Genomic DNA, 226,413 nt, shown 5'->3' on the forward strand with positions numbered 1-226,413 from the left:
GCGCCGCATGCATCCCGATCGGCGTCCGGCCCGAACAACGGGTGTGACGACGACGCTGCCCATCCCGGACCCCCTCGCGAGCCCGGACCGGCCCCGCGGGCGGGCGCCCCTGGCCGCGCTCGCCGGCCTGCTCGCCGCGCTCGTCGCGCTCGGCGCCGGGGAGCTGGTCGCGGGCCTCGTCGGGCCGGCGTCGTCGCCGGTGGTGGCCGTCGGCGACGCGGTCATCGCGCTGACGCCCGAGCCGGTCACGGCGTTCGCCATCGAGACGTTCGGCCGGGCCGACAAGGTGGCCCTGGTCGTCGGGACGCTGCTGCTCGTGGGTGCGTACGCGCTGCTCGTGGGCGTGCTGGGCCTGCGGGACCGGCGGCTCGGCGTCCTCGGCGTCCTGGTCCTCGGCGCGGTCGGGGCGCTGGCCGCGGTCACCCGGCCGGCCGGCGAGGCCGTGGACGCGCTGCCCTCCCTCGCCGCCGCGGTGGCCGGGGTGCTCGTGCTGCTGGCGCTGCTCGCCCCGCTGGGGCGGTCCCGCGCGGTGGTGGACGGCGACCCGGACGGCGGGGCGCTGGACCGCCGCCGGTTCGTCGTCACCGGTGCGGTCGCCGTGGGCGCCGCGGCCGTCGCCGGGGGCGGTGGCCGGCTGCTCCAGCGGCGCACCGAGGTCACCAGCCTGCGCGCCGGCGTGGAACTGCCCGTACCCGCCTCGCCGGCCCCGCCGCTGCCCGCCGGTGCCGACCTCGCCGCCGAGGTGGAGGGCCTCACCCCGCTGGTCACCCGCAACGGCGCCTTCTACCGGATCGACACCGCGCTCGTCGCCCCGCGCATCCGGCCGGCCGACTACCGGCTGGAGATGACCGGGATGTTCGACGCGCCGCGCAGCTACACCCTCGACGACCTGCTCGGCCGGCCCGACGTCATCGAGCGCGACATCACGCTCACCTGCGTCTCCAACGAGGTCGGCGGCGCGCTCGCGGGCAGCGCCCGCTGGCTCGGCGTCCCGCTGGCCGCGCTGCTGCGGGAGAACGGCATCCGCCCCGCCAGCGACCAGCTGCTGTGCCGCTCCCAGGACGGCATGACCATCGGCACCCCCACGCGCAGCGCCCTCGAGGTCGAGGACGCGATGCTGGCCTTCGGGATGAACGGCGAGCCGCTGCCCGTCGTCCACGGCTTCCCGGTGCGGATGGTCATCCCCGGCCTCTACGGCTACGTGTCGGCCTGCAAGTGGCTGACCCGCATCGAGGCGACGACGTTCGACGCCGTCGACGCCTTCTGGGTGAAGCGGGACTGGGCGGTCGAGGGGCCGATCACGATCGCCTCGCGCATCGACACCCCTGAGATGCTGCGCGAGTTCCCGGCCGGCCCCCGCGCGGTCGCCGGTGTCGCGTGGGCGCAGACCCGCGGCATCGCCCGCGTCGAGGTCCGCGTGGATGACGGGGACTGGGTGGAGGCGCGGCTCTCCCCGGCGCTGGACGCCGACGTCTGGCGGCAGTGGGTGCTGGTGCACGACTTCGCGCCCGGGCGGCACGTGGTCACGGTCCGGGCCACGAGCACCGACGGCGAGGTGCAGACCGACGAGCGCGCCGCCCCGTTCCCGGCCGGAGCGAGCGGCTGGCACTCCGTCGAGGTGCTCGCCGGCTGAGCGGCGCTCAGTTGCGGCGCGCGATGGCCGCGGTCAGCGCCGTCGCGAAGGCGGTCCACGCGGCGTAGGGCAGCAGCGCCGCGCCGGCCGCGGGGCGGACCCGGCCGGCCCGCCGCGCGAGGTCGACGGTGGAGACGGTGAGGGCGGCGCTCTCCGCCGCGGCCAGCCACGGCCGGTGCGCGCGGAAGAACACCGGCGTCCAGGCGGCGTTGAGCGCCAGGTTGACCCGGTGGGCGCGGTCGAACGACCGGCGGCTCTCGGGCCCGGCCGAGGCGCGCACCTCGCCGGCGGCCCAGCCCAGCGCCGCGTAGAGGCCGGTCCAGACGATGCCGAAGGCCTGCGGTGGCGGGTACCAGGAGGGCTTGTCCAGGCTCCGGAACCAGGCGCTGCCGGGATCGGTGGCCGCGCCGCCCACGACGGCGGCGGCGAGCGGCCCGGCCAGGGCGCCCAGGCGGGTGCGCGACGTCGACATGCACCGATCCTGGCCCTGGCTAGGGTCGAGCGCATGACGGCTGCCCCCACGATCCCCGACCGCGACCGGCTGCTCGAGCTCATCGTCGACCTCGCGGTGGTGCACGGGAAGGTGACGCTCTCCTCGGGGCGCGAGGCCGACTGGTACATCGACATGCGCCGGCTCACGCTGCACCACGAGGGCGCCCCGCTGGTGGGCCGCGTGATGCGGCAGCTGACCGGCGACCTGCGCTACGACGTCGTCGGCGGGCTGACCCTCGGCGCGGACCCGGTGGCGACGGCGATGCTGCACGCCGCGGCCGCCGGCGAGGGCTTCCTGGACGCCTGCGTCGTCCGCAAGGCGGGCAAGGCGCACGGCTTGCAGCGCCGGATCGAGGGCCCCGAGGTGGAGGGCCGCGCCGTCCTCGTCGTCGAGGACGTCTCCACCACCGGCGGCAGCCCGCTCACCGCCGCCGAGGCGCTGCAGGAGGCCGGTGCCGAGGTCATCGGCGTCGCGGTGATCGTCGACCGCGGCGCCCGCGCGGCCGTCGAGGCGGCCGGCTTCGAGTACCGCGCAGCCTTCGAGCTCTCCGACCTCGGCCTGGCCTGAGCTCCCGCGCTGGGATCAGGTGACCTGATCCCAGCGCTTCCTCCCTCACCGCGCACCACGAGGGAGGACGCCGGGAGCTGAGGGAGGACGGCCTACGGTGTGACCGTGACCACTGCCTGGCTCGCCGACCTCCAGGACGCGCTCGGTGCCGACGGCGTCCTCACCGACCCCGACGTCACCGCCGGGTACGCCCGCGACATGGCGATGATGGCGCCCGCGGGCACGCCCGCCGCCGTCGTCCTGCCGCGGACCACCGCGGACGTCGTCGCGGTGATGCAGGTCGCGACCCGGCACGGGATCCCGGTCGTGCCGCGGGGCGCCGGCTCCGGTCTGGCCGGCGCCAGCAACGCCGTCGACGGCGCGATCACGCTGGTCATGAACCGCATGGACGCCGTCCTCGAGGTGTCGCCGGAGGACCGGCTCGCGGTCGTGCAGCCCGGCGTCGTCAACAAGACGCTGCGCGACGCCGTCGCCGGGCACGGGCTGTTCTACCCACCGGACCCCTCCAGCTACGACTGGTGCACGATCGGCGGCAACCTCTCCACCAACTCCGGTGGCCTCTGCTGCGTGAAGTACGGCGTCACCACCGACTACGTCCTGGGCCTCGAGGTGGTCCTGGCCGACGGGCGGGTGCTGCGCACCGGGCGGCGCACGGTCAAGGGCGTCGCGGGCTACGACCTGGCGCGGCTGTTCGTCGGCTCGGAGGGCACGCTCGGCGTCATCACCGAGGCGACGCTGGCGCTGCGCCCGGCACCGCACCGCCCGGTCACGCTGGCCGCCTCGTTCGGGACGACGGCGCAGACCGGCCAGGTCGTCGAGCGCGTGGTGACCAGCGGGCTGGTCCCGAGCCTGCTGGAGGTCATGGACAACACCTGCATCGTCGCCGTCGACGACCTGCTCCGGGCCGAGCTGGACCGGGGCGCCCACTCGCTGCTCGTGGCGCAGTCCGACGCCGGGGGAGAGGCCGCGGCCGCCGAGATCGAGGCGCTGGCGCAGATCTGCCGCGAGGCGGGCGCTGACTTCGTGCACAGCACCGACGACCCCGCCGAGGGCGACCTGCTGCTGCAGGCCCGCCGCATGGCGCTCCCGGCCCTGGCCGCGCTGCGCAGCGGCATGCTCGTCGACGACGTCGCCGTGCCCCGCTCGCGGATCGCCAGCTTCCTCGACGGCTGCGACGCCATCGCCCGCGAGCGCGCGGTGGTCATCGGCGTCACCGGGCACGCCGGCGACGGCAACATGCACCCCTGCATCTCCTTCGACGCGGCCGACGCCGACGAGCGGGACCGCGCCTACGCCGCCTTCGACGACATCCTCGAGCTGGGCCTCTCCATGGGCGGCACGATCACGGGCGAGCACGGCGTCGGCGCGATCAAGGTCGACTGGCTGGAGCGCGAGATCGGCCCCGTCGCCCTCGACGTGCACCGCGCCATCAAGGACGCCCTCGACCCCGACGGCCTGCTCAACCCGGGCAAGGTCATCCGCCGCGCGGGCGTGCGCGACCTGGCCGCGGTGCAGGAGCTCACCGGCCGCTGAGCCGCTCCCGGCGGTTCGGCTGCGGGCCGGCTCCGGGGTGAGGGGAGGCGACGGGTCCGGGACGCCGGACGTCGGCGGGAGGTGACACGCTGTGGCGGTGAGCACCGATCGGCTGGTCGTCATCGGCGGGGACGCCGCGGGGATGTCGGCGGCCGCGCAGGCGCGCCGGCTGCGACCCGCGTCGGACCTGGACATCGTGGTCCTCGAGCAGGGCCCGGACGTCTCCTACTCCGCCTGCGGCATCCCCTACTGGATCGGTGGGCAGGTGCCCGACCGGGACGCGCTCATCGCCCGCACGTCGGCGCAGTTCGAGGCCGACGGCATCGCGGTGCGCACGCACGTCCGCGCCGAGGAGATCGACCTCGACGCCGGCAAGGTGCGCGCCTCCGACGGCCAGACCTACGGCTACGACAACCTGCTGGTGGCCACCGGAGGCCGACCGTCCCGCCCCCCGGTGCCCGGGCTGGACGCCGACGGCGTCTTCGGCGTGCACCGGCTGGCCGACGGCGCCGAGATCCGGGCCGCGATCGGCGCCGGCGCGAGGCGGGCCGTCGTCCTCGGCGGCGGCTACATCGGGCTGGAGATGGCCGAGGTGCTGCTGGCCCGCGGGCTGTCGGTGACCGTCGTCCTCGCCGATCCGCTGCCGATGGCGCAGCTCGACGACGACATGGGCGAGCGGATCTGCGCGGCCATGACCGCGATGGGCATCGACGTGCAGAGCAACCAGCCGGTGCGCGAGATCGAGGTCGGCCCCGACGGCCAGGCGCGCGCGGTGCGCACCGACGTCGGCAGCTACGACGCCGACCTCGTCGTCCTCGGGCTGGGCATGGGCCCGGAGGCGTCGCTCGCGCGCGAGGCGGGCCTGGCGATCGGCGTCACCGGCGGCATCGACGTCGCGCACACCCAGCGCAGCCGCTCGCACCCCGAGGTGCTCGCCGCCGGCGACTGCGCGCAGACCTTCCACCGGCTCACCGGCGAGGCGATCCACGTCGCGCTGGGCACCCACGCCAACAAGCAGGGGCGGGTCGCGGGCTCGGTGGTCGGCGGGCGGGCGGCGCGCTTCGCCGGCGTCCTCGGGACGGCGGCGACGAAGGTGGGCGACCTGGAGGTGGCCCGCACCGGCCTGTGCACCACTCAGGCGGAGGAGGCCGGCTTCGACCACCGCACCGAGACGATCGAGGCGACGACGCGGGCGGGCTACTACCCCGGCGCCGAGCCGATCGCGGTCAAGATCATCACCGAGCGCGGGTCGGGGCTGCTGCTGGGCGCGCAGATCGTCGGCGGGCCGGGCAGCGGCAAGCGGATCGACACGCTGGCCACCGCCATCTGGGCAGGGATGACCGCCGAGGAGCTGGCCGGCTCGGACCTCTCCTACGCCCCGCCGCTCTCGCCCACGTACGACCCGGTGATCGTCGCCGCCCGCGTCGCCAGCCGGATCGAGACGGGCTGAGCCGTGTCCGGAGCGCAGCCGGAGTCCGAGATCCGCGACGTGGACTGGTACGGGGAGGACCTCTCCGGCCGGGAGCACACCGCGGTGCGGTTCGCCGCGGTCGACCTGACCGAGGCCACCGGCGAGGGCGTCGTCTTCACCGACTGCGTCTTCGTCGACTGCCGGTTCACCGCCGCCACCTTCACCGACGCCGCCTTCCTGAACTGCTCGTTCACGGGGTGCTCGTTCTCCCAGGCGCGGTTCACCGCCTGCAAGGTCGTCGGCAGCCGGTTCTCGCGGTGCACCTTCGACCTGCTGGACGTCGACGGCGGGGACTGGTCGTTCGTCCTGATGCCCGGCGCCGACCTCTCCCGGGTCACGGTCGCGGGCACCCGCATGCGCGAGGCCGACCTCACCGGGGCGCGCGCCGCGGGAGCGACGCTCCGGGGGCTGGACCTCTCCGCCGCCGAGCTCTCGGGGATCGACCTGCGCGGCGCGGACCTGCGCGGCAGCGACCTGAGCGCCCTCGACCCGCGGGACGCCGAGCTGGCCGGGGCCCGGATCGACGTCACCCAGGCGGTCGAGCTCGTCACCACCCTGGGGTTGGTCGTCGCCCCCGATCCCCCGGACTAGCCGGGTCGGCGGGATACTGGGCGCCGATCAGTGCAGATCGCCGACGACAGGAGCGCCCCGCATGCCCATCGCGACCCCCGAGGTCTACGCCGACATGATCAGTCGGGCCAAGGAGGGCGGGTTCGCCTACCCGGCGATCAACTGCACCTCCTCGGAGACGATCAACGCGGCCCTGCGCGGCTTCGCGGACGCCGGCAGCGACGGCATCATCCAGTTCTCGACCGGCGGCGCCGAGTTCGGCTCGGGCACGAAGGTAAAGGACATGGTCACCGGGGCGGTCGCCCTGGCCGAGTTCGCGCACGTCGTCGCCGAGAAGTACCCGGTCAACGTCGCGCTGCACACCGACCACTGCCCCAAGGACAAGCTGGACGGCTACGTCCGCCCGCTCATCGCGCTGTCCAAGGACCGCGTCGACGCCGGCCAGGAGCCGCTGTTCCAGTCGCACATGTGGGACGGCTCGGCCATCGAGCTCGGCGAGAACCTCGACATCGCCGAGGAGCTCATGGAGGCCTCCGCCGCGGCCAAGCTGGTCCTCGAGCTGGAGATCGGCATCGTCGGCGGCGAGGAGGACGGCGTCGTCGCCGAGATCAACGAGAAGCTCTACACCGCCGACGGCGACTTCCTGCGCACCGCGCAGAAGCTCGGCCTGGGGGAGCGCGGCGTCTACCTGCTCGCCGCCACCTTCGGCAACGTGCACGGCGTCTACAAGCCCGGCAACGTGAAGCTGCGGCCCGAGATCCTCAAGCAGGGGCAGGACGTCGTCGCCGACGAGTTCGGCCTCGGCGAAGGCGCCAAGCCGTTCAACCTGGTCTTCCACGGTGGCTCGGGCTCCGCGGAGTCCGAGATCCGCGAGGCGATCTCCTACGGCGTCGTGAAGATGAACGTCGACACCGACACCCAGTACGCCTTCACCCGCCCGGTGGCCGCGCACATGTTCAGCAAGTACGACGGCGTGCTGAAGATCGACGGCGAGGTCGGCGACAAGAAGGCCTACGACCCGCGCAGCTACCTCAAGGCCGCCGAGGCCGGCATGGCCGCGCGCGTCGTCGAGGCGTGCGAGCACCTGCTGTCGGCCGGTCAGTCGCAGGGCGCCTGATCATGACGCACTCGCACAACCTGCTCGGTGAGCCCGACCCGACGCTGCTCCCCGCCAACCCGGAGGCCGACGGCGAGCTCGCGGCCGGCACCCCGGCGGCCGAGGTGGCCGCCCTACCACCCCACGGTGAGCGCGGCCTGGGCCGCGCTGGCCGAGGAGGCGCTGAACCGGACCGAGCGGCAGCTGCCCGACACCATCGAGGCCTACGCCTACGCGCGCACCGGCTACCACCGCGGGCTGGACGCGCTGCGCCGCAACGGCTGGAAGGGCTTCGGCCCGGTGCCGTGGGCGCACGAGCCCAACCGCGGGTTCCTGCGCTGCGTCACGGTGCTGGCCGCGGCCGCGGGCGCGATCGGGGAGCACGACGAGCAGGAGCGCTGCGTCCAGCTGCTGCGCGACTGCGACGCTGTGCACTTCGCGTGATCCTGCGGATCACACCGCGGCCACGTGCCGTACCCCTGCCGAGCTGAGCGAGTCCACGCCACCGGGTCGGGAGCCTCCGGCCCCGCGTCCCGGCGGCGTGCCTCCGGCGGGCTCCCGCTCGCTCAGCGCTACCGCTCGCCGAGCTCCGGGTGGAGCTCGGTGAGCGCGGCGGTCAGCACGGCCAGCTGGTCGCCGCCGGCCATGAGCGCGGTGAGCCCGTCGGCGTCGACGTCCTCCCGCGTGAGTTCGCCGGCGACCTGACCGCCGGCCAGCAGCAGGAACCGGTCGCCCAGGAGGTGGGCGTACCGGGGGTTGTTCGTGATGACGACGACGGCGAGGCCCTGCGACCGGGCGTCGAGGATCGTCTGCCCGAACAGGGTCTGACGGGCCACGGTCACCGGCGTCGTCGGTTCGTCGATCACCAGCGCGCGGGCGCCGAAGTGCACCGCCCGCGCCACCGCCAGGCTCTGCCGCTCGCCGGCCTGCAGCCGGCTGGCCGGCTGGTCGGGGTCCAGGTCGGCGATCCCGACCCGGGCCATGGCCCGGACGGTCGTCTCCCGCGCCGCGTCCAGGTCCAGCCGGCGCAGCGGCCACACCCCGCGGGTCGGCTCGGCGCCGAGGAAGAAGTTCCGCCACACCGACAGCAGCGGGGCGACGGCGAGGTCCTCCCAGACCGTCGCGATGCCCGCCCCGCGTGCCGCTCGGGGGGAGCGGAACCGGACCGCCGTCCCGTCCACGAGCAGCTCGCCCTCGTCGTGCCGGCACAGCCCGGACAGCAGCGCCACCAGCGTCGACTTGCCCGAGCCGTTCTCGCCCAGCACGCAGCTGATCTGCCCCGCGGGGAAGGTCGTGCTCACGCGGGAGAGCGCCGGCACGGCGCCGTGCCGCACGGTCACCCGGCGCAGGGCCAGCCCGCGGGCGCCGTCGTCGGCGGGGAGCTCCTCGGTCACGAGCGCGGCACCCCCTTGAGCCGGTGGCCGACCACCGCGTTGGCGACCAGGGCGACCACCAGCAGGACGCCGAGCAGGGCCTGGAACCACGGCGGGTCCCAGCCGGCCAGCGTGATCCCCTGCCGGGTGACGGCGTAGAGCAGCGCGCCGATGGAGGCGCCCAGCGCCGAGCCGTAGCCGCCGGCGAGCAGGCAGCCGCCCAGGACGGCGACCACGATGAAGTCGATGCTGCTGCCGAGCCCGGCGGTGCCGACCTGCACGCTGCCGAAGCGGACCAGGCCCAGCGTGCCGATCAGCCAGCCGGCGGTGGCGCTCAGGCAGAACAGCGCGACCGTCGTGCGGCGGACCGGTACCCCGAGCTCGCGCGCGGCCGTCCTGGCCCCACCGCTGGCGAAGACGGCGTTGCCGAACTTGGTCCGCCACAGCACCCAGGTGGCCACCGCGGTGACGCCGAGCCACCACAGCAGCGAGACGCGGAACCGGCCGTCGCCCAGCTGCGCGGTGGCGCCGAACAGGGCCTCGGCCGACGACCAGCCGGGGGCGTCCGACAGGCCGGCGATCCGGCCGGAGCCGGCGATGGCCCGCACGCCGGCCAGCGTCGTCCCCTGGAGGACGAGGAACGTCGCGAGCGTGACCAGGAAGCTCGGCAGCCCGGTGTTGACCACCAGCACCCCGTTGACGACGCCGACCAGCAGGGCCCCGGCCAGCGAGGCGAGCAGCGCCGGCCAGATGCCCCAGCCGGCGTGCTCCACGAGCAGGGCCGTGCCGGCGGCGCTGGAGATGGCGAGCACCCCCACCGACAGGTCGAACTGGCCGGCGATGAGCAGCAGCGCGACGGCGACGCCCCCGATGCCGAGCGTCGCGGCGACGTCGAGGACGCCGGCGAGACCGCGGGCGCTGAGCAGCTCGTGCGCCTGCAGCGCGAAGAGCACCAGGACCAGGCCGAGCGCGACCAGGGCCGGCAGGCTCGGCCGGGCCACCGCGCGCTCGAGCACCCAGCGGCCCCGGGCGGCCCCGGGCGCGGGCAGGCGGCCGGCCATCACCGGCGGCAGCCGGCGGGGCGGGGGGACGACGGCAGCGGAGCCTCCTCGACGAGCGTGCCGCACAGTGTCCCCCAGGGTGGTGCGCCCGCCCGTCAGGGGTGCAGCAGCCAGCGCACCCGGTCGTCGGCGAACCAGGTCCAGCGCTGCACGGCGCGGGGGTACCGGACGCCGTCGCGCACGATCCGCGCCGGGTCCGAGGCCACCTGGAGCGCCCGGCCGCTGGTCCGGCGCGTGGGGCGCAGCGGGAGGGTCATGACGGTGACGGCGAGGGTGTCCACCGCCGTCCAGTCCGGGCGCACGTCGATGCGGGTGATCTCGCCGTCGGCGACGCGGATGTCGTCGTGGTGCGCCTGCAGGCCGAACCGCCGGCTCAGCGAGCGGCGGCCGTCCCCGTCGGCCTCGATCCGCCCGTGGTGCAGCAGCACGCCGCCGTGGTCGTCGCGGACCAGGGTGAGCGCGCGCGGGCCGCCGCTGCCGATGCCGAGGTCGCGCGCGAGGCCGGCGGAGTCCTTGTCGGCGGCGGGCTCCCAGGACACCGGGACCTCCGCCGTCCGCCCGGCCTTGAGCAGCACCGCGAGGACGGCGGACAGCCCGGCGACCGGGCCGCGGACCAGCACGGAGTCCGCCTCCGCGGCGCCGGCGACCGACGCCGCGCGCGGGGCCTCCCCGGCGGCCAGACGCCGCAGATCCAGCTCGACCGAAGCCATGCGGATACCCTGCCATCCGACAGGTGGCGCGCGCCGGACGCCCGGCGACCGGCCCGCGCCCCACCCGACGCACGAAGGAGAACCTGCCCCGATGCCCGCTGTCGTGCTGATCGGCGCCCAGTGGGGCGACGAGGGCAAGGGCAAGGCCACCGACCTGCTCGGTGGGCGCGTCCCCTACGTCGTCCGCTACCAGGGCGGCAACAACGCCGGCCACACGGTGATCACCCCGGACGGCGAGAAGTACGCGCTGCACCTGATCCCGTCGGGGATCCTCACGCCGGGCTGCACGCCGGTCATCGGCAACGGGGTGGTCATCGACCCCGAGGTGCTCATCGGCGAGCTGGCCGGCCTCGAGGAGCGGGGCGTGGACACCTCGCGCCTCACCATCTCCTCGGACGCGCACCTGATCATGCCGCACCACCGGGCCCTCGACAAAGTCACCGAGCGGTTCCTGGGCAAGCGCAAGATCGGCACCACCGGCCGCGGCATCGGCCCCGCCTACGGCGACAAGGTGGCCCGCACCGGCATCCGCGTCCAGGACCTGCTGGACCTCTCGATCCTGCGGCAGAAGCTCGAGGGCACGCTGCAGGAGAAGAACCAGATCCTGGTCAAGGTCTACAACCGCAAGGCCATCGACGTCGACGAGGTCGTGGAGGAGTACGCCGGCTACGCCGAGCAGCTCAAGCACCGGATCGCCGACACCCGGCTGATGCTGGGCACGGCCCTGGACGCCGGCGAGTGGGTGCTGCTCGAGGGTTCGCAGGGCACGCTGCTCGACGTCGACCACGGCACCTATCCCTTCGTCACGTCGTCCAACCCGACGGCGGGCGGCGCGGCGGTGGGCGCGGGGATCGGCCCCACCCGGATCGACCGGGTGGTCGGCATCCTCAAGGCCTACACGACCCGCGTGGGCTCCGGCCCCTTCCCCACCGAGCTGTTCGACCAGTGGGGCGAGTACCTGCGCAAGCAGGGCGGCGAGGTCGGCGTCACGACCGGTCGCGACCGGCGCTGCGGCTGGTTCGACGCCGTCGTCGCCCGGTACGCCAGCCGGGTGAACGGCATCACCGACTACTTCCTCACCAAGCTCGACGTGCTGTCGGGCCTGGAGACGGTGCCGATCTGCGTCGCCTACGAGGTCGACGGCGTCCGGCACGACGAGATGCCGATGACGCAGACCGACTTCCACCACGCGAAGCCGGTCTACGAGGAGATGCCCGGCTGGTTCGAGGACATCCGGCACTGCCGGACCTTCGACGAGCTGCCCGCGAACGCGCAGGCCTACGTGCGGCGGCTCGAGGAGCTCTCCGGCGCGCGGATCAGCGTCATCGGCGTCGGCCCCGGCCGCGACGAGAACGTCGTGATCCACGACCTCATCGGCTGAGGCCGCGGGGTCCCGCCGCCTCGTCCGGCCCGTGCGTCCCACGAGCCCCGCGCCTCGGGTGCGTGTGCAGGTCAGGGGGCTGGTGCGGCTCTAGCGTTCGGCTCCCGCACGTGCGCACCGGGTGCACGGCGAGCCCGAGGAGCGCCCCGTGATCCGTCGCCGTCTGACCACCGTGCTGGGGGTGGCCGCGGCGGTGACCGTGGCGCTGCCGTGGGCGGCCGCGGGCGCCGCTCCGTGGGGGCTCGGCAACGGCGACCTCGAGGCCGACCCGGTCGGTGCCACCGAGATCACCGGGTGGACGGTCACGAGCGGTCTCGTCGACCTGGGCGTCACCACGCTCGGCGGCTGCGTCTCCCGGGACACCAGCTCCTACGCCGGCCTCCGGGACTGGGACGGCAGTGCGCAGCCGGTCTTCCCACGGGATCTGCCGGTCGGACCGGACGAGGAGCTGCTGCACCCGGAGACACGGCAGCCGGTCTGGATCGACGAGGCGGGGCAGCCCACGACCGCGGACGCCCCCGGTGCCCGTCAGGTGTTCCACGGCTTCGCCGGTGAGGGGCCGTCGTACCGCAACTTCTACCTCCGCGAGGACGGCGCCGTCGACTGGCGGAGTTCCTGGGGGGAGGCGGGCCGGACCTTCTGGGAGGCCGTCGAACCCTGGTACGCCGGCATCCCCGACCCGGTGCTCCGCGCCGACGACGTGCCGCCGGTCGACCAGGGCTGGTTCTACCGGGCCGACCCCGAGCTCCTCGGCTCCGTCGTGGACGGCACCGAGGACCCCGACGCCTGGTACGCGATCGACCCGCTGCCCCGGTCCCGCGCGCTGGCGCTGTCCACCTGGGCCATGACCTGGGAGCCGGGCGTGGTCGTCCACGGCCCGGCGGCGGTCAGCGACCCGTTCACCGTCGGCAGCGGCCGTTCCGTCGCCCTGGACTGGGCCGCTCCCAGCAGCACGGGCGGGTTCGGCGAGTCCAGCGTGCAGGACCACCACGTGCTGGCCTACGCCCTCGACGTGGACTCGTGCCACCAGTACGAACTGCTCGACTCCACCGGGAGCACCACGGGCTGGCGGAGCGCCGCGGCGGCGCTGCCGCCCGGCGGCACCTACCGCGTGGTGGTGGTCGCGGGCGCGTACGACCACGACTGGAGTGGCTCCGCGTCGTCGCTGCTCCTCGTCGACGACGTCCGGGTCGTGCCGACGATCACCGGTAGCGGCGTCGTCGTGGAACCGTTGTTCGGGCAGGGGGACAGGGTGGCCGGCGCGCCCGTCCGGATGGCCGGTGGCGGCCTGAAGCCGAACTCCCCGTGGATCGCCGAGCTGCACTCGACCCCGGTGACCCTGGCCACCGGCGTCACCGACTCCTCCGGCAACTTCTGGCTCCTGAGCAACCTGCCGGCGTCCGTGGAGCCGGGCAAGCACCGGATCATCCTGAGCGGCACCGCCCCCGACGGCTCGCCCGTGTCCAGCACCGCGTGGATCACCGTGACCGCCGCCGGCACCGTCGGCTACGTCTCGCTCGCCGGTGAGGAGATCGCGGCTGCACCGGCCGGCCCGACCGGGACGATTCCGCAAGACGCCGCAGCAGCCCGCGGGGCCCGGCCGGCGCTGGCCCGCACCGGTGCCGAACCCGTGGCTCTGCTGGGGCTCGCCACCGGCCTGGTGGCGACCGGTGGCCTCGCCCTCGTCGCGGCACGGCGCCGCACGGCAACCCGCTGATCCGGCCCGGGCCTCGAGGACGTCGTGGTCCACGACCTCACCGGCTGGCCCGGTTCCGGCTCCGGATGGTCCCATCGGCGGCGCGGACCACTCGGCACATCCGTCCCTCGACTCACAGAGCGCGGCGTCCTTGCAGGCCGTGCTCGTGTAGTCGCTCTACGTTCCTGCTCTCTCGTGCGCACCCCGTGCACGTCTGCAGAGGAGCGTGCGCTGTGAATCGTCGTCAGTCCATGACGGCCGTGCTGGGGGTGGCGGCGGTCGTGTCCGTCGCGCTCCCGCTGTCCGTGGCAGGTGCCGCCGGAGGCGCCATCGTCAACGGCGACTTCGAGACCGGGGCCCCCGGCGACACCGTCGTGACCGGCTGGAGCTTCGCCGACCAGGTGGTCGACCTGGGTGTCACCAGTCTCGGGGGATGCGTCTCGAAGGACACGAGCACCTACACCACCCTGCGCGGGTACGACGACGTCGAGCCGGTGCTGGGCACCGTCCCGGTCGGCGGGGACGGCGAGGTCTTCCTGCCCGGCACCAGCACCCCGGTGTGGCTCGACGAGAACGGCCTGCTGGCCGACGCCGGCGCCCCCGGCGCGCTGCAGCTCCACTACGGCCCGGTGGAGTTCTCTGAGGACGGCGACACCTGGACGTACACGGACTTCTTCGTGCTCATCGAGGGCGCGCCCGTCCTCGTCGGCGACGTCGGGTCGTCGGTGGGGGACGGGAACTTCTCGAACGGCTTCTACGACTCGGTCCACCCCCTGTACCTCTCGGTGCCGGACCCGACCGAGCGCGCCGACGACGTCCCCGGCGCGGACTTCTTCAACTATACGGAGTTCTCGTCGCAGCTGGTCGCCCCGGGGGCCGAGGAGGACGAGGACATCGAGGGGATCGCGTGGGGCATGGACGGGAGCGACCTGACCCCGACGTCCCAGGCGCTGCTGCTCTCCAGCGACATGGACGGCTCGGCCTATGGGTACGTCGCCCACGGCCCGGCCGCCGTCAGCGACCCCTTCACCACCGCGGGCGCGCGCACCGTCTCGCTCGACTGGGCGGCGGCCGCCGAGTCCGACGACTACCACGTCCTCGGCTACGTCCTGGACGTGAACACCTGCGAGCAGGTCGAGGTCCTCGACGCGACGGGCTACGAGAGCCCCTGGCAGACCGTCTCCGTGCAGCTCCCCCGCGCGGGCACCTACCGCTTCGTCTTCGTGGCCGGCACCTACGACCAGTCGTGGGGCGGGGCCGCCGGAGCCCGCCTGTACGTCGACAACATCCGCGCGACGCCGACGATCACCGGCACCGGCATCCAGGTCGAGCCGCTCTTCGGCACCGGTGACACCGTCGCGTCGGCGCCGGTCCAGCTGACCGGTGGCGGCCTGAAGCCGAACTCCCCGTGGATCGCCGAGCTGCACTCGACCCCGGTCACCCTGGCCACCGGCGTCACCGACTCCTCCGGCAACTTCTGGCTCCTGAGCAACCTGCCGGCGTCCGTGGAGCCGGGCAAGCACCGGATCATCCTGAGCGGCACCGCCCCCGACGGCTCGGCGGTGTCCAGCACCGCCTGGATCACCGTGACCGCCGCCGGCACCGTCGGCTACGTCTCGCTCGCCGGTGAGGAGATCCCGGTCGCGCCGACCGCTCCCGCCGGCGCGGCGGCCCAGCCGGTCGCGGCGACCGGCACCGGGCCGGCGCTGGCGAACACCGGCTTCGAGGCCGCCCCCTGGCTGGGCGTCGGTGCCGCGCTCGTGGCCGCCGGCGGGGCCGTCCTCCTCGGCGTCCGGAGGCGCACCGCGCAGCGCTGATCCTCGGCGCGGAACGGCGACGGCCGGGGGAGCACCCGCTCCCCCGGCCGTCGCGTCGTCCCGGTCGCCGCGATCCGGTGGTGCCTGGCGACGGCGCCGTCAGGCGACGGCGGCCTGGCGGGTGCGGACCCGGGCGCGGGTGCGCAGCGCGGTGACGGCGTGGTCGGGCGAATCGGTGATCAGGCCGTCGAGCCCGAGGTCGAGCAGCTGCCGGGCCTCCGCGAACGCATCGCCGAGGGCGCCGGGCTCGCTGCCGCGGCGCAGCTCCTCCGGCAGGAAGGCGTTCTCGGCGCGCAGGGTCCAGCAGAAGACCGACAGCGCGGCCCGGTGCGCGTCGTCGACCAGCGGGGACCGGACGCCGCCGGTGGTCCCGGCGTCGGCGAGGATCCGCTCCCGGCTCGGCGCGATGCCCTGGGCGTAGGTGGAGATCTCGCGCAGGCCGGCGCGGGTGACCATCGGGTCGAAGCCGGGGAGGTCCGCGATCAGCTGGATCAGCCGCGGGCACTGCTCGCCCAGCCGCGTGCGGAGCTCCCGCAGGAGCCGGGGGTCGAAGGTCTGCACGAGCACCGGGCCCTCGGGGTCCGCGACGCCCAGCCGGCGCAGCTCGCCGGCGGTCAGCTCGGCCAGCGAGGGCCCGTCGTCGTCGGGCCAGGTGAGCGTCTTGAGCTCCACGAGCACCTGGACGGTGCGCTCCGGCGTCGAGCGGCGGCGGGCCAGCTCGATCACCTCGGCGAGGGTGAGGATGCCGAACCGGCCGTCGAAGGCGGTGTTCAACGGGCGGAGGGCGGGCATCCGCTCGACGGCCCGCAGCGTGCGCAGCTCGGCGAGGGTGAAGTCCTCGGTGAACCAGCCGGTCACCGGCCGGCCGTGCACCTCGCGGGTGGTGCGGCGGTCGGCGAACTCGGCGTGGTCGGCGACGTCGGTCGACAGCGACAGCTCGCTCTCGTGCCGGACGACGAGGACGCCGTCGCGGCTGACCACGACGTCGGGCTCGATGAGGTCGGCACCCTGGTCGATCGCGAGCTCGTAGCCGGCGGTCGTGTGCTCGGGCCGGTACGACGGGGCGCCACGGTGCCCGATCACGGCGGGACGGGGAACGGGCGGGTCACGGGCGGCATGGCCAGCGACTCGGTCGCGTGCATGGCTGCCATGCCATCGCACCGACGTGGCCGGGAGGCGAACTCCGCGCAACGTGTTGCGCACGCTCGCGCACACAGGGCGTTGACCTGCGGTTGTGCATGCGGCCAGTGACGCATCTCTCGTCGTTGCGATCCGGTTGCGACGCGAGTCGCGCGCGGCGTCGTCGTCCCACCCGCACCGCCCGGCGCAGGGATGCCACGCCGCCCCGCGTCGGGCGGCCGGAAATCCGGGTGACACGGCGCCCGGCCCGCGCCCACCCTGACCGGCGTGACCCTCCTCCCGACCCTGGGCTGGCGCGCGGAGCTCGCCGCGCAGCTGCCCGCCGGCACGGCGCCCGGCCGCGTGGCGCGCGTCGACCGGAGCCTGCTCGCCGTCCTGACCGCGGACGGCGAGCGGCGCGTGCACCCCGGCTCGGGCCTGTACGCCGACGCCGCCCTCGGCGGTCCCGCCGTGGGGGACTGGGTCGCGCTGCGCGACGACCTCGCCGTCGCGGTCCTGCCGCGCCGCAGCGCGTTCACCCGCACGGTGGCCGGCCGCACCTCCGCCGCGCAGGTGGTGGCGGCGAACCTCGACCTCGTGCTGGTCGTCGACGCGCTGGCCGGCCCGTCGCGGCTGCGCCGGGTGGAGCGCTACCTCGCGGTCGCCTGGAGCAGCGGGGCGACGCCGGTCGTCGTCCTCACCAAGGCCGACCTGAGCGACGACGTCGCGGCCGCGGTCGCGGAGGTGTCCGAGGACGCCCTCGGCGTGGACGTCCTGGCGGTGAGCGCGCTGACGGGGGAGGGGCTCGACGCCCTCGGCGCGCTGCTCGGCCCGGGCGTCACCGCGGCGATGGCCGGGCCGTCCGGCGTCGGGAAGTCCAGCCTGGCGAACGCGCTGGCCGGGCGGGAGCTGGCCGCCACGAGGGAGATCCGCGACGACGGCCGGGGCCGGCACACGACGACCGCCCGCGAGCTGCACCTCCTCCCCGGCGGGGGGCTGCTCGTCGACACCCCCGGCATGCGCGAGCTGGGGCTCTACGACGACGCCGACGGCGTGGCGGCGGCCTACGCCGACGTGGCCGAGCTGGCCGCGGAGTGCCGCTTCCGCGACTGCGCGCACCGCACCGAGCCCGGCTGCGCGGTGGCCGCGGCGATCGCCGACGGGCGGCTCGACCCGGCGCGGTTCGCGGGCTGGCGCAAGCTCCGGGCCGAGGCGCACCGCCAGCTGCTGCGGGTCGACGCGCGGGCGCGGGCCGAGGAGCGTGCCCGGGTGCGGGCGCTGCACCGCTCGATGCGCGACCAGCCGATCCGGTCGCGGTGAGGCGGCGTCGGTAGCGTTCGCCCCGTGCGCGTGCTCGTGATCGGCTCCGGTGCCCGGGAGCACGCCCTGTGCGTGGCTCTGACCTCCGACCCCGCCGTCGAGGCCCTGGCCTGCGCGCCGGGGAACGCCGGCACCCGGGCGCTGGCGGAGCCGTTCCCGCTGGACGTGCGCGACCCCGACGCGATCGCGGCGCTGGCCCGCTCCTGGAGCGCCGATCTCGTCGTCGTCGGGCCGGAGGTGCCGCTGGTGGCCGGGGCGGCCGACGCCGTCCGCGACGCCGGCATCGCCTGCTTCGGCCCGTCGGAGCAGGCCGCCCAGCTGGAGGGCAGCAAGTCCTTCGCCAAGCACGTGATGACCGCCGCGGGTGTGCCGACCGCGCAGGCCTGGCCGGTCGGTGGGCCGGCCGAGCTGGAGACGGCGCTCGACGAGGTCGCCGCGCTCACCGGCGGCGCGCCCTACGTGGTCAAGGACGACGGCCTGGCCGCCGGCAAGGGCGTGCTGGTGACACCGGACCGCGACGCCGCCGTCGCCCACGGGCGCGCCGTCCTCGACGCCGGGGGAGCGGTGCTGGTCGAGGAGTTCCTGGACGGCCCCGAGGTCTCGCTGTTCGCCGTCACCGACGGGACGACGGTGCTGCCGCTGGTGCCGGCCCAGGACTTCGAAGCGGCGCGACGACGGCGACGGCGGCCCCAACACCGGCGGGATGGGCGCCTACGCACCGCTGCCCTGGGCGCCGGCCGGGCTGGTCGAGGAGGTGCTGGCCACCGTGCTGCAGCCGACCGTCGACGAGATGGCCCGCCGCGGGGAGCCGTTCAGCGGCCTGCTCTACGCCGGGCTGGCGCTGACTTCCCGCGGCGTGCGGGTGGTCGAGTTCAACGCCCGCTTCGGCGACCCGGAGACCGAGGTCGTGCTCCCGCTGCTGGCCACCCCGCTCGCCGGGCTGCTGCACGCCGCGGCCACCGGCACGCTGGCCGACCACCCGCCGCTGGAGTGGCGGCCCGGTGCCGCGGTGACCGTGGTGGTCGCGGCCTCCGGCTATCCCGAGGCGCCGCGCACCGGCGACCCGATCACCGGCGCCGACGGCGAGGGCGTGCTGCACGCCGGGACGGCGCTGGCCGACGACGGCACCGTGGTCTCGGCGGGGGGCCGGGTGCTCGCGGTGACCGCCGTGGGCGAGGACCTCGCCGCCGCGCGGCAGACCGCCTACGAGCGGGTCGCCGGCGTCCGGCTGACCGGCGCGCACTGGCGCACCGACATCGCGCTGGGCGCCGTCGAGGGGCGGATCGTCCTGCCCTGACCGGCCTGCGGGAGACTGGTCCCGTGCTGATGGCGACGAGGTGGTCCCGGTGATCGAGCGGTACACGCTCCCCGAGATGGGGGAGGTCTGGAGCGACCAGCACAAGTACGAGCTGTGGTGCCGCGTCGAGACGCTCGTCCTCGAGGCGCACGCCGCCGCCGGCCGGGTGCCCGCCGACGTCGTCGAGCCGGTGCGGAACGCGCCCCCGCCGACCCCGGAGCGGGTCGCGGAGATCGAGGAGACGACGCAGCACGACGTCATCGCCTTCCTCACCGCCTGGGCCGACAACACCGAGCCGCGCTCGGCCGCCGCCTACGTGCACCACGGCATGACGTCGTCGGACCTGCTGGACACCGCGCTGGCCGTCCAGCTCACCGACGCCACCGACGTCCTGCTGGCCAAGGCCGACCGGCTGGTCGCCGCGCTGCGCGACCACGGCCTGGCGCACCGCTCGACGATCCGCGTGGGCCGCACCCACGGCGTGCACGCCGAGCCCGTCGTCTGGGGCCACCGCGTCGCCGACCTCGCCTTCGCCGCCGCCCGCTCCCGCGACCGGCTGAAGGCGGCGCGCGAGCGCGTCGGCGTCGTCGCCATCTCCGGCGCCGTCGGCACCTACTCGCTCATCGACCCCTCCGTCGAGGTCACCGTGGCCGAGGCCCTGGGCCTGCGGCCCGCCGACGCCTCGACGCAGGTCGTGCTGCGCGACTCGATCTCGGAGTGGGTCTCGGCGCTGGCCGTGCTCGCCACCGTGTGCGAGACCGTCGCCCTGGAGGTCCGGCACGGTCAGCGCACCGAGGTGCGCGAGCTGTCGGAGGCGTTCGGGTCGGGCCAGAAGGGCTCGAGCGCGATGCCGCACAAGAAGAACCCGATCCGCTCGGAGCGCATCGCCGGGCTGGCGCGGGTCGTGCGGGCGGCGATCGTGCCGGTCATGGAGGGCATCCCGCTCTGGCACGAGCGGGACATCTCGCACTCCTCCACCGAGCGCGTGTTCCTGCCCGACGCCGCGATCACCACCGACTACCTGCTGCACCTCACCACCGGCCTGGTCGAGAACCTCGTCGTCGACGCCGACCGGATGCGGGCCAACCTGGAGTCCACCGGCGGGCTGATCTACACCTCGTCGGTGCTGCTGGAGCTGGTGGAGGGCGGGCTCTCCCGCGAGGACGCCTACGCGCTGGTGCAGACCGCGGCGATGGAGACGTGGAACAGCGGCACCCCGTTCCGCTCGACCCTGCGCGAGCGCGCGGCCGCCTCCGGTGTCGCGCTGGACGAGGCGCGGCTGGACGAGATCTGCCGCCCCGAGCGGTACGTGGCCAACCTCGGCCCGCTGTTCGACCGGCTCGCGGCGCTGTCGTGAGCCCGGGCCCGGCCGTGGACCTCCCCCTGGTCGCCCGCGGAAAGGTGCGGGAGGTCTACGACGCCGGCGACGACCGGCTGCTGCTGGTGGCGTCGGACCGCATCTCCGCCTACGACTGGGTGCTGCCGACGCCGATCCCGGACAAAGGGGTCGTGCTGACCCGGCTGTCGGTGTGGTGGTTCGAGCAGCTCGCGCCGGTGCTGGACTCCTTCGGCGCGACCCACCACCTGGTGTCGGCGACCGACGTGCCGGACGCCGTCGCCGGCCGCGCGATGCTCGTGCGCCGGCTGGAGATGCTGCCGGTCGAGTGCGTGGCCCGCGGTTACCTCTCCGGCGGAGGCACGGCCGAGTACCGGCGGACCGGCTCGATCCGCGACGTCGTCCTCCCGGCCGGGCTGGTCGAGGGCTCGCAGCTGCCCGCGCCGGTGTTCACGCCGTCCACCAAGGCGGAGATCGGCGAGCACGACGAGCCGATCGACTTCCCGCGGGTGGTCGCGCTGGTCGGGGCCGAGCGGGCCGAGGAGCTGCGCGAGCTGACCCTGGCGCTGTACCGGCGGGGCGCGGAGATCGCCCGCGACGCCGGGATCGTGCTGGCCGACACCAAGTTCGAGTTCGGGCTCTCCGGCGGGCAGCTGGTGCTGGGCGACGAGGTGCTCACCCCGGACTCGTCCCGCTTCTGGCCGGCCTCGTCGTGGGCGCCGGGATCGGTGCAGCCCTCCTACGACAAGCAGTTCGTCCGCGACTGGCTGACGTCGTCCGGCTGGGACCGCGTCTCCGAGCCGCCCGAGCTGCCCGCCGACGTCGTTGCCGCCACCCGCGAGCGCTACGTCGCCGCCTACGAACGCCTCACCGGCACCCCCTTCTGACTCCACGCCTCCCCGCTCAGTGACGCCCACATCGGCGATGTGGGGCTCAAGAACGCCGCTATGCGCCCACATCGCCGATGTGGGCGGGTGGCTGTGGACGACGCCCGGGCGGCGGCGCTGGATCGTCGATGCTGCCGGGATGCCGAAGCGAAGGCCGCGGTCGCGGATCACCGGCCCGACGACGAGGGGTGCCGTGCTCGAGGCGGGTCTCAGCGTCGAGGAGCTGAGGCACCCGCAGGTCGTGCGGCTGTCCCGGGACACCTACCTCCCGAGGGCGCTGAGCGGGCAGCTGGTCAGCCGCCTCGCTGCGGTGCTGCTGACCGCCCCGCCGGGTGCCGTCGTCAGCCACCTGTCCGCGGCGGACCTCTGGGGGTTGCAGATCCCTCTCCGCGACCGGTCGGACGAGCGCATCCACCTCTCGATACCCGGGACGTCCCGCGCGGAGAGCAGGGTGGACCGTCGCCTGTACCGGTCGGACGTGGCGGGGGACGACGTCCTCCGGCGGGCGTCGCTGCCCGTGACGTCCCCGGCCAGGACGTGGCGGGACCTGGCCGCCATCCTCGAACCGCAGGCCCTGCTCGCAGCCACCGATCAGGTGCTGAACGGCTTGGCGAGCCGCGCGGAGCTCGGTGAGCAGCTGGCTCGTCGCCCCACCGGTCGTGGGTGTGCCCGAGCGAGGGCCGTGCTGCCGCTCGGGGACGCCCGGGCCGAGTCGCCGATGGAGTCGGTCGTCCGCTGGCTGGTCCTGCACGCGGGACTGCCGGCTCCGGACGTCCAGTACGACGTCCGCGACCCAGCCCGGGCCTTCCTCGCCCGCGCCGACCTGGCATGGCCGGAGAGCCGGGTGATCGTGGAGTTCGATGGCGACGTGCACCGGGAGCGCGACGTCTTCGTGCGCGACCTGCGGCGGCAGAACCGGCTCGTCGCGGCCGGCTGGACGGTCCTCCGCTTCACGTCCGCGGACGTGCTCGGACGCCCGGACGACGTGCTCGCGGAGATCCGGCGGGCGCTGCGGGCCTGACGAGATCGGCGATCTGGCGCTCATGGAGGACCGGTGGGCCCCACATCGCCGATGTGGGCGGCAGGGGTGGGCGAGACGAGGGTCACCGGGGCGGGGGCGGCGGCCCCGGTAGGCTCGTCGGCGTGTCCCGGGTGGTCGTCGACGTCGTGCTCAAGCCGGAGATCTCCGACCCCCAGGGGCAGGCGGTCCTGGGTGCGCTGGGCCGCCTCGGCCACGACAGCGTGCGCAGCGTCCGCCAGGGCAAGCACTTCGTGCTCGAGGTCGACGGGACGCCCGACGAGGCCGAGCTGCGGCAGATCGCCGAGACGCTGCTGGCCAACCCGGTCATCGAGGACGTCGAACTGCACCTCACCACCGACTGAGAGAGACCCCGCCGTGCGCATCGGTGTCATCACCTTCCCGGGCTCCCTGGACGACGTCGACGCCGCCCGCGCGGTGCGACTGGCCGGTGGGGACCCGGTCTCCCTCTGGCACGGCGAGCACGACCTCAAGGACGTCGACGCCGTCGTCCTCCCCGGGGGCTTCTCGTACGGCGACTACCTGCGGGCCGGGGCCATCGCCGCCCGCTCGCCGCTCATGCAGGACGTCGTCGCCGCCGCGAAGGGGGGCCTGCCGGTGCTCGGCATCTGCAACGGCTTCCAGGTGCTCTGCGAGGCGGGGCTGCTGCCCGGGGCGCTGACCCGCAACAGCCACCTGCACTTCCGCAACCGCGACCAGCTGCTCCGCGTCGAGCGCGCCGACACCGCCTGGACCGGCGACTACGCCGACGGCCAGGAGATCCTCGTCCCGGTCAAGAACGGCGAGGGCCGCTACGTGGGCTCCGAGGCCGACCTGGACCGCCTCGAGGGGGAGGGCCGCGTCGTGTTCCGCTACGTCGGCGGCAACCCGAACGGCTCCAGCCGCGACATCGCGGGCGTGACCAGCGAGAACGGCCGGGTCGTGGGCCTCATGCCGCACCCGGAGCACGCGGTCGAGGACCTCACCGGCCCGAGCACCGACGGGCTCGGCTTCTTCACCAGCATCCTGAAGGCGGTCGTCGCAGCGTGACCAGCGTGGACACCGTCCAGAACGCCGCCCAGCACCCGGACGACGAGCAGCCCTGGGCCGAGCTCGGTCTCAAGGCCGACGAGTACGCCCGCATCAGGGAGATCCTCGGCCGCCGCCCGACGACGGCCGAGCTGGCGATGTACAGCGTCATGTGGAGCGAGCACTGCTCCTACAAGAGCTCCAAGGTGCACCTGCGGCAGTTCGGCGACCTCCCGAAGAGCGACGCCCTGCTCGTCGGCATCGGCGAGAACGCCGGCGTGGTCGACGTGGGCGAGGGCTACGCGGTCACCTTCAAGGTGGAGAGCCACAACCACCCCAGCTACGTCGAGCCCTACCAGGGCGCGGCGACCGGGGTCGGTGGCATCGTCCGCGACATCCTCACCATGGGCGCCCGCCCGATCGCGGTCATGGACTCGCTGCGCTTCGGCCGGGCCGACGCCCCCGACACCGCCCGGGTGCTACCCGGCGTCGTCGCCGGGGTGGGCGGCTACGGGAACTGCCTGGGCCTGCCCAACATCGGCGGCGAGCTGCTCTTCGACGAGTGCTACACCGGGAACCCCCTGGTCAACGCGCTGTGCGTCGGCGTCATGAAGCACGACGACGTGCACCTGGCCAAGGCCGAGGGCGTCGGCAACAAGGTGATCCTGTTCGGCGCCCGCACCGGGGGCGACGGCATCGGCGGGGTCAGCGTGCTCGCCAGCGAGACGTTCGACGCCGAAGGCCCGGCCAAGCGCCCGGCGGTGCAGGTCGGCGACCCGTTCACCGAGAAGCTGCTCATCGAGGCCTGCCTGGAGCTGTTCGCCCAGGACCTCGTCACCGGCATCCAGGACCTCGGCGGCGCCGGCCTGTCCTGCGCCACGAGCGAACTGGCCAGCGCCGGCACCGGCGGCATGCACGTCGACCTCGAGACCGTCCCGCTGCGCGACAGCACCCTGACGCCCGCCGAGATCCTGATGAGCGAGTCGCAGGAGCGCATGTGCGCGATCGTCGAGCCGGGCAAGGTCGAGCAGTTCCTGGCCGTCTGCCGCAAGTGGGACGTCCGCGCCGCCGTCATCGGTGAGGTCACCGACGGCGACCGGCTCACCGTCGACTGGCACGGCGAGCGGATCGTCGACGTCCCGCCGCGGACCGTCGCCCACGAGGGGCCGGTCTACGAGCGCCCGATGCAGCGCCCGGCCGACCTCGACGCCCTCCGGGCCGACGACGCCGGGAAGCTCCCGCGCCCCGGCACGCCGGCCGAGATCCAGGCGCACTGGCTGGCCGTCGTCAGCAGCCCGGACGGCGCGGACAAGAGCTGGGTCACCGAGCAGTACGACCGCTACGTCCGCGGCAACACGGTGCTCGCGCAGCCCGAGGACGCCGGCGTCATCCGGATCGACGAGGACTCGCACCGCGGCATCGCCCTGTCGCTGGACGGCAACGCCCGGTTCGCCCGCCTCGACCCCTACACCGGCGCGCAGCTCAACCTCGCCGAGGCCTACCGCAACGTCGCCGCCACCGGCGCGACGCCGCTGGCGGTCACCAACTGCCTCAACTTCGGCTCGCCGGAGAACCCCGAGGTCATGTGGCAGTTCGCCGAGGCCGTGCGCGGCCTGGCCGACGGCTGCCGCGCGCTCGGCCTGCCGGTCACCGGCGGCAACGTGAGCCTCTACAACCAGACCGGCGACGTCGCGATCAACCCGACCCCGGTCATCGGCGTGCTCGGTGTGCACGAGGACGTCCGCGCCCGCATCCCCAGCGGCTGGCGCACCGCCGGCGAGACGGTCCTCCTGCTCGGCGAGACGAGGCCCGAGTTCGGCGGTTCCGCCTGGGCGGGCGTCGTCCACGGCCACCTCGGCGGGCAGCCCCCGGCGGTCGACCTCGCCGCCGAACGCGCCCTGGCCGAGCTGCTGGCCGCGCTCGGCCGCGACGGGCTGGCCGGCTCCGCGCACGACCTCGCCGACGGCGGGCTGGCGCAGGCGCTCACCGAGTCCGCGCTGCGCTACGGCGTCGGCGCCCGGCTCGCGCTGCACGGCGATGCGTTCACCGCGCTGTTCAGCGAGTCCGCGGCGCGTGTCGTCGTCACCACCACCGAGCCCGATCGGGTGCGCAACATCGCCCGCGCGGCGGGCGTCCCCGTCACCGAACTGGGGACGACGGGCGGCGGGTCGCTGGTCGTCGACGGCGTGCTCGAGCTGCCGCTGGCCGAGCTGCGCGCCGCGTGGAGCGCCACCCTGCCGGCGTTGTTCGGCGGCCCGGAGCACGGCACGGCGCTCACCGTCCCGGCGGGCACCGTCCCGACCAGCTAGGGCCGGCTGCTCATGGCTGGTGCAGCCCCGATCCCGGCCGACGAGCTGCGGGCCGCCGTCGACCCGGTGCGCGCGTGGCTGGCCGGGGAGGCGGAGCGACCGCCGCGCGCGGTCGTGGGCGCGGCGGTGAAGACCAGCGCGCGCTGGCTGGCGCAGCAGGTGCCGGGCCGCTCTGTGGAGGTGCGGGTGCCGCCGCACGTCGCCGTCCAGTGCATCGAGGGGCCGCGGCACACCCGGGGGACGCCGCCGAACGTGATCGAGACCGATGCCGCCACGTGGCTGCGGCTGGCCAGCGGGATGACGACGTGGGCCGAGGCGGTCGCCGAGGGTGCGGTGACCGCCAGCGGCAACCGCGCCGACCTCTCCGGGCTGCTGCCGCTGCGCCCCCTGAGCCGCCCCTGACGGAGCGTCGGGCATGCTCGACCCCCGGGCGGACGGGCCGCCGCGCACGGAGGTGTCATGCAGGCGTCGTTCACGCCCGACGGGGAGTTGCTGGTGCCGTCGCCGACGGCGGCCAGCCCGTGGTCGGACGAGATGCTCAACGGCCACCACATGGGCGGGCTCATCGGCTGGGGTGTCCAGCGGGACAGCCCGGACCCGGAGTTCCAGCTCTCCCGGATGACGGTGGACATGGTCCGGGCGGTGCCGATGGTGCCGCTGCGGGTGGAGACCCGGCGCGGCCGCGACGGCCGGCGGCTGCGCGCCGTCGACGTCAGCGTGCTGGCCGGTGACCTCGAGGTGCTGCGCGGGTCGGCTGTGCTGCTGCGCCGCTCCGAGCACCCCGTACTCCGAGCCGTACGCACCGACCCCGTGGGACGTGCCGTCGCCGGAGCAGATCGAGGGCGGGCCGACCGGGCCGATGTCGTGGGAGATCCGCCGGATCAACCCGTGGGGTTCGGCCGGGCCCGGCCGGGTGTGGATGCGCGAGACCGCCGCGTTCGTCGAGGGGGAGGAGCTCACCCCGCTGGTGCGCGCCGCCCTGATGGCCGACTTCACCAACCCGCTGTCGAACTCCGGCCCCGACGGGCTGGCGTTCATCAACACCGACGTCACGATGTACCTGGCCCGCGACCCGCGCGGCGAGTGGATCGGGATGGAGAGCGCCGGCCACCTCGGGCACGAGGGCGTCGCGTTCGGCACGACCTGGATGTACGACCAGGACGGGCTCATCGGGCACTGCGTCGCCGGGACGCTGCCCGACCCGCGGATCCAGGCCCGCCAGCGCTCGTAGCGACGCCCCCGCCCGCGGGATGCGGGCGAGGGCGCCGGAGCCGGACGAGGGGGATCAGCCGCCGAACAGGTCGGCCGCGGTCTTGACGGTCTGGTACAGCCCGTAGGCCAGCGGGACGCCGACGAGGGTCCACGCCAGGGCGATCAGCCCGGCCGGCGTGCGGGTCGGCTGTCGCCGGTCGGGGGTCGAGGTGGCGGAGCTCATCGGACGGCGCTCGCTTCCGGGGTCGGGGTGGTCTCGGACTTCGGCTCGTGGAACTTCGCGGCCACCGGCTTGACCAGCAGGTTCGCGACGAAGCCGACCGCCAGCAGGCCGACCATGATGAACAGCGCCGGACGGTAGTCGCCGGCCACGAGCTCACCCGGCTCGCCCTCGGCCATGTCGAGCACGCCGTTGATGATCAGCGGCCCGGCGATGCCGGCGGCCGACCACGCGGTCAGCAGCCGGCCGTGGATGGCGCCGACCTGGAAGGTGCCGAACAGGTCGCGGAGGTAGGCCGGGATCGTGGCGAAGCCGCCGCCGTAGAACGAGATGATGATCGCGGCGGTGATCACGAAGATCCAGGTCGCGCTGCTGCCCAAGGTGGCCAGCACGAGGTACAGGACGATGCCGACGCCCAGGTAGATCATGTAGATCGGCTTGCGGCCGATGTAGTCCGACGTCGTCGACCAGGCGAACCGGCCGCCCATGTTGAACAGCGAGAGCAGCCCGACGAAACCGGCCGCGGCGGTCACCGTGACGGCGGAGGTCTCCCCGTCGCGGAAGAAGTCCTGGATCATCGGGCTGGCCTGCTCGAGGATGCCGATGCCGGCGGTCACGTTGCAGAACAGCACCACCCACAGCAGCCAGAACTGCGGCGTCTTGATCGCGTTGTTCGCCGAGACGCTCTCGGTGGTGACCAGCGCCTTCTGCTTCACCGTGGACGGGTCGAAGCCCGCGGGCTTCCAGCCCTCGGCCGGCACCCGCACGATCAGCGCCCCGAAGAGCATGAAGACGGCGTAGACCGCGGCGAGGGTGAGGAAGAGCAGCGCCACCGAGGTGCCGTCCGGGACCGTGCCGGCCGTGCCGTCGTAGTCGGCGTCGTAGAAGTTCATCAGCTGGCGGGACAGCGGCGAGGCGACCAGCGCGCCACCGCCGAAGCCCATGATCGCCATGCCGGTGGCCAGGCCCGGGCGGTCGGGGAACCACTTGATCAGCGTGGAGACCGGCGAGATGTAGCCGATGCCCAGGCCGATGCCGCCCAGGAAGCCGTAGCCGAAGTACAGCAGCCACAGCTGCTCGGTGTAGATGCCGAGCGCACCGACGAGGAAGCCGGACACCCAGAACACCGCGGAGGTGAACATCGCGGCCCGGGGGCCGTTGCGGTCCACCCAGGTGCCGAAGACCGCCGCGGACAGGCCGAGCATGACGATCGCGATCGAGAAGATGATCCCGATCGAGGTGAGGCTGGCGTCGAAGTGCTCGACGAGGGCGGTCTTGTAGACGCTGGTGGCGTACGCCTGGCCGATGCACAGGTGCACGGCGAGGGCGGCCGGCGGGATCAGCCACCGGTTGAAGCCCGGGCCGGCGACGATGCGCTCGCGGGCCAGGAAACTGGGAACGGCCACGGACGGGACCTCCGGGGGCGTGGGACGCGGCGCGTCCGGTCGGACGCGACCCGGCCGCGCCCTGTCGTGTGTGCCACAGCCGGGGGGAACGTACGACGGCTGCGGGAGCCCCGCCCGTTCAAGCCGCGATCGTGACGCCGGCGTGACCGCCGACCCGGCCGGTGGTGGGCGGGCCCCCGGCCTAGGCTCGGGGCATGGGTTACGAGGTGAAGGGCGTCGTCGCCCGCAGCAAGGGTGCACCGGTCACGATCGAGACGATCCTGGTCCCCGACCCGGGCCCGGGCGAGGCCGTCGTCGACATCCAGGCGTGCGGGGTCTGCCACACCGACCTGCACTATCGCGAGGGCGGCATCAACGACGACTACCCGTTCCTGCTCGGTCACGAGGCGGCCGGCACGGTCGCCGCGGTCGGCGAGGGCGTCACGAACGTGGCCGTCGGCGACTACGTCGTCCTCAATTGGCGCGCGGTCTGCGGGCAGTGCCGCGCCTGCCTCAAGGGCGAGCCGAAGTACTGCTTCGCCACCCACAACGCCGCGCAGAAGATGACGCTGGCCGACGGCACCGAGCTCTCCCCGGCACTGGGCATCGGCGCCTTCGCCGAGAAGACCCTGGTCCACTCCGGGCAGTGCACGAAGGTCGACCCGGCCGCGAAGCCGGAGGCCGCGGGCCTGCTCGGCTGCGGCGTCATGGCCGGCGTCGGTGCGGCGATCAACACCGGCGCGGTGCAGCGCGGCGAGAGCGTGGCCGTCTTCGGCTGCGGCGGCGTCGGTGACGCCGCGATCGCCGGCGCCAAGCTGGCCGGGGCGACGACGATCATCGCCGTCGACATCTCCGACACCAAGCTCGAGTGGGCGACGACGTTCGGCGCCACCCACACGGTCAACTCCAAGGAGACCGACGCGGTCGAGGCGATCAAGGCCCTCACCGGCGGGTTCGGGGTCGACGTCGCGCGATCGACGCGGTCGGCCACCCCGCCGTCTTCGAGCAGGCCTTCTACGCCCGCGACCTGGCCGGACGGGTCGTGATGGTCGGCGTCCCCACGCCGGACATGGAGATCACGCTCCCGGCGATCGAGATCTTCGGCCGGGGTGGGGCGATCAAGTCCTCCTGGTACGGCGACTGCCTCCCCAGCCGCGACTTCCCGATGCTGGTCGACCTCTACCTGCAGGGCCGCTTCGACCTCGACGCCTTCGTCTCGGAGACGATCGGGCTGGAGGACGTCGAGGAGGCGTTCGAGAAGATGCACAAGGGCGAGGTCCTGCGCAGCGTCGTGGTGTTCGGCAAGTGACCGCGCGGATCGAGAAGGTCGTCGTCAGCGGCGTCTTCAGCCTCGACGGCCAGGACTTCGACGTCGACAACAACGTCTGGCTGGTCGGGGACGACGCCGAGGTGCTGGTGATCGACGCCCCGCACGACGCCGCCCCGATCGTCGAGGCGATCGCGGGCCGCCGGGTCACCGCGATCGTGCTGACCCACGGGCACAACGACCACATCACCGCCGCGCCCGCGCTCCGCGAGGCCACGGGCGCGGAGATCTGGTTCAACCCGGCCGACCGGATGCTCTGGGACATGACCCACGCCGACACGGCCCCCGACCGGGAGCTGGTCGCCGGCACCCGGTTCACCGTCGCCGAGACGACGCTGACCGCCCTGCACACGCCGGGTCACTCGCCGGGCAGCACCTGCCTGCACGCTCCGGACCTGGCCACGGTGTTCACCGGCGACACGCTGTTCTGCGGCGGGCCGGGCGCCACGGGCCGCTCGTTCAGCGACCACCCGACGATCCTGGACTCCATCCGCTCGCAGCTGTTCAGCCTGCACGGCGACACGGTGGTCAGGACCGGCCACGGCGACGACACCACCATCGCCGCGGAGCTCCGCACCATCGGCTGACCTCCCCGAGGGGCAGACATAGCCATGTCTGCCCCTAGGGGAGGGGCGTCCGCGTGGCGGCGGAGGCGAAGCCGAGCCAGGTGTGCCGGTTGCCCGCCCAGCACCAGCCCACCTTCGGCGCCCCGCGGCGGGCCCGCCCGTCCCGGCCGGTGCCGCCGCTGATCCACAGCGCCGGCGTCCGGGAGTCCGGCCGCCCGCTGGGCCGCCGCATCCGGGAGCCGATCGTCATGAAGCAGTTGTTCGGCTCCAGCACGTCCGGGCACTGGAGCAGCCAGGCGATGCCCTCGCCCAGCGTGAGCGGCGTGCGCCCGGCGTCGAGGAGCACGGGCAGCGCCTCGTCGGGGCTGCGGTTGGCCAGCGCGTCCCCGCGGTCGAGCCCGGTCACGGCGTAGACCGGCCCGTCCGGGACGACGACGCCGGGGATCGGCGCGAAGGCGTCGACGTCGGTCATGTCCTCGACGACGAACCCCGGCTTGCCGTCCCGCTCGAGCAGCGGGGCCAGGGCCGAGGCCGGCGCCAGCGCGGGCGAGACGACGAGCAGCGCGCCGTCGTCGGCGGCGCGGGCGGCGTCCTGCAGCGCGGCGGCGGGCAGCCCGGCGCGCTCGTGCACGCCGAGGGCGACCAGCCGCTCGGCCTGGTGAGCGGGGGAGGGCAGGGTCCGGGCGACGGGAGAGACAGGGGCGGCGGCGGGCACGGCAGACCTCCGGACGGCGACTGCGGACTCCGGTCAACGCGCACATCCCGCGACGGGTTCCCGGCCTGCGACGCGGGCGATGAGCTGGCCGAACACGCCGGAGGGTGACTGGTTGCACTGCTCCCGGGCTGGGCATCGGCGCGCGCGCCGGTACGGTGGACCCCGTGCCTCGCGGTGATGGACGGCTCACGCACGACCTCGACCCCCACTCTCCCGGACCCCAGGACGCCTGCGGCGTCTTCGGCGTCTGGGCGCCGGGTGAAGAGGTCGCGAAGCTGACCTATTTCGGCCTGTACGCCCTCCAGCACCGCGGTCAGGAGGCGGCCGGCATCGCGGTGTCCGACGGCACGTCCGTCGTCGTCTATAAGGACCTCGGGCTGGTCAGCCAGGTCTTCGACGAGGCCACCCTGGGCAGCCTGCGCGGCCACCAGGCGGTCGGCCACACCCGGTACTCGACGACCGGCGCCTCCACCTGGGAGAACGCCCAGCCGACGTTCCGCACCACCGAGGCCGGCACCGGCCTGGCGCTGTGCCACAACGGCAACCTGGTGAACACCGCCGAGCTCGCCGTCAAGGCGGCCGACGCCGGTGTGCCCGGGGCGTTCGTCGCCACGAACGACTCCGACCTGGTCACCGCGCTCATCGCCGCCCGGCCCGACCTCTCGGTCGAGGCCGCCGCGATGGAGGTGCTGCCCCAGCTGCGCGGCGCCTTCAGCCTCACCTTCATGGACGAGGACACGCTCTACGCCGCCCGCGACCCGCAGGGCGTCCGCCCGCTGGTGCTGGGCCGGCTCGAGCGCGGCTGGGTGGTCGCCAGCGAGACCGCGGCGCTGGACATCGTGGGCGCCTCGGTGGTCCGCGAGGTCGAGCCCGGCGAGCTCATCGCGATCGACGAGAACGGGCTGCGCAGCCAGCACTTCGCGCCGGCCCAGCCCAAGGGCTGCGTCTTCGAGTACGTCTACCTGGCGCGCCCGGACACCACGATCTCCGGCCGCGGCGTGCACGCCGCCCGCGTCGAGATCGGCCGCCGGCTGGCCAAGGAGCACCCGGTCGAGGCCGACCTGGTCATCCCCGTCCCGGAGTCGGGGACGCCGGCCGCCGTCGGCTACGCGCAGGCCTCGGGCATCCCCTACGGCCTCGGGCTGGTCAAGAACTCCTACGTCGGGCGCACCTTCATCCAGCCGTCCCAGACGATCCGGCAGCTGGGCATCCGGCTGAAGCTCAACCCGCTGCGCGACGTCATCCGCGGCAAGCGGCTGGTCGTCGTGGACGACTCGATCGTCCGCGGCAACACCCAGCGGGCGCTGGTCCGCATGCTGCGCGAGGCCGGCGCGGTCGAGGTGCACGTCCGCATCGCCTCGCCGCCGGTCAAGTGGCCGTGCTTCTACGGCATCGACTTCGCCAGCCCCGCCGAGCTGGTCGCCAACGGTTTGGACCTCGACGGCGTGCGCGCCTCGATCAACGCCGACTCGCTGGGCTACGTCTCCGAGCAGGGCCTCATCGCCGCCACCGAGCAGCCCGCGAACCGGCTGTGCACCGCCTGCTTCACCGGGAAGTACCCGATCCCGCTGGAGCAGCCCGAGGTGCTGGGCAAGCACGTGCTCGAGGGCCTGGAGAACCGCGCGCTGACCGGCTGGACGGGGCAGCAGGCCGGCAGCGCGACGGTGCCGGGCGGCGCCGAGGACGCTCTGCTGCGGCCGTGAGCTCAGCCGAGGAGTTCACCTACGCCGCGTCCGGCGTCGACATCGACGCCGGCGAGCGCGCGGTCACGCTGATGAAGTCCGCGGTCGCCCGCACGAACCGGCCCGAGGTGGTCGGCGGCCTGGGCGGCTTCGCCGGGCTGTTCGCGCTGGACACCGCGAAGTACCGCAGGCCCCTGCTGGCGTCCTCCACCGACGGCGTCGGCACGAAGATCGCCCTCGCCCGCCAGCTGGACCGGCACGACACCGTGGGCATCGACCTGGTCGCCATGGTCGTCGACGACCTGGTCGCCTGCGGCGCCGAGCCGCTGTTCCTCCAGGACTACGTGGCCTGCGGCAAGGTCGTCCCCGAGCGGATCGCCGCGATCGTCACCGGCATCGCGGCCGGCTGCACGCTGGCCGGCGCCGCGCTGGTCGGCGGGGAGACCGCCGAGCACGGCGACCTGATGGACGCCGACGAGTACGACCTCGCCGCCACCGCGGTGGGCGTGGTCGAGGCCGACGCCGTCCTCGGGCCGGAGCGGGTCCGCGCCGGTGACGCCGTCGTCGCCATGGCCTCGTCGGGCTTCCACTCCAACGGCTACTCGCTGGTCCGCCGCGTGGTGAGCGCCGCCGGGCTGGACCTGCACGCCACCCCCGCCGGGCTGGCCCGCCCGCTGGGCGAGGAGCTGCTCGAGCCGACCCGCATCTACGCCCTCGACTGCCTCGCCCTGGTCGCCGCGCACGGCGTCGAGAACGTGCACGCCTACGCGCACATCACCGGCGGCGGGCTGGCGGGCAACACCGCCCGCGTCGTGCCCGACGGCCTGGAGGCGGTGCTCGACCGGGGCACCTGGGCGCTGCCCGCCGCGGTGCGGCTGATGGAGGAGCACGGCGTCCCGCGCACCGAGTCCGAGCGCGCCTTCAACTGCGGCGTCGGCATGGTCGCCGCCGTCGCCCCCGAGATCGCCGACGACGTCGTCGCCCGGCTCACCGCAGCGGGTGTGCCGGCGTGGGTGGCCGGCAGCCTGCAGGAGCGGGCCGACGAGAGCGCCCCGGCCGCGCGCCTGGTGGGCACCTACCGCTGAGCCCCCGGGGACTTTCTGTACCGAAAGTCCGGTCAGGCGGGGGACTTTCGGTACCGAAAGTCCCCTGGACGGCGGCGCGCGCGAAGGCACCGCCTCACCCGGGGGTGAGACGGTGCCCCGTGCCGGACGGTCGGGTCAGCGTCGCCGCGTCAGCGGGTGGCTGCCCAGTCGTCGCCCGAGTCGTCGTCCGCCCAGCGGTCGGCGTACTCGTCGTCGTCCTCGTCGTCGTCGTCCGCCGCCGCGCTGGGCGCGGTGTAGGTGGACGACGAACCAGAACCGGCCAACTCCCGCTGGAGAGCGGTGAGGTCGGTGTTCGGTGAGCTGTACTTGAGCTCACGGGCCACGCGTGTCTGCTTGGCCTTCGCTCGGCCGCGCCCCATCGGCTCGACCCCCTCGCTACGGAGTGCGGGCGTCCAGCCCGTGGGCTTGACGGCCCGCGTGGCGACCCCGGCTGAGTGACTATGTCTGGGCCAACATTACGACACGGATCCCGGCAGGGCACACGTCCCCTCCTCGACCGTGTGAACGGCGCGTCCGGGCGCTCAGCGGGGCAGCCGGATGGTGGCCAGCCGGCCCACCGAGCCGATCCGCTCCTCGGCCAGCCGGTCGGCCGCCACGGCGGGGGAGACGCCGTCGGCGTCGGCGGTGCGGAACACCCGGGCGGCGACGTCGAAGATGCCGGCGGCCCGCGCCCGGGCGCGCTCGAACGAGAAGCCGTGCCGCTCGTCCTCGACCTGGATGACGCCGCCGGCGTTCACCAGGTAGTCAGGGGCGTAGAGGATGCCGCGGGCGACCAGGTCGTCGGCGATCCGCGGGGCGGCCAGCTGGTTGTTGGCGCCGCCGCAGACGATCCGCGCGGGCAGCGTGGCCACGGTCGCGGCGTCCAGCGCCCCGCCCAGCGCGCACGGCGCGTAGACGTCGTGCGGCGTGCCGATGAGCGCGGCGGTGTCGGCGACCACCCGCACCGCGGGGTGCCGGGCGGTCACCCGCTCGACCGCCGCCGGGTCGACGTCGGTGACCACGAGCTCGGCGCCGTCGGCCACCAGCAGGTCGACCAGCTCCGAGCCGACCTTGCCGACGCCGGCCACCGCGACCGTGCGCCCGGCCAGCGACGGCGCGCCCCAGCAGTGCTCGGCGGCGGCGCGCATGCCCTGGAAGACGCCGTAGGCGGTGAGCACGGAGGAGTCGCCGCAGCCGCCGTAGGCCAGCGACCGGCCGTGGGCGAACCGGGTCTCCCGGGCCACGACGTCGAGGTCGGCGTTGAACGTGCCGACGTCGCAGGCGGTGAGGTACCGGCCGCCGAGGGCCTCGACGAAGCGGCCGTAGGCGCGCAGCAGCGCCTCGCTCTTGTCCGTCCGGGGATTGCCGATGATCACCGCCTTGCCGCCGCCGAGGTCCAGGCCCGCCAGGCTGTTCTTGTAGGACATGGCCCGCGACAGCCGCAGCGCGTCGGCGACGGCGTCGTCCTCGCTCGCGTACGGGTAGAAGCGGGTGCCGCCCAGCGCGGGGCCCAGCGCGGTCGAGTGGATCGCGATGACGGCCCGCAGGCCGGACTCCCGGTCGCTGCAGAAGACGACCTGCTCGTGGCCGGAGCCCAGAATGTCCACGGCGCGAGGGTAGAACCCCTGCACCCGGCCCCGGGGCGTCGCACCGGCCGGGCAGCACCGGCGGCGTACGGGCAGGCATCATGTCCCGTTGGACACCCGGCGGAGGTCAGCGCTGCGCCCCCGAGCCGCACCGTGGCACACAGGAGGACTCCCATGCCCGCACCCAGGCGACTGCTCGCGTTCGCGCTGGCCGCACCGCTGCTGCTCGCGTCGTGCACGACGGACGGCGGCGACAACGGGGGCGGCGGGTCCGCGGACGCCGGCGGCGGGGGCGGGGACGGCGACCTCACCATCACCGTGGTCACGCACGGCTCGGCCGGTGACGCCTTCTGGGACGTCGTGCAGAACGGCGCCGAGGCCGCGGGCGAGGACCTCGGCGTGGACGTCGACTACCAGAGCGACGGCGACCCGCAGCGCCAGGCGCAGCTCATCGACGCCGCCGTGAACCAGGGCGTCGACGGCATCGTGGTCTCGATGGCCAACCCGGACGCCCTCCAGGAGTCGGTCGAGGCCGCGGTCTCCGCCGGCATCCCGGTGGTCACCATCAACTCGGGCGGGGACCGCTCGGCCGAGTTCGGCGCCATCGGCCACGTCGGCCAGGACGAGACGATCGCCGGCGAGGGCGCCGGCCGCGAGCTCGCCGCCGACGGCGCGCGCAACGTGCTGTGCGTCATCCACGAGGCGGGCAACATCGGCCACGAGCAGCGCTGCGCCGGTGCGGCCACCGGCCTGGGCGCCACGGTCACCCCGCTGCAGGTGGACATCAACGACCTCACCGGCGCGCAGTCGACGATCACCTCGCAGCTGCAGAGCGACCCCACGATCGACGCGGTGCTGGCGCTGAACTCCGCCGTCGCCGCGGTGGCCGTCGAGTCGGCGCAGGACGCCGGTTCCGACGCCAGCATCGCCACCTTCGACCTCAACCAGGACGTCATCACCGGCATCCAGGACGGCTCGATCGCCTTCGCCGTCGACCAGCAGCAGTTCGAACAGGGCTACCTGCCGATCGTGATGCTCAAGCTCTACGCCGAGAACCTCAACACCGTCGGCGGCGGTCAGCCGGTGCTCACCGGTCCCGGGATCGTCGACGCCACGAACGTCGACGAGATCGCCGACCTGGCCTCGGCCGGCACGCGCTGAGCACCGCGGGAGCACCGCTCCCGGTGGGCACCGGGGACGCGGGCGAGCCGTCGACGCGGCGGGCCGACGAGCGGCTGAGCGCCGTCGGCCCGCTGCGCCGGCTGCTGGTCAAGCCCGAGCTCGGCGCGCTGGTCGGCGCTGTCGCGGTGTTCGCGTTCTTCGCCGTCCAGTCCGAGGTCTTCCGCTCGGCCCGCGGCATCGCCAACTGGCTCGACCCGGCCTCGACGCTGGGCATCATGGCGGTGGCGGTCGCCCTGCTGATGATCGGCGGGCACTTCGACCTCTCGGCCGGCGTCATGACCGGGACGACGGCGCTCACCGTCGCGATCGTCGCCGTCGAGTTCGAGCGCAGAACATCTGGGTGGCGATCGGCGTCTCGCTCGTCGTCGCCCTGCTGCTGGGCTTCTTCAACGGCTGGCTGGTCACCCGCACCGGCCTGCCCAGCTTCATCATCACGCTGGGCACCTTCCTCATGCTCCAGGGCCTGAACCTGGGCCTGACGAAGTTCCTCACCGGCACGGTCACCGCCAGCGGGCTCGCCGCGGCCCCCGGGTACGGGAGCGCCGAGTGGGTCTTCGCCTCGCGCATGACGATCTTCGGCGCCGAGGTCCGCGTCGCCGTGCTGTGGTGGCTGCTGTTCACCGCCCTGGCCAGCTGGGTCCTGCTGCGCACCCGCTTCGGCAACTGGGTGTTCGCCACCGGCGGCGACGAGGTCGCCGCGCGCAACGTCGGCGTCCCGGCCCGGCGCACGACGATCACGCTGTTCATGACGACGGCGACGGCGGCCTGGTTCGTCGGGACGACGCTGGCCGTGCGGCTCACCTCGGTGCAGGCCAACACCGGCACCGGCCAGGAGCTGATCTACATCGTCGCCGCGGTCATCGGCGGCTGCCTACTCACCGGCGGCTTCGGCTCGGCCATCGGCGCCTCGCTCGGGGCGCTGATCTTCGGCATGACCCAGCTGGGCATCCCGTACCTGCGCTGGAACGCCGACTGGTTCTACTTCTTCCTGGGGGCCATGTTGCTGCTCGCGGTGCTGGCCAACCGGCTGGTCCGGCGGTACGCCGAGGCGGCGCGCAGATGACCGCCCCCCTGCTGGAACTCCGCGACGTCGGCAAGGACTACGGCTCGGTCATCGCCCTGGACGGCATCAGCACCACGGTGCGCGCCGGCGAGGTCACCTGTGTGCTGGGCGACAACGGCGCCGGCAAGTCCACGCTGATCAAGATCCTGTCGGGCGTGCACCGGGCGGACCGCGGGCAGCTGCTGCTGGACGGGCAGCCGACGGCGTTCGGGTCGCCGCGCGAGGCGCTGGACGCCGGGATCGCGACGGTCTACCAGGACCTGGCGATGATCCCGCTGATGGCGATCTGGCGGAACTTCTTCCTCGGCGCCGAGCCCACCCGCGGGTGGGGCCCGTTCCGGCGGTTCGACGCCGCGCGGGCGAAGGAGACCACCCGTCGCGAGCTGGCGGCGATGGGCATCGACATCCGCGACCCCGACCAGCCGGTCGGCACGCTGTCCGGCGGCGAGCGGCAGTCGGTGGCGATCGCCCGGGCGGTGCACTTCGGGGCGCGGGTGCTGATCCTCGACGAGCCGACGTCCGCCCTCGGCGTCAAGCAGGCCGGTGTCGTGCTGCGGTACGTCGCCCAGGCGCGCGACCGCGGCGTGGGCGTCGTGCTGATCACCCACAACCCGCACCACGCCCACCCGGTGGGGGACCGCTTCCTCGTGCTCAACCGCGGGCGCAGCCTGGGCGAGTTCGCCAAGGCCGACGTGAGCCGCGAGGAGCTGACCCGGCTGATGGCCGGCGGGGCGGAGCTGGACCAGCTGGCGCACGAGCTCGAGCGCCCGTCGACCTGATCGAGTCGACATACCGACGGCTGCGGAACGGTCGCTGACCGAACTTCCCGCGGCGCGTCAGATGGTGCGCGTGTTGCCTTTGTGACTGGCGGTGACGCTGCGACTCTCCTCGGGCACGTCGCCCTTTCCCCTTCCCCGGGAGCCAGTCATGTTCCACCGCCGTCCGCCGCACCCGGCGTCCGCGCGCCTCCGCGCCACGCTGGTGGCGCTCGCGGCGGGGACGGTGCTCGTGGTCACCGCCACGCCCGCCCTCGCCGTCCCCCCGCCGCCGCCCAACCCGACCGACGGCGAGATCGGCGCCGCCAGGTCGCAGCAGGACGCCGCCGCCGCCGAGGTGGGCCGCATCGCCGGGCTGGTCGCGACCGCCGAGGCCGAGCTCGAGCGCCTCGGCGTGCAGGCCGAGGCGGCCGGCACCGCCTACGAGGCGGCGAACGAGGCCCTCCAGGTCGCGCAGGGCAAGGCCGACGAGGCAGCCGCGCAGCTGCAGGTGGCCGCCGACGCGGTCGCCGCGGCGCAGGCGCGGATCGCGGTGTTCTCCCGGGACAGCTACATGCAGGGCGCGTCGATGAGCACCTCGGCGGTGCTGCTGAGCGCCACCGGCCCCGACGAGCTGATCCAGCGGGCCGCGATGCTGGACTACGTCGGCGCCAACAAGGTCGACGTCCTCGGGGAGATGGAGGTCGCGCGCATCGCGCAGGCCGAGGCCGAGGCCGGTGCCCGGGCCGCCCGCGACGAGATGGCCGCGGCCGAGGAGTCGGCGGCGGCGGCCAAGGCGCAGGCGGACTCGCAGGTCGCCGTCCAGCGCGGCGCCTATGCCGAGATCGAGGCGCAGAAGGACGTCTACCAGGCCCAGCTCGACGCGGCGAACATCGCGCTGCTCGAGCTGCAGGGCGCCCGCAACGCCTACCAGCAGTGGCAGCAGCAGAAGGCGGCCGAGGAGGCCGCGCAGCGGGCGGCGGCCGAGCGCGCGGCGGCCGAGGCGGCCGCCGCGGCGGCCGCGGCCCGGAACGCACCCAGCCGCGGCGGCGGCGGCGCGAGCGCGGGCAGCGGTGGGTCGTCCGCCGGCCCGTACGTGAAGCCGACCTCCGGCCGGGTGTCCAGCTGCTTCGGCACCCGCTGGGGCGCGCTGCACGGTGGCGTGGACATCGCGGCCCCGATCGGCACTCCCATCTACGCGGCCCACTCCGGTGTGGTGCAGCGGGCCGGGACCGCCAGCGGCTTCGGCTACGCGGTGTGGATCCTGGGCGACGACGGCTACGTCACCGTCTACGGCCACGTGAACCAGTACTTCGTGCGCGCCGGGGACCGGGTCCGGGCCGGTGAGGAGATCGCCGAGGTGGGCAACCGGGGCGAGTCCACCGGGCCGCACCTGCACTTCGAGGTGCACCCGCGGGGCGTCATGTACGGCGGGCACGCCGACCCGGTCCCGTGGCTGCGCGCCCGCGGCATCGAGCTCGGCGGCTGCTGACCGCCGTGGGGACGACTGCGGTCCGCCGCTCCGGGGATGGGCGGCGGGCCGCAGTGCTCCGCACGCGGCTGCACGCGGACGCGGCGGCGGGGCTAGCGTGCCTCGCGTGAACGCTCCGGTCGATCCGCGCACCAGCTGGCAGCTCCCGGCGTTCGGCGGGATGCCGATCACCGCCGACCTGGAACCCCTGGTCACCCGCGTGCTGGCGCCCAACCCGGACCGCATGACGCTCGACGGCACCAACACCTACGTGGTCGGCGCGCCGGGCAGCGGCGCGGCGGTGCTGGTCGACCCGGGCCCCGACGACCCGGCGCACCTCGCGGCGGTGGAGGCGGCGCTGGCCGCCCGCGGCGCCCGCGTCGCGGCCGTGCTGGTCACCCACCACCACGGCGACCACGCCGAGGCGGCGCTGCCCTGGGGCGCCCGGTTCGGCGCCCAGGTCATGGCCGGCAGCGGCGACGTCGCCGGCCCCGAGGGGCGGGTGCTCACCGGCGGCGACCGGCTGCGGCTGGCCGGCACCCACGGTGGACGTCGTCCCCACGCCCGGGCACTGCTCGGACCACCTGGCGTTCCGCGTCGAGTCCGGCGCCGTCCTCGTCGGCGACCACGTGCTGGGCCGCGGCACCTCGGTGGTCACGCACCCCGAGGGCGACGTCGTCGCCTACCTGGAGTCGCTGCGCACGGTGCGTGACCTCGGGCCCAGCGCCCTGTACTGCGGGCACGGCCCCGAGCTGACCGAGGACCCCGGCGCGGTTCTGGACTACTACCTGGCGCACCGGGCCTACCGCGAGGCGCAGGTGGTCGCCGCGCTGCAGGGCGGGGCGACGACCGTCGACGAGCTCGTGGCGACCATCTACGCCGAGGTGCCGCGCGAGGTGTGGTTCGCCGCGGCGCAGTCGACGCGGGCGACCCTGGACAAGCTGCGCGCCGAGGGCCGGATCGAGCAGGCCGCCGACGGCACGGTCCGCCCGGCATGACGGTGCCGGTGATCCGCAGCGCGGACAGCGAGCGGGACCAGCGGCGCGCGGCCGCGGCGCTGGCGGCGGCCGGGGTGCGCCGCGGCGACCGGCTGCTCGTCTCGGCGGCGGCCTCCCCGGCGCTGCTCGCCGTCGTCCTCGGGGCGCTGCGGACCGGCATCGTGCCCGTCGTCCTCGATCCCGGCCTGCCGGCCGCGGAGCGCGCCGTCCTGGCCGAGGACGCCGATCCGGCGCTCGACGCCGGCGACGACCCGGCCGCGCTGCTGAGCGGGACGGACGAGGCCGAGCTCGCCGACGTGCCCCTGGCCCGGCCGATGCACTACACGTCGGGCACCACCGGCCGGCGCAAGGGCGTGTGGTCCGGCGTGCTCGCCGACGACGACGCGCGGGCGCTCGCGGCCGAGGAGATCGAGCTCTGGGGCTTCGCCGCGGCCGACCGGCACCTGGTGCTCTCGCCGCTGCACCACAGCGCGCCGCTGCGGTTCGCGATCCACACGCTGCTCGCCGGCGGCGAGGTGCTGCTGCCCGGCCCGTTCGACGTCGAGCGCGCGGCCCGCACGATCACCGAGCTGCGGCCGACCACCACGTTCTGCGTGCCGACCCACCTGCAGCGCCTGCTGGCGCGCGACGACGTCGACTGGACCTCCTTCCGGCGGCTCGTGCACGCCGGCGCGCCCTGCCCCGAGCCGCTCAAGCGGGCAGTGCTCGCGGCGCTCCCCGAGGGCAGCGTGTGGGAGTTCTACGGCTCGACCGAGGCGCAGTTCACCGTCTGCTCGCCCGAGGACTGGCTGGCCCACCCCGGCAGCGTCGGGCGCGCCCGCCCCGGCCGGCGGCTGGAGACCGACGAGCGCGGCCAGCTGTGGTGCGCGGTGCCCCGCTGGGCGCGCTTCGAGTACTGGCGCGCGCCGGAGAAGACGGCGGCGGCCTGGCGCGGCGACCGGGTGACCGTCGGCGACCTCGGCCGGGTGGACGACGACGGCGTGGTGTGGCTCGACGGCCGCCGCGAGGACCTGGTCATCTCCGGCGGGGTGAACGTCTACCCCGCCGAGGTGGAGGCGGTGCTCGACGCGCACCCCGGCGTCGTGGAGAGCGCGGTCTTCGGTGTGCCGGACCCGGACTGGGGCCAGCGCGTGGTCGGCGCCTACGTCGGCGACGCCGACCCCGCCGAGCTGGCCGGCTGGGCGCGGGAGCGGCTGGCGGCCGCCAAGCGGCCCAAGGCGCTGCACCCCGTTCCCGAGCTGCCCCGCACGTCCACGGGCAAGGTGCGCCGGCTGGACCTGCCCGGCGTGCTGGGCCTCGACGGTGCCTGACCCCCGGTAGGGCAGACATGGCCATTTCCGCCCCTGGGGGCGGGCCGGACGTCGTCGTCGTCGGCGCGGGGACGGCGGGCTGCGCGCTGGCCGCCCGGCTCGCCGATGCCGGGCAGCGGGTGCTGCTGCTCGAGGCCGGCCCGGTGCCCCGCGGGCCCGACGAGTGGCCCGCGGAGGTCCGCGACCCGGCCAGCCTGGCCGCCACCGCGAGCGGCCACCCGCTCAACTGGGACCTCCCGGGCCAGGTGGTGCCCGGCCGGGCGGTGCGGGTGCCCCGCGGCCGGATCGCCGGCGGCTCCAGCGCCCTCAACGCGGCGGTGTGGCTGCGTGCCACCCCGGCCGACCTCGACGGCTGGGCCGCCGCCGGCACCCCGCTGTGGTCGCACGCGGCGGTGCTGCCCGCCTTCCGTCGCTCGGAGGCCGACGCCGACTTCGGCAGCGCGCCCGGGCACGGGGCCGACGGGCCGGTGCCGGTCCGCCGGCTGCCCGCCGGACCCGCGGCCGCAGCCTTCGCCGCGGCCGCCGCCGAGCTCGGCTTCGCGGTCGTCGCTGACAAGAACGACGGCGCCGGCACCGGCTACGGGCCGATCCCGTTCAACGTCGACGGCGGCGTCCGGGTCAACGCCGCGATGGCCTACCTCGAGCCGCGCCGCACGCATCCGTACCTCGCCGTGCGCGGGGGCGTCGACGTCCGCCGGGTCCTCGTCGAGCGGGGGCGGGCGGTGGGGGTGCTGACCGACCGCGGGCCGGTCCGGGCGGGCCAGGTCGTGCTCAGCGCGGGCGCCGTCGGCTCGGCGCACCTGCTCCTCGTGTCCGGTCTCGGCCCCGCGGCCGACCTCGCGGCCCTGGGCATCGACGTGCTGGCCGACCTGCCCGTGGGCGCCGCCTCCAGCGACCACCCGCTGGTCTACCTGCCCTACCGGACCGCCCCGGGCCTGACCGAGCCCGCGCTGCCCCTGCACGGCGTCCTGCACGCCCCGGTGCCCGGCGGGGAGGTCGAGGTGCTGCCGTGGCTGCGGCGCTTCGGCGCCGACCCGGAGCCGCTGCTCGGGATCGGGCTCCAGCACCCGGTCGCCCGGGGCCGGCTGACCCTCGATCCCCGGGATCCCGCGGGGCCGCCGCTCCTGGACTACCGCTACCTCGCCGAGGAGGCCGACCGCGGCGGCCTGCGCGAGGGGGTCCGGACCGCCGCCGCGCTGCTCCGCACCGCCGCGGTGGCGGGCACGCTCGGGCCGTCGGCGGCGGTGCCCGACGCGGTGCTGGACGACGACGCCGCCCTGGACGCCTGGATCGCCGCCGGCGTCGGCACCGCGGTGCACCTCTCGGGCACCGCGCCGATGGGTCCCGACGACGAGGCGGGCGCCGTCGTCGACGAGCACCTGCGGGTGCGCGGTGTCGCGGGGCTGCGCGTCGTCGACACCTCGGTGCTCCCGTCGGTGCCCAGCCGGGGGACGGCGGCCACCGCGGTCATGATCGGCGAGCGGGCCGCCGAGCTGCTGACCTCGGGCTGAGCCGGTGGGCGGGGCGCCGGGCCGGTGGGGCAGTGTGAGCGCCGTCACCGCTCGCCCCCAGGAGGAACCCGTGCCGCAGGTCCAGACCGTCCGAGGCCCCGTCGACACCGCCGAGCTCGGCCAGACGCTGATGCACGAGCACGTCTTCACCCTCACCGCCGACGTGCAGCAGAACTACCCCGAGGAGTGGGGCAGCGAGGAGGAGCGGGTCGCCGACGCCGCTCGCGAAGCTGCAGGCGCTGCCCGCCCTCGGCGTGCGGACCATCGTCGATCCGACGGTGATCGGGCTGGGCCGCTACATCCCGCGCATCCAGCGGGTCGCCGAGCAGGTGGACGTGAACATCGTCGTGGCCACCGGTTGCTACACCTACGACGACGTGCCGTTCTTCTTCCACCACCGCGGGCCGGCCCTGAACGCGGCGGTCGGCGCCGAGGTGCCCGACCCGATGGTCGACATGTTCGTGCGTGACATCGAGGAGGGGATCGCCGGCACGGGGGTGCGCGCGGCGTTCCTCAAGTGCGCGATCGACGAGCCGGGCCTCACCCGCGGGGTCGAGCGGGTGATGCGGGCGGTCGCGAAGGCGCACCTCCGCACCGGCGCGCCGATCACGGTGCACACCCACCCGGGCACCCGCACCGGGCTGGACGTCCAGCGGGTGTTCGGCGAGGAGGGCGTGGACCCGGGGAACGTCGTGCTCGGGCACAGCGGGGACAGCACCGACGTCGACCACCTGAGCGCACTGGCCGACGCCGGCTTCGTGCTCGGCATGGACCGGTTCGGGATCAACCTGGCCACGACGTTCGAGGCGCGGGCGGACACCGTGGTGGAGATGTGCCGCCGGGGCTACGCCGAGCGGATGGTGCTCTCCCAGGACGCGTCCTGCTACATCGACTGGATCGACCCGGGTGTCCTGGCGCTGATGCCGCAGTGGCACTACACGCACATCCACGAGGAGGTGCTGCCGTACCTGCGCGAGCACGGGGTCACCGACGCGCAGATCGAGGCGATGCTGGTGACCAACCCGCGGCGCTACTTCGAGGGCGCCGCCGGCTGACCGGATCGTCCCGGCGGCGCGCTGACCGCAGCCGCCGGGACGCCGGAGTCGAGGGGGATCAGCGGGCGGCGGGCAGCTCGCTGGTCGAGGCGCCGGCCATGGGCGTCCACGCATCGGGGTGCGGCCGCCCGGCCTGGGCGACCCAGCTCTCGCCGCGGCTGGGCGCGGCGGGGCGCACGACGGTGGCCGGGCGGGCGCTGAGGCTGACGATGACCGCGAGCAGCACGAGCAGCCCCACGAGGACACCGCCGAGAACCAGGAGCGTCGAGAGCATGAACAGAAAGTAGTGGTGCGGATCGGTCCGTGTCACCGGAGAACGGCGGTCACTTTCCGCCGAAGATGAGTCCCTCGTTGCGCACTATTCGCCCCGCGACCTCGGTCGTCGTCCCGCCCGTCACACAGGTGTGCACAACGGCTGCCGGAGCACCGCCGGGCCACCGTAGCGGGTGCACCGCGGCCGGGGAACGCCGCGCTGCGTGGTCCGGCCGCGGGCGGGTAGGGAGCGCCCGGCGGGAGGAGGGGACGTGGCGGACCTGTCGCGCGGAGCGGGTCGGCTGGTGGCCGTGCCGCTCGCCGCGGTGGCGCGGTGGCGCTCCGGCAAGCCCATGCACCCGCGGGGTGCGGTGTTCGACGCCGTCCTGGAGCGGCAGGGCGGCGAGCCCCCGTGGGGCGTGCCGTTCCTCGACACCCCGGGGCGGGATGACGTCGTCGTCCGGCTCTCCCGCGGCGCCGGGCTCCCCGAGCCGTGGCCGGACCTCCTCGGTCTCGCCGTCCGCCTCGGGGGCGAGGGCGGGCCGCCGGTCGACCTGCTGCTGTCGAGCACCGGGAGCGGCCGGCTGACCCGGGTGGTGCCGGCGCTGCGCCGGGACGCCGCCGCGGCCTACTGCTCGATCATGGCCTACCGCTCGCCCGCCGGGCCCCTGCGCCTCGCGGCGCTGCCCACCACCCGCGGGGTGCCCTCCGATCCCGGACCGGTCGCCGCGGCCGTCCGCCGGGAGCCGCTGGCCTTCGTGCTCGCCGCGGCGCGGGGCCGGGAGGCCTGGCGCCCGTTCGCCCGGCTCGCCCTCGGCGAGCCGGTCCGCCCGCTGGACCCCGAGCTGCGGTTCGACGCCGTCCGCCACCCGCCGCCGGGGCTGGTGCCCGACGGCCCGCTGGCCCGCTTCCGCGCGCCGGCGTACGCCGCCGCCCAGGCCGCCCGCCAGGGGCCCTGACGGGACGGATCCGTCCGCTCACCCGATGGAGTTGGTCACGGATTGGTACCGGGGTGGCAGGGTAGGGGGAGAAGCCGCCCCGCCGGAGACCCTGGCAGGGGCCCTGCCGTCGAGCCCACCGGTCGACGCAGCGCTCGACCGCCCGAGGAGCAGATCCCCGCCCGTGATGTCCGCAGAACCCGCCCCGGGCGCGCCGCCCGGTGGCCCGTCGACCGTGCTCCGCGTCGCCAGCGTGCCGTTCCGCGACCGGTACGTCGACGCCGTGCTGCCGGACGGAGCCGTGCGCGTGGGGGAACCGGGCGAGCCGAGCCGCTGGCTGGACGAGGCCTACCTGACCGACCACGCCGGTGACGTCGACGTCCTGCACCTGCACACCGGGTACGGCCACCTCGGCGTCCGCGAGCTCGAGCACTGGGCGGAGACAGTGCAGCGGCTGGGCGTTCCGCTCGTCGTCACCGTGCACCAGCTGCGCGACGCCACCCAGGGCGTCCGCGCGCGGCACGACGCGCACCTGGCCGCGGTCCTGGGGACGGCGGAGGTGGTGCTGACGCTCACGCCGTCGGCGGCCGACGAGATCGCCGACCGCTACGGGCGGACCTCGATCGTGCTCGCGCACCCGTCGCTGGCGGTCCACGACCCTGAGCTCGGCTCGGAGCGGGGGCTGGTCGGCGTGCGGCTGGGGGCGGCGTCCACGGCCGTCCCGGACCCGGCCGCGGTGGCCCGCGCCGCCGGGTCGGGCGCGGTGTCCGGCGGTGGCCGGCTGCGGGTGCTCGTGCCGGCCGGCTCGGAGGTCGACGAGGGCGTGCGCGCGATGGCGGGGGGCGGCGAGCTGGAGCTCGTCGAGTTCGGTCCCGAGGAGCTGGCCGCCCGGTTGCAGGAGCTGCACGTGGCGGTGCTGCCGGAGCGCTGCGGCACGCACTCGCGCGACCTCGAGGTGTGCCGCGACGTCGGCACCCGCGTGGTGGCGCCGAGCTGCGGCTTCTTCGCCGACCAGTGGTCGGAGGTCGTCACCTACGCCAATGACGAGATCGACGGGCTGGACCCGGTGTCGCTGACCGCCGCGGTCTCCGCCGCGCTGACCCGGCCGATGCCGCGGCCGGCGGACCGGGCGTGGCGGGAGGAGCAGCGCGACGCCGTCCGGCGGGTGCACGCGGAGGTGTACGCCCAGGTGGCGGCGGACCGCAGCTGGGTGTGAGGTCCCGCGGCCGATGACGTGGCGGCGGGGGAAGAGAAGAGGGTGGGCAGGGGCGGGGTCGAACCGCCGACCTCTCACTTTTCAGGCGAGCGCTCGTACCAACTGAGCTACCTGCCCCTCCCGGTGCTCGCGCACCGGGTGGCGACCCTGACGGGACTCGAACCCGCGACCTCCGCCGTGACAGGGCGGCGCGCTAACCAACTGCGCTACAGGGCCTTGCGTGTACTGCTGTCGTGCGGTGCCCCCAACGGGGTTCGAACCCGTGCTACCGCCTTGAAAGGGCGGCGTCCTGGACCACTAGACGATGAGGGCTCGTTCTGCCGGGGGCAGACGAAACAATACATGCCGCATCGGGCGCTCCTGCACAGGGTCGGCGGAGGGGTGCATCCGGCGGCCCGGTCAGCCCAGGGAGGCGGTCAGCTCGACGCGGTCCTCGCCCACCGACGAGCACTCGAGGACCAGACTCCCGGCCGAGACGCTCTCGCCCTCGGCGCAGGAGACGCTGGCCGAGCCGACGCCCAGCGAGGCGCGGCCGCCCTCGGTTCCGCCGAACCGCAGCGTGGTGCCGAGGATGTTCACCTCCGCGTCGGTGCCCTCGAGGGTGACCGTGCACGAGCGCGGCGAGCACGACACGTTCTCCGAGCCGAACGTGCAGCCGGCCAGGGCGCCGAGGCCCAGGCCTCCGGCGAGCAGGCCGGCGGCCAGGCGGGCACGGGGCGTCGTCGTCGCGGGCATGGGGGAAGGGTAGGGCCGCGCGGTCATCCGGGCGGGGACGCCGGGCTGCCGTCGGAGCCACCGGGACCGACGGACCCGGCGTCGTCGGCGCCGTCGTCCGCGCCGTCGGCGGGGGTCGGCAGGGGGACGACGGTGCGCTGGATGGTCACCTCGGACTCGCCCAGCCCGCCCAGGGTGATCTCGTCGTAGGCCTGGAGCCGCCCGGTGCCCGCGGCGAAGTAGAGGACCGTGCAGGTGAGGGGCTCCGGGTACTCGCCCTGCAGCGCCCGCAGCCCCGAGCCGCCGGTGGAGCCCTGCACCATGAGCAGGCCGCCGTCGTCGAGCTCGGTGACCTTCCGGTCGTGCGTGTGGCCCGCGAGGACGAGCGGCACGAGACCCTCCAGGGGCGGGGCCTGCTTGGGGTCGTGCACGAGCGCCACGTCGGGGGCCTCGTCGAGCGAGTCGACCAGCTCGGCCAGCCGCTCGCCGGAGCGGGTCAGCACCTCGAGCGGGGCGTCGTCGTCACCGGTGCTCTTGTCGGGGGTGAACCGCGGGTCCTTTGCCCCGACGATCGAGATGCCGTCGATCTCGGTGGCGGAGTCGTCGAGGACCGTGGTGTTCGGCTGCGCGGCGATCAGTTCCGCGGTGGTGGCGGAGTCGTGGTTGCCGCGGATGAACACGTAGGGCACGCCGAGGGTGCCGACGGAGGAGATGAGCTGGTTCTCCGGCGGGCTGCCCCAGTCGGTGATGTCACCGGTGTCGAGGACGCCGTCGACCTGGAACTGGCTGACGACCTGCGCCACGAGGTCGAAGCCGGCGGGGTTGAGGTGCAGGTCGGAGACGTGCAGCAGGGCGACGGTCTCGTCGGCCGCGCCGGGCGGCGGCAGGGACGACAGCGTGCTGTACAGCGAGCCGACGTTGGCGACGAGGTCCTCGAGCGAGGCGCGGTAGGCGTCGAAGCGGGCCACGATGTCCTGCGCGTTGCCGATCAGGCTGTTCGCGTTGACCAGCAGCCCGGTGTAGGTCGGGGCGGACATCGCCTCCGGCCCGCCACGTGGTCGCGCCGACCCCGCCGATGCCCAGCAGCAGCGCGCCGGTGAGCCCGGCGGCGATCAGCGGCTCGCGGCGGCGCCGCAGCACGAGCCAGGAGACCAGGGCGGCGCCGAGCAGCGCCACGACGACGGTGATGACGAGCAGCTTCACGACCGCGCCCTGCAGGTCGGCGGTGACCCGGTCGACGACGCCGGCCAGCCGCACGGGGTCGTTCGCCAGCTCCTGCGCGCGGACCTGATCGACGCTCTGCAGCTGGACGTCCAGGCGCAGCGGGCCGTCGAAGACGTCGACGGCGAGCGAGCCCAGCGGCGGGACGGCGACCTCGGCGCCACCGGAGCCCGGGCGCACGGCCAGCGTGGCGTCGAACGGGCCGATGGGGGCCGAGATGCGGGCGAACAGCAGGACGGCGACGAGCGCGCCGACGAGGGCCAGGCCGATCCGTGCGAGCCACAGCCCGGCCCGGCGCCCGCGGCGGCGCCACGGGGAGGGAGCGGACTCGGCCTCGGTCACCCCGACCAGGCTAGTGAGGAACGGGCCCGCGCGACGGGTCGGCGGTGGAGCTCAGACCCGGTCGGGTGCGGGGGAGCGGAAGATCCAGCCCAGCGCGATGAACCGCATGAGGCCGATCAGCGCCGTCACGGTGACCACGGCGGTGATCTGCAGCCAGACGTCGCCCTCGGCGGTCGTGGTGTCGATCCAGCCGAGCGTGGCGCTGGTGGCGAGCAATCCGAGCGCGGCCACGGTGCTGGCCTCCCACTGGGCGGTGAACCAGCCCACCCGGTCCTCGGCGTGGAAGGTGAGCCGACGGTGCATCTCGTTGGCCAGCACCGTGGAGGCGACGGTGGCGATGAGGTGCGCGGCCAGGTAGCCCAGGCCCTGGAACGGGATGAACAGCAGCGCGTAGACCAGCGTCGTCGAGCCGCCGACGAGCACGAACCGGGCGAACTGGGCGAGGGTGTCGTCCTGCCGCAGCCGCTCGGCGAGCCGGACGGTCCAGGGGGCCGGCGCTGCGACCTGCTCCGGAACCTGCTGCGTGACCTGGCTCCCGGCGTCGTCGCGTCCGGGGACGCGGCGGCGCAGCAGGGACGGGCGGGTCACGGGGATCCTTCCAGGGCTCGTTCGGGCGGTGCGACCGACGATCCTCCTCGCGCCGCTCGTTGTCACAGGTCAGCATGCCGGTAACAGGTGGCAGAAGCTGCCGCATTCCCCGCGATGCACCCGGAAGAGACCGGCTCGTGACCGGGGAGTCGACGCCGATCGGTCCGGGTAGCAGCCCTCACATGAGTCTTCTGGGGTTCCTGGACCGGGTCGCCGACGTCGCGACGTTCGACAAGGCGATCGAGCCGGCCCGCCGCGCGGTGCAGGGTGCGCTCCGGCCGGCGGCGCTCAAGGACGCCCTCCACGGCACGTGGATCGGGCACCCGGTGCACCCGATCCTCGTGCAGGTGCCCGTGGGCAGCTGGATCTCCGCGGGGCTGCTCGACGCCGTCCCCCGGCTGCGGCCGGCGGCCACGGTGCTCATCGGTGCCGGGGTGGCCGCGGCGGTCCCGGCGGCGGCGTCCGGTGCGGCGGACTGGGCGGAGCAGGACACCGGCGTGCGCCGGCTGGGCGCGCTGCACGCCGTCCTCAACAGCGTCGCGCTCGGCCTCTACGTGGGGTCGCTGGCGGCGCGGCGGAGCGACCGCGGCGTCCTCGGGCGGGTGCTCTCCTACAGCGGGCTGGCGATCGCCGGCGGATCGGCGGCGATCGGCGGGCACATGTCCTACGCGCAGTCCTCGGGGGCCTCGCACGCGGCGACGGCGGTGCGCGCCCTGTCGAAGGACTGGCTGGACCTCGGTCCCCTCGACGACTTCCCCGAGGGTCGTCCGGCACTGCGCACGGGCAGCGGCGGCGCGGCGGACGTGCCCCTGGCCGTGGTGCGCCGGGGCACCACGGTCGACGTCTTCGTCGGTGCCTGCTCCCACTCGGCCGGCCCCCTGCAGGAGGGGACGGTCGAGGAGGTGGGCGGGTCGCAGTGCCTGGTCTGCCCGTGGCACGGCTCGGCCTTCGACCTGGACAACGGCGAGCCGCGACGCGGGCCGGCGGCCAACCCGCAGGAGAAGCTCGAGGTGCGCATGCAGGCCGGGCGCGTGATGGCCCGGGTGCACGGCCGCAACCGCTGAACCGGCACCGCTGAACCGGGCAGGGGCGCCGGAACGAGAGCCGGCCCGGCCGGCCCGGGGGGAACGGGTCGGCCGGGCCGGGGTCATCGGCCACCCGGGCGCAGGCACCAGGCGGGGCAGTGATGACCCTACGTAACCGGCGCCGCGCTCCGGCATCCCCTGAACGGGTGCAATAGCGGACGCCATGGTGACGGAAAGCTCACCGTCGACGGGTGAGGAGGTTCGCCGACCGCCCGGTCGGGCACGGGTCGGGGATGTTCCTCCTCTTCTCCAGCCGGCTGGGCTGCCTCGGTTCCCTGGCACTGTCCGCGCTGCTCACGCTGGTCCTGCTCGTCGCCTTCGACGTCCTGTGATGCCGGCACGTGCCCTTCCGGAACCCGGTAGGGGAGCCGGTTCGCGCTCCCGATCCGCCCCGCAGGTGCGCGAGCACGTGGCCCGCCGCTCCCGGCCGGAGAGCGTCACGGCGCCTCCTCGGCGTTCAGGTAGGCGCAGCGGAACCGTGCCTTCGACATCGCCTCGGTGAACCGGGCCTCCCAGGCGGGGTCCTGCGCCGGGAAGGTCTCCAGCACGCGCTCGTCGAGGACCGCCGGGAGTCCGTCCAGCCCCGTGTAGGTGCGCCGGACGAGGACGCGGGTCGTGCCGTCGACCTCGTCGTGGGCGGGCACCCAGCGCGCCTCGGCGACGGCGGCGGCGAGCTGGGCGCGCTGCCGGGCGGGCAGCGCGGTGGCCCCGGCGTTCTGCCGGAGGCGGTCCAGAGCGACCAGCCGACGGTCCCGAGGAGGGCGAGCACGCCGAGGACCAGCGCCAGCTCGATCAGTCCGAGGACCATGCCGCGAACGCTAGTTCCCGGTTCGCGCCGCGGCGGAACTCCGGCCACCCCGTCCGGCGACGCGGCCGATGGCAGGATGAGCTCGATCCAGGCGCACGGGGCCTCGATCGACGAGGCGCGGCGAGTCCCCCAGGACGTCGTCGCCGCGCCTCGGGCCTCTAGCTCAACTGGCAGAGCAGCGGACTTTTAATCCGCGGGTTGTGGGTTCGATCCCCACGGGGCCCACGTCTCGAACTAGCTGTCGGCTCCGATGACCGCGGTCGTCCAGCCCGGCCCCAGCGTCCAGCGGTGGCCGGCGAAGGGCGCCGTGAGCTCCTCGTCCTCGGCGACGAGGAAGCGCGCTCGCGTCCGTCCGCTGACCGGGTCCGGGTACCGGGTCTCCAGACCGGTGACGGCGTAGGCCGCGGCCACGAAGTTGCCGACCACGGCGACGAGGATCCCCGCCTCCAGGACGGGCGCGGGGTCGACGACCCAGTCGCCGCGCACACCGTTGGCCTGCGCGGTCGGGGACCAGGCGACCGCCCAGCCCGCCCCTTCGCGCCACGTCTCCGAGGTGTACTTCGGCTCGCCGATGCGCACGACGAAGGCCGGGGGAGCTCCGGGCGCGACCTCGGGCCGCTGCTGCAGCTCCCGGACGGCATCGAGCGAGGCCATGCGTCGGCTCCCGCGTGCCGGCGAACCACCCAGCAGGCCGGTGCTGAGCAGCTTGGCCGCGGAGCCCTTCGACACGTCGAGCAGCGCAGCGGCTTCCAGGACGCTGATCTCGGTCGGCTCGGTCACGAGGTGGTGGTGCCCGGGGGTGCGGTGCGGTGGGTCATCGAGTTCTCGTGCTGGGCCGGCATCCGCCCAACGTAGGTCGTGCCGCACCGGACGTGCTGGGCCGCAGGCCGGCCAGGCGCCCGGGATCGGCGCGGGCTCCCGGGTTCACGTCGGCTGCCGGCGGCCGATGCTGGGAGAGTGGGTGCTGCCCGCACCGCGACAGGACGACCGAGGAGAACCGATGGACTTCATGCGCCGGCTGCAGTCCGAGAGCCCCATCCTGTTCCTGGTGGTGCTGTTCGTCGGCATCTTCCTCGCGTTCCAGCTGCTGATCTTCGTCGCCGAGCTCGTCCTCGGGCCGTTCGGGCTGCCGGGCTGGGCGCCGCTTGCCCTCGTGCTGGTCGGCCTCGTCGTGGTCGCCCGGCGGCAGAACCAGCGGTAGCCGCCGACCGTCGATCAGTCGCGGGGGCGGCGCGGCTCCGGCGGCAGCACGAGCTCGCGGCGGATGCGCAGCCGCCCGGGCAGCCGGGGGCCGGGGACGGTCGGGTGGACGGCGCCTGAGCGATCGGGCATGTCGGTCTCAACTCTCCTCGGTCCTGCGGTATGCCGACACCGTCCCGGACGGGTCTGACAGTTCCCACCTCCCGACCTGGGAGTTGCCTGTCCGTCGGCCCGCCGGCCCCCTCGACGGGGTGGGATCGGTGCTCAAGGGTTTCCGGACGGAGCCGATACGGAAGTGTGCGAATCCTCCGGGCGACGAAGCGGGCCCGCCGTCGTGGCGCGCCACTGCGGCGTTACCTGACGGCCCTCGTCGTGCTCCCCCTGATCGGCGTCGTCGTCCTGGCCACGGCCGCGGCGCAGGCCCGCGCCGCCGAGGCCTCCAGCGCGCGACGCGCCGAGGACGCCGTGCGGACCCTCGCCCTGCTCGACGAGGCCCGCCGCAGCGCCGAGCTGGAGCTCGTCCCCGCGCTGTCGCTCCTGGTGATCCAGAGCCCGGAGATCCTCCTCGGCCTGAGCATCCCGGAGTCGCTGCTCGAGACCCAGCGCACCGTCGCCACCGCGCAGACCGCGCAGCTCCGCCGGCAGACCGACGACGCCCTCGCCCGGATCCCGGCGGGCTCGTCGGCTGCTGCCGCGGCGCGCCGTTCGGCGGCCGACCTCGCGGCGCTGCGGGCCGATGCCGACGCCGGCGGGATGGGCGTCGAGGAGGAGTACTTCCGCTTCCTCACGGTGTCCAACGACCTCATGAACGCCCAGCGCGCCACGGCGCAGCTCGCCACGTCCGAAGGGGTGCCGGCCGCCACCACGCGCGCCATCCGCGACGTCCAGACCATCTCGAACCTGACCCAGGTGGCGAGCCGGCAGGTAGCGCTCTACCTCGGGTCGGTGTTCACCACCGGCGACAGCAGCCTGATCGGCTCGCGCACCGCCTGGCAGACGGCCTGGCTGGACTATACCGACGCGGAGCGGGAGATGGAGCTGCTCTCGCAGGAGGAGCTCCGCGACCAGTGGCAGGAGCTGCAGTCGGTGGAGGCCGTCACCCGGGTCGGGACGGTCTTCGCGGGCGGCAGCCCCCTCGGCGTCACCCCGGGGAGCGCGACCCCGCTCGAGGTCCGCGTCCAGGACATCCTGGCGCTGCTGTCGGGCACGGCGGAGCGCAGCGCCCTGCTCGCCGACCTCGTGGACTCCGCCGTCGTCGAGGCCCGGAGCCTGGTGGCCGCCGACCGCGAGCGCGCCGGCGACGCGCTGCACCTCATCGTCGTCCTCGGGGCGGTGGTGCTCGTCGGCTCCCTGGTCGGCGCGCTGGTCCTCGGCCGCAGCGTGGCCCGCGCCCTCCGGCTGCTGGCCGGGCAGGCGACCGAGATCAGCGAGGGCTCGCTGGTCGAGGTCGAGGTCGACGGCCCGCGCGAGGTGCGCACCGTCTCCGCCGCCCTCGGCTCCGCCGTCGCCGGGCTCCGCCGCATCCAGGACCAGGCGCAGGCCGTGGCCCGTGGTGACCTGGACAACGCCTTGCTCGAGCAGTCGCTCCCCGGCCCGCTCGGCGAGGTCGTGCACGCGTCCGTGCAGCAGATCGTGCACGCGGTCCGCCAGCGCGAGGAGCTGCAGTTCGCCCTCGCCCACCAGGCGACCCACGACGCGCTCACCGGGCTGCCCAACCGCGCCCAGGCCGTCACCCTCGTGACCGCCGCCCTGCACCGCGGCCGGCGCTCCGGCGAGATGACCGGCCTGCTCTTCGTCGACCTGGACGGCTTCAAGGCGGTCAACGACGGCCACGGCCACGCGGCCGGCGACGAGGTGCTGCGCGCCGTCGCCCGCCGGCTCGGCGCGGCCGTCCGCCCCGGCGACGTCGTCTGCCGCCTCGGTGGCGACGAGTTCGTCGTCCTCGTGGAGCCCGTCCGCAGCGAGCACGACCTGGTCGAGCTGGCCCACCGCCTCATCGCGGCGGTCAGCGAGAAGGTCGCGGTCGACCGCGCGCGGGTCCGGATCGGTGCCAGCGTCGGCGTCGCCGTCAGCCGGGACGGCGGCACCGACGCCGACGCGCTGTTCGCCGAGGCCGACACCGCCGCCTACCGCGCCAAGGCATCGGGCCGCGGCCGTGCCGAGGTGTTCGACGAGACCCTGCGCCTGCAGCTCAAGGCCCGTGCCGAGCTCGAGGCGGCGATCGCCTCCGCCCTCGTCGAGGGCGAGATGCAGGTGGCCTACCAGCCGGTCGTCCACGTCGCGACCGGCCGGCTCACCGGACTACGAGGCGCTCATCCGCTGGGAGCGGCCGGGCGTCGGCCCCGTCCCGCCGGACGAGTTCATCCCGGTCGCCGAGAGCTCCCGGCTCATCGGCGACGTCGACCGCTGGATGCTGCACGAGGCCACCCGCCAGCTCGCGCAGTGGCGCGCGCAGTTCCCGACCGCCTCCGGCGAGCCCGCCCCGACGGTGGCGGTCAACATCTCCGGCCGGCACCTCGCCGACCCCCGCGTGCTCACCGACGTCGCCGACGCGCTGGCCGCCTCCGGGTTGCCCGCCGAGCTGCTCACGGTCGAGGTCACCGAGACCGTGCTGGTCGACGACCCGCTCGCCTACGACCACCTCGGCGCGCTCCGCGCCATGGGCGTCCGCATCGCCATCGACGACTTCGGCACCGGCTACACCTCGATCGGCCAGCTCCGGGACATGCCGGTCGACACGCTCAAGATCGACCGCAGCTTCGTGGCGTCCACCGACCCCGCCCAGCGGGACCTCGTGGCGCTGATGATCCGCGCGGCGCACACCTTCGGGCTGACCGTCGTCGCCGAGGGCGTGGAGGAGCCCGACCAGCTGGCGCGGCTCCGGGAGCAGAACTGCGACCAGGCGCAGGGCTACCTGCTCCACCGCCCGCTGCGGGCGCCCGAGGCCGGTGCCCTGCTGCGCCGCGCCGAGACCGCCGAGACCGCCGGGACCGCCACCACCTGACCCGCGGGGACGCGCCGCCGCGGAGCCCTCCTCCCGGGGTCACCGCAGGTCATCAGGCCCGCGCCACGCTCGGACGAGCGTGTCGCTGTCGACAAGTGGCCGCTCCGGACGGCGGGTCACCGGCCGCCGCGGCGGCTCGCGCAACGATCCGGCCACACGGCTCCCCACGCGCGTCGGCGCGGCCCCCGCGGACCGGTTCCGGCACCTACCGTTCTGCCATCGCGACGCCACGGCCGGCGACGCGGTGCCCGTCCCTCTTCCCCCGGGGCGGGTCTGCCATGGATGGATGGACAACGATGAGCGTTCTGGGTGGGCTGCCGGGCAGCGGAGTCGTCGAGGACACCGGCGTCGAGGCGTGGTGGCTGGTCAGCGGACCGGACGACGCGCCGGGACGGGTGGTCGCGGGCCCCTTCCCCGAGCGCGCCGAGGCGGGCTGGTCGGCCGCGGCCCTGGCCGACGGCGCCGCCGCGCGCCCGGCCTACGGCATCCGCCGCGCCGACGGGTCGCTGCGCCGCCGCCCCTCCCCGCAGGAGTGGGCCTGGCTGGACCACCTGACCGCGCAGCTCGACCGGCTGCCCGACGACTGGCGTCCCCTGCTCACCGAGGAGGACCCGCTCACCACCCTCCTGGTCGAGGTGACCGCGGCGCTGGCCGAGGCCGGTCTGCCGCTGCACGACGCCACCGGCGCGGGCGGGACGCTCGGCGGCGCCTGCCTCACCCCGACCCCGGACCTCGACGGCGTCGTCGTCGCCTGGCGCCAGCACGACCGGATGAGCGTGGACCAGGTGCACGGCACGGCCGCGGACGCCGCTGTCCAGATGGCGATGAACCGGGCGCTGGCCGACGTCCTCGCCGCCCGCGGCCTCGAGCCCGAGGCGTGGGGCGCCGCCGTCGTCGTCCGCCGGGAGGAGTGACCGGCCGGCTCACACCGATTCCGGCACCAGCTCGGTGCGCGGCGCGCTGTTGGGTTCCCGCCGCCAGGAGCGGTTGTGCCGCCAGAACAGGTAGGTGCCCAGGCCCACGGGGATGGGCAGCACGTAGGTCAGGGCGCGGAACACCAGCACGGCGGCGGCGACCAGCGCCCGCGGCCCGCCGGCGGCGGACAGGCCGGTGATCAGCGCCAGCTCGATGACGCCCAGCCCGCCGGGGGTGAACGGGACGGCGGTCAGCAGCCGCGCGAAGGCGAACACCGCCAGCACCTCGACCGCGCTCACCTCGTCGCCGGTCACCCCCACGAAGCGCAGCGCCAGCAGCAGCACCAGGTAGAGCGACAGGTGGCTGACCAGCGTCGCCAGCGTGATCCAGTGCCAGCGGGCCCGCAGCAGCAGCGCCGTCCGGGCCCGGAACTTCGTCGTCGCCCGCTCCCAGCCGGTGACCGGGCTCCGGCCGAACGGGCGGCGCAGCGCCGAGGCGATCCGCCCGGCGGCGAGGCCGATCCGCTCGGCGCCCTCGCGGCTGCGCAGCAGCGCCCCCAGCAGGACGACGGCGACGGCCAGCCCGGCCAGGCCGAGCAGGCCGGCGGTGATCCGCCCGGCCGAGGGCGGCGAGCTCAGCGCCAGCAGCGCCAGGGCCAGCACCGGCAGGCCGAGCTTGACGAAGTTGTTCCACAGCCCCGAGACCAGCAGCGAGACCGACGTGCGGGAGCGGGAGAACCCCCACGACGTGTTCATCGCGTAGGTCAGGCCCAGCGCTATCGCCGCGCCCCCGATGACGGTGTTCGAGACCGCCGTCGTCGTCTGGGTCGAGACCAGCGACTGCCGCAGCCGCAGCCCGGGCGTGGTCGCGACCATGACGAACTGGTAGGTCGCGAGGTTCCAGGCCGCGGCCAGGCAGAGCACGGTCAGCTCCACCCAGGTCATGTCCCGCACGGACGTCCAGACGGCGGAGATGCTGGTGAACTGGGGCAGGAACCAGACGAAGACGCCGCCGACGAGGGCCAGGGAGAGCACCCCGCCCAGCACCCGGCGGCCGCTCGGGCGCGGTACCCGCCCGACGCCGGTCACGGGTCGAGCTCCAGCCGGCCGTCGGTCTGCTCGCGCACGGCCTCGCGGACGGCGTCCCGCGGGACGGCGCCCAGGCCCGAGGTGGCGAACCCGAGCGGCTCGGCGCGGTTGTCCCCGGAGAGCCGGAACAGCACGCTGATGCAGCCGCCGTCGAACGTGTAGAAGCGGGTGCCCTCGTACCGCGGCGTCACCTGGACGACGCGCTCCCAGCGCTGCATCGCCTCGCGGTCGCTGGGGATGCGGGTCGCGCCCGTGGTGTCGCAGCTCTCGTCGAGCCGGATCTCCACCGCGCGGTTGCCGTCGCGGTCCGAGTCGAGCCAGAACCGCGCCTGCTCGTCGGTCGCCTCCAGGCCGGAGACGCCCCAGCCGAGGGGGATGACCTCCAGGCACGGCACCCAGGTCGCCGTCGGCACCGACTGGGCCAGCAGGACCACGCCGTTGGCCGGGTTGCCCTCCTCGCCCTCGCGGCAGGCGACCACCTCGGAGTCCAGCACCACCGGGCGCACGCAGCCGGACAGCAGCGCCGGGGCGAGCAGCAGCCCGGCGAGCAGGGCCCGGCGGCGGGTCACAGCGGGGACCCGAGCAGACCGACGGTGACGACGGCGGCGACCCCGGCCGCGGCGACGGTGACGACGGTGAGACCGAACCGCCGCCAGGTCCACCGCTGGATGTGCACCGGGGGCAGCCGGAAGGGCAGCAGCCGCAGGAAGTCGCCGTGCAGGTCGCGGCCCTGCTGGCGCAGCATCCGGCGCAGCTGGGTGGGCATGGTCAGGCCGCGGGTGGCGGCGAAGGCCTCGGCGATCTCCTCGTCGCTGAACTGCCGCCGGGCACGGGCGTAGACCCGCTCCGCGTCGGTGCGCAGCGCCAGGACCAGCATCATGTTGGCCAGGTCGACCGCCTGCCGCCACGGGCTGGGCCGCACCTCGGCGAAGGCCGAGTCGATGAGGAACAGGTCGCCGTCGCGCACCAGCAGGTTGGCCGGCTTGATGTCGCGGTGGGCCATGCCGATGTCCCACATCCGGCGGACCGCGGCCAGCCCCTGGTCGATGACCGACTCGTCGATCTCCGCCTCGCCGGCCTCCTGCGCGCCGTTGATGAACTCGGTGACCAGCAGGTACTCGCGTTCCGGGGTGATCTCCACGATGCCCAGCGGGTGCGGCACCGGCAGCGAGGCCTCCCAGAACAGCCGCAGGATGTAGTCCTCGTACTGCACCAGCCGGCGGACGCTGTGGAACGGCTTCTCGTCCTCGAGCCGGCCGTAGAGCAGCGTGCGGCCGAGCTTGTACCAGCGGTCCCGAGCGCACGTGCGTGATCGCGTAGAGCTTGCCGAAGACGTAGCTCTCCCCGGCCGGTGAGCTGGAGTGCGTCTTCACGGTGATCCGCAGCGGCGTCGAGCCGCCCGAGCCGGCCAGCCCGAACGGCGTCACGTGGGTGGCCAGCAGACCCAGCTGGTCCTGCAGCGCGCGGACGATCGCGTCGCCCCGCTCGCCGCTCACGTCCAGGTGCGCCGGGCGGCCGCGGCTGTAGCGCACCGGGTAGACCGAGTTCGGCGTGAGCAGCCGGAACGCGGCCAGGGGCGCGGCGACCCCCAGCACCGCGCCGGCCACGATCCCGGAGGGGTGGTCCTGGGCGAGGTACAGCCGGGACAGCGCGGTGAGCACCAGCAGCCCGCAGACCACCCACTTGCCGATCGTGCGCAGGCGGCCGGGCGGGACCAGCGCGTAGACGGTGCTCACTAGGAACGCCGCCAGCACGGTCACCGGCAGCGACGGCATCGAGAAGCCCGACCAGGAGCCGAGCAGCTCCACCTCGAAGGGACGCGGCCGCTGCAGCGTCGTCGCCATGACGGCGGCGACGTTGACCACGACGAGGACGACGCCGAACCAGACGAACAGGTGCCGCCAGCGGCGGAACGCCACGAGCAGGACGAGGTTGCCCAGCCACATGGCGTGCAGGGCCCGCTCGGTGGCCAGCAGCCCGGCCACCTCCGCGACGTCGGTGAGCACCGGGGTGCGCAGCTCGGCGAACGCCTGGAGCACGCGGGTGTCGGCGACGTCGAAGTAGCGGATCGTCCCGGTCAGGACGACGACCGCCCAGGCGACCACGACCGCCGCGCTGAGGCCGAGCCACCACTTGCCCGAGGCGCGCAGCTGCCGGGGCAGCGCGGGCGGCTCACCCGAGGGCCGGCGCCGGCGGCGGACGCGCGCGATGGCCGGCGGTCCCGGCCGCACGGCCGGACCCGCCGTGGCCCTCGGAGGCAGCGCCTGGGGCACGGACGCCATGCCGGGGAATGGTGCCCCCCGAGCCGCGCCGCGACCATCCCCTTTCGTCCCGCGGTCGTCCTACGGTGGTCCCACCCCGGGCGGAGGTGACGCGGTGCGGGCAGGGACGGCGGTGCTGCGGTCGCTGCTCGCCGCGCTGCTGCTGGTGGCCGCCGGCTGCGGTGGGCCGGTCGCCGAGCCCGCTGCGGACGACGGCACGGTCCGGTTCGCCTCCTACGACTTCGCCGAGAACCAGATCCTCGTCGAGGTCTACGCCGAGGCGGTCCGCCGGCAGGGGCTGCCGGTCTCCGTCACGCACGGCATCGGCACCCGCGAGGTGGTCTCACCCGCGCTGCAGCAGGGCGTCGTCGACGTCGTCGTCGACTACCTGGGGACGGCGCTGGCGTTCGCCCGGCCGGAGTTCACCGACCCGCCGGTGGGCCCCGAGGAGATGCACGCGGTGCTCGCCCGCACGATGGGCGGCCGCGGCGTCCAGGTGCTCACGCCGTCGGCGGCGGAGGACCAGAACGGCTTCGTCGTCACCCGCGCCTTCGCCGCCCAGCACGGCGTGCGGCGGCTGTCCGACCTCCTGCCGCTGGCGCCCGAGCTGGCCTTCGGCGGCCCGCCCGAGTGCCCCGACCGGCCGTTCTGCCTGCTCGGCCTGGAACGGGTCTACGGCCTGCGGTTCGGCACCGTGCTCACCATGCCGACCCGCGGGGCGACGCTGGAGGCGCTGCTGTCCGGGCAGGTCCAGGTGGGGATGCTGGAGACGACCGACGCCCGGCTCGCCGTCGCCCCGGTCACGCTGCTCGCCGACGACCGCGCGCTCCAGCCCCGGGAGAACGTCGTCCCGATGGTGCGTGCCGACGTGGCGCGGCGCTGGGGTGAGCCGCTGCGCGCGGCGCTGGAGGAGACCAGCGCGCGGCTCACCACCGACCAGCTCGTCGAGCTCAACCGGGCGGTGGAGCTGGACGGCGCCAGCCCGGCGGAGGCGGCGGCCGCCTGGTGGGACACCCACTGAGGGCCCCGCGTCAGGCGTCCAGGAACTCCTCCACCACGGGCGCGAGCTCGCCTGCCTCGGTGACCAGCGCGATGTGCCCGCCGCGGTAGACGTGCAGCCGGGCGCGCGGCAGCAGGCGGGCCATGATGCGCGCGTTGACCACCGGCACGATCGGGTCGTCGTCGCCGGCCAGCACGAGGGTCGGCTGCCGGATGAGCTGGAGGAACGGCAGGCTGCTCCAGCCGGTGCTGGCGGCCAGCTGGAAGTAGTAGCCGCGCCGCGGCCCCAGCCGGGTGGCGGCGTGCAGCGCGACGGCGGCGCGCTCCGGATCGGCCCGCATGGTGCCGCCGTAGATGTCCCCGGCGATGCGTCGGGCGTAGCCGGGGTCGCGGTGCCGGCGCGGGGTGAGCATCCGGCCGAGCACCCGCGGGTGGGCCGGCACCATGAGCGAGCCGGTCCCCGTGGCGGTGAGGACGAGCCGTCGGCACCGGCGCCGGTGCTGGGCGGCGAAGTGCTGGGCCAGGCCGCCGCCCCAGGAGAGCCCGAGGACGTCGACGGCGCCGGGGAACCCGAGCCGGGTCAGCATCCCGCCCACGACCGGGCCGAAGGTGGCCAGTGTGTACGGCACGACCGGGGGCGGCGACCCGCCGACGCCCGGCACGTCGAACCGGATCACCGTGCGCCGCGGGTCCAGCGCGTCGACGAAAGGCTGCAGCACCTCGAGGCTCGCGCCGATCCCGTTCATCAGCAGCAGCGGCGGGACGTCGTCGTCGGTGCCGGGTCGCACCGCCGTGCGCAGCGTCCGGCCGCCGACGGTGACCGACCGGACCCGCTCGCGGCTACTTGTCGAAGACATAGGTCCCGGGCGCCTCGCCGAGCACCTGCAGGCCGCCGGCCAGGTCGGTCGGCGCCGGCACCTGCTTCCCGGTCCGCTCGTCCAGCCAGGCGGTGAAGTCCGGCCACCACGAGCCCTTCTCCGTACGGGCGGAGGCCAGCCACTTCTCGGGGTCCGGCGGGGTCTCGTCGGCGACCTGGAAGGTGGACTTCGGGTTGCCCGGCGGGTTCACCAGCGAGGCGATGTGCCCGCTGGTCGAGAGGATGAACCGGCTCTCCCCGCCCAGCAGCTGGGTGCTGCGGTAGCAGGCCTGCCACGGGCACAGGTGGTCGGCGATGCCCGCCGTGACGTAGGTGTCGACGGTGACCGAGGACAGGTCGACGGGGCTGCCGAGCATCGTCGCCGTCCCCGGATCGGTGAGGGAGTTGCCCAGCGCGACGTCGATGAAGTCGCGGTGCAGCCCCGCGCTCATGCGGGTCGTGTCGGCGTTCCAGAACAGGATGTCGAAGTTCGGCGGCGGCTTGCCCTGCAGGTAGTTGTTGACCCAGTAGTTCCAGATCAGGTCGTTGGGGCGCAGCCAGGCGAACACCTCGGCCAGCTGCGCCCCGTCGAGGTAGCCCTTCTGCTGCGAGCGCTCGGTCGCCGCCCGCACCGACTCCTCGTCCATGAGCGCCGAGACCGTGCCCGCCCGCGCCCAGTCCAGCACGGTGACGGCGAAGCTGGCCGCGCTCACCCGGTCCTGCCGGCCGGTGGCCGCCAGGTGGGCCAGCACCATCGCGGTGATGATGCCGCCGGAGCAGAACGCCTGGAGGGCCACCCGCCCGTTGCCCGAGGCCTGCTCGACGGCGTCCATGGCGTCGAGCAGCGCCTGCCCGTAGGTGTCCAGGCCCCAGTCGGCGTGCCGCTCGTCCGGGTTCCGCCAGGAGATCATGAACACCTGGTGGCCGGCGGCCACGTAGTGCTCGACGATGCTCCGGCCGGGCGCGAGGTCGGCGATGTAGTACTTGTTGATCGTCGGCGGCACCATGAGCAGCGGCACCTCGCGCACGGTCTCCGTCGTCGGCCGGTAGCGGATCAGCTCGAAGACGTCGGTGCGGAAGACGACGACGCCCGGCGTCACCGCGAGGTCCTCGCCGACGGTGAACGCGTCGGGCTCCACCATGGAGGGCACCCGCGGCGGGGCGGCGAGGTCGGTGGCCATCCGCCGCAGGCCGCGGACGACGTTCTTGCCGCCGGTGTCGATCAGCGCCTTCCAGCCCAGCGGGTTGAGCACCGGCACGTTGGACGGCGCGAGGGCGTCGACCAGGTTGGTGGCGGTGAAGCGGATCCGCTCGTCGTCCTGCCAGTCCAGGTCGGCGTCCTCGATCAGCTCCCAGGTCGCCCGCGCCGTGGCCAGGTGGGTCTGCATCGCCCGGCGCAGCAGCGGGTTGCCCGACCAGGCGGGGTCGGCGAACCGCTTGTCCTTGCGCCCGGGCGCGAGCTCCGAGCGGCCGAGGGTGATCAGGCCCAGCTCGCGGGCCAGCTCGGCGCTGCGGCGGGCCACGCTGCCGGGCTGGCGGGCGAGGGCGGCGCCGAAGCGCAGCGCCGTCCCGGCGGGCGGGACGAGCCGGCGCAGCGGCCCGCGGGCGGCGTCCACCAGCACCATGTCCAGGCCCATCGCGGCATCGGCCGCCCCCTCGGGGACCTCGGACTGCGCCGTCGTCGCCATGCTCGCTCCTCTGCGCCGGGGGTGTGATCCAGTTCACTGAAGCACACCTCCCGGCGCGGGGCAGGGGACGCAGGTCAGACGATCGCGCTGGTCCCCGTGACCGCCCGTCCGACGATCAGCGTGTTCACCTCGCGGGTGCCCTCGTAGGAGTAGATCGCCTCGGCGTCGGCGGCGAACCGGCCCACGTGGTTCTCCAGCAGGATGCCGTTGCCGCCCATCAGCTCCCGGGCGTAGCCGACCGTCTCGCGCATCCGCATCGTGCAGAACGCCTTGGCCAGCGACGCCTGCTCGTCGGTCATCGTGTCGTCGTCCTGGAGCTGGGAGAGCCGGGCGCACATGGCCGCCGAGGCGGTGATGTTGCCGAGCATCCGCACCAGCAGGTCCTGCACCAGCTGGAACTCCGCGATCGGCTGGCCGAACTGCTCGCGCTCGGTGGCGTACCGCAGCGCGTGCTCGTAGGCGCCCCGCGAGCAGCCGACCGAGGACCACGCGACGCCGGCGCGGGTCATCTTCAGCACCTTGGCGGTGTCGCGGAAGCTGTTCGCCTCCTGCAGCCGGTTCTCCTCCGGCACCCGCACGTCCTCGAGGGTGATCAGCGCGTTCTGCACCACCCGCAGCGCGATCTTGTCCTCGAGGTCGACGGCGGTGAAGCCCGGCGTCCCCTTCTCGACGACGAAGCCGAGCACCTGCTCGGACTCCTCGTCCTTGGCCCAGATGATGATCAGGTCGGCGAAGCTGGCGTTGCCGATCCACTTCTTCTGGCCGTTGAGCACCCAGGTGTCGCCCTCGCGCCGGCAGGTGGTCTGCGCGCCGCGGGCGATGTCGGAGCCGGCCTCGGGCTCGGTGAGGCCGAAGGCGCCGATGAGCTCCATGCGCGCCATCGCCGGTAGCCAGCGCTCCTTCTGCTCCTCGGAGCCGCACAGGTAGATCGAGCCCATGGCCAGCCCGCCGTGCACGCCCATGAAGGTGGAGATGGAGGCGTCGCCCCGGGAGAGCTCCATCGCGACCATGCCGTCGAACAGCGACGAGCGGCCCGGGCAGCCGTAGCCGGTGTACGGGTTGCCGGCGATGCCCAGCTCGGCCAGGCCCGGGACGAGCTCGTGCGGGAACTCGCCGCGGGTCCAGTACCCGTTGATGATCGGCTCGACCTGCTCGTCCATGAAGGCCCGCACGCGGTGCAGCAGCGCCCGCTCGTCGTCGGTCAGCAGCGCCTCGAGGTCGTAGAAGTCCGAGGTCACCGGCGGGGCGTCGCTCATGGGGGTCGTGCCTCCTGCAGTCGTGGGTCGTCGCTGCCCCCTACCCAAGATCAACGTCTCGAACGCGCGAGGGCGGGGAACCGGGGCTCCGGACCGCTGCCGGGAGCCCCGATTCCCCGCCCTCGACGGGGGGTGACGACGTCCGTCAGGTCGTCTGCTTGTCCTTCGGGTTGGCGCGGGCGTCGAGCTGGATCTCCTTCTCGGCCCTCGGGACGCCCTCCTTCAGCTCCTTGGTCCGCTCGATCTCCGCGTCGAGCTCGATGCCGAACAGCAGCGACACGTTGATCAGCCAGAACCAGATCAGGAAGATCACGACGCCGGCGAGGGCGCCGTAGGTCTTGTTGTAGCTGCCGAAGTTGGCGACGTAGAACGCGAACGCGGCCGAGGCCACGATCGCGACCAGGATCGCCACGCCGGCGCCGGGGCTGACCCACTTGAAGCCGCGCAGCTTCACGTTCGGCGTCGAGTAGTAGAGGACGGCGATCATCAGCGCGAGCACGACCAGCACGACCGGCCACTTCGCGATGTTCCAGATCGTCTGCCCGGTCTCGCCGACCCCGATGGCCTCGCCGATCGCGTCGACGACGGGGCCGCTGAGCACCAGCAGCGCCAGGATGACGGCGGCGAACAGGATGCCGACGAGCGTGATGAGCAGCTGGAGCGGCTTGAGCTTCCAGACCTTGCGCCCCTCGGGCGTCTCGTAGACGACGTTCGCGGCGCGGGTGAACGCGCCGACGTAGCCCGACGCCGACCAGACGGCGGCGGCGAGACCGAACACCAGCGCGAACCCGGCGGTGCCGGAGTTGCCCGCGATCTGCTGGATGGCCGGGTCGAGGGTGTCCGCGGCGTCCGCGGGGACGACCTCGGTGAGCGCGTCGGTGAGCTGCTGCGGGTCGGTGAGCAGGCCGACGATCGAGACCAGCGCGATCAGCGCGGGGAACATCGCCAGGACGCCGTAGTAGGTGAGCGCGGCGGCCCAGTCGGTGAGGTTGTCCTCGCTGAACTCCTTGGCGGTCCGCTTGAGGGTGCCGCCGGTGGTCGGCTTCGGATCGGCGCCGACGGGGGCGTAGTCGGCCCGTGTCCCGCTGATCCTGTCGTTGTCCGGCGCGGGGTCGGCCGAGGCGGTGTTGCCCTCGAAGCGGGCCTCGCTGGTGGAGTTGCTCGTGTTGCTCGACGAGCCGGTGGGTCGGGTCATGGAGTCCTCCGGGACGGGGAAGGCGCGGAGCCCTCGATCAGGGAGGGAGGTGCCCCGGACCGTCCGGTTCCATGCCACCGGCCCGCGCGCCGTTGCCGAACGGAGATCAGCGCAGGCCGGACACCGGCGACCACTCGCCCGCCCCGGCGGTGGCCTCCTCGACCGCGGCGAGCGGGTCGGGGCGCCGCGGCCGGGCGGCGCGGCGGTCGGCCCGCAGGCCCAGCAGGGCGGCGACCAGGATCGCGACGGCGGCGCCCATGCCGATGGCGCCCACGAGGGTGAAGGCGACGTCGCGGGGGAGGCCGGTGGCGGCGTCGAGGTGGGCGGCGATGATCGTGACCGCCAGGGCGCTGCCGAGCGCCTGCCCGACCGAGCGGGCGATCGAGTTGATCGCGTTGGCCACGCCCGTCTCGTCCTCGTGCACGGCCTGCACGACGAGCGAGGGGAGGGCGGCGTAGGCGACGGTGACCGCCACCTGCGTGAGCAGGCCCGCGGCGATGACCGCCCACGACTGGCTGCGGAACCAGGTGAGCAGCACGAACCCGGCCAGCCCGACCGTCCACCCGACGACGAGCGTCGGCAGGCCGCCGAAGCGGGTCACCACGGAGCCGGCGAACGGCGCGAGCAGCACGCCGACGATCCCGCCGGGCAGCAGGTAGACCACCGTCGCCTCGAGCACCGAGGCGTCGAAGCCGTAGCCGGTGACCGCCGTCGGGCTCTGCACGTACTGGAGGACGGCGAGGAACGAGGCGAACATCGCGACGCCGGTGAGCATGCCGACGACGTTCGGCACGATCGTGCGCCGGTCGGCCAGCATGGCGGGGCGGACCAGCGGCTCGGCCAGCCGCCGCTGCAGCACCGCCCACCCGCTCAGGACGACGACCGAGCCCGCCAGGCAGCCCAGCGTGGCGGCCGATGACCAGCCCCACGCGTTGCCCTGCGAGACGAACAGCAGCAGCAGCGACAGCCCCGCGCCCAGGACGGCGGCACCCCACCAGTCGACGCCCCCGGAGGCGGTGGCGGTCCGGCGGGGCAGCAGCCGCACCGCCAGGACGAGGGCGGCCAGCGTGATGACCAGCCCGATCCAGAACGGGCGGCGGTAGTCGGTGCCGTCGCCGGCGAGCAGGCCGGTCGCGACCAGCCCGGCCACGCCGCCGACGCCGAGGGTGCTGCTCACCACGGACATCGCCGTCCCCAGCCGGCGCTCGGGCAGCTCGCGGCGCAGCACGCTGATCGACAGGGGGAACAGCCCGTACGAGGCGCCCTGCAGCACGCGGGCCAGGAGCAGCAGCGGCAGCGACTCGGTGGCGATCGCCAGCACCGTGCCCGCGGCGACCGTGACGAGGATGCCGATGATCACCGGCCGCTCGCCCCTGAGGTCGCCGAGCCGGCCCAGCACCGGCGTGAGGACGGCCGCCGCCAGCAGGTTGGCGGTCAGCACCCAGCCCGCGGCGCCCGGGGAGACGTCGAGCTGCTCGCCGATCCGGTCGAGCACGGGCACGACGAGGCTCTGCAGCAGCGACAGCACGGTGACGACCAGGGAGAGGCCGAGCACCAGGGCGACGGTGGCGGCCGAACCCGCGCGGGGGCGGGGCGGCGCGACGTCGGACACCTCCCGATCAGACCACGCACCCCAGCGCCGTCGTCCGCCCGTGGCGGGAGGCCCCGGGATGACCCTGGTCACACTCCGTCAGGTGAGGTGCACAACTCGAGGATTGGAATCGGTCGGGACGGGGGACAGAGGGCTCCGACGACGTGCCGCCGTCCCTGTCCCGACGGCGGCTGGAACTTGGGGGAGAACAACAAACATGGTGATGTGGCCGGCCGTGACGCTGATCGGTTTCCTGGTGCTGACGGCCCTGGTGATCGCGATGGGCACCCAGTCCACCGCCCGCTACGAGCGGGAGCGCGACGAGCGCACCTCCGGTGCCCGGCACGCCGCTCCCGAGCCGGTCGGCGCGGCGCGAGCCGCCTGACACCCGAACGCCCGGCGCCCCGCCCGCTCCCCCGGAGCCGGCGGGGCGTTCTGCTGCCCGGGGGGACTTTCGGTACCGAAAGTCCCGGGCCCTTCCGGACTTTCGGTACATAAAGTCCGGGTGGGGTCAGAGGACGGCGGGGTCGACGTCCAGGACGGTGCGGTCCAGCGACTCCAGCAGGTCGAATTGCGGGCCGGTCTTCGGGAGCTCCCAGCGCCAGAAGTAGCGGGCCGCGGCCCGCTTGCCGTCGTAGAAGGCGTCGGTGCCGTCGCCCGTGGCCAGTGCCTGCTCGAGCCACAGCCAGGCGACGACGACGTGCCCGGCCGCCTCGAGGTAGACGTGCGCGTTGGCCAGGGCGAGGTCCGGGTCCCCGGTGCCCCAGAGCGTCGCGGTGACCGCGCCCAGCCGGGCGACCGCGGCGTCGAGGTCCGCGGCGAAGCCCGCCCACTCGGTGCCGGCGGCGCGCGCCGTCGTCGCCGTGATCGACTCCGCGAGCAGCCGCAGCCCGGCACCGCCCTGGAGCACGACCTTGCGGCCGAGCAGGTCCAGGGCCTGGATGCCCTGCGTGCCCTCGTGGATGGGGTTGAGCCGGTTGTCCCGGTAGAACTGCTCGACCGGGTAGTCGCGGGTGTAGCCGTAGCCGCCGTGCACCTGGATGGCGAGGTCGTTGGCGACCGGGCCCCACTGCGAGGGCCACGCCTTGGCGATCGGGGTGAGCGTGTCCAGCAGCAGGTGGGCGCGGTCGCGCTCCTCGGGGCTGCCGGCGGTCTGCTCCTCGTCGACCAGGCGGGCGCAGTAGAGGCCCAGCGCCAGGCCGCCCTCGGCGTAGCTCTTGGCGGCCAGCAGCATCCGGCGGACGTCGGGGTGCTCGATGATCGGCACCATCGGCGAGGCCGGGTCCTTCGCCGCCGGGGGCCGGCCCTGGGTGCGGGTGCGGGCGTACTCGAGCGCGTGCAGGTAGCCGGTGCAGCCGAGGGCGCTCGCGCCCATCCCGACCCCGATCCGCGCCTCGTTCATCATGTGGAACATGGCGGCCAGGCCGCGGTTCTCCTCGCCCACGAGGTAGCCGACCGCGCCGGGCCGCCCGCCCGGGGTGTGCACGCCCTCGCCGAAGTTCAGCAGCGTGTTCGTCGTCCCGCGGTAGCCCATCTTGTGGTTGAGCCCGGCCAGGACGACGTCGTTGCGCTCGCCGAGCGACCCGTCGTCCCCGACCAGGAACTTGGGGACGACGAACAGCGAGATGCCCTTCACGCCGGCCGGGCCGCCCGGGACCTTGGCCAGCACCAGGTGGACGATGTTCTCGGTCAGCTCGTGGTCGCCGCCGGAGATCCACATCTTGTTGCCGGTCAGCCGGTACGTGCCGTCGTCCTGCCGCTCGGCGCGGGTGGTGATGTCGGCCAGCGAGGAGCCGGCCTGCGGCTCCGACAGGGCCATCGTGCCGAACCAGCGGCCCTCGACCATGGGCCCGACGAAGGTGTCGATCTGCTCCCGGCTGCCGTGCGCGAGCAGCAGCCGCGCGTTGGCCATCGTGAGGAACGGGTAGCCCGACGTGCCGACGTTCGCGGCCAGGAACCAGGCGAGCACGGCCTGCCCGACGGTCTGCGGCAGCTGCATGCCGCCGAACTCCTCGTCGAACGTGCCGGCCATCAGCCCGGCCTCGCCGAACACCGCCAGTGCCCGCGCGACCTCCGGCACCAGCACGACCCGGCCGTCGACGACGTGCGGCTCGTTCTCGTCGGCCAGCCGGTTGTGCGGCGCGAAGTGCTCGGTGGCGATCCGCTCCGCGAGCTCCAGGACGGCGTCGAACGTCTCGCGCGAGTGCTCGGCGAACCGCTCCCGCTTCGTCAGCCCCTCGACGTCCAGCCACTCGTGCAGCAGGAACTCGAGGTCCCGCCGGGACAGGATGAGCGACGAAGCGGCCATGAGGTCAGTGTGCGACGGAAGCGCAAGGGCGGGGTACCGGGGCTCCGCGGTGACGTCGGATGCCCGGATACCCCGCCCTCGTGGCGGCGTCGGTCAGGTGGAGGAGCTGCCCCCGGGGCGGCCGGCCGGCGGCGGGGTGGACGTCGGGGCGGCGGCGCCGACGGCCTCGACGGCCTGCTCGCCGGCGTCGTCCTCGTCCGTGGGCGCCTGCCCGGCGGACTCCCGGGCGGCCTGGAACCCGGCCTTGTCGGCCAGCTTCAGCTGCGGCAGGAACAGGAAGACGAAGAAGCCGATCGCGACCACGCCCGCGGCGATGAGGAACACCAGGTCGATGGTGTCGGTGAAGCCCTCGCGGAAGGGGTTCACCAGCAGCGGGAACTCGGCGATCCGGGTGGTGTCGGCCAGCAGGCCGTCCATCCCGCCCTGCTGGAGCTGACCCGCCTGCGCGGCGGCGTCGGGGTTCGCCCGGGCCACCTCGCCGATCCGCTCGCCGACGTCGGTGGGCAGCCGGGTGAACAGGACCGACAGGAAGGCCGCGGTGCCGATGGTGCCGCCGATCTGGCGGAAGAAGGTCACCGACGAGGTGGCCACCCCGATCTCCCGCGGGGAGACGGCGTTCTGGACGGCGAGGATGACCGGCTGGAAGTTGAAGCCCAGGCCCAGGCCCATCATCAGCATGAACGGGACCATCTGCCAGATCGAGGTGTCTGCCTCGACGACGACCGACAGCGACAGCAGCGCGACCACCATCAGCGCGACGCCGACCAGCGGGAACGCCTTGTACCGGCCGGTCTTGGAGATCGTGATCCCGGAGATGATGCCGCCGCTCATGATGCCCAGGACCAGCGGCGTCATCTGCAGGCCGGCGACGGTGGGGCTGGAGCCGTGCACGATCTGCAGGTACTGGGGGAGCAGCAGCAGCCCGCCGAACATGCCGGCGCCCATGACGACCGAGCCGATCCCGCTCACGGTGAAGGTGCGGTTGCGGAACAAGCGCAGCGGCAGCAGGGCGTCGTCCCGGTAGGCGCGCTCGGCGGCCATGAACAGCAGGAAGCCGACGGCGCCGATGGCGTAGCAGGTCAGCGCCCGGCCGGAGACCCAGCCCCAGGTGCGGCCCTGCTCGGCGATGACGAGCAGCGGCACCAGGAAGGTGATCAGCGCCAGCGCCCCGGGCCAGTCGATGCGGTGCTCGCGGCGCTGGTGCGGCAGGTGCAGCACCCGCCAGACGGTGACGAACGCGATCGCGCCCAGGGGGACGTTGACGTAGAAGATCCAGCGCCAGCCGTCCAGGCCGAGGAGGGTGCCCTGCCCGGCGAAGAAGCCGCCGATGACCGGCCCGAGCACGCTCGAGGAGCCGAAGACGGCCATGAAGTAGCCCTGGTACCGCGAGCGCTCCCGCGGCGCGACGATGCTGCCGATGATGACGAAGGCCAGCGACATCAGGCCGCCGGCGCCGATGCCCTGCACGGCCCGGAAGACGGCCAGCTGGTACATCGTGTCGGCCATGCCGCACAGCACCGAGCCGACGACGAAGATGCCGATCGCGAACAGGTAGAACGGCCGCGGCCCGTAGATGTCGGAGAGCTTCCCGTACAGCGGGGTGGCGATCGTCGAGGTGATGAGGAACGCCGTCGTCGCCCAGGCCTGCAGGTCGTAGCCCTGCAGGTCGTCGGCGATCGTGCGGATGGCGGTCGAGACGACGGTCTGGTCCAGCGCGGCCAGGAACATCGCGACCATGAGTCCGACGAGGATCGTGACGATCTGGCGGTGGCTGAACGAGCCGTCGGCGCCGGGGGCCGCGGCGGCGCGGCGGGCCTCCCGGTCGGTCGCGGAGGTGGTGCTCATCGCAGGTCTCCCGGTGCGGGGGTGATGGCGTCACCCGGCAGGGCGGCGGCGAGGTCGTCGAGGAAGCGGCCCAGGAGGGCCGAGAAGGTGGCGAGGTCGTCGGGGGCCCAGCCGGCGGTGATCCGCCGGACGACGGCGGCGCGGTCGCGCCCCAGCTGCTCGAGGGCGCTGGTGCCGGCGTCGGTGACGACCAGCTGCGTCGCCCGGCCGTCGGACTCGTCGGCCACCCGGCGCACCAGGCCCTCGTCCACGAGCGCGGCGACGTGCCGGCTGACCGTCGAGGGGTCGGCCCGCACGTGCTCGGCGAGCGCGCCCTGGCGCAGCGGGCCGAGGCGGGCCAGCGGGGTCAGCAGCACGAGGGCGGCCCGGTCGCGCGGATCGGTGGAGAGGTGCACCTTCGCCGCGGAGATCAGCCGCAGGAAACGGGGCAGCTGCTCGGAGAGCTGGTCCAGGGTGCGGTCGCGCGGCACCGCGGCGGTGTCGGCAGCGCTGGTCATGGCGGCCCTTCGGCAGGAGGGGGAACGGCGACCAGCGTACGAGCAGTTGTTGGATGCAAGCATCCAGTTGCAGGGTGCATCCACGGTGATCCTGGTGACACGACGGGTGCTGCGCCCCGGCAGTGGGATCCTGGGTTCGGGTGGCGCGAGCCGCCGGTACCCCTGACACCCCCGAGAGGAACGCGAGCGCCCGGTGAGTTCTGCCCAGGACGACCTCCGCGCGCGCCTCCCCGGCCTCACGCTCGCCGACGAGCACCGGCTGCGCCGGCGCCTCGACGGGCTGCGCACCACCCGCGACCCCGCCCGGCGCGAGGAGCAGCGCGCGCGCATCGCCGCCGACGTCGTTGCCGCGGAGGAGCGGATCGCGCGGCGCCGGGCCGCCGTCCCGGTGATCAGCTATCCCGAGGACCTGCCGGTCAGCGCGCGCCGCGAGGACATCGCCGCGGCGCTGTGGGACGCGCAGGTCGTCGTCGTCGCGGGCGAGACCGGCTCGGGCAAGACCACGCAGCTCCCCAAGATCGCCCTCGAGCTCGGCCGCGGCGTCCGGGGCCGGATCGGGCACACCCAGCCGCGCCGGATCGCCGCGCGCAGCGTCGCCGAGCGGATCGCCGAGGAGCTGGGCACACCCCTGGGCGAGGCCGTCGGCTACAAGATGCGCTTCAACGACCAGGTCTCCGACGACACCCTGGTCAAGCTCATGACCGACGGCGTGCTGCTGGCCGAGATCCAGCGCGACCGGCTGCTGCGCCAATACGACACGATCATCCTGGACGAGGCCCACGAGCGGAGCCTCAACATCGACTTCCTGCTCGGGTACCTCGCGCAGATCCTGCCGCGGCGCCCGGACCTGAAGCTGGTCATCACCTCGGCGACCATCGACGTCGAGCGGGTGGCCGCGCACTTCGAGGGCGCCCCGATCGTCGAGGTCAGCGGCCGCACCTACCCCGTCGAGGTGCGCTACCGCCCCGTCGTCGACCCGGACGACCCGGACTCCGACGACGAGCGCGACCAGGTCACCGCGATCGTCGACGCCGTCGACGAGCTCGTGGCCGAGGGGCCGGGGGACATCCTGGTGTTCCTCGCCGGCGAGCGGGAGATCCGGGACACCCAGGACGCGCTGGCCGAGCGGGCGCTGCCGTACACCGAGATCGTCCCGCTGTACTCGCGGCTGTCGGCCGCCGACCAGCACAAGGTCTTCGCCCCGCACACGGGACGGCGGATCGTGCTGGCCACCAACGTCGCCGAGACCTCGCTGACCGTGCCGGGCATCCGGTACGTCATCGACCCGGGCACCGCGCGCATCTCGCGGTACAGCCATCGGACCAAGGTGCAGCGGCTGCCGATCGAGGCGGTCAGCCAGGCCTCGGCCCGGCAGCGCTCCGGGCGCTGCGGTCGGCTGGGCCCGGGCATCGCGATCCGGCTCTACAGCGAGGACGACTTCGACGCGCGCCCGGAGTTCACCGACCCGGAGATCCTGCGCACCAACCTGGCGTCGGTGCTGCTGCAGATGGCCGCCCTCGACCTCGGCGCGGTCGAGGAGTTCCCGTTCGTCGACCCGCCGGACCGCCGCGCCGTCGCCGACGGCCTGGCCCTGCTCGAGGAGCTCGGGGCGCTCGACGAGCACGGCACGCTGACGCCGACCGGCCGTTCGCTGGCCGCGCTCCCGCTGGACCCCCGCATCGCGCGGATGGTGGTGGAGGCCGACCGGCGCGGCGTGCTGGAGGAGGTGCTGGTCATCGCGGCCGGCCTCACCATCCAGGACCCGCGCGAGCGGCCGACCGAGCACCAGCAGGCCGCCGACGAGCTGCACCGCCGCTTCGCCGACGAGAACTCCGACTTCCTGGCGCTGCTCAACCTGTGGCGCCACCTGCAGGAGCAGCAGGACCAGCTCAGCGGCAACCAGTTCCGGCGGACGGTGAAGCGCGAGTTCCTGCACTACCTGCGGATCCGCGAGTGGCAGGACCTGCACGGCCAGCTCCGCGGCACCGCCCGGCGGCTCGGGATGACCCTGGGGGAGCCGGCGGCGGAGCCGGACGAGCGCGGCATCACCGCCGCGCTGCTGGCCGGGCTGCTCTCGCACGTCGGGATGCAGGCGGAGCCGGCCAAGACCAGGGACGGCAAGCCGGGACGGCCGGGCCGCGAGTACCTGGGCACCCGGGGCACCCGCTTCGTGCTGGCACCGGGCACGCCGCTGGCGAAGAAGCCGCCGCGCTGGGTGGTCGCCGCCGAGCTGGTGGAGACCAGCCGGCTGTTCGCCCGCACCGTCGCGCGGATCGACCCCGAGACCGTGGAGAAGCTCGCCCACCACCTGGTGAAGCGGCAGTACTCCGAGCCGCGCTGGGACGCGAAGCGCGGCTCCGTCGTCGCCACCGAGCGGGTCACGCTCTACGGGCTGCCGCTCGTCGTCGGCCGGCGGGTCCAGTACGGCTCGATCGACCCGGGAGTCAGCCGCGAGCTGTTCATCCGGCACGCGCTGGTGCAGGGGGAGTGGACGACGCACCACCGGTTCTGGGCGGAGAACGCGCGCGCGATCGAGCAGGTCGCGCAGCTGGAGGAGCGGGCGCGCCGGCGGGACATCGCCGTCGACGACGAGACGCTGTTCGAGCTGTACGACGCGCGCGTCCCGGCCGACGTCGTCTCCACCCGGCACTTCGACAAGTGGTGGAAGCAGGCCCGGCACCGGACGCCGGACCTGCTCACCTTCACGCCGGCGATGCTCACCGACGCCGCGGCCGCCGGGCAGGTGGACCCGACCGACTATCCCGACGCCGTGGAGTTGTCCCAGGGGCTGACCCTGCCGCTGTCGTACGCGTTCGCGCCCGGCGCGCCGCAGGACGGCGTCACCGTCGACGTGCCGCTGGGTGTGCTGGACGCCGTGGCCCAGCGGACGTCGGGGGAGTCGCTGGCGTTCACCGTGCCGGGCGTGCGCGAGGAGCTGGTCACCGCGCTGCTGCGCACGCTGCCCAAGCAGACCCGCCGCTCGCTGGTGCCGATCCCCGACCGGGTGCGCGCGGTCCTGCCGCACATCGACCCGGGCGAGCCGCTGCTGCCGGCGCTCGAGCGGGAGCTGCGGCGCGCGGCCGGCGTCGTCGTCCCACCGGACGCGTGGCAGCCCCAGCAGGTGCCCGACCACCTGCGGGCGACCTTCCGCGTGCTCGACGACCAGCAGCGCCCGCTGGCCACCGGCAAGGACCTCGCCGCGCTCAAGGCGCGGGTCGCCCCGCAGGCGCGGGCCACGCTGGCCGCCGCCGCGGCCTCGGTCGAGCGCAGCCGGATGACCACGTGGGACGTCGGCACCTTGCCGCGGACCGTGGAGGTCCGCCGCGGCGACCACCTGGTGACCGCCCACCCGGCGCTGGTCGAGGAGGAGGGCGGGACCGTCGGCGTCCGCGTCGTCCCCACCGAGGTCGAGGCCACCCGGCTCACCTGGCGCGGGGCGCGGCGGCTGCTGGTGCTGGTCGCCGGCTCGCCCACCAAGCAGGTGGTGAAGACGCTGGGCCCGCGCACCCGGCTGGCGCTGCAGTTCAACCCGGACGGCGAGATCCCCGCGCTGGTCGACGACTGCGTGGACGCCGCCGCCGACGAGCTGATCGCCGCCGCCGGCGGGCCGCCGCGGGACGAGGCGGCGTTCGCCGCCCTGGTGGCGACGGCGAAGCGCGAGCTGCCGTCGCTGACCGCCGACGCCGTCCAGAAGGTGGAGGCGGTGCTGACCCAGGCGCGCGAGGTGGCCGTCGCCATCGGGGCCGCGCCCGGCCGGCGGGTGCCCGAGGCCGCGGTCGCCGACCTGCGCCGCCAGATGACCGGTCTGCTGCACCGCGGGTTCGTCGCCGCGGCCGGCCGTCGTCGGCTGCCCGACCTGGTCCGGTACCTGCGGGCCATGGCGTACCGGCTGGAGAAGCTGCCGGCCAACGCCGTCCGCGACCAGCTGTGGACCGCGCAGATCGAGGCGGTCACCGCCGAGTACGAGCAGCTGCGCGCCCAGGTGCCGGCCACCGGTGCGCCCGACGACCCGGTGGTGCGGGTGCGCTGGATGGTCGAGGAGCTCCGCGTCGGCCTGTTCGCCCAGGGCATCGGCACCCCGCGGCCGATCTCGGAGCAGCGGGTCTACAAGGCCATCGACGCCCTGCTCTGACCTCCACGGCGGAGTGGCACCGGCGCGCTGGTTTGCCGCCGTCCGTGATCGGGGAGGGTCCGGGGGAACACGATCCGAGAGGGAGGACGGCGATGAGCGAGTCGAACAACACTTCTGCCGCGGGTGAGGGCGTCTCCGACGAGGAGATGATCGAGACCGTCGCCGGGCAGACCGACAGCGCTTCGGAGAACGCCGACGTCGCCGGCAAGGACTGGAACGGCAAGGACGAGGCCCCGGCCCCGACCGACCAGGCCTGAGACCAGACGCACCGGGCCCGGCTCCCCCTCGGGGAGCCGGGCCCGGTCGCGTCCCGGGGCAGAAATGGCCATTTCTGCCCTGACGGGTCAGGGGGCGACGAGCATCCCCGCGCCGACGGTGGCGTTGGTGGCCTCGTCGACGAGGATGAACCGGCCGGTCGCCCGGTTACGGGCGTAGTCGTCGACGAACAGCGGCTGCGTGGTGCGCAGCGTGACCCGGCCGATGTCGTTGAGCCCCAGCTCGACGGCGTCGGTGTCGCGGTGCAGCGTGTTCACGTCGAGCCGGTAGCCGACGTCCTTGACCATGGCGCGCACCGAGCGGGTCGTGTGCTTGACCGCCAGCCGCTGGCGCGGGCGCAGCGGCTCGTCGGTCATCCAGCAGATCAGCGCGTCGAGGTCCTGGGTGGCGTGCGGGGCGTTCGCCGGCCGGCAGATGAGGTCCCCGCGGGAGACGTCGAGGTCGTCGGCCAGCCGCACGGTCACCGACATCGGCGGGAACGCCTCGTCCACCGGGCCGCGGGGGCCGTCGATGCCGGCGATCGTCGTCGTCAGGCCGCTGGGCAGCACCTGCACCTCGTCGCCGGTGCGCAGCACGCCGCTGGCGACCCGGCCGGCGTACCCCCGGTAGTCGTGGTGGGCGTCGGACTGCGGGCGGATCACGTACTGCACCGGGAAGCGGGTGTCGACCAGGTTCCGGTCGCTGGCCACGTGCACGTGCTCGAGGTGGTGCAGCAGCGACGGGCCCTCGTACCAGGGCGTGTTCGCCGAGCGGGTGACCACGTTGTCGCCCTGGAGCGCCGAGATCGGGACGACGGTCAGGTCCGGGATGTTCAGCTTCGCGGCGAAGGCGGTGAACTCGTCGCGGATCGCCTCGTAGGCGGCTTCCGACCAGTCGACGAGGTCCATCTTGTTCACGGCGACGACGAGGTGCGGCACCCGCAGCAGCGAGGCGAGGAAGGCGTGCCGCCGGCTCTGCTCGAGCATCCCCTTGCGGGCGTCGACCAGCACGATCGCGAGGTCGGCGGTCGAGGCGCCGGTGACCATGTTGCGCGTGTACTGCACGTGCCCCGGGGTGTCGGCCAGGATGAAGGTGCGCCGCGGCGTCGAGAAGTAGCGGTAGGCGACGTCGATGGTGATGCCCTGCTCGCGCTCGGCCCGCAGACCGTCGGTGAGCAGCGCCAGGTCGACGTAGTCGCCCTTGCTGGCCCGCTCGACCGCCTCGTACTGGTCCTCGAAGACGGCCTTGCTGTCGTAGAGCAGCCGGCCGATCAGCGTGCTCTTGCCGTCGTCGACCGAGCCGGCGGTGGCGATCCGCAGGATGTCCTTGCGGGCCAGGGCGATGTCGTGGGCCTGCTCCGCGGCGGCGGAGTGCAGGTCGACGGGGGGCTCCGGGTGGAGGCCGGGCTCTGCTGCGGCGGTCATCGGTCGCTCTCCTGGCGGGGGACGGCGGGGCGGCGCACCCTGGGGCGCGGGGCCCGGGAGAGGTGCGCATGTTCGTGTTCGCGGTGGCCACGCCCGCGCTGCTGGTCGTCGTCCTGGGCTACGCCGTGGGCTACGCGGCGGGCGCCTGGGTCACCGACCTGCTGGGGACGTCGTCCCCGGTGGTGGCGGAGCGGGTGGGCTGGGGCACCGGGCTGCTGCTGCTGGCCGTCGTCGTGCGCGTCGTGCTGCACCTGCGGCGCCGGCGCACGCGTCGGGAGGGCCATCAGAAGTAGCCCTCCTTCTTGCGGTCCTCCATGGCGGCGTCGCTGACCTTGTCGTCGCCGCGGGTGGCGCCGCGCTCGGTCATCCGGGTCACCGCGATCTCGGCGATGACCTCCTCGACGGTGGTCGCCACGGAGGGGACCGCCGCGGTCAGGTTGGCGTCGCCGACGGTGCGGTAGCGCACGCTCTCGCGACGGGTCTGCTCGCCGTCGCGCGGCCGGATGAACTCGTTGACCGCGTAGAGCATCCCCTGGCGCTCGACGACCTCGCGCTCCTCGGCCAGGTACAGCGGCGGGATCGCGATCTCCTCGCGGAGGATGTACTGCCAGATGTCGAGCTCGGTCCAGTTCGACAGCGGGAAGACGCGGATCGACTCGCCCAGGTGGATCCGGCCGTTGTAGAGGTCCCACAGCTCGGGGCGCTGGTTCTTCGGGTCCCACTGGCCGAACTCGTCGCGGAAGGAGAACATCCGCTCCTTCGCGCGGGCCTTGTCCTCGTCGCGCCGGGCGCCGCCGAACAGCGCGGTGAAGCCGTGCTCCTCGACCGCGTCGAGCAGCACCGGGGTCTGGATCCGGTTGCGGGAGCCGTTGGGCTCCTCCTTGACCGTGCCGGCGGCGATCGCGTCGGGCACCGAGGCCACGACCAGCTGCACGCCGAGCTCGGCGACCCGCTTGTCGCGGAACTCGAGCACCTCGGGGAAGTTCAGCCCGGTGTTCACGTGCATCACCGGGAACGGGATGCGCGCCGGCGCGAACGCCTTGCGGGCGAGCTCCAGCATCACGATCGAGTCCTTGCCGCCGGAGAACAGCAGCACGGGACGTTCGAGCTCGGCGACCACCTCGCGGATCACGTGGATGGACTCGGCCTCCAGCGTCTCGAGCTGGCTGAGCCGGTAGTCGGGCGTGGTCACGTCGCGGAACTCCGGGGGGTTTCGGGGCTGGCTCGTCACAGCACCAACCCCATCGGATCGGTGCGGATTCCCTCCCAGTGTCCGCTATCGCCCGGAGCGCACGGCAGCCAGGATGGGCCCGGCGAGCTCCGGACGGCAGACGACCAGGTCGGGCAGGGAGAGCTCGGCTGCGTTGTAGGCCAGGGGCGAGCCGTCGATCCGGCTGGTGGCCAGCCCGGCGGCGCGGGCGACGGCGACCGGCGCGGCGGAGTCCCACTGGTACATCCCGCCCGAGTGGACGTAGGCGTCGACCTCGCCGCGGACGACGGCGAGCACCTTGTAGCCGGCCGACCCCATCGGCACCAGCTCGCCGCCCAGCGCGGCCGCCACGGCGTCGGCCTCCGCCGGCGGGCGGGTGCGGCTCACCGCGATCCGGACCGGTCCGTCCGCCCGAGCCGGGAGGGCCGGCGGGGGGTCGGTGACGTGCACCTCGCCGAGCCCCGGCAGGGCGACGGCGGACGACGCGAGCTCGCCGTCGGCCCACAGCGCCACGTGCACCGCCCAGTCGGTGCGGCCGTCCTCGCCGTACTCGCGGGTGCCGTCGAGCGGGTCGACGATCCACACCCGGTCGGCGGTCAGCCGCCGCGGGTCGTCGGCGGCCTCCTCGCTCAGGACGGCGTCGCCGGGGCGCTCGGCCGCCAGCACGGCGCTGATCGCCTGCTGCGCGGCGGCGTCACCGGCGTCCCCGAGGGCCCGGCCGGACAGCGCGCCGTCGGCGCGCAGCGCCAGCAGCACGTCGGCCGCCGCGCGGGCGGCCAGGACGGCGACGGCGACGTCGTCCACGGTCAGGCCAGGCGGAGCGCGGTGGCGTCGCCGGGGCGGCGCGGCGGGGACGGCTTGCCGGAGGCATCGGTGATCGCGCCGAAGTAGGCGGCCTGCTTCTCGGGGCGCGGCATGACGAACAGCCCGCGGGCCTCGACCAGGACCTTCTCCGGCTCGGCGGCCCGCGCGATGGTGCCGGTGATGTGCGCCTTGCGCCCCTCGGAGGACTCGACGCGGGCGCGCAGCACCAGCGGCGTCTGCAGCGGCAGCGGGCCGCGGTAGTCCAGTTCCAGGTGGGCGGTCATGCCCCACAGGCCGGCGGCGCCCGCCGCGCTGCCCAGCATCTGGTCCATGAACAGCGCGCTCATGCCGCCGTGCACGAAGCTCGGCGGGCCCTCGTAGGCCAGGCCCAGGGTGGCCGCGGCGACCACGCCGTCGCCGTCCTGGCGGACCACGAGCGGGGGCGCCAGGGGGTTGGCGATGCCGGTGACCGGGTTGAAGACGCGGCGGCCCACGGACGGGTCGTCCAGGCGGGGCAGCTGGGAGACCGGGCGCGGCCGGCCGCCGATCCGGGCGGTCGCGGTGCGCACCAGCTCGGCGGCCGCGGCGACCTCCGCGGCGTCGGCGGTGGTGGTCACCGAGGTCTCGATCAGCTCGCGGAGGGCGTCGCCCAGCGCGGTCGTCGCGGTCAGCAGTTCGGCGTCGGGCGCGGCGCCGCCGTCGTTCGAAGTCACGTTCGAATGGTGACAGGCGGCCTCAGCCCGGCTGGTCGGCGGTCCCGGACAGCGGGGCCGCGGGCGGGTGCTGGGGCGGGGGCCCTCCCGGGTCCTGGGGCGGCCCGGAGCGCCGCAGCCGCACGGTGAACGCCGCGCCGCGGCCGGGTGCGGTGGCCAGCTCGATGGTGCCGCCGTGCGCCTGGACCAGGGAGGACACGATCGCCAGCCCCAGGCCGGTGCCGCCCGCCTCGGCGCCGCCGTTGCGGGTGCGGGAGGTGTCGGCCCGGTAGAACCGCTCGAAGGCGCGGGCGGCGTCGGCGTCGGCCATGCCCGGCCCCTCGTCGGCGACCCGCAGCAGCAGGACGTCGTCGCCGTCCTGCCCGACCGAGACGGTGACCCGGGTGCCCGGCGGGGTGTGGGTGAGCGCGTTGGTGACGAGGTTGCCCACGACCTGGCGCAGCCGGCCCTCGTCGCCCAGCACGACCGGGACGTCGGTGAGCGTCTCGTCCAGGTGCAGCGCGATCGGCCGGTCGGGCTGCACGGCGCGGGCGTCGTGCACGGCGTCGCCGGCGATGGCGGCGAGGTCGACCGGGGTGAGCGTCAGCGGCCGGCGCTGGTCGAGGCGGGCCAGCAGCAGCAGGTCCTCGACGAGCAGCCCCATCCGCCCGCCCTCCGCCTCGATCCGCGTCATCAGGCGGGCCACCTCCTCGTCGGAGCCGACGGCACCCTGCCGGTACAGCTCGGCGAAGCCGCGGATGGAGGTGAGCGGGGTGCGCAGCTCGTGGCTGGCGTCGGCGACGAACCGGCGCATCTTCTCCTCCGAGCCGCGGGCCTCGGCCTCGGAGGCCTGCTGCGCGCGGAAGGCGCTCTCGATGCGCGCCAGCATCCCGTTGAGCGCGGTGGCGAGCCGGCCGACCTCGGTGCGCTGGTCGCCCTCGGGCACGCGCTGGGAGAGGTCGCCGGCGGCGATGGCCTGCGCGGTGCGCTCGACCTCGGCCAGCGGGCGCAGGCTGTTGCGCACGAGCAGGTAGCCGGCCACGCCGAGCAGCGTCAGGACGACGAGCCCGACGACGGCCTCGATGCGCACGAGCCGGGTGATGGCTGCTTCGTCGTCGTCCAGGTCGGTGGCGACGAGCAGCTGGTAGCCGGCCCCGACCTCCACGGTCGCCGCCCGCCACGTCGTGCTGCGGTCGTCGGACGGCAGCGTGAACAGGCCGCGCCGGTCGCCGTCCACCGGGTCGAGGTCCGGCATCCGCCCGGGATCCTGCACCGGCCCCCACATGACGACCGGGTCCGCCTCGTCGCGGAGGCAGATGAGGACGTCGGTGGCCGGATAGGCCTGCGCTCCCTGGACGCAGGCACGCAGCACCTGCCGGTTGTGCGAGTACCGCTCGGCGGCCGAGCGCAGCTGGGTGTCGCTCTGGTCGGTCAGGTAACCGCGCAGCAACGAGGTGGACGCCAGACCGGTGGTGACCAGTCCGACGGCGAGCAGCGCCACGAGCAGCGCGACGAGGGTGACCCGCAGCGGCACCCGCGGGCCCCGGCGCGCCGTCGTCGGCGCGGGTTCGGTCATGCGCCGCGCGGCAGCCGCAACGTGTAGCCGACCCCCCGGATGGTGTGCAGCAGCCGGGGCTCGGTGGTGTCGATCTTGCGGCGCAGGTAGGAGATGTAGGACTCCACGACGTTGGCCTCGCCGTTGAAGTCGTAGTTCCAGACGTGGTCCAGGATCTGCGCCTTCGACAGCACCCGCCCGGCGTTGGCCATCAGGTAGCGGAGCAGCTTGAACTCCGTCGGCGACAGCCCGATGACCGTGCCGGCCTTGATGACCTCGTGGGTCTCCTCGTCCAGCTCGATGTCGGCGAAGGTGAGCCGCGGCGCCTCGGCCGCCTGCTGGGCGCCGGTGGTCCGCCGCAGCACCGCCCGGATGCGGGCGATGACCTCGTCGAGGCTGAACGGCTTGGTCACGTAGTCGTCCCCGCCCAGGGTCAGGCCCGAGACCTTGTCCTCCGCGGCGTCGCGGGCGGTCAGGAAGAGCACCGGCGTGCGCCGGCCGGACTCCCGCATCCTGCGGACCACGCCGAACCCGTCGAGGCCGGGCATCATCACGTCGAGCACCAGCAGGTCGGGGCGGAACGTCTCGGCGAGCGCGAGCGCCTGCTGGCCGTCGGCGGCGGTGGCGACCTCGAAGCCCGCGTACCGCAGGCTGGCCGAGAGCAGCTCACGGATGTTCGGCTCGTCGTCCACCACGAGCAGCCGGGCCTCGGGGGTCCGGTTCTGCGGGCTGCCGGTCACGGTTCCTCCGGTCGCGCGAGCGGGTGCCGTCGTCATGACCCCGAGCGTCCTGCCCGGGGCTGCCGCCGCGCTGGACGCTACCTGTGAACTGCCTGGACGCCGCGAGATCTGCACACTCGGGCCTTTCAGGCCGGGGAGAGCCCCGAGCGTGCAGATCTCGTGGAGGGGGTCAGCCGGGGGGAGCCATCGCGCGGCCGCGGCGCCAGTAGCCGATCGCGTGGTGCTGGGCCCGGCCCAGGCCCCAGCGGCCGCGCAGGTCGGCGCGGATCGCGCGGACGGCGGCCGACTCGGCGCCGACCCAGGCGAAGACGTCGTCCGTGCCCGGCCGGTCGAGGGCGGCGACGGCGTCGACCAGCAGCGTGCTCTCGCCCGGCGGCGTGCCCTTCCGGTGCAGCCAGCGCACCTCGACGCCGGGGGGAGCGGCGAGCGGCTGCTCCTCCTCGGGCCCGGCCACCTCGAGCAGCGCGACGCCCGTCGTCCCGGGGGTCGGCGGCGGCGAGCAGCCGGCTGATCGCCGGAAGCGCGGTCTCGTCGCCGGCGAGCAGCACCCAGGAGGCCGGGCGCTCGGCCAGCGACGCCGCACCGGCGACGGCGAGCAGCGACCCGGGTCGCGCGGCGCCGGCCCAGGCGGCGGCCGGCCCGTCCCCGTGCAGCACGAAGTCGATCTCGAGCTCGCCGGCGGCGGAGTCCTGCCGGCGGGCGGTGTAGCTGCGCAGCGCGACGCCGTGGCTGCCCTGCGGCCAGACGATCCGGCCGTCCCGCTGGATCCGCGGCCAGCGCGGCTCGGCGTCCCCGACCCGCGGCACCAGCAGGTTCACCGTCGGCCCGGCGGCGGCGACCGCCTCCGGGCTGCCGCTCAGCAGCACCCGGCGCACCGACGGGGTGACGTCGGTGACGGCGACGACGGTGAGGACGTCGACCGGCCGCAGGCCGTCGTCCGCGGGATCGAGGGGGGAGGACACGCTCGGAGGCTAACCGCGGCGGAACGGGGCCGACCCGGCCGTCCCCGGGGGAATGGGGTCGACCGGGCCGGCGAAAACCACGCTAGGTGAGCAAACGGCTCCTGCCAGCGCCCGCACGGGTGAGTGCCCCGTCCCGAACGGGTGATCGCGTGAACCCACCGTGCCGATGTGTGCCGCCCGGCCGCGGCGGGCACCGGGAGCCCACACCGTCCACGAGCGCGAGGAGCCGGTCATGGCCGACGAGTTGGAGAAGGGTGACCACGTCACCTGGAAGAGCCACGGCGGCACCGCCGAGGGCACCGTCGAACGGAAGATCACCTCCGACACCGAGGCCTCCGGCCGGACGGTGCGGGCGAGCAAGGACGACCCGCAGTACGAGGTCAGGAGCGAGAAGAGCGGCGGCACCGCGGTGCACAAGCCCTCCGCGCTCGACAAGGACTGATCCACCCGGCACCCGCCGGAGACGAGGACAGGAGACGACGTGACCGAGACCGGGGACGACGTGACCGAGACCGGGGGCGACTTCGCCGGCGTGAGCGCGCGGAGCACCAAGCACAGCCCACGGGTCGACGAGGAGCTGGAGCACGAGATCCAGGGGATGCTCAAGGCCGAGCGGGCCACCCGGTCCGAGGAGTGGCGCGAGGCCGAGCCGGTCGCCGAGGGTGACCCCGACCTGACCGCCGACCCGACCGGCAGCCTGGTCGGCGGGACGCCGGTCGGCATGGACGCCGACGCCGTCGTCGCGCGTGCCGAGCTGGCCCGCTGGCTGGACCGCGCGGACTTCCCGAGCACCGGGCCCGAGCTCGTCGAGGCCGCCCGCGACCACCGCGCGCCCGACGCGGTCGCCGCCGAGCTGGAGCGGTTGCCGGCGGGGGAGACCTACGAGCGGATCGGCGACGTCGTCCGCGCGCTCGGGTACCCGACCGAGACCGGACCCGGGCCGGGCGGGACCGAGCCGCAGGCCTGAGCCGCCGCCGGCGTCGTCACTCGCGCGCGAGATCGGCGGCGCCGGCGCCCTCGTGGTCGACCTCCTGGTCGGTCACCAGGTCCACGGTGACGCGGACGAGGTCGCCGGTGTAGGCGAAGGGCCCCATGTGCCGGCCCGTCCCGTCGTAGTCGGCCACCGTCGTGCCGCGGTCCAGGCCGATGTCCAGGCCGGACCAGGAGATCATCAGCCAGAAGATCTGGTCGGTCTCCATCGAGCCGGCCGGTTCGCCGTCGATCAGCAGCGTCCCGGTGCCGTGCGGGAAGGTGCCCTCGCCTCGCCGCTCCATCGCGAAGCCCAGGGTGGTCGCCTCCGGCGGGATCGGCCGGTCGGAGGTGACCAGCTGGTGCGTGCCGCCGATGTTGAGGTCGTGCACCAGGTGCCCGTCCCGCACGAAGAGGGAGTAGCCCGACGTCGCGTCACCGTGCGCGATCAGCACGCCGTCGGCGGCGCCGCGGGCGCCCGACGGGTTGACGTGCGCGGTGATCCGGTAGCTGCGGCTGCGCAGGTCCGGCGCGACGTCGCTGGGCACGTGCCCCATGCCCGACCAGAAGGAGAACCGGGTGCGGGCGCCGGCGTGCCGGGCGGCGTTCTCGGCGAAGCGCTCCCCGAAGCGGTCGTCCAGCGGCAGGACCTTGTTGGCCGCGGCCTCCTCCCACCAGCGCTCCTGCAGTGCGGCGAGCCGCTCGGGCTGCTCGTCGGCCAGGTCGTGCACCTCGTTCACGTCGGTCGAGAGGTCGTAGAGCTCCCACCGGTCGTTCTCGAACGGGGTGCCGGGCCAGTGGTAGGCGACGGCCTTCCAGCCCTCGTGCCAGATGCCGCGGTGGCCGAACATCTCGAAGTACTGCGTGGTCTTCCCGGTGACGGCGTCCGGCTCGGCCAGGGTCGGCGCGAAGCTGACCCCGGTCATCCCGTCGGCCTCGATGCCGAGCAGGTCCAGGACGGTCGGCGCGAGGTCGGCCACGTGGCAGAACTGGTGCCGCAGGCTCCCGGCGTGCTCGGCGCCGACCAGCCGGTCGGGCCCGGCGACGATCAGCGCATCGCGGACGCCTCCGCCGTGGGTGTTCTGCTTGTAGCGCTTGAGCGGCGTGTTGGCCGCCATCGCCCAGCCGTGCGGGAAGTTCGAGTGGGTGTCCGGGCCGCCGATGTCGTCGAGCCGCGCCAGCTTCTGCTCGAGGGTCTCGGCGATCATGTTGAACGGGCCCATCGCGTTGACGAACCCGAGCGGGCCGCCCTCCTGGCTGGCCCCGTTGTCCGACGTGATCAGCACGAGCGTGTCCGCGAGCTGCCCGGTCGCCTCGAGCGTGTCGATCAGCCGGCCCAGGTGCTGGTCGAAGTGCGCCAGCATCGCCCCGTAGGCCCCGGCCAAACGGGCGAAGAGCCGCTGCTCGTCGGCGGTGTGCTCGTCCCACGGCCGGACGCCGTCGTTGCGCGGGGGCAGCACGGTGCCGGCCGGCACGATGCCCCGCCGGATCTGCTCGGCCAGCCGGTCGTCGCGGGTGCGGTCCCAGCCCTTGGCGAACGCTTGCGCGTAGTGGTCGATCAGCTCCCGGGGCGCCTGGTGGGGTGCGTGGCAGGCGCCGGGGGCGAGGAGGACGTGCCACGGCACGTCCGGCGTCGCCGCCTCGTGGCTGGTGACGAAGGTGATCGCGTGGTCGATCAGGTCCTCGGTCAGGTGGTAGCCGGTCTCGTAGGTGCCGGGTGCGGCGACGTGGCTGTTGTCCTGCACCAGCTCCGGTGAGTACTGGTCGGTCTCGGCGTCGAGGAAGCCGTAGAAGCGGTCGAACCCGCGGCCCAGCGGCCAGCCGTCGAACGGGCCCGTCGGCCCGGTCTCGGTCAGCGGCGTGCAGTGCCACTTCCCGACCATGTAGTTGCGGTAGCCGACGTCGCGCAGCCGCTCGGCGAGGGTGGGGATCTCCGCGGCGATCTTGCCGCGGTAGCCCGGGAAGCCGGAGTCGAAGTTCGCCAGGCAGCCCATGCCCACGTCGTGGTGGTTGCGGCCGGTCAGCAGCGCCGAGCGGGTGGTCGAGCACATGGCGGTGGTGTGGAAGCCCGTGTACCGCACGCCGGCCGCGGCGAACCGGTCGATGACCGGGGTGGCGATCTCCGAGCCGAAGCAGCCGAAGTCCCCGAAACCGACGTCGTCCAGCAGCACGATGAGCACGTTGGTGCGCGGCCCCGGCGGCCGGACCGGGTCCGGCCAGTGCGGCACGGAGTCGGCGATCGTGCGGCCGATCGTCACGGGAGCATCCCGGTGGCAGTCCTGCTGAGGGCTGGCATGGCCGGACGCTAGCAGCGGTCTCCCCGCAACGGCCCTGGTCAGCGCGTCGCGCGCTCAGGCCTCCGCGTCGCGGGCCTCCTCCTCGGCGATCTCCTCCGCGCCGCGGCGGCGGAACAGGCGCGAGCCCGGGAAGCCCTTCACGACCTGGCGCATGTCCTGCACGGTGTCGAGCAGGTCCCGCAGGTTGGGGGCGACGTCGCCCATCGACTCGACGATCGGCAGGACGTCCTCGTCCAGGTGCACGATCAGCTGCGGCAGCCGGTCGATCAGCGTCACCATCGCCTGGACCTCGTCGGGCTCCAGGCTCGCGGCCAGCCGGCGGACCGACGGCGCCAGCGCGGTCAGTGCCGGCACGTAGTCGTCCAGCATCGGCTCGACCCGGCCGACCATCCCCTCCGCCCGGCCGACCAGCGCGTCGGCGCGGTCGGAGGTGCCGCCGACGGCGTCGATCGTCCGGTCGGCCTTGTCGTTCGTGGCGCCGACGGCCTCGATGGCGGCGTCGGCTTTGGTGTTGGTGGCGCCGACGGCCTCGATGGCGGCGTCGGCTTTGGTGTTGGTGGCGCCGACGGCCTCGATGGCCCGGTCGGCCTTCGTATTGGTGCGGTCGACCGCCTCGATGGCGGCGTCGGCCTCGGCGTTCGTCCGCTCGACGCCCGCGATCAGCCCGTCGGCGCGGTCCACCACGCCGTCCACCCGGGCCAGCAGCCCGGAGACCTGGTCGAGCAGCTCCTCCACGCGACCGAGCACGGCCGCCGCGCGCGGCACCAGGGCGAGCGCGTCGGCCACCCCGTCCCGCGCGCCCGTCACGGCGGCGACGACGTCCGACGGACCGGGCAGCGACGGCAGTCTCACCTCGCGCACGCTACGCAGGTGCCCGGTCGCCCACATCCCGATCGGGCACCACCGGGTGACGCCGCGGGCGCCGGCGGCTTGCGCGCGTCGGCGGATCGGGACGCCGGACCGCCGTATCGTGGTGACCTCCCGCCCCCCGGGCGCGGGACCAGAGCAACTCCGAACAGAGGGTGTCGACACCGGTGGGGGACGAGCCGACGGCCGACGACGCGCGCAGCCGCGTCGGCGCTGACGGCTCGCGACACCGCCGCACCGGCCCCGTCGCGCCGGCCGGACCGCCGCCGGGCGTCCGCAACGGCCTGCCGCCGGTGCCCGAGGGCGCGACGGCACCTCCGCCCTCGCCGCAGGCCGGCCTGCCGCCGGTGCCGCAGGCTGGGCTCCCGCCCGTGCCAGGCGCGGCCCGCCCCGCCCCGCCCCCGGGCCCGACGCCGTGCCGGCCGCGCCGCCGGCCGCGCGCCCCGTGGTCCGGCGCAGCGGCCCGGTCCCGCCGCTGCCCGGCACCCGCCCGCCCCTGCCCGGGACGACGCCGGCCGGTCCCCGGCACCCGCGGCGCCCCGCCCCGGCCACGACCCCGGGACGGCGCCGGCTGATCCGGGCCGGGATCGCGCTGGCCGGCGTCGTCGGCGTGGTGCTGCTCTACCACCTGGGTCTCTACTTCTACGTCGACCAGAAGATCGGCCGGGTCGACGCGCTGGCCACCGACGGGCCGGAGATCCTCGCCGCGCAGCTGCAGGAGGCCTCGGACACCTACCTCGTCGTCGGCACCGGGGTGCCGGGCCAGGAGGGCCCCGCCTCGGTCGCCACGTTGCTGGCCTCGGTGTCCGGTGACGGCGAGCGCGCGGTGCTGGTCGGCATCCCGCCCACCGCGCTGGTCGACACCCCCACCTGCCGCACCGCCGACGGCGGGCTGCGCACACCCCGCACCGAGGCGTTCGCCCGGTCGCTGCTCGACGGCGGGCCCTCCTGCATGGTCCGCGCGGTCCAGCAGCTCTCCGGCGTGCAGATCGACCACTACCTCGGCGTCGACCTCGCCCGCCTGCCCGGGCTGGTCGACGCGCTCGGCGGGGTGCCGGTGTGCATCGTGCCGTCGCGGGCGACGGCGGCCGCCGCGGTGCCCCCGCCCGCCGGCGCCTCCGAGCTCACCGGCGAGACGGCCACCGGCTACCTGCGCCCGGCCGGCGACGGCTCGGACGCCACCGGGACGGCGGTCGCCGAGCGGGCCCAGCGGCTGCTGACCTCCACGCTGCGCGCCGCGATGTCCCGGTCGAACGTCCTCGACCCGGTCACCCTCACCCGGTTCCTCACCCGGGCCGCCGACGCGCTCACCGTCGACGAGCAGACCACCCTCGGCGACCTGCGCTCGCTGGCCTCCTCCCTCGGCGACGTCTCCGGCGACGCCGTGGCGCGCACCGGCCTCCCGGTCGCCCAGGTGGGCCACGTGCCGGCAGGCTCCGACGAGGCGTTCGTGCTGCTCGACGGCGCCGGCACGCGCAGCCTCTTCGACGCGGTGATCGACGGCAGCCGCGTGCCCGAGGGCTTCGTCACCGAGACCGATGCCGTCGCGCAGCCGGGGGAGGGCCCCGAGGAGCAGCCGGTGGCCGTGCCGGCCGATCCGGGCACCGCGCTCCTCAGCCCGGCCGAGGTGCAGCTCGACGTCCTCAACGGGACCGGCACGCGGGGGCTGGCGAGCACCTCCGCCGACGACCTGCGCGCCCAGGGCTTCGTCGTCGGTGAGGTGGGGAACGCCGACGGGACCGTCAGCCAGTCCGTCGTCCGTCACGGGCCGGGCATGGTCGCCCAGGCGCGCACGGTCGCTGCCGCCGTCCCGGGCTCGGTGCTGCAGGCCAGCGACGACATCGGCGAGACCGTGCAGCTGATCATCGGCCCCGGCTACGCGGGCGTCGAGCCGCTGCCCGCCCCGGTGGCGGAGCCGCAGCCGGTCCCGGACGACACCGCCGAGGCCCCGGCTGCGGCGGAGCAGCCCGCCCCCGTCAGCTGCGGCTGACCGGCGTGATCACCTCGCAGCCACGGCGCTGCGGGGGGCTGGCGGGACGACCATCGATGCGTGCTGATCGCGGGCGGCGTTCCCGCGGGAACGCCGTCAGGCACCTGGCTCGGCCACGTTCGCGCGGGAACGCGCCGGCTCAGCCGAAGCGACCGGAGATGTAGTCCTCGGTGGCCTTCTGGTCGGGGTTGCTGAAGATCTTCTCCGTCGGGTTGAACTCGATCAGCCGGCCGGGCTGCCCGACCCCGCTGAGGTTGAAGAAGCCGGTGGACTCGCTCACCCGCGCCGCCTGCTGCATGTTGTGCGTGACGATCACGATGGTGAACCGGTCCTTCAGCTCCGCCATCAGGTCCTCGATCGCCAGCGTGGAGATCGGGTCCAGCGCGGAGCACGGCTCGTCCATGAGCAGCACGTCCGGCTCGACCGCGATGGCGCGGGCGATGCACAGCCGCTGCTGCTGACCTCCCGAGAGGCTGGAGCCGGGCCGGTCGAGCCGGTCCTTGACCTCGTTCCAGAGGTTGGCGCCGCGCAGTGACTTCTCGACCAACTCGTCGGCCTCGGACTTCTTCATCCGCCGGTTGTTCAGCCGGTTGCCGGCGACGACGTTGTCGTAGATGGACATCGTCGGGAACGGGTTGGGCCGCTGGAACACCATGCCGATCTGGCGGCGCACGTCGACCGGGTCGACGTCGGCGCCGTAGAGGTCGTGGCCGTCCATGACGACCTTGCCCTCCACCCGGGCGCCGGGCAGCACCTCGTGCATCCGGTTCAGCGAGCGCAGGAAGGTGGACTTCCCGCAGCCCGACGGGCCGATCAGCGCGGTGATGCTGCGCGGCTCGATGGAGATGGTGACGCCCTCCACGGCCAGGAAGTTGCCGTAGTAGATGTTGAGGTCGGAGACCTCGATGCGCTTGGCCACGGAAGTGTCCTCTGGGTCGGTCGGTCGAAGCGTCGGAGCCGGTCAGCGACCGGTCGAGGGGGCGAAGAAGCGACTGATCAGGCGGGCGACGACGTTGAGCGCCATCACCAGGATGATCAGCACGAGGGCAGCGGTCCAGGCCCGGTCGAGGAAGGCCTGGGTGGCCGTGCCGGGCTGGGTGAGCTGGTAGTAGGCGAACACCGGCAGCGTCGCCATGCGCCCGTCGAACGGGTTGAGGTTCGTGCCGGTGATCAGGCCGACGGTCACCAGCAGCGGGGCGGTCTCGCCGACGACGCGGGCGACCGACAGGGTGATGCCCGTGCCCAGCCCGGCGATCGCGGTGGGCAGCACGACCTTGACGACCGTCCGCCACTTCGGGACGCCGAGCGCGTAGCTGGCCTCCCGCAGCTCGTTGGGGACGAGCTTGAGCACCTCCTCGCAGGACCGGACGACGACCGGGATCATCAGCACCGACAGCGCGACCGCGCCCATCACCCCCATCCGGACGTCGTTGCCGAACAGCAGCGTGAACAGCGCGAAGGCGAACAGGCCGGCCACGATCGAGGGGATGCCGGTCATGACGTCGACGAAGAAGGTGATCGACCGCTTCAGCCGCCCGGTCGCGTACTCGACCAGGTAGATCGCCGTCATCAGGCCGATCGGCACCGAGATCAGCGTCGCCAGCGCCGTGATGATCAGCGTGCCCAGGATCGCGTGGTACGCCCCGCCGCCCTCGCCGACGACCCGGAACATCGAGTTGGTGAAGAACTGGCCGTCCAGGCGCGGCAGGCCGTTGTCCAGGACGGTCCAGACCAGCGACACCAGCGGGACCATCGCCAGGCCGAACGCCGTCGTCACCAGGCAGGTGACCAGTCGGTCGGTCGCCTTGCGCGGGCCCTCGACGGCACGGGTGACGACGTAGACCGCGAGCGTGCCGAGCAGCACGCCGTAGATCACGGTGGAGACGACGCCGAAGCCGGTCAGCGCGGAGAGCCCGGCGCCGAGGGCGATGCCGGCCAGGTACAGACCGAGCGGCGCGAGGCGGGGGAGCCGACGACGGGAGCGCACGGCGGACTGCGGCGCGGGGCGCTCCGGGGCGGACTGCACGGCGGTGCTCATCAGTTGGCTCCGGAGAAGTCGGCCCGCCGGTTGACGACCCAGCGGGCGAGCATGTTGACCACCAGCGTGATCACGAACAGCACGAGGCCGCTGGCGATCAGCGTGTTGACCCCCAGGCCGGTGGCCTCCGGGAACCGCAGGGCGATGTTCGACGCGATCGTCGAGGGGTTGGAGCTGCTGATCAGGTTCAGCGTGGCGCCGGCACCACCGGAGAGCACGATCGCCACGGCCATCGTCTCGCCGAGCGCCCGGCCCAGGCCCAGCATCGCCCCGCCGATGATCCCGGACTTGCCGTAGGGGAGGACCGCCATGCGGATCATCTCCCAGCGGGTCGCGCCCAGCGCCAGCGCCGCCTCGCGGTGGAGGGCCGGCGCCTGGCTGAACACCTCGCGGGAGATGGCCGAGATGATCGGCAGGATCATCACCGCCAGCACCAGGCCGACGGTGAACATCGTGCGGCCGCTGGCCGAGGCGGGCCCGGCGAAGAACGGCAGGAAGCCCAGGTTGTCGGCCGCCCACTCGTGGAAGGGCACCAGGGCCGGGGCGAGGACGGCCAGGCCCCAGAAGCCGTAGACGACGCTGGGGATGGCGGCCAGCAGGTCGATGACGTAGCCCATGGCGGCCGCGAGCCGGCGCGGCGCGTAGAAGGTCACGTACAGCGCGATGGCGACGGCGAGCGGGGTCGCGATCAGCAGCGCGAGGACCGCTCCCAGCAGGGTGCCGAGCACGAGCGGGCCGACGTAGGACGCCAGGCCCTCGCCGCCGGGGATGTCCTCGGCGGGGGCGGTGAGCGCCGGGACGGCCTCGCTGATGAGGAACGCCGCGACGCCGGCGAGGACGAGCAGGATGAAGATGCCGCGGAGCCCTTGGCGCTCCCGGCGAAGATGCGGTCGCCCGGCCGGCGGACGGCGCGCTGCTGCGGCGGCGTCTCGGGCGGGGCCTTCGTGGTGGTCACCGGTGCTCCGTGGGCTCGGTCGTGGGGGTGCGGGTGCGCGGTCCGGGTGGTGCGAAGGCCCGGGACGTCGGTGCGACGTCCCGGGCCACCGCGGTGCGGGGTGCGATCAGCCGGCGGTGGTGATCGCCTCGACCGCGGTCTGCGCCTGCTCGCGGAGCGCGTCGGACAGCGGCGCGTTGCCCGCGTTGTCGGCCGCGACCTGCTGGCCGTCCTCGCTGATCACGTACTCCAGGAAGGCCGTGACGTTGTCCGCGGTCTCCTGGTCGTCGTAGGAGATGCAGCCGACGTGGTAGCTGACCAGGACGATCGGGTACTCGCCCGAGCCCTCGGTCTTCCGGTCGACCTCGATCGCGAAGTCGTACTCACCCCGGCCCTCGACCGCCGGGGAGTTCTCCACCACCGCGGCGGCGGACTCGGGCGTCGGGGCGACGAACTCCTCGCCGACCTGCACGTTGACGACGCCGAGGTCGCCGGCCCGGCTGGCGTCGGCGTAGGTAATCGCGCCGGGGGTGCTCTCGACGACGCCGACGACGCCGGAGGTGCCGTTGGCGGCCTCACCGCCGCCCAGCGGCCACTCGCCGTCGGGCTCGGAGGTCCACACGTCACCGGCGGTCTGGAACAGGTAGTCGGTGAAGTTGTCCGTCGTCCCGGAGTCGTCCCCGCGGTGCACGGGGGTGATGGCCGTGGCCGGCAGGGTCGCGTCGGGGTTGTCCGCCGCGATGGCCGGGTCGTTCCACGTGGTGATGGCGCCGGTGAAGATGCCCGCGATGGTGGCCGGCGAGAGGTCGAGCTCCTCGACGCCCTCGAGGTTGAAGATGACCGCGATCGGCGAGATGTAGTTGGGCAGCTCGAAGATCTCGCCCCCCGCGCAGCGCTCCTGCGCCGCGGCGAGCTCCTCGTCGTCCAGCGCGGCGTCGGAGCCGGCGAAGTCGGTGGCGCCGGCGATGAACTGCTCGCGCCCGCCGCCCGAGCCGACCGGGTCGTAGCTGAAGTCCACATCCGGGTACTCGCCCTGGAACCCGGCCTGCCAGGCCTCCATGGCGGCCTGCTGGCTGCTGGCGCCCGCGCCGACCAGGTCGCCGCTGAGCTCGGCGGCGTCGCTGCCGCCGCCGGTGTCCCCGGAGCCGGACTCGTTGGCGGCGCCGCACGCGCTGAGCGCGAGGGTGCCGGTGAGCGCCATCGCCAGGGTGGTGGCGCGCGCCGTGGTGCTGAGCTTCAACGAAGAACCTCTCGACATGGCCCGGACGTCTTCCGGGCAGCACTGGGACCGTCGAGGAGGACGCTAGGAAGCCGAGGTGGCCGGTGGCCCGGACCCGGGTGAACGGGAGGTGAACGGCCGCGGAGGTGTTGCCGACGGCACGTGCGACAGGTCACCACCGGGCCGTGAACGGGCCCGTCAGGCGGGGGTGCGCCGCCAGGAGACGTCGACGGCGTAGCGGGTGAAACCGCGCCGCTCGTACAGCCGCACGGCCGCGGTGTTGTCCTCCTCGACGTAGAGGAGCACCGAGCCCAGGCCCTGCCGGTGCAGGTGCGCCAGCCCGAGATCGGTGAGCGCGCCCCCGAGCCGCAGCCCCTGTGCGTCGGGGTCGACCCCGAGCACGTAGATCTCGCCGACCGGATCGGGCCCGGCGTCACCGGCCGGGTGCACCTTCGTCCAGTGCGAGCCGAGCAGCGTGCCGCCGTCGTCGGGGTCGCCGCGCCAGGCCATGAGGAAGCCGGCGGGGTCGAACCACGGCTCGGCCTCCCGCAGCTCGAGGTCGGCACGGGTCATCCGGCCCTGCTCGGGGTGCCAGTCGAAGGCGCGGGCGTTGACCCGCAGCCACGCCTCCTCGTCGACGCCGGGGCGGAAGGGCAGCACGCGGACGTCGCCGGGGAGGCGTGGCTGCGGATCGGGGTCGGTGCCGGCCAGGTCGCGGCGCATCTGCAGCAGCACGCGGGCGCGCTCGAACCCGTGGGCGCTGAGCAGCTCGGCCGAACCCGGCAGGTCGCCGTGCGCCCAGACGTCCAGCGGGCGGTCGCCGGCCAGCTCCAGCAGCTCGCCCAGCAGGGCGCGGCCGTGGCCCCGGCGCCGCAGCTCCGGGTGCACCACCAGCTCGGCGCTTCCGTCGTCGTAGCGGGCGTAGCCGGCGAGGGCGCCGTCGTCGTGCACCACCAGGTCCGACCCGCCCGGGGTGCCGTGCTGGAGCCGCAGCTCGGCCTCCTCCGACAGCGGCCGGACGCCGTCGGCCGCGGCGGCGGCACGCAGCAGCGCGAGGACGGCGTCGACGTCGACGCCTCGCCCGGAGCTCATCGGGCGGTCAGACCAGCTCGGCGTCGGACTCCGCCTGCGTCGCGCGGGCGGTGGCGTCGGCGACCTGCTGGTCGAGCTTGTAGCCGACGTTGCGGACGGTGCCGATCAGCGCCTCGTGCTCCGTGCCGAGCTTGGCGCGCAGCCGGCGGACGTGGACGTCGACGGTGCGCGTGCCCCCGAAGTAGTCGTAGCCCCAGATCTCCTGGAGCAGCTGGGCGCGGGAGAAGACCCGGCCCGGGTGCTGCGCCAGGTACTTGAGCAGCTCGAACTCCTTGTAGGTCAGGTCGAGCGGGCGGCCGCGCAGCTTGGCCGAGTAGCTGTGCTCGTCGATGACCAGCTCGCCGGCCTGGGTGACGCCCTTGTCGGCGCCGTCGGCGGGGGTCGTGGCGGCGAGCCGGCGGGCGGTCGCCCACTTCAGCCGCGCGTCGACCTCGGCCGGGCCGGCGGTGTCGAGCAGGACGTCGTCCACACCCCAGTCGGCGGAGAGCGCCACCAGGCCGCCCTCGGAGAGGACGGCGACCAGCGCGCCGGCCACGCCGGTGGAGGAGAGCAGCCCGCAGAGCGTGCGGGCCTGGATCAGGTCGTGACGCGCGTCGACGAGGACCACGTCGCCGGAGTCGCCGTCCAGCAGGCTCGACAGCTCGGGGGCGACCACGTGGACCTGGTGACCCAGGAGCCCGAGGGCGGGCAGCACCTCGGTCGTGGCCTGTCGCGCGGAGGTCATGAGGACCAGTCGCATGTCGTCTCCTCGAGGGTTCCCACGACGCGCAGCCGTGGCGGCCGTCGACGACGCTGTCGAGGTGAGGACGCAGGATAGCCGACACGGCCGGGCGCGGGCAGCGCCTGGCCGGGACGTCACCCGCGGCGGTACCCGGTCCGGGGCCGGCTGCGTGCCACCATCGACGGCGTGAGCACCGCCGCCCCGCCGTCCCGCCTGACCGCGCGGGGGCACCACCTGCCCGCGGCGGCGTTCGCGGCGGTCGCCGTCGCCCTCCTCGTGGGGCTGCCCGCGGTGCTCGGCCAGACCGGCCGCCTCGCCGCCGTCCTGGTGCTGCAGCTCGGCCTGGTGCTGTGCTGGGTGCTGGTCACCGGCATCCAGGGTTTCGCGGGCTCGCTGGCAGTGGGCGCGGGGGTCGCGGTCGCCGCCGACCTCGCCCTCGTGCTGCCCGACGACCCCGAGCTCGGCGAGCTGCTCGCGGTGATCGGCGTCGGCTTCCTGGCCGTCGTCGTCCAGCAGATGCTGCGCCGGCGCCGCAGCGACCTGGTCGCCTCGCTCGCCGGGGCGGTGCTGCTGATGGTCGCCGTCGCCGCGCTGGCCGCGCTGCTCCTGCTGGGCCGCACCGACGCCGGCTCCGAGCGGGCGCTGGTCGCACTGCTGGCCGTGGGCGCGGCGCTGGTCGTCGGCCACCTCGTCGACGCGGCGCTGCCGCGGCCGCAGCTGGCCGACGGCGTGCCGCGCGGGCTGCTGGGCCTCGTGCTCGCGGTCGCCGCGGGCACCCTGGTCGCGGTCCTCGCGGCCGGCACGGGCGAGGCGCTGGACGTCGAGCGCGCGCTGGTGCACGGCGTGGTGATCGGCGGCGTCGCGGCGCTGACCGCGCTGGTCGCCAGCTACCTCGTGGTCGAGGCGACTCCCGAGCCCATGCCCCGGGCCGCGCCCGGGCCGACCTCCGACGCCACCGACGAGGCGGACGCCGGGACCGACGGCGGGACCGACGACGAGGCCCCCGACGCCCAGGTGCAGCAGTTCTCCCCCTGGCTGCTCCCGGTCGTGCAGGTGGCCCTCCCCGTCGCCGCCTGCGCGCCGGTCGCGCTGGCGCTGCAGGCCGCGCTGTGAGCGGGCGCCGGTGAGGGCGCTGCTCGTGGGGCTGCTGCTGCTGGCCGGCATCGCGCTGGTGGCCGACCGGGTCGCGGTACGGGTCGCCGAGGGCACGGTCGCCGACGAGCTGGCCGCCCAGGAGCAGGTGACCGGCGAGCCGGAGGTCGACATCCGGGGGTTCCCGTTCCTGACCCAGGCCGCCGGCGGGCGGTACCACGACGTGCGCATCTCGCTGACCGCCGCCCAGCCCGGGCAGGCCGGCGAGGTCCCGGTCGACACCGTCCTGCGCGGGATCCGCGTCCCGCTGTCCGACGCGCTGTCCGGTGACGTGAGCGAGTTGCCGGTGGACCGCATCGACGGCCGCGCGACGCTCGCCTACGACCTGCTGGCCCAGGAGCTCGGCGGCGACGCCACGCTCAGCCCGGAGGGCGACGGCCTGCGGATCAGCCGCACCGTGGAGCTGCTGGGCTACACGCTGCCGGTCAGCGCCGCCGGCACCGTGACGCTCGAGGGTGACGAGCTCGTCGTCGACGTCGAGCGGGCGGCGGGGGCCGGCGTCGAGATCCCGTCCTTCCTCGTCGGGCGGGTGAGCGACCTGCTGGACCTGCGCTACACCCTGCCCGAGCTGCCCTTCGGCCTGCGGCTGACCGGTGTCGCGCCGGGAGCGGACGGGGTCCAGGTGCGCGTCGAGGCCGACGACGCCGTGCTGCGGGCGGAATAGCCGACCGGATCGATCGGGTTACGCCCGTCGATGAGCACGATCGGGATCGTCGTCCTCGCCGTCGCGCTGGCCGCGGCGGCGCTCGCGGCGTGGTGGCAGCGCACGCGCGACGGCGCGCTCCGGCCGGTCCGGGAGGAGGACGAGGTGGACGCGGGAACCGCGGCGTTCGAGCGGCTCGGGGTGCGCCCCGGGGACGCCGACCTCACCGTCGTCCAGTTCTCGACCGCGTTCTGCGGCCCGTGCCGGGCGACCAAGGCACGGCTGGCCCAGCTGCAGACCACCCGGCCGGGCCTGGCCGTGGTCCAGGTCGACGCCGAGAGCCACCTCGACGAGGTGCGCGCGCTCGACGTCCGGCGCACGCCGACGCTGTTCTACCTCGACCGCTCCGGGGCCCTCGTCGGGCGCAGCAGCGGCGCCCCGCGCGCCGAGGAGCTGACCGCCCTCGTGGACGCGCACGCGGGGGTGTCGCGGTGATCCGCTACCCTCGCGCCGTGGGCATCCTGCTGACCTCGCGCCGCACAGTGGACCTGTGCCGCCTGGGCAGCTGCCTCTGTCCGACCTCCTGAGGTCGGCACCCGACCGACCAGACGCGCCCTGTCCGCCGTTCTGAGGTCCTCTCCCGCAATGACTGCACCCTCCGCGCTGATCGACGTGCGCGCGCCCCGCTTCGCCGCGGCGCTCACCTCGGTCGTCCTCGCCGTCGCGCTGCTCACCGGCAGCGGCTGGCTGGTCGCCGTCCAGGCGCTGGTCTTCGCCGCCGGTGCGCTGGCCGGCCTGCGGTTCTCCCCCTACGGCCTGCTCTTCCGCACCCTCGTCGCCCCGCGGCTGGGGCCGGTGCGGGAGCGCGAGCCCGAGGCGCCGCCGCGCTTCGCCCAGCTCGTCGGCCTGCTGTTCACCGTCGTCGGCGCCGCCGGCTACCTCGCCGGCGTCCCCGTGCTCGGCGCCGTCGCCACCGGCGTCGCGCTCGTGGCGGCCCTGCTCAACGCGGCCACCGGGTTCTGCCTGGGCTGCGAGCTGTACCTCACCGCCCGGCGGGTGCTGCCCGCCCGCACCGCCTGACCGACCTGATCCAGACCATGCACGACATCCAGACCATGCACGACCGACCACAGGGAGCTACACCATGAGCCGTACCGACGTGCTCGTCTCCGTCGACTGGGCCCAGGAGAACCTGGGCACCCCCGGCATCGTCTTCGTCGAGGTCGACGAGGACACCAGCGCCTACGACGGCGGCCACCTCGAGGGCGCCGTCAAGCTGGACTGGAAGCAGGACCTGCAGGACCCGCTGCGCCGCGACTACCTCGACAAGACCGCCTTCGAGGCGCTGCTGTCCTCCCGCGGCATCGGCAACGACGACACCGTGGTGCTCTACGGCGGCAACAACAACTGGTTCGCCGCCTACGCCTACTGGTACTTCAAGATCTACGGCCACCGCGACGTCAAGCTCATGGACGGTGGCCGCAAGAAGTGGGAGCTGGACGGCCGCCCGCTGTCCAAGGACGCCGTCTCGCGCCCCGCCACGCAGTACGTGGCGAGCGAGCCCGACCTCTCCATCCGCGCGTTCCGCGACGAGGTCGTCGCCGCGATCGGCAGCAAGAACCTGGTCGACGTGCGCTCGCCCGACGAGTTCTCCGGCAAGATCCTCGCCCCCGCGCACCTGCCGCAGGAGCAGTCGCAGCGCGCCGGCCACGTGCCGACGGCGATCAACATCCCGTGGAGCAAGGCCGCGAACGAGGACGGCACCTTCAAGTCCGACGAGCAGCTGGCCGCCCTCTACGGCGAGCAGGGCTTCGACGACAGCCGCGAGACCATCGCCTACTGCCGGATCGGCGAGCGCTCGAGCCACACCTGGTTCGTGCTCAGCGAGCTGCTCGGCAAGAAGAACGTCAAGAACTACGACGGCAGCTGGGTCGAGTACGGCTCGCTCGTCGGCGTCCCGATCGAGAAGTGAGCTGACCCATGTGCGGAGCCCCGAAGCAGGGTGGTGCCCTCGCCGGCATCGACCTGAGCACGCAGACCGTCATCCAGGGCCAGGTCTGGCACGACGGCGCGCCCGTCGCCGGCGCCTACGTCCGGCTGCTGGACGGCACCGACGAGTTCACCGCCGAGGTGGTGACCAGCCCCGAGGGCGAGTTCCGGTTCTTCGCCGCCCCCGGCACCTGGAAGGTCCGCTCCCTCGCCGCCGTCGGCAAGGGTGAGCGGACCATCGACGCCGAGGTCGGCCTGAACGAGACGACGATCGTCATCGAGTAGTAGAAGGACCCCCTTCCCCCCGCCCTTCGCACGCTCAGGGCGGGGCCCTGAAGGGGGCCGCCCGCTCGGGCGGCGGTGCGCCCGTTCCGGCTCCGGCCGGGGCGGGCGCTGCCGCGTTCAGGCGAGGCCGGGCGGTAGCACCGTCGGGCCCGCCTCGGCCGGCCGCGGCCGGTCCTCGGGGTAGGCCCGCACGGCCACCACGGCGACGTCGTCCTCGCCGGCCCGGGGAACGAGCCGGTCGAGGACCGTGTCCAGCAGCTCGGGCAGCGGCGTCCGGCCCAGGTCGTGCAGTGCGTCCTGCAGGCGGGCCATGCCCTCGTCGAGGTCGGAGCCGCGCCGCTCGACCAGGCCGTCGGTGACCAGCAGCAGCGTGTGGTCGGAGTCGAGCTCGACGGTGTGGTCGTGCCGTGGGACGGACGGCTCGACGCCCAGCATCAGGTCCGGAGGCGTCTCCAGCACCCGCGAGCTGCCGTCGGGAGCGAGCAGCAGCGGCGGGACGTGCCCGGCGTTGCTCCAGCGCACCACCCGGCGTCCGGTCACCGGCACGTCGGGGTGCCGCTCGATGCGGGCGAGGATCGCCGTCGCCACGGTCGAGACCGCCAGCCCGGTCGCGGTCCGGTCCGTGCGCTGCAGCGTCGCGGCCGGGGTCTCCTCGTTGTCGTAGGCCAGCGCGCGCAGGGTGCCGCGGAGCTGGCCCATCGCGGCCGCGGCGCTGCTCCCGTGCCCCACGACGTCGCCGATCGCGAGCATCGTGGCGCCGTCGGGCTGGAGGAAGGCGTCGTACCAGTCGCCGCCGACCTGCGACTGGAGGCCGGCCGGCAGGTAGCGGACGACGACGTGCAGGTGGTCGGGCTCGGGCGGCGGGGTGAGCAGCGCCTGCTGCAGCCGGTCGGCGAGCGCCCGGGACGACGCCGCCTCGCGGGCCAGCCGGTCCAGCTCGGCGGCCTGCGCCTCGGCCGCCCGCCGCTCGCTGAGGTCGCGGAAGGACACGATGACGCCGGTGACCTCGCCGTCCTCCACCGTCGGGACGGCGATCAGCTCGACGGGCACCGGGACGCCGTCCTTGCGCCAGAACACCTCGTCGTCGGCCAGCACGGTGCGGCCGCTGCGCATGGCCTGCCAGACGGGGCACTCCTCGCGCGCGTACGCGGAGCCGTCGGGACGGGAGTGGTGCAGCAGGGCGTGCTGGTCGAGGCCGCGCTGCTCGGCGGACGGGTAGCCGGTGAGGCGCACCGCGGCGGGGTTGACGAACTCGACCCGCCCCTCGACGTCGAGGCCGTAGATGCCGTCGGCGACGTTGGCCAGCACCCATTCGTACCGGGCGAGCGCGCGTGCGAGCTCCTCCTCGGGCGATCGCACGCGCACCTCCGTCGTCCGGGCCGTGCCACAGCGGTGCCCGGCGATCGCTGGTCCGCTCGCACGCAGTCTAGGTGGCCGCCCGGCAGCTCACCCCCGGTCACCGGGTGCGGTGCCGCACCTGCCAGACGGCGGCGAGCACGGCGGCGGCGGCCAGGGCGGTGCCGCCGCCCCACGTCGCGGCGTCGTAGATCGCCTCGCCGAGATCGCCGGCCGGCACCGCGGCCACCGCGCCGACGACGACGCCGACCGTGCCCAGCAGCACCCAGGGCCACCGGCGTCCGGGCGGAGGGGTCGTCCGGGCCGGCGTCCGGCGCCACCAGCGCACTGCCCAGGCGAGCAGCACCAGCCCGCCCAGCACGCTCGTCGCGTACTGCAGCCACCGGTAGCCGGGCATCGCCCCCCACTGCTCGGCGAGCACGGGGAACGTCTCCGGACCCCAGCGCCGGGCATGGGTGAACTCGTCCCACAGCACGTGGGTGGCGGCGCCGACGGCGAGTGCGAGCAGCGTCCAGGCGCCGCGCGACGGTGACGCGAGCCGGCTGCGCAGCCCGACGGGGACGCCGGCCACCCGGGCGCGCAGCGCGGCCGGCGCGGCGCGCACCGCGGGTGCGGCCAGCAGCCCGTGCCACAGCGCCCACGCGGCCAGCCCGATGAGCACGTCCGTGGTGACGACGGCGGTCGCGGTGTGCGTCGGCCAGGGCAGCGCGAACGGCAGGTAGAAGGGCAGGTCGGGTGCCACCGTGCCCGCGACGAGCGCGGAGACGGGCAGCGGCGTGCGCAGGAACGGCAGCGCGGCCGCCGCGTGGCTGGGGGTGAACGGCACTCAGAGTCCGAGGAGCGCGGCGAGCTCGGTCATGGCGCGGTCGAAGTAGCGGTCGCCGTCCTGGACCGAGCCGACCAGGTGGCCGAACAGCTCGAAGCTGATCGTGCCGAACAGCGAGCTCCACGCGAGCAGGGCGCGCACGCGGACGGCGTCGTCGATCGACGGGTGGTCGCCACCGAGGACGGCCGCCGTCTCATCGCTCACCAGCGCGGGGTCGCGGCCGCCGGTGCCGGGGGGCAGGGCGCCGGAGAAGGCGGCGGCGCGCAGGATCCCGCCGAGTGCGATGCCGACCCGCGCCGCGGCCGGGACGGTGTCCGGCGGTGCGGAGTAGCCGGGCACGGGGGAGCCGTAGAGCAGCGCGTACTCGTGCGGGTGCGCCAGGGCCCACGCCCGCACGGCCCGGCAGACGGCCAGCCAGCGCTCCCGGGGCGGGTCGGCGGGGGCGTCGGCCGCCTCCGCGGCCTCGCCCAGGGCGTCGTAGCCCTCGAGGATCAGCCGGGTCAGCAGGTCGTCACGGCTGGGGAAGTACCGGTACACCGCGGACGACACCATCCCCACCTCCCGGGCCACCGCGCGCAGCGACAGCGCGGCCGCCCCGACCTCGGCGAGCTGGCGACGGGCAGCGGCGGTGATCTCGGCGGTCCACCTCGGCGCGGACGCGCTCGCGGGCTGTGGGCACGGCTTCGATGATGCCCGGCGAGATCACCGATCGCAATGGAGAGCACTGCTCTTGACACGGGCGGCGACGGCGGTAGAGCATCGTTCGCATCAGAGAGCACCGCTCTCGTCCAGCGAGGAGATCGTCATGGGACTGCACGTCGTCGTCGGCAAGGGGCCGGTCGGCACCACCACCGCTGAGCAGCTGGTCGCCCGCGGGCACGCGGTGCGGGTGCTCTCCCGCAGCGGGGGCAGCTCGACCGACGCGGTCGAGCACCGGCAGGTCGACGCCACGGACGCCGACGCCCTGGCCGCAGCCGCGGCCGGGGCCGATGCCCTCTACAACGCCGTCAACCCGGCGTATCCGCGGTGGGCCACCGACTGGCCGCCGGTCGCCGCCGCGCTGCTGAGCGCCGCCGAGCGCACCGGCGCGGTCCTGGTGACCATGGGCAACCTGTACGGCTACGGACGGCCGTCCGGCCCGATGACGCCGGAGACGCCGCTGGACGCCACCGACGTCAAGGGTCGGGTGCGCGCCCGGATGTGGGCCGACGCCCTGGCCGCGCACGAGGCCGGCCGGGTGCGGGTGACCGAGGCCCGCGCTGCGGACTTCGTCGGTCCGCAGGTCTCCGCCGAGCACTCGCACCTGGCCCGGCAGCTGCCCGCGCTGCGGGCCGGCCGCCGCGCCTGGGTCGTCGGCGACCCCGACGCCCTCCGGAGCTGGGCCTACCTCCCCGATGTCGCGGCCACCCTCGCCACCCTGGGCACCGACGAGCGGGCCCTCGGGCGGGCCTGGCACGTGCCCAGCGCGCCGCCCCGGTCGCAGCGGCAGGCGCTCACCGACCTCGCCGCGGCCATGGGCGTCCCACCGGTCCCCGTGTCGTCGGTCCCGTGGCCGGTGCTGCGCGCGGTGGGGCTCGCCGTGCCGGTGATGCGCGAGGTCGTGGCCATCCGGCACCAGTTCGACCAGGAGTTCGTGATCGACGCGAGCGCCACCACCGCGACCTTCGGCCTCGAGCCCACCCCGTGGGACGACGTCGTGGCCGCGGTCGCCGCCGGGACGCCGGTGACCGCCTGAGCCGAGGGGCGCCGTCGTCACTACCGTGGCGGGCATGGTTTCTGCCTGGGTCCTGGCCACCCTGGCGGCGCTGGCCGCGCTGTCCTGCGGCTACGGCGCCGTGCGCCTCTCGCGTCGCCCGACGGGGGTCCGGCGGTGAGCGCGCCGACCGAGCTGCCGGTGCCCGACACCGTCGACGTCCGCAGCGGCCCGGAGGTGTCCGACCAGCTCCTGTCGGTGCTGCCGCTGCTGGGCGAGTGGCACGGAGAAGGGCAGGCCGCGGGCACCGGGGGCGATCACCGGTTCGGCCAGTGGGTCCGGTTCAGCCACGACGGCCGTGGGTTCCTCGCCTACGAGTCGCGCACCTGGCGGCTCACCGATGACGGCCGGATCGTCGGCCCCGACCTGCGGGAGACCGGCTTCTGGCGGCCCCCGGGGCGAGGGTGACGACGTCGAGCTGCTGGTCGCCGGCGCGGACGGCCTCCTGGAGATCTACGTGGGCGCGGCACGGACCACGACCAGCTGGGAGCTGGCGACCGACGTCGTGGCCCGCACCCCGGACGCGCCGGAGGTGACCCGCGCGGTGCGCCTCTACGGCATCGTCGAGGGCGCGCTCATGTACGCCGTCGACCGCGCCGTGGGCGACGGACCGCTCCGTCCCACGATGTCCGCCCGGCTGGAGAGGATCCGATGACCGACGCGACGCTCCCCGCCACCCCGAGGCAGGTGGCCGACGCCTACGTCGAGGCCGCCTGCGAGCTGGACCCGATCCTCGCCACCTCGCTCGGCGTCCGCCCCGGCGACGACCGGCTGCCCGACCTCTCCCCGGAAGGGCTCGAGGCCGAGGTCGCGCTGCTCCGGGCCACCCTGACCGAGCTGGACCGCGTGCTGGCCGACGACCCGGCGCTCGCCGACGACCCGGTCGAGCGGCGCTGCGCCCGGCTGCTGCGCGAGCGGCTCGGCGCGGAGCTGGACGCGCACTGGGCCGGTGAGGGCTTCCGCTCGCTGAACATCCTGTTCTCGCCCGTGCACTCGGTGCGCCAGGTCTTCACCCTCATGCCGACGGCGACCGACGAGGACTGGGCGGTGATCGCCCGCCGGATCGCCCGCGTGCCCGAGGCCTACCGCGGTTACCGGGAGACCCTGGAGGAGGCGGTGCGCCGCGACCTGCTGGTCGCCCCGCGCCAGGTGCGCACCGTCGTCGAGCAGCTCGACGAGTGGATGGCCGGCCCGTTCTTCACCTCGTTCGTGGCCTCGGGGCCCGAGGCGCTGCAGCCGGCGCTGCTCGCGGCAGCGGCCGAGGCCGACGCCGCGGTCGCGGAGATCCGCGACCACCTGCGGGACGTGTACGGCCCGGCCACCGAGGGCGTGCCCGACGCCGTCGGCCGCGACCGGTACGCCATGGCCGTGCGCCGCTGGACCGGCTCGGACCTCGGGCCGGACCGCGGCCTCGAGGAGGCCTACGCGTGGGGCTGGGCCGAGCACAAGCGGATCCTCGCGGAGCAGCGCGTCGAGGCCGACCGCGTGCAGGCCGGCGCGACGCCGATGGAGGCCATGCGGGTGCTGGCCACCAGCGGCCCCGCCGTCGAGGGCGTGGAGGAGATCCGCGCCCGGCTGCAGGAGATGATGGACGAGGCGATCGCCGAGCTCGACGGCACGCACTTCGACCTCGCCGAGCCGCTGCGCCGGGTCGAGGCGATGATCGCGCCCCCGGGCAGCGCCGCCGCGCCGTACTACACCCGCCCCTCGCAGGACTTCTCCCGCCCGGGCCGCACCTGGCTGCCGACGCTGGGCCGCACCCGCTTCCCGCTGTGGGACCTGGTCTCGATCTGGTACCACGAGGGCGTTCCCGGCCACCACCTGCAGCTGGCGCAGTGGGCGCACGTCGCCCAGCAGCTGTCGACCTACCAGACCTCGGTGGGCTCGGTCAGCGCGAACGTCGAGGGCTGGGCGCTCTACGCCGAGCGGTTCATGGACGAGCTGGGCTACTTCCGCGACCCGGGCACCCGGCTGGGCTTCCTCGACGCCCAGCAGCTGCGCTCGGTGCGCGTGGTGATCGACATCGGCATGCACCTGGAGCTGCCGATCCCCGACGACGCCGAGGGCGTGCTGGCCGAGCACCGCGGGCAGCCGTGGACGCCCGACCTCGCTCGGGCCTTCCTGGGCGAGAACTCCGGGGCCGCGCTGGCCTTCCTGGACAGCGAGCTGGTGCGCTACCTCGGCATCCCCGGGCAGGCGATCGGCTACAAGCTGGGGGAGCGCGCGTGGCTGGCCGGCAGGGAGAAGGCCCGGCAGGCACGCGGCGAGGCGTTCGACCTCAAGGCCTGGCACATGGCCGCGCTGTCCCAGGGCTCGCTGGGCCTCGACGACCTCGAGGCCGAGCTCGCCCAGCTCTGACCGCCGCAGTGCCCGCCGGCCCGGTCAGCGGTTCCCGGGCAGCGGGTTGAGGGTGTCCGCCGCGAAGGCGACCGAGTCCCCGGGGTGGGCGGGGTGCACCTCGAGCCCCGGCGTCCGGAGCAGCTCGTCGATGCAGGCGGCGCTGCCCCCGACGTAGGTGCTGGTCAGGTCGATGTCGGTGACCACGCACCACGCCTGGTCGGCCGGCCACCACAGGTTGGCGCTCTGCTCGTGCGGCTCGGGGGCGAGGTTGCGGACGGCGTCCGCGACCTCGCCCCGGACGAGCACCATGTCGTGGTTGCCGCGCAGGAGGAGCCGCGGCGGCGACTCGGGATCCGGCAGGTCGAAGCCGTAGCCGTCCCAGCGCCCGAAGAAGCAGTCCCGCGGTGTCGTCGTGTGCCGGGCGAGGACGTCGGCGAGGCGGGCGGCGACCGGGACGGGCAGGTGACCCTCGGCCGGGCCGTCGTCCCACACCGCAGCCAGGAGCTCGGAGGGCTGCGCGCCCCAGCTGCCGGTGACCGTGTGCCACTGCATGAGCCGGTGGGCGCGGGTGCCGGTGTGCCCGGCGATCTCGGCCCAGCTCACCTCGACGTCGTCGTCCCCGTCGTAGCGGATCGCCGGGTGGAAGACCCGTGCGTGGGCCTCGAAGGCCGGCAGCAGGGCGGAGACGGTGCCGGGCGTGCCGAGGCGGCGCGCGACGGAGATCCACACGCCGTGCCACACATCGGTCTCGACCGGCAGGCCGCCCAGCTCCACGGTGCGCAACCTATACCGGGGAACGGACAACCCCCGGGCTGTTCCGCCGCGCTCCCCTGAGGGAGCTGCGAGCGGGCCGACTGGACAACGGTCGGCGGCCCGGGGGTCGGGTGACTGTCCGGTTCTCGCTCGCCGCCGTACGACGGACGGGCGATCTGCCGTCGTTCAGAACTGTCGTCTGAACGGGCGGCCCATCTGGACGGCGGCTAGCGGACAGCCACCTCACGAGTCCTGTAGCTCAGCAAAGTTACGGACCACCTCCTCTCTCGTGTGCGACGACGGTACGTCCGCGTCGAGAGCGTCGGCAACCGAAAAAGTCAGCTGTCGGCGAACGGCTTCGCGGGCCGCCCGGGCGGCGGTGCGCCCCGCCAGTCCGGGTCGTGGTCGGCGTCGTCGTCCACCGTCCGCCGACGCGCCGGAGGCGGGCCGATGTCCTCGGGTGCTTCGTAGACGTCGGGGATGCCGTCGGCGTCGACGTCGACCCGCTCCAGGGCGGCGATCTCCCGGTACTTGCGGTTGCGGATCCGCAGCACGACCGTGGCGATCAGGGCCGCGAGCACCGTGCCGGCCAGGATGCCGACCTTCGCGTGGTCGTAGCTCTCGCTCTCGGCGCCGTAGGCGAGCTCGGTGATCAGCAGCGAGACGGTGAAGCCCATCCCGCCCAGCAGGGCGAGCCCGATGACGTCGGTCCAGCTCAGGTTCTCGTCGAGCTGGGCGCGGGTGAACCGGGAGACCAGCCAGGTGGCGCCGGTGATGCCGATCGCCTTGCCGGCGACCAGGCCGACCACGATGCCGATCGCGATGCTGTCGCCCAGCGATTCGCCCAGGCCCGAGACGCCGCCGATCGCGACCCCCGCCGAGAAGAAGGCGAAGACCGGGACGGCGAACCCGGCCGACAGGGGGCGGAGCCGGTGCTCGAAGTGCTCGGCGAGCCCGGGTCCGGCCTCCGGGCCCCCGGCCGCCGAGCTGCGGACGACGGGCACGGTGAAGGCCAGCAGCACGCCGGCGACGGTGGCGTGCACGCCGGACTCGTGCATGAGCACCCAGGTGAGCGCCGCCAGCGGCAGCAGCAGCCACCAGGAGCGGATCCGCTTCTGGACCAGGAAGCCGAAGACGGCCAGCGGCAGCAGCGAGAGCAGCAGGGCCGGCACGTTCAGCGCGGCGGTGTAGAAGACCGCGATGACCATGATCGCCAGCAGGTCGTCGACCACGGCGAGGGTGAGCAGGAAGGTGCGCAGGGCTGTCGGCAGGTGCGTGCTGATGACCGCCAGGACGGCGAGGGCGAAGGCGATGTCGGTGGCCGACGGGATGGCCCAGCCGCGCAGCGCGCCGTCGGGGCCGCCCAGGTTGAACAGGACGAACAGCAGGGCCGGCACGGCCATGCCGCCGACGGCCGCGGCGATCGGCAGCGCCGCCCGCCGGGGCTCGCGGAGGTCGCCGGCGACGAACTCGCGCTTGAGCTCCAGCCCGGCCACGAAGAAGAAGAGCGCCAGCAGCCCGTCGGCCGCCCAGGTGCCCAGCGTCAGGTCCAGGTGCAGCGCCGACGGTCCGACGCGGGTGTCCCGGAGCGTCTCGTAGGTCGCCGCCCAGGGGGAGTTGGCCCACACGAGGGCGATCGCGGCGCCGACGAGCAGGAGGGCGCCGCCGACGGTCTCCTTGCGCAGGACCGACGCGACGCGTTGCGCCTCGGGCCAGGAGCCCCGGTCGAAGAGGCGGGTCGAACTGGTGCTGGGCACGGGGGCGGCTCCAGGGGGAGGGGTCGGGAAGGACGTTGCCGACCAGACTTCCCGGCGCACCGCTGGCCAGGTTACCGGCCGAGCAGCGCCCGCACCCGCGCGGTGAGGCCAGCGTCGCCGCGCCGCACGCCGTCCAGCGCGTGCACCGGCGCCGCGCCCCGCACGCCCGACAGCAGCCACACGGCGTCGGCGGCCTGCAGGTCGTCGACCGTGCCGCGCGTCCGCGCCGTCGGCCACCCGTCGGCCTCGGCGCGCTCGAACAGCCGGGCCACCGTCGTCCCGGCCAGGATGCCGGTCTCCGCGGGAGGGGTGTGCAGCGTGCCGCCGGCCGCCCACGCGACCGTCGACGTCGGCCCCTCGAGCAGCAGCCCCTCCAGGGACGTGAGGACGACGTCGTCGGCGCCGAGCCGGTGCGCGTGCCGGTAGGCGGCCATGTTCACCGCGTAGGACAACGTCTTGGCCCCGCCCAGCAGCCACGGCGCCTGCGCGCGGAAGTCGGCGGGGACGCCGAGGCAGAGGCTGACGACCGAGATGCCCTCGTCGCGCTGCCGGATCGTCTCCGCCGGCACGGGGGCCAGCAGGGCCACGGCGGTGGGTGGCGCGTCCTCCCCGGGGCCGCGGGTGAGCAGCAGCCGCATGACGCCCTCGGTGCCGGCCGGCCAGCCGCGCAGCACCGCGCCGACCAGCGCGGACCACACGTGGTCGCCGGGCTGCGGGATCTCCAGCAGCACGGCGGACCGGGCCAGCCGGGCCAGGTGCGCCGGGAGGTGCGGCGTCGTGCCGTCGAGCACCGCCACCGACTCGAAGGCGCCGTCCCCGCGGACCAGGCCCTGGTCCCAGGCGGTCACCACGGGCTCGTCCGGCGGCACGGCGACGGCCGCGCCGTCCCGCCAGATCGCGACGCTGCGCTGATCGGTCACGGCACCAGCCTGCCCGACGCCGGGCATAGGGTCGCGGCATGGGTTCCGAGGGTCCGACCGGCGACGCGGCCGCGCCGCTTGCCGAGCGGCTGCGCTCCCAGGGCCTGCGGCTGACGGCGCAGCGCCAGCGGGTGCTGGCCGCCGTGGAGGCGCTGGAGCACGCCACCCCCGAGGCGATCGGCGCGCGGCTGCGCGAGGAGGCCGGGCCCGACGGCTCGGCGCCGGACAGCTCCACGGTCTACCGCAACCTGGAGCTGCTGGAGCGGCTCGGCCTGGTGTGGCACACCCACCTGGGCAAGGGCGCGCCGATCTACCACGCCTCCGAGCACCCCCACCTGCACGTCGTGTGCGCCTCCTGCGGCGGGATCGCGCAGGTCGCCCCGGACCTCCTCGACAGCGCCGCGGAACGTCTGGCGGCCGAGCTGGGTTTCACCGTGGACGTGGGGCACGTCGCGCTGTCGGGGACGTGCGCCGCGTGCCGCGAACGAGCCCGATCGGAGAACCCATGAGTTCCACCCTGCTGTCCCGCCCGGGGGCCGTCGCCGTCGAGGACCCGGCCGACGCCGCGCTCGCCGTCGCCGCCCACTACGGCGACCCGCTGCGCGAGCAGCGGCTGCTGGCCGAGGGCGCCGGGCTGGTGGACCGCAGCGACCGCGACGTGCTCGCCGTCCCCGGTGCCGACCGGCTCTCCTGGCTGCACAGCCTCACCAGTCAACACCTCGACCGGCTCGGCGACGGCACCGGCCGCGAGGCGTTGATCCTCTCGCCGCAGGGGCACGTCGAGCACCACCTCGTGCTTGCCGAGCTGGCCGGCACGACCTGGGCCGACGTCGAGCCGGGCACCGGCGCCGCACTGCACGCCTTCCTGGAGAAGATGCGCTTTCTGCTGCGCGTGGAGCCGCAGCTGCGCACGGCGCAGTGGGCGGTCCTGTCGCTGGTCGGGCCGCGGGCGCTCGACGTCCTCGCCGCCGCCGGCCTGCCGGCGCCCGCGACCGAGCACGCCGTCGAGCCGCTTGCCGGGGGTGGGTTCGCCCGCCGGATGCGCCCGGTCGGGGACGGCTCGGCCGTCGTCGTCGACCTGGTCGTGCCCCGGGCGGCCGTGGACGGCGTCGCCGACCGGCTGCTCGCCGCCGGGGCACGCCTCGCGGGGGTGCAGGCCTACGAGGCGCTGCGCGTGGAGGCCCGCCGGCCGCGGCTGGGCCTGGACAGCGACCACCGCACCATCCCCAACGAGCTCGAGTGGCTGACCAGCGCCGTCCACCTCGACAAGGGCTGCTACCGCGGGCAGGAGACCGTCGCCCGGGTGCACAACCTGGGCCGGCCGCCGCGCCGGCTGGTGCTGCTGCACCTCGACGGCGTCAGCGAGGACCTCGCCGGCCCCGGTGCCCCGGTGCTGGCCGGCGCGCGCGAGGTCGGCCGCGTGGGCACCGTGGTGCGCCACCACGAGCTCGGCGTGATCGCCCTGGCGCTGGTGAAGCAGTCCGTGGCCCCCGACGCCGCGCTGACCGTGGGCGGATCGGCGGCCGCGATCGACCCGGACGACGCCGTCGCCGAGGTGGACGACACCCGGGCGGCGGCGCGCGAGCGCATCCGGGCGGTCCGGTCTGCGACCATGCCGCGTGCGTGACGAGAAGCTGACCGATGGAGGCCGCACCGTGAGTACGAAGACCAGTCCCGCCGGGGGCGCCGCCGTCGACGCGCTGCTGGACCCCGCGTTCCTCGAGGACGCGACCCGCCGGTCGATGGCCGAGGTCCGCACGCTGCGCCGCCAGGCCGAGCAGGAGGAGGTCAACCTCTCGTACACGCGCCGGCTGCTGCAGGGCCGCCTCGACATCGTCCGCCGCGAGCTCCAGCGGCGGGCCGAGCACGACGGCCGCTCGCTGGTCGAGCTGCTGCCCGAGATCCTGGCCGAGAAGGGCCGCGGCCCCGCGCACGGCTTGGGTCGCCACCAGACCGTGCAGCCGGCCAACCCGGACGCCTACGAGTCGTGGGTGAACGCGCTGACGCCGGGGGTCGACCTCTCCTCGATCACCCAGCTCACCGACGAGGAGCTGGAGCGGGGCGCCCGGGCGCTCGCCGAGGCCGAGGTCGGGCTCTCGGAGCGGCGGCGCGGCGTCCAGCAGGTCATGGACGCCCTCGCCGGCGAGCTCGGCCGGCGCTACCGCGACGGCGAGGCCGACGTCGCCGCCCTGCTGGCCGACGAAGGTCGATGAGCTCCTCCTCCTGGCCGGACAACCCGGTCCTGGTCGAGGTCGAGCGCTCCGGCTTCGTCGAGTCGGTGCACCGTGGCTCGCTGGTCGTCCTCGGCCCTGACGGGGACGTGCGGTTCGCGCTCGGCGCCGTCGACCGGCCGGTGCTGCCGCGCTCGTCGAACAAGCCCGTGCAGGCGACCGCGCTGCTGGCCGCCGGCTGGATGCCCCGGGACGAGGCGGAGCTGGCCATCGGCGCCGGCTCGCACAGCGGCGAGGACGCGCACCGCGAGCTCGCGGCGGCGGTCCTGGCGGGCGCGGGCCTCGGGCCGGAGCACCTCGGTTGCCCGCCGGCCCTGCCCTCGCACGAGGCGACCCGGGCGGCCTGGCTGGTCGAGGGCCGGGCCCCCGACCGGCTGGCGATGAACTGCTCGGGCAAGCACGCCGCGATGCTGGCGGCCTGCGTGGCGGCGGGCTGGCCGGTCGAGGGCTACCTGAGCCGCGAGCACCCGCTGCAGCAGGCGATCGAGGCGCGGCTGGGCGAAGCGGCCGGCGAACCGGTGACCGCCGTCGTCGTCGACGGCTGCGGTGCGCCCCAGCACGCGCTCTCGCCGGCGGGCCTGGCCCGCGGCGTCCTCTCCCTGGTGCAGGCCGACCCCGGCACGCACGCGCGGGCCGTCGCCGACGCGATGCGCGCCCAGCCGTGGTTCGTCGCGGGCACCGGCCGCGAGGACACCGACCTGATGCGCGCCGTCGCCGGCCTGCTGGTCAAGGGCGGGGCCGACGGCGTGCACGTCGCCGCGCTGCCCGGCGCCGGCGCCGTGGCCCTCAAGCTGGACGACGGCGGCGACCGCGGGCGGGGACCGGCTCTCGCCGCGGGGCTGCGCCGGCTCGGCGTGCCCGCCGAGGTGCTCGCACCGTGGGCGCGGACCCCGCTCGCCGGGGGTGAGGGGACCGTCGGCGCGGTTCGCGCCGCCCCGGCTCTGGCGGTCTGAGCGGCCCTCTCCGGGTGTGACGCGGCAGACAGCCGGGTGCTAGCAGCTCCGCTTGCAGGAGCTAGCACCCGGGGGTAGCGTCGTAGCCGTGCAGACACCGGGAGAGTTCGTCCGCGAGCAGGTGACCACGGTCCACGAGTTGGTGGACCGCGTCGCCGGCAGCGTGGCGGAGTCCGTCGCCGAGGCCACGACCGCCTCGGCGAGCAACGTCACCGCCGTCGGCTCGCAGGTGGGCAACTACATCCGCGAGCAGCGCAGTGCCGCCCAGGTGTCCCTGCGGGAGCTGGCCCGCACGGCCGGCGTCAGCAACCCCTACCTGTCCCAGGTGGAGCGGGGCCTCCGCAAGCCGTCAGCGGAGATCCTCGCGTCGATCGCCCGGGGCCTGAAGATCTCGGCCGAGTCGCTCTACGAGCAGGCCGGGATCCTCGACCGGCGGTCCGGCAACCCGGACACCGTGGCGGCGATCCGATCGGACGAGGCGCTGTCCGAGCGGCACAAGGCCGTGCTGCTGGAGCTCTACGAGACCTACGTCCGCGAGCACCGCGCCACCACCCAGACCACCTCCCCTGACAACTCGAAGGAGTCGGCATGACCCCCACCCAGACCGTGAAGCAGTACGGCGAGCTCGCCGTGGCCCAGGGCCGCACGCTGGCCGAGCAGGCCCGCACCCCGATCCTCGCCGTCGTCGGCGCCGGTGACCTGGCCGTCCAGGGCGCCCGCACCGTCCTCGACCAGTTCCGCACCCGCGCCGAGGCCCTGCCGGGCGAGGCCCAGGTCCAGGCCGACCTCGCCGTCCGCGAGGCCCGCACCCGCGCCACCGAGGCCGCCGGCACCGCCCGTGCCCGCGCCACCGAGGTCGCCGGCACCGCCCGCACCACGGCGCAGCAGCTGGCCGAGGCCGTCCGCGTCGAGACCCTGCGCAGCACCGTCACCGGCCTGGTCGAGACCGCCCGCACCCAGGCGGTCGCCACCGTCGAGACGCTCGCCGGCCGCGGCGCCGTCGTCGTCGAGGACCTGCGCCGCCAGCCCGCCTTCCGCCGCGTCGTGGCCCGCGCCGAGCGCGCCGTCGACGTCGTCGAGGACGCCCTGGAGGACGTGCTCGAGGAGACCGCCGAGGCCGTCGCCGACGCCTCGAACGAGGTGACCTCGGTCGCGCAGAAGACCGCCGCCAAGGCCACCAAGGTCGCCGCCAAGGCCGAGTCGTCGGTCGAGGCCTCCGCCGAGGCCGCCAAGAGCGAGCTCGAGGACGCCGTCGAGGCGCCCAAGGCCGCCAAGAAGCCGGCCAAGAAGAGCAGCCCCGCCACCTCGGGCACGAAGGCCGCCTCGGCCCGCGTGACCCGCGCCCGGACCGCGAAGCGGACCGACCCGGCGGCCGTGCCGGCCAAGCGCAACGGCTGACGCACCACCCCACGAACCAGGGCCCCGGAGCTGCGCGAGCGCTCCGGGGCCCTGTCGCGTCCGGGTACCCTCGCGGTCATGGCGGAGTTCGACGGGCTGCTCTTCGGCGCCCTCTACGTGGCGGCCCAGGTCCTGACCCTGTGGGCGTTCGTCGACGCGCTGATCCGGCCCGCGCCGGCCTTCGTCGCGATGGGGAAGCTGACCAAGCCCGCGTGGGCGGGGATCACCGGCCTGGCGGCCGTCTTCGTCTACCTGTTCGGGGCGATGAGCTTCCTGGGCCTGCCGGCGGTCATCGCCGCTGCGGTCTACCTGGTCGACGTGCGCCCGGCCGTGCGCGGCCTGCGCCGCGGCAACTCCTGGTGACCCGGCCCGCCTGAGCGCCGGTCAGCGCCCGAAGACGCCCGCCGGCGGCTCGGGGGAGGGCTGCGCCCCGTCGTCGGTGACCGGTGCGGCCTTCCCGGCGAACCGGTCGAGGTCCGCGCCGTCGACCACCCGCGCGGGCATCGGGTCGCGCGCGCAGGCGCGGCTCAGGTCGGCCAGCGGTAGCTCGGTGTCCGAGGCGACGGCGACCAGGTTGCCGAAGCGCCGGCCGCGCATCGTGCCGGGCTCGGCGAGCAGGCAGACGTGCGCGAAGACCTGCCGGAGGGTCGCCACCTGGCTGCGCGCGAAGCGCAGCGGCGGCCCGTCGGCCACGTTGGCCACCGCCACCCCGCCGGGGCGCAGCACCCGCGCGACCGCGGCGGCGAACTCCACGGTGGTGAAGTGCGCCGGCGTCCGCGCGCCGGCGAACACGTCGGTGACGACGACGTCGGCGGAGGCCGGCCGCAGGCTCTCCAGCGCCTCGCGGGCGTCGCCGGCGCGCACCCGCACGCGCGCGCCGCGCGGCAGGGGCAGGTGCTCGCGCACCAGGTCGGTGAGCGCCGCGTCGATCTCCACGACCCGCTGTCGGCTGCCGGGCCGGGTGACCGCCAGGTAGCGGGGCAGGGTCAGCGCGCCGCCCCCGAGGTGGACGGCGTCCAGCGGCTGCCCCTCCGGTGCCGCGAGGTCCAGCACGTGGCCCATCCGGCGGACGTACTCGAACTCCAGGTGGGTCGGGTCCTCGAGGTCGACGTGCGACTGCGGCGTGCCCTCGACCATGAGCACCCACGAGCCGTCGCGGTCGGCGTCGGCGAGCAGCTCGGCGGTGCCGCCGAGGACGGGCGTGGGGCCGGGCGGCGTCCTCACGCCCCCGCGGCCGCCCGCAGCGCCGCCTCGCGCTCGGCCGGCAGGTCGACGGCCAGCGCCGGCACGCCGCGCTCCCGGTCCCAGGCGACGACGTCGGCTGCCGTCTGCTCGAGCGGGGTGGCGGTCAGGCCGACGCCGCGGGCGAGCGCGGCGCTGCGCCGCATGCCGATGTCGAACCGCGGATCGGCGACGGTGAGCGGCAGGGGGGCGCCGGCGAGGGCGGGGTCGACCGGCACGACCTGGACCGTCGCGCCGGTGCCGCGGGCGCAGGCCTCGACCAGCCCGGCCAGCGTGACCGGCTCGGCGGGGCCCACGGCGTTGTACGTGCCGTCGCGGTCGTCGTGCAGCAGCTGGACCACGAGGTGGGCGAGGTCGCGGCTGTCCACGACCTGCACCGGCTGGTCCGGGCGGGCGGCCAGCGGGACGATCCCGCCCTGCGCGGCCTTCCGCGCCCACCAGGTGAAGCGGTCGGTCTGGTCGTGCGGCCCGGCGACGATGCCGGGCCGGACCAGCGTCGCCCGGTCGCCGAAGCGGGCCAGCGCCTCGTCCTCGCAGGCCACCTTGAGCGGGCCGTAGCTGCGCGGGGTGACCTCCTCGGTGCCGAGCTCGGGCGCGAGCCGGGGCGCGGACTCGTCCGCGACGTCGACGGGGCTCGACCAGTCGTAGACCGAGCCGGTGGAGATGAACAGGTACCGGCCGGTGGAGCCGGCCAGCGCGCCGGCGGCCTGCGCCACGTGGCGGGGCACGTAGCCGCTCACGTCGACGACGGCGTCCCAGTCGGTGCCGGCCAGCGCCGCGTAGTCGCCGCTCGACCGGTCGCCGACGAGCCGGGCGACGTCCGGGAACAGCTCGGTGCCGGTGCGCCCGCGGCTGAACAGCGTCAGCTCGTCCCCGCGGGAGAGCGCCTCCTCGACGATCGCGCGCCCGACGAACGACGTCCCACCCAGGACCAGGATCTTCACCGGTCCGACCTTAGCCAGGGCGGCGCGGCTAGTGTCCGCGACCGGGACGGCGGGCGTGACCGCCGGCACACCTCTGGAGGCACCGTGTCCGACGCTCAGCCCGCAGCCGCCCTGCCCGCCACCGGGTCCGGTGGCGACGACGTCCTCGCGCAGCTGCGGGCGAACCGGCACGACGACGCCGACTGGCGCAGCGGCCGCATCTTCGGGCTGATCTTCCACCCGGACGACGACGGGCTGGAGGAGCTGCTCGCCGACGTGAGCCGCGAGTACCTGGCGGAGAACGCGCTCAACCCGGTGCGCTTCCCGAGCCTGGCCCGGCTGGAGCGGGAGACCGCGGACATGGTCGCCGGCCTGCTGCACGGCACCCCGGGGGCGGGCGGGCTGACCAGCGGTGGCACCGAGTCGATCTTCATGTCGGTGCTGGTGGCGCGGGAGACCGCGCGCAAGAAGGGCATCGCGGACCCGGTGCTCGTCACCGCCATCACCGCGCACCCGGCGTTCGCGAAGGCCTGCCACCTGCTCGACATGAGGCAGGTCCGGGTGCCGGTCGACGAGGGCTACCGGCTGGACGTCGTGGCGATGAAGGCGGCGATCGGGCCGGACACCGCCATGGTCGTGGCCAGCGCGCCCTGCTACCCGTACGGCGTCATCGACCCGGTCGAGGAGGTGGCGGCGCTGGCCCGGGAAGCCGGCGTGCTCTGCCACGTCGACGCCTGCCTGGGCGGGATGATGCTGCCGTTCTGGGAGCGGCTGGGCGAGCCGGTGCCCCCGTGGGACTTCCGGGTCGAGGGCGTCACGAGCATCAGCGCCGACCTGCACAAGTACGGGTACGCGTTCAAGGGCGCCAGCGTGCTGCTGCACCGGGACGTCGCCCAGTACCGGACGCAGTGGTGGTTCGACGACGGCGCCTGGGGCGGTGGCATGTACGGCTCGCCCACCACGGCCGGCACCCGCCCGGCGCCGCCGATCGCCGGGGCCTGGGCGGCGCTGAAGCACCTCGGCGAGGAGGGCTTCCTGCGCCAGGCGCGCAAGGTGCGCGACGCGACCCGCCGGCTCCAGGCCGGGATCGAGGCCATCGACGAGCTGTCGCTGACCTCCACCCCCGACCTGTGCGTCTTCCAGTTCGGCAGCGACGTGCTGGACATGCGGGTCGTGGCCGACTCCCTGGCCGAGCAGGGCTGGTTCCCGAACCGGCAGCCCGGCGGGCTGCACGTGATGGTGTCGCCGGTGCACGACCGCGTGGCCGACGAGTTCCTGGCCGCGCTGGGCACCGCCGTCGAGGTGGCCCGCAGCGGGCGCACCTCGGACGCCGGCCCGGCGACCTACGGCGCGGCCCGGCCCGGAACCGGCGCGTGACCTGGGGGACGACGACCGTCGAGGGCCCCGACGGCCTGGTGTGCAGCGTCGACCGGCTGGCCTCCGACGTCGGCGTCGCGGTCCTGCGGGCCGGCGGGAACGCGGTGGACGCCGCGATCGCCACCAGCGCCGCGCTGACGGTGACCACGCCGCACATGTGCGGGATGGGCGGCGACCTCATGGCGCTGGTCGCCGGCCCCGGCACCGGATCGGCGGAGCCGCTGGTGCTCAACGCCACCGGGCGGGCCGGCAGCGGCGCGGACCCGGACCGGCTGCGCGCCGAGGGCCACCGCAGCATGCCGGTGCTGGGCGACGTCCGCAGCGCGCCGGTGCCGGGGTGCGTGGACGGCTGGCTGGCGCTGCACGCCCGCCTCGGCCGGCTGCCGATGGCCGACGTCCTGGGGCCGGCGATCGAGCTGGCCGAGACGGGCTTCCCGGCGTCCCCGCTGCTGGCGTTCATGCTGCCGAAGCTGGCCGGCGTCACCGGCTGCGACGAGCTGGTGCTGTCCGGGGTGCGCGCCGGCGACCACCTGGAGCGGCCCGGGCCGGCCCGCGTGCTGCGGGCGATCGTCGCCGAGGGCCGGGAGGGCTTCTACGGCGGGGAGTTCGGCGAGCGGCTGCTCGAGGCGGGCGCGGGGGAGTACCGGCCCGAGGACCTCACCACCCCGCTCGCGGACTGGGTGGACGGCCTGTCGCTGGAGGTGTGGGGCCACCGCGTGTGGACCGTCCCGCCGAACTCGGCGGGCTACGTGGCGCTCGCGGGGGCGGCGATCGCCGCGCGGGTCGGGCTGCCGGCGGCCACCGAGGGCGCGGACTGGGCGCACCTCGCGGTGGAGTCGGCGCGGCTGGCCGGGTTCGACCGGGTCGCGCAGCTGTCGGAGGACGCCGACGGCGCCGCGCTGCTCGCGCCCGGCCGGCTGGACGCCCGGGCCGCTCTGCTCGACCCGGACCGGCGGCTGGCGCTCGACGACAGCTACCGCGACGGCGGCACGATCCACCTCGCGGTCGCCGACCGGGACGGGATGGCGGTGAGCCTCATCCAGTCCAACGCCAAGGAGTTCGGCTGCCACGTCGCGGTGCCCGGAGCCGGGATCCTGCTGCACAACCGCGGCATCAGCTTCAGCCTGCAGCCCGGCCACCCGGCGGAGTACCGGCCCGGCCGGCGGCCGCCGCACACGCTGGCGCCGACTGTCGTCACCCGGCCCGACGGCTCGCTGCGCGCCGTCCTCGGGACGATGGGCGGGGACTCCCAGACCCAGCTGGTGACGCAGCTGCTGGCCCGGCTGCTGAACACCGGCGCGGACCCGGCCGAGGTGATCGGTGCCCCGCGGTGGGTGCTCGGAGTCGAGGGCGGCACCGGGTTCAACATCTGGGAGCGGCCCGAGACCCACCGGGTGCGGATCGAGTCGCACGCGCCGGCGTCCTGGGCGCCGGGGCTGGCCGACCGCGGGCACGAGGTCGAGGTGGTGCGCCCCGACCCGGCCGGCTTCGGGCACGCGCACCTCATCGACTTCCCGGTCGACGGGCCTCCCCGCGGGGCCTCCGACGCCCGCGCGATCATCGGCGCCGCCGTCGCCGTCTGACTTCTTCCGTCCGGCTCTCAACCCCGGCGGGGTCTGCGGGCGTGTTCAGGGGTGGGCGGCCGCGGAGGCCGCCGGACCGGAGGTGCCGTGAGCAGCGAGGCGGAGTTCGCCGACTTCGTCGAGCAGTGGTCACCCGCGCTGCTGCGGGTGGCCTTCCTGCTCACCGGGGACCGGTGGCTGGCCGAGGACCTGCTGCAGACGTCGCTGCTGAAGACGTCGCGCCGGTGGTCGCGGCTGGCCGACCCGCAGGCCGCCTACCCGTACGTGCGCCGGGTGCTGGTGACCACGCACGCCGGCTGGCGGCGCCGTCGCCGGGTGGGCGAGGTGCTCACCGACCGGCTGCCGGAACGCGCGGCGTCCGAGGCCGGGCCGGTGGAGCCGGGCCGGGCCGTGGCGGCGCTGGCGACACTGCCCCCGCGGATGCGGGCCGTGGTCGTGCTCCGCTACCACGAGGACCTCTCCGAGGCCGCTACGGCCGCGGCGCTGGGGTGCTCGGTCGGCTCGGTGAAGAGCCAGGCCTCGCGCGGGCTGGCGCGGCTGCGGGCCCTGCTGTCCCCCTCCGACGACCTCGTGCTGCAGGGAGAGGACGTGCCGTGAACACCAGCGAGCTGAGGGAGGCGCTGCACCGCGACGCCGAGCTGGCCGGGCTGCCGCCCACCGACCTGGTGCACCGGGTCGCGGGCCTGCGGCGGCGCAGCCGGCGCCGGCGGGCCTCGGTGCTGGCCGGTGTGGTCGCGATCGCCGTGGGGGTGGCCGGCGTCGCCGTCCTCGACGGCGCGCGGGAGCAGGACCGCGGCGACGACACGGTCGCGGACGGTTCGGGGGCGGCCCAGGCGGTCGTCGACCCGGAGGCCGCTGCGCAGCAGTACCGCGAGCTGCTCGGAACCACCGGCTCCGCGGCCTCGCGTGCGATCGGCCCGGCGTCCCTGGTCGAGTTCCTGCCCACCATCACCTACGCCGTCCGCAACGGGAACACGACCACCCTGTCCGACTCGGTCGTCGTCGGGCACGTGACGGACGTCCGCCCGGGCCGCGCGTTCTACGTCCCGGAGGACGACGACACCGCGAGCACCGAGGTGCCCTTCGACGACCCCCGGGCCCAGTGGCGGACCGTGCACGCCGAGGTCGCCGTCACCGAGGTCCTGGCCGGCCAGGTCCCGCCGGATCCCCTCGTCGTCGGGCTGGCGCTGAACCCGCGGACGCCCGTCGAGGTCGTGGCCGACGGCCTGCCCGCCCTCGGCGACCTGGTCCTGTTCCTGGACGCGGACGCCGGGGTCTTCGACGACGACCCCGGCATCTGGAGCATCGCCTTCGACGGCGAGGTGCTGGCCGAGGTGGGCGACGACGGCCGGCTGTCCCTGCCGGCGGCGGAGTCGTACGTCGCGGAGCGGTGGCTGGCGGGAACGCCGACGCTCGACAGCCTGCGCGAGGCTGCGCGGCAGCCTGCCCGGACCGTGCCGTTCGAGACGCTGGAGGACTGATGCCCGCTCGTCGGCTGGTGGTGGCGGTGGTCGCCGGGCTGCTGGTCGGGGGGCTGCTCACCTGGCTGGTGGTCCGGGACCGGAGCGCGGACGTCGCGGCGGCCCTCCCGGCATGCGACGAGATGGCCGGGGTCGAGCTGGGTGCGCTCGGCGAGGACCCGGCGTGGAACGGCTGCCTGACCGGCGACGGCGCGGCCGTGCAGTCGTACCGCTATGAGTGCTCCTCGCTCCGGGAGTCGCTCGTCCCGAGGGTCGAGCGGGAACTGGCGGACGAGTCCGCCGTCGTGTTCCTGCCCGACGTCGGTCTGATGGCCGCCGAGGGGCAGCCCTGGGTCGAGGCGCGGTCGGCGCAGGCCGCATTCCTCCGGACGCCCTTCGCGATGTCCGCGCACTACCGCTGCGACGAGCTGCGCTCGCTGCCACCGGCGGACGGGATCGACGCGGTCGACTGCGCCCTCGACGACGTCCCGCTCGACCTCGTCACCACGCAGGGGTGCAGTCGTGAGGGCGAGGTGCACCCCGCCGTCGGCCGGCCCTGCTCGTATCCCGATTTCGACATGAACACGTCCTGGGAGCAGTGGTCCATCGAGGTGCCCGGGCTCGGCGGTGGTCTGGTGCTGGAGAGCGGGCCGGACGAGCAGTGGTGGATGGTGCCCGGCGAGTTCCGCGACGAACGCTGCTCGACCGCGCCCGCCGAGTGGGCCGACGCCTGGCGCTGATCCGACGTCTGCGCTTTCGCGGTGAAGCAGGGTGGGACGTTCCCGCGGGAACGCCGTCGAGACTTTCTGTACCGAAAGTCCCCGAGGTGGGGAGTCCCTCACCTTCGCCGTCGGGACTTTCTGTACCGAAAGTCCCGAGGTGGGGAGCCCCGTCACCTTCTCCGTCGGGACTTTCTGCACCGAAAGTCCCGAGCGGCGTCAGGCGGGGGCGACGGCGGACCAGCGGACGGTGACCTCGCCGTGCCGCCACCGCCGGGACGACCCGACCAGCGGCCAGCCCTGCTCGGCCAGCGCCTCGACTGCGCCCACCCAGCGCTGCCGCGGGCCGAAGGTGGACAGCCCGGCCGCGCCCGCCCAGGCGGCGTCGAAGGCGCGCAGGAACTCGTGCACCGGCTCGCCCGGGACGTTGTGGTGGATCAGCGCCTTGGGTAGGCGCTCGGCGAGGTCCGACGGGCGTTCGATGTCGGAGACCCGGACGGACAGCGTCAGGGTGAGCGGCCCGTCGGCGTCCAGGGCCACCCAGGCGGAGCGCCGTCCCCACTCGTCGCAGGTCCCCTCGACGACGAGCCCGCCCGGCGCCAGCCCCGCGCGCATGGTGTCCCAGGCCCGCGCCGCGGACTCCTCGTCGTACTGGCGCAGCACGTTGAAGGCGCGGACGACCACCGGCCGCAGCCCGGCCAGCTCGAAGCCACCGACCCGGAAGTCCACCCGCGGCGGGTCCCGGTCGTCGGCGACGGCGGTCACCCGCGCCGGGTCGATCTCCAGCCCGACGACCTCCAGCCCCGGCACCTCGGGCGCGAGGCGCTCCACGAGCTCCAACGTGGTGACGGCGGACGCGCCGTAGCCGAGATCCACCACCAGCGGCCGGGCCGAGTCGCGCAGCCGCGGCACCTGGGTGGCCAGCAGCCAGCGGTCCACGCGGCGCAGCCGGTTGGCGTTCGTCGTCCCGCGCGTGGGCAGCCCGAGCGCGCGGGCCCGCCCCGCCGCCAGCCGGGGCGCCCTGCGCTGCCGCTGCGGCGACAGCGAGGCCCGCTTCTTGTGCTCGCTGCTGCCCTCGGTCACCGGTCCGGAGGGTAGTCCGGGCTAGCGTTGCGGCGTGCAGGTTCGACGCGACGTCCGGCTGGCGGACCTCACCACCCTGGCCGTGGGCGGCCCCGTCGAGCGGTTGCTCGAGGTGGAGACCGCCGCCGAGCTGGTCGACGCCGTCCGCGACGCCGACGAGGCCGGCCGCCCGTTGCTGCTCGTCGGCGGCGGCTCGAACCTGGTCGCGCCCGACGAGGGCTGGCCCGGCGACGTCGTCGCGGTCCGCACCCGTGGCATCGCCCGGGACGGCGACCGGCTCACCGTGCAGGCCGGCGAGGACTGGGACGGGCTCGTCGCGCGCACCGTCACCGAGTCGCTCGCCGGCGTGGAGGCGCTGTCGGGCATCCCCGGCTCCACCGGCGCCACCCCCGTGCAGAACGTGGGCGCGTACGGCCAGGAGGTCGCGCAGACGATCACCGGCGTCCGCGTGTACGACCGCGCCGAGAAGTCCGAGCGCTCGCTGACCCCGGCCGAGTGCGGGTTCGCCTACCGCGACAGCCGCCTCAAGCGCGAGCCCGGCCGCTTCGTCGTCCTCGAGGTCGCCTTCGACCTGCACCCCGGCCCGCTGTCCCGCCCGGTCGGCTACGCCGAGCTGGCGCGCACGCTCGGCGTCGAGGTCGGCGAGCCCGCACCGCTGGCCGACGTCCGCGAGGCGGTCCTGCGGCTGCGCCGCGGCAAGGGCATGGTCTGGGACCCGGCCGACCCCGACTCCCGCAGCGCCGGCTCGTTCTTCACCAACCCGATCGTCCCGGCGCAGCAGGCCGTCGAGGGCTGCCCGAGCTGGCCGGCCCGCGGCGACGCGGTCAAGCTCAGCGCCGCCTGGCTGGTGCAGCACGCCGGCTTCGGCCGCGGCACCCGCGAGGGACACGTGGGGACGTCGTCCAAGCACAGCCTGGCCCTCACCACCGAGGACGGCGCCACCGCTGCCGAGCTGCTCGCCTTCGCCGACCGGATCATCGCCACGGTGCAGGAGCGCTTCGGCGTCACCCTCGAACGCGAACCGACCGCCGTCAGACCGAGTTGATCATCGTCATCTGGCTGCCCGCCACGCCGGTGGAGCCAGCCGGATGACGATGATCAACAGGGGTTCGGGTCAGTCGGTCTCGCGGTGCACCTTGTGCTGGGCGGCCTGGGCGCGGGGGCGGACGACGAGCAGGTCGACGTTCACGTGGTGCGGGCGGGTGAGCGCCCACGCGATGCAGTCGGCGACGTCGTCGGCGACCAGCGGCTCGCGCACCCCGCGGTAGACGGCGTCGGCGCGCTCGGCCGAACCCAGCCGGTTGAGCGAGAACTCCTCGGTGTGCACCATCCCGGGCGCGATCTCCATGACCCGCACCGGTTGCCCGACCAGCTCCAGCCGCAGCGCCCCGGCCAGCGCGTGCTCGCCGTGCTTGGCCGCCGTGTACGAGCTGCCGTTCTCGTAGGTGGTCAGCCCCGCGGTCGAGCCGACGAACAGCACGTCGCCGGCGCCGGAGGCGATCAGCGCCGGCAGCAGCGCCTTGGTGAGCCGCACCGTCCCGAGCACGTTCACCTCGTAGGTCCGCGCCCACGAGTCGAGGTCGGCGTCCGCGACGGGGTTGGCGTCGAACGCCCCACCGGCGTTGTTCACCAGCACGTCGACCCGGTCCAGCGCGGCGGCGAACGCCTCGACCGACGCGGGGTCGGTCACGTCCAGCGGCAGGGCCCGGCCCCCGATGGCCTCGGCCAGCTCGGTCAGCCGGTCCATCCGCCGCGCCCCGAGGACGACGTCGAACCCGTCCGCGGCCAGGCGTGCCGCCGTGGCCGCGCCGATCCCGCTGGACGCTCCGGTGACGACGGCGGTGCGCCCGGCGCCGGGCCGCTCGGAGCTACCGGACCGGGTGAGAGGTGAGGCACCTGACATGTGCTCATCCTCGCGCTGTTGCAGGATGGAAGACCAACAGGGGTCGCCGCGTTGGCCCCCGTGACGGTCCGGACCACCACAACTGCCGAGCGGGAGGAACGCACGTGCCCGCTCGCCGCCCGATCCGCTCCGGCACGCCCCGGCGGGTCGCGACCCTCTCGGTGCACACCAGCCCGCTCGACCAGCCCGGCGCCGGCGACGCGGGCGGCATGAACGTCTACATCGTCGAGGCGTCCCGTCGGCTGGCCGCCCCGCGGCATCGCCGTCGACATCTTCACCCGCGCCACCTCCAGCGACCTGCCGCCGGTCGTGGAGATGTGCCCCGGCGTCACGGTGCGGCACGTCGTCGCCGGCCCGTTCGAGGGCCTGGGCAAGGAGGAGCTGCCCGCCCAGCTGTGCGCGTTCACCGCGGCCGTGCTGCGCGAGGAGGCCCAGCACGAGCCGGGCTACTACGACGTCGTCCACTCGCACTACTGGCTCTCCGGGCAGGTCGGGTACCTGGCCCGCGACCGGTGGAGCGTGCCGCTGATCCACACCGCGCACACCCTCGCCAAGGTCAAGAACGAGGCGCTCGCCGTCGGCGACCGGCCCGAGCCGCGCTCCCGCGTCATCGGCGAGGAGCAGGTCGTGGCCGAGGCCGACCGGCTGATCGCCAACACCGACGAGGAGGCCCGCCAGCTGGTGCGCCTCTACGGCGCCGACCCGGCCCGCACCCTCGTCGTCCCGCCCGGCGTCGACCTCGAGCGTTTCTCACCGGGCGACCGCGCCGCCGCCCGCCGGGCGGTGGGCATGCCGCAGGACGCCGTCGTGCTGCTGTTCGTCGGGCGCATCCAGCCGCTCAAGGCACCCGACGTGCTGCTGCACACCGCCGCCCGGCTGCTCGCCGACGACCCGGGCCTGCGCGACCGGTTGCGCGTGCACGTCGTGGGCGCGCCCAGCGGCTCCGGCCTCGACGCCCCCGAGCAGCTCAAGGAGCTCGCCGGCTCGCTCGGGATCGCCGACGTCGTCACGTTCTTCCCGCCGCAGCCGCCCGAGCGGCTCGCCCTGCACTACCGCGCCGCCGACGTCACTGTCGTCCCCAGCCACAACGAGTCCTTCGGCCTGGTCGCCCTGGAGTCGCAGGCCTGCGGCACGCCGGTGGTCGCCGCCGAGGTCGGCGGGCTGCCGACGGCGGTCCGCGACGGCGTCTCCGGCGTCCTCGTGGCCGGGCACGACCCGGCCGACTACGCGGTCGCGGTGCGCGCCGTGCTGGCCCGTCGCGAGCTGCTCGCCGCCGGCGCGCGGCGGCACGCCGGCCTCTTCTCCTGGGACCGCACCGCCGACGCCCTCGTCCAGGCCTACGCCTCGGCGGCGCGCGACATGGCCGCGGCGCCCATCCGTCCCGCGCGCGAGCGGCGGCTCGGTCCGCTGCGCGTCCTCCCCGGAGTGCAGGTGGCCAGATGAGCAGGACCACAGCGGAGCTGGACGCCGTCATCGAGCAGGTGCTCCGCGACGGCGAGCTGGTGCACGAGCACCCCGCCCCCGGCACCTGGCTGGTCGACCTCCCGGGCACCAAGAAGCTCAAGACGGTCTGCGGGCTCAGCGTCGGCGAGCACGCGCTGCGGGTGGAGGCCTTCGTCTGCCGCCAGCCCGACGAGAACCGCGAGCAGCTGTGGACCTTCCTGCTGCAGCACAACGCCCGCATGTACGGCGTCTCGTACTCCATCGACAACGTCGGTGACGTCTACCTGACCGGCCGGCTGCCGCACGCCGCGGTCACCCCCGAGGAGCTCGACCGCATCCTCGGCTCGGTGCTCAGCTACGCCGACGACCACTTCAACACGATGCTGGAGATCGGCTTCGGGACGTCGATCCGCCGCGAGTGGGACTGGCGGGTCAAGCGCGGCGAGTCGCTGCGCAACCTCGAGGCGTTCGCCGCCTTCGCCGATCCCTCCCGCCGCGCTGACGCAACCCCCTCCCGCCGCGCCGACGCAACCCCCTCCCGCCGCCCGGACACCGACGGCGGCCCGACCCGCGGGGAGTGACGACGGACCGCACCGAGGTCGAGGAGGCCCCTCCCGGCTACGCCCGCCGCTGGTGGGTGCTGGCCACCATGACGGTGTGCCTGCTCGTGGTGATCATGGGCAACACGATCCTCAACGTGGCCCTGCCGACGCTGCAGCGCGACCTCGGCGCCAGCCAGGCCGAGCTCCAGTGGGCCGTGGACGCCTACATCCTCGTGTTCGCCGGGCTGCTGTTCTCCTGGGGCGTCATCGGTGACCGCATCGGGCGCCGGCGGGTCCTGGTCATCGGGCTGTCGATCTTCGCGGTCGGCTCGGTGCTGGCCTCGCTGAGCGACAGCCCGGCCGAGCTCATCGTCTGGCGCGCGGTGATGGGCGTCGGCGGCGCCGCCGTGCAGCCCACGACCCTCGCCGTCATCACCAACGTCTTCCCCGGCCCCGAGCGGGGCCGGGCCATCGGCGTGTGGGCCGGCACCGCGGGCATCGCCGTCGCCGGAGGCCCGCTGGCCGGGGGCGCGGTGCTGGCGCACTTCTGGTGGGGCGCGGTCTTCCTCGTCGGCGTGCCGGTCGCGGTCGTCGGCATCGTCGCGGTGCTCGCCGTCGTCCCGGAGTCCAAGGACCCCTCGCCCGGCCGGCTCGACGTCCCCGGCGTGCTGCTGTCGATCGTCGCCCTGGCCGGGATCGTCTACGGCATCATCCGGGGCGGCGAGGGCGCGGGCTGGACGACGCCGGGGGTGCTCGTCCCGCTGGTCGGCGGGCTGGCGCTGCTGGTGCTGTTCATCCAGCTCCAGCGCCGCTCCACGCACCCGGCGCTGGACGTCTCGCTGTTCCGCAACCCGGCCTTCTCCGCCGCCGCCGGCGCCCTGGGGCTCAACTTCTTCGCGCTCCTCGGCGCGACCTTCTACGTCGTCTTCTACCTGCAGGGCGTGCTCGGCTACACCCCGCTGCAGGCCGGCGCGACCCTCATCCCGGTGGCCGTCGGCATGGCCGTCACGGCGCCGCGGACCTCGGGCCTCGTCGAGCGGTTCGGCGCCAAGGCGGTGTGCGCGACCGGTTTCGCGATGATCACGACGTCGTTCCTCGGCTTCCAGCTGCTGGGCGTCGACTCCTCGGTCTGGGTGCTGCTCGCGATCCTGTCGGTGCAGGGCGTCGGCATGGGCGCGGTCATGGCGCCGGCCACCGAGTCGATCATGTCGGTGGTCCCGCGCGAGAAGGCCGGCGCGGGCGCGGCGGTGAACAACTCCGTCCGCCAGGTCGGTGGCGCGCTGGGCGTGGCGATCCTCGGCTCGCTGCTCGCCGCTTCGTACGCGGCCCACCTCGGCGACGCCACCGACGTGCTGCCGGCCGGGCTCCGGGACCAGGCCGACGAGTCGATCGTCAGCACGCTGTCGGTGATCGGGGCGGTGCAGGCCGGGGGCGACGAGGAGGCCGCCGCGGCGGCCGGGGAGCTGGTCGAGCCGGCCCGCCAGGCCTTCGTCGACGCCATGCACGTCACCGCGGTGGGGACGGCGGCGGCGGGCGCGATCGCCGTCGTCGTCGTGCTCGTCTGGCTGCCGGGACGGCGCGATCGGGTGACGGCGTCCACCCGGGACGGTGACGCGCGCGCCGATCGTTGACGCTCCGTCACCGAACGCACAGGCTGGCCGCGTCGCGCGCGGTGCACGGAGCCCGCACGGACGTACGTGGGGGAGACGCACCTGTGACCGACGGCCTCACCGCCGCCCGCCCCGAGCTGCCCGCCGCCGCGCGGGACCGGCGCGACCCGTTCGCGCCGCTGCACGAGAACGCGCTCGCCGCGCTGCTCCGCGACCCGGCCCACCCCGGGTCGGCATCGGTCGCCGTGCCCACCGGGGGCGCACCGCTGCCGGTCACCCGGTACGCCGACGGGCGGGACCGGATCAACCTGGGCACCGGCAACTACCTGGGCCTGGCCGGTGATCCGCGGCTGATCGAGTCCGCGGCCGCGGCGCTGCGCCGGTACGGCACCAGCACCTCGGGCAGCCGGGTCCTCAACGGCACCACCGGCCTGCACCTGCAGCTCGAGGAGGAGCTGGCCGACCTCTACGGCACCGAGGCGGCGGTGCTCACATCCTCCGGGGTGAACGCCAACCTCGCGCTGCTGTCCACCGTCTGCACGCCCGACGACGTGCTGCTCGTCGATGCGCACGTGCACGCCAGCCTGCACGCCGCCGCCGCGGCCAGCCGGGGCAAGGTCGTGCGCTGGCAGCACAACGACCTGGACTCGCTGGCCGCTCGCCTGGAGCGGCTGGACCCGCGCGCCGGCGCCGTCGTCGTGGTGGACGGCGTCTACTCGATGACCGGCGAGATCGCCCCGCTGCGTGGCATCACCGCGCTGTGCGCGCAGCACGGTGCCCGGCTCGTGGTCGACGAGGCGCACGGCCTCGGTGTGCTGGGCGCGGGCGGCCGCGGTGCCGGTGAGGAGCTCGGCGTCCTGACCGACGTGGACGCCGTCACCGTCGCGCTGAGCAAGTCCCTCGCCAGCGTCGGCGGGGCGATCATGACCAGCCGCGCCGCCGCCGACGGCATCCGCGCGTCCGGCATGCCCTACGTGTTCAGCGCCGCCAACGACCCGGCGTCGGTCGCGGCCGCCCTGACCGCGCTGCGGATCCTGCGCGCCGAGCCCGAGCGGGTGGTCCGGCTGCAGCAGAACTGCGCGCTGCTGCGCCGGGTGCTCGCCGACGCGGGAGCCGGGCCGATCCAGGGCCGCGGCGCGGTGGTCGCCGTCCCCACCGGGTCCGAGGAGGCCACCGGTGCCGCCTGGCGCACCGCGTTCGACGCCGGCGTCTACACCAACGCCGTCGCCTACCCGGCCGTCCCGCGCGGCCGGGGCGTGCTGCGGCTGACCGTCATGGCGACGCACACCGAGGCGCAGCTGCGCACCGCCGGCGAGGTGGTGGCCGCCGCGGTGCACGCCGCCCGGGAGACCCACGGCGAGGGGCTGCCGGCCGCGCGGAGCGTGGCCTGATGCGGGCCCGGGCTGCGGCCGGACGGCGTTCGGGCAGGATGTGGGCGTGACTTCTACGGGAACCCTCGTGCTGCTCCGCCACGGCGAGAGCGAGTGGAACAAGGCCAACCTGTTCACCGGCTGGGTCGACGTCCCGCTGTCGGAGAAGGGGCGCGGCGAGGCCGCCCGCGGTGGCCGGCTGCTCGCCGAGCACGACCTGCTCCCCGACGTCTCGCACACGTCGCTGCTGCGGCGCGCGATCATGACCGCCGAGCTGGCGCTGCACGAGGCCGACCGGCAGTGGATCCCGGTGAAGCGCTCGTGGCGGCTCAACGAGCGGCACTACGGCGCGCTCCAGGGCAAGGACAAGGCGCAGACCCTCGCGGAGTTCGGCGAGGAGCAGTTCATGACCTGGCGCCGCTCCTACGACACCCCGCCGCCGCCGATCGAGCCCGGCAGCGAGTTCAGCCAGGACGGCGACGCCCGCTACTCGTTCCTGCCGCCGGAGGCCCGCCCGGCCACCGAGTGCCTGGCCGACGTCGTCGTCCGGATGCTGCCGTACTGGTACGACGCGATCGTGCCGGACCTGCGTGCCGGGAAGACGGTGCTGGTCGCCGCCCACGGCAACAGCCTGCGCGCGCTGGTGAAGCACCTCGACGGGCTGGGCGACGACGAGGTCGTCGGCCTCAACATCCCCACCGGCGTCCCGCTGCGCTACGACCTGGACGCCGACCTGCGCCCGGTCCAGCCCGGCGGCCAGTACCTCGACCCCGAGGCCGCCGCCGCCGCGATCGAGGCGGTCAAGAACCAGGGCAAGTAAGCGGTGACGAGGCGGCCCGGAGGGTCGCCGAGGAATCGCTTGGAGCCGCCCCGCGAGGCGCCGTGAGGAGTGGGGCCCGGAGGGTCCCCGACGAGCGAGCGGGCTGGGCTCATCGCAGGTCGGGACGGCTCCTGGCCGCGGTCAGAGCCCGGAGGGCGACAGTGGGACATGCCGCTCGCCGGTCACCAGGTAGACGACCCGGCGGGCGACGCTGACCGCGTGGTCGGCGAAGCGCTCGTAATAGCGGCCGAGCAGCGTCACGTCGATCGCCGTCTCGACGCCGTGCGGCCAGCTGTCGGCGAGCAGCTCGCGGAACAGGCCGCGGTGGATGCGGTCCATGGCGTCGTCGTCGGTCTCGAGCTCCCGGGCCTTGTCCACGTTGCGGGTGGCGATGACGGTGCCGGCCTTGGCGACCAGCATCTCCGCGACGTGCCCGGCCTCGAGGAACGCCGGGCGCACCTCCTGCGGGACGGCGTGGTCGGGGAACCGCATCCGCGCCACCTTGGCGATGTGCTCGGCGAGGTCGCCCATGCGCTCGAGGTCGCTGGCGATCCGGGTGGCGACGACGATCGTGCGCAGGTCGGTGGCGACCGGCTGCTGGCGGGCCAGCAGGGTGAAGCAACGCTGGTCGATGCTCTCGCGGGTGTCGTCGATGTGCGCGTCGCCGGCGATGACGAGGTCGGCGAGCGCGACGTCGGCGTCGAGCAGCGCGGTGGTGGCGGTGCTCATCTGCGAGCCCACCGTGTTCGCCATCTCGACGAGGCACCCGCGGATGTCGTCGAGTTCCTCGTGGTAGCTGTCGCGCACGTCGTCCTCCTGGGTGGCGCGGCACCTCGCCGCACCGGTCGGGAGCGACGTTAGGCCGGTCCCGGGGGCGTTCGGTCGCCGGCAGGTGAACGTGGGCCCACGCCCGCGTGAACACTCCCTCGCGCCGGCCGCCCGATCAGGTGTTCGGGGCGGGACGGTGCTCCGGCGCACCTAGCATCGGCATCGTGAGTCCGCTGGTCGCTCTCGTGGTGGGCCTGGCCCTGGGTGGGGCCGTGGTCCTCGTCCCCGTGCTCGTCACCCGGCGCGCCGCGGCCGGTCCGGGTCGCGATGCGCAGGCGGGGGCCCTGCCCGAGGCCGCCATGGCGCGCCGGCTGCTGGACCTCATGGACCCGGCGGTGCTGGTCGTCGACGCCGACGACGCGGTGCTGCTGGCCAACCCGGCCGCGCGGGCGCTCGGCATCGTGCGCGGCTCCCGGCTGCTGGTCCCCGAGCTGCTGGACCTGGCGCACGCCGTCCGCGGCGGTGGCGCGCGGCGCACCGACGTCCGGCTGCCGGGCAACCTGGCCGGAACCGGCCCGCGGATGATGGGCGTGCACGGCGTGCGGCTGGACAGCGGCGCCCCGCCGACGCCGGGGCCGGTGGCGCTGGTCCTGGCCGACGTCACGGAGGCCCGCCGCACCGAGGCGGTGCGCCGCGACTTCGTCGCCAACGTCGGCCACGAGCTGAAGACGCCGGTCGGCGCGCTCTCGCTGCTCGCCGAGGCGATCGAGGGCGCGGCCGACGACCCCGAGGCCGTCCAGCGCTTCGCCGCCCGGATCGCGATCGAGGCCGACCGGCTGGGCCGGCTGGTCCGCGAGCTCATCGACCTCTCCCGGCTGCAGGGCGGTGACCCGCTGCCCGACCTCGCGCCGGTGCCGGTCGACCGGGTGCTGGCCGAGGCGGTGGACCGCACCCGCACCGCGGCCCGGGCCAAGCGGCTCGACGTCGCCGTCGGTGGGCAGCCGGGCCTGGTGGTCCGCGGTGTGGAGAGCCAGCTGGTCACCGCGGTCACCAACCTGCTGGCCAACGCCGTCGCCTACAGCACGGGGGAGTCGCGCATCGCCGTGGCCGCCCGCGCCCGGTCCGGCTTCGCCGAGATCGCGGTGACCGACAGCGGCATCGGCATCCCGCGCCAGGACCGGCAGCGGGTGTTCGAGCGGTTCTACCGGGTCGACCAGTCCCGGGCGAGCGGCACCGGCGGCACCGGGCTGGGGCTGGCCATCGTCAAGCACGTCGCGAGCAACCACGGCGGCTCGGTCACCGTGTGGAGCGAGGAGGGGCTGGGCTCGACGTTCACGCTCCGCATCCCGCTCGCCGCCGCGCCCACCCCCGCCGGCGGCGAGGCCACCCTCCCCGGCGGCGACACCACCCTCCCGCGCGGCGGGACCGTCGCCGCCGACCCCGGAAAGGGGACCGCATGACCCGCGTGCTCGTCGTCGAGGACGAGGAGTCGTTCTCCGACGCGCTGTCCTACATGCTGCGCCGGGAGGGGTTCGACGCCGTCGTCGCCGCGACCGGCCCGGACGCGCTCGCCGAGTTCGACCGCGGCGGCGCCGACATCGTGCTGCTGGACCTCATGCTGCCGGGCCTGCCCGGCACCGAGGTCTGCCGCCAGCTGCGCACCCGCAGCACGGTGCCGATCATCATGCTCACGGCCAAGGACGGTGAGATCGACAAGGTCGTCGGCCTGGAGCTGGGCGCCGACGACTACGTCACCAAGCCCTACTCCGCCCGCGAGCTGGTCGCCCGCATCCGCGCCGTGCTCCGCCGCCGCGGGGAGCCCGGTGAGGTGGCCGCCGCGGACTCGGTGCTCGAGGCGGGACCGGTGCGGATGGACGTCGAGCGGCACGTCGTCACCCTCGACGGCGCACCGGTCGCCCTCCCGCTCAAGGAGTTCGACCTGCTCGAGCTGCTGCTGCGCAACGCCGGCCGGGTGCTGACCCGCGGCACGCTGATCGACCGGGTGTGGGGGGCGGACTACGTGGGCGACACCAAGACCCTCGACGTCCACGTCAAGCGCCTGCGGGCGAAGCTCGAGCCGGACCCGGCCAACCCCGAGCACCTGCTGACCGTGCGCGGCCTGGGCTACAAGTTCGAGGCCTGACCGCGCCGACCGGCGGGTCTCAGTTCTTCAGCTCGTCGATCTTCTCCGAGGCCTTCGGCCTTGGTGAGGTTCTCGGTCTCGACGTCCTCGTCGGTGCTCCGGGAGAGGGTCTCCAGGTAGCTCTTCTGGGCCCCGGTGGCGGGCTCGTCGCCGGTCACCCAGGTCGACGGGTCCTTCTCGGCGGTCGGGTCGGACTGCTGCTGCGATTCGCTCATGTGTTCGACTCTAGGCCGGGGCGAGCTCCGCCGCACGGCGGACGGCGGCCTCGAGACGGGCGGCCCGGCGGGCCTCGTCGAGCCGGCGGCCGGTGCGGTGCACGTGCTCCCCGCCGCACGCGGGGCAGGTGACGGCGACGGCGATGTGGTCGGGGTGGTTGGTCACCGAACGGACGGCGTCGAGGCCGACGAACTCGCGGTTCCCGGTGACGGTGCAGGTGATCATCAACATGCGAGCAGCCTGCTGCGGACGCCCGTCCCCGACGAGTGGCAGGACTGACCGCCGCCGCAGGTCTTCTGCCATGATGCCGCGCATGCCGCTGCCCGACCGCCCTCTCGTCGTCAGCACCGTCCTCGCCGACGGGCTGATCGGCAGCTTCGGCCTCGGCGTCTGCCACGAGGTGTTCGGCTACGACCGCCGCCACCTGGGGCTGCCCCGCTTCGACTTCGCGGTGGTCGCCGAGGCGCCGGGCATCCTGCGCACCGACACCGGGCTCGGCGTCCTGGTCGAGCACGACCTGTCGCGGCTGGATCGGTCCGACATCGTGCTGATCACCGCGTGGGAGCTGTTCGACCACGTGCCGTCGGAGGCGCTGCTCGACGCGCTCCGCGCGGCGCACGCCCGCGGCGCGATGATCATCAGCCACTGCACCGGCGTCTTCGTCCTGGCCGCCGCGGGACTGCTCGAGGGGCTGCGGGTGACCACGCACTGGCGCTGGGCCGGCGAGCTGGCCGCCCGCTTCCCCGACCTCGACGTCGACCCCGGCGTGCTCTACGTGGACAACGGCACGATCCTCACCGGCGCCGGGACCGCCGCCGGGGTGGACACCCTGCTGCACCTCGTGCGCCGCGAGTGGGGCGCGGCCGCCTCGAACGCCCTGGCCCGCGAGATGGTCGTGCCCCCGCACCGGGACGGCGGGCAGGCGCAGTTCATCGACGCCCCGGTGGCCCGGTGCGAGGACGACCTGCTCGGCGTCGTCCTGGAGTGGGCGGGCGCGCACCTGGCCGAGGACCTGAGCGTGGAGATCCTGGCGCGGCGGGCGTTGATGAGCCCGCGCACGTTCGCCCGCCGGTTCAAGGCGACGACCGGGACGACGCCGCACGCCTGGTTGCTGGGGCAGCGGCTCTCGGCGGCCGAGACGCTGCTGGAGGGGACCGACGCCCCGGTCGAGGAGATCGCCCGGCTCGTGGGCTTCGGCACCGCGGCGGGGCTGCGCGAGCAGTTCGCCCGCCGCCGCGGGGTCTCGCCGCGCGCCTACCGGCAGACCTTCCGGTCAGGTGGGGCGGCGCCGGTGCAGCTCGACGGGCACGGGAGAGGCGGGGTGGGGGGCGATCAGCCCCCTGGTCGAGGCGCCGCTCGGCCAGCCGGCGTAGCTCCGCGTACGCGGGCGCGCCCAGCAGCGCGGTGAGCTCGGCGGCGTAGGTCTCGACCAGCGGCTCGGGGGAGACGTGCGCCGCGGGGGCGCCGGTGCACCACCAGTGCAGGTCCCGCCCGCCCGGACCCCAGCCGCGGCGGTCGAACTCGCCGATGGAGTCCACCAGCACGCGGGTGCCGTCCGGCCGGTCGACGTGCTCCTGCTCGCGGCGCACCGGCAGCTGCCAGCAGACGTCGGGCTTGGTGGTCAGCGGGTGCAGGCCCTCGCGCTGCGCCATCCGGTGCAGCGCGCAGCCGCCGCCGCCCGGGAAGCCTGGGCGGTTGAGGAAGACGCAGGCGCCGTCGACGACGCGGGTGCGCAGCGAGCGGACGCCGTCCTCGGCGTCGTCCGCCCCACCGGATGCCTCCGGTTCCTCGGCGGTGTCCACCTCGGTCCAGGCGCCGCGGCCCACGGGGGCCAGCTGCCAGTCCTCGTCGGCCAGGTCGGCGACGGCGGCGGTGACCCGCGCGAGGTCGTCCTCGTCGGTGAAGAACGCCCCGTGGCTGCAGCAGCCGTCGTCCGGCCGGCCCTCGACCACCCCGGCGCACCCGCGGCCGAACACGCAGGTCCAGGCGGAGGTCAGCCAGGTGAGGTCGGCGCGCACCACGTGGCCGGAATCGGCCGGGTCGGCGAACTCCACCCACTCCCGGGCGAAGTCGAGGTCCACCTCGGGGGGAGGGTCGTCCGGCACCCGTTCAGCCTAGGACGGGCATCCCCGGCAGACTGGGCGGATGCGGCTGGGTGTGCTCGACGTCGGTTCCAACACCGTCCACCTGCTCGTCGTCGACGCGCACAGCGGCGCGCACCCGACGCCGATGCACGACGACCGCTGGCCGGTGCGGCTCGCCGAGCACGTCGGCCCGGACGACGTCCTCTCGCGGGCGGGTGAGGAGGCGCTGCTCCGGTCGGTCGAGGAGGCCTGCGAGCAGGCGCAGAAGCAGGGCTGCGACGACTTCATGGCGCTGGCCACCTCGGCCATCCGCGAGGCGCGCAACGGCGAGGAGGTGCTCGACCGGATCCGCCGGGAGACCGGCGTCGAGCTGCAGGTGCTGACCGGCGAGGACGAGGCCCGGCTGACCTTCCTGGCGGTGCGCCGCTGGTTCGGCTGGAGCGCGGGGCAGCTGCTCGTGCTGGACATCGGCGGCGGCTCGCTGGAGATGGCCGTCGGCATCGACGAGCTGCCCGAGGTCGCGCTCTCCCTGCCCCTGGGCGCCGCGCGGATGACCCGGCGGTTCCTCCCCGATGCGCTGGCCGGCGACCGACCCGACCTCGCCGCGCTCGCCGCCCTCGACGCGCACGCCACCGCGCTGCTCGAGCCGGCGGTGGCGACGCTGCAGGAGGCCGGCCCGCCCGACCTCGTGGTGGCGACCAGCAAGACCTTCCGCACGCTGGCCCGGCTCAGCGGGGCCGCACCCTCGGCGGCCGGCATCCGGGCGCCGCGGGAGCTCTCGCGGACCGGGCTGGACCAGGTGCTGGGCTTCGTGTCGCGGATCGAGTCCGGCGCGCTGGCGGAGCTGCCCGGCGTGTCGGCGAACCGCGCGCACCAGGTTCCCGCGGGAGCGACTGTCGCTGCCGCCGCTCTGCGCCTCCTGGACGTACCGTTCGTCCGTATCTGCCCGTGGGCGCTGCGTGAGGGAGTCATCCTGCGCAGGCTGGACGCGTTGGAAGGGGCGTGATGGCCGGAACGGACTGGAACCCCGACACGGGGGGTCGGCCGCTCGCGGAGATCCTCCGCGAGGCGGGCATCGACACCTCCCGCGCCGCCCGCCGGCGCCGCTGGGACGAACCCGACGAGCCGCCCGTCGTCCGCCAGCGCCGTCCGGACGCCGAGCCGGCGGCGGAGCGCCCGAGCCTGGGTCGTCGGCGCAGCGACGCCGACACGACCGCGACAGGTGCTCCCGCCTCCTCCGCCCGGGCCGGCTCCGCACGCGCCGGTGCGCTCCAGCCCAGCCCGTCGCGCTCCGGGGCGGGCGCCGGCTTCCCGCCCGTCCGCCCCTCCGAGGACCGGCGCGCGGTGGCCGGCCCCTCGACCGCCGCCATCCAGGGCTTGCGCGCCGACCGCTCGCCGGCCGTTCCGCACCCGTCGGCCCCGCTGCCCGACATCCCGCTGGGCGCCCTGCGCGGCGACCGCGTCGCCGAGCGCAGCTCCGACCGGGACACGGGCCGGGTGACCGGCCGGGACACGGGCCGGGTCTCCGGCCGCGCGGTCGAGCGCGACAGCACCCGTGACGGCGCCCGCGACACCGGGCGCACCGGCGTCCGCGGGCTCCGCCCCGGCCAGCGCGCCACCGGGCGCGAGGAGCACACCTCGACCGGGCCGATCCCGGCCGTGCGCACCGGCGACGTCGACGACCTGCCCGGGGAGGCCGGCCCGCTGGCCTGGCTGCGGTTCGCCGGCGAGCTCGTCATCGCCCTCGCCGCCGGCGTCGGCGTCTTCTTCGCCGCCACGCTGCTGTGGGAGATGGCCCCCTACGTCGCGCTGCTGCTCGTGCCGATCGCGGTGACCGCCCTGGTCGCGGGCGTCGGCCTGTGGCGGCAGCGGCAGGGCGAGGAACCGGTGGGGCCGCGACTGCTGGCGCTGCTCGTGCTCGCGGGCACGTTGCTCACGATCGTCCCCGCGGCCCAGCTGCTCGCCGCGCGCTGAGCGCGCGCGGCGAGACCGCCGGCGTGCCCGCTCAGGCGGTGGCGTCGGCCTCCGCGTCGTCCTCCGCATCGTCCCCGGCGGCAGCGAACTCCTCGACGATGGCCGCGCCGAAGGCGTCCAGGTCGTCGGGGTTGCGGCTGGTGATCAGGTTGCCGTCGACGACGACCTCCTCGTCCACCCAGGTCGCGCCCGCGTTGCGCAGGTCGGTCTGCAGCGAGGGCCAGGAGGTCATCCGCCGGCCGCGGACGACATCGGCCTCCGCGAGCACCCACGGCGCGTGGCAGATCGCCGCGACCGGCTTGCCCGCGTCGAAGAACGCCTTCACGAAGGCCACCGCGTCGGCGTCGGCGCGGACGAAGTCGCCGTTGATGACCCCACCCGGGAGCACCAGGGCCGCGTAGCCGTCGGGATCGGCGTCGGCCACGGTGATGTCCACCTTCTTGGTGTCGCCCTTGTCGATGTGCTCGTAGGCGGTGATCGTGCCCGCCTCCAGCGAGACCAGCTCCGGCTGCGCACCGGCCTCCTCCAGCGCCTGCCACGGCCGGTCGAGCTCGACCTGCTCGACGCCGTCGGTCGCCAGGACCGCCACCCTCATCCCGTCCAGTTCTCCTGCCATGCAGCCGCCGCTACCCGGGGCCCCGACGTCACACACCCCCGCGCACTACGGTTCGACCGTGTCCCTGACCACGCGCCGCGCCGTGCCGCGACCGGTCGAGGCGCCGGTGCTCGGCCGCCTGCTGACCGGCCGGCTGGTCGCCGGCCCCGGGGTCGGCGACGCGCTCCGGGTGGCCACCGGCCTGGCGGCCGAGGGTCGCGCGGTCGCGCTGGAGCACCGCCCGGGTGCGGCGGACGACGTCGCCGGGGAGCTGGGCGCGCTCGTCGCCGGCGCACGGGCGGCCGCGGTCGGGGACTGCGAGGTCACCCTCCCGGTCGACCGGCTGACCGAGGTGCCGGCGCTGGCCGCCGACGCCGCCCGGGCCGGGCTCGGCGTGGCGCTCGAGGGCTCCAGCGCGCGCGTCGACGCCCTGCTCGTCGAGCTGCCCGCCGCGCGGGCCGTCGTCAGCAGCGGGGAGGCGGACGCCGTGGGGCGGTGCCGCGCGCTCGCCGGGGGGCGGGTCCGCCTGCGAGCGGGGCGGGGGGCGGCCGCACGCCGGGCCTTCGTGCGCTGCCTCGACGTCCTGATGGCCGGCGACGGCGCACCCGCCGTCGCCACGAGCGACCCCCGGTTGATCGCCGTGGCCGGGGAACGGGCGGCCTGGCACGGCCGCACCTACGACACTTGGGAGCACGTCATGCCCTGGAGGATCCGACCGGCCGAGCAGCAGCGGATCGCCGCCTCCGGCGCCGCCCTGCGGATCGCCGTGCCCTCGGGCCGCGGCGCCGTCGCCGGCCTCGCCGCCACCGCCGGGGGCCTGCGGTGAGCGCCCCCGCACGGCGCGGCCTGGCCGTCATCGGCGGCGGGCGGATGGGGGAGGCGCTGCTCGCGGGGCTGGTCCGGCGCAGCGGCCCCGCCGACGTCGTCGTCTGCGAGCGCGACGAGAACCGGGCGGCCGAGCTGGCCGGGCGCTACGGCGTCGACGTCGTCGACCTGGCCGGGGCGGCCGACCGCGCGCGGGTGCTGCTGCTCGCGGTCAAGCCGCAGGACATCGAGGTCCCGCTCGGGCTGCTGGCCGGGCACGTGGATGCCGACCACCTCGTCGTGTCGGTCGCCGCCGGTGTGACCACGGCCCGGATCGAGGCGGCGCTGGCCCCCGGTGTGCCGGTCGTGCGGGTCATGCCGAACACCCCCGCGCTGGTCGAGGAGGGCATGAGCGTGCTCTCCGCGGGCGCGCACGCGACCGACGCCCACTTGGACGAGGCGGAGGGGCTGCTGTCCGCGGTCGGCCAGGTGCGGCGGGTCCCGGAGGCGCAGCAGGACGCGGTCACCGCGCTCTCCGGCAGCGGGCCGGCCTACTTCTACTACCTGGTCGAGGCCATGGTCGACGCCGGTGTGGCCCTGGGCGTGCCGCGCGAGCTGGCGACCGACCTCGTCGTGCAGACGGCGCTGGGCGCGTCGGTGATGCTGCGCGACTCGGGCCAGGACGCGGTCGCCCTGCGCGCCGCGGTCAGCAGCCCGAACGGGACGACGGTCGCCGCGATCGAGCAGTTCGACCGGCACGACGTGCGGGCGGCCATGGCGGCGGCGGTGGCGGCGGCGCACGCCCGCTCGGTGGAGCTGGGCGCCCCGCGCGGCTGAGGCGTGCGGGTCCGGTGACCGGGCCGGGACGACGGTGACCGGTGTTCCGCCTGTCGCCTCGTCGTACTCACTCCGAGCGAGCGGCCGAGCACATTAACGTGTCGGTGTCGACAAATCGAGCACTCTGCGTCGTGTCGTCGTCACACGGTCGCGTGACGCGCCGAGCTACTTGTCGATCCGGCGACATAGGTGCACATCTGCCCAGGACGGATCGGTCCGTCTGTTCGATTCATCCATCGCTCCAGTCACGCACGCCCCTTACGCTCGGTGTCAGTTCATGCGTGTTCAGTTGCCGGTGGGGAAGCCGGCGCCACGACGTGGACCAGGTACCGGAGACGAACAATGACCATGCCCCAGCGCCACGCCGCCACCGTCGTCCGTCCGGGTGTCCCCGGTCAGCGTCCGATGGGCCGTCCGATGCAGGCCTCGGCCGTCGCCCGCCCCGTGCCCGCCGCCCACCCGGCCGCCATGCCCCTCGGTCGCCCGAGCGTCCCGGCCCCCCGCGCCGCCGTCACGTTCCTGACCGTCGCCGAGGTCGCCGCGATGATGCGCGTCTCCAAGATGACCGTGTACCGCCTCGTCCACGCCGGCGACCTCTCCGCCGTGCGCGTCGGCCGCTCCTTCCGCGTCCCGGAGCGCGCCGTGCAGGACTACCTGCGCGACGCCTACACCGACATCGCCTGAGCGATGACACTGTCGTCCTCCGGACGACGACCGCGGCCACGAGCCGTCCCCCGGGACGGCTGAGCCGCACCGTCGCGCCTGCGCGGACCCCTCCGGGGCCCACTCGGCACGACACCGCTCCGCGAGATCCCGGCCTCCCCGACAGCGCCGTCGGGGATCCGGCCGGTACGCTCGGTCGCCGGGCGACACCGGGGTACGGCCCCGGAGTCGCGAACGAGCTGATCATCTGCGACGAAGTCGGGAGCACCACGTGGGTTCTGTCATCAAGAAGCGGCGCAAGCGGATGGCCAAGAAGAAGCACCGCAAGCTGCTGAAGAAGACGCGCGTCCAGCGACGCAACAAGAAGTGAGCTGACGCTCGTGCCGCCCGCGGTCGTCCTCGTCACCGGTGTGAGCCGGTGGCTGGGTGGAGCGCTGGCGGCCGAGCTCGCGGCCGACCCCACCATCGAGCGGGTCATCGGGGTGGACACCGTGCCACCCTCGCCGGCCGTGCTGCGGCGGCTCGGGCGCACCGAGTTCGTGCGGGCCGACATCCGCAACCCGCTGATCGGCAAGGTCATCGCGGCGGCGTCGGTCGACACCGTCGTGCACATGAACATCAGCTCGACCCCGGCCGGGAGCGGCGGGCGCACGCCGATGAAGGAACTCAACGTCATCGGCACGATGCAGCTGCTCGCCGCGTGCCAGGCCGCACCCTCGGTGCAGCGGTTCGTGCTCAAGTCGACGAGCGCCGTCTACGGCGCCTCCTCGCGCGATCCCGCCGTCTTCACCGAGAAGATGCACGCCCGCCAGGTGCCCTCGGGCGGCTTCGCCAAGGACAGCGTCGACATCGAGGGCTACGTCCGCTCCTTCGGGCGGCGCCGGCCCGACGTCGACATCGCCGTGCTCCGGTTCACCAACTTCATCGGGCCGCGGATCGACTCGCTGCTGACCGGCTTCCTGCGCATGCCCGTCGTCCCGACGGCGCTGGGCTACGACGCGCGCGTCCAGCTGCTGCACGAGGACGATGCGCTGTCGGTCCTCACCCGCGCGACCACCGGCGACTTCGTCGGCACCGTGAACGTCGGCGGCGAGGGCACGCTGCTGCTCTCCCAGGCGATCCGCCGGCTGGGCCGCGTCGAGGTGCCGATCCCGACGCCCGCGCTGGGCTCGGTGGGCCGGATCTCGCGCCGCTTCGGGTTCGTCGACTACTCGCCCGAGCAGATGCGCTTCCTCAACTTCGGCCGCGTCGTCGACACCACGGTGCTGCGCACCGACTTCGGCTTCACCCCGCGCTACTCGACGACCGAGGCGCTGGCCGACTACGCGACGACGGTGCCGCCGGTGGTCTCCCCGGGCCTGGTCGAGTCGACGTCCTCGCGGCTGCGCGCCGCGCTCGGCCGGGTGGGCGACACCGCCGCTGCGGTCGGGGAGCGGCTGCGCCCCGCTCCGCCCGCACCCGGCCTGCGGGCGGTGCAGGATGCCTGAGGCCCGGGTGATCCCGCTGCGGCCGGACGACGACGAGCCGTTCGTGCCGCCTGCCGCGTCCCCGAGCTGGGAGGACCAGCTGGCCGGCGGGCTGGACTTCCTGCGCCGCCGCGTCACCGGCGAGTACGAGACCGACGAGTTCGGCTTCGACCCGGACCTCACCGACCACGTGCTGCTGCCGATCCTGCGGCCGTTCTTCGAGAAGTGGTTCCGCGTCGACACGCTCGGCCTGGAGAACGTGCCGGACACCGGCGGGGCGCTCGTCGTCGCCAACCACTCCGGCACCATCCCCGTCGACGCGCTCATGACGACGGTCGCGTTGCACGACGAGCACCCCGCACGGCGCCGGCTGCGGCTGCTGGGCGCGGACCTGGTGTTCGAGCTGCCGTTCTTCGGCTCGCTGTCGCGCAAGCTCGGCACGACGCTGGCCTGCAACGAGGACGCCGAGCGGCTGCTGACCGAGGGCGAGCTGGTCGGCGTCTTCCCGGAGGGCTTCAAGGGGATCGGCAAGCCGTTCTCCGAGCGGTACACGCTGCAGCGGTTCGGCCGGGGCGGTTTCGTCAGTGCCGCATTGCGCACCGGGGTGCCGATCATCCCGTGCGCGATCGTGGGCGCCGAGGAGATCTACCCGATGCTCGGCAACGCCCGGGTCGCCGCCCGCCTGCTGGGGCTGCCCTACTTCCCGATCACGCCGACGTTCCCGCTGCTCGGCCCGCTGGGCGCCGTCCCGCTGCCGTCGAAGTGGCTGATCGCGTTCGGCGAGCCGATCGAGACCGCGTCCTACGGCCCCGACGCCGCCGAGGACCCGATGCTGGTGTTCAACCTGACCGACCAGGTGCGCGAGACCATCCAGCAGTCGCTGTACCGCCTGCTCATGCAGCGCAAGGGCGTCTTCGGCTGATCCCGCGGGGTCGACCTGGCGCGCAAGTGCGTCATCCCGACCGTCCGGATGGCGCATCAGTGCGCCTCGTCGGCGGCCAGCAGCCGCCTGCGGGCGGTGTGGACGGCGAGGATCTCGCGACGGCAGGCCTCGGGCGACCCCGTCAGCCGCCGGTAGCTGAAGCGCAGTGTCTGCCACCCGGCGGTCGCGACCAGTGCGTCCCGCCGGAGGTCGGCCTCCCGCTGCTGCTGCGAGCCGTGCCAGGCGGCGCCGTCCAGTTCGACCGCCAGCATGGACTCCTCGACGGCGGCGTCGAGCAGGACCGTCGTCCCGGCCACGACCAGCCGCCGCTGCTGCTCGAAGACGGGCATGCCCGGGCCGCGCAGGACGTGCAGGCACCCCCAGATCTCCAGCTCGCTGCGGCATCCGTCGGCGAGCAGGTCGACCAGGCGCCCCAGCTCGGCGCGGCCGGGCAGGCGGGGCTGCCGGGCCAGCTCGCGCCGGAGCTCCGCGGAGGGCGGCACAGCCGGCGGCGCACCGCCTCGATCGCGGCGGCCCGCACGACGGGGCGGTCCGGGGTCGACGCCCAGCTCGCAACGACGGCCCGGGCGGGCGGGACGACGTCGAGGCCACCGGCTCGCATGCTCTCGAGCCGCCCCGGCGCGCGGTGGACCACGACGCCGGCCGGGCCCCGGTTGCTCGAGCCGCGCGTCACGGTGAGGTGCACGGGACCGGGCGGGTGCTCGACCAGGCCCCACAGCGCCAGTGCGGTGACGTGGCTGGCGACGGCGTCCCGCCCATGCAGCGCAGCGGCGGCGCGGACCCGCCAGTCCCGCGCGGACGACGGCAGCGCGAACACCGCCGGTGCGAGCCGGACGAGCCGCCCCGCCGTCACCCAGCGCTCGAGGGTGCTGCGGCTGACCGCGTCGAGCAGCGCGTCCCGGGTGGTCCACCCGGCCGCGCCCACCAGCGCTGCTGCGTCGCAGACCACGCCGTCCAGCCTCGCGGAGGACCGGGGCCGGTGGCCGGCGCGCGCAGGATCTGTGGACGGCGGTCAACCGGGCGCGCCGATGCGTCATCCAGACGCGCCGAATGCGGCATCTGCGCGCCACGTCGGCGCGGGTGCGCTCACCAGGGGAGCTTGTTGCGCCTCCGCAGGGCGACGGCGCCGCCGACCAGGCCGCCGGAGAGCGCGGCCGCCGCGACGGTGGGGACGCCGATCTTCGCCGCCTTCCGGCCGGTGCGGAAGTCGCGGATCGTCCAGCCGCGGGTCCTGGCGACGGCACGCAGCTCGGTGTCGGGGTTGACCGCGACGGCGGTGCCCACCAGCGAGAGCATCGGCAGGTCGTTGGCCGAGTCGCTGTAGGCCGTGCAGCGGGTGAGGTCCAGGCCCTCGCGCTCGGCCAGCGCCAGCACCGCCTCGGCCTTCGCCGGCCCGTGCATCAGCTCGCCCACGAGCCGGCCGGTGTACTGCCCGTCCACGACCTCGGCGACCGTCCCGAGCGCGCCGGTCAGGCCGAGCCGGTGCGCGATGATCGAGGCCAGCTCGACCGGGGTCGCGGTGACCAGCCAGACGCGCTGGCCGTTGTCGAGGTGCTGCTGCGCGAGCGCCCGCGTGCCGGCCCAGATCCGGTCGGCCATGAGCTCGTCGTAGATCTCCTCGCTGGCCTGCACGATCTCCGAGACCGGGCGGCCCGCGACGAACGCCAGCGCGTTCTCCCGGATGGTCAGGATGTCGTCCGGGTTGCCCTCGTTGCCGCCGATGCGGAACTTGGCCTGCTGCCAGACGAAGCCGAGCATGTCGCGGGTCGTGAAGTACTTGCGGGCGGCCAGCCCACGGGCGAACCAGAAGAGCGAGGCGCCCATCATCATCGTGTTGTCGACGTCGAAGAACGCCGCCGCGGTGGGGTCCGGCTCGACGGCGGCCGGCGGCTCGACGTCCGCGGCCGCGGCGGACGCGGCACCGGCCACGTGCGCCCGGGTGTCGTCCGGGCTCGCGTCGGCGGGCACCACGAGGAGGTCCTTGCGGCTGCGGAAAGGCAGTCGCGGCACGGGCGTCCTCCCTGGATCCGACCCGCCCGGGGAGGCGGGTCTCCGATGGGGACGACCCTAGCGTTCCCGCGCCGATCGGCCGATCCGGAGCGTCAGCAGCGGCCCACGCGGAGCAGCACCGGCAGGTCCAGGCACGGCAGCGGCAGCGGCACGTCGACCAACGGCGACGGTGCGGACGTCGCCGGCGGCGGCGCGGGCAGCGGCAGCAGACCGGGCACGTCCGGGCCCGGGACCGGTGCGGTGCTCGGCACCGGCGAGGACGACGACCCCGGCGGCTGCGGGGCGGTTGTATGTGCGGGCTGCGCGCCGCCGGGGCCCGCGGGCACCGCCGGCTGCTGCGCGGGGCTCGACGGGGCCGGCGCGGTCACGACGCCGGAGCCGGCCGACGGCGCGGACGGCGACCCGCCGGTGCCCGGCTCCTTGGGGGCCGGCGTCTCGGGCAGGCACCCGTTCGGCACGGGACCGAGCCCGTCGGTCGCGGTGGGAGCCGGACCGGCCGGGCAGGCGAGGACCAGCCGGAGGCCGTCCGCCCGCGCGCTGATCTCCCCGAGCAGCGCCAGCGAGCCGTCGACGTCGTCGGCGGCGGGGGCCGGCAGCCCGGTGCGCACGGCGCCCAGCTGCGCGGACTGCTCGACGGCCCAGCCGGACAGGTCGTCCAGGGGCGCGGCGTCGGACGTGCCGAGGGCGCGCGCGGCGAGCCAGGCGGCACCCTCCCGGGTCTGCTGGTCCATCGTCGCCAGGGTGGCCTCGGCCCGCCCGGCGTCGCCGCCGAGCGCGCGGAGCTCGTCGAGCCGGGTGCGGGCGAGGTCCAGCAGCACCTGGCCGCGGGAGTCGCCGGCCAGCGCCAGCTGGGTCTGCTCGGTGCCGCGCTTGAGGCCGTAGAGGACGTCGCCGGGGCGGGCGCCGGTGGACAGCGCGACCAGCGTCGCGAGGGAGGTCACCGTCAGCGCCGCGCCGGCCAGGCCGGCGGTGGCCCGGGTGCGCCAGCGCGCGGGGGCGTCGGAGGCGCGCGCGGCCAGCAGCCGGCGGGTGAGGGAGGGCCGGGCCGGCTCGGGGGTGCGGACGGCGGCCATCGCGACCAGCCGCTGCCGGGTGGCCGCGCGGAACGCCGGGTCCGGGTCGACCTCCAGCTGCGGCGCGAGCTCCTGCAGCATCGCGACGACCCCCGCGGCCGGGTCCTCGCCCGTGCCGGCGGCGCGACGGGCCGCTGCCGCGTCGCTCTCGTGCCTGTTCACGGGGTTCCTCCGGTCGTCCGCGCGAGGGGGCCGGGGATCGGCGCACTGCCTCGCACACACCTCAACGAGGTCGGATGCGGGGAGGATACGGCGCTATACATGTGAATCGTGGTCACCGCAACCCGTCGGGCAGGAGGCCGGCCAGCCGGCGCACGGCGCGGTGCTGGAGCGCCTTGATCGCGCCGTCCTTCTTGCCCATGATCTCGGCGGTCTCCGCCACCGACAGGCCGTGGATGAACCGCAGCACGATGCACTCCTGCTGCTCGCTGCCCAGCTGCTGGACGCAGGCCAGCAGCTCGCGGTTGGTCAGATGGGCGACGACGGCGTCCTCGGGGCCGTCGGTGGCCCGGTCGGCGTCGCGCATGTCCGCCGTCGCCACCTCGAGCCGGTAGCGGCTGCTCTTCACGTGGTCGAGCACGATGTTGCGGGCGATCGTCACCAGCCAGGCGCCGACGTCGCGGCCCTGGAAGCTCAGCGAGTCGATGCGCCGCAGTGCGCGCACGAAGGTCTCGCTGGTGACGTCCTCGGCCGTCGCCCGGTCGCCGACCCGGTTGTGGACGTACCGGAAGACCAGCGTCACGTAGTGGTCGTAGAGCAACCCGAAGGCCTCGGCGTCGCCCTCCTGGGTGCGCCGCACCCAGTCCCACACGTCCGGCCCGTCGGCCGGCGGCGGTGGGGCCGCGACGTCGGCCGGCAGCTCTGCGGGTGGCTCGGCAGCGATGTCCGGCGGGGCGGTCTGCGGCGGGGCGATCTGCGGCGGTGCGATCTCCGCCGCCAGGACGGCCGGCTCGAGGGCCTCGCTGCTCGCCCGCGGATACGGCGTCGGCCGGGGGCGCGGCGAGGGCCGCGGCCGGGGCGACGGACGCCGGGCAGCGGCGGGCTGCTCGGCGTCCAGGGGCGGTTGCATGCCGGGCGGAACCTCCTCGTCGGCCCGCGGGGCATGGACCGTCTCCTCCCCGTCGGGCACGCGCGCACCGGCGCGTGAGCTGCGGGGTTCCTCTCATGGTGACAACATCGCCCCAGCCCGTCCACGTCAGCCCGCGGACGCACACCGGGATCCGCGGGCGCGCGCGGCCGGCGCGACCGGAGGAGATGTGCAGGACCTGGAGGCAGGGAGGTCGCTGGCCGCGCTCGTGCGCGCCGCGGCCCGGCGGCGCCCCGACGCGCCCGCCGTCGTCACGCGGGACGAGCGGCTGACCTGGGCGGAGCTCGATGCGGCTGTCGACGTCGCCGCCGCGGGGTTCGCCGCGCGCGATCTCGCGCCGGGCGACCGGGTCGCCGTCCAGCTGCCCAACGGGCTGCCCTGGCTGCGTGCCGTCCTGGGGGCGCTGCGCGCCGGGCTGGTCGTGGTGCCGGTCAACACCGCCTACACCGAGCCCGAGCTCGAGTACGTGCTCGCCGACTCGGGGGCCGCGCTGCTGGTCGCTCCCGGTGCGCGCGACGGGATCGGCGGGGTCCCGGTCTGCCCGGGCGCCCCCGAGGGGGAGGGGCCGCCGCCCGCGGTCGCCGACGACCCCGACGCGCTGGCCTTCCTCTGCTACACCAGCGGCACGACCGGCCGCCCGCGCGGCGCGATGCTCACCTCCGGCGCGCTGCGGGCCAACCAGGAGCAGTGCCTGGCGATGGACCCGCCGCCGGTGCGCGAGGACGACGTCGTCCTGCTGGTGCTGCCGCTGTTCCACGTCTACGGCCTCAACGCCGGCTTCGGGATGGTCGCCGCCACCGGGGCGTGCGCGGTGCTCGAGGAGACCTTCGACCCGCGCGCCACGCTCGCCGTCATGGCCGAGGAGCACGTCTCCGCGGTGCCCGGCGCGCCGCCGATGTACCAGGCGTGGCTGGCCGTGGCCGACGCCGCCGGCAGCGACACCGACCTCCGCCGCGCGTTCGCCGCCGTCCGGGTGGCCTCCTCGGGTGCGGCGCCGCTGCCGGAGGAGGTGTGGACGGCGATGCGCGAGCGGGCCGCGATCACCGTCTGGGAGGGCTACGGCCTCACCGAGGCCGCACCCGTCGTCGCCAGCACCCTGGCCACCGGCCGGCCCAAGCCCGACTGCATCGGCGGCCCCCTGCCCGGCATCGAGGTGGCGCTGCGCGACACCGCCGACACCGCCGACCCCACCGACGTCGACGCCCCGGCCGAGGACGACCAGCCGCGGGAGGGCACCGAGGAGGAGGGCCCCGACGACGGGCCGGGCGAGGGCCCCGGCGAGCTGTGGATCCGCGGCGCGAACCTGTTCTCCGGCTACTGGCCCGACGGCGCCGACGGCCCGGACGCCGACGGCTGGCTGGGCACCGGCGACCTCGCCTACCGGGACGCCGACGGCGACCTGCACCTGGTCGACCGGCGCAGCGACCTGATCCTGGTGAGCGGCTTCAACGTCTACCCCGCGGAGGTGGAGCGGGTGCTCGACGCCCACCCGGCGGTCGCGGAGAGCGCGGTGATCGGCGTCCCCGACCCGCGCACCGGCGCCGCGGTGCGCGCGGTGGTGGCGCTGGCGGCGGGGCAGACCGTGACCGTCGGGGAGCTGCGCGAGCACGCCGCCGCCTCGCTGGCCCGCTACAAGGTGCCCACGTCGGTGCAGTTCCTGGCCCACCTGCCGCACTCGCTGACCGGCAAGGTCAGCCGCGCCCGGTTGCGCGAGCTGGGGCTCACGGGCGCCGTGACCGACGACGACGAGGAGGTCGGCGGTGACGGCTGAGCCCGCCGGCCGGCTCCGGCTGCTCACCCGGGCCGGCTGCCACCTCTGCGAGGTGGCGGAGGAGACGCTCGAGCGGATCGCCGGCGAGGCGGGCGTGCGCGCGGAGGTGGTCGACGTCGACGCCGACCCCGAGCTGCAGGCCGAGTTCGGCGACCGGGTGCCGGTCGTGCTGCTCGACGGGCGCGAGCACTCCTACTTCACCGTCGACGTCCCCCGGCTGCGCCGCGACCTGGGCCTCGGGGGCGGCTGACCGGGCGGTCGGCGGCGGGGCGGGTGTGGCTGGACCGACGCCACCGACGTGGTCTCCGCCACAGCGCCACCCGTTCGGGCCGGTCAGGGCGTCGTCGCGCCGTCCGGGACTTTGTTCCGGCGTTCACAAGCGGCTACCGTGGCTGCGCGGGCACCCCGGTGCCTGCGCAGCAGAACCACCGATCCCGTCGCCGTCGTCGTCATTCTGCGTGCCCCGCCCCGCCCGGTAGCCACCGGGGTCCCGGGCGCGGCCGCTGTGGAGAGCCCGTTGATGCAGCCGCGGCCCCGGACCATCCCGGAGGCCACCGTCGCCCGCTTGGCCGTGTACCTCCGGGTGCTGACCACGCTGGCCGACGGCGGCCGGAGCACCGTCTCCTCCGGTGAGCTCGCCTCCGCCGCGGGCGTCAACCCCGCCGGGCTGCGCAAGGACCTCTCCCACCTGGGCCCCTGCGGCGTCCGGGGCGTGGGCTACGACGTCGGCGCGCTGCGCGACCGGCTGACCCGCGTCCTCGGCGTGGAGAGCGCCCGGGCCTGCGTGCTGGTCGGCATCGGCAACCTGGGCTCCGCGCTGGCCGACTACGCCGGCTTCGGCACCCGCGGGTTCGAGTTCGTCGGGCTCTTCGACGCCTCGCCGGCCCGCATCGGCCAGCGCGTCGGCGCGCTGCAGGTCCGCCCCCTCGACGAGCTCGAGGACGTGGTCGCGGCGACCGGTGCCTCCATCGGGGTCATCACGACACCGGCCGAGGTGGCCCAGCCGGTCTGCGACCGGCTCGCCGCGGCCGGGGTGAGGAGCATCTTGAACTTCGCGCCGGTGACGCTCGCGGCCCCCGCCGGGGTCGACGTCCGCAAGGTCGACCTGTCCGTGGAGCTCCAGGTGCTGGCCTTCCTCGGCCAGCAGCGGGTGCCCGCGGGAGTGGGGGAGACGGCATGAGCCTCCTCGCAGTCGGGATCAGCCACCGGACGGCGCCGGTCGCGCTGCTCGAGCAGTTCGCGATGGGCGACGACGACCGGGTCAAGGCCCTGCACGAGCTGGTCGGCGGCGACCACATCCAGGAGGCGCTGGTCCTCGCGACCTGCAACCGGGTCGAGGTCTTCGCCGAGGTCGAGCGGTTCCACGGCGGCGTCACCGACGTCAGCCGCGTGCTCGCCCGCCAGGCCGGCGCCACGGTCGAGGAGCTCTCGCCCTACGTGACGGTCCACTACGAGGACCAGGCCGTCACGCACCTGTTCACCGTCGCCGCCGGGCTGGACTCGATGGTCGTCGGCGAGACGCAGGTGCTCGGGCAGCTGCGCGCCGCCTACGCCCTGGCCCGCGAGGAGGGCACCGTCGGGCGCGCCCTGCACCCGATCGCCCAGCGCGCGCTGCGGGTCGGCAAGCGGGTGCACTCCGAGACGGGCATCGACCGGGCCGGTGCCTCGCTGGTGTCGGTGGCGCTGGACCGCGCCGAGGTGCGCATCGGCGACCTCGCCGGCCGCCGCGCGCTCGTCGTCGGGGCCGGCTCCATGGGCGCGCTGGCCGCCACCACGCTGGCCCGCCGCGGTGCCGACGTCGTCGTCGGCAGCCGCACGCGCACCTCCGCGCAGCGGCTGGCCACCACCCTCGGCGGCCGGGCGATCGAGCTCGCCGACACGGCCGACGAGCTGGTGGACGCCGACGTGCTCGTCTCCTGCACCGGCGCCTCGGGCATCGTCGTGCACACCGACACCGTCGCCACCGCCATGCAGCGGCGCGCCGGCCGGCCGCTGGCCGTCATCGACCTGGCGCTGCCCCGCGACGTCGACCCGGGCGTTGCCGCGCTCCCGGGCGTGCACGTCGTCGACCTGGCCCTGCTCCAGGGCGAGCGGGTCGCCGCCGACGACTCCGGCGAGCCGGCCCCCGGCCCGGTGGCCGCTCACGACATCTCCACCGCGCACGCGATGATCGAGGCCGAGGCCGCCCTGCTGCGCGCCGAGCAGCAGGCCGCCGCGGTCGCGCCGACGGTCTCCGCGCTGCGCAGCCAGGCCGCCGAGGTCGTCGACGCCGAGCTGCTGCGGCTGTCCACCCGGCTGCCCGACCTCGACCCGCGCTCCCGCCAGGAGATCGCCCGCACCGTCCGGCGCGTCGTGGACAAGCTGCTGCACGAGCCCACCGTGCGGGTGAAGCAGCTCTCCGCCGTCCCCGGCGGCACCGACTACGCCGGGGCGCTGCGCGCCCTGTTCGGCCTGGGCATCGACACCGACGTCGCGCGCGAGGCCGCGAGCCTGGCCGAGGCCGTCACCGTCGACCCCGAGCGCGCCGGAGGCGGCCCGCATGACCGCCACCAGCACCCCTGCCACGAGCACCACCGGCGCCGGGACCCCCGCCGAGGCGGGGACCGCCGTCCTGCGGCTCGGCACCCGCGCCAGCGCGCTGGCGCACACCCAGTCGCAGGGCGTGGCCGACGCGATCACCGCCGCCACCGGCCACCCGGTCGAGCTGGTGCACATCACCACCGAGGGCGACCGCTCGCAGGCGGCGATCGCGCAGCTCGGCGGCACCGGCGTCTTCGTCACCGCGCTGCGCGACGCGCTGCTCGCCGGCGACATCGACCTCGCCGTGCACAGCTACAAGGACCTGCCCACCGCGCCCGAGCCCGGCCTGAGCCTCGCCGCCGTGCCGCCGCGGGAGGACCCGCGCGACGCCCTGGTCGCCCGCGACGGGCTCACCCTCGGCGAGCTGCCTCCGGGCTCCCGGATCGGCACCGGCGCGCCCCGCCGGGTCGCCCAGCTGCGCGCCCTCGGCCTCGGGCTGGAGATCGTGCCGATCCTGCGCGGCAACGTCGACACCCGGCTGGGCCGGGTGGCCGGCATGGGTCACGGCCCGGGCGACCTGGACGCCGTCGTCCTCGCCCGCGCCGGGCTCTCTCGGCTGGGCCGCCTCGACGTGATCACCGAGACGCTCGACCCGCTGCAGGTGCTGCCCGCGCCGGCGCAGGGCGCGCTGGCCGTCGAGTGCCGCACCAGCGACGCCCGCACCCGCGAGCTGCTCGGCCGGCTCGAGGACTCGCGCACCCGCGCCTGCGCCCTCGCCGAGCGCAGCACGCTGTCCACCCTCGAGGCCGGCTGCAGCGCCCCGGTGGCCGCCTACGCCGAGATCGCCGAGGGCGAGGACGGTCCCGAGCTGTTCCTGCGCGCCTCCGTCACCGCGCTCGACGGCAGCGACGGCGTCCGCGGCTCCCGGACCGGCGTCCTCGCCGACGCCGCGGCCCTCGGCCGCGCGCTCGCCGAGGAGCTGCTCGACCGCGGCGCGGTCGAGCTCATGGCAGCCAGCAGGTGACCGCGGGCCCGACCAGCCACACCCCCCAGAACGCCCAGAACCCAGCAACAAAGGCCCCCAGGGCCAGGATCAGGAGCACGCGATGACGCGCTTCCGCAAGACCGTCGGAAGCACCGGCCGGGTCGTCTTCGTCGGCGCCGGACCGGGCGACCCCGGCATGCTGACCGCCCGCGCCACCGCGGCGATCGCCGAGGCCGCCCAGGTCCTCGTCGACGCCGACGTGCCGACCGCCGTCCAGGACGCCGTCCAGGGGATCAACCCCGGCGCGGAGCTCGTCCCGGTCAGCGGCGAGCCCGCCGAGATCGCCAAGACCGCCGTCACGGCGGCCAAGGGCGGCGCGGTGGTCGTCCGGCTCGTCGCCGGCGACCCCTACACCGACGACGCCGCCGTCAAGGAGGTGCTGGCCGTCGGCCGCACCTCGATCGGCTTCGACGTGGTGCCCGGCGTGGCGCCGGCCACCGCCGTCCCCGCGTTCGCCGGTGTCGCCCCGGGCAGCACGGCGCTCACCGCCGACCTGCGCAGCGGCGTGGACCTGACCGCGCTGGCCGCGGCCACGGCGTCGACCAGCGGCACCCTGGTGCTGCGGGCCACCGCCGAGGAGCTCCCCGACGCGGCCGCCCGGCTCGTCGAGGGCGGCCTGTCGGGCAGCACGCCCGTCGTCGTCACCACCGGGGGCTCGTCGACGGCGCAGAAGAGCGTCGTGACGAAGCTGACCGCGGTCGCCGAGAAGGCCGCCGGGCTGGACTCCCTCAACGGCCCGGTCGTCGTCACCGTCGGCACCGCCGTCGACAAGCGCGCCCGCATGTCCTGGTGGGAGAGCCGCCCGCTGTTCGGCTGGCGCGTGCTGGTGCCCCGCACCAAGGACCAGGCCGGCGAGATGAGCGACCGGCTGCGCGCCTACGGCGCCGTCCCGGTCGAGGTGCCGACGATCGCCGTCGAGCCGCCGCGCAGCCCCGCGCAGATGGACCGCGCGGTCAAGGGCCTGGTCACCGGCCGCTACGGCTGGATCGTCTTCACCTCGGTGAACGCGGTGAAGGCCGTGCGCGAGAAGTTCGCCGAGCTCGGCCTCGACGCCCGCGCGTTCGCCGGCGTCAAGGTCGGCTGCGTCGGCGAGCAGACCGCCGACGCGGTCCGCGCCTTCGGCATCGTGCCCGAGCTGGTCCCGGTCGGCGAGCAGTCCAGCCAGGGCCTGCTGGCCGAGTTCCCGGACTACGACGACGTCCTCGACCCGATCGACCGCGTGCTCCTGCCGCACGCCGACATCGCCACCGAGGTGCTCGCCGCCGGTCTGGTGGAGCGCGGCTGGGAGGTCGACGACGTCACCGCCTACCGCACCGTGCGCGCCGCCCCGCCGGCCGCGTCGGTCCGCGAGGCGATCAAGGGCGGCGGCTTCGACGCCGTCTGCTTCACCTCGTCGAGCACCGTGCGCAACCTGGTCGGCATCGCCGGCAAGCCGCACGCCAAGACCGTCGTCGCGGTGATCGGCCCCGCCACCGCGGCCAGCGCCCAGGAGTTCGGCCTGCGCGTCGACGTGCAGCCCGAGACGGCCGCCGTCGCCCCGCTGGTCGACGCCCTGGCGGAGTACGCGCTGTCGCTGCGCGAGGCGGAGGACGGCGAGGGCAAGTGAGCGAGGCGCTGGGCGGGACGAACCCCGGCTTCGCGCGCGGGCGCCGGCTCCGGTCGACGCCCGCGCTGCGGCGCCTCACCGCGCAGACCCGGGTGGCCCCGGCCGACCTGGTGCTGCCGGTGTTCGTCAAGCAGGGCATCGCCGAGCCGGTGCCGATCGGCTCCATGCCCGGCGTCGTCCAGCACTCGATCGACTCGCTGCGCACGGCCGCGCACGAGGCGGCCGAGGCCGGCATCGGCGGGCTGATGCTCTTCGGCATCCCCGCCGAGAAGGACGCGGTCGGCTCGCAGGCCGACGCCGCCGACGGCATCGTCAACGTGGCGCTGCAGCAGCTGCGCGCCGACCTGGGCGACGAGCTGGTGCTCATGGCCGACCTCTGCCTGTGCGAGTACACCGACCACGGGCACTGCGGCGTCGTCACGCCGGCAGGGGTCGTCGACAACGACCCGACGCTGGACCGGTACGCCGCCGTCGCCATCGCCCAGGCGCAGGCCGGGGCCCACCTGGTCGCCCCCAGCGGGATGATGGACGGGCAGGTCGCCGCGATCCGCGCCGGTCTGGACAGCGCCGCGTTCACCGAGGTGCCGATCCTCGCCTACGCCGCCAAGTACGCGTCGGGCTTCTACGGGCCGTTCCGCGAGGCCGCCGAGGGCGCGCCGCAGTTCGGCGACCGCTCGACCTACCAGATGGACCCGCCGAACGCGGCCGAGGCGCTGCGCGAGGTGGCGCAGGACCTCGCCGAGGGCGCCGATGCCGTCATGGTGAAGCCGGCGCTGCCCTACCTGGACATCGTCCGCCAGGTCGCCGACGCGGTGCAGGTGCCGGTCAGCGCCTACCAGGTCAGCGGCGAGTACGCGATGCTCGAGGCGGCCGCGGCGAACGGCTGGGTGGACCGCGAGCGGGCGATCCTCGAGACGCTGGTCGCCATCCGCCGCGCGGGCGCCGGCCAGGTCCTCACCTACTGGGCGGTCGAGGCCGCGCGCTGGCTGGCCCGCGGCTGACATGAGCTACGTCGAGCCCGGGGGCTCCTGGCGGCCGTTCTGGGTGGTCGCCGGGGCCCTCGGGCTCTTCGCCGTCCTGGACCTGGTGCTGCCCGGTCCGGACGTCCCGCCCTGGCTCTGGGCGCTCACCGTGGTCACCGTGCTCGGCGCGGTGGGGGTGGGCTGCCTCTCGGCCCGCCGGGTCTGGACGGTCGCGGTCGAGGACGGCGAGCTGTCGGTCGGCCCCGAGGTCGTCCGGCTGGCCGACGTCGACGCCGCGCACCTGGCCGCCGTCGAGGGCGGGGTGGACGCCGGGGCGCCGGTGCTGGGCGGCGGCTGGACGCTGCCGCCGGGCCGGTCGGGGCTGCCGTTGCGGCTGCGCGACGGCCGCACCGTGCTGGTGCCGACCCGGGACCCGGCGGCGCTGCGCGGCGCCCTGCTGGCCGCTGTGTCCGACGCCTCCGACGGGCGCACAGGAAGAGAAGGGACACTGGGGTCGTGACCTCGCCGGACAGCTCGCCCTACCCGTACGAGGCCCCGGTCTCGGCGTCGCTCTTCGCCCGCGGCCGCGCCGTCACCCCCGGTGGCGTGAACTCGCCGGTCCGCGCCTTCCAGGCCGTCGGCGGGACCCCGCGGTTCATGGTGGAGGGCGCCGGCCCGTGGCTCACCGACGCCGACGGCCGCCGCTACGTCGACCTGGTCGCCTCGTGGGGGCCGCTGCTGCTCGGGCACGCGCACCCCGCCGTCGTCGAGGCGGTCACCGCCGCCGCCCGCCGGGGGCTGACCTTCGGGGCGCCCACCGAGGGCGAGCTGGACCTCGCCGAGGAGATCCGCGCGCGGGTCGCGCCGGTGGAGCGCGTCCGCCTGGTCAACTCGGGCACCGAGGCGGTGCTCTCGGCGGTCCGGCTGGCCCGCGGCGTCACCGGCCGCCCGCTGGTCGTGAAGTTCGCCGGCAACTACCACGGACACGTCGACTCGCTGCTGGCCTCGGCCGGCTCCGGCGTCGCCACCCTGGGCCTGCCCGACACCCCCGGCGTCACCACCGGCGCGGCCGCCGACACCGTGGTGCTGCCCTACAACGACGTCGCCGCGGTCGAGGCGGTCTTCGCCGAGCGCGGCCCGCAGATCGCCTGCGTGATCAGCGAGGCCGCGGCCGGCAACATGGGCGTCGTCCCGCCGGAGCCGGGCTTCAACGCAGCACTCCGCCGGATCACCGCCGCGCACGGCGCGCTCCTGGTCCTCGACGAGGTCATGACCGGCTTCCGCGTCTCGCGGTCGGGCTGGTACGGCCTGGACCCCGTCGACGCCGACCTGTTCACCTTCGGCAAGGTCATGGGCGGCGGGCTGCCCGCCGCGGCGTTCGGCGGCCGCGCGGACCTGATGGACCACCTCGCCCCGGCCGGGCCGGTCTACCAGGCGGGCACGCTGTCGGGGAACCCCGTCGCCGTCGCCGCCGGGCTGACCACGCTGCGGCACTGCACCGACGAGGTCTACGCGCACTGCGACGAGGTCGCCGCGGTGCTCCGCGGCGCCGCCAGCGCCGCGCTGTTCTCCGCCGGCGTGCCGCACCGGGTGCAGCAGGCCGGCAACATGTTCTCGATCTTCTTCGTGCCCGACGAGCGCCAGGTGCGGAACTACGACGACGCCCGCTCGCAGGAGGCGTTCCGCTACACCGCCTTCTTCCACGCGATGCTGGCCCGCGGGGTGTACCTGCCGCCGTCGGCGTTCGAGTCGTGGTTCGTCAACGCGCAGCTGTCCGGGGAGGCGCTGGACCGCGTGCTCGAGGCGCTGCCCGCCGCCGCCCGTGCCGCCGCCGAGGCCACCCCGTGAGGGCAGAAATGGCCATTTCTGCCCTGGAGGGGGAGGCGTGAGCGAGACGACGACGGTGCACCTGCTGCGCCACGGCGAGGTGCACAACCCGGGCAAGGTCCTCTACGGGCGGCTGCCCGGCTTCCGGCTGTCGACGACCGGTGAGGCGATGGCCGTCGCCGCCGCCGAGTGGTTCGCCGGGCACGACGTCGCGCACCTGGTCTCGAGCCCGCTCGAGCGCGCGCAGCAGACCGCGCGCCCGCTGGCCGACGCCACCGGGCTGGAGGTCGCGACCGACGACCGGCTGATCGAGGCCGGCAACGCCTTCGAGGGCATGGTCGTGGGCGGGGCCGGCGGCGTCTTCCGCGCCCCGCGCAACTGGTGGAAGCTGCGCAACCCGTTCCAGCCCTCGTGGGGCGAGCCCTACGTGGAGATCGCCGCCCGGATGCTCGCCGCGGTCGAGGCGGCGCGCGACGCCGCCCGCGGGCACGAGGCCGTCCTGGTCAGCCACCAACTGCCCATCTGGACCCTCCGGCTGCACCTCGAGAGCCGCAGCTACGTGCACGACCCGCGCCGCCGCCAGTGCGCGCTGGCCAGCGTCACGTCGGTGACCTACGACGGCGACCGCCTCGCCGGCGTCACCTACGCCGAGCCGGCGGGCGCCACCGACCCGGATGCGGTGCCCGGCGCATGAGACGGCTCCTCCTGGCCCTGACCGCGGGCGTGCTCGCCCTCTCCGGCTGCACCACCGGCGACGACGCGGTGTCGGTGAACAACGGCGGCGAGTTCCGCTTCGTCGAGGGCACCCCGCGCGGCGAGGTGATCCCCCCGGAGGAGCGCGCGACCGCGCCCGAGTTCGCGGGCACGCTGCTGGACGGCGAGGACTTCTCCTCCACCGAGCTGGCCGGCGACGTCGCGGTGATCAACTTCTGGGGCTCGTGGTGCGCGCCCTGCCGGGTGGAGTCGCCGGAGTTCCAGGAGGTCTACGCCGACGTCCGCGACCGGGGTGTGCGGTTCCTCGGCATCAACGTGAAGGACACCGGCCAGCTGGCCCGGGCGTTCGAGCGGAACTTCGGCATCGAGTTCCCCTCGCTGGACGACCCGCGCGGCGAGGTCGCGCTGGCGTTCCGGGACTACCCGGCCAGCGCCATCCCCTCGACCATCGTGCTCGACCGGGAGGGCCAGGTCGCCGCTGTGTACACCGGTGCGGTGCGGCAGGACGACCTGCGCGCCGTGCTCGACCGACTGCTCGCCGAGGAGGGCTGACGTGGGGGAGACCTTCGCCGACCTCGTCACCGACGGCCCGCTGCTGGTCGCCGCCGTGGTCGCGGCGCTTGTGGGGCTGATCAGCTTCGCCTCGCCCTGCGTGCTGCCGCTGGTGCCCGGCTACCTGTCCTACGTCACCGGCCTGGTCGGCTCCGGTGCCCGTCCCGGTCCCGCCGGGACGACGGGTGCAGGGACGACGACGGCGGCGGCCGGCGGGACGGCCTCCGGCGGCACGGCCTCCGGCGGCACGGCGACGGCGACGGCGGTGCGCGCCGACGACCGCGCCCCCCGCGGGCGCATGGTGCTCGGCGCGGTGCTGTTCGTCCTCGGCTTCACCGCCGTCTTCGTGGCCATCACCACCGCGTTCGGCGGGCTGGGCCGGCTGCTGCTGGTGCACAACGAGGTCATCACCCAGGTCATGGGCGGGGTCACCGTCCTGGTGGGGCTGGGCTTCCTCGGCTGGCTGCCGCTCCTGCAGCGCACCAAGCGGATGACCGTGCGGCCCACCGTCGGGCTGGCCGGCGCCCCGTTGCTCGGCGTCGTCTTCGGCCTGGGCTGGACGCCGTGCCTGGGTCCGACGCTGGCCGCCGTCCAGAACCTGGCCTTCGCCGAGGCGACCGCCGGGCGCGGGGCGCTGCTCGGGCTGGCCTACTGCCTGGGCCTGGGCGTGCCGTTCGTGCTCGTGGCGCTCGGCGCCCGCTGGGCCGTCGGCGCCACCACCTTCCTGCGCGTGCACGCGCAGGCGGTCACCCGCATCGGCGGGGCGGTGCTCGTGCTGGTCGGGCTGCTCCTGCTCACGGGCGCCTGGACCCGAGATGATGGAGTGGCTGCGGTCGTGGCTGGCCACGCGCGGGTTCGCGGAGACGTCGCTGTGACCACCACCGCCCCGCGGCGGGAGGCCGCCGCTCCGCCGCCGCCCGCTCGCCCCTCGCCCGGCCGCCGGATCGCCGCCCGGTTGCTGCTCTGGTGGCACCGGCTCACGGCGATGCGCACCGCCATCGTGCTGCTGTTCCTGCTCGCGCTCGCCGCGGTCCCGGGCTCGCTGCTGCCGCAGCGCTCGCTCTCGCAGACCAACGTGCGCCGGTACTTCGCCGACCACCCGGACCTCGCGCCGGTGCTGGACCGGCTGTACCTGTTCGACGTCTTCAGCTCGCCGTGGTTCGCCGCGGTCTACCTGTTGCTGTTCATCTCGCTGATCGGCTGCGTGCTGCCGCGGGCGCTCGAGCACGCGCGGGCGCTGCGCTCGGCTCCGCCGCCGGCCCCGCGGAACCTGCTGCGGCTGCCCGACTCGGGCTCGCTGGGGACGCCGCTGCCGGCCGACGCCGCGCTCGACGTCGTCGAGGAGGAGCTGCGGGTCCGGCGGTACCGCGTCGTCCGCCGGGACGGTGCGCACGGCCCCGAGCTGTCGGCCGAGAAGGGCTACCTCAAGGAGACCGGCAACCTGCTGTTCCACCTGTCCCTCATCGCGCTGCTGCTCGGCCTGGCCGGCGGCAAGCTCTGGGGCTACGAGGGCAGCATCCTGGTCACCGAGGGCGACGGGTTCTGCAACTCCTTCCAGCAGTACGACACCTACTCGTCGGGCCCGCTGGTCGACAGCGGCGACCTCTCGCCGACCTGCGTGGACCTCGAGCGCTTCGAGGCCGAGTACGAGCCGGACCTGACCGCGTCGTCGTTCACCGCCGACATCCGGTACGGCGAACCCGGGGCCGAGGGCCGGCCGACGACGATCGGCGTCAACAGCCCGCTGCGCTCGGAGGGCGACCGGCTCTACCTCACCGGGCACGGGTTCAGCCCCACGTTCAGCGTGACGCTGCCCGACGGGCAGGCGTTCACCGACATCACCGTGCCGTTCCTGCCCTCGGACCCGACGACCATGGCCAGCGAGGGCGCGCTGAAGCTCCCCGACGTGGGTGGCGGCAGCGACGGGCAGCTCGCGCTGGAGGGCTTCTTCGCGCCGACGGGCATCGTGCAGGGCGGCGTCCTCACCTCGATCGACCCGCGCCCGCTGGACCCGCAGGTCGCCGTCGTCGCCTACCAGGGCTACCTGGGCCTGGACTCCGGGCTGCCGCAGTCGGTGTACTCGCTGGACGCCAGCCAGATCGAGCGCGGCCGGCTCTCCGAGGCGGGCGCGGCCAACCTCTCGCTGGGCGACTCGATGACCCTCGAGGACGGCACGGTCATCACCTTCAGCGGCGTCAAGGAGTTCGCCGCCCTGCAGTACTCGCACGACCCCGGCCAGATCTGGGTGCTGGTGTCGGCGATCTCCCTGCTGACCGGGCTGCTCGGACTGCTGCTGCTGCGGCGGGAGCGGGCCTTCGCCCGGCCCGCCCCCGACCCCGCGGGCGGCGGTACCGTGCTGACGCTGGCCTCGCTCACGCGGGGCAGCGGCGAGAGCGCGCCACGGTTCGCCGCCCTCACCGACGACCTGAGGGCCGCGCTCGCCGCCCGCACCGCACCGCAACCGGAGGTCTCCCCGCGTGACTCCTGACCAGTCGCTCCTCGACCTGTCGGACACCTTCTTCTCGATCAGCGTCGCCCTGTACTCCGTGGCCCTGGTCGCGTTCTGCGCCGAGCTGGCCTTCGGCCGGCGGCCGGCCGCGGCCCGCGAGCTCGTCGCCGCCGGCGGCGGGCCGGCCCCCGAGGCGCCGGCGGACGGCCCGGAGGCATCCGGCAGGGCGCAGCGCTGGGGTGCGATCGCCATCGGCCTCACCGTGCTCGGGGCGCTCACCCACGCCGCCGTCCTCGTCTGCCGCGGGTTCGCCCTCGACCGGCTGCCCTGGGGCAACATGTACGAGTTCGCGACCGCGGTCGTCCTCGTGGCGGTGCTCGCCTACGTCGTCCTGGCGGTCCGCTCGCCGGCGCTGCGGCACATCGGCGTCTTCGTGCTCGCGCCCGTCGTCCTCGGCATGGTCGCGATCGGCCTGTTCCTCTACGTCGAGGGCGGGCCGCTGGTGGCCGCGCTGCGGTCGAGCTGGCTGGCCATCCACGTGACCGCCGCGATCGTCGGTTTCGGCATCTTCCTGGTCAGCGGGATCGCCAGCGTGCTGTACCTGGTCCGCACGAAGGCCGAGCAGAAGCCGGCCGAGGAGCGCGGCACCGGCTTCGTGGCGCGGCTGCCCGAGTCGTCCGTGCTGGACCGGCTGGCCCACCGGACCGCCGTCTTCGGTTTCCCGATCTGGACGTTCGCCGTCATCGCCGGCGCGATCTGGGCGGAGAGCGCCTGGGGCCGGTTCTGGGGCTGGGACCCGAAGGAGACCTGGTCGTTCATCGCCTGGGTCGTCTACGCCGCCTACCTGCACGCCCGCACGACCGCCGGCTGGCGGGGGCGCCCGGCCGCGTGGGTCAACGTCGTCGGCCTGGTGGTCATGGTCTTCAACCTGACCTTCGTCAACCTGGTCTCCAGCGGCCTGCACAGCTACGCCGGCGTCGAGTGATCCCTGCGCGGGGCCGCCCGCGCTGTCACCCGGAGTGAGGGACGTCCCGGCCGAGGGGCCGGGGATCCGTCACGATGTCGGACCTCCGTGCTTCGATGCAGGGATGACGTGGAGTCCGCAGTCCGGTGGAGGTCACCGTGGGTAAGCACACGGCAGGGGACGACGCGACGGTGCACCCGCTCGTGGCCGACGCCCTCGCCCGGCGCTCCGGTGCTCCCGGCACCGCGCACGGCGCGGACGCACCCGGGCGCGGCGGCAGCACCGGGTGGCCGGATCCGCCGCCGCCCGGCGGGGAGCCGGTGGGCTGGCCCGAGGATCCGGGCGGCCGTGAGGTGCCCGACGAGGGGGACGGCGGAGCGGACCGGGACGGGACGGCGCTCCGGCTCCCGCAGCGGCGCGGCTGGCGGCGGCTGTTCGGGGCGAACCCCGCGGCCTAGCTCGAGCGGCCTGGCCCGGACGGGTCTGGCTCGGGGATCAGCTCAGGCGGGGGTGCCGTCGTCCCGGCGGGCGCGGCGCTCGAGCTCGCGGAGGAACTCCGGGTCGTCGTCGGGTGCGAGCGGCCGCGTGGGCCGCTGGGGCCGGGGACGGCGGGGCGGCCGGGGCGCGCGGAGACCGCCACCGCCCGGATTGGCCGCCGCACGCATGACCAGGGCGATCACCACGACCGCCATCACGAGCACCACCAGAAGGACCACGTCCCCACCCCCTCGTCCACGACCAGCGTACGACCGCCGCGATACTCGGTGCAGACCATGAGATCGCGGGCGACCCGGTAGCGGGCCCCGCGAGGACGGAGCGACCGCCATCGACGCCGTGGACCGGCACCTGATCGAGCTGCTGCGCGCCAACGGCCGGGCCAGCTACGCCGAGCTCGCCCGACAGGTCGGGCTCTCCTCGCCCGCGGTGCACGAGCGCGTGGGCAAGCTCGAGGCGGCCGGCGTGATCTCCGGCTACCGGGCGGTCATCGAGCCCGCCGCGGTGGGGCTGGACGTGACCGCGCTCATCGGCGTCATCGAGAGCGACTCGGTGGACGACACCGGCCTCGAGGTGGCCATGCGCGAGGTGCCGGGCATCGAGGACTGCTGGCGGGTGGCCGGCAGCGAGGGCTACGTGCTCAAGGTGCGTGTGGCGGACATCCCGGCACTGGAGGCCACCGTCAACGCGTTGAACCGGATCAGGGGTGTGGCACGCACCCGCACCACCGTGGTGCTGTCGACGAAGTGGGAGGGCCGGCATGGCTGAGAGCGCAACCGAGGGGGCGCCGGTGCCCCCGGCCGGTCCGGCGGGCGGGCCGGCGACGCCGCCGAAGGTGCTGCCCTGGCTGCTGCTGCACACCGTCGGCCGGCTCGGCATCTTCGCCCTGCTGACGCTCATCCTCTGGATGGTCGGCCTGGACTTCTTCTCCGGGATGCTCTTCGGCCTGCTGCTGTCGATGCCGATCGCCTACCTGGCGCTGCGGCCCTCGCGGGAGCGGCTCAGCGAGGCCCTGATGGCCCGCAGCGTGGCCAAGCGGGCCGAGAAGGAGCAGTTCCGGGCGCGGCTCAGCGGCGACGGCACCGAGGGCTGATCAGCCGCCCGGCGCTCAGCGGGGCCGGGCTCGGCTGCGGAGTGCTCAGCCGCTCAGTGCCAGGCCGGCGCCGAGCAGCACGCCGGTGACCAGGGTGAGCCGGCCGGTGCCGGCGAGCGCGCCGATCAGCGCCGGGCCGCGTCCTCCGGTGAGCACCGTGCGCACCGGCGGGACGCCGAGCGGCACGGCCAGCAGGGTGATCAGCACCCACGGCCGGACGACGCCCACCGCGACGACGACGGCCAGCGCCGCCACGAACAGCCCGGCGAACGCGAGCCGGGTGCCCCGCTCGCCCAGCAGCACGGCGAGCGTGCGCTTGCCGACGGCGGCGTCGCCGTGGATGTCGCGCAGGTTGTTGACCACCAGGATCGCCACGGTGAGCAGCCCGATCGGCACCGCCACGGCGTAGGCGAGCCCTGGCCGCGTGCCGGTCTGCACGTAGGTGGTGCCGACGACGGCGACCAGCCCGAAGAAGACGAAGACGAACACCTCGCCCAGCGCCCGGTAGCCGTAGGGGATCGGCCCGCCGGTGTAGGTCCAGGCGGCGAGGATGCACACCGCCCCGACGGCGACGAGCCACCAGCTCGTGAGCGCGGCCAGCGCCAGGCCGGCCACGGCCGCGACGGCGAAGGAGAGCACCGCGGCGACCAGCACGGCCCGGGGCGTGGCCGCGCCGGAGCCGACGAGCCGCATCGGCCCGACCCGGTCGGCGTCGGTGCCGCGGGTGCCGTCGGAGTAGTCGTTGGCGTAGTTGACCGCCACCTGGAGGGCGAGCGCGACGACCAGCGCCAGCAGCGCGGTCAGCGGGCGGAAGCCGTCGAGCGCGGCGGCGGCGCCGGTGCCGACGAGCACCGGCGCGAGCGCGGCGGGGAGCGTGCGGGGGCGGGCGCCGGCCAGCCACTGGGCGGGGGTGGCCAACTCAGACCTCCGGGATCAGGGCAGCGACCGCGCGGCGGTCGGGCTTGCCGGTGTGCAGCGTGGGGACGGCGGGGACGACGTGCACCTGCTTGGGGGCGGCCGGGGCGCCGAGCCGGTCGGCGACCCACCGGCGCAGCTCGGCCGGCTCGGGCGCGTCCTCCCCGGCGAGGACGACGGCGGCGACCACGCGCTGCCCCCATTCGGGGTCGGGCCGGCCCACGACGACGGCGTCGGCGATCCCGGGGTGCTCGCGCAGCGCCGCCTCGACCGCCGCCGGCGCCACGTTCACCCCGCCGGTGATGACGACGTCGTCGAGCCGGCCGAGGACGGTGAGCCGGGCGGTGCCGTCGGAGCTGGCCTCGGCCAGCTCGCCGGCGTCGCGGGTGCGGAACCAGCCGCCGGCGAACGCGGCCGCCGTCCCCTCGGGGTCGAGCCGGTAGCCCGAGGCCAGCACCGGCCCGGCGAGCTCGATGCCCTCCCCGGCGACGCGCACCTGCACGCCGTCGAGCGGGACGCCGTCGTAGACGCAGCCGCCGGCGGTCTCGGTCATGCCGTAGGTGGTGACCACCCGGACGTCGGCGGCGCGGGCGCGGGCCAGCAGCGCGGGATCCGTCGCGGCCCCGCCGACCAGGACGGCGTCGAAGGCGCGCAGCGCGTCGGGCTCGGCGTCGAGGAAGCGGACGAGCTGCGTGGGCACCAGCGCGGTGTACCGGCGGTCGCCGGCCGGCATCCGGGCGAGCGCTGCGGCCAGCCCCTCGTGCCGGTCGAGGGCGACGGGCTCGCGGCCGGCCAGCTCGCTGCGGCAGAGCACCTGCAGGCCGGCGATGGCCGACACCGGGAGGGCGAGCAGCCAGCTGCCGGGGCCGCCGAGCCGGTCGAGGGTGGCGGTCGCCGACGCGCGCACGGCGGCGGCGGACAGCAGCACGCCGCGGCCGGAGCCGGTGGAGCCGGACGTGACGACGACGAGGTCCGCGCCGTCCTCGAGCGGCTCGTCGGGGCGCAGCACCGCGCGGGCGGCGTCGACGGCGGCGGGAGGCCCGGCGGGGAGGACGGCCAGCGGCCGCTCACCGGACAGCGCCGCGCGCACCGCGGCCTGCGTCAGCTCGGCCGCGGGGACGAGGGACAGGTGCCGGGCCACGAGGAGCCAGCGTACGGCCGGGGGCCGCACCCCCCGCCACGACGCCCACATCGCCGATCTCGCCGCCACGAGCGCTCCTTGGCGCCCACATCGCCGATGTGGGCGGGAACGGTGGCCGCGGTGCCGGCCCTCCTAGGCTGTCGGCCATGATCCCGAACCCCGCGGTCGGCGGTGGACCGGCGCTGGAGGCGTGGGTCTACTCGTTCCCGATGCGCAACCGCTTCCGCGGCATCGACGTGCGCGACGGCGTGCTGCTGCGCGGGCCGGCCGGCTGGGGCGAGTTCTCGCCGTTCTGGGACTACGACGTCGCGGAGAGCCGGCGCTGGTGGGCCGCCGCGGTGGAGGCGGCCACGGTGGGCTGGCCGGCGCCGGTGCGCTCCTCGGTGCCGGTGAACGTCACCGTGCCCGCCGTCGACGCGGAGCGGGCGCACGCCATCGTCACCGCCTCGGGCTGCCGCACCGCGAAGGTGAAGATCGCCGAGCCGGGCCAGACCGAGGCCGACGACCTCGCCCGCGTCGAGGCGGTGCGCGACGCGCTCGGCCCGTCGGGCGCGGTGCGCGTGGACGCCAATGCCGCCTGGGACGTCGACACCGCCGTCGCCCGGATCCGCGCGCTGGACGCCGCCGTGGGCCTGGAGTACGTGGAGCAGCCCTGCGCGACGCTGCCCGAACTGGCCGCGCTGCGCCGCCGGATCGACGTCCGCGTCGCCGTCGACGAGGGGGTGCGCCGCTCGGACGACCCGCTCGCGGTCGACCTGCGCGAGGCCGGCGACGTCGTCGTCCTCAAGGTGCAGCCGCTGGGCGGGGTGCGGGCGGCGCTGCGCGTGGCCGAGGCGCACGGCCTGCCCTGCGTCGTCTCCTCGGCGCTGGAGAGCTCGGTGGGCATCGCGGCGGGCGTGGCGCTCGCCGCCGCCCTCCCCGAGCTGCCGTTCGCCTGCGGGCTGGCCACGATCGCGCTGTTCACCGACGACGTCAGCAGCACCCCGCTGCTCCCCGTCGACGGCGAGCTGCCGGTCGTGCGGCCCGAGCCCGACCGCCGCGAGGCGGTGGCCGCCGATCCGGAGGTGGCGCAGCGCTGGGCGGCCCGCGTGGCGGCCGTGAGCGCGGCGTGAACCCCTCGACCGCGTTCGCCCGCGTCCTGGTCGACGAGCTGCTGCGCGGCGGGGTGACCGACGCGGTGCTCGCGCCGGGCTCCCGGTCGGCGCCGGTGGCGCTCGCCCTGGCCGCGGCCGAGCGGGACGGCCGGCTGCGGCTGCACGTGCGCATCGACGAGCGGTCGGCGGCGTTCCTGGCCCTCGGCCTGGCGAAGGCGTCGGGCCGGCCGGTGCCGGTCCTCACCACCTCGGGGACGGCGGCGGCGCACCTGCACGCCGCGGTGCTGGAGGCCGACGCGGCGGGTGTCCCGCTGCTGGCGCTCACCGCCGACCGGCCGCCGGAGCTGCGTTCCACCGGCGCCAACCAGACCATCGAGCAGGCGCAGCTGTACGGCGGTGCGGTGCGCTGGGCAGTCGACGTCGGCGTGCCCGAGGTCGGGCGCGAGGCGGCGCAGAACCGCTACTGGCGGTCGGTCGTGGCCAAGGCGCTGGTCACGGCCGCGGGCGTGCTCTCCGGAGACCCGGGCCCGGTGCACCTGAACCTCGCCCTGCGCGATCCGCTCATGCCCGCCGACGAGGGCGTCGCGGAGCTGGCCGGCCCGTGGGCAGGCCGCCCCGGCGGCGCCCCGTGGACGGCCGCGGTGACGCCGGGCGCCGTGGCCGGCGCCCGCCGTCTGCCGCCCCGCACGCTGGTGATCGGTGGCGACGGCGCCGCGGACGCCGACCTCGGCCGGCCGGTCGTGGCCGAGCCCAGCAGCGCGTCCTGGGCGCGCAGCCTGCGGGGCGGCGTCTTCCTGCTGGGCGACGCGGACTGGCTGGCCGTGCATCGCCCGGACCACGTGGTGGTGCTGGGCCGGCCGACCCTCTCCAGGCCGGTGAACGCGCTGCTCGCCGACCCGGCGGTCACCGTGGAGACGGTCAGCGCCGCGCCGCGCTGGGCCGACGCGGTGCGGAGCAGCACCCGGGTGAGCCCGTCCCTGGCCGTCGCGGCGGGCAACGACGACGTGGACGACACCTGGGCGCGGGCCTGGTCCGACGCCGCCGAGCGGGCGGGCGCGGCCGTCGACGCCGCGCTCGACGCGGCACCCGAGCTGACCGCCGCCCGGCTGGCCCGCGACGTCGTCGCCGCGCTGCCGTCCGGGGCGCTGCTGGTGCTCGGCTCGTCGACGCCGGTGCGCGACGTCGACCGGCTGGCGGTGCCGCGCGCGGACCTCACCGTGCTGGCCAACCGCGGCGTCGCCGGCATCGACGGCACGATCTCCACCGCCATCGGCGCGGCCACCGTGCACGGCGGGCCGGCGTTCGCGCTCATGGGCGACCTGACGTTCCTGCACGACCTGACCGGCCTGCTCACCGGCGAGGGCGAGCCGGTCCCCGACCTCACCGTGGTCGTGCCGGACAACGACGGCGGCGGCATCTTCGCCCAGCTCGAGCCGGGGGAGGAGCGCTACGCGGAGGGCTACCGGCGGGTGTTCGGGACGCCGCACGGCCGCGACCTGGTCGCCGTGGCCGGCGCGCTGGGCTGGGCCGCGACGCGGGTCGGCACCCCCGAGGAGCTTCCCGCCGCGCTGCGGCTGGGCGGGCCGCGGGTGGTCGTCGTCCGCACCGACCAGCGGGCGGAAGCCGCGCTCGCGAAGGACCTGCGCGCCGCCGCGTCGGAGGCGCTGCGGGGGAACTAGCCCTCGAGCGCGTTCTGGAAGGCGGCGAACTTCGCTTGGGTCTCGGCCAGCTCGGCGGCCGGCTCGGACCCGGCGACGATGCCGCAGCCGGCGAACAGCCGCGCGCCGCCGTCCGGGGTGAGCTCAGCGCAGCGCAGCGCCAGGCCGAACTCGCCGTCGCCGCGGGCGTCCAGCCAGCCGACCGGGCCCGCGTACCGGCCGCGGTCCATGCCCTCGAGCTCGCGGATCAGCGCGGCGGCGTCGGGGGTGGGGGTGCCGCAGACGGCGGCCGTGGGGTGCACGGCGCCGACGAGCTCGAGCAGCCCCGCCGTCCCCCGCTGGGTGCCGACGACATCGGTGGCCAGGTGCCGCACGTTGGCCAGCGTGAGCAGCGCGGGCTCGGCGGGGGCGGTGAGCCGGTCGCAGTAGGGCTCGAGCGCGCGCACCAGCGAGTCGACGGCGAGGGCGTGCTCGGCGCGGTCCTTGGTCGAGCCGAGCAGCGCCGCGGCCAGGCGGTCGTCCTCGGCGCCGGCCCCGCGGGCCGCCGTTCCGGCGAGCACCCGCGACGACAGCTGCCGCCCGGTGCGGCGCAGCAGCAGCTCCGGGGTGGCGCCGAGCAGGCCGTCGACGGCGAAGGTCCAGCAGTCGGGGAAGCGGGCGGCCAGCCGGCGCAGCAGCCGCCGCGGGTCGAGCGCGGGCTCGGCGGAGACCAGCAGGTCGCGGGCGAGCACCACCTTCTCCAGCTCCCCGGCGTCGATGCGGGCCACGGCGGCGTCGACGGCGGCGCACCAGGTGGCCGGGTCCAGCGCGCCGTCGGCGTAGCGCAGCCGGGGCCCGGGGCCGTCCAGCGGTACCGGCACGGGCAGCTCGGCGGGCGCCGTCCCGACGGTGGTCAGCCAGCCGACGCCGTCCCGCAGGCCCACGACGACCTCGGGGACGACGAACACCGACGTCCCGGCGGCCGGGTCGAAGGCGATGCTGCCGAACAGGACCGGGCCGCTGCCGGGGACGGCGAGGTCGTCGTCGACGTCCAGCCCGGCGGTGAAGCCCTCCCACCACGCGGCGGCGTCGGCCAGCGCGGTGGGCCCGGACACCTCCAGGCGGGCGGCCTCGCCCCACCCCACGAGGCCCTCGCCGCGGCGTACCCAGGAGAGCCCGGCGCGCGCCGGGACCAGCTCCAGCAGCTCCGCGGCGTCCGTGCGCACGGTCGTGACGGTGCGCGCCGCCGCGGGGCGGGAGGTCAGGGCGGGCGCGGGCACGTCTCCAGACTAGGAGGCCTCGTAGAGTCGACGCCGTGGCAGACCGGCGAGACAACCCGCACACCGCCGGACGCAGGGCCGATCTGGACAAGCGCCCGGCCGAAGTCGCGGCCATGTTCGACGGCGTCGCGAAGCGCTACGACGTCACCAACACCGTGCTCTCCGGCGGGCTGGACGCCTCGTGGCGCCGCGCCACCCGCCAGGCCCTGGGCGCGAAGCCGGGGCAGACGGTGCTGGACGTCGCCGCGGGCACGGCGGTCTCCACGGTGGAGCTGGCCTCCGGCGGGGTGCGCGCCATCGCCTGCGACTTCTCCCAGGGGATGCTGCGCGCCGGCGCCGCGCGGCCGGTGCCCAAGGTGGCCGGTGACGCGATGGCGCTGCCGCTGGCCGACGCGAGCGTGGACGGCGTCGTCATCTCCTTCGGGCTGCGCAACGTGGCCGACCCCGACGCGGCGCTGCGCGAGTTCCGCCGGGTGACCCGCCCCGGCGGCACGCTGGTGGTCTGCGAGTTCTCCCGGCCGACCTGGGGCCCGTTCCGCACGGTCTACCTCGAGTACCTGATGAAGGCGCTGCCGCGCATCGCCCGCGCGGTCAGCAGCAACCCCGACGCCTACGTCTACCTCGCCGAGTCGATCCAGGTCTGGCCCGGCCAGGCCGAGCTCGCCGGGCGGCTGCAGGACGCCGGGTGGGAGGACGTCGCCTGGCAGAACCTGACCGGCGGCATCGTCGCGCTGCACCGGGGCCCGCCGGCCCGCCTGAGCCGCCCCGTCAGGCCGGAGCCAGGAGGCAGAACTCGTTGCCGTCGGGGTCGGCCAGGAGCACCCCGCCGTCCTCGTGCCCGCCGTCCAGCCGGGTCGCGCCCAGGGCGACCAGCCGCTCGACCTCCGCGTCGCGGTCATCGGTGGCCTGCAGGTCGAGGTGCAGCCGGTTGCGCGGCGCCTTCGGGCGGACCGGGGGCCCGCCCCAGGTGATCTTCGGGCCGCCGTGCGGGGAGCGGATCGCCGTCTCCTGGTCCTGGTCCCAGACCAGCGGCCAGTCCAGGGCCGCGCTCCAAAACAGGCCCACCTCCCGCGAGCCGTCGGAGGCCACCGCGCCGAGGAATCCGCACTCGGCGAGGAAGGCGTTGCCCGCCCCGATCACGCAGAACTCGTTGCCCTCCGGATCGGCGAGCACGACGTGCCCCTCCTCCGGGCGCTGGCCGATGTCGATGTGCCGGCCGCCGAGTTCCAGCGCCAGCGCGACGGTCTGCTGCTGCTCCTCCGGCGAGCCGCTGGTCAGGTCGACGTGCATCTGGTTGGGCTGCACCTTCGGCTCCGACGTGGGGGTGAAGCGGAGGCCGAAGCCGGTGTCGTCCGAGGGCAGCAGGGCGACGCCGCCGCGGGGGTCGTCGGTCTCCGCCCAACCCAGCAGCCCGGACCAGAACCGGGCCAGGGCGGCCGGGTCGTGCGCGGCGACGGTGAGCGCGACGAGGGTGCTCGGCATCGACCCAGGTTGGGTGGTCGCGGCGGACGGAGCAACGGAGATCTGCGACCGCTGGACGGTTCTGCGGACGCGGTTCCGGGTCTAGCGTCGGTCCATGACGAGCCCGCCGACCCCGCAGCCGCCGTCGCCCACGCCGTCCCCGACCGATCCGATCCCGCCGCCGGAGCCCGCGCCCTACCCGGTGCCCGGCCCGGGCGATCCGATCGTGCCGCCGCCGACGGGGCCGCAGCCGGTCTGACCGTGACCCGGTTCGCCGACCGCCGCGACGCGGGCCGGGCGCTCGGCGCCCGCCTGGCCGGGACGGTGCCCGGGGACGTCGTGGTGCTGGGCCTGCCCCGCGGCGGCGTGGTGGTCGCCGCGGAGGTCGCCGCCGCGCTCGGCGCTCCGCTGGACGTCCTGCTGGTGCGCAAGCTCGGGCTGCCGGGGCAGCCCGAGCTCGCCATGGGTGCCCTCGCCGCCGTAGGAGACGCGGTCGAGACCGTGCGCACCGAACGGGTGCTGCGCAGCGCCGACGTCGACGAGGCCGTCTTCGCCGCGGTCCGCGCCGAGGAGCTGGCGGAGCTGCGCCGCCGGGAAGCCGCCTACCGGGGCGACGCCGCCCCCGTGGCGCTGACCGGCCGCAGCGTCGTCCTCGTGGACGACGGCCTCGCCACCGGCTCGACCATGCGCGCCGCGCTGCTGGCGCTCGCCGGGCAGCGGCCCGCGCGCACCGTCGTCGCGGTCCCGGTGGCCTCCGCGGGCGCGCTGGCCGAGGTGCGGGCGCTCGCCGACGACGTCGTGTGCCTGCTCGTGCCCTCGTCGTTCCGCGCCGTCGGCGGCGCCTACGGGACCTTCGCGCAGACCTCCGACGACGAGGTGCGGGATCTCCTCGGGGAGCGCCGCTGAACTCTCGAGAACCTCCGGCCGGCAGGCCGCTGAGCAGCGGAAACTGTCAGACCCCATCCGTAGCTTGGGTGCATGACGGTGACCGCGGAGCAGCCCCAGGGTGGGTTGATCGAGTGGTTGCTGTGGCGGGAGCCGTCGGTCGAGCGGTTGCCGGTGGCGCGGTTGACCGCCGAGCAGAAGGTCACCGAGTTGCAGCGGGTGCGGGCGCGCAAGGGGATGGACGACGCCTACGAGGCCGAGCTGCTGATGTCGCTGGCCGGCGATCGGCCGGACACCGACGATCCGCCGCCCGGGCATCCGGGTGCGCGGCGCCGCGGTGGCGGGTCACCGGTGCCGGGCACGTCGGAGTTCCTGCCCGATGAGGTGGCGCTGTGTGCTCAACTGCGGCCGCCCGTACGCCGTCGGGCTGCTCGCCGACGCGTTCCAGGTGGTGGAGCGGATGCCGGCGGTGCACGCCGCGTGCGCCGCGGGGCGGTTGGACTGGTTCCGGGCTCGGGTGTTCGCCGACGTGCTGGCCGGCGCCACCGACGAGGTCGCTGCCGCGGTGGTGGCGGCGGTGCTGCCGGAGGCGGCCGGCCTGTCGTCGGGGAAGCTGCGCACCCGGCTGGTCGCCGCCGCGGTCGCCGCGGACGAGGAGTTCGCCGAACGCCGCCGGATCGAGGCCGAACGCCGCGCCGCCGTCCGGGTCCACCCGACCGGGGACGGCATGTCGGCGTTGACCACCGAGGCCCCCTCGGCGGTGGCCGCGGCGATGTGGTCGGTCATCGACCAGGCCGCCCAGCTCGCGCGCACCGCCGGGGACGACCGGCCGATCGGGGTGCTGCGCGCCGAGGCGCACGCCGCGCTGGTGCTGCGCACCGGGGATGACGGCCACCCGGCGATGACCGGGCACCTGACCATCACCGCACCGCTGTCCGCCCTGCGCCCGCCAGGATCCGCGCTCGGCATGGGCGCCGCCGACTACGCAGGAGAGGCGGGAGCGCCACACGCGTACGGGGCGGGCACCACCGGGGCGGGCACCGACCCACGACATCTGGGCCAGGGGATGCCGCAGCTCGGCAGCACCCCGATCACCACCGCACACCTGCGCGAACTGCTCGCCCAGCTCGGCGCGCTCGGCGTCCAGGCCCCGGCCGGCGGCACCCTCGCACTCGCCCTCACCGACGACGACGGCGCGCTGCTGGCCACCACCACCCCCGCCGAACTGGCCCGCCTCGCCGCCCGCGGCTGCACCACTCACGGCAGGAACGCCGACTGCGGCTGCCCCGCCCTCGGCCCACCACCCGCAGTGCCCGGCTACGCCCACACCGCCGCCCAGGAACGCTTCCTACGACTGCGTGACCGCACCTGCCGCCACCCCGGCTGCGGACAACCCGCCGGCCGCACCGACGCCGACCACGTCCTGCCCTACGACTGCGGCGGCCGCACGACCTGCCACAACCTCTGCTGCCTGTGCCGCACCCACCACCGCCTCAAGACCTTCGCCCGCGGCTGGCGCTACCGCCTGCACCCCGACGGCACCCTCACCGTCACCACCGCCACCGGCGTCACCCGCACCACCCGACCAGCCGGACTGCGACACCCCCAGCAGCAACGAGCCCTGCCCCCACCCCGACCCAGCCCCGCCGACCAGGACACCCCGCCCTTCTGAACCCGACCCCGCCCTCCCCGGCACCGACCCGGCGCACGGATGCGTCATCCAGCAGCCCGGAACGACGCATCCGCGCGCCCGGTCGCGGACGCTGCCGATCCGCCGCCGTTCTCACGCCGGTCAGGGCCCCGGCGTCCCGCAGCGGTGGGGCGCCGCGGGCCGCGACCGAACTGTGACGCATCCCTCTTCCGGGGGGAGGTGTCGTGTTCGTCACACCTGTGCCTAGAGTGGGGACCACGCCTGCTTGTGAAGCAATTCACAAAGTCGCGAGGAGAGGATGGGGTCCGCGTGCCCGGGACGACCGACCGCAGCGCCGACGTGATCGTCGTCGGCGCGGGTCCGGCCGGGTCCGCGGCGGCCTGGCAGCTCCGGCAGTCCGGTCGCGACGTCGTCGTCCTCGAGAAGGCCCGCTTCCCGCGCGAGAAGGTCTGCGGCGACGGCCTCACCCCGCGCGGCGTCAAGGTGCTGCAGGAGCTGGGCCTGGACCTCTCACCGGAGGCCGGCTGGGTCCGGCACAAGGGGCTGCGGGTGCACGGCGGTGGCGTCGTCACCGAGGTGGACTGGCCGCGGCTGAACTCCTGGCCGGACTTCTCGCTCGTCCTCCGGCGCAGCGAGCTCGACGCCCGGCTGGCCGCCCACGCGGAGGAGGCCGGTGCCCGGCTGCACACCGGGATCACCGTCACCGAGCCGCTGCTGGACGACGCCGGCCGCGTCGCGGGCGTGCACGCCACCGGCCCGGACGACGAGCCGCAGGTCTGGCGCGCTCCGCTGGTCGTCTCGGCGGAGGGCTCCTCGGGCCGGCTGGCGAAGTCGCTGGGCCTGGTCCGGCGCGAGGACCGGCCGCTCGGCGTCGCCGTCCGCCGCTACGTGCGCTCCCGCCGCACCGCCGACGACTACCTCGACATCTCCTTCGACCTGACGGCGGCCGGACCTTCCCGCGACTCGATGCCCGGCTACGGCTGGATCTTCGGCATGGGCGACGGCACCGCGAACGTCGGCTTCGGCCTGCTCGACACCCGTCGCGGCACCGGCGCCGACCACCGCGCCGTCCTGCGCACCTGGCTGGACACCTTCCCGGCCGAGGACGGCCTGGGGGAGGACGACGCCGTCACGCCCCTGCGCGGTGCCGGCCTGCCGATGGCGCTCCACCGCGGCCCGGCCTACACCCGCGGGCTGCTGCTGGCCGGGGACGCGGCGGGCACGGTCAACCCGTTCAACGGCGAGGGCATCAGCTACGCGATGGAGACCGGGCGCATGGCCGGCGCGACCGCCGACGAGGCGCTCGCCGCGCCGGAGGGGCCGGTCCGGGAACGGCTGCTCCGCGGCTACCCCGAGCGGCTGCGCGCCACCTACGGCCGGCACCACCGGCTCGGCGCGGGGTTCCTCGCGCTGCTGGCCCACCCGGGGGTCGTCCGGTTCACGACGGCGCACGGCCTGCGTCGTCCCGCGCTGGTCGGCGCCGCGCTCCGGCTCATGGGCAACCTCACCGACGGCCGGGACGGCGACGCGGTGGACCGCGCCGTCGCCGTCCTGACGCGCCTGGCGCCGGCGGTCTGACGTGGACGCGCGAACGATGACGCTCCGGGTCGACACGGCGGCAGCGCGTCCTGGATCTGCGCAGAACGTGATCGACCTCACTCTAGGGTGGCGCTGATGCTGTCGACCTACGTCCCGATCCTGGGGCTCTTCGCGCTGGCCGCGGCGTTCGCGCTGTTCTCCGTCACGGCCGCGCCCTACGTGGGGCCGCGCCGGTTCAACCGGGCGAAGTACGACGCCTACGAGTGCGGGATCGAACCGGTCGACCAGCCGCTGACCGGCGGCCGGTTCCCGGTGAAGTACTACCTGACCGCGATGTTGTTCATCATCTTCGACATCGAGATCGTCTTCCTCTACCCGTGGGCCGTGCACAACGAGGCGCTGGGCGTCTTCGGCCTGGTCGAGATGGTCGTCTTCATCGTCACGGTCTTCATCGCCTACGCCTACGTGTGGCGCCGCGGCGGATTGGAATGGGACTAGTCGTGGGACTGGCGGTTTCGTAATGGGTCTCGAGGAGAAGCTGCCCAGCGGCGTGCTGCTGACCAGCGTGGAGAAGCTCGTCAACTGGACGCGCAAGTCCTCGCTGTGGCCGGCGACGTTCGGCCTCGCGTGCTGCGCGATCGAGATGATGGCCACCGGCGCGGGGCGCTACGACCTCGCCCGGTTCGGCATGGAGGTCTTCCGCGCCTCGCCGCGGCAGGCCGACCTGATGATCGTCGCCGGGCGGGTGAGCCAGAAGATGGCGCCGGTCCTGCGGCAGATCTACGACCAGATGCCCGAGCCGCGCTGGGTGCTCGCCATGGGCGTCTGCGCCAGCTCCGGCGGCATGTTCAACAACTACGCCGTCGTCCAGGGCGTGGACCACATCGTGCCGGTGGACATGTACCTGCCCGGCTGCCCGCCGCGGCCGGAAATGCTCACCGACGCGATCCTCAAGCTGCACCACAAGATCATGAACGAGCCGCTGGGGCCCAAGCGGGCACGCGAGCTCGCCCAGGCCCGGGCGGACGGCACGGCCAAGGACCTGCACGTCGAGATGCCGTCGACCGTGCGGGTCGACAAGGCCGCGCGCCGGGCCTACGAGGCGGCGGCCGCCGAGGGGCGCACGGGGCAGTTCGCGATCGAGCAGCGCAACGGCAACGCCGTGCTGCTGCCCGACGAGCGGCCCACGGGCCAGGGGAAGGCATGGCGATGACGACTCCAGGTGGGACCGGCGGGAGCGAGCTGGTGCCCGGCGACGGCGAGGCGGGCTTCGACGACGCGACCGCGCCCTCGGGCGGCTTCCGGAAGGGCGCCTTCGGGGTCAGCGGCAGCGGTGACACCTCCGGTTTCGGCGGCCTGGTCCGCGTCGAGCCGGGCGGCGCGGTGGCGCTGCACTCCACCGAGCGCCCCTACGGCGGCTGGTTCGACGAGGTCACCGACGCGCTGATCGACGCCGTCGGCCAGGCCACCTACGACGCCGCGGTGCAGCGGGTGCTCGTCGACCGCGGCGAGATCACCTACTTCGTCGCCCGGGAGCACCTGCTGACGCTGGCGCGGGCGCTGCGCGACGACGAGGCGCTGCGGTTCGAGCTGCTCAGCGGCGTCTCCGGGGTGGACTACCTCGACAGCGGCGGCCCGGCGGCGGGCCCCGGCCGGCCCCGGCTGCACGCCGTCCTGCACCTGACCTCGATGACCTACCGGCGGCGGATCCGGCTCGAGGTGGCGGTCACCGCCGAGGACCCGCACGTCCCCTCGCTCACCGGCATCTACCCGACCGCGGACTGGCACGAGCGGGAGACGTTCGACATGTTCGGGATCGTCTTCGACGGCCACCCGGCGCTCACCCGGATCCTCATGCCCGACGACTGGGACGGGCACCCGCAGCGCAAGGACTACCCGCTCGGCGGCGTCCCGGTGGAGTACCACGGCGCCACGATCCCGCCGCCGGACACGCGGAGGGCGTATCGATGAGCACCACCTACGACCCCTACGCCGGCTCCCGGGAGACCACCGAGGGCCGCGTCTACACCGTCACCGGCGGCGACTGGGACCTCACCTTCGCCGACCAGCAGGGCGAGGACCGGCTCGTGGTCAACATGGGGCCGCAGCACCCCTCGACCCACGGCGTCCTCCGGCTGGTGCTCGACCTCGAGGGCGAGACGGTCACCAAGGCCCGGGTGGTCATCGGCTACCTGCACACCGGCATCGAGAAGAACACCGAGTACCGCAACTGGGTGCAGGGCACGACGTTCGTGACCCGGATGGACTACCTGTCCCCGCTGTTCAACGAGGCCGGCTACTGCCTCGCCGTGGAGAAGCTGCTCGGCATCGAGGCGCCCCCGCGGGCGCAGACCATCCGCGTGCTGGTCATGGAGCTCAACCGGATCGCCTCGCACCTGGTCGCGCTGGCCACCTTCGGGATGGAGATGGGCGCGCTCACCGGGATGACCAACGGCTTCCGCGAGCGGGAGATGGTCCTCGACGTCCTCGAGGAGATCACCGGCCTCCGGATGAACCACGCCTACATCCGCCCCGGCGGCCTCGCGCAGGACCTGCCGGACGGCGCGGTCGAGAGCGTCCGCGAGCTGCTGGCGATCCTGCCGAAGCGGGTCGCCGACTTCCACCGGCTGCTCACCGGCCAGCCGATCTGGCAGAACCGGCTCAAGGACGCCGGCTACCTCGACGTCACCGGCTGCGTGGCGCTCGGCGTCACCGGCCCCGTGCTGCGCGCGGCCGGCCTGCCCTGGGACCTGCGCAAGGTGGAGCCCTACCTGGGCTACGAGACCTACGACTTCGAGGTGCCGACCGCCGACACCAGCGACGCCTGGGGCCGCTACCTGGTCCGCATGGCCGAGGTGAACGAGTCGCTGAAGATCGTCGCCCAGGCGCTGGACCGGCTGGAGCCGGGGCCGGTCATGGTCGAGGACCGCAAGATCGCCTGGCCCGCGCAGCTCTCCCTCGGCGCCGACGGCATGGGCAACTCCCTGGATCACGTCCGGCACATCATGGGCCAGTCGATGGAGTCCCTGATCCACCACTTCAAGCTGGTCACCGAGGGCTTCCGGGTGCCGGCCGGCCAGGTGTACGTGCCCATCGAGTCGCCCCGCGGCGAGCTCGGCTTCCACGTCGTCAGCGACGGCGGCACCCGCCCGTGGCGCGTCCACGTGCGCGACCCCAGCTTCGTGAACCTGCAGGCCACGGCGGCGATGAGCGAGGGCGGCATGATCGCCGACGTCATCGCTGCCATCGCGTCGATCGACCCCGTCATGGGGGGAGTGGACCGCTGATGAGCGCACTACCCGGCAGTGCCGAGGGAACGGCCGTCACCGGGCTCGACTCGAGCCCGGTCGAGCCGGCGCCCCTGGACCTGCCCCCGCTGACCGAGCAGGCCCGCCTGGAGGCGCGGCAGATCATCGCCCGCTACCCGAAGGCGCGCTCGGCCCTGCTCCCGATGCTGCACTTGGTGCAGAGCTACCAGGGCTACGTCTCGCCCGAGGGCGTCGCGCTGTGCGCCGAGGAACTGGGCCTGACCAAGGCCGAGGTCGGCGCGGTCGCGACGTTCTACACGATGTACAAGCGCCGCCCGACCGGCCGGCACCTGGTCAGCGTCTGCACGAACACGCTGTGCAGCGTGCTCGGCGGGCAGCGGATCATGGACGCGCTCTCCGCGGACCTCGGCGTGCACCACGACGAGACCGCCGCCGATGGCTCGATCACCCTCGAACACGCCGAGTGCCTGGCCGCCTGCGACTACGCGCCGGTGGTCACCGTCGACTACGAGTTCTACGACCAGCAGGACGTCGACAGCGCCCGCGAGCTGGTCGCGGCGCTGCGCCGCGGGGAGAAGCCGCCGCCCACCCGCGGCGCTCCCCTGACCGACTTCAAGGGGATCTCCCGGCAGCTGGCCGGGTTCTCCCAGCACGGCGACGCCGCTGCGGCGCAGGCCGCGATCGACGCCCCGGGCGCGCTCGGGCCGACGCTCGTGGGGTTGCGGCTGGCGGAGGAGCGCGGCGAGTCGGCGCCGGAGATGCCGAGCAGCCGGTCCACCGCCGCCTCGTCGTCCCCGGACCCCGCGGCCGAGGCGGCGGGCGTCGAGTCCGCCCAGCGCGGCGCTCCCGAACCCTCCGGCCGCTCGCTGGCCGACCAGAACGACGGCACCGAGACACCTGCAGGGACCGAGCCCGGCACGACCGGCCAAGGTCCGTTTAGGGAAGGCCTGACATGCCCCTCACTCCCGTCCTCACCACCCGCTGGGGCGCCGAGAAGTCGTGGCGGCTGTCGACCTACGAGTCGATGGAGGGCTACGCCGCGCTCCGCACCGCGCTGTCCATGACCCCCGACGAGCTGGTCACCCTCGTCAAGGACTCCGGCCTGCGCGGCCGCGGCGGCGCCGGCTTCCCGACCGGCATGAAGTGGAGCTTCATCCCGCAGCCCAAGCCGGGGGAGACCCCGACCGGCCCCGCGGCGATGCCCAAGTACCTGGTGGTCAACGCCGACGAGGGCGAGCCGGGCACCTGCAAGGACCTGCCGCTGATGATGGCCGACCCGCACTCGCTGGTCGAAGGCGTGATCATCTCCGCCTACGCGATCCGGTCGGCCTTCGCCGTCATCTACGTCCGCGGCGAGGCCGTGCACGCCCACCGCCGGCTGGTCGCCGCGGTCGAGGAGGCCTACGCCGCCGGCTACCTCGGCACCGACATCCTCGGCTCGGGCTACGACCTCGAGCTCGTGGTGCACGCCGGCGCCGGCGCCTACATCTGCGGCGAGGAGACGGCGCTGCTGGACTCCCTCGAGGGCTACCGCGGCCAGCCCCGGCTCAAGCCGCCGTTCCCCGCCGTCGCCGGCCTCTACGGTGCCCCGACGGTGATCAACAACGTCGAGACGCTGGCCAGCGTGCCGTTCGTCGTCCGCGGCGGAGCCGAGTGGTTCAAGGAGTTCGGGCCGGAGAAGTCGCCCGGGCCGAAGATCTACTCGCTGTCGGGCCGCGTCGTGCTCCCCGGCCAGTACGAGGCCCCCATGGGGACGACGATGCGCGAGCTGCTGGAGATGGCCGGCGGCGTGCGACCGGGGCACCGGCTGAAGTTCTGGACGCCGGGTGGCTCGTCGACGCCGTACTTCACCGAGGAGCACCTCGACGTCCCGCTGGACTTCGACTCGGTGGCGGCGGCCGGCTCCATGCTCGGCACGACGGCGCTCATGGTCTTCGACGAGACCGACTCGATCGTCGAGGCCACCCTGCGGTTCACCGAGTTCTACGCGCACGAGAGCTGCGGCAAGTGCACGCCCTGCCGGGAGGGCACCTACTGGCTGGTGCAGATCCTCGACCGGATCGCGCACGGCCGCGGCACCGCGCAGGACCTCGACCTGCTCGTCGACACCTGCGACAACATCCTGGGCCGCTCGTTCTGCGCCCTCGGCGACGGCGCCACCAGCTGCATCGCCAGCTCGCTGAAGTACTTCAAGGACGACTACGTCGCCCTGCTGCCCCCGGAGGAGCAGGCCCGGCTGGGCCGCAGCCTCCGCCTCGAGCCCGTGGGAGCGACGGCATGACGTTGACGAACCCGACGCCCGCGCCCGCGGTCCCGCCGGGCGCCCCCGGCCCGCACACCCCGCCGGACGCCGTGCACTGCACGATCGACGGCTTCGAAGTCGCGGTGCCGAAGGACACCCTGATCATCCGCGCGGCCGAGCAGGTGGGCGTCTTCATCCCGCGGTTCTGCGACCACCCGCTGCTCGAACCGGTCGGCGCCTGCCGCCAGTGCCTGGTCGAGGTGGAGGGGCAGCGCAAGCCGGTGGCCTCCTGCACCATGCCGGTCACAGAGGGCATGGCGGTGCGCACCCAGCTCTCCAGCCCGGTGGCCGACAAGGCGCAGCAGGGCACGATGGAGCTGCTGCTGATCAACCACCCGCTGGACTGCCCGACCTGCGACAAGGGCGGCGAGTGCCCGCTGCAGAACCAGGCGATGGGTCACGGCCGCACCGAGAGCCGGTTCGTCGACGAGAAGCGGACCTACCCGAAGCCGCTGGCCATCAGCACCGAGATCCTGCTGGACCGCGAGCGCTGCGTGCTGTGCGCCCGGTGCACCCGGTTCTCCCAGCAGGTGGCCGGCGACCCGTTCATCGAGCTGTTCGAGCGCGGCGCGCTGGAGCAGGTGGCGATCTACGAGGACGAGCCGTTCGAGTCCTACTTCTCCGGCAACACCACCCAGATCTGCCCGGTCGGCGCGCTCACCAGCACCCAGTACCGGTTCCGCGCCCGCCCCTTCGACCTGCGCAGCGAGGACAGCGTCTGCGAGCACTGCGCGTCGGGCTGCGCCATGCGCACCGACCACCGGCGCGGCAAGGTCACCCGCCGGCAGGCCGGCGAGGACCCGGCGGTCAACGAGGAGTGGACCTGCGACAAGGGCCGCTACGCGTTCCGGTACGTCACCGCCAACGAGCGGCTGACCACGCCCCTGGTCCGGGGTGAGGACGGCGCCCTGCACCCGGCGTCCTGGCCGGAGGCGTGGGCGGCGGCGGCCGCGGGCCTGGCCGCCGCGCGGGACGCCGGCGGGGTCGGCGTGCTGCCCGGCGGCCGGCTGACCGTCGAGGACGCCTACGCCTACGCCAAGTTCGCCCGCGTCGCGCTGGGCACCAACGACGTCGACGCCCGGGCGCGGGCGCACTCCGCCGAGGAGCTGGCCTTCCTGGCGACGGCGGTGGCCGGCACCGGCCCCGGCAGCGGCGGGGTCACCTACGACGAGCTCGGCAACGCGCCGGTCGTCCTGCTCGCCGGCCTCGAGCCCGAGGAGGAGTCGCCGATCGTCTTCCTGCGGCTGCGCCGCGCGGTGCGCCGGGCGGGAGCGCGGGTGTTCGACCTCGCTCCCTTCCCGACCCGCGCCGCGCAGAAGCTGCAGGCCACCGTGCTCACCACGCTCCCAGGGGCGGAGGCCCGGTCGCTGCACGCGCTGGCGGAGGGCACCTGGGGCGGCCCCGCCGTCGACGCGCTCCGGACGCCCGGGGCCGTCGTCCTCGCGGGCGAGCGGCTGGCCGAGGTGCCCGGCGCGTTCACCGCCCTGCTGGAGCTGGCCCGGGCCACCGGCGCCCGGATCGCCTGGGTGCCCCGCCGGGCCGGCGAGCGCGGCGCCGTCGAGGCCGGCGCCCTGCCCGCCCTGCTGCCGGGGGGCCGGGTCGTCGCCGACGCCGCCGCCCGCGCCGAGGTGGCCGCCCACTGGGGGGTCGACGCCGCGGCCATCCCCGCGGCCCCGGGCCGGGACACCACCGGCATCCTCACCGCGGTGCGCGACCGGCAGCTGGCCGGCCTGCTCGTCGGTGGCGTGGACCCCGCCGACCTGCCCGACTGCGTGCTCGCCGAGTCCGCTCTCGCCGAGGCCCGCTTCGTCGTCAGCCTCGAGATGTTCCCGTCGGCGGTGACCGAGTGGGCCGACGTCGTCCTCCCGGTCGCGGCGTCCGCCGAGAAGGCCGGCAGCTACCTGGACTGGGAGGGCCGCGTCCGCCGCTTCGACGCCGCGCTGCCCGAGGCCGGGCGGCTCCCCGACGGCCGCGTGCTGCACGGCCTGGCCGACCTGATGGACGTCGACCTGCGGCTGCCCACCCCCGAGGCGGCCCGCGCGGAGCTCGCCGCGCTCGGCACCGCGCGCGCCCCCGAGGGCGTCGCCGGCCCGGCCGTCGAGCCGGCCGGCGCCCCGGAGCTGCGCGACGGCGAGGCGCTGCTGGCCTCCTGGCGGCAGCTGCTCGACGCCGGGACGCTGCAGCGGGACGAGCCGGAGCTCTCCGGCACCGCCCGCCGGCCGGTCGTCCGCCTCGCCCCCGAGGCCGCCGCCCGGCTGGGCGCCGCCGACGGCGAGGTGGTCACGGTGACCGGCCCGAACGGTGCCGTGCGCCTGCCGCTGGCGGTCACCCCGATGCCCGACCACGTCGTCTGGCTGCCCATGCGCTCACCCGGCAGCCACGTGCGCACCGATCTCGGCGCGGGGCCGGGCGCGGTCGTGCGGCTCAGCGCCGGTGCGGACGAGCCGGTCACCACCCCCGCCGGAGGTGCCGCGTGATGCCCCTGGCGAGCGCCGACCAGCCGACCCTCGAGGACTTCGGCAACGACGTCTGGTGGATCGTGCTGATCAAGGTGCTCGGCGTCTTCGTGGTCCTGGTCCTCATGACGCTGTTCGCGATCGTCTTCGAGCGCAAGGTCGTCGCCCGCATGCAGCAGCGGATCGGCCCCAACCGGGTCGGCCCGCGCGGCTACCTGCAGAGCCTTGCCGACGGCCTGAAGCTGGCGTTCAAGGAAGACATCATGCCGGCGCTGGCCGACAAGCCGGTCTACTTCCTGGCCCCGGTGCTGGCCACCGTCCCCGCGTTCCTGGCCTTCTCCGTCATCCCGATGGGCCCGACGGTCAGCATCTTCGGCGAGCGCACCCCGCTGCAGCTCACCGACGCCCCCATCGGCGTGCTGGTCGTCCTCGCCTGCTCGGCGATGGGCATCTACGGCATCGTGCTCGGCGGCTGGGCCTCCGGCTCGACCTACCCGCTGCTGGGCTCGCTGCGCAGCGCGGCGCAGATGGTCAGCTACGAGATCGCGATGGGCCTGTCGATCGTCGCGGTGTTCCTCTACGCCGGGTCGATGTCCACCTCGGAGATCGTCGCCGCGCAGGCCGACGGCAACGACGTCTCCTTCTTCGGGTGGGACTTCACCGGGCCGAGCTGGTTCGCCGTCCTGCTGCCGGTGTCCTTCATCGTCTACGTCGTCGCCGTGGTGGGGGAGACCAACCGCGCGCCCTTCGACCTCCCCGAGGCCGAGAGCGAGCTGGTCGGCGGCTTCCACACCGAGTACTCGTCGCTGAAGTTCGCGCTGTTCTTCCTCGCCGAGTACATCAACATGGTCACCGTCTCGGCCCTGGCCGCGACCCTGTTCCTCGGCGGGTGGCGGGCGCCCTGGCCGCTGTCGCTCTGGGACGGCGCGAACTCCGGCTGGTGGCCGCTGCTGTGGTTCTTCGGCAAGGTCGTCGCCGCGCTGTTCGTCTTCATCTGGCTGCGCGGCACGCTGCCCCGGCTGCGCTACGACCAGTTCATGCGGTTCGGCTGGAAGGTGCTGGTCCCGACCGCCCTGCTGTGGATCCTCGTCGTCGCCACGATGCGGACGGTCTCCCGCGAGACCGACCTGTCCACCGGCGCGGTCACGCTCTTCGTCGGCGTCCCGGCCGCGCTGCTGGTGCTCGCCGGCCTGCTGGTCGCCAGCCGGGCGGCCAACCGCGACACCCGGCTCATGGCGGCCGAGGCCGCCTCGGGCGGGGTGCACGCGGTCGACCCCGAGCCCGACGTGCTGCCCCCCGTCGGCGCCCGCCGCCGGCCCACCGGCGGGCCCAGCCGCGCCGAGGGCGGCTTCCCCATCCCGCCCATGGACCTCGCGGTGCCGCCCTCGCCACGCCTGCGGCGGCAGGCCGCCTCCGACGACGGCGGCGTCGCCGTCGTCGGGACCGGCCGGCGTGGCACCCCCACCGTCGAGGAGGACGGCCTTGTCTGAGCAGCGGCCCGAACGCACGCCCGCGACCCGCGGGGGCGGTGCGGTGGAGCGGTCCTCGACGGCGCACCTCGCGGCGCCGGCGGTCCGCGACAGCCTCATGCCCGCCCCGGTGCAGGGTTTCGGGGTCACCTTCGCGCAGATGTTCCGCAAGGTGACCACCGAGCAGTACCCGTTCGAGCCCAAGGTGACCAAGCCGCGCTACCACGGCCGGCACGTGCTCAACCGGCACCCGGACGGGCTGGAGAAGTGCGTCGGCTGCGAGCTGTGCGCCTGGGCCTGCCCCGCCGACGCGATCTACGTCGAGGGCGGCGACAACACCGAGGAGGCGCGCTACTCCCCGGGCGAGCGGTACGGCGCGGTGTACCAGATCAACTACCTGCGCTGCATCTTCTGCGGGCTGTGCATCGAGGCCTGCCCCACCCGCTCGCTGACCATGAGCAACGACTTCGAGCTGGCCGACGACAACCGGCAGGACCTGATCTACACCAAGGAGCAGCTCATGGCGCCGCTGCTGCCCGGCATGGAGCAGCCGCCGCACCCGATGCGGCTCGGGGACGACGAGAAGGACTACTACCTGCGGGTGCCGGGCTCGTCCGCGGCCGAGCCGGTCGCGGGGGAGACGGCGTGAACGAGGTCGTCATCGGCACCGGGGAGGCGGTCGCCTTCTGGGTCCTCGGGCCGCTCGCGCTGGCCGGCGCCCTAGGCATGGTGTTCAGCCGGAACGCCGTCCACTCCGCGCTCTGGCTGGTCAACACCATGCTGGCGCTGGGCGTGTTCTACGTGATCCAGGAGGCGCCGTTCCTGGGCGCGGTGCAGATCATCGTCTACACCGGCGCGATCATGATCCTGTTCCTGTTCGTGCTGATGATGGTCGGCCGCGACTCGTCGGACTCCGTCGTCGAGACGCTGCGCGGCCAGCGGGTGGCCGCCACGGTCCTGGGCGTCGGCTTCGCGGGCCTGGTGGGCGCCGGCCTGGCGCGCGCGACCGAGGGCATGGTGGTCACCGGTCTGAGCGGGGCCCAGCCCGAGGGCAACATCCCGGCGATCGCGGAGTCCCTGTTCACCGACTACCTGCTGGCCTTCGAGGTCACCAGCGCGCTGCTGATCACCGCCGCGCTCGGGGCGATGGTGCTGGCGCACATCGAGCGCGAGCCGGGCAGCCGGCGCACGCAGAAGGAGCTCTCCCGGGCCCGGTTCCTCACCGAGCAGCCGCAGACGCTGCCCGGCCCCGGCGTGTACGCCCGGGCCAACTCGGTGGCCGCGCCGGGGCTGCTGCCCGACGGCCGCACCGCGGCCCAGAGCCTCGCGACCGGCATCGAGCCCCAGGAGGTCGACCAGATGCCCCGCCCGACCGGTCGCCCGCAGCTGGGTCCGCCCGAGGAGACGGCATGACGCTGACCCACTACCTGGTGCTCGCGGCGATCCTGTTCACCATCGGCGCCGTCGGCGTGCTGGTCCGCCGCAACGCGATCGTCGTGTTCATGTGCATCGAGCTGATGCTCAACTCGGTGAACCTCACGCTGGTCACCTTCGCCCGGGCGACCGGCACCGTCGACGGCCAGATCATGGCCTTCTTCGTCATGGTCGTCGCCGCGGCCGAGGTCGTGGTCGGCCTCGCCATCATCATGTCGATCTACCGGACCCGGCGGTCCGCCTCGGTCGACGACGCCAACCTGCTGAAGTACTGACGGGCGAGACGGGGACCCGGGGAATGACTGAGGCGCTGCCCGCCGAGGGCCTGCTCGGCTGGTCGTGGCTGCTGATCGCGCTGCCGCTGGCCGGCGCCGCCGTGCTGCTGCTGGGTGGCCGGCGCACCGACCGCTGGGGCCACCTGCTGGGGACGGCGACCGTCGCCGTCGCGTTCCTGCTGGCGGTGCTGTGCACCGTGCAGCTGGCCGACGTCGACGGGCGGTCGGTGGACGTCGACCTGTTCACCTTCATCTCCACCGGTGAGCTCGACGTCCGCGCGGGGCTGCTCTACGACCCGCTGTCCGCGGTGTTCGCCCTGCTGATCACCGGGGTCGGCTCGCTGATCCACGTCTACTCGATCGGCTACATGGCGCACGACCCCGCCCGCCGCCGGTTCTTCGCCTACCTCAACCTGTTCGTCGCCGCGATGCTGCTGCTGGTGCTGGGCAACAGCTACGTCGCGCTCTACGTCGGCTGGGAGGGCGTCGGGCTGGCGTCCTACCTGCTCATCGCCTTCTGGTACACCCGCCCGGCCGCCGCGACCGCGGCCAAGAAGGCCTTCATCATGAACCGGGTCGGCGACGTCGGGCTGGCGCTGGCGATCTTCGTGATGTTCGCCCAGCTCGGGACGACGTCCTACGCCGGCGTCTTCGGCTCCGTGGGCACGCTGGCCGGCGGCACGCTCACCGCGATCGGCCTGCTCCTGCTGCTCGGTGCGTGCGGCAAGTCCGGCCAGTTCCCGCTCCAGGCCTGGCTGCCCGACGCGATGGAGGGCCCGACCCCGGTCTCGGCGCTCATCCACGCCGCGACCATGGTCACCGCCGGGGTCTACCTGATCGCCCGCTCGGCGCCGATCTACGACGGGACGCCGACCGCCCGCACCGTCGTCCTCGCCGTCGGGGCGGTGACCCTGCTGATCGGCGCGATCGCCGGGTGCGCCTTCGACGACATCAAGAAGGTGCTGGCCTACTCGACGGTCAGCCAGATCGGCTACATGTTCCTGGCCGTCGGCCTGGGCCCGGCCGGCTACGTCGCCGGGCTGGCGCACCTGCTCACCCACGGCTTCTTCAAGGCGGGGCTGTTCCTGGGCGCGGGCTCGGTCATGCACGCGATGGACGACGGCGTGGACATGCGCCGGTTCGGCGGGCTCTGGAAGAGGCTGCCGATCACCTTCGCCACCTTCGGGCTGGGCTACCTCGCGCTGATCGGCTTCCCGTTCCTCTCCGGCTACTTCACCAAGGACGCGATCATCGAGGCCGCGCTGGACCGGGACGACGTCTGGGGCTGGGTCCTCGGCGGGGTCGCGGTCCTGGGTGCCGGGCTGACCGCGTTCTACATGACCCGGCTGATGCTCATGACCTTCTTCGGCCGGGCGCGGTGGGAGCCGGGCGTGCACCCGCACGAGTCGCCGTCGGTGATGACCGCGCCGATGGTCGTGCTGGCCCTGGGCTCCATCGGCGCCGGGTTCCTGCTGGTGGAGGCGTTCCCGCTGGCCGACTGGCTGGAGCCGGTGTTCGGCGAGGAGCACGAGGCCGCGCACGTCGTCGCCCCGCTGACCGTCGGCCTCGTGGTGACCGCGGTGATGCTGGTCGGCGTGGCGGCCGCCTGGCTGTTCGTCGGCCGACGCGAGGTGCCGGTGCCCGCGCCGGTGCGGGTCTCGCCGGTCACCCGCGCGGCCCGCAACGCCCTCTACGCCGACACGATCAACGAGTCGCTGGTCATGCGGCCCGGGCAGTGGCTCACCCGGGCGCTGGTGTGGGTGGACAACCGCGGGGTGGACGGCGCGGTCAACGGCCTGGCCGCCGGCCTGGGCGGTTCGTCGTCCCGGCTGGGCCGGACGCAGACCGGCTTCGTGCGCACCTACGCGCTCGGCATGCTCGGCGGCGCCGTGCTGGTGGCCGGCGCGCTGCTGGCGGTGACCTCGGGATGACCGCGCCCCGCCCGCTCGCGCTCCAGCCGTCCCGTAGCTCACGAGAGGTGCTCGCCGGTGAGTGATTTCCCGTTCCTCGTCGCCATGATCGCCGTCCCGGCGGTCGGTGCGGCGGTGGTCGCCGCGCTGCCGAGGGCGCGGGACGCGCTCGCCAGGCAGGTCGCGCTGGGTGTGGGCCTCCTCGTCCTGCTGCTCGCCGTGCTGGCGGCGGTCGCGTTCGACACCGGCGGCGAGCGCTTCCAGCTGACGACGTCGGTGGCCTGGATCCCCGACTTCGGCGTGGACTTCGCCCTGGGCGTCGACGGCATCGCGCTGGTGATGCTGCTGCTCATCGGCGTGCTCGTGCCGGTGGTCATCGGCGCCTCCTGGGAGGAGGGCGCCCGCGGGCCCGGCGAGGGCGCCGAGGAGCGGCCGATGCGCTACTTCTTCGCCTGGCTGCTGCTGCTCGAGGCGTGCATGGTCGGCGTCTTCGCCGCCACCGACGTCTTCCTGTTCTACGTCTTCTTCGAGGCGATGCTCGTCCCGATGTACTTCCTGATCGGCAGCTTCGGCGGGCCGCGACGGCAGTACGCCGCGGTGAAGTTCTTCCTGTACAGCCTGGTCGGCGGGCTGGTCATGCTCGCCGCCGTCATCGGGCTGTACGTGGTGAGCAGCAGCGAGCTGGGGGAGGGCACCTTCGCCTTCGACGCGCTGCGCCAGCTCGACATCGACCCCGGCGTGCAGAAGCTCCTCTTCCTGGGCTTCTTCGTGGCCTTCGCGATCAAGGCGCCGCTGGTGCCGCTGCACACCTGGCTGCCCGACTCCGCGGCCGAGGCGCCGATCGGCGGCGCGGTGCTGCTGGTCGGCGTGCTCGACAAGGTCGGCACCTTCGGGTTCCTGCGCTACTGCCTGCCGCTGTTCCCCGACGCGTCGCGGTTCTTCGCCCCGCTCGTGCTCACCCTCGCGGTGATCGGGGTGCTGTACGCGGCGCTGCTGGCGATGGGGCAGAGCGACATGAAGCGGCTGGTCGCCTACACGTCGATCTCGCACTTCGGCTTCATCGCGCTCGGCATCTTCGCGTTCACCACCGAGGCCGCGACCGGCGCGGTGCTCTACATGGTCAACCACGGGCTGGCGACCGGCCTGCTGTTCGTCGTCGTGGGCATGCTGATCGCCCGCGGCGGCTCCCGGCAGATCGGCGACTACGGCGGCGTGGCCGCGCAGGCCCCGAAGCTCGCCGGGGTGTTCCTGCTCGCCGGGCTCGCCTCGCTGGCCCTGCCGGGCACCAACAGCTTCGTCAGCGAGTTCCTCGTGCTCATCGGCGCGTTCCCCGAGCGCCCCGTGTTCACGATCCTCGCCACCGCCGGCATCGTCCTGGCCGCGCTCTACATCCTGCTGATGTACCAGCGCACCATGCACGGCCCGGCGCGCGGCGTCGTCGCGCCGCCGGCCGGCGGCGGTGGACCGGTGGACGGCGGGCTGCCGACCGCCGGGGAGGCCGAGGGTGCCGGAGAGGTGACGGACGCCGGGGAGGTGGCGGGCGCCGGGGCCACCGCGGTCCTCACCGCGCCGGCCGCGACCGCGCGGCGGTTCCCCGACCTGAGCGCGCGCGAGCTCGCCGTGGTGGCGCCCCTGGCGGTGCTGATCGTGGTCCTGGGCGTCCAGCCCCAGTTCCTGCTGGACATCATCGAGCCGGCGGTCACCGCCACCCTGAGCGACCTCGGAGCGACCCGATGATCGAGGCCCCCGACCTCTCCCTGGCGGCCCTGGCGCCGCTGCTGTTCGTCTTCGGCGCCGCCTGCGTCGGCGTGCTGGTCGAGGCGTTCGCCCCGCGCGAGGTGCGGCACCCCGTGCAGGTCGCCGTCGCCCTGGTCGGCACCGTCGGTGGCTTCGCCGCCACCCTGGTGCTCGCCGGCACGCGCGACCTGGAGGCCGGGGGCGAGGTCACCGCCGCCTGGGCGCTCGCCGTCGACGACGCCGGGCTCTTCCTCCAGGCCACCGTCGCCGGGCTCGCGACCCTCGCCGTCCTGCTCTTCGCCGAGCGCGGGCTGGACCCGGCCCGCTCGGCGTTCGTGGCCTCGGCCGCGGTGCCCGCCGGCAGCCCGCGCGACCGGGAGCTGGTCACCTCCACGCGCGTGCAGACCGAGGTCTACCCGCTCGCCCTGTTCGCCGTCGGCGGCATGATGCTCTTCGTCACCGCGAACGACCTGCTCATCATGTTCGTCGCGCTCGAGGTGCTCAGCCTGCCGTTGTACCTGATCAGCGGCCTGGCCCGCCGCCGACGGCTGCTCTCCCAGGAGGCGGCGGTCAAGTACTTCCTGCTCGGGGCGTTCGCCTCGGCGTTCTTCCTCTACGGCCTCGCGCTGGTCTACGGCGCGACCGGCACCGTCCGGCTCGGCGAGATCCGCACCGCCGTGGCCGGGGAGGGCGACGACGTGCTGGTCGTCCTCGGGCTGGCGCTGCTGATCGTGGGCCTGCTGTTCAAGGCCAGCGTCGCGCCGTTCCACAGCTGGACGCCGGACGTCTACCAGGGCGCCCCCACACCGGTCACCGCGTTCATGGCCGCCTGCACCAAGGTCGCCGCGTTCGGGGCGATCCTGCGACTGCTCTACGTCGGCTTCGGCACCGAGGAGTGGACCTGGCGGCCGCTGATCTACGGCGTGGCGATCGTGTCGATGGTGGTCGGCGCCGTCCTCGGGCTGACCCAGACCGACCTCAAGCGGATGCTCGCCTACTCCTCGATCGCGCACGCCGGGTTCCTGCTCACCGGCGTCCTCGGCCTGGGCGCCGCCGGCGACGGCTCGGGGCTGGCGGCCACGATGTTCTACCTGCTCACCTACGGGCTCACCACGCTCGGCGCCTTCGCCGTCCTCACGCTGGTGCGCGACGGCGACGGCGAGGCCGGGCACCTGTCCCAGTGGGCGGGGCTGGCCTCCCGCTCGCCGCTCACCGCCGCGGTGATGGGCCTGTTCCTCCTGGCCCTGGCCGGCATCCCGCTCACCGCCGGCTTCACCGGCAAGTTCGCGGTGTTCCGGGCGGCCATCGAGCAGGGCGCCTGGCCGCTGGTGCTGGTGGCGGTGCTGGCCAGCGCCGTCGCGGCGTTCTTCTACCTGCGGGTCATCGTGCTCATGTACTTCTCGCCCCCCGCCGCGGACGGCCCGACCGTCGGCGTCCCCGGAGTCCCGACGACGCTGGTGCTGGCCGTGACGGCCGCGGCCACCCTCGCGCTGGGCATCGTGCCCGGGGCGGTGCTCGACCTGGCCGAGGAGGCGGCTAGATTCGTCGGTTGATGACCGGAGCCCGTGCCGCAGCCGACGGCACCCCCACCGAGGTCCGGCACCGGATCTCGACGCCGGCCTCCACCATGGGGCCCTGGCTGCCCGAGGGCGAGCTCGGGAACGGCCTCGCCGCGGGGCTGGCCCGGGTCGAGCAGGCCCTGGCCGAGGCGGTCGGCAGCGAGCACCCGTTCGTGCGCGAGGCCGCGGGCCACCTCATGGCCGCGGGTGGCAAGCGGTTCCGCCCGATGCTGGCGCTGCTGGCCGCGCAGCTGGGCGATCCGCACCGCCCGGAGGTCACCTCGGCGGCGGTGGTCTGCGAGCTCACCCACCTCGCGACGCTGTACCACGACGACGTCATGGACGAGGCGTCCGTGCGCCGCGGCGCTCCCAGCGCGAACAGCCGGTGGGGCAACAGCATCGCCATCCTCACCGGCGACCTGCTCTTCGCCCGCGCGTCGGACCTGCTCGCCGACCTCGGCCCCGAGGCCGTCCGCGTCCAGGCCCGCACCTTCGAGCGGCTGGTCACCGGGCAGATCCGGGAGACCGTGGGCGCCCAGCCCGGCGATGACCCGGTCGGCCACCACCTCGAGGTGCTCGCGGACAAGACCGGCTCGCTGGTCGCCACCTCCGCCCGCTTCGGCGCCTCGTTCGCCGGCGTCGACGCCGCCCTGGTCGAGGAGCTCACCGCGTTCGGCGAGGAGGTCGGCGTCGCCTTCCAGCTGTCCGACGACCTGATCGACATCGTCGGCGTCGAGGGCGCCTCGGGGAAGTCGCCCGGCACCGACCTGCGCGAGGGCATCGCCACCCTGCCGGCGCTGTTCGCCCTCGCCGGTGACGACCCGGCCGAGGCGCGGCTGCGCGAGCTGGTCGCCGCCCCGGTCACCGACGACGCCGAGCACGCCGAGGCGCTGGAGCTGCTCCGGGCGTCCCGCTCGCTGCAGCGTGCCACCGAGGTCACCCGCGAGTACGCCGAGCGCGCCCGCGCCCGGCTCACCGCCGTCCCGGCGGGCGAGGTGCGCGACGCCCTGTCCGCGCTCTGCGACTACGTGGTGACCCGCACCAGCTGACCCCATGCTGGACGGGTGCGACGCGCCCTGCTCCCCGTGGTGGTCCTGCTGCTCGCCGCCTGCTCGGCGGCCCCCGGGCCCGGCGCGTCCCCGCCGGCACCGGAGGGGACGACGGCCCTCGCGGTGGAGGTCGTCCTCGGGGGGCTGGACCACCCGTGGGACGTCGTCCGGGCGCCCGACGGCACCCTGCTGGTCGACGAGCGGGCCGGCGGCTTCACCGCCGTGCTGCCCGACGGCACGGTCCGGGAGGTGGCCGCCGACCTCGACGACCTGAACGCCTTCGGCGAGACCGGGTTGATGGGGCTCGCGCTCGACCCGGCCTTCACGAGCAACGCGCGGCTCTACAGCTGCCAGGGCGACCGCGACGGCGAGATCCAGGTGGTCGCGTGGACGGCGGCGCCGGACTGGTCGTCGCTCACCCGCGTCGCGGACCCGCTGGTCGGCGGGCTGCCGCTGAACACGGCCTCCGGGCGGCACGGCGGCTGCCGGCTGGAGTTCGCCCCGGACGGCGCGCTGCTCGTCGGCACCGGCGACACCGCCGCCGGCGCGGTGCCCCAGGACCCGGGGTCGCTCGGGGGCAAGGTGCTGCGCGTCGACCCCGCCACCGGCGAGGTCGAGGTGTGGACCCTCGGCCACCGCAACGTGCAGGGCCTCGCCGTGCGACGGGGGACCGGGCAGGTCTTCTCCGTCGAGCACGGCCCCGACCGCGACGACGAGGTGAACCTGCTGCGCGCGGGCGGCAACTACGGCTGGAACCCCGACGGCGACGGCTCCTACGACGAGAGCGTCCCCATGACCGATCCGGGCATCCCCGGCGCCATCCCGGCGGTCTGGTCCTCGGGCGCGCCCACGCTCGCGACCAGCGGCGCCACCTTCCTCGACGGCGCCGCGTGGGGGGACTACCACGGCGTGCTGGTCATCGGCCTGCTCAAGGCCCGGGGCGTGCTCGCCCTGCGGCTCGGGGACGACGGTGCGCTGCGGCAGCAGTTCGCCGTCCCCGAGCTGGACGGCACGCACGGCCGCATCCGGTCGCTGCGCGCCGGGGAGGACGGCGCCTTCTACGCCACCACCGACGACGGGGACGGCGACGACGAGCTGCTCCGGGTGACGCCCCGCTCCTGACGCCCGGGCTCCTGACGCCCGGACTCCTGACCCGGCGGCCGCCGATCGGCCACCCGGGCCGGGACCGGCGTCCCCGCGGGCAGCAGCGGGCACGGCTCCGGGACGCCGAGCACCGTGGTCACCGGCAGGACGCCGGCCCACACCGGGTCCGGGTCGCCGGGGGCGGGCAGGTCGCCCTCGTCGTCCCCGGGCGGGCCGGTGCGGATCTTGACGCTGGCCTCGGTGAGGTCGAGCGCCAGCACCGCGGTGGCGGCCAGCTCGCGCCGGTCGGGCAGCCGGGTGGCCGCCCACGACCCGGGTGCCAGCTGCTCGGTGAGCGCCTCGAGGGCCAGCGCCTTCTCCGCGGGGTCCTCGACCCGCCGCGCCGTCCCGTGCACCACCGCGCAGCGGTAGTTCACCGAGTGGTGGAACGCCGAGCGCGCGTAGACGACGCCGTCCAGGTGCGTGACGGTGAAGCACACCGGTGACCCGGCGGTCGCCGCGCGCAGCGTCGCCGCGCCGGTCGAGCCGTGCAGGTACAGGGTGTCGCCGCGCCGTCCGTAGCCGGTCGGCAGGACGACGGGGGCGCCGTGCAGGACGACGGCGAGGTGCCCGACCAGACCCGCGTCGAGCACGGCGTGCAGGTAGCGGCGCGGTCGGTGCGGGCGCGCTGCGCGCCCCGGCGCACGGTGCTGCGGTCGGTCGGCGAGAGCGGGGGAGCGGCGGTCATGCCCCGATCCTGCGGTCGGCAGTGGTCTCCCGGAACGGCCAATCGGCTAGCGTTCCAGCAGGCCACCGCCGTGCAAACCCGAGGAGCCGACCGTGAGCGTGGTGCCGCCCGTCGTGCTGGACCGCGGCTCGCGCACCCCGCTGGCCGCGCAGCTCGCCGATGCGTTGCGCGCGGCGGCCGCCGACGGCGTCCTGCGCCCGGGGGACCGGTTGCCCTCCACCCGCGAGCTCGCCGCGGCCCTGCGGGTCAGCCGCACGGTCACCAGCGCCGCCTACGACCAGCTGCTGGCCGAGGGCTGGGCCGGCGGCCGCCGGGGGATCGGGACGTTCGTGCTCGGCGCGGCACCCTCCGCGCGGGCGCTGCCCGGGCCGAGGGCCGGCGCCGGCCCAGCCCTGCCGCAGCTGGTCGAGCTGCGGGCCGGCGCGCCGTGCCTGGAGGTGCTGGACCGCGCGGCCTGGCGGCGGGCCTGGCGGGCGGCCGGGGACCAGCCGCCCGACCTGCACCCCGAGCCCGCGGGGGACCCCGCCTTCCGCGGCGCGGTCGCCGAGCACCTGCTGCGGCACCGCGGCCTGGTGGCCGGCCCCGACGACGTCCTGGCCACCGCGGGCACCTCGGCCGCCGTGCTGGAGGTCGCCCGCCTGCTGCCACCGGGCAGCCGGGTCGCCGTGGAGGACCCGGGGTACGCGCGCGCGGTCGGCGCACTCCGCGACGCGGGGCTCGAGGTGGTGCCCGCGCCGGTCGACGACGACGGCCTGGTCGTCGAGGCGCTGCCGGCAGGTCTGGCCGCGGTCTACTGCACGCCCGCGCACCAGTTCCCCACCGGCCGGCGGATGTCCGCCGCGCGCCGGGTGGCGCTCGTCGCGCGGGCGCGGGCCGAGGGCTGGTGGGTGCTGGAGGACGACTACGACGGCGAGCTGCGCTTCGACGTCGCGCCGCTGCCGCTGCTGGGCGCCCTGGGCCCCGACGTCGTCGTCCACCTGGGCACGTCCAGCAAGATCCTCGCCCCCACCCTGGGCGTGGGCTGGCTGGTGGCGCCGGAGCCGCTGCGCGAGGCGCTGGTGGCGCGGCGGACGGCGACCGGCACCCGCCCCGCCCGCGCCGGTCAGCGGGTGCTCGCCGCGCTGGCAGGATCGGGCGACCTCGCCCGGCACCTGCGCCGGCTGCGCCGGGAGATGGCCGCCCGGCGGGAGGACGTGCGGGCCGCCGTCGCGGCCGCGGGGCACCGCGCCGAGGGCGATCCCGCGGGCGCGCACCTGCTCGTGCCGCTTGCCGACGTCGCCACCGAGCGGGCGCTGCGGGCCGCCGCCGCCGGACGCGGGCTGGAGCTCGACGGGCTCGGCCGGCACCACCTCCAGGACGTGGACGGGCGCCGGGCCGGCCTCGTCCTCGGCTACGCCGCCCCCACGCGCGCGGAGCTGGACCGCGCGCTCCCGGTGCTCACCGAGCTGCTCCGGACGCACCGCGGGCCCGCCTCCGGGTAGGAGACGGGCCCGCGGTTCCGACCACTTACTCGACGGTCCAGGTCTCGCCACCGGAGAGCAGGGCGTCGAGGTCGGCGTTGCCCTGCACCTTGGCGGTGTCGAGCTGCTCGGTCATGAGGCCGTCGTAGGTCGGCTTCTGCACCGAGCGGAAGACGCCCATCGGCGTGTAGCGGAGGTCCTGCGAGGACAGCCGCGACAGTGCGAACGCGTACGCCGGGTTCTCCCGGGTCGCGTCGTGGACCACGATGTCGGCCGCGTCCACCTGGTTGGTCTCGGCGATGCGCAGCCCGCCGAAGTCGTCCTTCACGACGCAGGCGGCGCCGTCGGGCCCGAAGACCAGCGGCTTGCCCTGCTCCAGCGGGATCGACCACTGGGTGCCCGTGGTCGGGTCCTTGAGCAGCTCGAACGCGCCGTCGTTGAAGATGTTGCAGTTCTGAGTAGATCTCCACCAGCGACGTCCCCTGGTGCTCCGCCGCCTGGCGCAGCACGTCGGTGAGGCCCTTGCGGTCGGAGTCCATCGCCCGCCCGACGAAGGTGGCGTCGGCGCCCAGCGCCAGCGACACCGGGTTGAACGGGGCGTCGATGGAGCCCATGGGCGTGGACTTGGTGACCTTCCCGACCTCGGAGGTGGGGGAGTACTGGCCCTTCGTGAGGCCGTAGATCCGGTTGTTGAACAGCAGGATCGTCATGTTCACGTTGCGGCGCAGCGCGTGGATCAGGTGGTTGCCGCCGATGGACAGCGAGTCGCCGTCCCCGGTGACGACCCACACCGACAGGTCGGGGCGCGAGGCGGCCAGGCCGGTCGCGATCGCCGGGGCACGCCCGTGGATCGAGTGCATCCCGTAGGTGTTCATGTAGTACGGGAAGCGGGACGAGCACCCGATGCCCGAGACGATCACCATGTCCTCGCGCGCGATGCCGAGGCTGGGCAGGAAGCTCTGGACCGCGTTGAGGATGACGTAGTCACCGCACCCGGGGCACCAGCGCACCTCCTGGTCGGTCTTGAGGTCCTTGGCCTTGAGCTCGGTCCGCTTCTCACCGGAGAGGGCGACCGACTCGGCCACCGCCGCGGAGATCGGGTTCCCGGGCATGCCCAGGTCGTGCACGTGCGTGTCCAGCGTGGTCACAGCGTGGCTCCGTTCGCGGCGGCTCCGGCGGGAACCGCGGGGGTGCTGGTGGTGTCGATGGCGTCCTGGATGACCGCGGCCAGCTCGGCCGAGCGGAACGGCATCCCGCTCACCTGCGTGTGGCTCTGCACGTCGACCAGGTACTTCGCGCGCAGCAGGAGCGCCAGCTGCCCGAGGTTCATCTCCGGGCAGACGACCCGGTCGTACCGGGCCAGGACCTCGCCGAGGTCGGCGGGGAACGGGTTGATGTGCCGCAGGTGGATCTGCGCCACCGAGCGGCCCGAGGCCCGGATCCGCCGGCAGGCCGCACCGATCGGACCGTAGGTGGAGCCCCAGCCGATGACCGCCACGCGGGCGTCGCCGTCGGGGTCCTCGACGTCCGTCGGGCCGATCGAGGCGGCGATGCCGTCGATCTTTGCCTGGCGGGTGCGGACCATGAAGTCGTGGTTCGCGGGGTCGTAGGAGATGTTGCCGTTGCCGTCGGCCTTCTCCAGCCCGCCGATGCGGTGCTGCAGCCCGGCGGTGCCCGGCACCGCCCACGCGCGCGCCAGGGTCTCCGGGTCGCGCTGGTAGGGGTGGAACTCCGGGGTGCCGTCGGTCGAGGCGGCGTTCGGGCCGGTGGCGAAGCCGACCGCACCGGTGAGGTCCGGCAGCGTGGCGGTCTCGGGGACCGCCCACGGCTCGGCGCCGTTGGCGAGGTAGCCGTCCGACAGCAGCATCACCGGGGTGCGGTAGGTCAGCGCGATGCGGACGGCCTCGATCGCGGCGTCGAAGCAGTCGCCCGGGGAGCGCGGCGCGATCACCGGCAGCGGGGCCTCGCCGTTGCGGCCGAACATCGCCTGCAGCAGGTCCGACTGCTCGGTCTTGGTCGGCAGGCCGGTGGACGGGCCACCGCGCTGCACGTCCACGATGAGCAGCGGCAGCTCGGTCATCACCGCGAGGCCGATGGTCTCGGCCTTGAGCGCCACACCGGGGCCCGACGTCGTCGTCACGCCGAGCGCGCCGCCGAACGAGGCGCCGAGCGCCGCGCCGATGCCGGCGATCTCGTCCTCGGCCTGGAAGGTGCGGACGCCGAAGGACTTGTGCTTGGACAGCTCGTGGAGGATGTCCGAGGCCGGGGTGATCGGGTAGGCGCCGAGGAAGATCGGCAGGCCCGACCGCTGCCCGGCCGCCACGATGCCCAGCGCGAGCGCCTGGTTGCCGGAGATGTTGCGGTACCGGCCGGCGTCCATCGGAGCGGGCTTGATCTCGTACGAGACCGCGAAGGCCTCGGTGGTCTCGCCGTAGTTGTAGCCGGCGCGGAACGCCGCGATGTTGGCCGCGGCGATCTCGGGCTTGCGGCGGAACTGCCGCTCGAGGAAGCGCACGGTGCCCTCGGTGGGCCGGTGGTACATCCAGCTCAGCAGGCCGAGGGTGAACATGTTCTTGCTCCGCTCGGCCTCCTTCTTGCCGAGGCCGGAGTCGGCGAGCGCGTCGAGGGTCATCGAGGTCAGCGGGACCGGCACGGTCTGCCAGCCCTCGAGCGAGCCGTCCTCGAGCGGGTTGGTCGCGTAGCCGACCTTCGCCAGGTTGCGCGGGGTGAACTCGTCGGAGTCCAGGATCAGCAGCCCGCCGCCGGGGAGGTCGGAGAGGTTCGACTTCAGCGCCGCCGGGTTCATCGCGACGAGGACGTCGGGAGCGTCGCCCGGCGTCATGATGTCGTGGTCGGCGAAGTGCAGCTGGAACGAGGAGACGCCCGGCAGGGTCCCCGTAGGAGCCCGGATCTCGGCGGGGAAGTTCGGCAGCGTCGACAGGTCGTTGCCGAAGGACGCCGTCTCGCTGGTGAAGCGGTTGCCGGTGAGCTGCATGCCGTCACCCGAGTCACCCGCCAACCGGATCACGACGCGGTCGAGTTCGACCACGCTCTTGACCAGGCCGCCGGGGGCCGAGCTGGCGACCGGTGCGTGGACGTCGTCGAGGGGCGCGCCGTTGGTCGGCGGGGTGCTGGCAGTCATCAGTGGTGTACCTCCACCGGCCGAGGTTACGTGCGCGCGGGACCCGCGGGTACTGAGACCCGAAGCACATTCTGGTTTCACTCCAGGGAACCACCCGGGCGGGCGGCGCATTCCACCGGTCGGGGTCGGGAACGGCGGTCCCGGCAGCGCCGTTGGGGAGGGCGTGCAGCGCTGGAACAACGGACTGAAGACCGCCGTCCTGCTCGGTCTCATGGGCGGGCTCATCCTGCTCGCCGGCGCCCTCATCGGTGGCCGCGGCGGGCTGCTCATCGCCTTGGTGATCGCCCTCGGCGTGAACGGCTACGCGTACTTCAACTCGGACAAGCTGGCGCTGCGGGCGATGCGCGCCTTCCCGGTCACCGAGACGCAGGCGCCGCAGCTGTACGCGATGGTCCGCGAGCTGGCCACCGAGGCCCGCCAGCCCATGCCCCGGCTCTACGTGAGCCCTACCGACCAGCCCAACGCGTTCGCCACCGGGCGCAACCCGCGCAACGCCGCCGTGTGCGTCACCCAGGGCATCCTCGAGCTGCTCGACCGGCGCGAGCTGCGCGGCGTCCTGGCCCACGAGCTCTCGCACGTCTACAACCGCGACATCCTGATCAGCTCGGTCGCCGGCGCCATGGCCACGGTGATCACCTACCTGGCGCACATGGCGATGTTCGCGTCGCTGTTCGGCGGCCGGGGCGGCGACGACCGCGGCGGTGGCAACGCGCTCGGCGGGCTGCTGCTGGTGGTCCTCGGCCCGCTGGCCGCCGGGCTCGTGCAGATGGCGGTCAGCCGGAGCCGCGAGTTCCAGGCCGACGCGACCGGCGCGCAGCTCTCGCAGGACCCGCTGGCGCTGGCGTCGGCGCTGCGCAAGATCGAGCGCGGCGCATCGGCGCTCCCGCTGCCGCAGGACGACCGGCTGGTCACCCAGAGCCACCTGATGATCGCCAACCCGTTCCGCGGGCAGGGCATGGCGTCGATGTTCGCCTCGCACCCGCCGATGCCCGAGCGGATCGCCCGCCTGGAGCAGATGGCCCGCGACCTCGGCCGCGGCTGACCGCCCCGGCGCACGGTGTGCGCGGACCGGCAGTTCCGGCGCCCGGAACTGCCGACCCGCGCACACCGTCGCGGGCTGCGGGCCGCCCGGGTCAGCGGTAGTTGTCGTACTGATCTGCGACGGTCGGCTACCGCTGGTGATCGATGAAACTCGGGGCTGACCTGCGGCTTTATGGTCGAGTGTTGTTGATCAAGGGTGCTCGTGGTTGGCCGGTTTGCGGACTTTCTGCGGACTTTTGCGGACTGGCTGCGGACCGCGCCGGCCGGTCGAGGGCCCTGCGGCGCGCTTGGGAGCGCGCCGACGTCCCCTTGCGCGCATCAACGGGTGTAAGCATTATGTAAGCATGCCGCACGTTCTGGTTCGTGATGTCCCCGAGGGCGTTCATGCCGCTCTCCAGCGCAAGGCCGAGCGCGCTCATCAGTCGTTGCAGCAGTACCTCGCCGCCGAACTGCGCCGCCTGGCCGAGCAGCGTTCGCTCGGCGAAGTCCTCGATGAGATGGAGGCCCAGCACGGCGGTCGGGTCGGGTTGCAGGCAGCAGTGGCTGACCTGGATGACGAACGTTCGCACCGCTGACGGCTTCCGTGAGCGCATGGTGATCGTCGTCGACGCCTCCATCCTGGCCAACGCCCTTGCCGACGATCACGCCGATGGGGACGCCGCCCGCCATGAGCTTCGCGCCGCCGACCGGATCACCGCCCCAGATCTGGTCGACGTCGAGACCGTGTCGGTGCTGCGCAAACGCTGGCTGAGTCGCACGCTGACCGATCAACGCTTCGAGGCCGCCGTCGCGCATCTGCAGCAGCTGCAGTTCGAGCGCGTTCCTACGCTGCGAATGATGCGGCGCGCCTTCGAGTTGCGCGCCAACGTCAGCGCCTACGACGCCTGTTACGTGGCCCTCGCCGAGCTGTTGGACTGCGAGTTGGTCACCGCGGACGGCCGGCTGGTCGGCGCTCCTGGCCCTCGGTGCACCATCCGTCTCCTGCGCTGACCAGACTTGCCGTAGGGAGCGACGTCCGAGGATGCTCATGGAAGCGGGCCCCGGCGTGGCCGGGGCCGGCCGCGGGTTCAGTAGAGGGACCGGTCGATCCCCGATCCCTGCGCCCATGTGTGGTTCCTGCTCGGCGCAGGTGGCGACCAGCTCGGCGATGACGGGTCGAGTCCGGGGTGGCCGAGGGCGGCGGCGCGGGCACAGCAGGATCTCTTCCAGGGCGCGCAGTGGCGCCAGCGGCTCGCCGTCGAGGTCGACGACGAGCACGGTCCGCTGCCCTGGCCCGGTTTCCCCGCTCGGTCCGGGGTGGCCGGTCGCCTGCTCAGTCACGGGCGGACCACCGCTGGGTGGCCGACCGGCTGGACATGCCGGTGGCTCGGCCGATGTCAGACCACGAGGCCCCGGCCGCGACTGCGGTGCGTACGGCCTGGTCCAGCGCGCGGGCGGCGGCGGCGTGCCGGGCTGCGGTCTGCTCGACGTCTTCCAGGGCTTGCCATCCGGCGATGTGGCGGCGCCATTCGGTGATCACCCGGTGCTCGTCGGCGGTGTCCAGATCGGCCCACGGGCCCGGGACGGCGAGCCGCCGCGCCGCCGGGTCGGCCAGCTTCCATGCGGTCGCGCGGACCCAGGGGGCGCCGCGCCAGCCGCAGGTGCAGCCGGCGACCCAGCCGACCACCTCCGCGTCCGGGCGCCACTCCTCGGCCTCCTCGATCACCTCGCAGTGCACCTGGCCGCCGGCGCCGGCGGGCATGATCCCGTCACCGCCGAGAACCGTTCCGTTCTGCACAGATGCCCTCGACGGTGCAGCCCTCCCGGTAGGCCAGCCGCACCCGGTCCCCATCGCGCGGCCCCTCGTCGGGCCGGCGGGCTATCAGCACCCCGCGGGCGCTGGTGGTGCCGGCGCCTTGCGCGCCGTCGGCGAACAGCGGAACCACCCAGCCCTCGTGCGCCTGGCCGTTCACGACCGGGCCCATCCATCCCATCGCTTGCTCCTCTCGGTGCTGGGAGCCTCGCCGTCGTCCACAGCCGGGGCCGGCCGCCGGGCCTCACCGTGTGCCTGGAGTACGCACCGGTCCCGTGTCCGCTCCAGCCCCTGTGCTACGAGTGCGGGGCTATCGGCGGGGGGACTGGTCTGCCTGTGCGTCGATCCAGCTGCGCAGGTCGGCGCGGCGGTAGAGGACGCGCCGGCCGAGTCGGAAGCTGTTCGGGCCGGTGCCGAGGTGTCGCCAGTACCGGAGGGTGGCGACGGGCGCGCGGAGCACGTCCGCGGCCTCGGTGATGGTGAGCAACTCGGGCTCGCGGTCGGCGGTGGGGTCGGGCATGGCTGGCTCCCGGAGGATCGTCGGTGCTGGGCGGTGCCTTCACCACAGAAGGCGCCATTTCGGGCCCGTTGGTGACACCTCACAGCCAGCTTTCTCTGACCGTCTCCGGTTCTCCTCCTGTAGCGGCCGCCGCCGACGCGTCACCCGGCCAGCGACGAAGGCCCCTTCACCTGCCGGCCCCGCCCTTGCGAAGCAGTTCTCCCGGGATCCGTCGACAGCCGGGCGATCCGGGCGCACAAGGCTGGAGGTCCGCTGCCCGGGGGAATGGCGGTTCCTCCTGTTGTCCTCCTGTTGTCCTCCGGTCCGCCGAGGCAGGGCCGCCAGCATGGGGCCCTCCCGCGCAAGTGGTCCCTGTGGACAACGGCTTCTGTCCACCACATCCGGTCCAACGCCCTCGGGCGGGCGCTGACCTGGCCACGCTCGACCCATGGCCTTCCGCGACGCAGTCGGGGCACGGCGACACTGCGCGGTTCGTGACCGGTTCGGGTTCGCCGCAGCCGCCCGCGACGTGTCGGGTGACCGGGGCGCGTGATGTGGCGGGCGCGCCGCCGACGTCGCAAGGCAGGGGCCGGTGGGGGAGGACAGGAGCGCCCTACGGGCCACGCTGCGCGTGGCGCCGGCTGCGCCGTCGTCACCGTCCGCCTGCGGCGGGCTGTGCCTGCTGGTCCCCCGACCCGTCCGGCAGCTCAGCGTAGGGGCCTCCCGCGCCGCCTCCTCCCGACCGGACCAAGATCCTTCCGCCCTTCGGGCGCTCCGCTACGGAAGCAGTCTTGGTCCGGTCGTCCCCCGCCGCCGCTCCCGGCCCCTGAGCAGAGCTCTGTGCCGGACGGGCCGGGGGAATGGGTGGCAGGACACCTGTTCCGCAGTTCCTCCCGTACCGGCTTCGCCAGATGGTTCGGCACGCACCCGCTCGGGCGAGACGGACGAGACAGTGATGGGGCCTCTCGCACAGGCTCCTGAGGTCACGGACGCCCACTCGGTCGCGTGCAACGGCTTCCCCGGTCAGGCCGACGGATCCCATACGAGGACAACCGTTGGGCGTCTGTCGATACTTGAGTCAGGCCCAGCCGGGGAAGCCGACCCCATCCTCACTGTCGATACTGCTCGCAGCGGTCATCGCATTGAACTCCTGGGGCTGTGGAAGGTGTCCAGAAGATCACCCGGTGGCCTCCTCTACGTGCAGGGCCCGCTGGCCACGGGGCCAACCCCGGGCTCGCCGGCGACGGACGAAAACTCCCTCCGTCTGATTCCATCTGTCGCGGCGCCCCGATCGCCAGTTTCGCCTGACCACCGTCGGCGGCAGCGAGATACACCTCGATGTCATCACCGATGAGCAGCCTCCACCGATGTAGCGGCCCCGCCGACCAGTGCCGACGACAGCACCGCGGTGCCGGCGGCCGAGCCGAGCGCCCGGTCGGCGGTGACGGAGGCGAGGGCGCCGGTCACCCGGTGCGGCTCCCGGGTGGCAGCTGCGCTGTCCAGCAGACCTTCCGCGGACGGCGACCGTGCGGTGCCGGCCCCCCGTCACGAGACCTCGCCCGGCAAGGACGCTCTTCCGGTGGACGGAGTCCTGCCGGTCGAAGCCACGGTCGGTCGTGCCTCAGTCTCAGCTCAGTCGCCGAGCATGAGCCGGCGCAGTCCCTCGGCTTCGTTGCGGACGTCGTAGATCATCGGGGCCAGTTCCTCGTCGCGGATCCGGCCTCGGGTCAGCGGGCCAATCGGTGCCGGCCGGTGCCCGTCCATGGTCAGCCGGGACACGATCTCGTAGCAGGCACGCAGCAGTCCCCCGGCTGTGGAACCGCGGTCATCGAGGCGCTCGAGCGGCACGACGATCGATTGCGGGAACTCCCAACGGGTCAGGGCGGCGGCGGTCAGCACGGCCGACGACATCCCGTACTGGTCGGCCTCGGCGCGGCGACGCCCGGCGAACGTGGGATTGGCCGCCAGCACCAGGGTGTAGTTGTCGCGGTCGTGGTGGTAGAGCAGCGCCGAGCCGAGCTGGGCGAGGACGCCCAGGCATAGGGCATCGGCGGGCCGCATGTCGAACAACGGCGCAAGGCGGGCGGCGGCGGCGGCAAGGCCGGTGCCCACCGTCCAGAACTCCTCGGGGAGCCGGGATTCGTCATCGAGGTCGGTCAGGGCGACAGTGGCCATCGTCCGCACGGTCGTAAAGCCGACGACGGTGACGGCCTGCTGCAGAGATGCGACCCGCCCACGCATGCCGTAGTAGGCGGAGTTCGCCAGCTTCATCACGCGGCCGGTCAACGCCACCTCGCCGGCGAGGATGCCGGCAAGGGTCTTCGCGTCGGTGTCGTCGGCGTCGGCGGCGGCGACGATCCGGGCGCAGACCGGCCGTTGCGCGGCCAGCTGGTCGATTCCGTCGAACACCAGGTCGAGGTCGAACTGCGGGGTCTGCGCAGTTGTCACCACGCGCCTCCATCGGTGCGAGCAGGGCTGGGATGAATCTCGTCTAGCGACTCAAGCTAGCGGTACCCAGATGCCTAGGGTGAAAAGCGGAACTCCAGGGGGGCTGCAGTGACGAGAGCGGCGAACGAGGTGGGACGTCGAGTCACGGGCCCCATGATCCGACTCCGAGGTGGTCAGTGCGGGGGGTGACGTGTCCGTCGGCCAGCCCGACGGACAGAAGGACGCCGCGCTGCCGCGGGGATAGCTTCGTGACGGCCGCGTGCGGCACCGAGCAGATGGCCGATGCCAGTGCGGGCCCCCCTCTGCTGCCCGACGTCACCCTGCTGGTCCTGCCGGTCAGCACCGTCGGCGTGGACCGGTTCCGACGGCGCCCCTCGGGAGTGCGTCGGACGGACGACGGCCGCTGCCACAGCCTGATCCGCCGCAGCGACCTGCCGGCCCGGGAGAAACCCGGCCGTCCGCGCGGCTACCTGCATGATCGACGCGGGGCGTGCTCGGCTTGACTCACGAAGTGGCGCTTCAGTCGGAGGAGCGAGCAGGCGGACACGCCGTCACCGACTCCATCCCGCGAACGCGGGCCTGATCGCCGGGCGATGGGGCCAGGCGACGTGCCGGCCATGGCGTCCGGCGTACCGGTCACCGCCCATGCCGCCAGTGACTGCGACCACCACACGGACGTCTATGGCGCAGTGCCATCGTCAGACCGGCCCGTCGATCACGCGGAAGCCACCTCGGCACGCCGATCCCTCCGGGCGGCGAGATTAAGCATCCAGGGACCGTCCGCGGACCCGCCCCCGCGTCGCGGCCGCCGGTGCAGGGCTGCGAACAGGCCGCTGACCGAACCGGACCCGGCGGCTACCCCATCGCGGCCCGCGCCGACCGGCCCCCGGGGATGCGCACAGGCCATGGCCGCGATCGGAGCAATGCCCGGCTAGCTAGGGCTTCCTGGGCGTCGGATCGAGCGGACTTGGGCACTCGGAACCTCGGCAGACCCCCCCATGTATGGCCCCAGCCAGACGAGGACAGCAGCACAGTGACGCGCGGAGGCTACGCTGCCCCACGTCGGCTTCTCGACCAACGGAGGCAGAGCGAGTGCTAGGCGAGCCCGGAGTCGATTTTCCGGAGGAGAAGACAGTCCTCGACGTCGTCGCGACCAGCCGCGGCGATGTTCTGGTCAGCTGGGTCGAGGAAGTCCGCGACGATGAGTTGATCGTCAGCATCCCGAAGGACCGGGCACAGCGCGGGGTCCCCATGCACAACGGGGAACGACTCGAACTCATCTGGCGGGGACCCGAGGAGCTACGGGCCCTGCCGGTCGAATTGATCGATACGCAAAGCGCAGCGGGACCATGCTTGCGACTGCGCGCTGTCGGCCCGGCTGGGCGCGGGCAGCGGCGCGCCGCCGTCCGGGCACCCCTGGTCTTGCCGATTCAGGTCAGCCGGCCGACGCATAGCCTCCGAGGGAACACCCTTGACCTGAGCGAGGGCGGTCTTCGCTGCCTCCTCCATCCCGCAAACGCAGAGGACCACACGAGCGCGGTCGACGCCCCGCCCAACGAGGGGCCCAGGGAAGATGCACGAGACGGCGCATCGGGACTACTCGAGGTGGGCCAGGTCGTCGACCTGACAATCGGTGAGGCTGACGACGAACTCCGGGGCCGCGGTGAGGTGGTTCGCCGCCACCCCCGCAACGACAAGCTCCAGGAGGTCTCGGTCCGATTCATCGGACTCCCCGTGCACCTCGAAGACGCCATTCGGCGTCGCGTCTTCGCGAACCTGAGGGAAATGCGTATGCGCGGCCTCATGTAGATCGTGGCGGGCACGTGTTCCGTACACCCCGGCGAGGCGTTGGAGCGAACGGGCCGACGCTCCGATCGCCTGCGCAGGGCCCGCAGGGCCGCACCGACCAACGTGGCATGCCCAGCAGCCAAGGCCGTGTACCGGGGGAAGGGGCTCGACGCCCCGCACGGGACCCGCACCCTGCATAGAATCGCCGGGAGCGGCCGTCAGGCCCCGGGGCGACTGCCTACCCGGCGAGGCCGCGGCCGCCGCAGCGATGTGGGCCGCTGGGCCAGCAGCATGGAGGTCTCGGTCACCGGCTTCATCGAGCGGTCCGGCAGCGGCTTCGACACCACCCGGCGGATCACTCGGACGAGTGAGGGCCCGGTCAATGCCGAGCGACATCTGGTCGAAAGTCTCCTTGGGCGCACAGTGCGTCCGGGCACCCCGAGGAGTCTGAGGGATGACGCTGCTGTCCAGCGCGGTCTGGTGTTCATGGAAGTGGACATCGTGGCCGTCGCTAGCGTCCTTGCCGTTCTTCTGGCATGCAAAATCTGTTCGCGGGCGGCACATAGGCCGCCTTTATCGGCTGACGCGCGTCGCATCCTGCTGCTAGCCAGGCGATGCAGTGCGGAAAGCCATCGCCTCGTTCGGCCATTGGGCTGATCCGCGGGCGCGACGCCGGCCAAGTTGAACAACCCTCATAGGAAAGGAAACCGCGATGTGGGTAGATGGACGAGGTACCTTCCGCACAGCGGATCACCCGGAGTTTGACGAGGTGGTCCACATGTCGCCTCGAAGCGACGCAATTCTTCGCCTCACGCCCCGCCCGTGGATCTTTGACGTGCTGGATGATGTCGAAGAGGAGGTCTTCGAGCACGTGGAAAGGGTCGGAGTCGATCCCGCGGAGGAGGCGCGATTCGTAGATCGTCTGCCGCCTCGCGTCACGCTCGGGGTGCCGGGACCAGTTGAGGGGACAGCCGATGCCTTGTCCGTTCAGCTCCGCTGGCAACCCGTCCGGTGGCGCGTCGACTACGTGTGGGCAGTGCGAGACCGCATCGCCTCATCTCGCAGGCCAGTCACCCGCGTCCAACCGCACGGGCGGGTGCTGGGGCTGACAGGAGTCCCATCTCCACACCTGACCCTCCGTCGACCAGAGCGTGAAGCAGCTCCTCGAGATTGACCCGCCTGTCCCGAGTGCTTCAGTCCCCTGGGCTGGGCGAACGCGGGCTTCAGCCGGACGAGCTCTTGGGTGACGACCAGCCGCGATGCCGACCGTGCAGGGTCCGGAAGTCCCCGTGACAGGACGGCACGTCGCGCCACGGCGACCCGGTTCCGGTTCGCCACAGGATGCCCCTCGGTCCCGGCCCCTGAGCAGAGCTCTGTGCCGGACGGGCCGGGGGAATGGGTGGCAGGACACCTGTTCCGCAGTTCCTCCCGTACCGGCTTGGGCTCCAGTTCCGGGAGGGTCCAGATGACCAGCACCAGCACCACGATCAGCAGCGCGGCCAGCGGTACGAGCAGCAGTCGGACCGGCAGGGGAAGTCGGAGTGTGCGGCCCCAGCCTAGTCCGGCGCAGCGGCAGGCGGCCGACGCCGCCCGGGCGGCGAGGATCGCCGCCCTGCACGAGCAGTCGGCGAGCGCGTCGAGCAGCTGACCGCCGATCCGTAGTGGCGGGCGATGCTCGACGCCGCCGCCAGGTTCCACACCTACAGCCTGGGCAACCAGCTGCTGATCGCGCTGCAGGCCGCGCGGCTGGGCATCAGCCCCACCCGGGTCGCCGGGTTCGGCACCTGGAAGGCGTTGGGCCGCAGCGTGGTGAAGGGGTCCACCGGGCTCGCCGTCCTGGCCCCCTGCCACCTACACGCGCAAGGACGCCGTCACCTCGTCCCTGATCAGTGCCGTCTTCGCAGGACACCCGGCCGTACCGACCGCCGGGACGGCGGGGCAGCCGTCTGGCGGGGACGCCGACCGGCCGGCCTGGGCGCGGGTGCTGCGCGGGTTCCGGGTCGCCCACGTCTTCGACGTCTCCCAGACCGAGGGCGACCCGCTGCCCGACGTCCGGCCGGAGCTGCTGACAGGTGACGCCACCGCCGCCCAGTGGGAGGCGCCGGCCACCGGAGTCGCCGCGCAGGGCTACACGCTCACCCGCGGGAGGTGCGGGCAGGCCAACGGCTTCACCGACCCGGTCGCCCCGCCGTGCGGGTCCGCCCGGACGTAGCCGATGCGTAGGCGGTCAAGACCCTCGCCCACGAGCTGGCCCACATCGAATGTGGGCACACCGCGCCGCGGTTCAAGAACCCCGTCAGGCGCGCCAGTCGCTCAAGGGCACCGGCGGCACCAGTGCGCGGTATGGACCCCACACCGTCCGTCGGCGGGGTGGATGGCGCGCCTTCGCCGACTGACTCGTACGGGTGGCCTGCGCCCCTCCGAGCTTCCGCCCCCGACATCACCCAGAAGCTCGCGTTCAACGCCTCCATGTTCGCCCTCGAGGCCGCCCTGGGCCTGATCGCCTACGAGGCGCTTCTCGGTGACACCTCCCCTGGTGACCCGAGAGGCTGGCTCGCGGCCTTCGTAGCCGTTCTGCTGACCGACCTGCTCTCGGCCGCGGCGGTCACCGCCGTGATCAGCACCATGGAGGGCCGGTTCGACCGCGAGGTGCTCCGCGAGGCGATAGGCCCCGGTGTGGTCGTGGGCTCCCGCCATGACCGGCGAGTCGGTACTGCGGCCGCGACCCACCGCCCGCGGCGGCGACCCGTCCGGCCAACGGGACGGCATGGCGACGCCACTGTGCAGCGAGGGTTCCGTGTACGCCGTCCTCCTGGTGCGCGACCGAACCTTCCAGGGGGAGACGTTCACCAACCAAGACCTGCGGCTGCTCGAGACACGGGCCGCCCACGCCGCCGTGGCCCTCGTCAAGGCTCGCCTCGTCGACCGGCTGCGCCGCCTCGCTGCGCAACGCGAGCACGAAGCTGCCACGATCCGCTCACCAGACTACCGACCGGCGCGCCTTCACAGGAGGCGGTGAGCAAGCTCATCGCGGCCGATCGCACCGGCGCTGTCCTCTTCCTCGACCTCGACGACTTCAAGGACGTCAACGACACCCTGGGCCACGGCGCGGGCGACCTGCTGCTCCAGGAAACCGGACGCCGACTGCAGGAGCTCCCGACGGCGTCGTCGCACGGCTGGGCGGTGACGAATTCGCATTGTTGCTGTGCCCGACACCGGCGTTCCCGGCGCCGTGGACGTGGGGCGGGAGGTGCTCCACGCGCTCACCCGGCCGGTGTCGATCCAGCAGGTCACGCTGCGCACCGGGGTGAGCATCGGCATCGCCCTGCTCACCGAGCACGGGGACACGACAGAGGAGATCCTCCGGCACGCCGACGTGGCCATGTACGCGGCCAAGAGCGCCGGCACCGGAGTCGAGATCTACCGCCCCGAGGACGGCGAGGCCGTGCAGCGCAAGCTGGTGCTGGCCGCCGACCTGCCCGCGGCCATCGACGAGCACCGCTTCGAGGTCTGGTATCAGCCCCAGGCGGACGCCCGGACCGGCCGCGTGACCGGCATGGAGGCGCTGTTGCGCTGGCGCCACCCGGTGTACGGCTCGGTACCGCCCCCGATGTCGTCGCGCTGGCCGAGCGCACCGGCCTCATCCGGCCGCTGACCGACGCCGTCCTCGAGACGGCCCTGCTGCAGCGTGCCGCCTGGGCCGCTGCCGGCCTGGCGCTCTCGGTGTCGGTGAACGTCACCGCCGCCGACCTGCACGACGACCAGTTGCCTGGAGTCGTGACCCGGCTCCTGCAGGCTACCGGGGTAATGAGCGACCCCGCCCGCTGCCTGACCGTCCTCGACGGTCTGGCCGCGCTCGGCGTGCGCCTGTCGGTCGACGACTTCGGGACGGGCTACTCCTCACTGGCCTACCTGGAGCGCCTCCCCGTGCACGAGGTGAAGATCGACAGGTCCTTCGTCCAGGGGCTCGACTAGGGCCTCGATGACGCCACCGTGGTCCGGGCCACCGTCGCACTGGCGCACGATCTCGGAATGGCGGTGGTGGCCGAGGGCATCGAGACGCAGCATGCCTGGGCGCGGGTCGCCGACCTCTGCTGCGAGACCGTCCAGGGGTACGGGCTGGCCCGTCCCCTTCCGGTCGACGAGACGCTGCCCTGGCTGCTCAGCTCAGCACGGGGCGTCCCTCTGAGGACGCAAAAGCCACGCCCTGATCAGCTCCACCCTCAGGCGAAGCTACCTACTTCGAGTTGAAGAAGGCTGGTCAGCTTCGGACCCCTGCCGTCCCCAGGTCTGGGGCGCTGGCGGCTGGCCGTGCTGCCCGACGCCAGGACCGGCGGACTGCGCACGTCCCTCGCCGATCACGTCGACGGCGGCCGCTGCCTGGGGGGTGACAGCCCAGTCGACGTCGGTCCTGGCTGCGCCGCAATCGGTCCTGCACAGCACAGCGCCCGTGACGGACGAAGCCATTAAGCATATTGCTCGTCAACACTTGATTCGCCATGCGACGGCCATCGACGCTTAGTAGACGTCCAAGGAGCTAGCAAAATACGGCAGACGTCCATGGAGCTATCAAAATGCGGCACGCATGCTACCTTTGGAGGTAGGTCGGGCCCCGCTTCGCGGGGCCCATCGCCGTTTCTAGGGGTGACTTGTTGGTCATTGTCGGGTGCCGTTGACAATGCATGGCGGGATGAAGATCTAATGTACGTGGAGGCCGACCGGGGTCGGGCTGATGACTACTACCTCACCGAGGGCGCCGGCGTCGCCCGTCGGTTCAGCGTCACCGGCGGTCGTGTGGCCGAGCTGGCGCCGTTAACCGGTGACGCCTACGAGACGTGGGTGGCCGGCTGTGACCCGGGCACCGGCGAGCCGCGGGGGCAGCTGCGCGGCGACGGGCATGCGGTTCGTTTCGTCGAGGTGGTGGTCAACGGTCCGAAGACGTGGTCGCTGGCGGCCGCGCTGCATCCGGACATCGCGACGGCGTATGACGCGGCCCAGGCTCGGGCGGCCGCGCAGATCATCGGCTGGCTGGGGCAGCACGCCACCACCCGGGTCGGTCCGCGCGGCGGGCAGGTGCAGGTGCCGGTCGAGGTGGCCGAGGCGGTGACGGTGGCGCACTACACGTCGCGGGCCGGGGATCCGCACCGCCATCTGCACCTGCAGATCAACGCCCGGGTGTTCGCGGCCGGGAAATGGCGCGGCCTGCACACCGTCGGTGTCCGCGATTCCCTCGCCGCGATCAACGGTATCGGGCACGCTGCGGTCGCCTGCGACCCGCAATTCCGGGCTGCGCTCGCCGCTCACGGATATGCGGTGAATGGTGATGGGGAGATACGGCAGCTGGCGGATTTCGTGGGCGCCTTCAGCGTGCGGACGGCGCAGATCGCCCGGAACATCGATGGGTACGAACGGGAATGGACCGCGGCGCATCCTGGCGAATCCCCCGGCCCGGCGTTGCGCCGCTCCTGGGACGCGCGGGCGTGGGCAGCGGGCCGCCCGGACAAGGTGCTGCCCCAGCCCGGGGAGGACCTCACGGCACGGTGGGCGGCCGAGCTGGTCGCCCTGGGCTACCGCGACCGGAATGCTCCTGTCGGCCTGACCCCCACCCCGGTCGGTGGCCTGGACCGGGAGCAGGCGGCGCAGCGGGTGCTGGCCCGGCTGGCCGCGGCCCGCTCGGCGTGGAACGCCGCCGACGTGCGCGGGGAGGTCGAGCAGCTGCTCGCCGCCGCCGGGATCGTCACCGACCCGGCGGTGCGCATCGAGCTCGCCGAGGACCTCACCGCCCGCACAATGGACCGCTGCGTGCCGCTGCTGGACCGCGGTGGGGTGCCCGAGCACATCCGGGCCTGGACCTCAGGACCGGTGCTTGCCGTCGAGGCCGACCTCACCGCCCGCCTCGCCGCCCGCGCCACCGAGCGCCCGGCCGGCGCCCCTGGCCCCGACCCGACACCGCCGGTCGACCTCGCAGCCGGTGCCGCGCGGCTGGATCCCGGACAGGCCACGGCGGTCGCCGCGCTGGCCGGCTGGCGGCGCCTGGTCGTGGTCGAGGGCGCGGCCGGCGCCGGCAAGACCACCACCCTCGCCGCCACCAAGAATGTGATCGCCGGGCAGGGGCGCAGGCTGGTGGTCGTCACCCCGACACTGAAGGCGGCCAAGGTCGTTGCCGCGGAGGTCGGCGCGGTCGCCGGCTCGGCGGCCCGGCTGGCCTTCGAGTACGGCTGGCGCTGGAATGACGACGGCGCCTGGGCCCGGCTCGGCATCGGGGATCTCTGTCCGACTACGGGAGGTGTCTACGCCGGGCCCACGAACGGGGCGCGGCTGCGGGCCGGCGACCTCCTGGTCGTGGACGAGGCGGGCATGCTGGATCAGGACACCGCCCGGGCCCTGCTGACGATCGCCGACGAGTGTCGGGTGCACCTGGCCCTGCTCGGTGACCGGCATCAGCTGCCGGCGGTCGGTCGCGGTGGCGTCCTCGACCTCGCCGCGGCCCAGGTGGACCCGGCCGAACACCTGACCCTGGTCGGGGTGCACCGCTTCGGCCGCACCGACGCCACAGGCGCCACGATCCCGGACACCGACTACGCCGAGCTGACCCTCGCGATGCGCGCCGGCACCAACCCCGGGACGGTGTTCGACGCGCTCCTGGGCCGCGGGCAGATCCGGCTGCACCCTGACGCGCAGGCGCTGCGGGATGCGCTCGCCGCCGCCGCGGCCGACGGCTACACCGCCGGGGAGCGCGTGGCCGTGGTGGTCGAGACGCGCGAGCAGGCCGCCTCCCTCAATGCCGCCGTCCGGGACCGACTGGTCACCCAGGGCCGGGTCGACGACCGACGCGCTGTGGTCACCGGGGCCGGGGAGCGGATCGGCGTCGGGGACCGGATCGCGACCCGCCGCAACGACCGCGACCTCGACGTGGCCAACCGGGACCTCTGGGTCGTCACCGCGGTCGGCCGGCGCGGCGGGCTGCTGGTCACACCCGACGGCACACCGCATGTCACCCCCGCCGGCGGTGTGTCCGGCTCTGTCACCCCCGCCGTTCCCCCGGCCGGGACGGGGGCGCGGGTGCTGCCCGCGGACTACGTCACCGCGCACGTGGAGCTGGCCTACGCGACCACCGCGCACGGCACCCAAGGCGACACGGTGACCGCCGCGCACCTGGTGGTCGGCGAGGACACCGGCGCGGCGGCGGCATACGTCGGGATGACCCGCGGTAGGGAGGCCAACACCGCCCACCTCGTCGCGGCCGACCCCGCGCAGGCGCGGGAGCAGTGGCTCGCGGTCTTCGCCCGCGACCGCGCCGACCTCGGTCCCGCGCACGCAGCCCGGCTGGCCGCCGCCGAGGCCGCCCGCTACGCCACGCCCCGACCGCTGGAGCAGGCGCTGGCCGACCTGCACTCGGCGTGGACGGCCGAGCGACGCTGCCTGGATCGGCTCGCCTCCGACCTGCCGCGCCGCGACGCGCTGCGCGAGATCGTCGCGCTCGAGTCCGCCCACGGCGACCAGCTCACCGTGCTGGAAGCCCGGTACGAGCGGACGGGAATCGACGCCCGCCACGCCACGGCGCGGGCCGACGCCAGCCGCGCGGTCGTCACCGCCGAGACCGACCGGATCCGCGACACCCTGCTCGCCAGCTGGGACACCGGGCGTGACGCCGCCCGTCACGCCGCGCAGGTCGTCCTCGACGGTCCCGGCCGGCTCCGACTGCGGCGGGCGGCGGTGAACCGGGCCGGCGAGCAGCTGGTCGACTGGGCGGACGCCTGGCGCCCCTACCTGCCGACCATCCCCACCGACCCGCAGCAGATCGCGCGCCTGGCTGACCGGGCCGACGACCGACCGCGGCTGTGGACTGCCTTCGACTCCTACGCCCGCCACCACGCCGAACACGCCCACCCGGAGCACACTCAGTTGCGCGCGGCCGCAGCCACCGCCCAGGAGACCCACCGGCACGCCGCGGCCGCGCTCGCCGACGCCCGCCGTCAGCACGAGGACCGGCTCGCCCGCTTCGGACCCCTCGCCTGGACCCCCGACCCGGCGGAGGGGTTGGCCGACACCGACCGGGCCATCACCGCCGCCCGAGCAGAACTGGCCGTCGTCCGCGGCCGCATCGCGCGACTGACGGCCGAGCCAGCTCTCCTCGCCCAGCCGGCCGAACGCCTCGTCCACGAGCGGGACACTTGGCGCGCACTCCAGCACGCAGACCCGACCCCACACCGATCGGCCCCCACTCTGCTGACCGCCCCCGAACCCTGGTGTTCGCCTCCCGCGGCCCGAGGACCTTGCGGCGCTCACCCGGCGCACCCCCGCTGGTCCAGGCATAGGGCGATGAAGGCCTACCCGCGGGCGCCCTGCCAGGGACGCGGACGTCTGCGCTGTGCCCGGCAGGCGCAGCGAAAGCCGGACAGCAAGACCTTGATCAGGAGGACAGTTCTCCAGTCAGTAGCAAAGCCCACACTGCGGTGGGCGGCGAGGTCCCAAGAGCTCACCGAGATGGAAGGGGATGAACGGTGGCGTCGATCGCGAAGAGACCCGACGGGACCTTTCGGCCGCGGTACCGGGACGAGAACGGCAAGGAGCACGCCCGGCACTTCAAGAGGAAGGTCGACGCCCAGCGGTGGCTGGACGAGGTCACCGCGGCGATGGTCACCGGCGACTACGTCGACCCCGCCGCCGGGAAGATCACCTTCAAGGCTTGGTTCGCGCAGTGGTCGGCCAGGCAGGTGTGGGAGCGCGGGACGACGCTTGCCGCTCAGCAGGCGGCCAGCTCGGTGACCTTCGCCGACGTGCCGATGCGCCAGATCCGCCCGTCCCACGTGCAGCAGTGGGTCAAGGCCATGTCGCAACCTGCACGTGGCCGCAAGACCGGACTCGCGCCCAGCACCATCCGGACGCGCTACAACTACGTCCACATGGCGATGCGGGCCGCGGTCGTCGACCGCATCATCAAGACCGACCCATCGGCCGGCGTGCCCCTGCCGAGGACACGCAGGGCGTCAGCGTCGATGACCATCCCCGCTGCCGACGACGTGGGGCGCACGCTCAGCGCCGCGCCGGAGTGGTTCCAGCCGTTCATCGCGGTGTGTGCCTTCGCCGGGCTACGGCTGGGGGAGGCGGCCGGACTGCGGCTGGAGGACGTCGATTTCCTGCGCCGGACCATCTCCGTTCGCCGCCAGCTGCAGGGTGAGAACAGCGCGACGACCCAGCCGGTAGCGCCCAAGTTCGGGTCCGAGCGAGTGGTCTACGCCCCAGCCGACCTGATGGCGCTTCTGGCGAAGCACGTAGAGCGGGCAGGGGTCCAGCGAGGCGACTGGCTGTTCACGAACGCCGGGCAACCTCTGAACCGCAACTCCGCGGGGCACCAGTGGCGGCAAATCCGCAAGGTGACCGGGCTCGACGGGTACACGCTGCACGACCTGCGGCACTTCTACGCGAGCGGGCTCATCGCATCAGGCTGCGATGTGGTGACCGTGCAGCGGGCGCTCGGGCACTCCTCGGCGACGATCACGCTCGGCGTCTACTCCCACCTCTGGCCCACCGCCGAGGATCGCACGCGCGCCGCAGCGGGCGACCTCATGGCCGCCGCGCTGGGCGATTCTGCGGACTCTCTGCGGACCAAGGGACTGTGACGACCCGCTGAGCAGCGGAAACGCGGACGATCAGCGGTAGTTGTCGAACTGCAGCGCGACGTCGAGGTCGGCGCCGCGGAGCAGCTGCTGCACCGCCTGCAGGTCGTCGCGCTTCTTGCCGCTCACCCGGAGCTGGTCGCCCTGGATCTGCGCCTGCACGCCCTTGGGGCCCTCGTCGCGGATCAGCTTGGAGATCTTCTTGGCGACGTCGGACTCGATGCCCTGCTTGATCCGCGCGGAGATCTTGTAGATCTTCCCGGAGGACTGCGGCTCGTCGGCGTCGAGCACCTTGAGCGAGATGTTCCGCTTGATCAGCTTCTCCTTGAACACCTCGAGCGCGGCCGAGACCCGCTCCTCGGTGTCGGCCTGCAGCGCGACGCCCTCCTCGCCGGCCCAGGCGATCGTCGCGTTCGTGCCCCGGAAGTCGAAGCGCTGCGACAGCTCCTTGGCGGCCTGGTTCAGGGCGTTGTCGACCTCCTGCCGGTCGACCTTGCTGACCACGTCGAAGGACGCGTCGGCCATGGGAACTCCCCTCGTCGGACGGTGGCGGCCCGGGGCTCCGAGCTCCGCCACCACAGTCTTGTACTCTGCTCCGGTACCACCGCACGGCGGGTTGCCCGAGTGGCCAATGGGAGCGGACTGTAAATCCGTCGGCTTAGCCTTCGAAGGTTCGAATCCTTCACCCGCCACGCTCCGGTACGAACGGCCCCCGACATGAGTCGGGGGCCGTTCGCCGTTCCGGGTGGTTCAGCCGGAGGTGGGGGCCCGCGCGCTGGCGACGGCGGTGCGCTCCAGCTGCTGCCCGCCGAGGAACAGCCAGCCGAACGCGATGTCCACGAAGCGGGTGCACCGCACGGTCACCTCCGCGCCGTCCGCGGCCGCCGACCAAGCGTCCAGCGCCGAGCCGCCCGCCCCGAGCTGCTCGGCGACGGCCACCTGCGCGGTGGCGGAGGTCAGGGGCAGCGCGGCGCCCAGCCCGCCGGCGTAGATCGCGGCCTCGTCGGCCCGGTTGGCGGCGGCCAGCGCGGCGCCGTCGCACACCGACTGCACCTCCTGCTGCTCCAGGAAGGCGTCGGAGGCGGCGATCGCGCCGAACACCATGAGTGCTGCGACCAGCCAGCAGACCAGCACGAACGGCAGCGTGGAACCCCGCTCGGCGTCGTCCCGGTCGTGGCGCACGGCGGGCAGCGTAGGGGGCCCGCGCGGTTGTCCACGACCTGTGGACAGCACCTGTGGACGCTGTGGACGCCCGATCGGGTGACGCGCCCCGCCGCCGGTCCCCCTGTGGACGACGCCCCCGCGGATCCGGTCCGCGGCGCAACACTGCCGCGGTGACCATCGAGATGCCGGCGGAGGAGGTCCGGGCACTGGGCCGCACGCTGGGCGGGCGGGCCCGGTCGGCGGAGGAGGTCCACGGCCGGCTGGAGGGCGACGTCGACGGACCGCTGCGCACCCCGGTCGAGGAGTTCCTCGCCTGCCACGCGCTCCTGGCGACCGCGCTGGCCGGCGAGCTGGACCGGCTCGGCGCCACGGTCACCGGGATCGCCGACTCCTGGGTGCAACTGGACGCAGCGCTCGTGCCCCCGACCGACGGGAGCGGGCCCCGGTGACCGCCCTGATCCCCGACCCGGTGCCCCTCGACCCGCCGCCGGGTGACCCGCGGGCGTTCGGCGAGCTGGCGGGGCGGCTGGACCGGGCCGGAGCCCTGCTCGCGGGGCTCGGGGACCGGGTGCGGGACGACGCCGGACGCGTACCGGGATGGACCGGGCGGGACGCCGACGCGGCGACCGCCCGCGTGCTGCGGGTGGGAGACCTGGGAGGCGAGGCCGCCGCGGCGCTGGCCGAGGCGGGCCGGCGGCTCGCCCTGCACGGGGAGCTGCTGGCCGATGCCCGCGGCCGCCTCGCCCGGCTGCGCGCCGCGCAGGAGGAGGACTTCGGGGCCGCGGCCGCGCGCCTGGGTGGTGTCCAGGACGTCGGGACCGGCGCGGACGTCTCCGGCGCCCTCGAGGAGCTGCGCAGCGCGGAGGCCGCCCGCCGCCGGGTGGCGGCGGCGATCCGGGAGGAGGCCGAGCGGGACGCCGCGGCGACCGCGGCCGTGCTCGCCGGGTGCAGCGCGGTCACCGGCGGCGGCGGGCGGTGGGGCACGGCGGACGCCGGGCGGCACCTCGCCGCGGTCCTCCCCGGCTGGCACGAGCTGCTGCTGGCGCAGCGCGGCGCCGCGTTCGCGGCGGCCGTGCTGGGGGACGAGGACCCCGCCGCGCGGGAGGCGGCCGCCCGGGAACTGCTGCCCTGGGCGGGCGATCCCGCGGTGGCCGCGGCGGTGCTCGTCGGGCTCGGCGCCGGCGGGTTCCGCGACGTGCTCCGCCGGCTGGGGGAGGGGCGGCTCTCCTTCCGCAGCGCGCTGGCCCGCGTGGTGGCTGCGGCGCTGGGCGCCCCGGTTTCGCCCGCCGATGCCCGCGCGGTCGCGCAGGTGCGCGACCGCCGGCTCGTCGACCCCGGTGACCACCACACGCTGGACAGCGACCTCGTGGCCCTGGGCATGGGCGTCGTCCTGGCCGCCGGGCGCGGCGACCCCCGCTCCGGCCCGCCGCCGGCCACGGTCCGCGAGTGGGGGCGGCAGATCGTCGCGCGCGAGCGGGCCCTGGGTGGCGCGCGGATCGTCGACGTCGTCCGGCCCGAGCCGGGCGAGGCCCCGCCGGGCGACCCGCTGCAGGAGGTGCTGGCCCGCCTGGCGGCCGTCGACGACCCCGCGCCGGCGGCCGGCCTGCTCCGCAGCACCCCGGCCTGGTCCCACCTGCTCGCGCGGCCGTGGGACGACGACGGCGCCGCGCTCGTGGCGGTGGTCGGACGTGCGGTCGAGGCGCCGGGGGCGACCGCCGTCCGCGCGGGACTCCGGGCGCTGGCCACCGGCCTGGGGGACGACGGCGACCCCGGTGCCTGGACCGTCGACCCGGCGACCGCGGCCCTCCTCGCCCCCACCCTGGCGGAGGCGGTGGCCGCGCGGCCCGCGGTGCTGACCGGCCCGCTGCTCGCCGTCCCCGACTGCGGGGGTGACGACCGCACCCTGCTGCGCGGGCTGGGTTACCTGGGCACCGACCGGGCCGCCGCCGGCCTGCTGGACCGCGCGGTGGCCGACGCCGTCGCGGAGCTGGCCGCGGCACCCCGGGAGGACGGGGCGGACCCGGCGGGCGTCGTGGGCGCGGGGTACGCCGCCGTCCGCGAGTACGGCCGGCGTCTCACGCACGCCCTGGAGGGGTTCGCCGCGCAGGAGCGGGCCGGGCAGCGCGCACACGGCGGCGACCTGCTGGACGCGGTGGGCGGCCGGGTGGTGGGCCCGCTCGCCGCGCTTGCCGCTGTGGGACTGGACCTGGACGGCACCTGGGACGAGCCGCCGGACCGCGCCCGGCACATCCCGGCCGACCGGGCGGTGCGCTCGGCGGGCGGCTCCCTCGCGGCAGGCGCGGCGTACGCGCAGGTCACGCGGCTGCTCGGGACGCCGGAGCCCCCCGAGTCGCCGCCGGTGGACGTCGTCGGGCTGGCGACCGAGCTCCTCCCGGGCGCTCCGGGCCGCATCGGCCAGGTCCTCGACATCACGGTGGACCTGGTGGGCGAGCTGCTGCGCGACGAGGCGGTCCGCGAACCGCGCTGATCGGTCGCCGTCCCCCGTTTGGTTGACCAAGCGTCGATCAAAGTTCACGCAGGGTGACGACACTCAAGATCGTCACCCTGTCGTGATCGTCCACGCTTGCCTCGTAAGGGTGACGGGCAGCAATGTCCGCAGCGCGGTCCGTACCCAACGACGCTCTGCCCCCGCGCGTAAGTCCTGCCGCATTCCGCAGTCGGTCATGCCACAACAGGAGGCGTCATGAGCAACAACACGCAGCGCGGGCTCAAGTGGAGCCGGGGTCTCAAGTGGAGCCGGGGTCTGAAGTGGAGCCGGGAGGCCTGATACCTCCCCTCTCGTCCTTCCCGCAGGGCAGCCGGTCGCCGACCGGCTGCCCTGCGGCGTTTCCGGGGGGCGGGCGCGGACTGTGACCCTTTCGGGTCGCGGCGCGACCCGAAGCGGGGTGTGAGGGGCGTCTCCGTTGCTAGCCTCTGCGCGCCCATCTACCCCGCACGGAATGCAGGTCGCATGCCAGAGCAGGACGTCCGAGCCACGCCCCGGCCGGCCTTCCGGGCGCCCTCGACCGTGGCCGTGCTCGGGGTGCTGCTGGCTGCGCCGGTGATGCTGGTCGTGCTCCTGACCCAGCCCCTCGCGGTCTCGCTGCCCGCGCTCGCGGTCGTCTTCCTCGCGATGCTCGCGGCCGAGTCCATCCACCTGCACGTCGAGTTCCGCCGCCAGGCCGTGTCCGTCTCCGCGAGCGAGCTGGCCATCGTGGTCGCCCTCGTCGAGGTCGGCGGCGCCTGGGCGGTCATCGCCAGAGCGGTGGCCGTCGCCGCCGTCCTGCTGGTGCAGCGGTTCCCCCGACCGCAGGGCATCTACACCGTCGCCGTCGCCGTGCTGGAGGTCTGCGCTGCCGTCGCCGTCCTCTCGGTGCTGCCCGTCGGCGAGCTGACCTCGCCCGGCAGCTGGATCTCCTACGTGGTGGCGATCCTCGTCGCCGACGTGCTCGGCGCGGTGCTCGTGGCCGGCGCCATCATCACCACCCAGGGACACCCGGGCCGCTCGCTGTGGGCGAGCCTGCTCATCCCCGTGTTCGTGATCGGCCCGGTGGCGGTCATCGTCGGCCTCGCCGCTCTGCTGCTCATCGGTGTGACCGGCTGGGCCTGGCTGCTGCTCGCGCCGCTGCTCGTCGTCCTCGCGCTGCTCTACCGCCAGTTCGGCGCGGTCACCCGCCGCGGGCACAGCGTCCAGCGGGTCTACGACTTCGCCCGCCGGGTCGAACAGGTCACCCCGGACGAGGCCGGCACCCGCCAGATCGTCGCCGCGGTGCAGGAGCTGCTCAACGCCGAGCGCGTGGCCCTGTGGCTGCCGCCCTACCTGGACGAGGCCCCGCAGCTGGTCGTCGCCGCCGAGGACGACGCGGTCTGGTACGACGGCCCGGGCGATCCGGACGACGTCTTCCGCCGCGCGGTGGCCGCCGCCGGCGGGCCGGTGCTGATCACCCTCGCGCACGCGGACGAGGAGCAGGCCGCGGGCCTGGCGCGCCGCGGCGTCACCGAGCTGCTGGCGGCACCCCTGGCCACCGCCGCCGGGGAGCCCGGCTACCTGGAGGTGTGCGACCGGCGCAGCACCGTCGTCTCCTTCGCCGACAGCGACCGGTCCGCGCTGGACTCGATGCTCACGCACGTCAACGCCGCGATCCGCCACCAGCAGCTGCTCACCCAGATCCGCTACGACGCCGACCACGACCGGCTGACCGGGCTGCCCAACCGGCAGCGGCTGGCCGCCGAGATCGACGCGCTGCTCGCGGCCGACCCGGCCGGCGGGCGGGCCGGGCTCATCCTCGCGGCGGTCGGCAACTACCTGGAGGTCACCGACACCCTCGGGCACGCCGCCAGCGACGAGCTGCTGCAGGTCACCGCGGGGCTGCTGCGCGAGCACGCGCCGCCGCAGGCGCTGCTGGCCCGGATGGAGAGCGAGCGGTTCGCCGTCCTCCTGCCCGGGCTGTCCCTGGCCGCTACCGAGCGCGCCGCGCGCCGGCTGCGCGAGGCGGCGGCCACCCGCGTCCGCGTGGCGGGCCTGGACCTCGAGGTCACGCTGACCATCGGCGTGGCCTCCGCCCCGGTGCACGGCACCGAGTCGGGCACGCTCATGCAGCGGGCCGACGTCGCGCTGCTGGCCGCCGCGGACTCCGGGGGCGTGGCCAGCTACCACCCGGTCCTCGACCAGCAGAGCCTGCGCCGGCTGCAGCTGGGCACCGAGATCGAGCAGGCGATGGCCGACGGCCAGATCAGCGTCGTCTTCCAGCCGATCATCGACGCGCAGACCTCCGACATCGTGTCGGTGGAGACCCTCGTCCGCTGGGCCCACCCGCGGTACGGCGCGATCTCACCCGACGACTTCATCCACCTCGCCGAGCAGATCGGCCGGATCGGCGCGGTCACCGACCACGTGCTCGACCTCGCGCTGGCCCGCTGCCGCCGCTGGCTCGACCAGGACATCGCGCTCTCGGTCGCGGTCAACCTCTCGGTGCACTGCCTCACCGAGCCAGACCTGGTCGCCCGCGTGCGCGGCGCGCTCCAGCGCCACGGCGTCCCGGGCGAGCTGCTCACCCTGGAGCTGACCGAGGGCAGCGTCGTCGACGACTCGGTGCGCGACAGCACCGTGCTGGCCGACCTGCACGACCTCGGGCTGCGGCTGTCGATGGACGACTTCGGCACCGGCTACTCGTCGCTGTCCCAGCTCCGGCAGCTGCCGATCGACGAGGTCAAGATCGACAAGTCCTTCGTGCTCGGGATGTCCACGAGCCAGGGCGAGTCGTTCATCGCCCGGTCGATCATCGAGCTGGCCCACAACCTGGGCCTGCGCGTGGTCGCCGAGGGCGTCGAGGACGACATGACCCGCAACCTGCTGACCGAGATGGGCTGCGACAAGCTCCAGGGCTTCCTGGTCAGCCGGCCGCTGCCCGACGACCGATTGGAGAACTGGCTGCTGGCCCGCACCGGGGTGCGGACGGCGGCCCCGGGAGCCGCTCACCGGCGGCTGTTCGTCCGCGGCTGACGCGCCGGGACCCCCCCTCGCGAACCCCCCGTGCGGGCGCGGTACAGTTCTCCTGCTCCCGAGCACGCCCCTTTAGCTCAGTCGGCAGAGCGTCTCCATGGTAAGGAGAAGGTCTACGGTTCGATTCCGTAAAGGGGCTCTGGAACAACGAGTAAGCTGACCGACCGGTCCAGTCGCGAGACCGGGCCGCAGGTCGTCCCGGCGGTGTAGCTCAGCCTGGTAGAGCAAGCGGCTCATAATCGCTGTGTCACCGGTTCAAGTCCGGTCACCGCTACTCCCGACGGACCCCGCACCCCGGGGTCCGTCGTCGTGTCGGCCCCGCCGGCACGGCAACGGGATCCGCACCCGGATCCCGCCCCACAAGGCTAGGAGCACTCCATGGCAGCCACCGACATCCGCCCGAAGATCACCCTGGCCTGCCAGGACTGCAAGAACCGCAACTACATCACCCGCAAGAACCGGCGGAACGACCCCGACCGGCTCGAGCTGATGAAGTACTGCCCGCGCGAGCGCAAGCACACGCTGCACCGCGAGACGCGCTGACGGTCCGAGGCTGAGCGAGAGGGCGGGAGCATGGCGCTGGACCGGGAACTGGTCGGGCGCAGCTACCCGCCCTCTGCCGTCTACGAGGTCGGCCGCGCGAAGATCGCCGAGTTCGCCACCGCGATCGGTGATCCCTCCCCGGTCCACCGCGACCCGGAGGCCGCCCGCGCCGCCGGCCACCCCGACGTCATCGCGCCGCCCACCTTCGCGATCGCGGTGAGCCTCGAGGCCGCGATGGTCGTCCTCGACGACCCCGACGTCGCGATCGACTACGGCCGGGTGGTCCACGGCGAGCAGCGCTTCGCCCACCACCGGCCCATCCGCGCCGGCGACCGGCTGGTCGCGACGACGACGATCGACGCCGCCCGCACCGTGGCGGGCAACGACCTGCTCACCGCCCGCGTGGACCTCGCCACCGAGGACGGCGAGCCCGTCTGCACCGCCACCTCGATGCTGGTGGCGCGCGCGTGACCGCCGTCCGGTTCGCCGACGTCGCGGTCGGCACCGAGCTCCCGGAGCAGCGGTACCGGATCACCCGGGCCGACCTGGTGCGCTACGCCGGCGCCTCCGGCGACTTCAACCCGATCCACTGGAACGAGCGGGTGGCCACCGAGGTCGGGCTGCCCGGCGTCATCGCCCACGGCATGTTCACGATGGCCCTCGCCGGCCGCGCGGTCACCGACTGGGCCGGCGATCCCGCCGCGCTCGTCGAGTACCAGGTGCGGTTCGGCCGGCCGGTCGTCGTCCCGGACGACGACGAGGGCGCCGAGCTGACCGTCCGCGGCACCGTCGCGGCGCTGCTGGAGGACGGCCGAGTGCGGGTGGACCTCGCCGTCGGCAGCGCGGGGGAGAAGGTGCTCTCCCTGGCGCGCGCCGTCGTCCGCCTGGCATGACCGGGGCGCGGCGGGCCGCCGTCCCTCGCTGCCACCGCCCTGCTGCTCAGCGGCTGCACCTCCTTCGTCAGCACGCTCACCCCCGACCCGGCCGCCCGGCCCGAGGCGGCCGCGGAGCCCTGCGCCGACCGGGCCCGGCCCGATCCCGACCGGCCGCGGACCTCGCTGGACTTCCGGCTGGCCGACGACCTGCGGACGGTCACCGGCACCGAGACCGTCCGCTTCACCCCGGACCGCACGGTCACCGAGCTGGTGTTCCGGCTCGTGCCCAACGCCCCGGAGCTCGCGGCGGCCGGCTCCCGGCTCGTCGTGGACGCCGTGCGGGGCGACGACGTCGCCGGTGCCGGCTACGAGGCGCTCGCCGCGGCCGAGCCCGGGGGTGCGTACGTGGTGACCCTCGACGGGCCGCTGGCGCCGGGGGAGAGCACCGAGGTGGCGCTGGACTTCACCCTCACCCTCGGTTCGGGCGGCTTCGACCGGGTGGGCGCGACCGACGGCGTCTCCTGGTGGGCCAGCGGCTTCCCGCTGCTCGCGTGGGAGCCGGGCACCGGCTGGGCCCGCGACCCGTTCGTGGCCGTGTCCGGCGAGACGACCACCAGCCCCGCCGCGGACACCACCGTGCGCGTGTCCGCGCCCGCCGGGCTCACCGTCCTCATGACCGGCGACCAGTCCGAGCCCGGCCCCGCGGACGCCGACGGGCGACGGACGTGGACCTCCCGCGAGCCGGTGGCCCGCGACGTCAGCGTCGCGGCCGGGCAGTTCACCACCGCCGAGCGGACCACCCCCGACGGCGTCCGGGTGACCACCGGGGCCCTCGCCGGGGCCGAGCCCGCCGCCGACGAGCTGGCCGACGCGACCGTGGCCGCCATCGACGACCTGACGGCGTTCCTCGGCCCGTTCCCCTACGGAACGCTGACCGTGCCCCAGCTGCCCGACTACGGCGGCGGGATCGAGTACCCGAGCTCGATCCTGCAGGCCTCGCCGAGCGAGGAGGTGCTCGTGCACGAGGTCGCGCACATGTGGTTCTACGGGATGGTCGGCAACTCCCAGTTCCGCGACCCGTGGCTGGACGAGGCCTTCGCGACGTGGGCGGAGGCCGTGGTGCACCCGACCTCCGCCGAGGGCCTGGACCGGGCCCTCGGCGTCGTGGGTGACGTCGGCGCTGCCATGGACGACTTCCGCACCTGGCAGCAGTACGCCGCCCGCGTGTACGGCAAGGGCGGGGCCGCGCTGCTGGCGGCGCGCGAGGCCGTCGGTGAGGACGCGTTCGACGCCGCGATCCGCTGCTACGTCGACGCCGCGGCGTGGACCGTCGCCACCCCCGACGTCGTCGCCGCCGCGCTCGCCGACCTCCCCGGGGCGCTCGAGGTGCTCGAGGAGGCCGGCGCGCTGGACGCCGGGTAGGGCTAGTCGGCGCTGGTCAGCAGCCGCTGCATCCGCGTGACGCCCTCGACGAGGTCCTCGTCGCCCAGCGCGTACGACATCCGCAGGTAGCCCGGGGTGCCGAAGGCCTCGCCCGGGACGACGGCCACCTCGGCCTGCTCCAGGATCAGCTCGGCCAGCTCCACGCTGGAGGCGGCGGTGCGGCCGCCGATCGAGCGCCCGAGGAGCCCCTTCACCGAGGGGTAGACGTAGAACGCGCCCTGCGGCTCGGGGCAGGCGACGCCGGGGATCTCCCGGAGCATCGACACGATCAGCTTGCGGCGGCGGTCGAAGGCCTCCCGCATCGTCGCCACGGCCGAGAGGTCACCGGTGAGCGCGGCGACCGCCGCGGCCTGCGAGACGTTCGCGACGTTCGAGGTGGCGTGCGACTGCAGGTTGGTGGCGGCCTTGACCACGTCGGCGGGGCCGAGGATCCAGCCCACCCGCCAGCCGGTCATCGCGTAGGTCTTGGCGACGCCGTTGACGACGACGCAGCGGTCGGCCA

General features: G+C 74.7%; 220 protein-coding genes, 7 tRNA genes and 12 pseudogenes (1 of these 239 cut by a window edge). 155 read left to right on the top strand and 84 right to left on the bottom strand.

What is annotated here, in order from left to right:
* The first annotated feature begins 43 nt into the window (after positions 1–43).
* Positions 44–1,633 carry a molybdopterin-dependent oxidoreductase gene (locus JKP76_RS22235; RefSeq protein ID WP_200490008.1) on the top strand — a complete coding sequence of 530 codons (1,590 nt, stop codon included), beginning with the start codon at positions 44–46 and terminating at the stop codon, positions 1,631–1,633.
* A gap of 7 nt (positions 1,634–1,640) precedes the next feature.
* Here the strand turns inward: JKP76_RS22235 and JKP76_RS06310 are convergent, their stop codons facing one another.
* Positions 1,641–2,105 carry a TspO/MBR family protein gene (locus JKP76_RS06310; RefSeq protein ID WP_200490009.1) on the bottom strand — a complete coding sequence of 155 codons (465 nt, stop codon included), beginning with the start codon at positions 2,103–2,105 and terminating at the stop codon, positions 1,641–1,643.
* Between the two features lie 33 nt (positions 2,106–2,138).
* On the opposite strand from JKP76_RS06310, the gene pyrE reads away from it, so the two are divergent.
* The 6 genes from pyrE (at position 2,139) to JKP76_RS20520 (ending at position 7,807) form a co-directional block, all read left to right on the top strand.
* The gene (gene pyrE, locus JKP76_RS06315; RefSeq protein ID WP_200490010.1) at positions 2,139–2,693 is read left to right on the top strand and encodes an orotate phosphoribosyltransferase; all 555 of its coding nucleotides are present in this window, start codon (positions 2,139–2,141) and stop codon (positions 2,691–2,693) included.
* A 105-nt stretch (positions 2,694–2,798) separates the two neighbouring features.
* On the top strand, positions 2,799–4,226 hold the full coding sequence (locus JKP76_RS06320; RefSeq protein ID WP_309232860.1) for an FAD-linked oxidase C-terminal domain-containing protein: 1,428 nt from the start codon (positions 2,799–2,801) through the stop codon (positions 4,224–4,226).
* A gap of 97 nt (positions 4,227–4,323) precedes the next feature.
* Entirely contained in the window at positions 4,324–5,676 is a 1,353-nt protein-coding gene (locus JKP76_RS06325) for an FAD-dependent oxidoreductase (RefSeq protein WP_200490012.1), read from the top strand.
* Positions 5,677–5,679: 3 nt separating this feature from the next.
* The gene (locus JKP76_RS23320) at positions 5,680–6,288 is read left to right on the top strand and encodes a pentapeptide repeat-containing protein (protein ID WP_200490013.1); all 609 of its coding nucleotides are present in this window, start codon (positions 5,680–5,682) and stop codon (positions 6,286–6,288) included.
* 61 nt (positions 6,289–6,349) lie between these two features.
* Complete coding sequence (fbaA, locus tag JKP76_RS06335; RefSeq protein WP_200490014.1) at positions 6,350–7,384, top strand: class II fructose-bisphosphate aldolase; 1,035 nt, start codon at positions 6,350–6,352, stop codon at positions 7,382–7,384.
* 126 nt (positions 7,385–7,510) lie between these two features.
* Complete coding sequence (locus tag JKP76_RS20520) at positions 7,511–7,807, top strand: DUF3151 domain-containing protein (RefSeq protein WP_309232861.1); 297 nt, start codon at positions 7,511–7,513, stop codon at positions 7,805–7,807.
* A gap of 128 nt (positions 7,808–7,935) precedes the next feature.
* Here JKP76_RS20520 and JKP76_RS06345 read toward each other — a convergent pair whose 3' ends face one another.
* Genes JKP76_RS06345 through JKP76_RS06355 form a run of 3 tightly spaced genes read right to left on the bottom strand, consistent with a single transcriptional unit; the run spans position 7,936 to position 10,507 of the window.
* Complete coding sequence (locus tag JKP76_RS06345) at positions 7,936–8,757, bottom strand: ATP-binding cassette domain-containing protein (protein WP_200490015.1); 822 nt, start codon at positions 8,755–8,757, stop codon at positions 7,936–7,938.
* The gene (locus tag JKP76_RS06350; RefSeq protein ID WP_309229949.1) at positions 8,754–9,863 is read right to left on the bottom strand and encodes an ABC transporter permease; all 1,110 of its coding nucleotides are present in this window, start codon (positions 9,861–9,863) and stop codon (positions 8,754–8,756) included. The genes JKP76_RS06345 and JKP76_RS06350 overlap by 4 nt, the downstream gene beginning before the upstream one ends.
* A gap of 29 nt (positions 9,864–9,892) precedes the next feature.
* Positions 9,893–10,507, bottom strand: coding sequence for a hypothetical protein (locus JKP76_RS06355; RefSeq protein ID WP_200490016.1), 615 nt, complete (start codon positions 10,505–10,507; stop codon positions 9,893–9,895).
* A gap of 91 nt (positions 10,508–10,598) precedes the next feature.
* Here JKP76_RS06355 and JKP76_RS06360 point away from each other — a divergent pair, with 91 nt between their 5' ends.
* The 3 genes from JKP76_RS06360 to JKP76_RS06370 all read left to right on the top strand — a co-directional run bounded on the left by JKP76_RS06360 (position 10,599) and on the right by JKP76_RS06370 (position 15,401).
* Positions 10,599–11,888 carry an adenylosuccinate synthase gene (locus JKP76_RS06360; RefSeq protein ID WP_200490017.1) on the top strand — a complete coding sequence of 430 codons (1,290 nt, stop codon included), beginning with the start codon at positions 10,599–10,601 and terminating at the stop codon, positions 11,886–11,888.
* A gap of 148 nt (positions 11,889–12,036) precedes the next feature.
* Positions 12,037–13,605, top strand: coding sequence for a hypothetical protein (locus JKP76_RS06365; RefSeq protein ID WP_200490018.1), 1,569 nt, complete (start codon positions 12,037–12,039; stop codon positions 13,603–13,605).
* Between the two features lie 230 nt (positions 13,606–13,835).
* Complete coding sequence (locus JKP76_RS06370) at positions 13,836–15,401, top strand: hypothetical protein (protein ID WP_200490019.1); 1,566 nt, start codon at positions 13,836–13,838, stop codon at positions 15,399–15,401.
* Between the two features lie 99 nt (positions 15,402–15,500).
* Here JKP76_RS06370 and JKP76_RS06375 read toward each other — a convergent pair whose 3' ends face one another.
* Positions 15,501–16,484, bottom strand: a complete 984-nt coding sequence (locus JKP76_RS06375) for a glycerophosphodiester phosphodiesterase family protein (protein WP_309232862.1) — start codon at positions 16,482–16,484, stop codon at positions 15,501–15,503.
* Positions 16,485–16,808: 324 nt separating this feature from the next.
* Here JKP76_RS06375 and rsgA point away from each other — a divergent pair, with 324 nt between their 5' ends.
* The 12 genes and pseudogenes from rsgA (at position 16,809) to JKP76_RS06425 (ending at position 26,947) form a co-directional block, all read left to right on the top strand.
* Complete coding sequence (gene rsgA, locus JKP76_RS06380) at positions 16,809–17,840, top strand: ribosome small subunit-dependent GTPase A (RefSeq protein WP_200490020.1); 1,032 nt, start codon at positions 16,809–16,811, stop codon at positions 17,838–17,840.
* A 72-nt stretch (positions 17,841–17,912) separates the two neighbouring features.
* Positions 17,913–18,431, top strand: a pseudogene (locus JKP76_RS20525) (phosphoribosylamine--glycine ligase); the annotation flags it as partial.
* 112 nt (positions 18,432–18,543) lie between these two features.
* On the top strand, positions 18,544–19,137 hold the full coding sequence (locus tag JKP76_RS22250) for a phosphoribosylglycinamide synthetase C domain-containing protein (protein ID WP_255522515.1): 594 nt from the start codon (positions 18,544–18,546) through the stop codon (positions 19,135–19,137).
* A gap of 49 nt (positions 19,138–19,186) precedes the next feature.
* A complete protein-coding gene (gene purB, locus JKP76_RS06390; RefSeq protein WP_200490021.1) occupies positions 19,187–20,494 on the top strand; it encodes an adenylosuccinate lyase in 1,308 nt (435 codons plus the stop codon).
* Positions 20,491–21,360, top strand: coding sequence for a phosphoribosylaminoimidazolesuccinocarboxamide synthase (locus JKP76_RS06395; protein ID WP_309229948.1), 870 nt, complete (start codon positions 20,491–20,493; stop codon positions 21,358–21,360). Before purB ends, JKP76_RS06395 begins: the two co-directional genes overlap by 4 nt.
* A 193-nt stretch (positions 21,361–21,553) precedes the next feature.
* Complete coding sequence (locus JKP76_RS23325; protein ID WP_200490022.1) at positions 21,554–22,381, top strand: DUF559 domain-containing protein; 828 nt, start codon at positions 21,554–21,556, stop codon at positions 22,379–22,381.
* Positions 22,382–22,503: 122 nt separating this feature from the next.
* Positions 22,504–22,743 (top strand): phosphoribosylformylglycinamidine synthase subunit PurS, encoded by a 240-nt coding sequence (gene purS / locus JKP76_RS06405; RefSeq protein ID WP_200490023.1) that lies wholly within the window; start codon positions 22,504–22,506, stop codon positions 22,741–22,743.
* A 13-nt stretch (positions 22,744–22,756) separates the two neighbouring features.
* Complete coding sequence (gene purQ, locus JKP76_RS06410) at positions 22,757–23,428, top strand: phosphoribosylformylglycinamidine synthase subunit PurQ (RefSeq protein ID WP_200490024.1); 672 nt, start codon at positions 22,757–22,759, stop codon at positions 23,426–23,428.
* Positions 23,429–23,433: 5 nt separating this feature from the next.
* A complete protein-coding gene (gene purL, locus JKP76_RS06415) occupies positions 23,434–25,716 on the top strand; it encodes a phosphoribosylformylglycinamidine synthase subunit PurL (protein WP_309232863.1) in 2,283 nt (760 codons plus the stop codon).
* A 12-nt stretch (positions 25,717–25,728) separates the two neighbouring features.
* Positions 25,729–26,118 carry a sterol carrier family protein gene (locus JKP76_RS06420; protein WP_200490026.1) on the top strand — a complete coding sequence of 130 codons (390 nt, stop codon included), beginning with the start codon at positions 25,729–25,731 and terminating at the stop codon, positions 26,116–26,118.
* Between the two features lie 57 nt (positions 26,119–26,175).
* Positions 26,176–26,463, top strand: a pseudogene (locus JKP76_RS23920) (acyl-CoA thioesterase domain-containing protein); the annotation flags it as partial.
* Between the two features lie 70 nt (positions 26,464–26,533).
* Positions 26,534–26,947 (top strand): acyl-CoA thioesterase domain-containing protein, encoded by a 414-nt coding sequence (locus JKP76_RS06425; RefSeq protein ID WP_200490027.1) that lies wholly within the window; start codon positions 26,534–26,536, stop codon positions 26,945–26,947.
* A 54-nt stretch (positions 26,948–27,001) separates the two neighbouring features.
* Here the strand turns inward: JKP76_RS06425 and JKP76_RS06430 are convergent, their stop codons facing one another.
* Together JKP76_RS06430 and JKP76_RS06435 are read right to left on the bottom strand one after the other, a co-directional pair.
* Positions 27,002–27,151 (bottom strand): hypothetical protein, encoded by a 150-nt coding sequence (locus JKP76_RS06430; protein ID WP_200490028.1) that lies wholly within the window; start codon positions 27,149–27,151, stop codon positions 27,002–27,004.
* On the bottom strand, positions 27,148–28,554 hold the full coding sequence (locus JKP76_RS06435; protein WP_200490029.1) for an OFA family MFS transporter: 1,407 nt from the start codon (positions 28,552–28,554) through the stop codon (positions 27,148–27,150). Before JKP76_RS06435 ends, JKP76_RS06430 begins: the two co-directional genes overlap by 4 nt.
* A 194-nt stretch (positions 28,555–28,748) precedes the next feature.
* Here JKP76_RS06435 and JKP76_RS06440 point away from each other — a divergent pair, with 194 nt between their 5' ends.
* From JKP76_RS06440 to JKP76_RS06445, 3 genes are read left to right on the top strand one after another with little or no spacing between them, the layout of a single operon-like run.
* Positions 28,749–29,579, top strand: a complete 831-nt coding sequence (locus JKP76_RS06440; protein WP_242471204.1) for an alcohol dehydrogenase catalytic domain-containing protein — start codon at positions 28,749–28,751, stop codon at positions 29,577–29,579.
* A complete protein-coding gene (locus JKP76_RS20540; protein WP_242471205.1) occupies positions 29,576–29,842 on the top strand; it encodes a hypothetical protein in 267 nt (88 codons plus the stop codon). Before JKP76_RS06440 ends, JKP76_RS20540 begins: the two co-directional genes overlap by 4 nt.
* Positions 29,839–30,447, top strand: coding sequence for an MBL fold metallo-hydrolase (locus tag JKP76_RS06445; RefSeq protein ID WP_200490030.1), 609 nt, complete (start codon positions 29,839–29,841; stop codon positions 30,445–30,447). The genes JKP76_RS20540 and JKP76_RS06445 overlap by 4 nt, the downstream gene beginning before the upstream one ends.
* A gap of 34 nt (positions 30,448–30,481) precedes the next feature.
* Here the strand turns inward: JKP76_RS06445 and JKP76_RS06450 are convergent, their stop codons facing one another.
* Entirely contained in the window at positions 30,482–31,141 is a 660-nt protein-coding gene (locus JKP76_RS06450) for a DUF5701 family protein (protein ID WP_309229944.1), read from the bottom strand.
* A gap of 164 nt (positions 31,142–31,305) precedes the next feature.
* Here JKP76_RS06450 and purF point away from each other — a divergent pair, with 164 nt between their 5' ends.
* Both purF and purM read left to right on the top strand, forming a co-directional pair.
* Positions 31,306–32,844 carry an amidophosphoribosyltransferase gene (purF, locus tag JKP76_RS06455; protein WP_200490031.1) on the top strand — a complete coding sequence of 513 codons (1,539 nt, stop codon included), beginning with the start codon at positions 31,306–31,308 and terminating at the stop codon, positions 32,842–32,844.
* Complete coding sequence (purM, locus tag JKP76_RS06460) at positions 32,841–33,908, top strand: phosphoribosylformylglycinamidine cyclo-ligase (protein ID WP_200490032.1); 1,068 nt, start codon at positions 32,841–32,843, stop codon at positions 33,906–33,908. The genes purF and purM overlap by 4 nt, the downstream gene beginning before the upstream one ends.
* A gap of 149 nt (positions 33,909–34,057) precedes the next feature.
* Here the strand turns inward: purM and JKP76_RS06465 are convergent, their stop codons facing one another.
* The gene (locus JKP76_RS06465) at positions 34,058–34,288 is read right to left on the bottom strand and encodes a DUF3073 domain-containing protein (protein WP_200490033.1); all 231 of its coding nucleotides are present in this window, start codon (positions 34,286–34,288) and stop codon (positions 34,058–34,060) included.
* A gap of 162 nt (positions 34,289–34,450) precedes the next feature.
* The gene (locus tag JKP76_RS06470; protein ID WP_200490034.1) at positions 34,451–35,515 is read right to left on the bottom strand and encodes a Glu/Leu/Phe/Val dehydrogenase; all 1,065 of its coding nucleotides are present in this window, start codon (positions 35,513–35,515) and stop codon (positions 34,451–34,453) included.
* 153 nt (positions 35,516–35,668) lie between these two features.
* Here JKP76_RS06470 and JKP76_RS06475 point away from each other — a divergent pair, with 153 nt between their 5' ends.
* The 10 genes from JKP76_RS06475 to JKP76_RS06510 all read left to right on the top strand — a co-directional run bounded on the left by JKP76_RS06475 (position 35,669) and on the right by JKP76_RS06510 (position 44,839).
* Complete coding sequence (locus JKP76_RS06475) at positions 35,669–36,655, top strand: sugar ABC transporter substrate-binding protein (protein WP_200490035.1); 987 nt, start codon at positions 35,669–35,671, stop codon at positions 36,653–36,655.
* Positions 36,656–36,678: 23 nt separating this feature from the next.
* Entirely contained in the window at positions 36,679–37,143 is a 465-nt protein-coding gene (locus tag JKP76_RS20545) for a hypothetical protein (protein ID WP_242471206.1), read from the top strand.
* Positions 37,053–37,739, top strand: coding sequence for an ABC transporter permease (locus JKP76_RS06480; protein WP_242471599.1), 687 nt, complete (start codon positions 37,053–37,055; stop codon positions 37,737–37,739). Before JKP76_RS20545 ends, JKP76_RS06480 begins: the two co-directional genes overlap by 91 nt.
* Positions 37,736–38,518 (top strand): ATP-binding cassette domain-containing protein, encoded by a 783-nt coding sequence (locus JKP76_RS06485; protein WP_200490036.1) that lies wholly within the window; start codon positions 37,736–37,738, stop codon positions 38,516–38,518. The genes JKP76_RS06480 and JKP76_RS06485 overlap by 4 nt, the downstream gene beginning before the upstream one ends.
* A gap of 148 nt (positions 38,519–38,666) precedes the next feature.
* Complete coding sequence (locus tag JKP76_RS06490) at positions 38,667–39,986, top strand: peptidoglycan DD-metalloendopeptidase family protein (RefSeq protein WP_200490037.1); 1,320 nt, start codon at positions 38,667–38,669, stop codon at positions 39,984–39,986.
* A gap of 106 nt (positions 39,987–40,092) precedes the next feature.
* A complete protein-coding gene (locus tag JKP76_RS20550; RefSeq protein WP_309232865.1) occupies positions 40,093–40,677 on the top strand; it encodes an MBL fold metallo-hydrolase in 585 nt (194 codons plus the stop codon).
* Positions 40,616–40,963 carry a hypothetical protein gene (locus JKP76_RS23330; RefSeq protein WP_309229940.1) on the top strand — a complete coding sequence of 116 codons (348 nt, stop codon included), beginning with the start codon at positions 40,616–40,618 and terminating at the stop codon, positions 40,961–40,963. The genes JKP76_RS20550 and JKP76_RS23330 overlap by 62 nt, the downstream gene beginning before the upstream one ends.
* On the top strand, positions 40,960–42,273 hold the full coding sequence (locus JKP76_RS06500; protein WP_200490038.1) for a class I adenylate-forming enzyme family protein: 1,314 nt from the start codon (positions 40,960–40,962) through the stop codon (positions 42,271–42,273). Before JKP76_RS23330 ends, JKP76_RS06500 begins: the two co-directional genes overlap by 4 nt.
* Before the next feature lie 17 nt (positions 42,274–42,290).
* A complete protein-coding gene (gene mftG, locus JKP76_RS06505; RefSeq protein WP_200490039.1) occupies positions 42,291–43,784 on the top strand; it encodes a mycofactocin system GMC family oxidoreductase MftG in 1,494 nt (497 codons plus the stop codon).
* Positions 43,785–44,038: 254 nt separating this feature from the next.
* Positions 44,039–44,839: a phosphotriesterase-related protein gene (locus JKP76_RS06510; protein WP_309232866.1), complete on the top strand. Its 801-nt coding sequence runs from the start codon at positions 44,039–44,041 to the stop codon at positions 44,837–44,839.
* 58 nt (positions 44,840–44,897) lie between these two features.
* On the opposite strand, the gene JKP76_RS06515 is transcribed toward JKP76_RS06510, so the two are convergent.
* Positions 44,898–45,149 carry a hypothetical protein gene (locus JKP76_RS06515; RefSeq protein ID WP_309229939.1) on the bottom strand — a complete coding sequence of 84 codons (252 nt, stop codon included), beginning with the start codon at positions 45,147–45,149 and terminating at the stop codon, positions 44,898–44,900.
* Positions 45,150–45,363: 214 nt separating this feature from the next.
* On the opposite strand from JKP76_RS06515, the gene JKP76_RS06520 reads away from it, so the two are divergent.
* Positions 45,364–46,050, top strand: a complete 687-nt coding sequence (locus JKP76_RS06520) for a phosphodiesterase (RefSeq protein WP_200490040.1) — start codon at positions 45,364–45,366, stop codon at positions 46,048–46,050.
* A gap of 166 nt (positions 46,051–46,216) precedes the next feature.
* Positions 46,217–47,245 carry a glycosyltransferase gene (locus tag JKP76_RS06525; RefSeq protein WP_200491305.1) on the top strand — a complete coding sequence of 343 codons (1,029 nt, stop codon included), beginning with the start codon at positions 46,217–46,219 and terminating at the stop codon, positions 47,243–47,245.
* Positions 47,246–47,288: 43 nt separating this feature from the next.
* Here JKP76_RS06525 and JKP76_RS06530 read toward each other — a convergent pair.
* The 7 genes from JKP76_RS06530 to JKP76_RS06555 form a co-directional block, all read right to left on the bottom strand.
* Positions 47,289–47,362: transfer RNA gene (locus JKP76_RS06530), tRNA-Phe, on the bottom strand.
* Between the two features lie 22 nt (positions 47,363–47,384).
* Positions 47,385–47,461 (bottom strand) — tRNA-Asp (locus tag JKP76_RS06535).
* 23 nt (positions 47,462–47,484) lie between these two features.
* Positions 47,485–47,557 (bottom strand) — tRNA-Glu (locus tag JKP76_RS06540).
* A gap of 87 nt (positions 47,558–47,644) precedes the next feature.
* Positions 47,645–47,980, bottom strand: coding sequence for a hypothetical protein (locus JKP76_RS06545; protein ID WP_200490041.1), 336 nt, complete (start codon positions 47,978–47,980; stop codon positions 47,645–47,647).
* Between the two features lie 23 nt (positions 47,981–48,003).
* Positions 48,004–48,762, bottom strand: a complete 759-nt coding sequence (locus JKP76_RS20560) for a metallophosphoesterase (protein WP_309230019.1) — start codon at positions 48,760–48,762, stop codon at positions 48,004–48,006.
* Positions 48,710–49,522, bottom strand: a complete 813-nt coding sequence (locus tag JKP76_RS23335; protein WP_309232867.1) for a hypothetical protein — start codon at positions 49,520–49,522, stop codon at positions 48,710–48,712. The genes JKP76_RS20560 and JKP76_RS23335 overlap by 53 nt, the downstream gene beginning before the upstream one ends.
* A 51-nt stretch (positions 49,523–49,573) precedes the next feature.
* Positions 49,574–50,110, bottom strand: a complete 537-nt coding sequence (locus JKP76_RS06555; RefSeq protein WP_200490042.1) for a GtrA family protein — start codon at positions 50,108–50,110, stop codon at positions 49,574–49,576.
* A 182-nt stretch (positions 50,111–50,292) separates the two neighbouring features.
* Here JKP76_RS06555 and JKP76_RS06560 point away from each other — a divergent pair, with 182 nt between their 5' ends.
* Positions 50,293–51,174 carry a Rieske (2Fe-2S) protein gene (locus tag JKP76_RS06560; RefSeq protein ID WP_200490043.1) on the top strand — a complete coding sequence of 294 codons (882 nt, stop codon included), beginning with the start codon at positions 50,293–50,295 and terminating at the stop codon, positions 51,172–51,174.
* Between the two features lie 212 nt (positions 51,175–51,386).
* On the top strand, positions 51,387–51,527 hold the full coding sequence (locus tag JKP76_RS06565) for a hypothetical protein (RefSeq protein WP_200490044.1): 141 nt from the start codon (positions 51,387–51,389) through the stop codon (positions 51,525–51,527).
* Between the two features lie 105 nt (positions 51,528–51,632).
* Here JKP76_RS06565 and JKP76_RS06570 read toward each other — a convergent pair whose 3' ends face one another.
* Positions 51,633–51,839 carry a hypothetical protein gene (locus JKP76_RS06570; protein WP_200490045.1) on the bottom strand — a complete coding sequence of 69 codons (207 nt, stop codon included), beginning with the start codon at positions 51,837–51,839 and terminating at the stop codon, positions 51,633–51,635.
* 316 nt (positions 51,840–52,155) lie between these two features.
* Here JKP76_RS06570 and JKP76_RS06575 point away from each other — a divergent pair.
* A tRNA-Lys gene (locus tag JKP76_RS06575) sits at positions 52,156–52,228 on the top strand.
* A gap of 9 nt (positions 52,229–52,237) precedes the next feature.
* Here JKP76_RS06575 and JKP76_RS06580 read toward each other — a convergent pair.
* Positions 52,238–52,783, bottom strand: coding sequence for a hypothetical protein (locus tag JKP76_RS06580; protein ID WP_200490046.1), 546 nt, complete (start codon positions 52,781–52,783; stop codon positions 52,238–52,240).
* Positions 52,784–53,003: 220 nt separating this feature from the next.
* Between JKP76_RS06580 and JKP76_RS06585 the strand changes: the two genes are divergently transcribed.
* The 4 genes and pseudogenes from JKP76_RS06585 (at position 53,004) to JKP76_RS06595 (ending at position 57,121) form a co-directional block, all read left to right on the top strand.
* Entirely contained in the window at positions 53,004–53,204 is a 201-nt protein-coding gene (locus JKP76_RS06585) for a hypothetical protein (protein WP_200490047.1), read from the top strand.
* 1,031 nt (positions 53,205–54,235) lie between these two features.
* Positions 54,236–55,312 (top strand): annotated as a pseudogene (locus tag JKP76_RS23925) (diguanylate cyclase domain-containing protein); the annotation flags it as partial.
* A gap of 91 nt (positions 55,313–55,403) precedes the next feature.
* Entirely contained in the window at positions 55,404–56,207 is an 804-nt protein-coding gene (locus JKP76_RS06590; protein WP_309232868.1) for an EAL domain-containing protein, read from the top strand.
* Between the two features lie 296 nt (positions 56,208–56,503).
* Positions 56,504–57,121, top strand: a complete 618-nt coding sequence (locus tag JKP76_RS06595) for a hypothetical protein (protein WP_200491436.1) — start codon at positions 56,504–56,506, stop codon at positions 57,119–57,121.
* Between the two features lie 9 nt (positions 57,122–57,130).
* On the opposite strand, the gene JKP76_RS06600 is transcribed toward JKP76_RS06595, so the two are convergent.
* The 4 genes and pseudogenes from JKP76_RS06600 to JKP76_RS23930 all read right to left on the bottom strand — a co-directional run.
* Positions 57,131–58,210, bottom strand: a complete 1,080-nt coding sequence (locus JKP76_RS06600; RefSeq protein WP_200490048.1) for a YbhN family protein — start codon at positions 58,208–58,210, stop codon at positions 57,131–57,133.
* Positions 58,207–58,779 carry a hypothetical protein gene (locus JKP76_RS06605; protein ID WP_309229937.1) on the bottom strand — a complete coding sequence of 191 codons (573 nt, stop codon included), beginning with the start codon at positions 58,777–58,779 and terminating at the stop codon, positions 58,207–58,209. Before JKP76_RS06605 ends, JKP76_RS06600 begins: the two co-directional genes overlap by 4 nt.
* Positions 58,776–59,423 carry a hypothetical protein gene (locus JKP76_RS20565; protein WP_242471208.1) on the bottom strand — a complete coding sequence of 216 codons (648 nt, stop codon included), beginning with the start codon at positions 59,421–59,423 and terminating at the stop codon, positions 58,776–58,778. Before JKP76_RS20565 ends, JKP76_RS06605 begins: the two co-directional genes overlap by 4 nt.
* 403 nt (positions 59,424–59,826) lie before the next feature.
* Positions 59,827–60,042 (bottom strand): annotated as a pseudogene (locus JKP76_RS23930) (hypothetical protein); the annotation flags it as partial.
* Between JKP76_RS23930 and JKP76_RS20570 the strand changes: the two are divergent.
* Together JKP76_RS20570 and JKP76_RS06615 are read left to right on the top strand one after the other, a co-directional pair.
* Positions 59,939–60,274 (top strand): hypothetical protein, encoded by a 336-nt coding sequence (locus tag JKP76_RS20570; RefSeq protein WP_242471209.1) that lies wholly within the window; start codon positions 59,939–59,941, stop codon positions 60,272–60,274. The pseudogene JKP76_RS23930 and the gene JKP76_RS20570 sit on opposite strands and share 104 nt — an antisense overlap.
* Before the next feature lie 312 nt (positions 60,275–60,586).
* Positions 60,587–61,492 carry an ABC transporter substrate-binding protein gene (locus JKP76_RS06615; RefSeq protein WP_309229936.1) on the top strand — a complete coding sequence of 302 codons (906 nt, stop codon included), beginning with the start codon at positions 60,587–60,589 and terminating at the stop codon, positions 61,490–61,492.
* Between the two features lie 10 nt (positions 61,493–61,502).
* Here the strand turns inward: JKP76_RS06615 and phaZ are convergent, their stop codons facing one another.
* From phaZ to JKP76_RS06640, 5 genes are all read right to left on the bottom strand, one after another.
* Positions 61,503–62,327 (bottom strand): poly(3-hydroxyalkanoate) depolymerase, encoded by an 825-nt coding sequence (gene phaZ, locus JKP76_RS06620; protein WP_200490049.1) that lies wholly within the window; start codon positions 62,325–62,327, stop codon positions 61,503–61,505.
* Positions 62,311–64,014, bottom strand: coding sequence for an alpha/beta hydrolase (locus JKP76_RS06625; RefSeq protein WP_200490050.1), 1,704 nt, complete (start codon positions 64,012–64,014; stop codon positions 62,311–62,313). Before JKP76_RS06625 ends, phaZ begins: the two co-directional genes overlap by 17 nt.
* Before the next feature lie 74 nt (positions 64,015–64,088).
* The gene (locus JKP76_RS06630; protein WP_200490051.1) at positions 64,089–65,270 is read right to left on the bottom strand and encodes an acyl-CoA dehydrogenase family protein; all 1,182 of its coding nucleotides are present in this window, start codon (positions 65,268–65,270) and stop codon (positions 64,089–64,091) included.
* 145 nt (positions 65,271–65,415) lie between these two features.
* Positions 65,416–66,465 (bottom strand): YihY/virulence factor BrkB family protein, encoded by a 1,050-nt coding sequence (locus tag JKP76_RS06635; RefSeq protein ID WP_200490052.1) that lies wholly within the window; start codon positions 66,463–66,465, stop codon positions 65,416–65,418.
* A gap of 106 nt (positions 66,466–66,571) precedes the next feature.
* Complete coding sequence (locus tag JKP76_RS06640) at positions 66,572–68,077, bottom strand: MFS transporter (RefSeq protein ID WP_200490053.1); 1,506 nt, start codon at positions 68,075–68,077, stop codon at positions 66,572–66,574.
* Between the two features lie 214 nt (positions 68,078–68,291).
* Here JKP76_RS06640 and JKP76_RS06645 point away from each other — a divergent pair, with 214 nt between their 5' ends.
* Positions 68,292–68,441, top strand: a complete 150-nt coding sequence (locus JKP76_RS06645) for a hypothetical protein (protein WP_200491437.1) — start codon at positions 68,292–68,294, stop codon at positions 68,439–68,441.
* A 126-nt stretch (positions 68,442–68,567) separates the two neighbouring features.
* Here the strand turns inward: JKP76_RS06645 and JKP76_RS06650 are convergent, their stop codons facing one another.
* From JKP76_RS06650 to JKP76_RS06660, 3 genes are all read right to left on the bottom strand, one after another.
* Positions 68,568–70,364, bottom strand: coding sequence for an acyl-CoA dehydrogenase (locus tag JKP76_RS06650; protein WP_200490054.1), 1,797 nt, complete (start codon positions 70,362–70,364; stop codon positions 68,568–68,570).
* Between the two features lie 93 nt (positions 70,365–70,457).
* Positions 70,458–72,209 (bottom strand): MDR family MFS transporter, encoded by a 1,752-nt coding sequence (locus JKP76_RS06655; RefSeq protein ID WP_200490055.1) that lies wholly within the window; start codon positions 72,207–72,209, stop codon positions 70,458–70,460.
* The gene (locus JKP76_RS06660; protein ID WP_200490056.1) at positions 72,206–72,706 is read right to left on the bottom strand and encodes a MarR family winged helix-turn-helix transcriptional regulator; all 501 of its coding nucleotides are present in this window, start codon (positions 72,704–72,706) and stop codon (positions 72,206–72,208) included. Before JKP76_RS06660 ends, JKP76_RS06655 begins: the two co-directional genes overlap by 4 nt.
* 193 nt (positions 72,707–72,899) lie before the next feature.
* Between JKP76_RS06660 and hrpA the strand changes: the two genes are divergently transcribed.
* Positions 72,900–76,838 (top strand): ATP-dependent RNA helicase HrpA, encoded by a 3,939-nt coding sequence (gene hrpA / locus JKP76_RS06665; RefSeq protein ID WP_200490057.1) that lies wholly within the window; start codon positions 72,900–72,902, stop codon positions 76,836–76,838.
* A gap of 92 nt (positions 76,839–76,930) precedes the next feature.
* Positions 76,931–77,095, top strand: coding sequence for a hypothetical protein (locus tag JKP76_RS06670; protein ID WP_200490058.1), 165 nt, complete (start codon positions 76,931–76,933; stop codon positions 77,093–77,095).
* An 87-nt stretch (positions 77,096–77,182) separates the two neighbouring features.
* On the opposite strand, the gene JKP76_RS06675 is transcribed toward JKP76_RS06670, so the two are convergent.
* A complete protein-coding gene (locus JKP76_RS06675; RefSeq protein ID WP_242471210.1) occupies positions 77,183–78,517 on the bottom strand; it encodes a sulfate adenylyltransferase subunit 1 in 1,335 nt (444 codons plus the stop codon).
* Between the two features lie 68 nt (positions 78,518–78,585).
* Here JKP76_RS06675 and JKP76_RS06680 point away from each other — a divergent pair, with 68 nt between their 5' ends.
* On the top strand, positions 78,586–78,810 hold the full coding sequence (locus JKP76_RS06680) for a hypothetical protein (RefSeq protein WP_200490059.1): 225 nt from the start codon (positions 78,586–78,588) through the stop codon (positions 78,808–78,810).
* On the opposite strand, the gene cysD is transcribed toward JKP76_RS06680, so the two are convergent.
* The 7 genes and pseudogenes from cysD to JKP76_RS20580 all read right to left on the bottom strand — a co-directional run.
* The gene (cysD, locus tag JKP76_RS06685) at positions 78,801–79,709 is read right to left on the bottom strand and encodes a sulfate adenylyltransferase subunit CysD (protein WP_200490060.1); all 909 of its coding nucleotides are present in this window, start codon (positions 79,707–79,709) and stop codon (positions 78,801–78,803) included. The two genes, JKP76_RS06680 and cysD, sit on opposite strands and share 10 nt — an antisense overlap.
* Positions 79,710–79,793: 84 nt before the next feature.
* Positions 79,794–80,531, bottom strand: coding sequence for an inositol monophosphatase family protein (locus tag JKP76_RS06690; RefSeq protein ID WP_309229935.1), 738 nt, complete (start codon positions 80,529–80,531; stop codon positions 79,794–79,796).
* Between the two features lie 2 nt (positions 80,532–80,533).
* Positions 80,534–81,244 (bottom strand): PaaI family thioesterase, encoded by a 711-nt coding sequence (locus tag JKP76_RS06695; RefSeq protein ID WP_200490061.1) that lies wholly within the window; start codon positions 81,242–81,244, stop codon positions 80,534–80,536.
* Positions 81,245–81,266: 22 nt separating this feature from the next.
* Complete coding sequence (locus JKP76_RS06700; RefSeq protein ID WP_200490062.1) at positions 81,267–82,799, bottom strand: cell wall metabolism sensor histidine kinase WalK; 1,533 nt, start codon at positions 82,797–82,799, stop codon at positions 81,267–81,269.
* Complete coding sequence (locus tag JKP76_RS06705) at positions 82,796–83,554, bottom strand: response regulator transcription factor (protein ID WP_200490063.1); 759 nt, start codon at positions 83,552–83,554, stop codon at positions 82,796–82,798. Before JKP76_RS06705 ends, JKP76_RS06700 begins: the two co-directional genes overlap by 4 nt.
* Before the next feature lie 133 nt (positions 83,555–83,687).
* Entirely contained in the window at positions 83,688–84,101 is a 414-nt protein-coding gene (locus JKP76_RS20575; RefSeq protein WP_309232961.1) for a siderophore-interacting protein, read from the bottom strand.
* 58 nt (positions 84,102–84,159) lie between these two features.
* Positions 84,160–84,480: pseudogene (locus JKP76_RS20580) on the bottom strand (siderophore-interacting protein); the annotation flags it as partial.
* 232 nt (positions 84,481–84,712) lie between these two features.
* On the opposite strand from JKP76_RS20580, the gene JKP76_RS06715 reads away from it, so the two are divergent.
* Positions 84,713–84,922: a DUF2945 domain-containing protein gene (locus tag JKP76_RS06715; protein WP_200490064.1), complete on the top strand. Its 210-nt coding sequence runs from the start codon at positions 84,713–84,715 to the stop codon at positions 84,920–84,922.
* A 39-nt stretch (positions 84,923–84,961) separates the two neighbouring features.
* Positions 84,962–85,447: a DUF2795 domain-containing protein gene (locus tag JKP76_RS23340; protein ID WP_309229933.1), complete on the top strand. Its 486-nt coding sequence runs from the start codon at positions 84,962–84,964 to the stop codon at positions 85,445–85,447.
* A gap of 16 nt (positions 85,448–85,463) precedes the next feature.
* On the opposite strand, the gene JKP76_RS06725 is transcribed toward JKP76_RS23340, so the two are convergent.
* Together JKP76_RS06725 and JKP76_RS06730 are read right to left on the bottom strand one after the other, a co-directional pair.
* Positions 85,464–87,707 (bottom strand): arylsulfatase, encoded by a 2,244-nt coding sequence (locus JKP76_RS06725; protein WP_200490065.1) that lies wholly within the window; start codon positions 87,705–87,707, stop codon positions 85,464–85,466.
* 93 nt (positions 87,708–87,800) lie between these two features.
* Positions 87,801–88,598: a hypothetical protein gene (locus JKP76_RS06730; RefSeq protein ID WP_200490066.1), complete on the bottom strand. Its 798-nt coding sequence runs from the start codon at positions 88,596–88,598 to the stop codon at positions 87,801–87,803.
* A 460-nt stretch (positions 88,599–89,058) separates the two neighbouring features.
* On the opposite strand from JKP76_RS06730, the gene JKP76_RS06735 reads away from it, so the two are divergent.
* Positions 89,059–90,603 carry an LCP family protein gene (locus JKP76_RS06735; RefSeq protein WP_200490067.1) on the top strand — a complete coding sequence of 515 codons (1,545 nt, stop codon included), beginning with the start codon at positions 89,059–89,061 and terminating at the stop codon, positions 90,601–90,603.
* Between the two features lie 139 nt (positions 90,604–90,742).
* Here JKP76_RS06735 and pstB read toward each other — a convergent pair whose 3' ends face one another.
* The 6 genes from pstB to JKP76_RS06765 form a co-directional block, all read right to left on the bottom strand.
* Positions 90,743–91,522, bottom strand: coding sequence for a phosphate ABC transporter ATP-binding protein PstB (pstB, locus tag JKP76_RS06740; RefSeq protein WP_200490068.1), 780 nt, complete (start codon positions 91,520–91,522; stop codon positions 90,743–90,745).
* Between the two features lie 42 nt (positions 91,523–91,564).
* On the bottom strand, positions 91,565–92,641 hold the full coding sequence (gene pstA / locus JKP76_RS06745; protein WP_200490069.1) for a phosphate ABC transporter permease PstA: 1,077 nt from the start codon (positions 92,639–92,641) through the stop codon (positions 91,565–91,567).
* On the bottom strand, positions 92,641–93,495 hold the full coding sequence (gene pstC, locus JKP76_RS06750) for a phosphate ABC transporter permease subunit PstC (protein ID WP_309232962.1): 855 nt from the start codon (positions 93,493–93,495) through the stop codon (positions 92,641–92,643). Before pstC ends, pstA begins: the two co-directional genes overlap by 1 nt.
* 207 nt (positions 93,496–93,702) lie before the next feature.
* The gene (pstS, locus tag JKP76_RS06755; RefSeq protein ID WP_200490070.1) at positions 93,703–94,815 is read right to left on the bottom strand and encodes a phosphate ABC transporter substrate-binding protein PstS; all 1,113 of its coding nucleotides are present in this window, start codon (positions 94,813–94,815) and stop codon (positions 93,703–93,705) included.
* A gap of 177 nt (positions 94,816–94,992) precedes the next feature.
* Positions 94,993–95,886, bottom strand: a complete 894-nt coding sequence (mshD, locus tag JKP76_RS06760) for a mycothiol synthase (RefSeq protein ID WP_200490071.1) — start codon at positions 95,884–95,886, stop codon at positions 94,993–94,995.
* 7 nt (positions 95,887–95,893) lie between these two features.
* Positions 95,894–96,625, bottom strand: coding sequence for a response regulator transcription factor (locus JKP76_RS06765; RefSeq protein ID WP_200490072.1), 732 nt, complete (start codon positions 96,623–96,625; stop codon positions 95,894–95,896).
* Positions 96,626–96,793: 168 nt separating this feature from the next.
* Between JKP76_RS06765 and JKP76_RS06770 the strand changes: the two genes are divergently transcribed.
* From JKP76_RS06770 to JKP76_RS06795, 6 genes are all read left to right on the top strand, one after another.
* Positions 96,794–97,720, top strand: coding sequence for a hypothetical protein (locus JKP76_RS06770; protein WP_200490073.1), 927 nt, complete (start codon positions 96,794–96,796; stop codon positions 97,718–97,720).
* Positions 97,721–97,730: 10 nt separating this feature from the next.
* Positions 97,731–98,423 (top strand): DUF2993 domain-containing protein, encoded by a 693-nt coding sequence (locus JKP76_RS06775; protein WP_200490074.1) that lies wholly within the window; start codon positions 97,731–97,733, stop codon positions 98,421–98,423.
* 30 nt (positions 98,424–98,453) lie between these two features.
* Positions 98,454–98,897 carry a thioredoxin family protein gene (locus tag JKP76_RS06780; RefSeq protein WP_200490075.1) on the top strand — a complete coding sequence of 148 codons (444 nt, stop codon included), beginning with the start codon at positions 98,454–98,456 and terminating at the stop codon, positions 98,895–98,897.
* A gap of 150 nt (positions 98,898–99,047) precedes the next feature.
* Positions 99,048–99,482, top strand: a complete 435-nt coding sequence (locus tag JKP76_RS06785; protein WP_200490076.1) for a DUF4395 domain-containing protein — start codon at positions 99,048–99,050, stop codon at positions 99,480–99,482.
* Between the two features lie 64 nt (positions 99,483–99,546).
* The gene (locus JKP76_RS06790; protein WP_200490077.1) at positions 99,547–100,374 is read left to right on the top strand and encodes a sulfurtransferase; all 828 of its coding nucleotides are present in this window, start codon (positions 99,547–99,549) and stop codon (positions 100,372–100,374) included.
* Positions 100,375–100,382: 8 nt separating this feature from the next.
* Positions 100,383–100,676 (top strand): DUF1416 domain-containing protein, encoded by a 294-nt coding sequence (locus JKP76_RS06795; protein WP_200490078.1) that lies wholly within the window; start codon positions 100,383–100,385, stop codon positions 100,674–100,676.
* Between the two features lie 117 nt (positions 100,677–100,793).
* On the opposite strand, the gene JKP76_RS06800 is transcribed toward JKP76_RS06795, so the two are convergent.
* From JKP76_RS06800 to JKP76_RS23345, 4 genes and pseudogenes are all read right to left on the bottom strand, one after another.
* Positions 100,794–102,035, bottom strand: a complete 1,242-nt coding sequence (locus JKP76_RS06800) for a SpoIIE family protein phosphatase (RefSeq protein WP_309229931.1) — start codon at positions 102,033–102,035, stop codon at positions 100,794–100,796.
* A 97-nt stretch (positions 102,036–102,132) separates the two neighbouring features.
* Positions 102,133–102,858: a DUF4184 family protein gene (locus tag JKP76_RS06805; RefSeq protein WP_200490079.1), complete on the bottom strand. Its 726-nt coding sequence runs from the start codon at positions 102,856–102,858 to the stop codon at positions 102,133–102,135.
* On the bottom strand, positions 102,859–103,407 hold the full coding sequence (locus JKP76_RS06810; RefSeq protein WP_309232870.1) for a TetR-like C-terminal domain-containing protein: 549 nt from the start codon (positions 103,405–103,407) through the stop codon (positions 102,859–102,861). It lies immediately after the preceding gene.
* Between the two features lie 6 nt (positions 103,408–103,413).
* Positions 103,414–103,491: pseudogene (locus tag JKP76_RS23345) on the bottom strand (TetR/AcrR family transcriptional regulator); the annotation flags it as partial.
* Positions 103,492–103,663: 172 nt separating this feature from the next.
* Here JKP76_RS23345 and JKP76_RS06815 point away from each other — a divergent pair.
* From JKP76_RS06815 to JKP76_RS06825, 4 genes are all read left to right on the top strand, one after another.
* Entirely contained in the window at positions 103,664–104,593 is a 930-nt protein-coding gene (locus tag JKP76_RS06815) for an NAD-dependent epimerase/dehydratase family protein (protein ID WP_200490080.1), read from the top strand.
* Positions 104,594–104,728: 135 nt separating this feature from the next.
* Positions 104,729–105,019: an FABP family protein gene (locus JKP76_RS22255; protein WP_309232871.1), complete on the top strand. Its 291-nt coding sequence runs from the start codon at positions 104,729–104,731 to the stop codon at positions 105,017–105,019.
* A 49-nt stretch (positions 105,020–105,068) separates the two neighbouring features.
* The gene (locus JKP76_RS23350) at positions 105,069–105,266 is read left to right on the top strand and encodes a heme-binding beta-barrel domain-containing protein (RefSeq protein ID WP_309232872.1); all 198 of its coding nucleotides are present in this window, start codon (positions 105,069–105,071) and stop codon (positions 105,264–105,266) included.
* Complete coding sequence (locus tag JKP76_RS06825) at positions 105,263–106,969, top strand: DUF885 domain-containing protein (protein WP_200490081.1); 1,707 nt, start codon at positions 105,263–105,265, stop codon at positions 106,967–106,969. Before JKP76_RS23350 ends, JKP76_RS06825 begins: the two co-directional genes overlap by 4 nt.
* A 24-nt stretch (positions 106,970–106,993) precedes the next feature.
* Here JKP76_RS06825 and JKP76_RS06830 read toward each other — a convergent pair whose 3' ends face one another.
* The 3 genes from JKP76_RS06830 to JKP76_RS06840 form a co-directional block, all read right to left on the bottom strand.
* On the bottom strand, positions 106,994–107,725 hold the full coding sequence (locus JKP76_RS06830) for a hypothetical protein (protein WP_200490082.1): 732 nt from the start codon (positions 107,723–107,725) through the stop codon (positions 106,994–106,996).
* Positions 107,726–108,042: 317 nt separating this feature from the next.
* Entirely contained in the window at positions 108,043–109,461 is a 1,419-nt protein-coding gene (nhaA, locus tag JKP76_RS06835; RefSeq protein WP_200490083.1) for a Na+/H+ antiporter NhaA, read from the bottom strand.
* A 71-nt stretch (positions 109,462–109,532) separates the two neighbouring features.
* The gene (locus JKP76_RS06840; protein ID WP_200490084.1) at positions 109,533–110,381 is read right to left on the bottom strand and encodes an aminotransferase class IV; all 849 of its coding nucleotides are present in this window, start codon (positions 110,379–110,381) and stop codon (positions 109,533–109,535) included.
* A gap of 38 nt (positions 110,382–110,419) precedes the next feature.
* On the opposite strand from JKP76_RS06840, the gene JKP76_RS06845 reads away from it, so the two are divergent.
* The 7 genes from JKP76_RS06845 (at position 110,420) to JKP76_RS06875 (ending at position 115,326) form a co-directional block, all read left to right on the top strand.
* Complete coding sequence (locus JKP76_RS06845) at positions 110,420–110,890, top strand: Fur family transcriptional regulator (protein WP_200490085.1); 471 nt, start codon at positions 110,420–110,422, stop codon at positions 110,888–110,890.
* Positions 110,887–112,008: a folate-binding protein YgfZ gene (locus tag JKP76_RS06850; protein WP_200490086.1), complete on the top strand. Its 1,122-nt coding sequence runs from the start codon at positions 110,887–110,889 to the stop codon at positions 112,006–112,008. Before JKP76_RS06845 ends, JKP76_RS06850 begins: the two co-directional genes overlap by 4 nt.
* Positions 112,009–112,036: 28 nt before the next feature.
* A complete protein-coding gene (locus tag JKP76_RS06855) occupies positions 112,037–112,594 on the top strand; it encodes an aerial mycelium formation protein (protein ID WP_200490087.1) in 558 nt (185 codons plus the stop codon).
* Positions 112,591–113,565, top strand: a complete 975-nt coding sequence (locus JKP76_RS06860; protein ID WP_200490088.1) for an asparaginase — start codon at positions 112,591–112,593, stop codon at positions 113,563–113,565. Before JKP76_RS06855 ends, JKP76_RS06860 begins: the two co-directional genes overlap by 4 nt.
* A gap of 88 nt (positions 113,566–113,653) precedes the next feature.
* On the top strand, positions 113,654–114,157 hold the full coding sequence (locus tag JKP76_RS06865; RefSeq protein WP_200490089.1) for a helix-turn-helix domain-containing protein: 504 nt from the start codon (positions 113,654–113,656) through the stop codon (positions 114,155–114,157).
* Positions 114,154–114,963, top strand: a complete 810-nt coding sequence (locus tag JKP76_RS06870) for a hypothetical protein (protein WP_200490090.1) — start codon at positions 114,154–114,156, stop codon at positions 114,961–114,963. The genes JKP76_RS06865 and JKP76_RS06870 overlap by 4 nt, the downstream gene beginning before the upstream one ends.
* A 78-nt stretch (positions 114,964–115,041) precedes the next feature.
* The gene (locus tag JKP76_RS06875) at positions 115,042–115,326 is read left to right on the top strand and encodes a DUF2516 family protein (protein WP_200490091.1); all 285 of its coding nucleotides are present in this window, start codon (positions 115,042–115,044) and stop codon (positions 115,324–115,326) included.
* 21 nt (positions 115,327–115,347) lie between these two features.
* Here the strand turns inward: JKP76_RS06875 and JKP76_RS06880 are convergent, their stop codons facing one another.
* Together JKP76_RS06880 and JKP76_RS06885 are read right to left on the bottom strand one after the other, a co-directional pair.
* The gene (locus JKP76_RS06880) at positions 115,348–116,187 is read right to left on the bottom strand and encodes a spermidine synthase (protein ID WP_200490092.1); all 840 of its coding nucleotides are present in this window, start codon (positions 116,185–116,187) and stop codon (positions 115,348–115,350) included.
* On the bottom strand, positions 116,184–117,149 hold the full coding sequence (locus JKP76_RS06885; RefSeq protein WP_200490093.1) for an NAD-dependent epimerase/dehydratase family protein: 966 nt from the start codon (positions 117,147–117,149) through the stop codon (positions 116,184–116,186). The genes JKP76_RS06880 and JKP76_RS06885 overlap by 4 nt, the downstream gene beginning before the upstream one ends.
* An 84-nt stretch (positions 117,150–117,233) precedes the next feature.
* Between JKP76_RS06885 and JKP76_RS06890 the strand changes: the two genes are divergently transcribed.
* The 5 genes from JKP76_RS06890 (at position 117,234) to JKP76_RS06910 (ending at position 122,288) form a co-directional block, all read left to right on the top strand.
* A complete protein-coding gene (locus tag JKP76_RS06890) occupies positions 117,234–118,505 on the top strand; it encodes an aspartate aminotransferase family protein (protein ID WP_200490094.1) in 1,272 nt (423 codons plus the stop codon).
* Positions 118,502–120,088 (top strand): gamma-glutamyltransferase family protein, encoded by a 1,587-nt coding sequence (locus tag JKP76_RS06895; protein ID WP_200490095.1) that lies wholly within the window; start codon positions 118,502–118,504, stop codon positions 120,086–120,088. Before JKP76_RS06890 ends, JKP76_RS06895 begins: the two co-directional genes overlap by 4 nt.
* An 87-nt stretch (positions 120,089–120,175) precedes the next feature.
* Positions 120,176–120,685, top strand: coding sequence for a SigE family RNA polymerase sigma factor (locus tag JKP76_RS06900; protein WP_200490096.1), 510 nt, complete (start codon positions 120,176–120,178; stop codon positions 120,683–120,685).
* Positions 120,682–121,569 carry a hypothetical protein gene (locus JKP76_RS06905; RefSeq protein ID WP_200490097.1) on the top strand — a complete coding sequence of 296 codons (888 nt, stop codon included), beginning with the start codon at positions 120,682–120,684 and terminating at the stop codon, positions 121,567–121,569. Before JKP76_RS06900 ends, JKP76_RS06905 begins: the two co-directional genes overlap by 4 nt.
* Positions 121,569–122,288: a hypothetical protein gene (locus JKP76_RS06910; protein WP_200490098.1), complete on the top strand. Its 720-nt coding sequence runs from the start codon at positions 121,569–121,571 to the stop codon at positions 122,286–122,288. Before JKP76_RS06905 ends, JKP76_RS06910 begins: the two co-directional genes overlap by 1 nt.
* A 198-nt stretch (positions 122,289–122,486) precedes the next feature.
* Here JKP76_RS06910 and JKP76_RS06915 read toward each other — a convergent pair whose 3' ends face one another.
* Positions 122,487–123,350, bottom strand: a complete 864-nt coding sequence (locus tag JKP76_RS06915) for a class I SAM-dependent methyltransferase (protein WP_200490099.1) — start codon at positions 123,348–123,350, stop codon at positions 122,487–122,489.
* Between the two features lie 34 nt (positions 123,351–123,384).
* Here JKP76_RS06915 and JKP76_RS06920 point away from each other — a divergent pair, with 34 nt between their 5' ends.
* Positions 123,385–124,395, top strand: coding sequence for a UDP-N-acetylmuramate dehydrogenase (locus JKP76_RS06920; RefSeq protein ID WP_200490100.1), 1,011 nt, complete (start codon positions 123,385–123,387; stop codon positions 124,393–124,395).
* A gap of 69 nt (positions 124,396–124,464) precedes the next feature.
* Here JKP76_RS06920 and JKP76_RS06925 read toward each other — a convergent pair whose 3' ends face one another.
* Complete coding sequence (locus tag JKP76_RS06925) at positions 124,465–125,253, bottom strand: SDR family oxidoreductase (protein WP_200490101.1); 789 nt, start codon at positions 125,251–125,253, stop codon at positions 124,465–124,467.
* A 297-nt stretch (positions 125,254–125,550) separates the two neighbouring features.
* On the opposite strand from JKP76_RS06925, the gene mshA reads away from it, so the two are divergent.
* The 5 genes from mshA to JKP76_RS06950 all read left to right on the top strand — a co-directional run bounded on the left by mshA (position 125,551) and on the right by JKP76_RS06950 (position 131,038).
* Positions 125,551–126,696, top strand: a complete 1,146-nt coding sequence (gene mshA, locus JKP76_RS06930; protein WP_242471623.1) for a D-inositol-3-phosphate glycosyltransferase — start codon at positions 125,551–125,553, stop codon at positions 126,694–126,696.
* Positions 126,693–127,277 carry a YbjN domain-containing protein gene (locus tag JKP76_RS06935; protein ID WP_242471211.1) on the top strand — a complete coding sequence of 195 codons (585 nt, stop codon included), beginning with the start codon at positions 126,693–126,695 and terminating at the stop codon, positions 127,275–127,277. Before mshA ends, JKP76_RS06935 begins: the two co-directional genes overlap by 4 nt.
* Positions 127,274–128,869, top strand: coding sequence for an MFS transporter (locus JKP76_RS06940; RefSeq protein ID WP_309232874.1), 1,596 nt, complete (start codon positions 127,274–127,276; stop codon positions 128,867–128,869). Before JKP76_RS06935 ends, JKP76_RS06940 begins: the two co-directional genes overlap by 4 nt.
* Before the next feature lie 83 nt (positions 128,870–128,952).
* The gene (locus JKP76_RS06945) at positions 128,953–130,239 is read left to right on the top strand and encodes an aminotransferase class I/II-fold pyridoxal phosphate-dependent enzyme (RefSeq protein WP_200490102.1); all 1,287 of its coding nucleotides are present in this window, start codon (positions 128,953–128,955) and stop codon (positions 130,237–130,239) included.
* 46 nt (positions 130,240–130,285) lie between these two features.
* On the top strand, positions 130,286–131,038 hold the full coding sequence (locus tag JKP76_RS06950) for a phosphoglyceromutase (RefSeq protein ID WP_200490103.1): 753 nt from the start codon (positions 130,286–130,288) through the stop codon (positions 131,036–131,038).
* A 141-nt stretch (positions 131,039–131,179) separates the two neighbouring features.
* Here JKP76_RS06950 and phoU read toward each other — a convergent pair whose 3' ends face one another.
* On the bottom strand, positions 131,180–131,845 hold the full coding sequence (gene phoU / locus JKP76_RS06955; RefSeq protein ID WP_200490104.1) for a phosphate signaling complex protein PhoU: 666 nt from the start codon (positions 131,843–131,845) through the stop codon (positions 131,180–131,182).
* Between the two features lie 185 nt (positions 131,846–132,030).
* Here phoU and JKP76_RS06960 point away from each other — a divergent pair, with 185 nt between their 5' ends.
* Complete coding sequence (locus JKP76_RS06960) at positions 132,031–133,266, top strand: cell wall metabolism sensor histidine kinase WalK (RefSeq protein WP_200490105.1); 1,236 nt, start codon at positions 132,031–132,033, stop codon at positions 133,264–133,266.
* Positions 133,263–133,949 (top strand): response regulator transcription factor, encoded by a 687-nt coding sequence (locus JKP76_RS06965; protein ID WP_200490106.1) that lies wholly within the window; start codon positions 133,263–133,265, stop codon positions 133,947–133,949. Before JKP76_RS06960 ends, JKP76_RS06965 begins: the two co-directional genes overlap by 4 nt.
* On the opposite strand, the gene JKP76_RS06970 is transcribed toward JKP76_RS06965, so the two are convergent.
* Both JKP76_RS06970 and JKP76_RS06975 read right to left on the bottom strand, forming a co-directional pair.
* Positions 133,931–134,164, bottom strand: coding sequence for a DUF3072 domain-containing protein (locus JKP76_RS06970; RefSeq protein WP_200490107.1), 234 nt, complete (start codon positions 134,162–134,164; stop codon positions 133,931–133,933). The genes JKP76_RS06965 and JKP76_RS06970 overlap by 19 nt on opposite strands.
* A 10-nt stretch (positions 134,165–134,174) precedes the next feature.
* Entirely contained in the window at positions 134,175–134,396 is a 222-nt protein-coding gene (locus JKP76_RS06975) for a hypothetical protein (protein WP_200490108.1), read from the bottom strand.
* A gap of 82 nt (positions 134,397–134,478) precedes the next feature.
* On the opposite strand from JKP76_RS06975, the gene JKP76_RS06980 reads away from it, so the two are divergent.
* From JKP76_RS06980 to JKP76_RS06990, 3 genes are all read left to right on the top strand, one after another.
* On the top strand, positions 134,479–135,573 hold the full coding sequence (locus JKP76_RS06980) for a helix-turn-helix domain-containing protein (protein ID WP_242471213.1): 1,095 nt from the start codon (positions 134,479–134,481) through the stop codon (positions 135,571–135,573).
* Between the two features lie 737 nt (positions 135,574–136,310).
* Complete coding sequence (locus tag JKP76_RS06985; RefSeq protein WP_200490109.1) at positions 136,311–137,255, top strand: hypothetical protein; 945 nt, start codon at positions 136,311–136,313, stop codon at positions 137,253–137,255.
* Positions 137,255–138,223 (top strand): hypothetical protein, encoded by a 969-nt coding sequence (locus JKP76_RS06990; RefSeq protein WP_200491314.1) that lies wholly within the window; start codon positions 137,255–137,257, stop codon positions 138,221–138,223. The genes JKP76_RS06985 and JKP76_RS06990 overlap by 1 nt, the downstream gene beginning before the upstream one ends.
* 31 nt (positions 138,224–138,254) lie before the next feature.
* Here JKP76_RS06990 and JKP76_RS06995 read toward each other — a convergent pair whose 3' ends face one another.
* On the bottom strand, positions 138,255–138,818 hold the full coding sequence (locus tag JKP76_RS06995; RefSeq protein ID WP_242471214.1) for a type 1 glutamine amidotransferase domain-containing protein: 564 nt from the start codon (positions 138,816–138,818) through the stop codon (positions 138,255–138,257).
* Between the two features lie 79 nt (positions 138,819–138,897).
* Here JKP76_RS06995 and JKP76_RS07000 point away from each other — a divergent pair, with 79 nt between their 5' ends.
* The 6 genes from JKP76_RS07000 to JKP76_RS07025 all read left to right on the top strand — a co-directional run bounded on the left by JKP76_RS07000 (position 138,898) and on the right by JKP76_RS07025 (position 143,510).
* Positions 138,898–139,644, top strand: a complete 747-nt coding sequence (locus JKP76_RS07000) for a hypothetical protein (RefSeq protein ID WP_200490111.1) — start codon at positions 138,898–138,900, stop codon at positions 139,642–139,644.
* A complete protein-coding gene (gene proC / locus JKP76_RS07005) occupies positions 139,641–140,459 on the top strand; it encodes a pyrroline-5-carboxylate reductase (RefSeq protein WP_200490112.1) in 819 nt (272 codons plus the stop codon). Before JKP76_RS07000 ends, proC begins: the two co-directional genes overlap by 4 nt.
* 468 nt (positions 140,460–140,927) lie before the next feature.
* The gene (locus tag JKP76_RS07010; RefSeq protein ID WP_091770394.1) at positions 140,928–141,143 is read left to right on the top strand and encodes a helix-turn-helix domain-containing protein; all 216 of its coding nucleotides are present in this window, start codon (positions 140,928–140,930) and stop codon (positions 141,141–141,143) included.
* Positions 141,144–141,393: 250 nt separating this feature from the next.
* The gene (locus tag JKP76_RS07015) at positions 141,394–141,492 is read left to right on the top strand and encodes a 30S ribosomal protein bS22 (protein WP_012854759.1); all 99 of its coding nucleotides are present in this window, start codon (positions 141,394–141,396) and stop codon (positions 141,490–141,492) included.
* A gap of 10 nt (positions 141,493–141,502) precedes the next feature.
* Positions 141,503–142,609: an NAD-dependent epimerase/dehydratase family protein gene (locus JKP76_RS07020; protein ID WP_200490114.1), complete on the top strand. Its 1,107-nt coding sequence runs from the start codon at positions 141,503–141,505 to the stop codon at positions 142,607–142,609.
* Positions 142,602–143,510 carry a lysophospholipid acyltransferase family protein gene (locus tag JKP76_RS07025; protein ID WP_200490115.1) on the top strand — a complete coding sequence of 303 codons (909 nt, stop codon included), beginning with the start codon at positions 142,602–142,604 and terminating at the stop codon, positions 143,508–143,510. Before JKP76_RS07020 ends, JKP76_RS07025 begins: the two co-directional genes overlap by 8 nt.
* Before the next feature lie 56 nt (positions 143,511–143,566).
* Here the strand turns inward: JKP76_RS07025 and JKP76_RS20590 are convergent, their stop codons facing one another.
* The 4 genes from JKP76_RS20590 to JKP76_RS07045 form a co-directional block, all read right to left on the bottom strand.
* Positions 143,567–144,013, bottom strand: coding sequence for a DUF559 domain-containing protein (locus JKP76_RS20590; protein WP_309232875.1), 447 nt, complete (start codon positions 144,011–144,013; stop codon positions 143,567–143,569).
* Between the two features lie 604 nt (positions 144,014–144,617).
* Positions 144,618–145,541, bottom strand: coding sequence for an HAD family phosphatase (locus tag JKP76_RS07035; RefSeq protein WP_200490116.1), 924 nt, complete (start codon positions 145,539–145,541; stop codon positions 144,618–144,620).
* Between the two features lie 92 nt (positions 145,542–145,633).
* On the bottom strand, positions 145,634–146,776 hold the full coding sequence (locus JKP76_RS07040; protein WP_200490117.1) for a DUF5667 domain-containing protein: 1,143 nt from the start codon (positions 146,774–146,776) through the stop codon (positions 145,634–145,636).
* 112 nt (positions 146,777–146,888) lie between these two features.
* Positions 146,889–147,683 (bottom strand): sigma-70 family RNA polymerase sigma factor, encoded by a 795-nt coding sequence (locus JKP76_RS07045; RefSeq protein ID WP_200490118.1) that lies wholly within the window; start codon positions 147,681–147,683, stop codon positions 146,889–146,891.
* 187 nt (positions 147,684–147,870) lie between these two features.
* Between JKP76_RS07045 and JKP76_RS07050 the strand changes: the two genes are divergently transcribed.
* The 14 genes and pseudogenes from JKP76_RS07050 to JKP76_RS07120 all read left to right on the top strand — a co-directional run bounded on the left by JKP76_RS07050 (position 147,871) and on the right by JKP76_RS07120 (position 162,569).
* Positions 147,871–149,472, top strand: coding sequence for an AMP-binding protein (locus JKP76_RS07050; RefSeq protein WP_309229927.1), 1,602 nt, complete (start codon positions 147,871–147,873; stop codon positions 149,470–149,472).
* Entirely contained in the window at positions 149,462–149,722 is a 261-nt protein-coding gene (locus JKP76_RS07055) for a glutaredoxin family protein (protein WP_200490119.1), read from the top strand. The genes JKP76_RS07050 and JKP76_RS07055 overlap by 11 nt, the downstream gene beginning before the upstream one ends.
* Before the next feature lie 270 nt (positions 149,723–149,992).
* Complete coding sequence (locus tag JKP76_RS07060) at positions 149,993–150,652, top strand: redox-sensing transcriptional repressor Rex (protein WP_242471216.1); 660 nt, start codon at positions 149,993–149,995, stop codon at positions 150,650–150,652.
* A pseudogene (locus JKP76_RS07065) lies at positions 150,649–151,899 on the top strand (glutamyl-tRNA reductase); the annotation flags it as partial. The gene JKP76_RS07060 and the pseudogene JKP76_RS07065, both read left to right, overlap by 4 nt.
* Before the next feature lie 112 nt (positions 151,900–152,011).
* On the top strand, positions 152,012–153,016 hold the full coding sequence (gene hemC, locus JKP76_RS07070; RefSeq protein WP_200490121.1) for a hydroxymethylbilane synthase: 1,005 nt from the start codon (positions 152,012–152,014) through the stop codon (positions 153,014–153,016).
* A gap of 82 nt (positions 153,017–153,098) precedes the next feature.
* On the top strand, positions 153,099–154,643 hold the full coding sequence (locus tag JKP76_RS07075; RefSeq protein WP_200490122.1) for a uroporphyrinogen-III synthase: 1,545 nt from the start codon (positions 153,099–153,101) through the stop codon (positions 154,641–154,643).
* Positions 154,640–155,644, top strand: coding sequence for a porphobilinogen synthase (gene hemB / locus JKP76_RS07080; protein ID WP_200490123.1), 1,005 nt, complete (start codon positions 154,640–154,642; stop codon positions 155,642–155,644). The genes JKP76_RS07075 and hemB overlap by 4 nt, the downstream gene beginning before the upstream one ends.
* Before the next feature lies 1 nt (position 155,645).
* A complete protein-coding gene (locus JKP76_RS07085; protein WP_200490124.1) occupies positions 155,646–156,125 on the top strand; it encodes a hypothetical protein in 480 nt (159 codons plus the stop codon).
* Complete coding sequence (hemL, locus tag JKP76_RS07090; protein WP_200490125.1) at positions 156,122–157,453, top strand: glutamate-1-semialdehyde 2,1-aminomutase; 1,332 nt, start codon at positions 156,122–156,124, stop codon at positions 157,451–157,453. Before JKP76_RS07085 ends, hemL begins: the two co-directional genes overlap by 4 nt.
* A gap of 37 nt (positions 157,454–157,490) precedes the next feature.
* On the top strand, positions 157,491–158,126 hold the full coding sequence (locus tag JKP76_RS07095) for a histidine phosphatase family protein (protein WP_200490126.1): 636 nt from the start codon (positions 157,491–157,493) through the stop codon (positions 158,124–158,126).
* Complete coding sequence (locus JKP76_RS07100; protein ID WP_200490127.1) at positions 158,123–158,698, top strand: TlpA disulfide reductase family protein; 576 nt, start codon at positions 158,123–158,125, stop codon at positions 158,696–158,698. The genes JKP76_RS07095 and JKP76_RS07100 overlap by 4 nt, the downstream gene beginning before the upstream one ends.
* A 1-nt stretch (position 158,699) precedes the next feature.
* Positions 158,700–161,186, top strand: a complete 2,487-nt coding sequence (locus JKP76_RS07110) for a cytochrome c biogenesis protein ResB (RefSeq protein ID WP_309232876.1) — start codon at positions 158,700–158,702, stop codon at positions 161,184–161,186.
* The gene (ccsB, locus tag JKP76_RS07115) at positions 161,176–162,132 is read left to right on the top strand and encodes a c-type cytochrome biogenesis protein CcsB (RefSeq protein WP_200490129.1); all 957 of its coding nucleotides are present in this window, start codon (positions 161,176–161,178) and stop codon (positions 162,130–162,132) included. The genes JKP76_RS07110 and ccsB overlap by 11 nt, the downstream gene beginning before the upstream one ends.
* Positions 162,133–162,269: 137 nt before the next feature.
* Positions 162,270–162,569 (top strand): hypothetical protein, encoded by a 300-nt coding sequence (locus tag JKP76_RS07120; protein ID WP_200490130.1) that lies wholly within the window; start codon positions 162,270–162,272, stop codon positions 162,567–162,569.
* A gap of 42 nt (positions 162,570–162,611) precedes the next feature.
* On the opposite strand, the gene JKP76_RS07125 is transcribed toward JKP76_RS07120, so the two are convergent.
* Positions 162,612–162,827, bottom strand: a complete 216-nt coding sequence (locus tag JKP76_RS07125) for a hypothetical protein (RefSeq protein ID WP_200490131.1) — start codon at positions 162,825–162,827, stop codon at positions 162,612–162,614.
* A gap of 118 nt (positions 162,828–162,945) precedes the next feature.
* Here JKP76_RS07125 and JKP76_RS23355 point away from each other — a divergent pair, with 118 nt between their 5' ends.
* Together JKP76_RS23355 and JKP76_RS07135 are read left to right on the top strand one after the other, a co-directional pair.
* Positions 162,946–163,374, top strand: coding sequence for an Lrp/AsnC family transcriptional regulator (locus tag JKP76_RS23355; protein WP_309232877.1), 429 nt, complete (start codon positions 162,946–162,948; stop codon positions 163,372–163,374).
* Positions 163,367–163,699 (top strand): DUF4229 domain-containing protein, encoded by a 333-nt coding sequence (locus JKP76_RS07135; RefSeq protein WP_200490132.1) that lies wholly within the window; start codon positions 163,367–163,369, stop codon positions 163,697–163,699. Before JKP76_RS23355 ends, JKP76_RS07135 begins: the two co-directional genes overlap by 8 nt.
* Positions 163,700–163,744: 45 nt before the next feature.
* On the opposite strand, the gene JKP76_RS07140 is transcribed toward JKP76_RS07135, so the two are convergent.
* Positions 163,745–164,617 (bottom strand): 1,4-dihydroxy-2-naphthoate polyprenyltransferase, encoded by an 873-nt coding sequence (locus tag JKP76_RS07140; protein WP_200490133.1) that lies wholly within the window; start codon positions 164,615–164,617, stop codon positions 163,745–163,747.
* A gap of 1 nt (position 164,618) precedes the next feature.
* On the bottom strand, positions 164,619–165,755 hold the full coding sequence (menE, locus tag JKP76_RS07145) for an o-succinylbenzoate--CoA ligase (RefSeq protein WP_200490134.1): 1,137 nt from the start codon (positions 165,753–165,755) through the stop codon (positions 164,619–164,621).
* Between the two features lie 146 nt (positions 165,756–165,901).
* Here menE and JKP76_RS07150 point away from each other — a divergent pair, with 146 nt between their 5' ends.
* Both JKP76_RS07150 and menD read left to right on the top strand, forming a co-directional pair.
* A complete protein-coding gene (locus tag JKP76_RS07150) occupies positions 165,902–166,867 on the top strand; it encodes an o-succinylbenzoate synthase (RefSeq protein WP_200490135.1) in 966 nt (321 codons plus the stop codon).
* Positions 166,864–168,528 carry a 2-succinyl-5-enolpyruvyl-6-hydroxy-3-cyclohexene-1-carboxylic-acid synthase gene (gene menD, locus JKP76_RS07155; RefSeq protein WP_200490136.1) on the top strand — a complete coding sequence of 555 codons (1,665 nt, stop codon included), beginning with the start codon at positions 166,864–166,866 and terminating at the stop codon, positions 168,526–168,528. Before JKP76_RS07150 ends, menD begins: the two co-directional genes overlap by 4 nt.
* Here the strand turns inward: menD and JKP76_RS07160 are convergent.
* Positions 168,525–169,766: an isochorismate synthase MenF gene (locus tag JKP76_RS07160; protein WP_200490137.1), complete on the bottom strand. Its 1,242-nt coding sequence runs from the start codon at positions 169,764–169,766 to the stop codon at positions 168,525–168,527. The genes menD and JKP76_RS07160 overlap by 4 nt on opposite strands.
* A 35-nt stretch (positions 169,767–169,801) precedes the next feature.
* Here JKP76_RS07160 and JKP76_RS07165 point away from each other — a divergent pair.
* Positions 169,802–170,497: pseudogene (locus JKP76_RS07165) on the top strand (demethylmenaquinone methyltransferase); the annotation flags it as partial.
* 37 nt (positions 170,498–170,534) lie between these two features.
* Here the strand turns inward: JKP76_RS07165 and JKP76_RS07170 are convergent.
* A complete protein-coding gene (locus JKP76_RS07170) occupies positions 170,535–171,248 on the bottom strand; it encodes a VOC family protein (protein WP_200490138.1) in 714 nt (237 codons plus the stop codon).
* A gap of 94 nt (positions 171,249–171,342) precedes the next feature.
* Between JKP76_RS07170 and JKP76_RS07175 the strand changes: the two genes are divergently transcribed.
* The 20 genes and pseudogenes from JKP76_RS07175 to JKP76_RS07270 all read left to right on the top strand — a co-directional run bounded on the left by JKP76_RS07175 (position 171,343) and on the right by JKP76_RS07270 (position 193,884).
* Entirely contained in the window at positions 171,343–171,486 is a 144-nt protein-coding gene (locus JKP76_RS07175) for a hypothetical protein (RefSeq protein ID WP_200490139.1), read from the top strand.
* Positions 171,487–171,488: 2 nt separating this feature from the next.
* Complete coding sequence (locus JKP76_RS07180) at positions 171,489–172,133, top strand: phosphoribosyltransferase (protein WP_200490140.1); 645 nt, start codon at positions 171,489–171,491, stop codon at positions 172,131–172,133.
* Between the two features lie 358 nt (positions 172,134–172,491).
* On the top strand, positions 172,492–173,784 hold the full coding sequence (locus tag JKP76_RS07185) for an HNH endonuclease signature motif containing protein (RefSeq protein WP_200490141.1): 1,293 nt from the start codon (positions 172,492–172,494) through the stop codon (positions 173,782–173,784).
* A 288-nt stretch (positions 173,785–174,072) separates the two neighbouring features.
* Positions 174,073–175,341, top strand: a complete 1,269-nt coding sequence (locus JKP76_RS07190; RefSeq protein WP_309229922.1) for a geranylgeranyl reductase family protein — start codon at positions 174,073–174,075, stop codon at positions 175,339–175,341.
* Between the two features lie 99 nt (positions 175,342–175,440).
* Positions 175,441–175,800, top strand: coding sequence for an NADH-quinone oxidoreductase subunit A (locus tag JKP76_RS07195; RefSeq protein WP_200491317.1), 360 nt, complete (start codon positions 175,441–175,443; stop codon positions 175,798–175,800).
* 22 nt (positions 175,801–175,822) lie between these two features.
* A pseudogene (locus tag JKP76_RS20595) lies at positions 175,823–176,374 on the top strand (NuoB/complex I 20 kDa subunit family protein); the annotation flags it as partial.
* A gap of 137 nt (positions 176,375–176,511) precedes the next feature.
* Positions 176,512–177,273, top strand: coding sequence for an NADH-quinone oxidoreductase subunit C (locus tag JKP76_RS07205; protein WP_242471217.1), 762 nt, complete (start codon positions 176,512–176,514; stop codon positions 177,271–177,273).
* Positions 177,270–178,589 (top strand): NADH-quinone oxidoreductase subunit D, encoded by a 1,320-nt coding sequence (locus JKP76_RS07210; RefSeq protein WP_200490144.1) that lies wholly within the window; start codon positions 177,270–177,272, stop codon positions 178,587–178,589. Before JKP76_RS07205 ends, JKP76_RS07210 begins: the two co-directional genes overlap by 4 nt.
* A complete protein-coding gene (nuoE, locus tag JKP76_RS07215) occupies positions 178,589–179,635 on the top strand; it encodes an NADH-quinone oxidoreductase subunit NuoE (protein ID WP_200490145.1) in 1,047 nt (348 codons plus the stop codon). The genes JKP76_RS07210 and nuoE overlap by 1 nt, the downstream gene beginning before the upstream one ends.
* A complete protein-coding gene (nuoF, locus tag JKP76_RS07220; protein ID WP_200490146.1) occupies positions 179,524–180,852 on the top strand; it encodes an NADH-quinone oxidoreductase subunit NuoF in 1,329 nt (442 codons plus the stop codon). The genes nuoE and nuoF overlap by 112 nt, the downstream gene beginning before the upstream one ends.
* Positions 180,849–183,350: an NADH-quinone oxidoreductase subunit G gene (locus JKP76_RS07225; RefSeq protein WP_200490147.1), complete on the top strand. Its 2,502-nt coding sequence runs from the start codon at positions 180,849–180,851 to the stop codon at positions 183,348–183,350. The genes nuoF and JKP76_RS07225 overlap by 4 nt, the downstream gene beginning before the upstream one ends.
* On the top strand, positions 183,350–184,819 hold the full coding sequence (gene nuoH, locus JKP76_RS07230; protein WP_207147062.1) for an NADH-quinone oxidoreductase subunit NuoH: 1,470 nt from the start codon (positions 183,350–183,352) through the stop codon (positions 184,817–184,819). Before JKP76_RS07225 ends, nuoH begins: the two co-directional genes overlap by 1 nt.
* A complete protein-coding gene (gene nuoI, locus JKP76_RS07235; RefSeq protein WP_255522517.1) occupies positions 184,812–185,447 on the top strand; it encodes an NADH-quinone oxidoreductase subunit NuoI in 636 nt (211 codons plus the stop codon). The genes nuoH and nuoI overlap by 8 nt, the downstream gene beginning before the upstream one ends.
* Positions 185,444–186,211 carry an NADH-quinone oxidoreductase subunit J gene (locus JKP76_RS07240; protein ID WP_200490149.1) on the top strand — a complete coding sequence of 256 codons (768 nt, stop codon included), beginning with the start codon at positions 185,444–185,446 and terminating at the stop codon, positions 186,209–186,211. The genes nuoI and JKP76_RS07240 overlap by 4 nt, the downstream gene beginning before the upstream one ends.
* Complete coding sequence (nuoK, locus tag JKP76_RS07245; protein WP_200490150.1) at positions 186,208–186,507, top strand: NADH-quinone oxidoreductase subunit NuoK; 300 nt, start codon at positions 186,208–186,210, stop codon at positions 186,505–186,507. Before JKP76_RS07240 ends, nuoK begins: the two co-directional genes overlap by 4 nt.
* Before the next feature lie 23 nt (positions 186,508–186,530).
* Positions 186,531–188,438, top strand: coding sequence for an NADH-quinone oxidoreductase subunit L (gene nuoL / locus JKP76_RS07250; RefSeq protein ID WP_200490151.1), 1,908 nt, complete (start codon positions 186,531–186,533; stop codon positions 188,436–188,438).
* Positions 188,439–188,495: 57 nt separating this feature from the next.
* Positions 188,496–190,154: an NADH-quinone oxidoreductase subunit M gene (locus JKP76_RS07255; protein ID WP_200490152.1), complete on the top strand. Its 1,659-nt coding sequence runs from the start codon at positions 188,496–188,498 to the stop codon at positions 190,152–190,154.
* The gene (gene nuoN, locus JKP76_RS07260) at positions 190,151–191,707 is read left to right on the top strand and encodes an NADH-quinone oxidoreductase subunit NuoN (RefSeq protein ID WP_200490153.1); all 1,557 of its coding nucleotides are present in this window, start codon (positions 190,151–190,153) and stop codon (positions 191,705–191,707) included. The genes JKP76_RS07255 and nuoN overlap by 4 nt, the downstream gene beginning before the upstream one ends.
* Entirely contained in the window at positions 191,707–192,762 is a 1,056-nt protein-coding gene (locus JKP76_RS07265) for a polyprenyl synthetase family protein (protein WP_200490154.1), read from the top strand. The genes nuoN and JKP76_RS07265 overlap by 1 nt, the downstream gene beginning before the upstream one ends.
* A 15-nt stretch (positions 192,763–192,777) precedes the next feature.
* The gene (locus JKP76_RS07270) at positions 192,778–193,884 is read left to right on the top strand and encodes a PQQ-dependent sugar dehydrogenase (protein WP_200490155.1); all 1,107 of its coding nucleotides are present in this window, start codon (positions 192,778–192,780) and stop codon (positions 193,882–193,884) included.
* On the opposite strand, the gene JKP76_RS07275 is transcribed toward JKP76_RS07270, so the two are convergent.
* The gene (locus tag JKP76_RS07275) at positions 193,821–194,498 is read right to left on the bottom strand and encodes a pyridoxamine 5'-phosphate oxidase family protein (protein ID WP_309229921.1); all 678 of its coding nucleotides are present in this window, start codon (positions 194,496–194,498) and stop codon (positions 193,821–193,823) included. The genes JKP76_RS07270 and JKP76_RS07275 overlap by 64 nt on opposite strands.
* A gap of 187 nt (positions 194,499–194,685) precedes the next feature.
* Between JKP76_RS07275 and JKP76_RS07280 the strand changes: the two genes are divergently transcribed.
* The gene (locus tag JKP76_RS07280; RefSeq protein ID WP_200490156.1) at positions 194,686–196,074 is read left to right on the top strand and encodes a PLP-dependent aminotransferase family protein; all 1,389 of its coding nucleotides are present in this window, start codon (positions 194,686–194,688) and stop codon (positions 196,072–196,074) included.
* Positions 196,075–196,099: 25 nt separating this feature from the next.
* Here the strand turns inward: JKP76_RS07280 and JKP76_RS23360 are convergent, their stop codons facing one another.
* From JKP76_RS23360 to JKP76_RS07290, 3 genes and pseudogenes are all read right to left on the bottom strand, one after another.
* Positions 196,100–196,381 (bottom strand): hypothetical protein, encoded by a 282-nt coding sequence (locus JKP76_RS23360; protein ID WP_309232978.1) that lies wholly within the window; start codon positions 196,379–196,381, stop codon positions 196,100–196,102.
* Between the two features lie 193 nt (positions 196,382–196,574).
* Positions 196,575–197,165: pseudogene (locus tag JKP76_RS23365) on the bottom strand (2-oxoacid:ferredoxin oxidoreductase subunit beta); the annotation flags it as partial.
* A 32-nt stretch (positions 197,166–197,197) separates the two neighbouring features.
* The gene (locus tag JKP76_RS07290; protein ID WP_242471218.1) at positions 197,198–199,195 is read right to left on the bottom strand and encodes a 2-oxoacid:acceptor oxidoreductase subunit alpha; all 1,998 of its coding nucleotides are present in this window, start codon (positions 199,193–199,195) and stop codon (positions 197,198–197,200) included.
* A gap of 163 nt (positions 199,196–199,358) precedes the next feature.
* On the opposite strand from JKP76_RS07290, the gene htpX reads away from it, so the two are divergent.
* The 3 genes from htpX (at position 199,359) to JKP76_RS07305 (ending at position 201,226) form a co-directional block, all read left to right on the top strand.
* Positions 199,359–200,237 (top strand): zinc metalloprotease HtpX, encoded by an 879-nt coding sequence (gene htpX, locus JKP76_RS07295; protein WP_200490157.1) that lies wholly within the window; start codon positions 199,359–199,361, stop codon positions 200,235–200,237.
* Between the two features lie 343 nt (positions 200,238–200,580).
* Positions 200,581–200,811: a hypothetical protein gene (locus tag JKP76_RS07300; protein ID WP_200490158.1), complete on the top strand. Its 231-nt coding sequence runs from the start codon at positions 200,581–200,583 to the stop codon at positions 200,809–200,811.
* 16 nt (positions 200,812–200,827) lie between these two features.
* Positions 200,828–201,226 (top strand): type II toxin-antitoxin system VapC family toxin, encoded by a 399-nt coding sequence (locus JKP76_RS07305; protein WP_200490159.1) that lies wholly within the window; start codon positions 200,828–200,830, stop codon positions 201,224–201,226.
* Between the two features lie 322 nt (positions 201,227–201,548).
* On the opposite strand, the gene JKP76_RS07310 is transcribed toward JKP76_RS07305, so the two are convergent.
* The 5 genes from JKP76_RS07310 to JKP76_RS07330 all read right to left on the bottom strand — a co-directional run bounded on the left by JKP76_RS07310 (position 201,549) and on the right by JKP76_RS07330 (position 204,975).
* Positions 201,549–201,977, bottom strand: a complete 429-nt coding sequence (locus JKP76_RS07310; RefSeq protein ID WP_200490160.1) for a hypothetical protein — start codon at positions 201,975–201,977, stop codon at positions 201,549–201,551.
* A 7-nt stretch (positions 201,978–201,984) separates the two neighbouring features.
* A complete protein-coding gene (locus JKP76_RS07315; protein WP_200490161.1) occupies positions 201,985–202,209 on the bottom strand; it encodes a hypothetical protein in 225 nt (74 codons plus the stop codon).
* Between the two features lie 129 nt (positions 202,210–202,338).
* On the bottom strand, positions 202,339–202,548 hold the full coding sequence (locus JKP76_RS07320; protein WP_200490162.1) for an AlpA family transcriptional regulator: 210 nt from the start codon (positions 202,546–202,548) through the stop codon (positions 202,339–202,341).
* 1,323 nt (positions 202,549–203,871) lie between these two features.
* Positions 203,872–203,994, bottom strand: a complete 123-nt coding sequence (locus JKP76_RS22270) for a hypothetical protein (RefSeq protein WP_255522519.1) — start codon at positions 203,992–203,994, stop codon at positions 203,872–203,874.
* Between the two features lie 165 nt (positions 203,995–204,159).
* Entirely contained in the window at positions 204,160–204,975 is an 816-nt protein-coding gene (locus JKP76_RS07330; protein ID WP_309229919.1) for an HDOD domain-containing protein, read from the bottom strand.
* Positions 204,976–206,067: 1,092 nt separating this feature from the next.
* Here JKP76_RS07330 and JKP76_RS07335 point away from each other — a divergent pair.
* The 8 genes and pseudogenes from JKP76_RS07335 to JKP76_RS07375 all read left to right on the top strand — a co-directional run bounded on the left by JKP76_RS07335 (position 206,068) and on the right by JKP76_RS07375 (position 216,386).
* The gene (locus tag JKP76_RS07335; protein ID WP_200490165.1) at positions 206,068–206,784 is read left to right on the top strand and encodes a PilZ domain-containing protein; all 717 of its coding nucleotides are present in this window, start codon (positions 206,068–206,070) and stop codon (positions 206,782–206,784) included.
* A gap of 1,650 nt (positions 206,785–208,434) precedes the next feature.
* A complete protein-coding gene (locus JKP76_RS23935; protein WP_375335627.1) occupies positions 208,435–208,839 on the top strand; it encodes an ArdC family protein in 405 nt (134 codons plus the stop codon).
* Entirely contained in the window at positions 208,745–208,975 is a 231-nt protein-coding gene (locus JKP76_RS07340) for a hypothetical protein (protein WP_200490166.1), read from the top strand. Before JKP76_RS23935 ends, JKP76_RS07340 begins: the two co-directional genes overlap by 95 nt.
* A gap of 483 nt (positions 208,976–209,458) precedes the next feature.
* Positions 209,459–209,782 carry a GAF domain-containing protein gene (locus JKP76_RS07345; protein ID WP_200490167.1) on the top strand — a complete coding sequence of 108 codons (324 nt, stop codon included), beginning with the start codon at positions 209,459–209,461 and terminating at the stop codon, positions 209,780–209,782.
* A pseudogene (locus tag JKP76_RS23940) lies at positions 209,779–209,856 on the top strand (hypothetical protein); the annotation flags it as partial. The gene JKP76_RS07345 and the pseudogene JKP76_RS23940, both read left to right, overlap by 4 nt.
* A gap of 145 nt (positions 209,857–210,001) precedes the next feature.
* Positions 210,002–211,014: pseudogene (locus tag JKP76_RS20600) on the top strand (putative bifunctional diguanylate cyclase/phosphodiesterase).
* Between the two features lie 450 nt (positions 211,015–211,464).
* Positions 211,465–215,532, top strand: coding sequence for a MobF family relaxase (gene mobF, locus JKP76_RS07370; RefSeq protein WP_309232878.1), 4,068 nt, complete (start codon positions 211,465–211,467; stop codon positions 215,530–215,532).
* Positions 215,439–216,386, top strand: a complete 948-nt coding sequence (locus tag JKP76_RS07375) for a site-specific integrase (RefSeq protein ID WP_309232963.1) — start codon at positions 215,439–215,441, stop codon at positions 216,384–216,386. The genes mobF and JKP76_RS07375 overlap by 94 nt, the downstream gene beginning before the upstream one ends.
* A 30-nt stretch (positions 216,387–216,416) precedes the next feature.
* On the opposite strand, the gene JKP76_RS07380 is transcribed toward JKP76_RS07375, so the two are convergent.
* Positions 216,417–216,908 carry a YajQ family cyclic di-GMP-binding protein gene (locus JKP76_RS07380; RefSeq protein WP_200490171.1) on the bottom strand — a complete coding sequence of 164 codons (492 nt, stop codon included), beginning with the start codon at positions 216,906–216,908 and terminating at the stop codon, positions 216,417–216,419.
* Between the two features lie 85 nt (positions 216,909–216,993).
* Here JKP76_RS07380 and JKP76_RS07385 point away from each other — a divergent pair.
* Positions 216,994–217,075 (top strand) — tRNA-Tyr (locus tag JKP76_RS07385).
* Positions 217,076–217,133: 58 nt separating this feature from the next.
* Here JKP76_RS07385 and JKP76_RS07390 read toward each other — a convergent pair.
* Positions 217,134–217,565, bottom strand: a complete 432-nt coding sequence (locus JKP76_RS07390; RefSeq protein ID WP_200490172.1) for a pilus assembly protein TadG-related protein — start codon at positions 217,563–217,565, stop codon at positions 217,134–217,136.
* Between the two features lie 152 nt (positions 217,566–217,717).
* Here JKP76_RS07390 and JKP76_RS07395 point away from each other — a divergent pair, with 152 nt between their 5' ends.
* From JKP76_RS07395 to JKP76_RS07435, 9 genes are all read left to right on the top strand, one after another.
* Entirely contained in the window at positions 217,718–217,996 is a 279-nt protein-coding gene (locus JKP76_RS07395; protein ID WP_200490173.1) for a hypothetical protein, read from the top strand.
* Complete coding sequence (locus JKP76_RS07400; RefSeq protein ID WP_200490174.1) at positions 217,993–220,035, top strand: hypothetical protein; 2,043 nt, start codon at positions 217,993–217,995, stop codon at positions 220,033–220,035. Before JKP76_RS07395 ends, JKP76_RS07400 begins: the two co-directional genes overlap by 4 nt.
* 483 nt (positions 220,036–220,518) lie before the next feature.
* The gene (locus tag JKP76_RS07405) at positions 220,519–223,050 is read left to right on the top strand and encodes a bifunctional diguanylate cyclase/phosphodiesterase (RefSeq protein ID WP_200490175.1); all 2,532 of its coding nucleotides are present in this window, start codon (positions 220,519–220,521) and stop codon (positions 223,048–223,050) included.
* Between the two features lie 66 nt (positions 223,051–223,116).
* Positions 223,117–223,189 (top strand) — tRNA-Thr (locus JKP76_RS07410).
* Positions 223,190–223,250: 61 nt separating this feature from the next.
* Positions 223,251–223,324 (top strand) — tRNA-Met (locus tag JKP76_RS07415).
* Between the two features lie 104 nt (positions 223,325–223,428).
* Complete coding sequence (rpmG, locus tag JKP76_RS07420; protein WP_200490176.1) at positions 223,429–223,593, top strand: 50S ribosomal protein L33; 165 nt, start codon at positions 223,429–223,431, stop codon at positions 223,591–223,593.
* A 30-nt stretch (positions 223,594–223,623) separates the two neighbouring features.
* Positions 223,624–224,064, top strand: coding sequence for a MaoC family dehydratase N-terminal domain-containing protein (locus JKP76_RS07425; protein ID WP_200490177.1), 441 nt, complete (start codon positions 223,624–223,626; stop codon positions 224,062–224,064).
* Positions 224,061–224,486 (top strand): MaoC family dehydratase, encoded by a 426-nt coding sequence (locus JKP76_RS07430; RefSeq protein ID WP_200490178.1) that lies wholly within the window; start codon positions 224,061–224,063, stop codon positions 224,484–224,486. Before JKP76_RS07425 ends, JKP76_RS07430 begins: the two co-directional genes overlap by 4 nt.
* Before the next feature lie 252 nt (positions 224,487–224,738).
* Entirely contained in the window at positions 224,739–225,890 is a 1,152-nt protein-coding gene (locus JKP76_RS07435) for a M1 family aminopeptidase (protein WP_309232879.1), read from the top strand.
* 2 nt (positions 225,891–225,892) lie between these two features.
* Here JKP76_RS07435 and JKP76_RS07440 read toward each other — a convergent pair whose 3' ends face one another.
* Positions 225,893–226,413 carry the final stretch of a pyridoxal phosphate-dependent aminotransferase gene (locus JKP76_RS07440; RefSeq protein ID WP_200490179.1) on the bottom strand. 733 nt of this gene lie beyond the right edge of the window, so only the last 521 of its 1,254 coding nucleotides appear in the window; the start codon falls outside the window, past its right edge; it ends in the stop codon at positions 225,893–225,895.

Source organism: Blastococcus sp. TML/C7B, assembly GCF_016612845.1.
Lineage (GTDB): Bacteria > Actinomycetota > Actinomycetes > Mycobacteriales > Geodermatophilaceae > Blastococcus.

What these genes read in the sequence shown, in the direction of transcription:
- JKP76_RS06310 (WP_200490009.1), bottom strand. Translation starts at nt 2,105, where the DNA reads ATGTCGACGTCGCGCACCCGCCTGGGCGCCCTGGCCGGGCCGCTCGCC.
- pyrE (WP_200490010.1), top strand. Translation starts at nt 2,139, where the DNA reads ATGACGGCTGCCCCCACGATCCCCGACCGCGACCGGCTGCTCGAGCTC.
- fbaA (WP_200490014.1), top strand. Translation starts at nt 6,350, where the DNA reads ATGCCCATCGCGACCCCCGAGGTCTACGCCGACATGATCAGTCGGGCC.
- JKP76_RS06355 (WP_200490016.1), bottom strand. Translation starts at nt 10,507, where the DNA reads ATGGCTTCGGTCGAGCTGGATCTGCGGCGTCTGGCCGCCGGGGAGGCC.
- JKP76_RS06360 (WP_200490017.1), top strand. Translation starts at nt 10,599, where the DNA reads ATGCCCGCTGTCGTGCTGATCGGCGCCCAGTGGGGCGACGAGGGCAAG.
- JKP76_RS06370 (WP_200490019.1), top strand. Translation starts at nt 13,836, where the DNA reads ATGACGGCCGTGCTGGGGGTGGCGGCGGTCGTGTCCGTCGCGCTCCCG.
- JKP76_RS22250 (WP_255522515.1), top strand. Translation starts at nt 18,544, where the DNA reads ATGGGCGCCTACGCACCGCTGCCCTGGGCGCCGGCCGGGCTGGTCGAG.
- JKP76_RS06420 (WP_200490026.1), top strand. Translation starts at nt 25,729, where the DNA reads ATGGCTGGTGCAGCCCCGATCCCGGCCGACGAGCTGCGGGCCGCCGTC.
- JKP76_RS06430 (WP_200490028.1), bottom strand. Translation starts at nt 27,151, where the DNA reads ATGAGCTCCGCCACCTCGACCCCCGACCGGCGACAGCCGACCCGCACG.
- JKP76_RS06440 (WP_242471204.1), top strand. Translation starts at nt 28,749, where the DNA reads ATGGGTTACGAGGTGAAGGGCGTCGTCGCCCGCAGCAAGGGTGCACCG.
- JKP76_RS06465 (WP_200490033.1), bottom strand. Translation starts at nt 34,288, where the DNA reads ATGGGGCGCGGCCGAGCGAAGGCCAAGCAGACACGCGTGGCCCGTGAG.
- JKP76_RS06475 (WP_200490035.1), top strand. Translation starts at nt 35,669, where the DNA reads ATGCCCGCACCCAGGCGACTGCTCGCGTTCGCGCTGGCCGCACCGCTG.
- JKP76_RS06485 (WP_200490036.1), top strand. Translation starts at nt 37,736, where the DNA reads ATGACCGCCCCCCTGCTGGAACTCCGCGACGTCGGCAAGGACTACGGC.
- JKP76_RS06490 (WP_200490037.1), top strand. Translation starts at nt 38,667, where the DNA reads ATGTTCCACCGCCGTCCGCCGCACCCGGCGTCCGCGCGCCTCCGCGCC.
- JKP76_RS06500 (WP_200490038.1), top strand. Translation starts at nt 40,960, where the DNA reads ATGACGGTGCCGGTGATCCGCAGCGCGGACAGCGAGCGGGACCAGCGG.
- mftG (WP_200490039.1), top strand. Translation starts at nt 42,291, where the DNA reads ATGGCCATTTCCGCCCCTGGGGGCGGGCCGGACGTCGTCGTCGTCGGC.
- JKP76_RS06525 (WP_200491305.1), top strand. Translation starts at nt 46,217, where the DNA reads ATGTCCGCAGAACCCGCCCCGGGCGCGCCGCCCGGTGGCCCGTCGACC.
- JKP76_RS06545 (WP_200490041.1), bottom strand. Translation starts at nt 47,980, where the DNA reads ATGCCCGCGACGACGACGCCCCGTGCCCGCCTGGCCGCCGGCCTGCTC.
- JKP76_RS06560 (WP_200490043.1), top strand. Translation starts at nt 50,293, where the DNA reads ATGAGTCTTCTGGGGTTCCTGGACCGGGTCGCCGACGTCGCGACGTTC.
- JKP76_RS06585 (WP_200490047.1), top strand. Translation starts at nt 53,004, where the DNA reads ATGGACTTCATGCGCCGGCTGCAGTCCGAGAGCCCCATCCTGTTCCTG.
- JKP76_RS06595 (WP_200491436.1), top strand. Translation starts at nt 56,504, where the DNA reads ATGAGCGTTCTGGGTGGGCTGCCGGGCAGCGGAGTCGTCGAGGACACC.
- phaZ (WP_200490049.1), bottom strand. Translation starts at nt 62,327, where the DNA reads ATGTCTTCGACAAGTAGCCGCGAGCGGGTCCGGTCGGTCACCGTCGGC.
- JKP76_RS06625 (WP_200490050.1), bottom strand. Translation starts at nt 64,014, where the DNA reads ATGGCGACGACGGCGCAGTCCGAGGTCCCCGAGGGGGCGGCCGATGCC.
- JKP76_RS06630 (WP_200490051.1), bottom strand. Translation starts at nt 65,270, where the DNA reads ATGAGCGACGCCCCGCCGGTGACCTCGGACTTCTACGACCTCGAGGCG.
- JKP76_RS06635 (WP_200490052.1), bottom strand. Translation starts at nt 66,465, where the DNA reads ATGACCCGACCCACCGGCTCGTCGAGCAACACGAGCAACTCCACCAGC.
- JKP76_RS06650 (WP_200490054.1), bottom strand. Translation starts at nt 70,364, where the DNA reads ATGGCCGCTTCGTCGCTCATCCTGTCCCGGCGGGACCTCGAGTTCCTG.
- JKP76_RS06655 (WP_200490055.1), bottom strand. Translation starts at nt 72,209, where the DNA reads ATGAGCACCACCTCCGCGACCGACCGGGAGGCCCGCCGCGCCGCCGCG.
- JKP76_RS06660 (WP_200490056.1), bottom strand. Translation starts at nt 72,706, where the DNA reads ATGACCAGCGCTGCCGACACCGCCGCGGTGCCGCGCGACCGCACCCTG.
- JKP76_RS06670 (WP_200490058.1), top strand. Translation starts at nt 76,931, where the DNA reads ATGAGCGAGTCGAACAACACTTCTGCCGCGGGTGAGGGCGTCTCCGAC.
- JKP76_RS06675 (WP_242471210.1), bottom strand. Translation starts at nt 78,517, where the DNA reads ATGACCGCCGCAGCAGAGCCCGGCCTCCACCCGGAGCCCCCCGTCGAC.
- JKP76_RS06680 (WP_200490059.1), top strand. Translation starts at nt 78,586, where the DNA reads ATGTTCGTGTTCGCGGTGGCCACGCCCGCGCTGCTGGTCGTCGTCCTG.
- JKP76_RS06700 (WP_200490062.1), bottom strand. Translation starts at nt 82,799, where the DNA reads ATGACCGAACCCGCGCCGACGACGGCGCGCCGGGGCCCGCGGGTGCCG.
- JKP76_RS06705 (WP_200490063.1), bottom strand. Translation starts at nt 83,554, where the DNA reads ATGACGACGGCACCCGCTCGCGCGACCGGAGGAACCGTGACCGGCAGC.
- JKP76_RS06715 (WP_200490064.1), top strand. Translation starts at nt 84,713, where the DNA reads ATGGCCGACGAGTTGGAGAAGGGTGACCACGTCACCTGGAAGAGCCAC.
- pstA (WP_200490069.1), bottom strand. Translation starts at nt 92,641, where the DNA reads ATGAGCACCGCCGTGCAGTCCGCCCCGGAGCGCCCCGCGCCGCAGTCC.
- mshD (WP_200490071.1), bottom strand. Translation starts at nt 95,886, where the DNA reads ATGAGCTCCGGGCGAGGCGTCGACGTCGACGCCGTCCTCGCGCTGCTG.
- JKP76_RS06765 (WP_200490072.1), bottom strand. Translation starts at nt 96,625, where the DNA reads ATGCGACTGGTCCTCATGACCTCCGCGCGACAGGCCACGACCGAGGTG.
- JKP76_RS06780 (WP_200490075.1), top strand. Translation starts at nt 98,454, where the DNA reads ATGAGCACGATCGGGATCGTCGTCCTCGCCGTCGCGCTGGCCGCGGCG.
- JKP76_RS06785 (WP_200490076.1), top strand. Translation starts at nt 99,048, where the DNA reads ATGACTGCACCCTCCGCGCTGATCGACGTGCGCGCGCCCCGCTTCGCC.
- JKP76_RS06790 (WP_200490077.1), top strand. Translation starts at nt 99,547, where the DNA reads ATGAGCCGTACCGACGTGCTCGTCTCCGTCGACTGGGCCCAGGAGAAC.
- JKP76_RS06795 (WP_200490078.1), top strand. Translation starts at nt 100,383, where the DNA reads ATGTGCGGAGCCCCGAAGCAGGGTGGTGCCCTCGCCGGCATCGACCTG.
- JKP76_RS06815 (WP_200490080.1), top strand. Translation starts at nt 103,664, where the DNA reads ATGGGACTGCACGTCGTCGTCGGCAAGGGGCCGGTCGGCACCACCACC.
- JKP76_RS06825 (WP_200490081.1), top strand. Translation starts at nt 105,263, where the DNA reads ATGACCGACGCGACGCTCCCCGCCACCCCGAGGCAGGTGGCCGACGCC.
- JKP76_RS06845 (WP_200490085.1), top strand. Translation starts at nt 110,420, where the DNA reads ATGGGTTCCGAGGGTCCGACCGGCGACGCGGCCGCGCCGCTTGCCGAG.
- JKP76_RS06850 (WP_200490086.1), top strand. Translation starts at nt 110,887, where the DNA reads ATGAGTTCCACCCTGCTGTCCCGCCCGGGGGCCGTCGCCGTCGAGGAC.
- JKP76_RS06860 (WP_200490088.1), top strand. Translation starts at nt 112,591, where the DNA reads ATGAGCTCCTCCTCCTGGCCGGACAACCCGGTCCTGGTCGAGGTCGAG.
- JKP76_RS06870 (WP_200490090.1), top strand. Translation starts at nt 114,154, where the DNA reads ATGACCCCCACCCAGACCGTGAAGCAGTACGGCGAGCTCGCCGTGGCC.
- JKP76_RS06875 (WP_200490091.1), top strand. Translation starts at nt 115,042, where the DNA reads ATGGCGGAGTTCGACGGGCTGCTCTTCGGCGCCCTCTACGTGGCGGCC.
- JKP76_RS06910 (WP_200490098.1), top strand. Translation starts at nt 121,569, where the DNA reads ATGCCCGCTCGTCGGCTGGTGGTGGCGGTGGTCGCCGGGCTGCTGGTC.
- JKP76_RS06925 (WP_200490101.1), bottom strand. Translation starts at nt 125,253, where the DNA reads ATGTCAGGTGCCTCACCTCTCACCCGGTCCGGTAGCTCCGAGCGGCCC.
- JKP76_RS06935 (WP_242471211.1), top strand. Translation starts at nt 126,693, where the DNA reads ATGAGCAGGACCACAGCGGAGCTGGACGCCGTCATCGAGCAGGTGCTC.
- JKP76_RS06965 (WP_200490106.1), top strand. Translation starts at nt 133,263, where the DNA reads ATGACCCGCGTGCTCGTCGTCGAGGACGAGGAGTCGTTCTCCGACGCG.
- JKP76_RS06970 (WP_200490107.1), bottom strand. Translation starts at nt 134,164, where the DNA reads ATGAGCGAATCGCAGCAGCAGTCCGACCCGACCGCCGAGAAGGACCCG.
- JKP76_RS06975 (WP_200490108.1), bottom strand. Translation starts at nt 134,396, where the DNA reads ATGTTGATGATCACCTGCACCGTCACCGGGAACCGCGAGTTCGTCGGC.
- JKP76_RS06980 (WP_242471213.1), top strand. Translation starts at nt 134,479, where the DNA reads ATGCCGCTGCCCGACCGCCCTCTCGTCGTCAGCACCGTCCTCGCCGAC.
- JKP76_RS06985 (WP_200490109.1), top strand. Translation starts at nt 136,311, where the DNA reads ATGCGGCTGGGTGTGCTCGACGTCGGTTCCAACACCGTCCACCTGCTC.
- JKP76_RS06990 (WP_200491314.1), top strand. Translation starts at nt 137,255, where the DNA reads ATGGCCGGAACGGACTGGAACCCCGACACGGGGGGTCGGCCGCTCGCG.
- JKP76_RS06995 (WP_242471214.1), bottom strand. Translation starts at nt 138,818, where the DNA reads ATGAGGGTGGCGGTCCTGGCGACCGACGGCGTCGAGCAGGTCGAGCTC.
- JKP76_RS07010 (WP_091770394.1), top strand. Translation starts at nt 140,928, where the DNA reads ATGCCCCTCGGTCGCCCGAGCGTCCCGGCCCCCCGCGCCGCCGTCACG.
- JKP76_RS07025 (WP_200490115.1), top strand. Translation starts at nt 142,602, where the DNA reads ATGCCTGAGGCCCGGGTGATCCCGCTGCGGCCGGACGACGACGAGCCG.
- JKP76_RS07045 (WP_200490118.1), bottom strand. Translation starts at nt 147,683, where the DNA reads ATGCAACCGCCCCTGGACGCCGAGCAGCCCGCCGCTGCCCGGCGTCCG.
- JKP76_RS07060 (WP_242471216.1), top strand. Translation starts at nt 149,993, where the DNA reads ATGCAGCCGCGGCCCCGGACCATCCCGGAGGCCACCGTCGCCCGCTTG.
- hemC (WP_200490121.1), top strand. Translation starts at nt 152,012, where the DNA reads ATGACCGCCACCAGCACCCCTGCCACGAGCACCACCGGCGCCGGGACC.
- JKP76_RS07075 (WP_200490122.1), top strand. Translation starts at nt 153,099, where the DNA reads ATGACGCGCTTCCGCAAGACCGTCGGAAGCACCGGCCGGGTCGTCTTC.
- JKP76_RS07085 (WP_200490124.1), top strand. Translation starts at nt 155,646, where the DNA reads ATGAGCTACGTCGAGCCCGGGGGCTCCTGGCGGCCGTTCTGGGTGGTC.
- JKP76_RS07100 (WP_200490127.1), top strand. Translation starts at nt 158,123, where the DNA reads ATGAGACGGCTCCTCCTGGCCCTGACCGCGGGCGTGCTCGCCCTCTCC.
- JKP76_RS07135 (WP_200490132.1), top strand. Translation starts at nt 163,367, where the DNA reads ATGGCTGAGAGCGCAACCGAGGGGGCGCCGGTGCCCCCGGCCGGTCCG.
- JKP76_RS07150 (WP_200490135.1), top strand. Translation starts at nt 165,902, where the DNA reads ATGATCCCGAACCCCGCGGTCGGCGGTGGACCGGCGCTGGAGGCGTGG.
- JKP76_RS07170 (WP_200490138.1), bottom strand. Translation starts at nt 171,248, where the DNA reads ATGCCGAGCACCCTCGTCGCGCTCACCGTCGCCGCGCACGACCCGGCC.
- JKP76_RS07175 (WP_200490139.1), top strand. Translation starts at nt 171,343, where the DNA reads ATGACGAGCCCGCCGACCCCGCAGCCGCCGTCGCCCACGCCGTCCCCG.
- JKP76_RS07185 (WP_200490141.1), top strand. Translation starts at nt 172,492, where the DNA reads ATGAGGTGGCGCTGTGTGCTCAACTGCGGCCGCCCGTACGCCGTCGGG.
- JKP76_RS07205 (WP_242471217.1), top strand. Translation starts at nt 176,512, where the DNA reads ATGACGACTCCAGGTGGGACCGGCGGGAGCGAGCTGGTGCCCGGCGAC.
- JKP76_RS07210 (WP_200490144.1), top strand. Translation starts at nt 177,270, where the DNA reads ATGAGCACCACCTACGACCCCTACGCCGGCTCCCGGGAGACCACCGAG.
- nuoE (WP_200490145.1), top strand. Translation starts at nt 178,589, where the DNA reads ATGAGCGCACTACCCGGCAGTGCCGAGGGAACGGCCGTCACCGGGCTC.
- nuoF (WP_200490146.1), top strand. Translation starts at nt 179,524, where the DNA reads ATGCCCCTCACTCCCGTCCTCACCACCCGCTGGGGCGCCGAGAAGTCG.
- JKP76_RS07225 (WP_200490147.1), top strand. Translation starts at nt 180,849, where the DNA reads ATGACGTTGACGAACCCGACGCCCGCGCCCGCGGTCCCGCCGGGCGCC.
- nuoH (WP_207147062.1), top strand. Translation starts at nt 183,350, where the DNA reads ATGCCCCTGGCGAGCGCCGACCAGCCGACCCTCGAGGACTTCGGCAAC.
- nuoK (WP_200490150.1), top strand. Translation starts at nt 186,208, where the DNA reads ATGACGCTGACCCACTACCTGGTGCTCGCGGCGATCCTGTTCACCATC.
- nuoL (WP_200490151.1), top strand. Translation starts at nt 186,531, where the DNA reads ATGACTGAGGCGCTGCCCGCCGAGGGCCTGCTCGGCTGGTCGTGGCTG.
- nuoN (WP_200490153.1), top strand. Translation starts at nt 190,151, where the DNA reads ATGATCGAGGCCCCCGACCTCTCCCTGGCGGCCCTGGCGCCGCTGCTG.
- JKP76_RS07265 (WP_200490154.1), top strand. Translation starts at nt 191,707, where the DNA reads ATGACCGGAGCCCGTGCCGCAGCCGACGGCACCCCCACCGAGGTCCGG.
- JKP76_RS07290 (WP_242471218.1), bottom strand. Translation starts at nt 199,195, where the DNA reads ATGACTGCCAGCACCCCGCCGACCAACGGCGCGCCCCTCGACGACGTC.
- JKP76_RS07300 (WP_200490158.1), top strand. Translation starts at nt 200,581, where the DNA reads ATGCCGCACGTTCTGGTTCGTGATGTCCCCGAGGGCGTTCATGCCGCT.
- JKP76_RS07305 (WP_200490159.1), top strand. Translation starts at nt 200,828, where the DNA reads ATGGTGATCGTCGTCGACGCCTCCATCCTGGCCAACGCCCTTGCCGAC.
- JKP76_RS07310 (WP_200490160.1), bottom strand. Translation starts at nt 201,977, where the DNA reads ATGCCCGCCGGCGCCGGCGGCCAGGTGCACTGCGAGGTGATCGAGGAG.
- JKP76_RS07315 (WP_200490161.1), bottom strand. Translation starts at nt 202,209, where the DNA reads ATGGGATGGATGGGCCCGGTCGTGAACGGCCAGGCGCACGAGGGCTGG.
- JKP76_RS07320 (WP_200490162.1), bottom strand. Translation starts at nt 202,548, where the DNA reads ATGCCCGACCCCACCGCCGACCGCGAGCCCGAGTTGCTCACCATCACC.
- JKP76_RS23935 (WP_375335627.1), top strand. Translation starts at nt 208,435, where the DNA reads ATGCTCGACGCCGCCGCCAGGTTCCACACCTACAGCCTGGGCAACCAG.
- JKP76_RS07345 (WP_200490167.1), top strand. Translation starts at nt 209,459, where the DNA reads ATGACCGGCGAGTCGGTACTGCGGCCGCGACCCACCGCCCGCGGCGGC.
- mobF (WP_309232878.1), top strand. Translation starts at nt 211,465, where the DNA reads ATGTACGTGGAGGCCGACCGGGGTCGGGCTGATGACTACTACCTCACC.
- JKP76_RS07380 (WP_200490171.1), bottom strand. Translation starts at nt 216,908, where the DNA reads ATGGCCGACGCGTCCTTCGACGTGGTCAGCAAGGTCGACCGGCAGGAG.
- JKP76_RS07405 (WP_200490175.1), top strand. Translation starts at nt 220,519, where the DNA reads ATGCCAGAGCAGGACGTCCGAGCCACGCCCCGGCCGGCCTTCCGGGCG.
- rpmG (WP_200490176.1), top strand. Translation starts at nt 223,429, where the DNA reads ATGGCAGCCACCGACATCCGCCCGAAGATCACCCTGGCCTGCCAGGAC.
- JKP76_RS07425 (WP_200490177.1), top strand. Translation starts at nt 223,624, where the DNA reads ATGGCGCTGGACCGGGAACTGGTCGGGCGCAGCTACCCGCCCTCTGCC.